Genomic DNA, 230686 nt, shown 5'->3' with positions numbered 1-230686 from the left:
CTTGTCGAGCGGCACGGCCAGCCGGGCGTCGGTGGCGGCCGCTGCGGGCAAATAGTCGCGTAGCAGCCAGAACTCGCGCATCACGGTGTGGTCCCAGGTGAGGATCACGACGCGACGGCGCGCAATGCGCACCAGTTCGCTGATCCCCCGTTCGAGGTCTGTCCAGTGATGCACAGTGAGCACCGCCAACGCGGCATCGACGGCGTTCGTGTCGACCGGCAGACACTCGGCCACCCCGCGCACCGCCGCGGCCGCGCCGGGCGGGCGTTGGGCGATCATCACCGAGCTCGGCTCAACTGCGACGACGGTTTGAGCAGGTTCGTATGCACCGGCCCCGGCTCCGATGTTCGCCACCGACAACTGCGCCGACAAGGCGCGCCAGATCGTCTCCGCGATCCGTGGGTCCGGTCGGCGAGTGCGCGAATAGGTTTTCCCAGTCGTGTCGTACAGCAACGGCACCCCTCATCCGATTCTTGCGATTCTTTCACGCGGTAGCGGAAGCCGGGTGCGGTCGATGGAGACGGAGTCAAGGGTCGGCATTCCGACGCTGTCGTTGGGGGACACAGTCTGCACGGTGAATCTCCTTTCGGCGGATCGGTCATGTGCCAGCCATTTGGGCTGCTCTCGGTGCGTGGCGTTCGAAGCCACCGATCTCAGCGTTTGCGCCTCTGTGGGCGTGCGCCGGGCCGCGGGCCTGTACTGGTTGGAACAGCGTCGGCTCGCGCCGGAGACTCTTCCGTATCCCGTTGCACCGCTTCCCGATCGACCTTCCGATACACGATGCGCTGCTGCGCGAAGGTCCACGCATTGTTGGTGACGAAATACAGCAGCACGGCGATCGGCAGCACCGCGCCGCCGATCAGGGCGCCTGCGGGAAACACCCACAGTGACAGCGTGCGCATGAACGGCAAGCCGGGGGATTCCTGGCGGGACAGGGCTGCGCGGGCGGTGAAATGGGTGGCTGCTGCGGCGATCACCATCAGGATGACCGCGACAGCCGCCACCGCTGGGCTCGGGTGACCGGACAATGTGGCCGAGAGTGGGGCTCCGAACAGGTCGGCGTCCAGGAACGACCGCACGTCGGTGGCGTCGAAGGCGTAGTTCGGGGTGAGCGCATTCTGTTCGGCCGTCATCGGCGACGATGTCGCGGTGAATGGGAGATGTGCGCTCGCGGAGGTGCGGTCGAAGGACCGCAGAACGTGAAATAGTCCTAGGAACACGAAGGCCTGGCCGAGCAGTGGCAGGCAGCCGGCGAACGGGCTGACACCGTGCGCGCGGTAGAGCTTCTGGGTTTCGGCGGCCTGTGTCTGGCGATCATCCGAGTGCTTCTTCTTGATCGCTTCGATCTGGGGTTGTAGACGTCGGATGGCGGCTTGGCTGCGGGATTGTTTCAGGAAGACGGGAAATAGCGCCGCCCGCAACGTCATCACGAGCAGGATCACCGCAGCGATCCAAGCGAGCGAACCGGAACCGAAGACGGCGGCGGCCGCGGTGTGCCACAACGAGAGCGCGGCGGAGACGGGATAGTAGACGAAATCGAGCATGCCGGAGGCACCCCTGACTGAATGGCGCGCGCATCGGGCGCGCGAATGGGACGGGTCAGCGGGAACGCCGACGCACCGCCCGAAGGGGGCAGCCGTCAGGCGTGCGCGTAACCGGGTGCTCGGGGTCGCGGGCGTCCCGCGGTGTCCGGATTGCTCTGGCGCAGATAAGAACCGCGGCGCCTGCGTTGTGCGGCCTGCGGAGGTCCGGCGGTACCGACACGCACGGGGACCAACCGCATCGAAGGTGTCGCCACCAGTGCGGCGACCAGCACCACCGCCACGGTGCCGAAAACCGTGGCGGGTTCACCGACGGGTGCGGTGAGCAGCACGAGCGCCGGCAGCAGGGCCGTGAGCACCGCACCCACCGTCAACTGCGCTCGCGTGAACATGCCTCGACGATACCCGAGGTGCGTTGTGCCTCGGTGTGGTCGAACGGAGGCACCACCGAACGCCCACCAGATGCGGTCGTCATGTGCGCTGACGGGCGGAGTCGCTGGCGGGGCCGAGTTCTGCGTGGACATGCGAATCGGTGCGGGTAACCGATTTGCCGGCGAATCCTCCGCTGCCCGGTGTCGCGACGATCGCGCCGTCGACGCAGACGAGCCACTGCCCGCAAACGCACCGGAGATAGCGGACCGCGCCGTGGGAGGAAACGGCGCCGGGGGTGGGCCAGGAGCAGGAAGGGCAGGTAGCGGTCATGTCATCAGCCTGATGTAATGGTCTAGTGCATTTCAACCCTTACGGTGGCGCGGCCGCCCAACTCGCCGTCCAATTGGTCAACGCACCGCCCGACCGGGACCTGCTCGGCCTGCTCGCCGAGGCCGAATACAAGCCGCTCACCCCGCTCGATGGCCGGCAGATCACCGAACTTCGCCGCTGGATCGTCCGCCTCGACGAGGTCTTCACCACACCGTCGGTGGAGCTGCTGAACGCGCTGCTCGCCGAGACGACAAGCCAGCCCTACATATCCACGCACGATGGCCGCGCCCCGCATCTGCACTACTCGCGGATCGACGCGCCGGTGGACGAGCGGGTGAAGGCCTACACCGCCGCCGGTTTGGCGGAGCTGTTCTGTGCGGACCCCACCCGGATCGGTCGCTGTGCCCGGGACGGCTGCGGCACCGTCTACGTCGACACCTCGCGTAACGGTCGACGCCGTTTCTGCTCGACCCGATGCTCGAATCGCGTCCACGTCGCCGACCATCGCAGCCGTCGCTCGGCGTGAGCCGGTGCTACTCGCCCGCCAGCCGCCGGTAGGTGGCGTTCCACAACCATTCGACCGGGCCACGGTCGAAGCGGCGCAGCCACAGGTGAGCGAAGCCGACGATCATGACCGCGACGACGAGGTAGACCGCGACCGTGAACGGCACCCTGGCATCGGGGGAGACCTGTGCGGCCAGGCCCAACCCCCAGCCGTAGCAGATGATCGAGGCGAACAGGTTCTGCAGGATGTAGCAGCTCAACGCCATGCGGCCGACTTCGGTGAGTCGGGCGCCGGTGAAGCCGGTCTTCGGGCGGTGCAGATAGAAATGCGCCACCAGCGCGAGGATGCCCAGCGATACGAACGGCGCAATTCCATAGCGAGTGATAAGCACGGCGTCGCCGCCCACGACGAGTCCGAGAAGTAGATCCACGGGCGCTGCCACGCCGAACCCGACGATCATCAGCCACTTGCGTAGCCGCGCGCCCTCCGAGGCGAACACGCCCGCCCGGAACAGCTTCACGCCGAGCAGGAACAGCGCGATCGACATCGGGAAGATGACGATCGTCTCCAGCCGGAAGGTGAGCGCGTTTTCCATCCGGAACAGCACGAGATCCCAGAACGAACCGTCGGCATAGGGATTCGGATCCAGCGGTTCCGGCGTGCGCTGCTCGCCACCTGCCGAACCGCCGGCAACCATGGCGACCGCCAGCAGCGTCAGCATCGCGAGATGGATGCTCGCCTGCACGATCAGCCAGCGCCACTGCGCACGCGGCGAGGTGGCCAGGATGAACGCGACGACCAATCCCGTGACCGCATACCCCATCAACACGTCGAATTCGGCGATCAGCAGGAAGTTCAGCAGGCCGTCCAGCAGCAGCAAACCAGCCCGGATCGGATACTTGCCGGGCCAGCGCCGCCCCACCCGCTGCGCCGACGCCTGCTGAATCGCCAGACCGATACCGAACATGATGGTCAGCAGTCCGAGATACTTGCCCTGCACGAATTGCTGCAGCACCCGTTCGGTCCAGTCCCACCCGTCGGTGGCCGGCGAGCCGAGTTCGTTGATATAGCCGATGATCCCCTCCGGGTTGGTGAGGATCCAGATATTGGTGCCGAGGGTGCCAAGGATCGCGATCCCGCGCAGCACATCGAGTGCGACCAGCCGCGGCGGCCGGGTGGCCGGCGTCGCGGAGGTGGTCGTGGCCAGCGATTCGGTCATGCTCCGACTATCGCGCGGGCAGGTGCGCGGACGGGTCCCCCGTAAGTACCACGATCGGTATGACATCCGGACAGTCGGTCGCGTCGCCTACGCTCGTGCACATGCAGCGCATCATCGGAATCGAGGTCGAATACGGCATCTCGACCCCCACGGAGCCGTCGGCCAACCCGATCCTCACCTCCACCCAGGCGGTGCTGGCCTACGCCGCCGCCGAAGGCGTGCCGCGGGCCAAACGAACCCGGTGGGATTACGAGGTGGAGTCACCGCTGCGCGATGCGCGCGGATTCGATCTGAGCCGGATGAACGGCCCGGCTCCGGTGATCGACGCCGACGAGGTGGGCGCGGCGAACATGATCCTCACCAACGGGGCGCGGCTCTACGTCGACCACGCTCACCCCGAATACTCCGCGCCCGAGGTCACCGATCCGCTGGACGCGGTGATCTGGGACAAGGCGGGCGAGCGGGTCATGGAGGCCGCGGCGCGGCACGCGTCGAGCGTGCCGGGCGCGCCGCGGCTACAGCTGTACAAGAACAACGTCGACGGTAAGGGCGCCTCCTACGGCACCCACGAGAACTACCTGATGAACCGCGACACGCCGTTCAACGCGATCATCGTCGGGCTCACGCCGTTCTTCGTCTCCCGGCAGGTGATCTGCGGGTCCGGTCGTGTGGGCATCGGCCAGTCCGGCGACCACGCCGGATTCCAGCTGTCGCAGCGCGCGGACTACATCGAGGTCGAGGTCGGCCTGGAGACCACGCTCAAGCGCGGCATCATCAACACCCGCGACGAACCGCACGCCGACGCCGACAAATACCGCAGGCTGCACGTCATCATCGGTGACGCCAACCTGGCCGAGATGTCGACCTATCTGAAGGTCGGCACCACCGCGCTGGTGCTGGATCTGATCGAATCCGGCGAGGACCTGTCGGATATGCAGCTGGCCCGCCCGGTCACCGCCGTGCACACCATCAGCCACGACCCCACGCTGCGCGCCACCGTCGCGCTGGCCGACGGCCGCGAACTCACCGGCCTGGCGCTGCAGCGGCTCTATCACGAGCGGGTCGCCAAGTTCCTTCATCGCGAAGGCAACGACGATCCGCGCGTGGCCGACGTCATGGACAACTGGGCCATGGTGCTCGATCTGCTCGAGCGCGATCCGATGGAATGCGCGCACCTGCTGGACTGGCCGGCCAAGCTGCGGCTGCTCGAGGGCATGCGCAACCGTGAGGGGCTGAGCTGGGCGGCGCCGAAACTGCATCTGATGGATCTGCAGTACTCGGACGTGCGGCTGGACAAGGGCCTCTACAACCGCCTTGTCGCGCGCGGCTCGATGAAGCGTCTGGTCAGCGAACAGCAGGTGCTCGATGCGATGACCCAACCGCCCACCGACACCCGCGCCTACTTCCGTGGCGAGTGCCTGCGCCGATTCGGCGCCGATATCGCGGCCGCGAGCTGGGATTCGGTCATCTTCGACCTCGGCGGTGACTCGCTGGTGCGCATCCCGACGCTGGAACCGCGCCGTGGCACCAAGGCGCATGTCGGCAAGCTGCTCGACGGCGTCGATACCGCCGCCGACCTGGTGCAACAGCTCACCACTTAGGTCTGTGACCGGCCCGCGGCACTCGTGCGCGGGCCGGTGCCGGGTCACGACACTCACCGAATCCGACAACGTGTCGGTGCGGCTGGGTAGTGTTGAAGAACGAGCACGCACATTGCGCACGACCGGGCCGGTGCTCACCCAGGGTCCGGGCGTGGTGAAACAACAGGAGGTCGGCTGCCATGGCACAAGAGCAGACCAAACGCGCCGGGGGCGGCGACGAGGACGAGGGCCCGGAGGGCGTTGACGCCGCCGGTCAGGAGCGGCGCGAAAAGCTCGCGGAGGACACCGACGACCTGCTCGACGAGATCGATGATGTGCTCGAGGAGAACGCCGAGGACTTCGTCCGCGCCTACGTGCAGAAAGGCGGCCAGTGACCTCAGGTGACCCCTTGCGTCTCCACCCGGGGTACGCCCTGTCGTCCTTCTCCGAACATCTGCGCATGCACGCACCCGATCTGTTGCCCAGCAACGGATTCGCTGCGATGAACTCCGCCGCCGGAATCCCCGGCGGCGGTGCACGCGATATCGCCCCACACGGCACCACCATCGTCGCGGTCACCTTCCGCGGCGGCGTGCTCATCGCGGGCGACCGGCGCGCCACCCAGGGCAACCTGCTGGCCAGCCGGGACATGGAGAAGGTCTACATCACCGACTCCTACTCGGCGGCCGGTATCGCGGGTACCGCGGGCATGGCCGTGGAGATGGTGCGGTTGTTCGCGGTGGAACTCGAGCATTACGAGAAGATCGAAGGGGTCCCGCTGACCTTCGACGGCAAGGCCAACAAGCTGTCGAAGATGGTGCGCGACAACCTGCCCGCGGCCCTGCAGGGCCTGGCGGTGGTTCCCGTGCTGGTCGGCTACGACCTGGAGGCGACCGATCCCGACAAGGTCGGCCGGATCATCTCCTATGACGTCGTCGGTGGGCAGAGCGAGGAGCGATTCGGTTACGCCGCAGTGGGTTCGGGCTCGAACTTCGCCAAGTCGTCGCTGAAGAAGCTCTACGCCAAGGGGATCGACGAAGACCGGGCGTTGCGTATCGCGGTGGAGTCGCTGTTCGACGCCGCCGACGACGACACCGCCACCGGCGGTCCCGATCTGCTGCGCGGCATCTATCCCACGGCGATCGTCATCAATGCCGACGGTGCGCTCGAGGTGACCGACACCAGGCTCGAGGAGATCGCCCGCGGCATCGTCGCCGACCGGGAGGCAGCGCAGGAGGCCCGATGACGGTCCTCCCGCACGACACAGCAAGGAGTGCCAGCGAATGACGCTGCCGTACTACGCGTCGGCCGAGCAGATCATGCGCGACAAGACCGAGCTCGCGCGCAAGGGCATCGCGCGGGGTCGCAGTGTCGTCGTTCTCGTCTACGACAAGGGCGTGGTGTTCGTCGCCGAGAATCCCTCGGCGACGCTGCACAAGGTGAGCGAACTCTACGACCGGATCGGCTTCGCGGCCGTCGGTAAGTACAACGAGTTCGAGAACCTGCGTCGCGGCGGGATCCTGCAGGCCGATCTGCGCGGCTACCAATACGGTCGCCGCGACGTCACCGGCCGGGCATTGGCCAATGCCTACGCCCAGTCGCTCGGCTCGATCTTCACCGACCAGCTCAAACCCTTCGAGGTCGAGATCTGTGTCGCCGAGGTGGCCTATCCGGAACAGGACCGCAGTGCGGTGCTGTACCGGATCACCTTCGACGGCTCGATCGTCGACGAACGTGAATACGTGGTCATGGGCGGCACCACCGAGCCCATTCTCACCGCGTTGAAGGCGTCCTATGAACCCGGTCTCGATCTCGCGGGCGCCATCGGCGTCGCGGTCAAGGCGTTGCAGGCCGGACTGCCCGAGGGTGATAAGGACAAGCGCGTGCTCGGCGTTTCCTCACTCGAGGTCGCCACGCTGGAGCAGGCGCGGCCCCGCCGGGCGTTCCGGCGGATCGGCACGGCGGTATTGGAGCGGTTGCTCGATACGTCGGCAGCCGGCGCAGGCACCGAGGCCGAAGCGGAAGCACAGGCGGAGGCCGCAGGCGAGGGCGAGGCCACCGAGAAGTAGCAGCAGCTGATTCGGGCCGTACGCGACGGTAGCGCCGTCGCGTACGGCCCGAAGTCGGCTCAGAGCCCGGTCCGACGGATGGAGCGAGCGGACCGGACACCACGCGCCCGCCGGGCGCGACGGCGACAGGTCGGGTTGCTGTGTGGCTGCTGCACGGCCCGAACCAAAAATCTGGCGCCCACGAGGCCTTGCCGTCGAACGATTACCGTCCAAATCGTTGCCAAGACGTATACATACGGGTTCTCCGATCCCCGCGCGAGGGCTGGTCATGGCTGTAATGTCGATAGTGTGCAGCGACGAATCATGGGGATCGAGACCGAATTCGGTGTGACGTGCACCTTCCACGGACACCGCAGGCTCAGCCCCGACGAGGTGGCCCGGTATCTGTTCCGCCGGGTGGTGTCCTGGGGTCGCAGTTCCAACGTATTCCTCCGCAACGGCGCCCGGTTGTACCTCGACGTCGGCTCGCATCCGGAATACGCCACCGCAGAATGCGACAACCTGGCCCAGTTGGTCACCCACGACCGGGCCGGTGAGCGGGTTCTCGAGGAACTGCTCATCGACGCAGAACAGCGACTCGCCGAAGAAGGTATCGGCGGGGATATCTACCTGTTCAAGAACAACACCGACTCGGCGGGCAACTCCTACGGCTGCCATGAGAACTTCCTCGTGGTCCGTGCGGGGGAGTTCTCCCGGATCTCCGATGTGCTGCTGCCCTTCCTGGTGACCAGGCAGCTGATCTGTGGTGCAGGCAAGGTGCTGCAGACGCCCAAGGCGGCCACGTTCTGCCTATCGCAGCGGGCCGAGCACATCTGGGAGGGCGTCTCCTCGGCGACCACCCGGTCCCGGCCGATCATCAACACTCGCGACGAACCGCATGCCGATGCCGAGAAGTATCGCCGTCTGCATGTGATCGTCGGCGACTCGAACATGTCCGAGACCACGACCATGCTCAAGGTAGGCACGGCTTCGCTGGTGCTGGAGATGATCGAGGCGGGCGTGTCCTTCCGCGATTTCGCCCTCGACAATCCGATTCGCGCCATCCGCGAGGTCAGCCACGACCTCACCGGCAAGCGTCCGGTTCGGCTCGCCGGCGGACGCCAGGCAAGCGCCCTCGAGATCCAGCGCGAGTACTACGCCCGCGCGGTCGAGCATCTGCGCAACCGCGATCGCGATCCGCAGATCGACCAGGTCGTCGACCTGTGGGGCCGCACCCTCGACGCGGTGGAGGCGCAGGACTTCGCGAAGGTCGACACCGAGGTCGACTGGGTGATCAAGCGCAAGCTGTTCCAGCGCTACCAGGACCGCTACAACATGGAGCTGTCCGATCCCAAGATCGCCCAGCTGGACCTGGCCTACCACGACATCAAGCGCGGCCGCGGCGTGTTCGATCTGCTGCAGCGCAAGGGTCTGGCCAAGCGGGTCACCGAGGACGACGCGGTCGACGCCGCGGTGGAAACGCCCCCGCAGACCACCCGGGCCAAACTGCGCGGCGATTTCATCACCGCCGCCCAGGAAGCCGGACGCGATTTCACCGTCGACTGGGTGCACCTGAAGCTCAATGATCAGGCTCAGCGCACGGTGCTGTGCAAGGACCCGTTCCGTTCGGTCGACGAGCGGGTCGACAGGCTCATCGCCTCGATGTAGTGCGTGCTCGCCGGCGGCGTTCAGTCGCCGGCGAGATGACGCTCCACCGTCTCGACCTTCGACGTCATCGCATCGGTGACTCCCGGCCGGATATCGGCCTTCAGTACCAGGCTGCATCGTGGTGCCACGTCGAGAATCACGTCGGTCGCCTGCTTGACCACCGCCATCACCTCGTCCCATTCGCCCTCGATCGTGGTGAACATGGCGTCGGTGCGGTTGGGCAGTCCGCTCGCGCGCACCACCCGCACCGCCTCGGCAACAGCCCGGCCCACATCCACACCGGCGCCCAGCGGGGTGACGGAGAACGCGATGATCATGGTCGGCTCCTCGGATCGGGTGCGTGGTTATTCCACACTGCCAAACGGGTAACCCGTGCGCCGCCGCAACACCACACCGCGCGGCGCATTACCCTGTTCGAGTGGCGATATCCAAGGTCGAGCGGTTGATGAATCTGGTCATCGCCCTGCTGTCGACCCGGCAGTTCCTCACCGCCGAGCGGATCAGGGACAGCGTCGCGGGATACGAGGACTCGGTCAGCGACGAAGCATTCAGCCGGATGTTCGAACGCGATAAGAACGAACTGCGCGACCTCGGCATCCCGCTCGAGGTGGGGCCGGTGAGCCGGTTCTCCACCGTCGAGGGTTACCGGATCAACCGGGACGCCTACGAACTCCCCGATATCGACCTGACCAGCGCTGAAGCGGCAGCCGTCGCCGTGGCGGTGCAGATGTGGGAATCGCCGGAACTGGCCGCCGCGGCTGAGGGCGCGCTGCTCAAACTGCGCGCCGCGGGCATCCACGTGGAAACCGACGCGGGCCTGGCCTCGGTGCCCGCGGTGCCTGCGCGAACCCGCGGGTCCGAACCGGTGCTCGGCAAACTGCTCGCTGCCGTCGACGCCGGGCAGGCGGTGCGGTTCGAGCATCGCGGCGCCGTCAACGCGCCGTACCTCATGCGCGATGTGGAGCCGTGGGGCGTGGTGACCCATCACGGCCGCTGGTATCTGGTCGGCCATGATCGCGAACGTAATGCCACCCGCACCTTCCGGCTCTCGCGCATCGGCGACGAGATCACCCCGTACGGTCCGCGCAACGCGGTGCGCAAACCCGACGACGTCGATCTGCGTGAGATCGTCACCAGGGTGACCGGCACCGTCCCGGTGTCCGGTTCGGCGACGATCTGGGTGGCCGACGGCCGCGGTCGGGAACTGCGCCGACTGGGTGTCGCGGGCGGTTCTCGCACCATCGGAGGTCGCACCGGCACCGTCATCGAGGTTCCGGTGCGCTCGCGCGACTGGATCGCTCGGTTGATCACCGGTCTCGGCCCCGATGCGGTGGTGTTTGCCCCGCGTGACCTGCGTGAGGATGTCGTGGCCCGGCTGCGGTCGGTCTTCGACCACACGGAGGTCACGGCATGAGGGTTCAGCGCCCGAAGGCGGGAGCGTTCGTCACCACGCAGGGCGTCCGATCATGCCAGGAGGAGGCAGCATGAGCAGCCGGTTGTCGGTGCGGCTGTCGCGGCTGCTGAACATGGTCCCGTACCTGATGGCCCATCCAGGGATCAGCGCCGCCGAGGCCGCCGCCGACCTCGGTGTGACCACCAAACAGCTGATGAGTGATTTGAATCAGCTGTGGATGTGCGGTCTGCCCGGTTATGGCCCCGGTGATCTGATCGACCTCTCGTTCTCCGAGGAGAGCATCGACGTCACCTTCTCCGCGGGTATCGATCGTCCGCTGCGCCTGACCTCCACCGAGGCCACCGCACTGCTGGTGGCGCTGCGTTCGATCGTGGACACACCGGGCATGGTCGACCCGAGTGCCGCCCACTCGGCGATCGCCAAGATCGAAGCCGCCATCTCCGGCGCCGCACCCGAGGCCGCTGGTGTGCCCCGGCCCGTGGAAGCGCCGGCTGTGGCGACCGTGCGGGCGGCGCTGGCGGCCCGGCACGCATTGCGGCTGGTGTATTACTCGGCCAGCCGCGATGTGGTCTCCGAACGCATCGTCGACCCGGTCCGGATCGTGCTCGTCGACAACAACAGCTACCTGCAAGCCTGGTGCCGTCAAGCCGAGGGGGTGCGCCTGTTCCGGTTCGACCGGATCGAGGCTGCCACCGAGCTCGACGAGGCTGCCCGTCCGCCCAGTGATGCCGCCGACGATGCCGCGCTCGACCTGTTCCAGGACGATCCGGCGCTCCCGCTGGCGCGTTTGCGGATCCGCGGCGACTACGGCTGGGTCCTGGACCAGTACCCGATCCAGCGGCTGGCCGTGCACGCCGACGGCAGCCTGGAGGCGACCATGCGGTTCGCGACGCTGGACTGGATGGCGCGGCTGCTACTCGGCTTCGGGTCAGGGGTCACCGTCCTCGGGCCGCCGGAACTGGTGGCCGCGGTGCGCGAACGGTCGAACGCGGCACTGGCCGCATACGACGAAGCAGGTTATGAGGAGGCAGGACCGGCTTGACGAATCGGGTCATGGTGCTCGGCGCCGGCAGTATCGGAACCTTTGTCGGCGGGAAGCTGGCAGCGGCGGGCGCGGAGGTGACCTTCGTCGGCAGACGTCCGCTACTCGACCAGATCAGTGCCTCCGGCCTGCGGCTGACCGATCTCGATGGCGGATCGGTGACCGTGGCCGCCGACCGATTCGCCGTCGCGACCGAACCGGAGGGCGCCGAATCCGCCGATCTGGTGCTGGTCACGGTGAAATCCGGTGCGACCGGCGATGCCGCGCACAGCCTGTACGGCAAGCTCCGGCCCGGGACTGTGGTCCTGAGCCTGCAGAACGGCATCGGCAACGACGGCGTGATCCGCACCGTGCTGTCCGGCAGCGTGGTGCTGGCGGGCATGGTGATGTTCAACGTCGTCCAGCACGGCAACGGCCACTTCCACCGCGGCACCGACGGCGTCATCGCCGTCCACGACGATCCGGCGCTCGACCGCTTCTCCGAGCACTTCCATCGCGCGGGTCTGCCCCTTGACCGGCATGCCGACCTGCTGCCGGTGCAGTGGGCCAAGCTGCTGCTGAACCTGAACAACCCGGTCAACGCGCTGTCGGGCCTGCCGCTGCGGACCGAACTCGCTCAGCGCGACTACCGGCGCTGCCTCGCGCTCGCCCAGCGCGAAGCGCTCGATGTGATGAACAGCGCGCGAATTCAGCCGGCCCGGCTGACCGCGCTGCCGCCGTCGCTGATGGCCCGGTTGCTCACCGTCCCCGACGCGGTGTTCGAGCGGGTGGCCGGACGGGTGCTGGCCGTGGACCCGATGGCGCGCTCGTCGATGGCCGATGACCTCGCCGCCGGTCGCCGTACCGAAATCTCTTGGCTGTGCGGCGAAATCGTCAGCCTCGGTGCGATGGTCGGGCGGCCGACACCGGTGAACCAGCGGCTCATCGAACTGATCCTGGCCGCCGAGCAGGGTGACGATCGTCGCTGGAGTGGGCCGCAGTTGCTCGGGCAATTGCGTGAAGCGGCCGCCCAGAGCGCCGAATGACCGACGCCGAGCTGGTTGAACGCCAGGCCAACGGGTGCCTACGGGCGGGTTCGCCCACGTCATGGTCCGGTAGCATCGGTGCTATCACAGTCTTTGGAGGTAGAACATGGGCAGTCTGAGCATCTGGCACTGGCTGATCATCGCGGTGGTCTTCGTGATGTTCTTCGGCGCGAAACGGATGCCCGACGCGGCCCGCAGCCTCGGTCGATCGCTGCGGATCTTCAAGAGCGAGGTCAGCCAGATGCAGAACGAGGGCGGCAACTCCGCCGCCTCCTCGGCCGCACCTGCCGCCCCCGCTCAGCAGCTCCCGTCCGGACAGGCCGCGAACCCGGCGCCCGCCGACCAGCCGCGCACCGAGTCGAAAACGCTCTGACCAACGCGCCGACCGGAGTGAGTTCGGACTCACTCCGGGTATTTTGCTGTTGGCGTCCGGCCATCGCTCGGCGTCGGCGGTGAGCGGTCCGGGCACGCGAGCACAAGGGCAACCACACACACCATGCGAATTCCGTTCGACCCCCGGCGCAGCAGGCGCAGGACCAATCCCGACGGCACCATGTCGTTGGTCGAGCATCTCCATGAGCTGCGTACCCGGCTGCTGATCTCGATCGCCGCGGTCCTGGTCACCACGGTGCTCGGTTTCCTCTGGTACGCGCATTCCTTCCTCGGCATCGAAAGCCTCGGCGAGATCCTGCGCGGACCCTACTGTGGGTTGCCGTCGGAGGCGCGGGCCTCGTTGACCCCGGACGGCGAATGTCGCCTGCTGGCCACCGCACCGTTCGAGCAGTTCATGCTCCGGTTGAAGGTGGGTATGACCGCGGGCATCGTGATGGCCTGCCCGGTGTGGCTGTACCAGCTCTGGGCGTTCATCACCCCAGGCCTGTACGCCAAGGAACGCAAGTACGCGATCGGCTTCGTCGCCTGCGGTTCGGTGCTGTTCGTTACCGGTGCGGTGCTGGCCTATGTGGTGATCGCGCACGCGTTGAGCTTCCTGCTCTCCATCGGCGACAACGTGCAGATCACCGCGTTGAGCGGTTCGGAGTACTTCAGTTTCATCATGCAGCTGCTGGTGATCTTCGGTGTCAGTTTCGAGACGCCGCTGCTGATCATCGGGCTCAACCTGATCGGCGTGCTGACCTACGTCCGGCTCAAGGCCTGGCGGCGCGGCATCATCTTCGGACTGTTCGTCTTCGCCGCCATCGTCACCCCGCAGGACCCGTTCTCCATGCTCGCGCTCGCGCTGGCGTTGACGGTGCTGTTCGAGGTGGCCGTCCAGTTCGCGCGGATCAACGACGCACGCCGGGCCAGGCGCGAACGCGCGGAGGGCTGGGGCGAGCTCGACGACGAGCAGGCCTCGACGTTGTCCGGTCCCGATTCCGTCGGATCCGCCGATCCCATCGTCGGCGCGGAGCCCGTGGCGCCCCCGGAGAAAAGCACCCGCCCGGTGTCGGACTACTCCGATACTCTCTGACGCGTGACACAGAATCGGTCGCTGACGGGGGAGCTGGACAGCTTTTCCGCCGATCTGACCTTCCGGCTGGACCCCTTTCAGCAGCAGGCATGCCGCGCCCTCGAAGACGGGCACAGCGTCCTGGTGTGCGCACCCACCGGCGCGGGCAAAACCGTCGTCGGTGAGTTCGCGGTACACCTGGCGCTGGCTACCGGCGGCAAATGCTTCTACACCACACCGATCAAAGCGCTGTCGAACCAGAAGTTCGCCGATCTCACCGCGCGCTACGGCCGCGACAAGGTCGGGCTGCTGACCGGTGACCAGTCGATCAACTCTCGCGCCCCGATCGTGGTCATGACCACCGAGGTCTTGCGCAACATGCTCTATGCGTCCTCGGACTCGCTGTACGGACTGTCCTATGTGGTCATGGACGAGGTGCACTACCTGGCCGACCGCTTCCGCGGCGCGGTGTGGGAAGAGGTCATCCTGCACCTGTCGCCGGAAGTGCGGCTGGTCAGCCTGTCGGCCACGGTGTCCAATGCCGAAGAGTTCGGTGCGTGGATGGAGACCGTGCGCGGCGATACCGCCGTCGTGGTGGACGAGACCCGCCCGGTCCCGCTGTGGCAGCACGTCATGGTCGGCCGGCGCATGTTCGATCTGTTCGACAGCAATTCCTCCGAGCAGAAAGTGCTCGTCGACGAAGACCTGGTCCGCTACATCCGCCACCGCGAGAGCGCCGACCGGATGAACAACTGGGGTAGCGGCCCGCGCGGGCGTGGCGGCGGGCGCCGCGACTTCCGGCCGCTGCCACGCCCCGAGGTGCTGGCCAAGCTGGACGAAGAAGCATTGCTGCCGGCCATCACATTCATCTTCAGCCGGGCAGGCTGCGACGGCGCGCTGGCGCAATGCCTGCGGTCGCGGCTGGATCTGAGCCGAGACGAAGATCAGGACCGGGTCGACGCGATCATCGAAAAGCACACCGGCGAGCTGCCCAAGGCCGATCTCGAGGTGCTGGGCTACTGGGAGTGGCGCGAGGCGCTGCATCGCGGGCTCGCCGCGCACCATGCGGGCATGCTGCCCGCGTTCCGGCACACCGTGGAAGAGCTGTTCGTCAACGGGCTGGTGCGCGCGGTGTTCGCCACCGAGACGCTCGCGCTCGGCATCAACATGCCCGCCCGCACCGTCGTGCTGGAACGGCTGGTCAAGTTCAACGGCGAATCCCACGCCGAACTCACCCCCGGTGAGTACACCCAGCTCACCGGCCGCGCCGGACGTCGCGGCATCGACGTCGAAGGCCACGCGGTGGTGCTGTGGCAGCCGGAGGTCGACACCAGCGCGGTGGCCGGTCTGGCCTCCACCCGCACCTACCCGCTGCGCAGCTCGTTCCGGCCCGGCTACAACATGTCGATCAACCTGATCGATCGAATGGGTGCCGACGAGGCGCGGGCACTGCTGGAGCGGTCGTTCGCGCAGTTCCAGGCCGACCGCTCGGTGGTCGGGTTGGTCCGTGGCATCGAACGCAACGAGAACCAGTTGCGCAAACTCGCCGGACAGCTCGGTGGGGTGGAGGGCGATTTCTTCGAGTACTTCTCGCTGCGGGAGCGGATCAAGCAGCGCGAACGTCAGATCGAGCTGCAGGGCAGGACCGATCGGCGCGGTGCGGCGGTCGCTGCGCTGACCTCGTTGCGGCGCGGCGACGTCGTCGCGATTCCGTCCGGGCGCCGCGCGGGGCTCGCGGTGATCCTGGAAGCCGACGCCACTCCCGGCGACCCGCGTCCCCTCGTGCTCACCGAGGACAAGTGGGCCGGACGGATCTCGGTCGCCGATTTCCCTGTCCCCGCCCAGGCACTCGGCCATATGCGGTTGCCGCGCCGGGTCGATCACCGCACCGCCCGCACCCGCCGCGATCTTGCCTCCGCGTTGCGCAGCACCGGCATCGCGGCACCCGGCAGGCAGCGTCGCGGTCAACGCTCCCGCGCCGCCGACGACCGGGAACTGGCCACCTTGCGGCGCAGCCTGCGTGCCCATCCCGCGCACAGCAGACCCGACCGCGAGCAGCTCAGCCGCATCGGCGAACGCTATGCACGGCTGACCCGGGAAACCGACACCATGCGCCAGAAGGTTGCCGCGACGACGAACTCGCTGGCACGCACCTTCGACCGGATCCTCGGACTGCTGGAAGAACGCGGTTTCGTGCACGAGGGCGAGGTCACCACGGACGGCCGCCGACTCGCCAGGATCTACGCTGAAAGCGATCTATTGGTCGCCGAATGCCTGCGCCAGGGGCTGTGGCGCGGAATGGGGCCTGCCGAACTGGCGGCCGTGGTGTCGATCCTGGTCTACGAATCACGCCAGGAGGGCGGATACCTCGGCGCGTCCGGGCCGACGGAGCCGGTGCGAAGAGCGGTCGGCGCCACTGTCGCGGTGTGGTCGCAGTTGCGGACCGATGAAGCCAGGCACAAACTCGCGCCCACCCGCGAACCGGACCTCGGATTCGTCACCGGTATCCACACCTGGGCCCGCGGCGACGGGTTGGCCGAGTCGTTGCTCGCCAGCGGTGACCAGGGTTCACCGTTGTCGGCAGGCGATTTCGTGCGCTGGTGCCGTCAGGTCATCGACCTGCTCGACCAGATCCACAGCGTTGCCGACGATACGGAGGTCGCGGCCACCGCGGCGAAGGCGGTGCGGGCGATCCGGCGGGGTGTCGTCGCGGTGGACGCCGCGTGACAGAAGCGTTTGTGATTTGATTTCTTTCGCACGCGGGGGGCTACCGTGTGTGTACCGATGCGAGTGGAGGCAACCAGATGAGCGGCCCGTACGGACCGAACGACGCCCCTGGTCCCGGGGAGGGACGCAACGATCCCACCCAGCACTGGGGCGGACAGCAGGCGCCCGGCGGGGCCGGGCCCACCCAACAGTGGGGCGGCCAGCAGCCGTCCGCGGCACAGCCCACCCAGCAGTGGGGTGGTGGCGAGCAGGCGTCGCAGCAGCAGTGGGGGCAGCAGCCCAACCAGCCCCAGCAGCCCAACCAGCCCCAGCAGCCGTGGGGTCAGCAGCCGCAGCAACCTCAGCAGCCGAGCCAGCCGCAGAGCCAGCCGTGGGCGCAACCCCAGCAGCAGCCGCAGCAGCAGTGGGGTCAGCCGCAGCAGCAACCCCAGCAGCAGTGGGGACAGCAGCAGCCGCAGCAGGACTGGGGTCAGCAGGGCCAGCAGCAGTGGAACCCGAACCAGCCGCAGCAGCCCCAGCAGGGCGGCAGTGGCGGCGGTAAGAGCAAGGGCCTGATCATCGGCCTCGCCGTGCTCGGCGTGGCGATCGTCGGCGGCATCGTCGCGCTGATCCTGCTGCTGACCGCCAAGGACGAACTCGACCAGGCGGCCGTGCAGTCCGGTGTGCAGAAGGTGCTCTCGGAGTCCTACGGCATCGAAGACGTCAGCGACGTCTCGTGCCCGGCCGGTCAGGAAGTCAAGGTCGACGCCACCTTCAGCTGCGACCTGAAGGTCAGCGGCGAGGCGAAGAAGGTCAGCGTCAAGATCACCAAGGACGACGGCACCTACGAGGTCGGCCGCCCGAGCTGATCCTCAACCGGGCAGCCTGCATCGTCGGCGGGCTCGCCCGGTGCACGGTCCGTCGGCGGTTGTCGTCGCCTCAGAGCCCGGGGCCCGCGGCAATCACTGCGCCGCCCGGATCGAATTCCAGTCGGTAGATCGCCGGCATCGGCATGGTCCGTACGAACGGCCAGTCGATGTCGGCGATTCCGTTCTGCTGCCACTCCTCGGTGAGCGGTAGCCGATGCTGTGGGAGCGCCCGGATGGACGGCAGCGCATCAACCGATCATCACGACGATGCCCGCGCGTCACCGGGCGCTGATTCAGGAACGCGGCGCGGCCATCGCGGTGACGAGCCGGGTGACGGGGCTTTCGGCGTTGTAGGTGAGGGCCAGTTCGCGCAGGCGGTCGGGGTCGGCGGGGGTGGTGGGGAGGACGTCTGAGCGGGAGAGGGCGACGTCGGCGTCTCGGACCACGCGGACCACGGGAGCCGCAGCGGTCAAATAGTCCTCGGCGGCACGGAGTTTGGCGCGGACGCCCTGAGCGAGGTCGGCGGCGGGATCGTCGACGGCGGCTCGCAACGCGTCGAGTGAGCCGAACCGGGTGATGAGGGTGGACGCCGACTTTTCGCCGATGCCCGCGACACCGGGCAGGCCGTCGGAGGCGTCGCCGCGCAACGTGGCCATATCGGCGTAGGCGGGGCCCGCGTTCTCCAGCGGCACAACGTATTTCGCGGATACCTCGGCGGGGCCGAACAGTTCCGCCTTGGCCAGGCCGCGGCCCACGTAGAGCACCCGGACCAGCGGCGTGGGGGTGTCGCGCACCAGTTGGAGTAGGTCGCGGTCGCCGCTCACCACGACGACGTCGTCGGTCTGTTCCTGGGAGGCGAGCGTGCCGAGCACATCGTCGGCCTCGAGTCCCTCGGCACCGCCGGTGGCGATCCCGGCCGCCGCCAGCACCTCGAGAATCATGGCCACTTGCGGGGTCAGCCGATCCGGCACCTCCTCCGCGCCGGGTGCGGCCTCCGCCGAAGTATCGAGGCGGTGGGACTTGTACGTGGGCACCAGATCCACCCGGAACTGCGGCCGCCAATCCAGATCCAGGCACACCACGAGCCTGCTGGGAGAGTGCCGAGTAATGAGCGCGGCGACCATATCGGTGAAGCCGCGCACCGCGTTCACCGACCGGCCGTCGGGTGCGGTGATCTTCTCGGGGATCGCGTGGAAGGCGCGGAACCACAGGCTGGCCCCGTCGAGCAGCAGCAGTGGTCCGGTGTCGGGAGCGGCAGACGTCACGGGGCGAGGTTACCCGCCGGGGCCGACAGCGCCGACGGAAAACGCCCGGGTGCCGGATGCGTTCGATGCGGGCAGCAGCGCGGGTGCGGTCTCGGTCGGGCGGGCAACTACCCGGCAGGCCGGTCGCCGGGAACTGGCGATGGCGCCGGTGCCGGATACGTCGATCCGAGCAACAACTACGGAACGGGCGGAGTCGATCCGGGCATCGCGTCCTACGGGTAACGTCGACCGGTATGAGCTCGCACACGGATTCACGATTCGCGGGGGACGTCTATGCCGACCGGCTCGAGCGCACGGTGCAGCTGATGCACGCCGCTCATCTGGACGCGCTGCTCATCACCCCCGGGCCCGACCTGCGCTATCTGATCGGCTCCGCGGCGGACTCGTTCGAGCGGCTGACCTGCCTGGTCATCCCAGCCGACAAGAGCACACCGTCGGTGGTGATACCGAAATTGGAGCTCGCCTTCCTCGACGGCTCCGCGGTGTCGGACCTCGGTCTGCAGGTCAGCGACTGGGTCGACGGTATCGACCCGTACCAAATCGTGAAATCAGCACTGCACGTCGGCTCCCGCGTCGCGGTCACCGACTCGATGCCCGCCCTGCACCTGCTGCCGCTGGCCGAATCCTTCAGCGGCCTTCCGGTCTCGGCGACGCCCGTGCTGCGCGAACTGCGCATGATCAAGGACGCCGCGGAGATCGAGGCCCTGCGCGAGGCAGGCGACGCGATCGACCGCGTGCACGCCAGGATGGGCGAGTGGCTGCTGCCCGGCCGCACCGAAGCCGAGGTCGCCGCGGACATCCGCAAGGCGATCGTGGCCGAAGGCCATACCGAGGCCGAGTTCGTCATCGTCGGCAGTGGTCCGAACGGCGCGATCCCGCATCACATGGAATCGGAGCGGCGCCTGCAGCAGGGCGACGTGGTCGTCATCGATATCGGCGGCCCGATCGCTACCGGCTACAACTCCGACTGCACCCGCACCTACGTCTTGGGCGAGCCCCGCTCCGAGGTGGCCACCCGCTACACCGAACTGGAAGACGCACAGGCCGCGGCGGTGGCGGCCGTGCGCCCGGGCGTGAGCGCCGAATCGGTGGACGCCGCTGCCAGAGAACCGTTGAAGGCGGCAGGATTGGGCGATGCGTTCGTGCACCGCACCGGGCACGGCATAGGCCTGTCGGTGCACGAGGAGCCCTACATCGTCGAAGGCAACAAGCTGGAGTTGCGGCAGGGGATGGCGTTCAGCGTCGAGCCGGGCATCTATTTCCGTGGCGAGTGGGGTGCGCGCATCGAGGACATCGTGGTCGTCACCGAGGACGGCTGCGAGTCGATGAACCAACGTCCGCACGGTCTGACGGTGCTCTGAGCGCACCAGGCGGCGTGTGCCGCCTCGCTGGTTGCCGATGGCAGCCAGGGCGTCAGACCGCCCGCGATCAGCGCGCGGTGAGGGTACTGCTCGACATGGCCCGGCGCACCTGGATCGCGATCACGACACGCGTCGGGTTCTCCCGCGGCACCCGGTACCGGCCCGCGTAGCGCTGCACCGCATCGGCGACGCTGTCCGGATCGTCGAGGACCGTTGCCGGGCCTTCGAGCGTCAGCCAACGTGCCCCGTCGACCTGGCTGACCGCCGCGTACCCGGACCGGCGGGCATTGCGCACCTTGACCGACTTGCCGTCGGCGATGATCCGCGCGACCCCGGCCGCCGCGTCCCAGGTGAATCCGACGGCCACCACGTGTGGTGTCCCGTCGACGCGCAGGGTGGACAGGGTCGCCAGGTGCCGCTCGGTCACGAACTCGGCGGCAGCGGGGGAGAGTTCGACAGCAGCATCGATCGGCATGCGTCGACGGTAGCGAGTGGGGGAGTTGCGTCCACCACCGCGTCTACCGAACGTGCTCGGCGCCACGGCGACGGGTCGTCGGGCGCGGTGGGGATCGGCGGCCCGGCGAGGTCGGCGGTGCGGGCCTGGCCGCCGGGAGGCAGCGGGGGTGCGGCCAGGATCTGCCAGATCTGTTGTATCGGAGGCCTCGCGGTCCGACCGCATCGCTGATTACCGGCCCCGCCGACCGGATGACAGGATGAGCGCATGGGATTGCGTGGTGCGCGAGAGCTCGATGCGGGGACGGTGCTGGTGCTCGGTGGGCGCAGCGAGATCGGACTCGAGATCGCGCGGCGGGTGGCGCCCGGGCGGACTGTCGTGCTCGCAGCCCGGCGCAGCGGGGAGCTGGCCGCGGAGTCGGCCGCCGTCGAAGCGGCGGGGGCGGCAGCCGTACATTGCGTCGAGTTCGATGCCGATGACACCGCGAGTCACCCCGCGCTGCTGGAGAAGGTGGCCGCCGAACACGGCCCACTCGGTGTGGTGGTCGTGGCCTTCGGCATTCTCGGCGACCAGGCCCGCGCCGAACGCGACCCGGCCCACGCGCTTGCGGTAGTGCACACCGACTTCAGCGCGCAGGTCAGCGTGCTCACCGTGCTGGCCAACATGCTGCGGGAGCAGGACAGCGGACAGATCGTGGTGTTCAGCTCGATTGCCGGGGTGCGGGTGCGGCGGGCGAACTATGTCTACGGTTCGGCGAAGGCAGCTCTCGACGGATTCGCCAACGGTCTCGGTGACGCGCTCCACGGCACCGGTGTGCATCTGCTGCTGGTTCGTTCGGGGTTCGTCATCGGGCGAATGACCGAAGGCATGGAGTCGGCCCCGTTCTCCATCACGCCCGGCGAGGTCGCCGACGCGGTTGTGGCGGGTCTGCACCGGCGAGCCGGGCGGGTCGTGGTTCCGGGCATCTTGCGGCTCGTCTTCGTCGCGTTCCGGCTGATGCCCCGGCCGATCTGGCGCCGGATGCCTCGATGAACCTCGGAGTGCGCGAGTGAACGCGCGAGTCGAGGGCGCGGCGGAAGAGCCCGCACAGTGGCCTGGTACCCCGATCGCGGTCGTCGGCATCGGCGCCGAGGGATGGAGTGGACTGGGAGCGGCAGCGCGCGACGCTGTCACGGGGTGCGGGGTACTGATGGGCTCGGCGCGGCAGCTCGCGCTCGTCCCCGGCGAAGTCGCCGCCCGGCGGGTCTGCTGGCCCTCACCCTTGCTGCCCTCACTCGCTGATCTGCTGCGTGAACATGCCGCCGAGCGCGTGTGCGTACTGGCCAGTGGCGACCCCATGTTCTACGGCATCGGTGTGACACTGGCGAAACTCGTGGGCCCGCAGGCGCTGCGGGTACTTCCGCAACCATCGTCGGCATCGCTGGCGTGTGCCCGGCTCGGTTGGCCGCTCGCCGAGATCCCGGTTGTCTCCGTGGTCGGCCGGTCACCGGCGAATCTGTTGCCGGAACTGGCCGATCGCCGTCGAGTCCTCGTGCTCAGCGAGGACGGCGGCACCCCGGCGGTGATCGCGAACCTGCTGAGCCGCAACGGTTTCAGCGCTTCTGAGCTGACGGTTCTCGAACAGCTCGGGGGCCCGGCCGAGCGGATCGTATCGGCGACGGCGGCGACGTGGAACGGCAGCGCCGACCCGCTCAACATCGTCGCCATCGAGGCTCTCGCGGATACCGGGCGTCCCCGGACCACACGGCTGCCCGGGCTGCCCGACGCGCTGTTCGGCGAGGACGGCCAGCTCACCAAATCCGAGGTCCGCGCCCTGACCGTGAGTGCCCTGGCGCCCGCGCCGGGTGAACTGCTGTGGGATGTCGGCGGTGGTTCGGGCAGCATCGCCATCGAATGGTGCCGCACCGACCCCACCTGCCGGGCGGTCAGCTTCGAACGAATCGAACGCCGGCGGCAGCGGATCGCCGAGAACGCCGCGGCACTCGGCGCCATCCGGATCGAGATCAGGGGCGAGGTGCGCGCCGAACTGGGTGGCTCTGTCGGCCCGGCTCCCGATGCGATCTTCCTCGGCGGCGGCCTCACCCAAGACGGCGTTTTCGAGACATGCTGGTCGCATCTGCGCCAGGGTGGGCGGCTGGTGGCCAATGCCGTCACCGCCGAGTCCGAGGCGATGCTGGTCGGGCTGGTCGCCGTGCACGGCGGTGAACTGCGCAAATTCCAGATCTACCGCGCGGAGTCACTGGGTGGGTTCACCGCATGGCGGCCACAGTTGCCGGTGGTGCAGTGGACGGTGGTCAAGGGCGCGAACTGAGCACAGATCCGGTCGTTGCCCACGGGTGAAACAGGACCTTTCCAGCGGGTAGGGTCTGGTCCGAGTTCCGATCATGATCGGAAAAACCCAGTTCCTGACCGGGGAGTTACATGAAGTACAAGAAGTTCGCCGCCACCGCGCTGCTCGCCGTCGCCGCCACCGGTGTCGCCGCAGGCACCTCCTACGCCGCTCCGGCACCCACCCCGCCCGCCTCGCAGGACCAGAGCACCGCGGTGCCAACGGTCACCGGCGAAGACCAGGGCGTGGACTACACCCTCGAACTCGCCGAGGCCGGTAAGTCGCTGGTTACCAGCGTGTCCGGTGGCAAGTTCAGCCTCGACACCGACGACAAGACGGTGACGTTGAAGAACTCCGACGGCGCCGTCGTCACCACGATCCCGCTGACCGCCACCGCCAAGGGGCAGCCGGTGGAGATCGCCGCGACCCTCGACGCCGACAACACCAAGCTCACCCTGACCCCGCAGGTCACCCCGACCGCGGCGGCCCCGACCCAGGCCGAAGCCATTTCGGCGCAGGGCTGGTTCATGGCCGAACTGCAGCGCGCCTCGCTCGGCGCGCTCGTCGGCGGTCTGATCGGCGCCGCAGTCGGCATCCTGTTCTTCGGGGTCGGCATCCTGCCGGGTGCCGTGCTCGGTGCCATCATCGGCCTCGCGGTCGCGGGTGGTCCGGAGTTGCTGAACGCGGGCCTGGCCTACTTCAGCGGCCAGCCCTGAACATCCTGATTCTGGGCGGAACCCGGCAGGCCTGGGAACTGGCCCGCATCGCTTCCGGCGAGCGAGGATTCGATATCGTCTCCTCGCTCGCCGGACGCGTTCGTGAACCCGTTCTGCCCTCGGGCGAAGTTCGTATCGGTGGTTTCGGTGGGGCGCAGGGTCTGCGGGACTGGTTGGTCGGGCACCGGATCACCGCTGTTGTCGACGCGACTCATCCGTTCGCCGACACGATCACCGGCAATGCGGCGATCGCCTGCCGAGCCGCCGATGTTCCGTTGGTGCGGCTCAGTCGCCCCGGCTGGTCGGCGGTGCCGGGGGACAACTGGATTCGCGTCCCCGACCTTGCCGCCGCGGCCGCGCGTGTCGGCGACCTGGGGGAGCGGGTGTTCCTCACGATCGGCCGCCAAGGCGTCGGCGCGTTCGCCGGCCACACCGCGCAGTGGTTCCTCATTCGCGCCATCGACCCGCCGGAATCGGCGCTGCCGCCCCACTATGAACTCCTGCTGGCCCGTGGGCCCTTCACCGTCGAGGCCGAAGCCGATCTCCTAGCCGAGCATCGCATCGACGTGCTGGTGACCAAGGACAGTGGCGGCGCTGATACCGCCGCGAAACTCACCGCCGCGCGTGACGCGGGGCTTGCGGTGGTGATGATCGACCGACCCGCGGTACCGGAGGGAACAGCCGTTGTTTCCACTGTTGCGGAGGCGATGGACTGGCTGCGTCGGGACGTGACACGCAGTTGAGCGCGTGCCCGCTCACCGTCGCCAGAAGAAGTGGTGCACCACCCCGCTGGGGCTCGGGACCTGCTCGAGATGAAATCGATCGGTCAGTTCCTCGGGGCTCGACCACAACCGTTCGCCGCCACCGAGTTCGATGGGCGCGACCGCCACATGCATCTGGTCGATGAGATCGGCGTCGAGGAACTCCCGGACCGTCGCGACGCCACCACCGATCCGCACGTCCTTGCCGTCGGCGGCCTCGAATGCGCGCGCCAGGGCTTCTTTCGGTGACGCGTCGAGGAAATGGAATGTGGTGTCGGCCAGCGTGAACGATGGCCGCTCGTGATGGGTGAGCACGAATACCGGTGTGCGGAACGGAGGTTCCTCGCCCCACCACCCCTGCCATTCGTAGTTCTCCCACGGCCCCCGCTGTGGGCCGAACTTGTTGCGCCCCATGATCTCGGCGCCGATGTTGTTCGCCCAGTCACGAGTGATGTAGTCATCGAGACCGTAGCTCCCGCCGGGGTCGGTCCGGTTCACCCAGTGCGCGGTAGCCCCGGCCCACGAGATGAAATCGGCTGGATTCGCACTCCCGAACGGCCGCTCGAGGCTCTGCCCCTCCCCGGCACCGTACCCATCACGGGAAATGCTGAAGTTCTGAACCCGGACGATCTGCGTCATCGAAAACCCTTTCTGGTTGCAATATGCAAGCAGTTAGGAATCTACCCAGACCGATCTCATAATGCAACCAGTTACGCCGGATCCGCCCCGGATCCCGGCGGCCGAACCTCGACGACCACGCCGGTATCGGGTGCCTTGGCGGAGTCGCGGGCGAGGAGGGCGGGGAGGCGGTCGAACCAGTCGAGGACGGCGCGTTCGTAGGCGATGCCGAATTCGAGGGTGGCGTGCTGGTGGGGGCGCATGGTGGTGCAGTCTTCGCGGAGGTAGCCGTCCAGGCGTTTCTGGTGGACTTCGCGGCCTGCGGTGATGATCTGGTCCAGGTGCGTGGGGTCGAGATGATCGCCGAACGACATTGTCAGCAGCAGTGGTACTCGGATCGTTTCCGCGCCGGGGTCGCGCGCGATCCACTCCCGGAACGCGGCCCGGCCTTCGTTTGTGATCTGGTACGGCGTGCGTTCGCGGGCTCCGGTCTGCCCCTTCTCGACAAGGCCCGCCGCGTCCATGGCGGTGAGTTCGCGGTAGACCTGACTCTGGGTGATGGTCCAGAAATCGCCGATCCGCTCCTGGGCCAGATTCACCAGATCCCAGCCCGACATGGGGCCCTCGTGCAGGAAGCCCAGCAATGAGGCGGCCGTGGAATTCAATGGGCGTCTGTTCGTGCGGTCCGCCACCTGCGCTCCCATCGTCAACGACACTCCATAGTGGAATGTTGACGAGTCTACTCGCCTGCTGCTCCACGCCCGGTGCGGTCACGGCTGTCGTGTCGCACCCTGGAGGCCGCCGACCCTGCCGATGTTGTGCATGCCCTCCGAAGAGGGCCTCGCCGAGGCGGGAGACGATCGCGGGCTCAGTGGCCGTATCGACGCGAGGTATACACGCGGGGTCCGTCTTCGGCCTCGACCACCGCGGTGGTCGAGGCGCCGATAATGAGCAGAGTCCGCATATCGACCTCACTCGGATCGAGGTCGGCGAGGGAGACCACGCGCACGGATTCGGTCGGGCCGCCGACATCGCGGCCGATCACGACCGGCGTCAGCGGCGTGCGATGCTCGAGCAGTAGTTCCCGCATGGCCGCGACCTGCCAGGTGCGTTGGCTCGAGGCGGGGTTGTAGATGGCGATGGCCATATCGGCCGCGGCGGCCGCGGACAGACGTCGCGCGACCACATCCCACGGCTTGAGCCGATCCGACAGCGAGATCATCGCGTAGTCGTGGCCGAGCGGTGCGCCGACGCGGCTTGCCACAGCATTCGCGGCCGTGACGCCGGGCAGCACCCGCACCGGCACGCCTTTCCACTGCGGCTCGGCGGATTCCTCGAGCACCGCGGCGGCCATCGCGAACACACCCGGATCGCCCGAAGAGACCACCGCGACGCGCGCGCCGTGCTTGGCCAGATCCAATGCCATTGCCGCGCGCTCGGATTCGACCCGGTTATCGCTGGCATGCCTGCGCTGGCCTGCCCGGACCGGGACGCGATCCACGTAGGTGGTGTATCCGACGAGGTCGGTGGCGTCGGCGAGTGCACGATCGACTTCGGGTGTCGTCCATACGGTCGCGCCGGGGCCCAGTCCGACCACGACAACTTCGCCGATAGCAGCAGGGCACCCGGGCACCGTGGCAGGTGCGAGTTGGTCGAGTGCACTGCCGTCGAGCACAGGCTGGGCGGTGTTGCCTGCAGTGACGGCGGACGTCTTCGTGGATCGTTCGCCGTCGGTCTGTCCGTTGCCGGTCGCGGGCCCTGCCATGCCTGTGCCGGCGGAGCCGGTTCCGAGAGCTCCCGGGTCGACCGCCGAATGCGCTGCGGTCGAGCTGCTTTCGGTCGGCGAGCTGATCCGCAGCGGGGTGGTTGGTTCCGGCCCCGGCACGATGGTGATCGCGAAGTAGGGAACCTCGTCATCGGCGACATCGGCGGCGGCCAGCACCCGCTGGCGTCCAGTGCTCGCCCGCTCGATGTAGTACGCATCGGCCAACCGGCCGGAATCCGACAGGGCCTGCCGCACCGCCGGATACGTGCGGCCCAACTTCATGACGGCCGCAGCGTCGGCCTCACGCAGACGGTGGGTCAGCTCGTCGACCGGCATCGTGCCTGGCAACACGGTCAGCACCTGCTCGCCCTCGACCAGCGGGGTACCCAGCGCCGCCGACGCCGCGCTCACCGAGGTGATGCCGGGAATGATCTCGGCCTCGAACCGGTCGGCCAGCCGCCGGTGCATATGCATATAGGAGCTGTAGAACAGCGGGTCTCCAGCCGCGAGCAGGGCGACGGTCCGTCCGGCGGCGAGATGTCGCGCCAGCCGTTCGGCGGCCTGCTCGTAGAACTCGTCGATGGCGCCCTGGTAGCCGCCGGGATGGTCGGTGGTCTCGGTGGTCACCGGGTACACCAGGTGCTCTTCGAGCTGGTCTGCCCGCATATACGGCGCGGCGATGGCGCGGGAGATGCTGCGCCCGTGTCGTGCGCTGTGAAAGGCGATCACATCGGCCGCGCCGATGATCCGCGCCGCCTTCACCGTCACCAGTTCCGGATCGCCGGGGCCGAGCCCGATACCCCACAGTTTGCCGAGTGCGGTCATTCCTGTTCGCTCGCAATCGCATTCAGTGCCGAGGCGGTGATGGCGCTGCCGCCGCGCCTGCCGCGCACGGTCAGGTAGTCGACGCCCCCCGCCTCGATCAACGCGTCCTTGGACTCGACCGCGCCGACGAAACCGACCGGGATACCCAGCACCGCGGCCGGACGTGGCGCGCCGGCGTCCAGCATGTCGAGCAGATGGAACAGTGCGGTGGGGGCGTTACCGATCGCGACCACCGCGCCGTCGAGCCGCTCGGCCCACAGCTCGAGCGCCGCCGCCGAGCGTGTGGTGCCCAGTCGCTGCGCCAGCTCCGGCACCCTCGGATCGGCCAGCAAACACAGCACCTCGTTATCGGCGGGCAGCCGCTTACGCGTCACCCCCGACGCGACCATGTTCGCATCACACAGGATCGGCGCACCCGCCCGCAGCGCGGCTCGCGCCGCAGCCACCACGCCCGGCGTGAACGCGACGTCCCCCGCCAAATCGACCTGCCCACATCCGTGGATCATCCGCACCACCACCTGCGCGACATCCGGCGGAAACCCGCTCAGATCCGCCTCGGCACGGATCGTGGCGAACGACCGCCGATAGATCTCGGCCGCGTCGGTGAGATAACTGGCACGCACGTCGGACATGCCGCTCAGCCTATGACCCGGGTAGTAGCTGGTATCGCCGCGGGTCGACCAGGCTGGTCTCCGCTCGGTGCGCCTACTCGATCAGGCTGCGCTCGTGAACGAAATGTCTACCGTCGCGTCGAGGGCTGCGGCCAGCCTGTCGAGCAGGTTCAGCGTCGGGACGTGTTCACCGGCCTCGAGTCTGGAGATGGCAGCTTGACTGGTTCCCGCGCGTCGGGCCAATTCCGATTGTGACAAGCCGAGGCGTTCGCGGCGTTCGCGGACTGCCCGGCCGAGTTCGACTGCTCGTTTTTCGGCCTCATACCCCGCGCGCACCGCCTCTCCGTGACTGCCCAGCTCGCGGTCGGTATTCAACCTGACATGCTTGTTCTCGCTCATGTCAGACCTCCCTCTCGAAAACCTCGGTTGCATGGCCGTGCTCGGCCTCGCACTCCTTTTGCGCCAGCACCGCACGTACGACCTGCGCCGATTCGCGCTGGCGCGTCTTGTAGAAGACGGTCAACAGGATGACACGCCGCTCGGGTGCCAGCCAGTATGTAATACGCACGGAACGGCCATCGAGGCTGAAACGCAACTCGCGAACCTTGCCGTCCAAATGCCTCGAGTAAGGCTCGCCGAGCGTGCCTGCCGACTCGGCGAGCATGTCTGCCCGGTACATTGCGCGACCATAGTGTTCCTCGCTGAGAGATTCCAGCCATGCCCTGACCTCGGGTTCGACCTCAATGTCGAACATTTTTCATGCCATTGATGATATATGCCACCGTTGATATGGGCAATCACGCCGCTGCTTAGCGGACGGTCCCTCAGGGCTGGGTGACGCGATATCCGTCTGGACCGGCGATGACGTCGGTGACGGCGCCGGTGGGGCGGCCGCAGCGGCGGTCGCAGCCCGACCAGTGCTGGCGGCCTGCGGCGACGATCTGATCGGCGGGGATGGGGGTGTCGATGGGCGGGGTATCGGTGCCGGGCGGGAGTATGCGTCCGGATTCGATGGCGGCGGTGGCGTCGGCGCGGACGTCGGTGTGGGATTTGGCGCAGCCGGGGCGGCCCGCGCAGGCGGTGAGCTGCAACCATGGGGAGTTGGCGTCGAAGATCAGGCCCATCGGGGCGAGCACTCGCACGACCTGTTCGGCGGGCCATTCATCGAGGTCGGTGATGACCAGTGAGCGCCACGGGGTGAGGAATACCGGCCGTTCGACGGCGGCGAGGAATTCGGCGGTGCGGGCGGGTAGGGATCCCAGGCGCACGCCGGCGCCCAACGCGACCAGGCCGTCGTCCTGTGGGAACCAGCCGATCGGATGTTGCGGTGCGGCACCGATGTCGAGTCGTTGCGGCCCCGGCGTCAGGCCCAGTAATTCGGTGAGACGGTCCACGCCGCCGTCGATCTCGTGCAACCGCCATTGGCCGGAGCCGAGATCGAGGAATCCGTGTGCGGCTGCCAGCAGAACATCCGCCGTATCAGCTGTCGAGACTCGGATGCCGCTGTCGCGCCCGGCCAGCAGGAGGGCGAACTCATCACCATCGACTGCGTGCGCGCCGATATCCGGACCGAGGGCGCTGACGTCCCCGCGCCCGTCGTCCAGCGCGAACAACACTCGCCCGGGCAACGCGGCGAGCCGCGCTGCCGCACGCAGGCCGTCATCCAGCGAGCGAACCAGTGGATGCACATCGGCCAGCCCGCCGACTCTCCCCGACAGCGGAGACGCGACGATATTGCGCACCCGCTCATGTGTGCGACTCGGCAGCAGCCCCTCCGCCTCCAGGCGCGCAGTCAGCTCACCCGCATCCCGTACTTGCCGCAGCTGCACATTCCCGCGCGAGGTCAGCTCGATATTGCCGTCGCCGAGTTCTTCGGCGGCCGCCGCCAACACCTGCAATTGCTCCGGCTCGAGCCGTCCACCGGGCACCCGGATGCGCGCCAGTGGTCCGTCGGCGGCCTCATGCAGCCGCAGCACCCCGGGGCAGGAATCCGATTCAGTGCGCGCCATGATCCGCCCAGTTTACGGGGCGGCGCAGGTGGCTTCGGATCGGCGGTGCGCCGGGCCATCAGCTCCCTCAACCGCCGGCGACGTCCTCAGTGGAGCGGCGGTTGCGTCCAGTAATGCGCCTGCTCGGCCAGTAATGCGCCCTCAGCTGTTGACGCAATCAATTGGTTGCCATACTATTGCAACCAACAAGTTGCTACTCAAGGAGGAAGTCATGGGTTTTCCTGATCGGATCGAGCGGACGGTCGAGTTGGCGCATCCACCGCAGAAGGTGTGGGCGGCGATTACCACGGCGGAAGGGCTCGGCACGTGGTTCGGTAACGAAGCGCGGATCGATCTGCGCCCTGGAGGTGAGGCCTGGATGCGATGGGACGAGGGTGATCGTCAGGATCTGCGGGTCGAGCGGGTGGAGGAGCCACGGATATTCGGATTCACTTGGCCGATCTACGGATTGGCCGCCGACGACCCGCGACGCACTTACGTGGAGTTCACGTTGGAGCCGGTGGGGACCGGTACGCGGCTGACGGTTGTCGAAACCGGATTCGCCCAACTCGACGGCGAGGCGCACAAGACCGCGCATTCGGGCAATGTCGACGGGTGGATGAAGGAACTCGGTGAGCTGGTGACCTACCTCGATGCTGCCTGAGAACGAGGCGATCGCCGAACAGGTATTCGTCGCGCTGGCCGACCCGAGCCGGCGCGCGATCCTGGCGGAGCTGGCGTCGGGCGGGCCCGCGACGGCCACCGATCTGGCGGCCCGTCTGCCGATCACCCGCCAGGCGATCGCGAAACACCTTGCGCTGCTTTCGGAGGCCGGGTTGGTGACTGCCGAGCCGGGGGAGCGGCGCCGGGTGCGCTACCGGTTGCATTCGGCGCCCATGCGGGTGGCGCAGCAATTCCTGGCAGCGCTCGCCCGCGACTGGGACGGCAGGCTCGATGTATTGAAGCACCATCTCGATCGAGCCTGAGACTGATCGGGTACTGCCTGAGATGGAGACGTGTCGTCGTGGGAATGCTCAGCATTGACAACGTGTTCGAGTATTCCCGTTCAGAAGCCGTTGCCACACTCGGCTGACGTGGCAGCAGGAGCTGTCGACACGTTCCTGACGGCCTAGCGTGCCCGGTCGAGAATCAAGCGGGCGAGGGCGTCGGGGTCCTCGAGCATCGCCATATGCCCTACTCCGCGAAGGTATTCCAGCGTGGCACCCGGCACCGCCTCGTACTGATGCGCCGATGCCGGGTCCCACCGGGGGTCGGAATCTCCGAAGATCACGAGGAGGGGTTTTCCGGTGTCGATGAGGCGCTGGGGGACCGTCCGCTCGGCGATGTAGTCGACGTAGGAGGCGAGAATCGCGCGGAAAGCTCGATACGACGTTCTTCGCATATCGGCCACGGCGCTGTCGGGCACCGTGATCGTGCCCGCCGCGGTCGCTGCCAGCCCGCGGCGGATCATCGAGTCGGTACGAATCGCCCACACGAGCGGACCGAACGGCGGTGAGGAGAGCATCCGGATGATCGCCGGTTCGGGGAGAAGCGCCGCGTGACTCGGCCCCGTACTGACCAGAACCAGCTCGCCGACCAGGTCCGCACGACGCTCCACGAGGGCGGTAGCGATGTACCCTCCGCTGGAATGGCCGACCACCGTCAGATTTCGGATGCCGAGCTCATCCAACACCGCCGCGGTCCGATCCGCCTGCTGCGCAACGGCATACGTCGATGCCGGCGTAGACCGGCCGCATCCCGGAAGGTCGATCGTGATCACGCGGTACTTGGTGGCGAGTGACGGCACCACCGGTGCCCACATCGAACCGGTTGCGCCCGAGCCGTGGATGAGGAGCATGGGCGGTGCCGCGGGATGCCCGTCAATGGCGACATGTAATCCATGGATTGTCATGTCAGCACGTGTCCGGGTGGGACTCGATTCGCTCATACCGACAGCTTCGTCGCGGGATCGTCACGCCGTATTGGACGAATGTCACGCTATCGTGCTCCGGCTAGCCTGGGAGGCATGATCGCAACGGGCCGATGGGACTGGAGTCGGGTCGACGTCACCGTCCCGGTTCGACCATCGACTCCGGGAGTCCGGATGGCGGGCTTCCGGTACCACGACGCAGCCCCCGTTGACATCACGATGATCCCGCATCCCTTGGTCACACTCCTGCTCGATCTCAGCGAGCACGGGGTCGCCTACGACGTTCTCGGGCGCCCGGCCAAGGGAAACGCGATCGTCGGCCTACATGCCGGCCCCGTGCGCATCAGCAGTGCAGGGGTCGGCGAGGTCCTGCAGATCCGCATGTCACCCGTCATCGCCGCAGCGATTCTCCGGGACTCCGACATCATCGGCGGCGCCGTGATACCGCTGCCGGAACTGTGGGGCAGGCGCGTCGCCACCTTGACCGAGCGACTCCGTTCGACGCCGTCGTGGGACGACCGATTCGCCCTCGCAGCCACGTTCCTTCGAAGCCGGGTACCTCGCCGATTCGGTGTCGCACCCGAGATCGCGTACGCCTGGGACCAGACCGTCCGCACCAGAGGCCGGCTCCGCATCGAGGCCCTCGCCGCAGAGACCGGCTGGACCCGCCAGCGGCTCTGGTCTCGCTTCCGGGCACATCTCGGAGTCTCGCCCAAGCATGCGTCCGAACTCGTCCGCTTCGACCATGCCGCCCATCTGCTGGCAGCAGGGCGCCTGCCTGCCGATGCCGCCGTCGAGGCCGGCTATGCCGACCAATCCCATCTGCACCGCCGAACAAAGGCGATGACCGAGATGACCCCGGCAGCCGTCGCGAGGGCGCCGTGGCTCGCGATCGACGAAGTCGCCTGGCCGGCAACCTGATCCCCGCGAATCCGGAACACCCCCCCAGCGGGCGCCGGGGTAGCGGTTTATCCCCAGGTGGCCTGGTCGGGCACTGTCGAGCTGAACACCACGTAGAAGAAGTGGCCGGCCATCAGTTCGTTCATATCGTGCCAGCGGCCCCACGGATCGCGCTGATAGTAGTTCTCCATCCCGGTGCCGTCGTCGAAGCAGACGATGCCGCCGGTGCCGAACGGGCTCCAATAGACGTCGGTGCCCGGACGTGGCGCGTCGAGCGGCGTGCGGAACTTGTGGCTGCACGGCGTGATCACCGGGTTGTAGATGGACGGCTGGGCAGCGGCTGCCGGGGCGAAAGCGGTGAGTCCCGCGGCGGTGATCGCGGCGGCGGCAAGCCCTCGGCGGACGGTGGAACGCATCTATTCTGCTCCTCACTGGGCGGAAAGGGTTCGTTCTCCTGTGTCGGCAAATATGTAGCTACCGTTACCTGCTCGGTGCCGGGGTGGCCGACGCACCGATTGGCATCCTTGCGCATCGCCGCCGGCGCCGTACGCGGAGTCGCCCGGATCGGGCGAGTTTCAGTGCGTGCCGTGACTATGAGGGTGGCTCACCAGGTGAGAACCGGCTTGACGACGAGGCCCGCGCGTTGATCCTCGAGTGCGGTACCGATCTCGGTGTGCGGATAACGGGTGACGAGCCGGTCCGCGGGTAGCAGGCCACGCGCATGCAGGCCCAGCAGGTGGGGGATGAACTCGCCCGGCACCGCGTCACCCTCCAGGCAGCCGCGAATCGTCTTGCCGTACAGCACGATATCGCTGATGTCGACCGGCGGTGTGCCTGTGCCGAGCCCGACGGCCACCACCGTCGCGCCCGTTGTGAGAGCGGCGACGGCATCGCCGAGGACGCTCGCGACGCCGGTCGTGTCGAGTGCGTGGGTCGCGCCGCCACTGGTCAGGTCGCGGATTGCGGGGGTGGTGGGAAACTCGGCGGGGTCGATGGCGGCGTCGGCGCCCAGTTCGCGGGCCAGTTCGCGGCGCGCCGCAGAGGTCTCCACGACGGCGACGCGAACATCGGGCATCGTCCGTGCGGCGAGCAGCGCCGCCATACCGACCGCGCCCGCACCGTAGATCGCCAGCCAGGAGCCCGGCTCTGGACGCAAGACGTTGAGGACCGCGCCCATGCCGGTTTGGAATCCGCAGCCGAACGGCGCCGCCACGGCGGGATCTATCGCGGAATCGATGACGATAGTGTTGTCTTCGGCAGCGAGGGCGTACCCCGCGAAACTCGACTGCCGGAAGAACCCGTCCAGCACCGGCGCACCATCGACGGTCACCCGCGGCCTGTCGTGGGCGCGTCGCCCGAACTGGTTCAACGCGTTCGCGCGACGACAGTAGGCGGGACGTCCGGCCCGGCAGTTAACGCAGTCACCGCAGTGCCGGAACGTCAGCACCACATGATCGCCCGGCTGGACCGCACTCACTCCCGGCCCGACTGCTTCGACAACGCCCGCACCTTCGTGGCCCAACAGCACGGGTCGGTCGATGGCACCCGCCCGCCGGCTCACCAGATCGGTATGACACACACCTGCTGCTGCGATGCGCACCAGGACCTCACCGGCGCGCGGCTCGTCGATATCGACCGTCTCGACGGTGAACCCCGCCGACGGGTCACGCGACACGACAGCGCTCGTGCGCATCAGGACACCCGTTCCAGCAGGAAGTAGAAATGCTCGCCGCGCGAGAGCACCAGCTCGGGCCGCCCGTTCATGATGCCCATCAGAGTGGTGTCGTCGAGCCATTTGAAATGGTCGAACACCGCGCGCCCGTCGTAGACCATCGTCGCGGTGACCTCGCCGCGGAATTCGATATTCCACAGGGTCGCTTCGCCCTGGCCGAGTTCGACATTCGAGAACAGAGTGCCGTCCTCGGCGCGGCAGATGAGCGGTTTGGCGTCGTCGAGGGCAAGGAACGTCTTGCCGTACCAGCGGCTGGCCGGCAGCGCCCGGCACAGCGGGTGGCCGGTCTGGAAGGCGCCGCCACGCCATTCGCCGAGGATGTCCTCGGCACGCGCGGGCCGCAGCCTGCCCCACAGCTCGTCCAGTTCGGCGACCGAGACACCCTCGGTTCGATCCCTCAGTTCCTGCCACCGTGCGGTCATCGTGTCCTCGTCTCGCCGAGCGTCCAGAACCAATTGGTTCGGGAACGACCATAGTGCCGAACCAGATGGTTCGGCAAGATACGATTCGGCCATGCGTGCGGCAGGTGAGGCGACCCGGGAGCGGATTCTCGCGGCGGCGAAGGCGGAGTTCGCGCAGTTCGGTATCGCCGGGGCGCGGATCAATCGCATCGCCGCGTCCGCCCGCGCCAGCAAGGACCGCCTCTACGCCTACTTCCCCGGCAAACGCGAGCTTTACGCCGCCGTCACCGAGCGCTGGACCGGCGAAACCACCACCGAGACCGCGCTACGCGCCGACGACATGCCCGGTTACGTGGGCCGGCTGTTCGACCACTTCGTCGCCAACCCCGACAACGCCCGCCTACAGGCCTGGTCGGAGCTCGAGCCCGCCGAGGACGAGGACCTCACCCAGGCCGTCCGCCGTGCCATCGACCCGAAACTCGCCGAACTGCGCCGGGGGCAGCAGAAGGGCCTGATCACGGCCGATATCCCGGCACCTGCCCTGTTACGGATGCTCACCGATCTAGCCCGAACGACCGCCATGCACGCCGTCCTCGCCGAACGACGCGCAGGTAGTGATCGGTTGGCTGTCCAGCGAGCGGCCACCGTGCTCGCCGCCCAGCGCCTCGTCGCGCCGTAGCGGGCCGCCGCCGCGCACGCACGTGCCTCGAGGGGCGGCGCCCGTCAGCAACCCGACCGGGTCGCTGTGTGGAAAAGTGGACGTGGCTCGTGAATTCGGCCAGGTAGGTGCCGACCACGAGCCCTGATGAGTACGGAGCTAGGAGCGGCTTGGTGGAAACGACGTTCGATGTGGCTGGGCTGGTGGGGCATCGCTATCGCGTGGATGACTACTACGAAGTGGGCCGGGAGAAGATCCGCGAGTACGCGCGAGCCGTGCAGGATTTCCATCCGGCGCACTGGGCCGAGGACGCTGCCCGTGAGCTCGGATACGCGGGCTTGGTCGCGCCGACCACCTTTCTGTCGACCGCCGCGATGTTGGCCAACCGCAAACTCTTCGACACGGTCATCACCGGCTACGACGTGGTCGTGCAGACCGATCAGGTCTTCGAGATGTACCAGCCTGTTGTCACCGGTGACCGGTTGATCAGCGATGTCGAAATCTCGGCGGTTCGCAGCATCGCGGGTAAGGACCTGATCACCGTCACCAACACCTTCACCGACCACACCGGCGCCGTTGCGCAGATCATGCATACGACGGTCGTCGGCATCACCGGCGAGGACATCGACCCAGACGTCGGTGACGCGATCGAACGCGTGGTGATGCACGGTCTCGACACGACCTCTCGAACAACGGCAACGCCCGCGCAGAGTGCGGCGATCCCGGTTTCCGAGACCGGCCCACACCTTTCCCCGACCTCGCAGACGCGTGTTCCGCGTACCGCGGTCCGACTCGAAGACATCGCCGTCGGTGACGAGCTTCCAGCCCGGGTCGTGCGGCTGACGCGAGGCGACCTGGTGAATTACGCCGGAGTCTCCGGCGATGCGAACCCGATCCACTGGCACGACCAGGTCGCCGCGCTCGCGGGCCTTCCCGATGTGATCGCACACGGCATGCTCACCATGGGCCTGGGGGCGGGATTCGTCACCGAGTGGCTCGGTGACCCGGGCGCGATCACCAGGTACGGGGTCCGGTTGTCGAACTACACAGTCGTCGAAGCCGCCGCCGCTGGGAGCGTCGAGTTCACCGGTCGGATCAAGTCGGTCGACCCCGAGACCGGGACCGCTGTCGTCGTTATCGTCGCGAAGTCGGGGGGACGCAAGATCTTCGGGCTCGCGACCGCTGAGGTTCGTCTCGGATAGGCGCCGGGACAGGCACCCGTACAGCAGGCACACAGCTGCGGCTATGGGAGTTCGACTGGGAGCTCGACACCAGCATGACCTGACCGGGTCGCCGTTCTTGTCGACAACCGCGAGGCGCATCATCGAACACACGCCGACCCACAGGAGGAATCGTGGAGACCACTCGTATCGTGCTCGCGTCCCGTCCGGTCGGTGCGCCGCAGCCGGAAAATTTCCGCACCGAAACGGTCGAGCTGCCCGCGCCTGGCGAAGGGCAGGTACTGCTCGAGACGCTGTACCTGTCGCTGGATCCGTACATGCGTGGACGGATGAGCGACGCACCGTCCTACGCGCCCCCGGTGGCGATCGACGCGACGATGGTGGGTGCCACCGTGTCCAGGGTGCTGGAATCGCGCGACACTGCGGTGCGGCCCGGCGATATCGTGCTCGGTTACGGCGGCTGGCAGTCGCATTCGGTGGAACCGGCGGCGTATCTGCGCACGCTCGATCCGCAGCGAGCGCCGGTCACCACGGCGCTCGGTGTGCTCGGGATGCCCGGGTTCACCGCCTACGCGGGCCTGCGCAATATCGGTAAACCGTCGGCGGGTGAGACGGTCGTGGTGGCCGCGGCGACGGGGCCGGTCGGGTCGGCGGTCGGGCAGCTCGCGAAGCTCGAGGGTGCCCGTGCCGTCGGGATCGCCGGCGGTCCAGAGAAGGTCCGGTTGCTGACCGAGAAGTTCGGCTTCGACGCCGCCATCGACCACCGCGCCGATGACTTCGCCGAGCAGCTGGCCGCGGCCACCCCGGACGGTATCGACGTGTACTTCGAGAACGTCGGTGGTGCGGTCCTGGACGCGGTGCTGCCGCGACTCAACAGCTTCGCCCGGATCCCGGTGTGCGGACTCGCCGCCGCCTACAACGCGACCGAACTGCCGCCCGGTCCCGACCGGCTCGGTCTGCTCATGGGGTTGATTCTGCGCAAGAGCCTCACCGTCCGCGGCTTCATCCAAACGGAGTTCGCGCCGACCCAGATGGCGGAGTTCCTCGACCACGGTTCCCGCTGGGTCGCGGATGGGCGGCTGGCCTACCTGGAGGACATCGTGGACGGACTCGACCAGACGGTGCCCGCATTCCAGGGTCTACTCGTCGGCAAGAACGTCGGAAAGCTGCTGGTGCGGGTCGCCGAATAGGGTGCGCCCGCCCCGGTCGATGCGGGCGCCCCTCGCCCGGCGCGGTAGCATCCGGATGCTCGGCGGGCGATGAGGAAACCGGTGAAAATCCGGTGCGGTCGCGCCACTGTGAACAGCCAGACCCTCTCCGGCGAGCGATAACCCGTTGGGCGCGTCACCCGAGGAAGGTCTCACCCGTGATCCTGCTGCTGTCCACCTCCGATACCGATCTGCTGAGCGCGCGCGCCAGCGGTGCCGACTACCGGTGGGGTAATCCGGCGCGGCTGCTGGTGGAGGACCTGCCCGCGTTGCTCGACGGTGCCGAGCTCGTCATCGTGCGCATCCTCGGCGGTAAGCGGGCGTGGGAAGAGGGGCTGGAGGCGGTCCGAGCCAGCGGCGTGCCGATGGTGGCGCTCGGCGGCGAGCTCGCACCCGATGCCGAGCTGATGGAATGTTCGACGGTCCCGGTCGGCGTCGCTGCCGACGCGCACAACTACCTCGCCGCCGGCGGTTCGCAGAATCTGCGGCAGCTGCACAACTTCCTGTCCGATACGGTGCTGCTCACCGGTCACGGCTTCGAGCCGCCGGTGCAGCTGCCCAGCTGGGGTGAACTCGAGCGCGACGCCGCCGAGGTCGACGGTCCCACCGTCGCGGTCATCTACTACCGCGCCCAGCACCTGGCAGGCAACACCGCCTACATCGATGCACTCTGCACCGCCATCGAACAGGCCGGTGCCCGCCCGCTGCCGCTGTACTGCGCTTCCTTGCGCACGGCGGAGCCGGAACTACTGAACACCCTGCGCGGTGCCGACGCTCTGGTCGTCACCGTGCTGGCGGCGGGTGGCACGAAACCCGCGACCGCGTCCGCCGGTGGTGACGACGAGGCTTGGGATGTGGGTGCCCTCGCCGAACTCGACGTGCCGATCCTGCAGGGTCTGTGCCTGACCAGTGGCCGCGAGCAGTGGGAAACCAATGACGACGGCCTGTCTCCGCTGGATGTGGCGACCCAGGTCGCGGTGCCGGAATTCGACGGCCGCATCATCACCGTCCCGTTCTCGTTCAAGGAATTCGACGCCGACGGACTGTCCACCTACGTCCCCGATCCGGAGCGGGCCGCCCGTGTGGCGGGCATCGCCACGCGTCACGCGCGACTGCGCCACATCCCGGCCGCCGAAAAGCGGCTGGCGCTGATGCTTTCGGCCTATCCCACCAAGCACGCCCGCATCGGCAATGCTGTCGGCCTGGATACCCCCGCCAGCGCGATCCGGTTGCTCACCGAGTTGCGTGCCGCCGGTTACGACCTGGGGGATCCGGCCGAGATTCCCGGTCTCGACAACCGCGACGGCGACGCATTGATCCACGCGCTCATCGCGGCGGGCGGCCAGGACCCCGACTGGCTCACCGCCGAACAGCTGGAGGGCAACCCGATCCGCATCGGCGCGGCCACCTACACCGCATGGTTCGAATCGCTGCCGCAGGATCTGCGTGAGGCCGTCGTCGAAGCATGGGGCCCGCCGCCCGGCGAACTGTACGTCGACCGTTCCGGCGATCCTAAGGGCGAAATCGTCATCGCGGCATTGCGTTTCGGCAATGTCGTGTTGATGGTGCAGCCGCCACGCGGGTTCGGTGAGAACCCCGTCGCCATCTACCACGACCCCGACCTGCCGCCGAGCCATCACTACCTGGCTGCCTACCGCTGGCTGTCGGCATCCGAGACGGCGGGCGGTTTCGGCGCCGACGCCATGGTGCACCTGGGCAAACACGGCAACCTGGAATGGCTGCCCGGCAAAACGCTCGGCATGTCCGCCTCCTGCGGCACCGACGCGGCCCTCGGCGATCTGCCGCTGATCTACCCGTTCCTGGTCAACGATCCGGGCGAGGGCACCCAGGCCAAGCGCCGCGCCCACGCCACCCTGGTCGATCACCTGATCCCGCCGATGGCGCGCGCCGAGAGCTACGGCGACATCTCGCGACTGGAACAACTGCTCGACGAGCACGCCAACATCTCCACCCTCGACCCGGCGAAGCTGCCCGCGATCCGTCAGCAGATCTGGACGCTCATGCGTGCGGCGAAAATGGATCATGACCTGGGCCTGGCCGAACGCCCGGACGAAGAAGTCTTCGACGACATGCTGCTGCACGTCGACGGCTGGCTGTGTGAGATCAAGGATGTCCAGATCCGCGACGGCCTGCATGTGCTCGGTCAGGCGCCCGAGGGCGAAACCGAGGTCGATCTGGTGCTGGCCATGCTGCGGGCGCGGCAGCTGTGGGGCGGGGAACGGAATGTGCCCGGCTTGCGGGAAGCCTTGGGGCTGGACGAATCCGGTAGCGAGGTTCGCGAGCGGGTCGATGTCGTCGAGGGCCAGGCGCGTGGGCTGGTCGCGGCATTGCAGGCGGCGGACTGGGCGGCCGATGCCGTCGACGGGATTGTCGATGAATTCGCCGACACGATCTCCGGCGGGCAGTCGTCCCAGCAGATCGACGCGAGTGCACCGGCGTCGGCCGAGACGGAGTCCGGCACGCGCACAACCGGTTCGGACGCAGACCCGGCCGCCGAACAGCCGTCCACTCCTGCGTTGCGGTTCGAGGCCGTGCGCGACGTACTACGTTTCGCCGCGACCGAGGTGGTGCCGAGGCTGCGCGAGACCGGTATCGAGATCGACCGCGTGCTGCACGCTCTCAACGGTGGTTTCATCCCGGCGGGGCCCAGTGGCTCTCCGCTGCGCGGGCTGATCAATGTGCTGCCGACGGGCCGCAATTTCTACTCCGTCGACCCGAAGGCCGTTCCCTCGCGCCTGGCGTGGGAGACGGGCCAGGCGATGGCGGATTCGCTACTCGAGCGCTACCTGGCCGATCACGGCGAATACCCGCGCTCGGTGGGTCTTTCGGTCTGGGGGACCTCCGCCATGCGGACCTCCGGCGACGACATCGCCGAAGTCCTCGCGCTGCTCGGTGTGCGGCCGGTGTGGGATGAGGCCAGCCGCCGAGTCACTACGCTCGAGGTGATCTCGCTCGAGGAACTCGGCCGCCCCCGCGTCGACGTGACCGTGCGGATCTCCGGCTTCTTCCGCGATGCGTTCCCGCACGTGCTCGCCCTGCTCGACGATGCGGTGCGCCTGGTGGCCGCTCTCGACGAGCCCGCCGAGTCGAACTACGTACGCACGCACGCCCAGGCCGACCTCGCCGACCACGGCGACCAGCGCCGCGCCACCACCCGCATCTTCGGTTCCAAACCCGGCACCTACGGCGCGGGCCTGCTTCAGCTCATCGACTCCAAGAGCTGGCGCACCGACGACGACCTCGCGCAGGTCTACACCACCTGGGGCGGCTACGCCTACGGCCGCGACCTCGACGGCGCCCCCGCCGCCGACGATATGCGCACCGCGTACCGCCGGATCACCGTGGCCGCCAAGAACACCGACACCCGCGAGCACGATATCGCCGACTCCGACGACTACTTCCAGTTCCACGGCGGCATGGTGGCCACGGTCCGCGCGCTCACCGGGAAGAACCCCGAGGCCTACATCGGCGACAGCACCCGCCCGGATGCGGTGCGCACCCGGACGCTGTCCGAAGAGACCTCGCGCGTGTTCCGGGCCCGCGTGGTGAACCCGCGCTGGCTCGAAGCCATGCGCAGGCATGGGTACAAGGGTGCGTTCGAGATGGCCGCGACCGTCGACTACTTGTTCGGCTATGACGCCACCACCGATGTGGTGGCGGACTGGATGTATGAGAAGTTGGCCGAAAGCTACGTCTTCGACGACGTCAATCGCAAGTTCATGGAGCAGTCCAATCCGTGGGCGCTGCACGGAATCGCCGAGCGCCTGCTCGAGGCGGCCGAGCGCAAGCTGTGGGACGCGCCGGAACAGGGCACGCTGGACCGACTGCGCCAGATCTACCTGGAGACCGAGGGCGAGCTGGAGTAGATCCCAGTAGCGGGGCGATGACGCCGGAGGTCCTTCGTCGCGCCCCGCTCTGTCGATCCGCGATGGGTGTTCGGCCTGTCTTGTGCGCCCGGGTAGCTGCCCCACTACGTCTGCGGGCGTAGCCACGGATCTGCCTCTGGGTGGATGTCGGCTACCGCATGGCGCCCTACCGTTTTCGGTATGACATGGAACGAACTGGCAACCAGCAAATATGCGCTGCTCACCACCTATAAGAAGGACGGCACGCCCGTGGGGACGCCGGTGTGGGTGGCGCCCGACGGCGACCGCATTCTGGTGTGGACCAACCAGGGATCGTGGAAAGTCAAGCGGATGCGGCGCAATCCGCAGGTGACGTTGCAGGTATGCGACAACCGCGGCCGCGCCGACGGTGGCGAGGTCCGTGCCGGGACAGCAACGATCCTGAACGCCGACAATACCGAGCACGTCCGGGATGTGGTGGCGAGCAAATACGGCATCCTCGGTGCACTCGCCATCCGCGGCCACAAGCTGCTGCGCGGCGCCGACGCTTCGGTGGGCATCGAAATCGCCGAACGCGAGGCCTGAGCCGGGATCAGCCGGATTCGGCCAGGCTGCCCGACATCCAGATGGCCGCGAGCTCGTCCAACGGCAGGTCGAGCACCTGGCTGAGGGCCACGACCGTCCCGAAGGCGGGGGAGGGCAGGCGGCCGGTTTCGATCTTGCGCAACGTCTCCGGGGAGATGCCCGCCGCGCGGGCGACGTCGACGAGATCGCGGCCGCCGCGCGCGGACCGCAATCGGGAACCGAGCCGGCGACCGGCCTCCACCTGGGCCGGAGTCAAGGGCAGACGAACCATGCGACCACCCTACGGCTGGTATTTAAATACCGCAATCTGGTATTAAAATACCGATGATGTCGATGTGGAGGTTGTGATGGTCGAGTTGAAGTCGCCCGAAGAGATCGAGCGGATGGCGGTGACGGGGCGGTTCGTCGCCGAGACGCTGGCCGAGTTGCGTGCCCGTGCGGCGGTCGGGGTGAATCTGCTGGAACTCGAGGCGGTGGTGCGCGAGCGGATCGGGCAGCGCGGCGCGCAGTCGTGCTACTGGGACTATTCGCCGTCTTTCGGTCGCGGGCCGTTCCGCAATACGGTGTGCTTGTCGGTCAACGATGCGGTGCTACACGGGCTTCCGTTCGATTACGCCTTGCGTGACGGCGATGTGTTGTCCATGGATCTCGCCGTCTCCATCGATGGATGGGTCGCGGATTCGGCGACCACGGTGGTCGTCGGCACTGCCGCCGACGAGGATCTGCGTCTGGTGCGCGCTACCGAGGACGCGCTCGCCGCGGCGATCGAGGTGGCGCTGCCGGGCAACCGGATCGGTGATATCTCCGCCGCCATTTCGGCGGTCGCATCGTCCTACGGATACCCGGTCAACACCGAGTTCGGCGGGCACGGGCTCGGGCGCACCATGCACGAGGATCCGCACGTGTCCAATGTCGGTCGCGCGGGCCGCGGTTTTTCGTTGCGGCCCGGTCTGACCATTGCCATCGAACCGTGGTTCGCCCGCACTACCGATCGCATCGTCACCGACCCTGACGGGTGGACCATCCGCTCGGCGGATGGGTCGCGCACGGCGCATTCCGAACACACGGTGGCGATCACCGAGGATGGGCCGCGGATTTTGACTCTGGTGGCGTGAGGCTGATCAGGCCTCGGACTGGTTCAACCAATCGGCCAGCGCGACGCTCGCGTTCGCTTCGGTGGCCAGTGTGGCTCGTTCCTCGTCGGTCAGCTCTACGGCGTGCAAAGCTCTGCGGTGGTTCGTCGCACGTTCCTTGTGATCCATCGCGACAGCCAGGTCGGTGAGGGCCGCCCAGGCGCGTGCCACTTCGGTGGCGGGCGCGGTGGAGGAGTATCGGCGAAGTCCCACCTCGAGCACGCGAGTCGCCGTCTCGTCGTCGTTCTTGAAATCTCGCAGAATGCGCGCATTGTCCAGCACTCGGGCCAAGCCGGTCAGTGATTTGGAGCCGCCGTACTCGAGTTCCATGGGTTCATCGTTCTGGATGTAGGTGACCCAATTGCCGTCCGGATCAATGACGCTGAACCGGGATTGTCCTGGGCGGAATCGGGTGATCCGCGGTTCGCCTTTGACCGGGATCTTGCCGTAGTGCGCACGCAACGACGTGGTGAGTGTGCGGTGCCGCTCGGCAATGTCGTCGACCATGACCAGGCAGCCGGACCAGTCCTCGGGAAAACTCCCTTTGCCTTGCGGCGCGGCGAAATGCAGCGCGCAACCGTGGGCTTCGACCGCCCCGTAGACGTACGGACGTGTCTGTTCGTAGGTGACCTTGTAGCCGAGCGCCCGGTAGAACTCGAGCGTTCGGGGCAGATCGGCGGTGGGGAGCACGGGGACGGCGATATCGCCCATTTCGGAGCCTCCGTAATCAAGTTTGACTACCCGAGTTTAGGAGTGGCGCGGGGCGGAAGTCAAACTTGACTACTCATTTCCGGATGAAGGGCCGAGCGACATGCGCTCGGCCCTCGATCTCCTTGTGTACGCGGTTCGACGGTGGGTATCACCGACGGCCTGTTCAGACTCCTGCGCCGATGAATCCGCCGATCACGGCGCCGATCGCGCATCCGATCACGGCACCGAAGCCGAAGAACCAGATGCCGATGACGATGCCGATGAAGCAGCCGATGGCGATGCCTGCGGCGATGGTTCCGGCGTTACCGATCGACTGCAAGGCGACTGCCTCCGGAGAGGTCGACGCGCCGGATGCGGGGCCGGCGGTCGGCGTCAGCGTCAGGACGGTGCCGCTGCGGTCGACGGCCGGAGTCACCTCGAAGCTCTGACCCGTCTGCATGCGCAGGGTGGTCGGGATCGAGCCGGCAACGGTGCCGTCCGCGGCTCTCACCGTGACCACGCCCGGGGTCATCTCGAAGGTTCCCGCCGCCAGCGTGACCGTCGCGCTGGAATGGTCGGCGGCCAGGGTCGTCGTATAGGCGACCGGTCCGCTGACCGACGTAAAGCTGGGGCCTGCTGCCACACCTGCCTGACCTTGTGCGGTGGCGGTGGCTATAGCGGTGGCGGCGATGGCCATGATCGCCGTGGCCACCAATTTCCTGATAAACATCGTTGTTCCCATCATCCTGCCAATTCCATTGGCGTTCCCCCGACGAACGACAGTGGATACAAATAATTGTCGCGCTTGCTGTGAAAGTCGTCTATACTGCACGACCCGCTCGGACTACCTTGTACATGATCAATTCTTGGCGATAGGCAGAATTCTGAAATCACCAATATTCGATTGGCTCAGAATTGATAAAGCCATTTCGTGTGGCGATGTCGGCGATGGCTCCGGGTCGTGGAGATCAAGTTTGACTACCATGCTCGAGGTGGGTGCGCGGTAGGAGTCGGACCCGGAGCGGAGGCGAATCGTGTCGGCGGTACGACTGCTGGTCCTCGGGGTGCTGCGCAGGCAGCAACCCTCGCACGGGTACGCGGTGCGGCAGGAGCTGCTGTCGTGGCGGGCCGATACCTGGACCAACGTCAAGCCCGGGTCGATCTATCACGCGCTCAAACAGTTGACCCAGGAAGGCAAGTTGCGGGCGCTCGGAACTGAAGACAGCAGCCGGGGCCCGGGACGGACGATGTTCGAACTCACCGAATCCGGCGAGGAAGAATTCGGCGCGCTGCTGGACGCGGCGCTGATCAGCGTCGATATGGAAGAGCTTGGCGCGGCCATCGCGTTCATGGACGTATTGCCGCGCGCCCACGTCATCGATAGATTGCGCGAGCAACGGCGCCTCAGCCGAGAGATGCGTGACGACCTGCTGGCGATGGTCCCGGAATTCCCCGGCCGCCACGAAGCCCCGCACTTCACCGACCTGCTGGAACTGTGGAGTGGGGTGTTCGAGAATCTGTCCGGCTGGACCTCCGGTGTGCTGGCGCGGCTGGAGGCGGGCGAGTACCGCATGGCCGACGACCGCTGACTCGATCGCCTACGGTAGTGGCATGACCGATGCGCTCACCGCTGTCGAAAAGGCCGAATATGTCCTGCTGACGACCTTCCGCAAAGACGGAACACCCGTCGCGACACCGCTGTGGGCCGCCGCAGACCAGGGAAAGATCTTCGTCTGGACCGTCACCGACAGTTGGAAGGTCAAGCGCCTGCGCCGCAACTCGTCGGTCACCATGCAACCGTGCAACGCGAAAGGCAGCCCCCGCGGCGCCGTCGTCCGCGGCACGGCCCGCATCCTCGACCCCACCGAAACCGACAACGTCCGCCGCCTCCTCCGCAAGAAGTATTTCCTGCTCGGCCCCCTCGTCATCCTCGGCAGCAACCTCCGCCGCGGCAAATCCGGCACGATCGGCATCGAAATCGTCCCCACCGCCTGAAGTTACCGGCGGCCGCGCTACGGCGCGGCCGGTGCCGTGGTCCCCATCCGCGACCAATCGACCTCCAATTCGCCCTTCTCGGCGATGATCTGCTCCCACCAGTCACGATGCGCGACGTACCAGGCGACCGTCTCGGCGATTCCAGTCTCGAACTCGTGCACCGGCCGCCACCCCAGCTGCGTCTCCAACTTGGCGGGATCGATCAGATACCGCCGGTCGTGATTCGGCCGATCGGGAATGTGGGCGATCCATTCGTCTGGATCCAACCCGAGCTCGGTGACCACTCGGTGCGCGAGGTCGAGATTGCTGATCTCATGGCGCGCGCTGATATCGAAGATCGGCAACAGTCCCGGGTCGGTCCCCGCGGCATCGGGAACCGGTCCGAGTTCGGCATGCAGAATCCGATGCACTGCCGCACAGTGATCGGCGACGTGCAACCAGTCGCGCCGCTGCAACCCGTCACCGTAAACGGGCACCTTGCGCCCACGCAGCACATTGGTCACCGCAAGGGGAATCAGCTTCTCCGGGAGTTGGTACGGCCCGTAGTTGTTGGCGCAGTGCGTCATCCGGATATCGAGCTCCGGGTAGGTGCACATGTAGGCACGCACGATCTGATCACCGGCCGCCTTCGCCGCCGAGTACGGCGTCTTGGCATTGAGCGGGCTACGTTCGGTGAACGACGCCTCATGCGCGGGCAGTTCGCCGTAGACCTCGATCGTCGAGACGTGCAGATGCGTGCGCACACTTGCGCGGCGGCTGCATTCGGCCAGCACCTGCGCGCCGAGCGCGTTGCTGCGCATGAACGCCGACGGATCGAGGATCGCTCGATCGTTATGTGATTCGGCGGCGAAGTTCACCACGAACTGTGGTGCGTACCGTCGATACAGCTCCGCCATCGCCGTGGGGTCGGCGATATCGGCGCATTCGAAACTGATGCGATCGCGGACCGGATCGAGGTTGGCGAGGTTGCTCGCGAAGCCGAGGTGATCGACCGCGACGATCTCGGCGTCCGGCTCCCATTCGGCCAGCAGATGCACGTAGTTGGCGCCGATGAACCCGGCCGCGCCGGTGACCAGGTAGACCGTGCCCACTACGTCGCCTGGCTGACCGAGGACATGTGGAAGTCGGGGATGCGGAGTGGGGGCATGGCGGTTCGGGTGAACCAGTCCTTCCATTCGCGGGGCAGGGTGAGGGTGGTCGCGCCGGCTTCGGTGGTGCGGCGGAGCAGGTCGAGGGGGCTTTCGTTGAAGCGGAAGTTGTTGACCGCGGCGGTCACTTCGCCGTTTTCGACGAGGTAGACGCCGTCGCGGGTGAGGCCGGTGAGCAGCAGGGTGGCCGGGTCGACCTCGCGGATGTACCACAGGGTGGTGAGCAGCAGGCCGCGTTCGGTGCGGGCGATCATCTCGTCGAGGGTGGCGCCGGTGCCACCGGCGAGCAGTAGATTCTCGCCGGGAACGGTGGTGGGGGCATCGAATTCGGCGGCTGTGGCGCGGGGATAGACCAGCGATTCGATCACGCCCTCGCGCAACCAGTCCACGCGCTGCGCGGACAGGCCGTTGTCGAATACCGACAGCGCCTCCGAGGAGGCAGGCGTCGCGACGAACGGGCGGTATTCGAGTCCGCTCGCGCTCGGATCCGAATACAAGGTCAGCGGAATATCGGTGAGCCGCTCACCGATCCGGGTGCCACCTGGGCGCGACAGCGCGGTGTGGCCCTCGTGTGCGCCGCGACCGTCCATCGTCCAGGCCAGATAGATCATCAGATCCGCGACCGCCGACGGTGGCAGCAGCGTCTCGTACCGGCCCGCGGGCAGCTGGACTCGCCGCGCCGACCAATCCAGCCGGCGCGACAGTTCCGCCAGCAGTCCTGGCGTGTCCACGTCGGTGAAATCGCCGGTGCCCACACCCACCCACGCGCTGGCCAGATCGGCGCCCGCACCACGCTTTCCGTTGATCTCCACCGACCCGGTGGGCTGCACGTAGCGACGGCGCAGCCCGGTGGTTGTACCGAGCCAGGTGGTGTGCATCTGGTGATGGGCGAAACCGTAGAGCGTGTCGGCGCCGTCGAACCCGTCGGCCAGGTCGGCAGCCAATCCGGTGAACACTTCGATCCCGGTCCGGCCGGGCTCTCCGGCCCACTCCTCGGGATCGGCGAAACCATCGGCCTCCAGCAGCGGCATCGCATCGCGCGCAGGCTCGGCGGTGCGGGCCGCCTCCTCGCTGGCACGCACCACGGCCTCGATATCCGCACCGTCGACGCTGGTGGCGGTGACGCTGCCGACGCGCGCGGTGTTCGGGCCGTCCCGGAACACCGACACCATCGCCCACTGCCGCGACACCGATGACCCGTTGGTGGTCATCGAATTGCCCGCCCAACGCAGTGACGCCTCATGCGCGTCGGTGACGATCACCATCGCCTCGTCGGCCTTCGACAACGCCAATGCCTGTTCAACGGCCGCCCCACCCGGCAGAATCGCCGCGCCGGTCACCTTCACTGCCCCGCCTCCGTCCGCGTGTTGAGAACATTGATGCCGCGCACCAGAATCGACGGGCAGCCGTGACTGACCGCCGCCACCTGACCCGGCTGTGCTTTACCGCAGTTGAACGCACCGCCGAGCTGCCAGGTAGACGGCCCGCCCACCGCCTCCATCGCGCCCCAGAAGTCGGTGGTGGTGGCCTGGTAGGCGACATCGCGCAGCTGCCCGTCCAGCTCGCCGTCGCGGATGCGGAAGAACCGCTGCCCGGTGAACTGGAAGTTGTAGCGTTGCATATCGATCGACCAGCTCTTGTCGCCGACGATGTAGATGCCATTCTCGACGCGGGAGATGAGCTCATCGGTGCTGGTGTCGCGCTGCTGGTCCGGTTGCAGCGACACATTGGCCATGCGCTGGATCGGTACGTGGTGCGGCGAATCCGCGTAGGAGCAGCCGTTGGAACGCTCCAGCCCGAGGCGGGGCGCGAACACCCGGTCCAATTGGTAGCCGACCAGGACGCCGTCGCGCACCAGATCCCACCGCTGCCCGGCTACTCCTTCATCGTCGTAGCCGACGGTGGCCAGACCGTGCGCTTCGGTGCGGTCGCCGGTGACGTGCATGATCGGGCTACCGTAGCGCAGCGTGCCGAGGAGATCGGGAGTGGCGAACGAGGTGCCCGCGTATGCGGATTCGTAGCCGATGGCGCGGTCGTATTCGGTGGCGTGGCCGATGGACTCGTGGATGGTGAGCCACAGATTGGTCGGATCGATAACGAGGTCGGTGGGGCCCGCGACGACGCTGGGCGCCTTCACCTTCTCCGCCAGCCATTGCGGAATCCGCGCGAGTTCGCCGTCCCAGTCCCAGATTCCGTCGGCGCCGGTGACGTACTCCCAGCCACGGCCCGCCGGTGCCGCCAGCGTCCGCATCGTTTCGAACACACCGGCCGCCGAATCGACGGTGATCGCCTCGAGCTGTGGGTGCAGCCGAACCCGCTGCTGGGTGATCGAAGAACCCGCGGTGTCGGCGTAATAGGTCTGTTCCTTGACCTGCAGCACCGAGGCCGTCACATGATCGACGCCGTCGGCCGCAGCCAGCCGCTGCGAATACTCCTGCAGTAGTGCCACTTTGTCGGCGGTCGGCACAGCGAACGGATCGAGGTCATAGGCCGACACCCAGCGTGCGTCGTCGTAACGGGGTTCGGCGGCCAGCTCGACACGTTCGCGGTTGAGCGCGCGCAAAGTGGTTGCCACAGTCACCGCGCGCCGGGCGACCTCGGCGGCGGACTGCGGGGTGAGCGCAGCGTGCGAGGCGAAACCCCAGGTGCCGTCGACGATCACGCGCACCGCCAGCCCGAGTTCGGCGGAATCGGTGACCGACTCGACCCGCCCGTCGCGCAATCGAATGGATTGGGTGACGAGGCGGTGCACGCGCAGATCGGCGTGCGAGGCCCCCGCCGCGGTGGCGGCCGAGAGCGCGGCGTCGGCGAGGCTCGTCAGTGGCAGCGACGCGAATTCGGCGTCGACGCCGTGGCCTGCCCGACCGGATCCTGTGCCATCTTCGGAAGTCGCGATGCTCACCCACCACACCGTAGTCGGTGCCACCGACAGCCGCCGTCGAATACTTCCCGCGCGCAGTCGTATCGAACCGGGACGCGGTGCTCGCGCCTACCACGTCCGCGCGAGCAGATGTCGTACTGTGCCCGCGTGCCGCCTTCCGCCCTCCGCGATCGCAAACGTGAACGTACCCGCCGCGCGCTGCTCGAGGCCGCCGCCGAGCTGTTCGAGACCAGAGGCTACGAGGAAACGACCGTGGCCGATATCGCCGCCGTCGCCGAGGTGGGCACCCGCACCTTCTTCAATTACTTCGCCAGTAAGGAAGAACTGCTGTTTCCCGAACCCGACGATCGGGTCCGTGCCGCGGTCGTCGCGATCGCCGGACGACGGCCGGGGGAGCGGCCGGTGGAAGTGTTATTACGTGCACTACGCGCGGCCGGGGACAACCCCGGCGAACATCTGATCGACGATCTCGCCGCTCGCATCGCCGCACTGCGGGCGCAGGTCTCGCGCACCGTGCCCGCGGTGAGCGGCCGCGCGGCGCACGCGCAACTTCTCGCCCAGCGCGAGATCGCCAGGCAGCTACATGCCGCGTTCCCCGCCGAATTCGACGAGGTCGGCGCCGCCGCATTGGTCGGCGCGGTCGTCGGCGCGGTGTCCGGTGCGCTGACGGTGCTGTTCCAGGGCCCGCAGATCGGCATCGACGACGGCGAGCGGCTCCAGCGCAAGATCCACGAAACCACCTCCGAGGTGCTGCGCCCCTGGCTCGCCCGCGTCTGAGAGCTCTCAGCCGAACTGCTGCCAGCCCAGCCGCAACACCATCGCGATCACCACCACCAGCAGGACGACGCGGACGAATTCCGCGCCCCGGCTCAACGCCATCCGCGACCCCACCACCGCGCCCGCGACATTGCCCACCGCCATCGCCGCGCCCAAGGCCCACAGAATGTGCCCGGTCGCGCCGAAGAAGATCAGCGCGCCCACATTCGAGCCACAGTTGACGACCTTGGCCATCGCCGCGGCCCGGACGAATTCGGTGCCGAGCAAGGTGGCGAAGGTGATGATCAGGAACGTGCCGGTGCCAGGACCGAGCAACCCGTCATAGAAGCCGATCAGCCCGGCGGCCAGCGCCACCACCAGGATGAACTTGCGCCGTGTCGGCGCATGGGTGGCCAGCGTGACCCCGACCGACGGGCGCGCGGTGACGAAGATCGCCACCCCGACCAACACCACCAAGACGATCTGAATGAACAGCTCCCGATCGATGAGCGAGACCGCCGCCGCACCGGCCGCCGCCGTCACCGCCGCGATGAGCGCGGCAGGCAGCAGCACCCGCCACTGGATCGGCACCTTGCGGGAGAATGTCACCACCGCCGCGGTCGTGCCCGCCACCGCCGAGAGCTTGTTGGTCCCCAATGCCGTTTGCGGCGCGATCCCCGGCGCCACCAGCAGCAGCGTCGGCAACACGATCAGACCGCCGCCGCCGACCACGGCATCTACCCAGCCTGCCGCCGTCGCCGCGGTCAGCAGGACCGCCCAATCGGAGATATCCACGCTGGCAAGACAACCAGGGACGCGGCATCATCGGCTTTCCGGGGCGGTTCGAATACGGCGTGCCCGCCAGGAAACGCGCCGTTCCAGGTCAGCGCCGACCGCCCCCTTACGCTGAACGGCGTGCGCAGGTTCAGTTTGTGGCTTCGCGGCAAGCCGATCGTCGCCGATTCGATGCTGGCCGGTGTACTGCTCGTCCTCGATGTGCTCGGCGTGTCCGCCGCGCACAACAAGGTCTCCTATCTCGCCCTGTCGGTGCTGCTGCCGCTACCGATGATCCTGCGCCGGGTCTACCCGCGGGGCATGGCGGTGGCTATGCTCGGCTTGTCGATCACCGCCACCGCGGTCAGCTATCTGACCGAGGAGCAATCCGAGCACGTCGCGCTGATCGGGCTCGGCATCATGCTGTACACCCTGGTCGCCTACGTCGGGCGGCGCGAGGGTCTGCTGTTGCTGGTCGGCCTGGTTGTCGACACCGGGTTGTCGACGATGGCGACGGGCTTCCCGGTCGGCACCGATATGGCGTTTGTCGTCGTGTTGTACGCCCTGTGCTGGACACTCGCCGAATTCGTCGGCGCGCGCCACGCCTACGACACCGAAGTCGCCGCCCGGCTCGCGGTCGCCGATTACGACAGGGAGCGCCGTGCGCACGACGCCGTGTCGGCCGAACGCACCCGCATCGCGCGGGAGCTGCACGACGTGGTTGCCCATGCGGTGAGCGTCATCATCGTGCAGGCCGACGGCGCCAGATATGCGATGCGCCATGATCCCGACGTGGCCGAACAGGCCGTCACCACCATCGCCGCGACCGGACGCGAGGCGCTGCGCGAGTTGCGCCGCACCGTCGCCCTGCTGCGCACCGAACACGCACCCGACCAGCTGCCCCAGCACGGCACCGCCGGCCTGGCCAAGGTCGTGGAGATGATGCGCGGCACGGGCCTCGCGGTGGAGCTGGAGCTGACCGGCGAGCTCGACGAGATCGCACCGGAGATCAGCCTCGGCGTGCACCGAATCGTGCAGGAATCGCTGACCAATACGCTGCGCCACGCGGGGGCCCACCCGAAGGCCTGGGTGCGCGTGCACCGCCGCGACGACGACGTGCTGATCGAGGTCACCGACAGCGGAGGCGTGCCCGTGCAGGAACCGGCGAACCGGATCACCGGCAGCGGCCTCGGCTTGGCCGGGATGCGGGAACGAGTCGCCGTTCTGGGCGGGACCATGGACGCAGGCCGCGCCGCCGACGGCTCCTGGCGGGTACGAGCCACCATCCCGTTGATCCAGCCGGACTGATCTGCGCCGGACACTGCGAGAGCGCGCCGTGCCGGGCACTACGCTGTGGCTCGTGCCGATCACCGTTCTCGTTGTCGACGACCAGGAACTCATGCGCATGGGGCTGAAAATGGTGCTCGGCGCGCATCCCGACATCGAGGTGATCGGTGAAGCCGCCAACGGCGCACTCGCGGTGACGCAGGCGAGCGAACTGAAGCCCGACGTGGTGCTGATGGATGTGCGGATGCCCGTCGTCGACGGCGTCACCGCCACCACCCAGATCGTCGAGGCAGGCCACGGCAGCCGGGTCCTGGTGATGACGACCTTCGATCTGGACGAGCACGCGCTGGGCGCGCTGCGCGCCGGTGCCAGCGGATTCCTGCTCAAGGACACCCCGCCCGAGGACCTGATCTCGGCGATCCGCAGCGTTGCCGCTGGTGACGCGGTGGTCTCACCCAAGGTCACCAAACGTCTGCTCGACCGCATGATCAGCGAGGATCCCGGGCGCACCCGCGATCCCGGCGTGCTCGATGTGCTCACCGCACGCGAGCGCGAGGTGCTCGAGCAGATCGCCGCGGGACGTTCGAACGCCGAGATCGCCGCCCAGCTGTTCCTGTCCGAGGCGACGGTGAAAACGCACGTCGGACGGGTACTGACCAAACTCGACCTGCGCGATCGCGTGCAGGCGGTGGTGCTGGCCTACGAAACAGGGCTGGTGCGCCCCGGCGGGTGAGCTCGGCAACGGATCGGTCTCGCCGGGAGAAAATCCGGACCTGCCGACGTTGAAGGGGGTAGATCGTCCGGAAGGAACGTCATGCCCGCTGTTGTATTCCTCGCCTACCTCGTCGTCGAGATCGCCGCGTTCGTCGGCGTCGCGCAGCTGATCGGCGTCATGCCCGCCATCCTCGTGCTGATCGCGTGCTCGGCTGCGGGCATGCTGCTCATCGGCTCGCAGGGCCGCCGGGTATTCGAGCAGTTCCGCCGGGCCGGCCGTGGTGAGATCACCCCGGGCACCGCCGTCGCCGACGGCGCGCTGGTCGCCACCGGAAGCGTCTTGATGTTCGTGCCCGGCCTCGTCACGTCGGTGTTCGGCCTGCTGCTGCTCCTGCCCCCGACACGCGCCCTGTTGCGTCCGCTGGTGGCGGCGGTGACGGCGCGCCGGATGGAGCGGGTGGCTGCCCGGATGCCCTATCGCGGCGTGGTCATCGACGGCGACGACGTGGTCGACGGAGTCGTGGTCACCGAGTGGTACGACGACCCACGTCCGAGCACCCGCCCCGCCATCGAAGGCGCCTGAGTACGTCCGGCGACATCCCGGCAGTGGGGTGATCGGCACCGCACCCGCCGGTGCCCGCGCGCGGATGCGGCACTGGCAGACTGGTCGATCGTGAGTACCCAGTTACTGGTCGGCGGTCGTATCTACAGTTCCAGTTCCCCGGACGCGACCGCGATGGCGGTAACCGACGGCACCGTGGTGTGGCTGGGCGCCGACCGTGTGGGCCGGGCACTGCACCCCGACGCCGATATCGTCGATCTGGACGGCGCTTTCGTCGCGCCCGCGTTCGTGGAACCCCATGTGCACACCACAGCGCTCGGCCTGCAACTGACCGGACTCGACCTGTCCGGCGCACGCTCGCTCGAACACTGCCTCGAGCTGCTCACCACCTTCGCCGCGACCCATCACGGCGCGGTGATCATCGGTGACGGCTGGGACGAGACGCGCTGGCCGGAACAGCGGCCGCCCTCGGCCACCGACATCGATACCGCGCTCGGCGCCGATGCGGGCAGGCACGTCTACCTCTCCAGAATCGACGCCCACTCCGCGGTCGTGTCCACCGCCGTCCTCGACGCGGTGCCGGAGCTGACCGCGGCCACCGGATTCAGCAGGAGCGAACCGTTGCGCGCGCAGGCCCACCACCTGGTGCGTGCCGCCACGCTGGCCGCCCTGGACCGGGAACAGCGCGACGCCGCCCGCCGGGCCGCCCTCGATCACGCCGCCGCGCACGGCATCGCCGCGGTGCACGAATGCGCGGGCCCGGAAATCTCCGGGGTGACCGACCTGCGTGAACTGCTCGCCTTCGACCACGGCGTCGAGGTCCGCGCCAACTGGGGTCAAGCCGTAGGCAGCGCCGAGGAAGCCCGCGTGCTGGTCGCCGAACTGGGCGTGCACGCCTTGGCGGGCGACCTGTTCGTGGACGGTTCGCTCGGCTCGCGCACTGCATGGCTGCGCGAACCCTATGCCGACGCCGAAGGAACCGGACTCGGCTACCTGGACGACGCCGGGGTCGCCGCACACGTACGTGCGTGCACCGAGGCCGGGATCCAGGCCGGATTCCACGTCATCGGCGATGCCGCGATGGACGCCGTCGTCGCCGGATTCGGCACCGTCGTCGACGAATTGGGCGGCCCGGCCGTCGCCGCGCGCGGTCATCGGATCGAGCACGCGGAGATGATCGACGCCGAGCAGATCGGCAAACTCGCCGCATGGGGCGTCATCGCAAGCGTGCAGCCCGCGTTCGACGCCGCGTGGGGCGGCACCGACGGCATGTACGCCGCTCGCCTCGGCGCTGAGCGCGCCGCACGGCTCAACCCGTTCGCCGCCATGGCCTCGGCAGGCATCTCCCTTGCCATCGGCTCGGACGCGCCCGTCACCGCACTCGACCCGTGGGCCGCGGTCCGTGCCGCGGCCGAGCATCGCACCCCCGGCCATGGTCTGTCTCCTCGCGCAGCGTTCGCTGCGGCCACCAGGGGCGCATGGCGGGCAGGCGGCGTGCGCGACGGCGTCGCGGGCACGCTGGTGCCGGGTGCGCCCGCCTCCTACGCGGTTTGGGAAGCCGGTGACCTCGTCGTCGCCGCGGCCGCCGATTCCGTGCAGCGCTGGTCCACCGACCCGCGTTCGCGGGTCCCCGGCCTGCCGTCACTGGCCCCTGGCGATGCGCTGCCGCGCTGCCTGCGCACCGTGCACCGCGGAGTGACCATCCATGGCGGCTGAGCCCGCCGGTCGCGGGTCCCGTGTGACAGGCTTTCCAGGGCGTCATCCAGTGCTGATCCGTGCGGTGACGGCTGTCGTCGCCGGCGTCCTGCTGTTCGGCAGTTTCCCGCCGCGACCGTGGTGGTTTCTCGCGCCGATCGGCATCGCCCTGCTCACACTGAGCGTGCGCGGCACCGGCAAGCTGCGCGGCGGCTTCGGTTACGGCCTGCTCGCCGGCCTCGGGTTCTTCCTGCCGCTGCTGCCGTGGACCGGCATCTACGTCGGTCCGGTGCCGTGGCTCGCGCTCTCGACGGCGTGCGCGATCTATATCGGCCTGTTCGGCCTGCTGGCCCGTATGTTGAGCACGCTGCCCGGTTGGCCGCTGTGGATCGCACTGGCTTGGACGACGACCGAATGGGGCCGCTCCAGCTTCCCCTTCGGCGGATTCCCGTGGGGTCGGCTGGCTTTCGGCCAAGCCGACGGCTGGTTCCTGCCGCTGGCCGCCTACGGTGGTGCGCCTTTGGTGGGGTTCGCGGTCGCGCTGACGGGGACAGGTATCGCGGCCCTTGTCGTGGCAATCCGGCGCCCCGACGGCACGGGTGTCGCGCCCTCCGGCAGCCGACGACGTTCGGCCCTCGCCGCGGTTCTCATCGTCGCGGTCATGCCGGTAGCCGGTCTGGCGCTGCGCCCCGCGCTGCCCGGCCCTGACGAGGGCGAGGGCACCATCACCGTCGCCGCGATCCAGGGCAGCGTGCCCCGGCTCGGCCTGGAGTTCAACGCACAGCGCCGCGCCGTCCTCGACAACCACGCCCGCCGCACCGAACAGCTGGCCGACGAGGTGGCCGCCGGTCGGGCGCCGCAGCCGGATCTGGTGATCTGGCCGGAGAATTCCTCCGATATCGACCCGCTGCGCAACGCCGACGCCGCCGCGATCATCACCCGCGCCGCGCGGCGGGTGGACGCCCCCATTCTGATCGGTGCGGTGCTTGTCAACGACGACCGCACCACTACGAATTCGATGATGGTCTGGACCGAGGAGTCGGGACCCGGTCAACGGCACGACAAGCGGATCATCCAGCCGTTCGGCGAATATCTGCCCATGCGCGGGTTCTTCCGGCTGTTCTCCGATTACGCCGATCGCGCCGGATATTTCGTTCCCGGTAACGGCGACGGCACCGTGCGGGTCGCGGGTATCGACCTGGGCGTTGCCACCTGCTACGAAGTCGCCTTCGACCGCGCGTTCCGCGATTCGATGAGCGCGGGGGCGCAGTTGCTGACGGTGCCGACCAACAACGCGACGTTCGGCGACAGCGAGATGACCTACCAACAGCTGGCTATGTCCAGGGTGCGGGCGGTAGAACATGGCCGCGCGCTCGTCGTCGCGGCGACCTCCGGCGTCAGTGCCATCATCGCCGCCGACGGCTCGGTGCAGCAGCAGACCGAATTGTTCGTGCCCGCCGCCTTGGTTGCGGACCTGCCACTGCGGGAGTCGACGACGCTTGCCACCAGGCTCGGCGCCGCACCGGAATGGCTCGCGATCATTCTCACCGCCGGCGCGTTGATCGTCGTGGCAATCCGTCGGCGAACCCGTCCTCGGGGCGAGCCGACCGAGCAGTCATCTTCGCCCGGTTTATCGACGCGGCCGTCCGCCTGAGTAGCGATCCCCTAACCGGACGCCCGTTATCTGTCTGGTCCGGGCAGACAAGCGGTCTCGTCGCCCGAGCGGCTCCTTCGTTCGCCCACCGATAGCGGTCGAGTGGGCCGTTCGGCACGTCAAAGCTGGATTTCCGGCACTTCTTTCGAAAATTTTACTGCGTCTACCGGGATAGCGAAAATGTAGCTGTCCAAAGTGGTGTTCTGCCAAGGCCGTTGGATGTGAAACAAATCCGAACCCCCGGCCATCCGGCCGCCGTGATGCTCCGAATCATCATTCGTGGACTACGTCCTACGGCTAGGCGCGTGTGCGCCTGCCGCGACAGTGCTCGGGGAGTTGCGTGAACAGCGGCAGAACGGAGTGATTGATGAGTTCATTGGCCACAGATCGTGTCGACCAATGTTCATCGGGCGAATTCTCAGCACAACCATTCGCCTTGTCGCCGGCGCAGACGGCACTGTGGTACGCGCAGCGAATCCGGCCGGACGTGCCGCTGACCATCGCGCAGTACGTAGAGATCCACGGTGACCTCGACGCGGGCCGGTTGCTGTACTCGATCGAACGTTTCGGTGCCGAGACCCAGGTCGGGCTGCTGCGGCTGGTCGAGATCGACGGTGTGCCGCATCAGGTGGTCGACCCGTTCCATCGGCCGGGTTGGGCACGGGTAGACCTGCGCGGTGAATCCGATCCGCACGCGGCGGCGATGCACTGGATGAACGAGCACGCGAGCTCACCCATCGATCTCGACAAAGATCACCTCATCACCAACGCCGTGCTGCGGACCGGCGACAACGACTACATCTGGTACGCCCGCGCGCACCACATCATCATCGACGGCTACGGCGCCATGAACGCGCTCACCCGCACCGCCGAGATCTACACCGCGATCGAGAACCAGACCGAGCCCGTGGTCTCGCGTGCCACCCCGCTCGCCGACATCTACGCCGACGAATCCCGCTACCGCGATTCCGTGCGCTTCCGCAACGACGGCGATTACTGGCTCGAACAGCTGGCCGGTGTGGGCGGCACGCTCAGCCTGTCCAACGCCAACAGTTCCGTCCCCATGCCCGATCCGGGCCGCCGCCGTGCCGTCGCCGTGCTCGACGAGCGCACCGAGGCCGCCGTGACCGCGGCGACCACAGCGTTCGGCGCCGCGAACTCGACCTTGTTCGCCGCTGCGCTGGCCTGCTATGTCCGGTCGGTCACCGGCAACAACGATGTGGTGCTGAGCCTGCCGGTCTCGGCGCGCACCACCGTCGCGCTGCGCCGTTCGGCGGGCGTGGTGTCGAATGTGGTGCCGCTGCGGGTGCGTTTCGACGAGCAGACCACCGTGCGCGATGTGGTGCGCGCGGTCGAACTGCAGATCACCGGCGCCCTCCGGCATCAGCGCTACCGCCACGATGACATCCGCCGCGACTGCGGATACTCCCGTGACGCCCGCGGCTTCTTCGGCCCGATGGTCAACATCATGCTGTTCCACAACGAGCTGACGTTCGGCAGTCTGCCCGGCTCGCTGCACGTGCTGGCCACCGGTCCGGTCGAAGATCTGTCGATCAACCTCTACAACGGCGTCGGCGACCGCATCCACATCGATTTCGAGGCCAACCCGCAGCTCTACGGCGAGACCGAACTCGCCATGCACCACGACCGGTTCCTCGATTTCCTCGCCCGCTTCCTCACCGCGGGTACCGAGACCTCAGCGCTGTCGCTCACCGCGATCACCGATGCCGAGCGGCACCGGGTGCTGCGTGCCTGGAACGCCACCGAGGTACCGGTGGCCGCCGACACCCTGGCCGGGATCTTCCGCAGCCGTGCCGACGCATGCCCCGACGCGACGGCGGTCGAATTCGAGGACGAGACCCTCACCTATCGCGAACTGGACGAACGTTCGAGTCGTCTGGCGCGGATGCTCATCGCGCGCGGCGCCGGACCGGATCGTGTGGTCGGTGTCTACCTGCGCCGCGGCATCGACCTGGTGGTCGGTCTGTACGGGATCGTGAAGGCGGGTGCGGCCTACCTGCCGCTCGACCTCGACTACCCACGCGAGCGGATGGAGCGGATCCTGCAGCAGGCCGCGCCGGTGGCGGTGCTGACGGCCGCCGCGGACGCGGACACCGTGCCGGATAAGGCGCCCGCGCTTGCCATCGATACCGCGGATCTGTCTGCTTACGGCGCCGATCCGATCACCGATGCCGACCGGCCCATAGCGCTGCGCCCCGATCACCTTGCGTATGTCATCTTCACTTCCGGCTCCACCGGAAACCCCAAGGGTGTGGGCGTCACACACGCGGCCATCGTCAACCGGCTGCGATGGATGCAGCACGAGTACCCTCTGGACGCCGGGGATGCGGTGCTGCAGAAGACCCCGGCCACCTTCGACGTCTCGGTCTGGGAGTTCTTCTGGCCCTTACAGATCGGCGCCCGGCTCGTCGTCGCCCGCCCGGATGGGCACCGCGATCCCAGCTACCTCGCCGAGATCATCGCCGCCAAGGGCGTCACAACGGCACATTTCGTGCCGTCGATGCTCTCGGTCTTCGTCACCGACACCGATGTTCGCGCGTGCACCGGGCTGCGCCGGGTGTTCTGCAGCGGTGAGGCGTTGCCGCCCGCGACGGTTCGCGATTTCCACGCCGCGCTGCCGGGCCCGCGGCTGCACAACCTGTACGGGCCCACCGAGGCCGCCGTCGACGTCACCTATTGGCCGTGCCCGGCCGATCCGGACTCGGTGCCCATCGGTTCCCCGGTGTGGAACACCCAGACCTATGTCCTCGACGCGCGGTTGCAGCCGGTGCCGCCCGGTGGAGTGGGGGAGTTGTATCTGGCGGGCACCCAGCTGGCCCGCGGCTATCTCGGTCAGCCGACGCTGAGCGCCGACCGGTTCGTGGCCAATCCGTTCACCCCCGGCACCCGCATGTACCGCACCGGTGACCTGGCTCGCTGGCATCTGCGTGGCCGCGGCTCTGCGGGCGGTCCGGAGCGCGGTGTCCTGGAATACCTGGGGCGCACCGACTTCCAGGTCAAGATCCGCGGTCTGCGGATCGAACTCGGCGAGATCGAGGCGGCGCTGCTGGCCGACGAACGAGTCGCTCGCGCAGTCTGTGTCGCCCACACCGGACGGACCGGCGACGAAATGGTCGCCTATGTGGTCGCCGCCCCCGGCACCCGAGACACCGACGACACCGCCGAACGGCTCGATACCGCGGCACTGCTCACCGGCCTGCGGGAGACGTTGCCCGCCTACATGGTCCCGACTGCCCTGATGGAACTCGACGAGCTTCCGCTCAGCGTCAACGGCAAAATCGACCGGGCCGCCTTGCCGGCCCCTGCCGCGGTGGTCCGCCCAGCCGGACGCATCGGCGTAGCGCCGCGCACCGAGGTCGAGCAGGTACTGGCAGGCATCTTCGCCGAGGTGCTCGAGATCGACGACATCGGCGTGGAGGACGGGTTCTTCGATCTCGGCGGCAACTCGCTGATCGCAGCTCGCGCGGTCGCGCGGATCAACGGAACGCTCGGCGCCGGGGTGACGATCCGCGATCTATTCGAGGCGGGGACCATCGCCGCGCTGGCCGAGCGGTTCGCCACCCACCATCTCGACACATCCTCACCCGCACTGCGGCCGACCGGGCGGCCGGCCCGGATCCCGCTCTCGCCTGCGCAACAGCGTCTGTGGATTCTCAACCGCTTCGCCGAGCACGCGGCCGCCTACAACATGCCATTGGCGGTGCGGCTGGACGGCAAGCTCGACATCGAAGCGCTGCGGGCCGGTCTGCTCGACGTCCTCGACCGGCACGAGAGCCTGCGCACCACCTTCCCGGAGACCTCCGAGGGCCCCGCTCAGGTCATTCACTCCGCGACCGATATTCCGCTGCATCTGGGCGCCGTCGACGCCTCCGGAGCCGACGTCGACGCCCTGGTCGCCGAATTCGCCGGGTACGGTTTCGATCTGCGCAGTCAGGCGCCCATCCGGGTGGCGCTCTACACGACCGGGCCCGACCACCACGTGCTGCTGCTGGTACTGCATCACATCTGCGGTGACGGTTGGTCGGTGGCGCCACTCGCGCGCGACCTGATGACGGCAGTGGCCGCACGTGCCGCGGGTACCGCGCCACAGTGGACCCCGCTACCGGTGCAGTACGCCGACTTCGCGCTATGGCAGCGTGAGCTGCTCGGTGAAGAATCGGATCCGTCGAGCGCGCTGAGCCGTCAGCTGAGCTACTGGCGTTCGGCCCTTGACGAACTGCCCGACCAGCTCGACCTGCCGCTCGACCGTCCGCGCCCGCTGCGACGCTCCACCGCGGGTGCTCGGTACAGCTTCACCATCGATCCCGAAACACGCCGTGCAGCAGGCGAACTGGCCGTGGCCCGCGGGGTGAGCATGTTCATGGTGCTGCATGCCGCGTTCGCCACCCTGCTGGCCCGAGTCTGTGGCAGCACCGACATCGTCATCGGCACGCCCATCGCCGGTCGCTCCGATCCGGCACTCGACGAGCTGGTCGGCATGTTCGTCAATACGCTGGTGCTGCGGACGGAGGTCGATCCGGCGTCCGGATTCGATCGCATGCTCGACGTCGCACGGGAAACAGATCTCAACGCATTCGCCAATGCCGACGTACCGTTCGAGCGCCTGGTCGAGGTCGTCAATCCGGAGCGCACCGGCGGCAGGCATCCGCTGTTCCAGGTGATGCTGTCCTACGATCGCGCGCCCGAACTACGCATCGAGCTGCCCGGTGTGCACACCGAGGTGCTGCCACTGGCAGCGGAGGTCGCGAAGTTCGATCTCCAGCTAGAGGTGCACGACGACACCTCCGACGGGCCGTTGCACGCCGAATTCGGCTACGCCACCGACGTGTTCGACGACGCCACGGTGGCGGCACTCGCCCGCCGGTTCACCGCGATCCTCGCGGGTGCGGTGGTCCGTCCCGACGCCCCGGTCGGTGATATCGACATCCTGGACCGGCGTGAGACCGCCGACCTGGTGCCGATCGCCGGCGCGCCCGCCGAACCCACCGTCACGCTGGCGCGGCTGTTCGCGCAGACGGCGGAACGGCTGCCCGATGCGGTGGCGGTGCGGTTCCGCGGCAATGACACCACCTACCGTGAGCTGGACGAGCGATCCAACCAGCTCGCCCGGGTACTGATCGCCCACGGCGCAGGCCCCGAAGTGGTCGTCGCGGTCGCGTTGCCGCGCAGCCTGCATTCGATCCTCGCGGTCTGGGCCGTCGCCAAGACGGGTGCGGCCTACGTCCCGATCGATCCGGGATATCCACGCGAGCGGATCGCACACATGATCGCCGACTCGGGAGCGCTGCTCGGTATCACCGACCCCGGATCGCGCTCGGCCCTGCCCAGCTGGCCCGCCGATCCCGGCAAACACAGCCTGGCCACGGGGACGTGGCAGATGCTCGGCTCCGGTGAGCTCGACATGGCCTGCGCGGCGTACTCGGCCGCCCCGGTCACCGACACCGAGCGACTCGGCGCATTGCGGGCGGGTCAGCCCGCCTACCTGATCTACACCTCCGGATCCACCGGTACGCCCAAGGCGGTCATCGTCACCCACGCCGGGCTTGCGTCGTTCGCCAACGAGCAGCGGTACCTGTTCGGAGTCACCGATTCCGCACGCACCCTGCACTTCTCCTCGCCGAGCTTCGATGCCTCGGTGCTGGAACTGCTGCTCGGATTCGCGGCCGGTGCGACCGTCGTGGTCGCGCCCGCCGATCTGTACGGCGGTAGCGAGCTCGCCGATTTCCTGCGCACCGAACGCGTCACCCACGCGTTCATCACCCCCGCGGCGCTGGCGACGGTGCCCTGCGAGCGACTCGACGACCTGCGTTCGGTCATGGTCGGTGGTGAGGCCTGCACCAAGGCGCTGGTGGCGACCTGGTCGGCCCGCTACCAGATGCACAACATGTACGGACCGTCCGAAGCCACCGTCGCCGCCACCGCGTCGGCGCCGATGCGGGCCGAGGAGCCGATTCCGCTCGGCCACCCGGTGCGCGGTATGCGGCTGTTCATCCTGGACAACCGCCTGCGCCCGGTGCCGCCCGGTACCCCGGGTGAGCTGTATGTGTCGGGCCCCGGTGTGGCCCGCGGCTACCACGGCAGGCACGCCTTGTCCGCGTCCCGGTTCCCGGCCAATCCGCACGGTCGCCGTGGCGAGCGGATGTACCGCACCGGTGATCTGGTGGTCGCCGATCCCCTCGGCAACCTGCGGTTCCTCGGCCGTGCCGACGACCAGATCAAGATCCGCGGGTTCCGCATCGAACTCAGCGAGATCGACCATGTGCTGCGCACGCATCCGGGGGTCGAATTCGCGCTGACCGTGGTGCATACCGACTCGCACGGACACCAGCGGCTGGCCGCCTATGTGACCGCCACCGAGCCGATCGATTCGGCCTCCGTGCTCGACACCGTCCGTGGGAGGCTGCCGGGGTACATGGTGCCCGCCGCGGTGGCGGTGCTGGACGAGATCCCGGTGACGCCCTCGGGCAAGCTCGATCGCAAAGCACTGCCCGAACCGGATTTTGCTACCGTGACCGCGTCACGCGCACCGGCGACCGAACTCGAACTGCGGGTCGCCGGTCTGTTCGGGGAGGTCCTCGGCCGCCCCATCACCGGCGCCGATGACAGCTTCTTCGACGTGGGCGGTAACTCGCTGCTGGCCACCCGCCTGGCGGCGGTCGTCCATCAGCAGCTCGGCGTCGAACTGCCGGTGCGCGCCATTTTCGAGGCGCCCACCGTGGCGGGCCTTGCCGCCGAGTTGGCGCAGGCGCCCCGCGCTCGTCGCGCCCCGTTGACGGTGCACACCCCGCGCCCGGAGCGTATCCCGCTGTCGCTGCCCCAGCAGCGACTGTGGTTCCTCAACCGCTTCGCACCCGAATCCAGTGCCTACAACATCGCTTTCGCGCTGCACATCGAGGGCGATCTGGATGTCGCGGCGTTGCATGAGGCGCTGGCCGATATCGTTGATCGGCACGAGGTGCTGCGCACCCGCTTCCCCGAGGACGAGCAGGGCCCGCACCAGGTCATCGTGCCGGTCTCGGACGCCGTCCCCGCGGTGGAGCCCGTGGTCACCTCCGAGTCCGACGTTCCCGCACAGCTGTCGCGGCTGGCTCGCCGCGGATTCGACCTGACAACGCAGACGCCGCTGCGGATCACGCTGCTGCGCGTGCATGACAGCCATCATGTCCTCGGGGTCGCTGTCCATCACATCGCCGCCGATGGCTGGTCGCTGGCCCCGCTGACCCGGGACCTGGCCACCGCCTATCTGGCCCGGCGCGGCGGCGCGGCACCGAACTGGCAACCGCTTGCCGTGCAGTACGCCGACTTCGGACTCTGGCAGCGCGAGTACCTCGGCGAGGCCACCGACACCGGCAGCCCCGCCGCCGAGCAGCTGGATTTCTGGCGCACCCAGCTGGCCGATCTGCCCGATCAGATGCCGCTGCCCTACGACCGTGCCCGGCCGGCCGCGCCTACCCAGGTCGCGGGCACGGTGGTCCGCACCCTTCCGGATCCGGTGCGTCGCGCGCTCGCCGAGTTGGCGCGCGAGCAGGGCGTGAGCATGTTCATGGTGCTACGGACCGCGCTGGCGGTGCTGTTGCGCGCAGTGACCGGCGGGCGCGATATCGCGATCGGCACCCCGGTGGCCGGGCGCACCCAGACCGAACTCGACGATCTGGTCGGAATGTTCGTCAACACGCTCGTGCTGCGTTCGGATGTCGACCCCGACCTCGCCTTCACCGCGCTGCTGCGCGCCGATCGCGACACCGAGCTGACGGCGATCGCCAACGCCGACATCCCCTTCGAACGCGTCGTAGAGGAACTGGGACGCGACCCGCGCGCGACCGGGCGCCACCCGCTGTTCCAAGTCGCGCTGACCGTCCAGGACGCCCCGCATCCGCGGCTGGAACTGCCCGGGCTGGTGCTGCACGCGCAGGCGATCGATATCGAGCTGGCGAAGTTCGATCTCGAACTGCGCGTCACCGACCTCACCGGCGGCGATGACGACGGCGCGTTCGAATTCGTCTACGCCGCAGAACTGTTCGATGACGCGACGGTCCACACTCTGGCCGACCGGTTCCTGACGGTCCTCACCGCGATCACCGCCGATTCGGGCATCCGTGTCAGCCACATCGATGCGCGCACCGACGACGAACGTCACGCGTTCGCACCCGCCTGCGGTGCGAACGCCGGACCGCAGACGACGCTCGCGGAAGTGTTCGCGCGTACCGTCGCTTCCCATCCCTATCGGACGGCGATCCGTTCGGGCGCGATCGAGCTGACCTATACCGAGCTGGACCGGCGGTCGAACCGGGTGGCCCGCCGCCTGATCCGGCACGGCATCGGCACCGGTGATCGAGTCGCACTCGGTCTGACCCGGTCGATCGAGTCCGTGGTCACCGTGCTCGCGGTGGCCAAGACCGGTGCGGCCTTCGTGCCGGTGGACCCGAACTATCCGGCCGACCGAGTCCGGCACATGCTGTCGGACTCCGGGTGTGCGGTGGGCGTGACGCTGTCCGCACACGGCGAGCAGCTGCGTGCCGCCGACGATCATGAGATCGCCTGGATCCTGCTCGACGACACCGCGAACGAGGAATTCGAGCCCGCGGCGGAGAGCGCCATCGCCGCCAGTGAGCGGCTGCGCCCGACCCGCATCGACGACCTCGCGTATCTGATCTACACCTCCGGCTCCACCGGAACGCCGAAGGGCGTGGCCGTCACCCACGGTGGCCTGTCGAATCTGGTCGAGGAATTCCGCGACCGCATGGGCGTCCACCCGGACGCGCGCACGCTGCATTTCTCCTCGCCGAGTTTCGACGCTGCCGTTCTCGACTTGCTGCTGACGATCGGCTCCGGCGCGGCGATGGTCATCGTCCCGGCGGACGTCTACGGCGGTGATGAACTCGCCGCCCTGCTCACCACCGAACGGGTGACCCACACGTTCATCACGCCTGCGGCGCTGGCCACGATCGACCGTGACCGCTGGCCGCTGCCGGACCTGCAGACCCTGATGGTCGGCGGCGAGGCTGTCGGGCCGGACCTCGTCGCACGCTGGGCCCCGGACCGCACCGTGATCAACGGCTACGGTCCGACGGAGGCCACGGTGGTGGTCACGATATCCGCGCCGTTCGAGATCGGCCGACCGATCGCCATCGGCACCCTGGTGCGTGGTGCGCGGGCCGTCGTGCTCGACGAACGGCTGCGACCGGTCCCGGTCAATGTGCCCGGCGAGCTATATGTCGGCGGGCCCAGCCTGGCGCGTGGCTACTTCGACCGATTCGGGCTGACGGCTGCCCGCTTCGTGGCCGACCCCTGCGGCCCGGCCGGTTCGCGTCTCTACCGCACCGGTGATGTGGTGCGCTGGAACGCCGAGGGCGAACTGATCTATCTCGGCCGCAGCGACCATCAAGTGAAGGTGCGCGGATTCAGGATCGAGCTGGGCGAGATCACCGCGGCATTGGCCGGCCACCCCGACGTGCGTTTCGCGCACACCGAGGTGCGTGCGCTCGCAGGCGCCGACCGGATCGTGTCGTATGTCCAGCCCGCCCAGCCGGCGCGTGAGCTCGACGTCGATGCGGTGCGCGCGCACGTGGCGGCACAGCTTCCCGCCCATATGGTTCCTGCAGCGATCACTGTGCTGGAACGGATTCCGCTGACCCCCGTGGGCAAGTTGGACATTGCGGCGCTGCCGGAGCCGTCCCTGCCCGCGGCGCGGGTCACTCGGGGGCCGGCGACCGAGAGCGAGCGGCTGGTCGCTGAAGTGATGAGTGAGCTGGTCGGTGCCGAGGTCGTCGGCGCAGACGACAGCTTCTTCGATATCGGCGGAACGTCGCTGCTGGCCACGCAATTGGTTGCGCGGCTGGCCGCCGCGAGCGGGACGAGGCTCGAGGTGCGCGCGGTCTTCGCCGGACCCACCGTCGCCGAACTCGCGGCCCGGCTGGAATCCGGGCCGCCCGACGACGACCGGCCGCCGCTGGTGGCGACCCCGCGACCCTCGCGGATTCCGCTGTCGGCGGCCCAGCGCCGTTTGTGGTTCCTCAACCGCTTCGACAGTTCCGCGGGCCTGCACAGCTCGGGCGCCTACAACGTCCCGGTGGTGCTGCGGATGCGCGGACAGCTCGATCGAACTGCGCTCATCGCGGCACTGCACGCGGTGCAGCGCAGGCATGAGACGCTACGGACCGTTTTCCCGGAGGTCGACGGTGAACCGTCGCAGGTAGTCCTCGATCCGGCCGACGCGGTGATCGAGACGCGCACCGAGACGGTGCCCGCCGCCTCGGTGGAACGGGTCATTCGGGAATTCGCCGCCACGGGCTTCGATCTCGGCTCGTCGGTGCCGGTCCGGGCCGCGATCCTCACCGTGACACACCCGGCGGTCGTATCGAGCGAGCCCGATGAGCACGTCTTGGTCCTGGTGGCCCATCACATCGCGATGGACGGCTGGTCACTCGAGCCGCTCGCCGCCGATGTCGCCGCGGCCTACTCCGCCGCCCGAGAAGGCAGGGCGGAGAGCATGCCGGCGCTGGAGATCCAGTACGCCGACTACACACTGTGGCAGGAGCGGGTTCTCGGCGACGAAGTCGACGCCGAGTCGCTGATCGGTCGTCAGCTCGCCTACTGGCGTACGACCTTGGCGGAGCTGCCCGAACTGCTGGCCGTGCCCGCCGACCGCCCGCGTCCGGCCACACCGAGCTATCGCGGCGGCACGGTGAGCTGCACAGTCGATGCCGCCACCCACCGGGAGTTGCGCAGCGTCGCCACCGGGCACAACGTCAGCATGTTCATGCTGCTGCACGCCGCGCTGGCGGTACTGCTGCACCGGATGACGGCGGTGGACGACATCGCCGTCGGCACCCCGATCGCAGGCCGCGGTGACCCGGCGCTCGACCGCATGGTCGGCATGTTCGTCAACACCCTGGTGCTGCGCACCGAGGTCGATGCCGATGCCGCGTTCACCGACCTGCTGGCGGCGGTGCGCGACACCGACCTCGACGCTTTCGCGAACGCGGATTTGCCGTTCGAGCGGTTGGTCGAAGTCCTGAACCCGGCAAGGTCGCAGTCGCATCATCCGTTGTTCCAGGTGATGTTGTCGGTGCGCAACGAACCCATCCGGGTGCTGGAACTGCCGGGCCTGCGGATCGACGCCGAGGACACCGACACCGGGATCGCCAAATTCGACCTGCAGTTCACGCTCACCGAGAACCGCACCGCACAGCGCGAACCCGCCGGTATCTCGCTGTCGGTCGACTTCGCACACGACCTGTTCGACGAGGAGACCGCCGCCCGGTTCGGTAAACGCTTCGCCCGGCTGCTGGCCGCTATCGCCGCGAATCCGGCGACCGCGGCTGGTGATCTGGACATGCTGGACCCGGCGGAATGGTCGGAACTGGCACCGGTGCGCGGCGCGCAGCCGGACCGTCCGCTCACCCTGCCCGCGGTGTTCACCGCGGCGGCCGCCGCGGACCCACACGCCATCGCCGTGCGTGCCGATGGCACCGAAGTCACCTACTCAGCGCTCGATCGGTGGAGCAACCGGTTGGCCCGGGTGCTGATCGACCGCGGGGTCGGACCGGAAACATTGGTGGCACTGGGTATTCCACGTTCGGTCGAATCGGTGGCGACGGTGCTGGCGGTGGCCAAGACGGGTGCGGCGTTCGTCCCGGTCGACCCGAACTATCCGGCGGGCCGGATCGCGCACATGCTGTCGGATTCCGGTGCGTACCTGGGTATCACGCTCGCCGAGTACCGCGACGGTCTGCCCTCGGAGGCCCAGTGGCTCGTGCTCGACGCACCCGATATCCGGTCGCTTGTCCTCGCCGCTTCCGGTGACGACGTGACCGATGCCCATCGGATCGCGCCGCTGCGGCTGGACAACCCGGCCTACGTCATCTACACCTCCGGCTCGACCGGAACACCGAAGGGCGTGACAGTCACCCACAGTGGACTGTCCAACTTCGCCGCCGAAACCGCGCAGCGCTTCGACGTGCGGCCCGGTTGCCGGGTGCTGCATTTCGCGACGCCGAGCTTCGACGCCGCGATGCTGGATCTGCTGCTCGCGCTCGGCGGTGCCGCCACGCTGGTGATCACGCCTCCCGGCGTGGTCGGTGGCGCCGATCTGGGCCGGGTGTTCATCGAGGAGAGCATCACCCACGCGTTCATCACCACCTCGGCGCTCGGCACCGTCGACCCGGACGGGGTGACCGAACTGGCACACGTACTCGTCGGCGGTGAGGCACTACCACCGGATACGGTGGCCAGGTGGGCGCCGGGCCGCAACCTCTACAACGTGTACGGGCCGACCGAAACCACCATCGTCACGGTCATGTCGCAGCCGATGACGCCGGGCGGGCCCATCACCATCGGAGGGCCGATCCGCGGTGTGGACGCCACCATCCTCGATTCGCGGTTGCATCCGGCGGCGATCGGCGTCACCGGTGAACTGCATCTGTCGGGTGCGGCACTGGCGCGCGGCTATCTGAATCGTCCCGGCCTGACCGCGACGCGGTTCGTCGCCAACCCGTACGGCAAACCGGGTGAGCGGATGTACCGCACCGGTGACCTGGTGCGGTGGTGGCCCGGTGAGGCGGCGGGCGCGGGCGATATCGAATATGTCGGCCGCACCGACCATCAGGTGAAGATTCGCGGGTTCCGCATCGAGCTCGGCGAAATCGACACCGCGCTGGCCAGACACGGCGGCGTCGAGGTCTCCATCACCGTCGGCCACCGGACATCCGCGGGCGCCACCGCGCTGGTGTCGTATGTGAAACCACGGGTCGGATCGGTGGTGACCGCGGCCGAACTCACCGCACATCTGGCGGACCTGGTTCCGAATTACATGGTGCCGCAGTCGATCATGTTGATCGACCGGGTCCCGTTGAGTCCTGTGGGCAAACTCGATCGGCACGCTCTGCCGGAACCGGTCTTCACCGGCGGACAGGGGTACCGGGCACCGATAACGGCCACCGAGGCGGCGCTGTGCGCGGCATTCGCGGACGCGCTCGGTATCGACCGGGTCGGTGCCGACGACAGTTTCTTCGAACTCGGTGGCAACTCGCTACTGGCGACGAAGGTCGTGGCCCGGCTGCGGGACGAGGGCATCGAGATGCCGGTGCAGCTGATGTTCGGCGACGCCACCCCGGCAGCGATCGCGGCGCGCCTCGACGACAGCGGTGTCGCCGATGCGATGGCCGAGGCCCTGTCGCCGATATTGCCGCTGCGGCCCGATACCGGAGCCAGCACGGATCCGCTGTTCTGCGTGCATCCCGCGATCGGATTGGCCTGGTGCTATTCGGGACTACTGGCCCATCTGTCTCCGGAGCGTCCGGTCTACGGCCTGCAGGCGCCGCACGTGGCGGGCGGCGAGAGCTACAGCTCCCTCGCCGAGACGGCCGATCGGTACGTCGAGCACATCAGATCCATCCAGCCGCACGGTCCGTATCACCTCCTGGGCTGGTCGCTGGGCGGGCTCATCGCCCATGAAATAGCGGTGCGCCTGCAGGACGCGGGGGAGCAGGTGGCGTTGCTGGCCATGATGGACAGCTACCAGCTCTCCGACAGCCTGCTCGACCAGGCCATGCCGAGCGTCGCCGAGATCGTCGGCGAATTCGGTAGCGATCTGTTCGACGATGCCTCCGCGATCGACGACCAGATGAGCCTGCCGGAGGCCGCGGCGTTGCTGCGGTCGCGGCCCGGCCCGTTCGCGGCGCTGACCGTCGATCATCTGGAACGGCTCTACGCCGGCTACGCCAACGGCACGGTGCTGGCCAACAGTTTCCGCCCCCGCGTCTTCACCGGCGACCTGCTGTTCTTCACCGCCGCCGACGACGCGATCAACCGGGCCGACCGGGATCGGTGCGCGGCGGCATGGCGTCCGTTCGTCACCGGGGCAGTGCACGACCATCAGCTGCGCTGCGACCACGCGGCGATGACCACACCCGAAGCACTCGCGGTGATCGGCCCGGTGCTGCGCTTCCACCTCGACGGTGCGGACCGGCAAATGAAGGAGATAGACAGGTGAGCCTGGCGGTGGAAGTCCTCGGCCTGGTCAAGAACTACGGCCGCGTCCGGGTGCTCGACGGGATCGACATCCAGATCCCGGCGGGCACCGTGATGGGATTGCTCGGGCCCAACGGCGCAGGCAAGACGACCACGGTGCGCATCGTCACCACCCTGCTACGTCCGTGCGCGGGCTCGGTGCAGGTAGCGGGAGTGGACGTGCTGCGCGATCCGGCGGCAGCCCGCCGCCGGATCGGGTTGTCCGGTCAGTACGCCGCCGTCGACGCCAACCTGTCCGGATACGAGAACCTGCGCATGGTGGCCCGGCTCTACGGAATGTCGCATCGGCAGGCAGCCGCCCGTGCCGGGGAATTGCTCACCGCGTTCGGTCTCGACCACGCCGCCGATCGCCGGGCGGGCACCTACTCCGGCGGTATGGCCCGCAGGCTCGATCTGGCCGGCGCGCTGGTCGCCCGGCCACCCGTCGTGGTGCTTGATGAGCCGACCACCGGCCTCGATCCGCGCGGGCGGCTCGATATGTGGCGGGTCATCGGTGATCTCGTCGACGACGGCACTACTGTCCTGCTGACCACCCAGTACCTCGAGGAAGCCGATCAACTCGCCGACCGGATCATCGTCATCGATCGCGGCAAGGTAATCGCCCGCGGTTCGGCCGACGAGTTGAAAACCTCCATCGGCGGCGACCGATTGACCGTCACCCTGGCCGCGGGCCAAGATGCCAAGCCTGCCCTGTCGGTGCTGGCGCAGGTCGGCATCGGGGAGCCCGCCCACGAAATCGGCACCGACGAGGTGTCGATCGTGGTCGGCGACGGTTCCCGCACCATGGTCGAGGCGTTGCGGCGGCTCGACGACGCCGGTGTCTGCGTCGTCGACGCGAACGTGCATCGTCCCAGTCTCGATGATGTCTTCCTATCCCTCACCGGCACCGCGGCGCCCACGCCCGCGGCGGCGGAATCCGATGACGTACAAGAGGAGATCATGTCGTGAGCACCGCGCCGGCAGCGGTACGTGAGGAAGCCCCCGTGTCCGAGGATTCCGAGGCGAGCGGCGCCGCCCGTGGCGCGGCGAAACCGCGTGTGGCGTACACGGATATGTCGCCGCGCGGTCGGGTCTTCCGCGACAGCGCCATCGTCGCCTACCGGAACCTGCTGACGATTCTTCGGGTACCGACGCTACTGGTGACCGCGACGATCCAGCCGCTGATGTTCGTATTCCTGTTCGCCTACATCTTCGGTGCGTCGCTGGGCGGCAGTCAGTACCGGGAGTTCCTGCTGGCCGGGATCTTCGCGCAGACCGTCGCATTCAACGCGGCCTTCACCACCGTCGGATTGGCCGGTGACCTGCACAAGGGCATCATCGACCGGATGCGGACCCTGCCGATGTCACGGCTGGCGGTGTTGATGGGTCGCACGTTGTCGGATCTGGTGGTCAATATTCTCAGCCTGGTCGTCATGGTGGGCTGCGGCTATATCGTCGGATGGCGGATCAACGGTGGAATCGCCGATGCCACGCTGGCCTTCGCGGTGATCCTGCTGTTCGCGTTCGCGATGTCGTGGGTCGGCGCGTTGACCGGGTTGCTGTCCCCGACGGTAGAGGTCGCCCAGAGCGCGGGGTTGATCTGGCTGTTCCCGCTGTCGTTCATTTCCTCGGCGTTCATTTCCGCCGAGACGCTGCCCGGTCCGCTGCGCACGATCGCCGAATGGAATCCGATCACCGCCGTCGCGGCGGCGGGGCGCAAGTTGTTCGACAACAGTTCGCCGCCATCGTTTGCCACCCCGACCGGTTGGCCGGCCGAGCACTGTGTCGAATACGCGGTCATCTGCTCGCTGGCCATCCTCGCGGTGGCGGTGCCGCTGGCGTTGCTGCGCTACCGCAAGGTCGCCAGCCACTGAGCCCGGTACGCCGTGGGTAGGACACAGCGGCGTACCCGTGACAAGCGAAAGGCCGCTCACACCGGACGAATCCGGTGGGAGCGGCCTTTGTCGGCGGCGGCTGGTGTGCTCAGCCGCGCCTGCGGGTCTTGAGCAGTTCGAGACGTTCCTTCAGCAGTTCCTCGAGCTCTTCTTTGCTGCGCCGTTCCAGCAGCATGTCCCAGTGGGTGCGCGGCGGCTTGACCTTCTTGGCCTCTTGCGTCGTGCCCTCGAGCAGGACACCTTCCTGGCCGTTGCGGCACAACCACGTCGGCGGGATCTCGGCATCGTCGGCGAAGGGGACGTCGAACTCTTCACCGTTGTCGGTCCGGTACTTAGCCATCCGGCGCGGTGCCAAATCGTGGTCGCGGTCGGTCTCGTAGCTCACCGCTCCGAGCCGACTGCCCCGGAGTACGCGATCTGCCATCTGTTCGGTCCTCTCTGTGTTTGATGTGCCGCTCCTGCGTCGCGGCGTGTTCGCGGCCCTCGATGACTCGGATTTCCGCGCCGGGCTGCGAACGGGCTCGTAAGACTCGCCCCTCCAGGGGTAACTGGTGGCGCGGTCGCGAACCTCCTCGGCGTCCGGTCGGCCGTGCACGGATGCGCGGAACCGGTTGTGAGCTTCTCGCTCCCGGCGTGGCCGGCCGGGCGCGAGCACCATGTGCTCTGTGAACGTGTGGTGGGCTACTTTCGTTCCCTGTGGGGGAGAACCTGGCTATTCTACGCTGTTCGCAGCTGTCACCGGTGCGGCGTGCCCTGTGCGGACCACGGGTACGTGCGGTTAGGGTGTCGGGTCATGTCGCGCCGGTTACTGTCCTGCCTGTGGTGTGGGCGGGAAATCGTGGAATCCGAGGTCGGGCGGAGGCGACGGTATTGCCGCCAGTCGTGCCGTCAGCGTGCCTACGAACATCGCAACAGCTTGAAGGGGACCGGGATTCCCGAAGACTCCGTGGTGCTGAGCGCGCAGGAGGCCGCGGATCTGGCCGATCGGTGGTTCGCCGCGCGGTGTGCGGCTGAGGATGTCGCCACCGCGATCGGGGAAGGCGCCGACACCACCGAACTCGCCGCACTGAGTGAAACGCTGCTCAAACTCGCCCACGAGGCCGAACGTCTGCGCTGATTTCCGTGGATTCGGGTGCGGGCGATGCCGGCCGGGTGGCGCGAGCCCTGCGATACACCAGCGCTGTCAGGCAGGCCACGACGGCGAGCAAGGTGGCGAACGCGAGGACGGTGGCGGCGTCCGGGCGCAGCAGCGGTTGCGCCCGCATGGCCTGCCAGTAGGTCAGACCGAACAGCCCGGCACAGCCCAGTGCCAGCACACCGACCAACTCCGTGCGGGTGCGCTCGTCGCGCAGCCACGGATGTCGTTGCCTCAGCCACGCCGAGATGATCACCGCCAGCAGCAGCACCTGGATGCCGTGGAGTCCGAGGAAATGTGGAATCCGCAGGTCGCCGCCGATGGTGCTCCAGTGGGTGATCGGCATGCCTGCCCCGTCGCGCGCTGCCTCGGTGCGGTCGGCCGGATCGACGACGGTGTGCCCGGCAATCAATTCCACGACGCGTCCCTCGGTGTCGAGGACACGCTGCGTTCCGGTGAATCCCATCAGATACGCCTGCACCATGCCCGCGACGGCGAGCGCGAGTCCGGCTCGGATCGCCCAGGTGGTCGGCCGGTCCACCAGCCGCTGCCAGCACAGGATCAGCACGATGACCAGATTCGCGAAAAATAGTCCGGGAACACTGGACGCGAAAATCTGCTGTCCGATGACGTTCACCGGGTCGGAGTCGTAGTTGTTGAAATGGCTGAATGTCCCGCGCGCGGCTTGTACGGCGATGAAACCCACGTCGAGAAAGCCGGTCACCGCGAAAACCGTGCCGAGCCACCAGGTGGCTCGGCGGCCTCGATGCGGCAGCGCGAGCAGCCAGGCCAGTGTGAGCCCGTAGATCGCAAAGGCGATCCCGAACTTCAACGGCTTCACCCACACCGACTCGTCGAGCAGCATCCGGTCGTCGACGACGACACCACCGGCCGAAACGATCGCCAGCGCGGTCATCGCGCCGACCATGGCGAGCAGCGGTCTGTGCAGACGCCCGCGACGGAGCGGGCCGGCCGTGGGATCGCGCCGCGAATCCGTGGAAGTCTGTGCCGGGGAGTCGATCTCGGTGGTGGCCATGTGTCGACGCTAGGAATCCGCAGCGCCCTGCGGCATCCCGCCACAGAGCCATTACCGCCAGTACCCGAGTACGGGGTCTTGGCGCCGGATTCGTCCCTGGAACTACCTCGACGTAGAAGCGGAGGAAATCTCGCTGACAGTCCGTGTCTACGGGGACCCGGCGTCAGTTGACGCAGACTCCGGAGTTGTCAGGACGGGTCGCCGTGGACGTTGATTCCGCGCGCGGCCAGCCACGGCTGCGGGTCGATCGGGCCGACGCCGGGCAGGTGCACCTCGTAGTGCAGGTGTGGTCCGGTGGATTGGCCACGGCTACCGACGGTGGCGATCACATCGCCTGCCCGCACCGGCTGGCCGACGGAGACCAGGATGTCCTGCATATGGCCGTACACGCCGACGGAGCCGTCGTCCTGCTGGACGCGCACCCACAGGCCGAAACCGCTGGCCGGACCGGCCTCGATGACGACACCGTCGGTCACGGCGGCGATCGGGGCGCCCATCGGGTCGGCGAAATCGATGCCTGCGTGCATGGCGCCCCAGCGCATACCGAAGGTGGAGCTCATCGGGCCTGCCACGGGGCGGAGGGTCTTCGGGCGTGCGAACTCGATGGCCAGGCGATTCTGTTCCCAGGCCACGGCCTCGGGGACGGTCTGTGCGCGCTGGGCTTCGGGCGGGGTGAAGGCGGTGAAGGTGGCGTCGCTGCTGTCGGCCACCAGGCGCGGCGCGTGGATGGCCTCGGTCGAGTTCTCTTCGGTGCATCCGGCGAGCACACCGAGCGAGGCGCCGATCGCCGCCGAGGCTGCCACCACGCGGGTGACGACGCTGTGACGACCGGGGCGCGGTGTGCCGGGACGGTGAGAAAGTAACGGAACGGTCACGGGCATGGCTCGAAGCTACGGGATGGTCACGCCCGCTCCGCAATCCTGTGGCTACCATCACCAGCGCGTAAAACGCCAGTTCGATGATTACGAAGTGATAACGACACGGTTGACATTCGGTGTTCAGCTGCGAGAACGCGGTAATAGACCGAGTTGACCGAGGGATGGCCAGTTGATCACACTGTGTTAGTGGCGACTAATGGAGTGCGGGCGATCGAAGCGCTTGCCGACCCCACCAGGCGGGCGATATTCGAGGCGTTACCGCATGCGCAGCGGTCGGTGGGTGATCTGGCCGCGGACGTCGGGGTCAGTAGTTCAGCGGTCTCCCAGCATCTGCGCGTGCTGCGCGAGGCGCGGCTGGTGATGATGCGACCGGACGGCAACCGCAGGCTGTATTTCCTGGACCCGCGTGGTCTGGCCGATGCTCGCGACTATGTCGAACGGTTCTGGCCGAGCGCCATCGCGGCGTATTCGGCGGCGGTGCACACCGCACAACTGGAAGAGGACGGCCCTCAGCCGACGCGGCGGTAGGCGCGGGGCCGTTCGCTGCCTGCTCCCGCCCAGGTGTGCTTGCCGAGCTGGGCATCGACCGCGCCGATCACCTCGCTCACCCCGATCCGCAGCAGACCGGCGTCGGTGCTGCCGGCGTCCGGATCACCGACCTGGCCCGCCCACAGCACGTCGTGCCTGCCCAGCAGATGCGGTGGCGGCCCGCCCCGGCTCGGGGGAGTCGGGCCGAACAACTGCACCGTGCGGGTGCCGAACGCAGTGGCCAGATGTGCGACCCCGGTATCACCGCACAGCACCAGCGAGGCCTCGGCGACCGTGGCGGCCAGCTCGATCAGGTTCTGTTCACCGGCGAGGACGCGATGCGGCGGCAGTCCGGCTCGGGCGGCGATGCCGAGGGCGATCTCGCGCTCGAACTCGTCGCCGGTGATCACCACCTCCCGGCCGAGCACCGACTGATGCCGGATGACCGCGGCGAACCGGTCCGGCGGCCAGCGGCGCGCGGGCGCGCCGGCGCCGATGTGGACAACGACGGCATCGCGGTGGCTGGTGGTGGCGACGGGCGGAACCAGCCCGAGATTGCGGCGGTCGGCATCTACGCCGTCGAACTCGAGGAGATGGCACCAGCGGTCGACCAGATGCATATCGGCCTCCCACTGCGGCCCTGGCAGCTCGGGGAAAGCGGGGTTGCCGTAGGTGAGGATGCGGCGCGCATCGGTCTTGATCAGTTCGACGATCGACTCGGTGTCCGGGCCGTGCAGATTGACCGCGAGATCGGGGGCGGGTCCGTCCCAGCGCAGACTGCCGCCCTCGGCGGTGGGGACCATCGCATCGACCGAGGTGATCAGGTCGACGATGGGCCGTAGCCGGTGCGGTGCCGCCAGAACGATGCGGTCGTCCGGCCTTGCCCGGCGCAGCGCGCGCAACGCCGGGACCGCGGTGAGCAGATCACCGAGACCGCGTGCCTGAAGCACGAGAACAACCGACACCCTCTTCTCCTAGCCACCCGAGACTCGTCATACCCGACCCACTCGACTCACCTGACGGCGTTCACGACGAGAGCCATTGACCCACAATTACCCGGCGCATACAGCGGCAAACGTGATAGTCGCGGCGTTCTCGGTCACAGTTGGCAGGTGGTGTGCACGACCCCGGCGACGGCGCGCGGGTGGGCCGACCGAGCAAATGCCCAGAGAACCAGTGGTTTCGGGCATAACATCACTTCATGACGACCAATATCATCTCGCCGGGCCCCGTGCAGGCCCTCGCGCGTGCCGCCTGGCAATCGATCTTGGTCACCGGATTGCTTTCGGTGATCCTCGGAATCCTGATTCTGGTGTGGCCGGGCAAGACGCTGCTCGTCGCGGGCATCATCTTCGGCATCTACCTGGTGGTCAGCGGTCTGCTGCAGCTACTCGCGGCGTTCGCGGCGCCTGCCAGTACGGGCATGCGGGTGCTGTATTTCATCAGCGGCGTGCTGTCGATCGTGATCGGCGTCTTCTGCTTCCGTGACGAGCTGACCTCGATCCTGCTGCTCGGTCTCTGGATCGGCATCGGCTGGTTGTTCCGCGGCATCGCGGTGACGATGGCCGCGGTCTCCGAGCCGGATCTGCCCGGCCGCGGCTGGCAAGGGTTCTTCGGCGTGCTCACCGCGATTGCCGGCGTCGTGCTGATCGTCTGGCCGGTCGAATCGATCGCCACCCTGGCCTGGGTGGCGGGTATCTGGCTGATCGTGCTCGGCATCATGGAGATGATCACCGCCTTCGGCGTGCGCAAGGACGCGAAGGATCTCGGTGTTCCGGCATAGCGTGCGTCATGGCACAATCGCAGGGTTATCGGTCGACGTCGGGGGTCGACATCGAAAGGAACTGGAGGCACGAATGTTTCGTACTGCTGGGATCGTCGGTGCGCTGGCCACCGCGGGCGCCATCGCCCTGCTCGCGCCGGGCGCCGCACACGCCGCGGGTGGCACCCTGAACCTCAACGGTGAGCTGCACGCGAACCCGGTGGGCTGCTTCAACACCGGCGACAGCTTCTACTCGACGCTGCAGACCACCGTGGGGAACTCGACCGATCGGGCCATCACGCTGTACGCGGGCCCCGACTGCGCCGGCCAGGCCCTCGGCGTCATCGAGCCCAACACCATCGGCTACGTGCCCACCGGTGGCAGCGTCTCGGTGCAGTAGTACCGGCCCCACCGAAGTCGACGTGGACCCCGTGAGCCATCACGGGGTCCACTCGTGTGTTCGGGCTCGGTCGATGCGAAGTCGGTAGCTCGAAGCCCCGATGGAACGTCCAGAACCCAGGCGCTCGCCGCCGCCGTGGTGGCATGTCAGGACACAGCGGGGCCGGCTCAGGACACAGCGAAGCCGGCCCGACGCCGATTCGTTTCCGAAGACGTGGGCCGGCCTCGTCGGGTAGTGACGGCTCCGATCAGGAGCGCGCGGCGGCATCCCTGGCGGCGATGTATCCGAACACGAGCCCTTGCCCGATCGTCGCGCCTGCGCCCGGATAGGTGCGGCCGAATGCGTTGGCCGCGGTGTTGCCGATCGCGTAGAGGCCGTCGATGACGCTGCCGTCCTCGCGCAGTACCCGTGCCCGCTCGTCGGCCCGCACACCGCCGCAGGTGCCGAGATCGCTCAGCGTCATCTGGACCGCGTAGAGCGATCCCTGGTCGACCGGGCGCAGGTTGGGGTTCGGCTCGATCGTCGGATCGCCGTAATAGCGGTCGTAGGCGCTCTGCCCGCGCCGGAACTCGCTGTCGGTGCCCGCGGCGGCGTCGGCGTTGAACCGGCGCAGCTGATCGGTGAACGCATCGGCGGGCACGCCGATCTTGCGGGCCAGCTCGGCCGGGTCGGTGGCGCGATGGGCGATCCCTGCCTCGTACCACGACTTCGGCAGCGGCTGACGGGGAAACAGGCCCGCCGCGAAGATATAGCTGTTGCGGTACTTCTGGTCGAACACGATCCACATCGATTCAACGGGGTCCCCGGGGTCCCCGTTGCGTTCGCGGTCGAGAATCCGCTGCCCGAACGACATGTAGTCGGTCGACTCGTTGATGAACCGGCGGCCGGTGTTATCGACGATGAACGACCCCGGCAGCGAACGCTCGGCCAACATGACGACGGGCGCGGTCCCGGGAAGCGGTGCGACCGCCGGGAACCACCAGGACTGATCCATCAGATCGATCGCCGCACCGGTGTCCTGCGCCAGCCGAATCGCGTCGCCGGTGTTGCCTTCTGCGCCTAGACTCTCGTGATCACGCAGTCGTTGCGACTGGAACTTGTGCCGCATGGCCATGTCGTGGTCGAAGCCACCCGCGGCGAGTACCACGCCGCGGCGTGCAGTGACCGTCACCTCGCGCCCGCCCTGGGCGACAACCGCTCCCGTGACCCGCTTCCCCGTGGTGGACAGGCGAACCAGCTCGGTCTCGGTCCACACCGGGATACCGGCGCGCAGCACTCCGGCGTATAGACCCGCTGCCAGCGCCTGGCCGCCTGCTATATATTCACGGCGCAGCGCCAGACCACCGATGCCTTGAGCGAGGCGCTTGATGATGCGCGGAATGCCTTTGCCGGGAACCCGTGCCATCAGGTTCATCCATTTGTAGTCGGCGCCGGTGGTCGGCATGGGAACCGGCGCCTCCATCAGCCCGGGACGCAGCCGGGCGCGTTCGGTGCCGAGCGATGACGCGTTGAACGGCCGGCATTCGCAGGTGCGCCCGATCGCCGATCCGCCGGGGAGTTCGGGGTGGTAGTCCGAATAGCCTTCGGCCCAGAAGAACTTCATCGGCGTCGCGCGATCGAGCATTTCGACTGTCGCATCGCTGTTTTCGACGAAGGCATGGCCGCGTTCTGCGGGTGCGGAATCACCGACGACGGCGCGCACGTAGGTTTCGGCGCGCTCCCGGGTATCTCCGGTGCCCGCCTTACGCAGGACCGGATTGGCGGGCATCCAGAAGGCGCCACCCGAACGCGCGGTCGAACCGCCCACGTACTCGGTCTTCTCGATGATCAGTGTCGACAGCCCCAGCTCGTGCGCGGTGAGGGCGGCCGCCATTCCGGTACCGGATCCGATCACCAGCAGATCGACGGTGAGCTCATGTGCTGCCGCGGGTGCCGGCGCTTTTTTCATCGGTGTACTCCTTCACCTGGGCCGGTCGTCGGCGCCAGTAGTTCACGCAGCATGTGCCAGATCTCCTGGCGGGCTGCTGTGGTGGGCGTCAGGTCCGCGAATGTCAGAAAGCCGTGAAACAAACCGTCGTAGCGGCGATGTCGCACCGGCACTCCCGCCGAGGCCAAAAGGTCCGCGTACGAGTCGCCCGATGAACATGGCGGGTCGAGTTCGGCGGTGATCACCACGGCCGGTGGCAGGCCCGCCAGCGACCGCGCTCGCGTCGGCACGAGTCGCGGGTCATCGGTGCCGTTGGGGGCGTACTTCTGCCAGTACCAGCGCATCGCGGCGGCGGTGTTGTAGTACCCGATGCCGAACCGGCGATACGACTCGGTGTCGAAGTCGTCGTCGATCACGGGGTACAGCAGGACCTGACCCGCCAGCGCCGGGCCGCCGCGCTCCCTGGCGGCGATGGCGACGGTTGCCGCGAGGTTTCCGCCTGCGCTGTCACCGGCGACGGCAATGCGGGTGGGGTCGCCGCCGAAGTCCGCGGCATGCGCCGACGCCCATTCGAGCGCGGCATACATATCGTCGTGGGCCGCCGGTGCCTGATGTTCGGGGGCCAGGCGATAGTCCACCGAGACGACCACAGCTCCGACCCCCTCGGCCATCGACCGGCAGAACTCGTCATGGCTGTCCAGGTCGCAGAACACGAAGCCACCACCGTGGGCGAACACGACGACCGGCAGCGCCGCGTGGTCGCGGTGCGGCCGATAGATCCGCAGGTCGAGCGGGCCGCCCGGCCCGTCGATGCGGACATCGCGCGCCTGCTGCATGTCGGGGAGTTTCGCCAGGGGGCCGCGACGGCCGCGTATCGCTTGCCGCAACTCGGGAGGCGCCATGGTTGTCACATCGGGAAATCCGGCATCGAGTGTGGCCAGCAGCGCCGCCACCTCGGGATCGAGTACCGGTGCAGCTGCGTGTTTCGGAACAGCATTGGCGTCCACGGGCGCGGCCTCCTGCGGTCGGTGTGGTCTGTGACACTCGAGCTCGAGCTCGGCGACACGGTATGTCGCCGGCGGGCCGCGGATAGTCGCTGTTCCCGAACAGTGGACATCTGGAGTTTTTCCGACGCCGAAACCGCGGAGGGCCGCCGTTCGCAGACGCCTTCGCCTGATGTCCCGCTCACCGAACCGTGCCCTCGGCCGCCGGGCCGCCAGCCGGTTGGCTGGTCCGCAGATCGACCGCTGTCTCTTGGCCAATGACTGCACGCTGTGCTCGGAGGCACGCAGCGTTGGTGACAAAGCAGAAGAAGCACGCTGTTGTACAAGGATGTGAGGGCTCCCATGGGGAAATCGCTCGACGGCAAGGTCGCGCTGGTCACCGGAAGCAGTAGGGGCATCGGACGCGCGATCGCGCAGCGCCTGGCGGCCGAGGGCGCCACGGTGGTGGTGACCGCGCGCTCGGCCGCACCGTCGCCGTCGACTCGCTTCAGCACGAGCGAAACCATCCCCGGCACGGTCGCCGAGACCGTGGCGTTGATCGAGGCCGCGGGCGGCAGGGCCGTCTCCATTCCCGCCGATCTGACCGATCCGGACGCACGCGATGGACTCGTCGACGCCGTCGTCCGGGAAGCGGGTGGGATCGACATCCTGGTCAACAACGCCGGTTTCGCCGATTACGCGCGAGTAGACGAGATGTCGATGGACACCTTCGACCGGACGATCGACCACTACCTGCGGATCCCGTTCGCGCTGTCGCGAGCCGCGATTACGCACATGCGTGCACGCGGAGCGGGCTGGATCGTCAACATCGGTTCGGTCACCGGGGTGAGTCCGGTGCGGCCGTTTCGCGATTACAACAAAGCTGGTGGCGATGTCGTCTACGCGGCCACCAAGGCCGCTCTGCATCGATTCACGCAGGGATTGGCCGCCGAGCTGCTCGACGACGATATCGCGGTCAACGCGGTCGGACCGTCGACCGCGATCATGACCCCGGGCGCCGCGGGTCTGATGCCGGACGGATATGAGACCGAACCCGTCGAATACCTGGCCGAGACGGTCCTGGCGATGTGCCAACGGCCTGCGGCCGAACGCACCGGCCTGGTGGCATTCAGCCTGCACTTCCCCTGGCGTCACGACCTTCCGGTGTTCAGCCTCGACGGCACCGAGTTGTTGCCTCGACGACGGCCACCGGCGTGGGCGAATCCCCATGTGAGCGCGACCGGACTCTGACGCTGCGGACCGGGCCGCCGGCCCGATCAGCGCCGGGTCGACGCGGCGATGGACTGCCGATCGCGGCGCCCGGTCGCAGCGCCGATGTCGGCACCGACGGTGCACGCTACGGTGGCAGCGTCTGCCGGTGCATCGAGAAGGAGCCGATCGTGAGTGAACGTGTCCCGAGCCAGTGGGAGGAGATCACCGCGGCGGATCCGGCGCATTCGGCCTGGTATGTGGAGCGGTTCCGCGGGTTGGCGGCGCAGGGGCAGGACATCGTGGGGGAGGCGCGGCTGATCGACGCGATGGTCGGCCGGGGCTCGCGGGTACTCGACGCGGGATGTGGTCCGGGGCGGATCGGCGGATATCTGCACGACACAGGCCATGTGGTCGTCGGGGTGGATGTGGACCCGGTGCTGATCGCGGCGGCGGAGCAGGACCATCCCGGCCCGACCTGGCTGGTCGGTGACCTGGCCGAACTGGACCTGCCTGCGCGTGGTGTCGAAGCGGATTTCGATGTGATCGTGTGCGCGGGCAATGTGATGACCTTCCTCGCGCCTTCCACCCGGCAGCAGGTGCTCTCGCGTTTCGCCCGCCACCTCGCACCGACCGGACGGGTTGTCATCGGATTCGGTGCCGACCGCGGATACGAGTTCGAGCAATTCTTCGCCGACGCCTCGGCAGGCGGCCTCGCCGTGGACCTGCGGCTGTCGACCTGGGACCTGCGCCCGTTCACCGACGACTCCGACTTCCTGGTTGCCGTGTTCACCCGAGCCTGAAGCGCCTACTGCGGTGGCGGTGCCCGGCGTTGCCGCGGGCCCGGCACCCGCCTGTAGCTCGCACCGAGGTCGCGGACGTCGGGAGATGCCTGAGCCGCATGCGAAATGAGATGTGCGGATGGACAATAGGCCGGTGATCGATCGTGAGGAACTCCGTCTGCGCTACCAGAGAGCACGTGAGAAGCGGGATTCGCCGTGGGAAACACCGGAGCAGCGGGAGGCGCTGGCGCGAGCCCGCGACATCGAGTCCGATCTCGGTGCGTTGGAGTCTGCGGCGGTGAAGGAGAGCGAGTCGCGGGCTTATCAGGAGTTCATGGCGCGACGCCCTGGTCCGATGCGGCTCGATCCCGCGACGTGGTCGCTCGGCAAACGGTTGATGATCGCGCTGCGACCGTGGCACTACCGGTGGTCAGGGCAGAAGGCGGGCCTGGCCAGATGGGAGGCGCGGCAAAAGTTCTTCCAGGACTACACCGCCGAACACGGTACGTCGTACCGGTCGGATCTCGACCAGGCCCACAAAGCACGCGCGGCACTGGACCAGCAGCTGTATCCGCGGCGGTCGGCAGCCGAGCGGGAGATGACCGAGGTGCTGAAGGCGCTGTATTCCGGGGACGGCAGCGTGGAGGAGATTGCCGAATACCTGGGTGAGCGCCCGGAAGCCGTCGGGTTCTTGCTGGGTCTGCGTCTCGAGCGTCGCTCAGCCGCCGATGGGGGGAACAGATGGATTACCCAGCGGGGCAGCGGGAGCTCTGGACGCACGGGGTGGCGGGGCACTCCGGGCGGTGGCGGCAGTGCCGGCGGAAGTAGCGTCGTATGAACGCGGCTTCGGCGGGTGCGTGAAATCTCCGCTCCCGGCGGAGCATTCGCGATTCTGACACCGCGTGACGAACGAGGACGAAATCGCACGATGTGCACTGCGGTCGAAGCCGTTGCTATTTCAATTATTTTCCTGCGGAATCCTGTTGCGCCCATGGCGAATCGAATCCATGGATACAGCCATATGGGATGTGATGATCTCGATCCGAGAGATCGCAACATGGGTACTTCCGTAAAACATCGACAACATCACACTCTCTGACATGCATAGATAGGCAGATGGCGCTGTGCGTCGCCATCCGCATAAGCGGTCGTCATCGCCATTCTGGATGAGGTGCTGGGCTGACATTCGTGTAATTTCCGGCATTTCGTAGATCAACACTGTCGAGGACGTGAGTTCAACTCGAGTTCACCTGAAGCTTGGTCACGTTAAGATCAATAAAGGATCACGTTTAGATTAAGGCACTACCAATGTGCGTGGCGGTGCAAAAGTGCCGCATATTTACGCACAAGGGCAGGAGTGAAAATGGGTTCAGTGGATTTGGGCAGCCTCGGCGACCTTCTGGGTGCGTTCGGTGACATCTTCAGTGGCTTCGGCGGGCTTTCGAGCTTTTCCGCCGAATAGTAGGTAGGTCCTCGACAGCCCGCTGGATGCGATCCGGCGGGCTGTCGGCGTGCGTGGTGGTCGGCTCCTCCGCCTCTCCGGATGTTGCTGCGGTCGACGTAGGGATGTCGTATTTGGTAGGGAACCTTGCCAAAGCTCGGATTCTGGTAGAGACTCTTGCCAGAATGCTGGTAGGCGGGGCGTAGATCGATCGCGCAGTGCCGGCGGGACCCATGCCTACTCAAAGGAGAGTGCGCCCATGGATACGACCATCCCGAGTCGGCACCCGGATTCGCCGCGGGCTGTCCCCGGCCCAGGGCTGGGGGTACTCGCGCGAGCGCTCGGCGTGCGCAAGCCCACCTCGGCGCAGTTCCACGAACTGGGCGAGGCATTGAGCGTCGGCGATCTGCCGATGGACGAGCTGGTGGATTGGATGTACCGCGAAGGTATGGCGACCGCACGACCGCAGTTCGAGCGAGCTCTTCGCGAGGGGATCGCGACGGTGCCGGAGGCGCCCGGTCCGTTGCGTGAGTTCTTCGAGTCCATCGAAAACGTTCCGGACTGGGTCGACTGGGACAAGATCCGGCATGCGGAACGCGTATTCAGCATCGGTGGTCGCGACGGCTTGTATGTAGCGCGTGATATGTCGTTCCTCGGTGGGTACTTGGCATCGGGCTTCAACAAAACCCTGCTTCGCACAGGAGCTTTGGAAAAGGGGCCGGCCAAGCGGTTCGCCGAGACCACTCAGTGGGCGATGGATGTGACGTCCACCGGCGGCATGCGCCCACTAGGGCGTGGCTACCAGTCGACTGTGCACGTGCGGATGATCCATTCGATGGTCCGCCGTCATGTGGCGGCGTTGCCGGACTGGCGTGGCGAGGAGTGGGGATTGCCGATCAATCAGACCGATATGGCGGCCACGCTGGTCGGGGCGTTGATCGCGCCCATGGTAGGGGCGATCGGCATGGGGCAGCTGTCCACACCGCGTGACGCTGATGCGGCGGCGCACTTCACGCGGTACGTCGGCTGGGTGATGGGTGTGGAGGAACGCTTCCTGCCCAACAGCTTCCGTGACAGCGTCCGCATTCTCTATCACACGCTGACGGCGATCACGAACCCTGACGAGACCTCACCGCAGCTGGCGCTGCCGATGCGCGATGAACCGCTGGGCTGGCATTACCGGCACCTCACCGGACTGCGCAGGCCTATCGCGCGCTCACAGCACCTGTCGATCGCGACCATGTTCCTCGGGCCCGCCGCGATGCGGAAGCTCGGCCTGCCTCCCAAGGTCGTGCCCTGGTACCCGATGCTGCGTATACCGGTGAATCTCGGTCGGTCGATCTGGGCTCGGATCGTGCCCGGCGGATTCGATCGCGCCGCCGCACGAGGTCGCGCGGCGCAGGTGGCGTTCATTCGCACCTTGACCGGCAATGACACCGCTGTTATCGGTGACTCCGCCCAACACCTCGGGCACGCTGCCTGACCGCTACACCGTCGTTTCCGCGCTCGCTCGAAGCTCCGTCTACGCAGGATCGGCGCTTGCGAAAACTGGGTCCGGCGAAAATACGACTTGGCGTAGTAGTGGGTGCCGTCATCGGCTAGCGTTGGTCTCATGGACCTGATCTACAACGTCGTAGTCGTCACGCATCTGCTCGGAATGGCTGCGGTGGTTGGCGGTTACGCGGCTTCGCAGCCCGTGGTGTCGGAGCTGATGGTGTGGGGTGCGCGCCTGCAATTGATCACCGGAATCATCCTGGTCGGGCTGGCCGAGTCGATCGACTCGCTCGACAAGGATCTGGACATGGTGAAGATCGGCTTCAAGCTGGCCATCTCGGTACTGGTCGCGGCATTCGCGGAGATGAGCCGCGCCGATGCCAAGCGCGGCAAGGCCGTTCCGTGGATGACGCACGCGGCCGGCGGGCTGGCAATCGTCAATGTGCTGATCGCTGCGCTCTGGACCTGATCCCGCCGTTGCACGGTTCTCGGTGCCGGGATCGCCGGCACCGAGAACCGTGCGGTCAGGCCTCGAACAGCGTCTGCCCGAGGTAGCCGTCTGGCGTCAGGACCCCGGGTGGGATGACGAAGACCGCCGAGCCCACCGGAATCGTCCACACATTGAGCGCGTCGAATTCCGCCAGCCGCTGCTGCACCGGCAGGAACTGTGTCCTCACATCGCGTTGGTAGGCGGTGAACAACAAGCCCGAGTTCGAGGTCTCGCCCGGGCGCGGAGGGTCGTCGTAGTTGTAACCACGGCGCAGGAAACGCTCACCGTCATGGGTGTGATGGGCGCGCGCGATATGCGATGACGGGGGGATCACCGGAATGCCGGTGGCGTCGACGGCCGCGAAATCCGGTTCGTCGAACTCGGTGCTTCCGGTCAACGGCGCGCCGTTGGACAACCGGCGGCCGACCGTGAGTTCCCGTCCGTCGGGGTCGATTTCGTCCCAGGTGTCCAGCGTCATCGCGATCCGCCGCAACACCAGCGACGTCCCGCCCGCGAGCCATGGCTGCTCGGCACCGTCGTCCCACACCAGCCGTTCGAAATCCAGTGTGCCCGCAGCGAGGTTTACTGTGCCGTCGACCTGGCCCATCAGATTGCGCGGGGTGGTGCCCGGTGTGGCGTCGCGGAATCCGCGCTGCACCCAGCGGACCGAGACCAGCGACGTCACGCTCTTGCACAGCACCCGCACCGCGTGCGACACCGCCGTCGATTCCTCGGCGCAGACCTGTAGCAGCAGATCGCCGTCACCGTAGGCGGGGTCGAGCCGGTCGATGGCGAACGGCGGCAAGGGTTTCAGCCAGTCCGGGCGCCGCGCGGCCAACCCGGCGACCTCGAACACCCGCGGGCCGAAGCCAACGGTGACGGTGAGCCGCGACGGTCGTTGCGCCAGTTCCGGTTCGGTATCGCCGAGCGCCGGATGACCAGCGGTGAGCCGTGCGGCGTCTTCGGTCCAGATCTTCAAGACGCCGACGATGTCGTCGCGGTCGGTGCCCGGTCGCAGATCCAGCGCCACGAACGCCGCGTGTGCGGGCGGCGCGGTGGCGATACCGGCTTGATGTTCGCCGTAGAACGGTTCGACTGCGGCCGCGACCGGTTCGGTGTTGTCGCGGCTACTGGTGAACGCGGCCGCTCCCAGGCCGAGACCGGCGACGCCCGCAGCGGCGGCACCGCCACCGAGCAGGCTCCGCCGGTTCAGCCGCCGGGAACGGGCGCGGACCGGGTCAGCCACCGTGCGCCGGCGCCGCGGCACCGTCTTCGTGATCGCCGCCGGGTTCGTAATTCTCCTGATTGCCGGGGAAATCACGCACCTGCGCGGTGAACGTGGAGGTCGAGCCGTCGTCGAAGGTCAGGGTGACCGGGGCTTCCGAGCCGGTGCGCAGCGGACCGTTCAAGCCCATGAACATGATGTGGTTGCCGCCGGGCTCCAGGTCGAGCTCGCCGTTGGCGGGGATGGCGAATCCGCCCGCCTTCGGGCGCATGACCTTGACGCCGTCGTCGCCGGTCACCACCTCGTGAAGCTCGACAGTGGCCGAGGCCGGACTGCTCGCCGACACCACGGTGACGGTGCGGTCGCTGCCGTTGTGTAGCTGCCCGAACGCCGCTGACATGCCGCTGTCGGCGGCCTTGGCCCACTGCTCGGAAATGGTGACCGCGGCGGCGGAATCTGCCGGTGCGGCGGCGTCATCGGAGCAGCCGAGCACCATCAGCGGTGTGGCGGCGGCGAGGACGGTGGCGGCGGCGCGGCGTATGCGTGAGCGCGCCGGGGATGCCGAAGTGCGGTGGAACACGGGATCTCCCTGGGGGATTGATATCTGGTAGGTGAGGTCAGCGATAGCTCCCGGACCCGATCTGTGTCGTTCGCAGGAACCGATGGCCTCCGCGGTATTTCGGGACGAACGCCCGAAATCGTGTGGTGTAGCCGAAGCCCGACGCGATGTGAACCGCGTCAGGATCGGCCGCGGCGCGGTGGACGCGGCCGGATGCCGTTCGGTGCCGCGCGGATCGGCCGTCTGACCACGGGCTGGCCGGCGTCGGCGCCGCAGAGCTCGAGGCTGCTCGGCTTACCGACGAGGCATCGGCGCTGTGGAGTGCGAGGCTCCGGGCCCGGTAATCCGCCCACGCGCGAGTCCATCCGAGGTGCGCACTGGGCGAAACTTTGAGGAGCTACCAGGCCGCAGCCGGTGGTCCGCGGGTCCAGGCACCTGAGGTGAGCAGTGGCCGCGGTGGAATCAGCGGATCCGCGCTGGTGGCAAGGGAACTCGGAGCCCACGGCGGCGGGGCCGTGAGCGCGGCACGCAGCGCCACCATCGCACGATGAACGCTCGACACCGCACGGTTCGCAGCCAGCTCGGCACTGTGGATCAGCAGGGCGCCGACCGGAATGGCGAGCAGATGAGCGGCCAGCATGATCGCCGCGGACCCCGAACCGTGGTGGTGGCCGGGTCCAGCAGTCAGGGCGAGATGGCCGATGGCCTGCCCGGTAGTCAGCAGCAGCATCACCTGGGCGATACCGGGCCGGACGGGCAGCGCCCGGGCAACCACGCCGATGAGCGCACACGCGCCGAGCAACAGCGGCACCGACGACGACCCCGGCGTGACCACACCGCCACCGAGCGCGTGGGCGGCGATGCTCACCGCGCCGGACGCGGAGCCGACGAACGCGCCCCGCAAGGAGGCGGCAGCCGACCCGGAAGAACCCACCCGCTCATACTACGGCCGGTCGTAGCCCTCTCGCTGCCCGGTGCGCGCCCCGATCAGGTCTTGACGCCGAGGCCGAACACACTGGATACTTCGGTCGCATAGCTGTCAGGTATCAATTGCTTCACTATCAGACGAGAATTCGTTATCGGAGTGGGCATCATGGTCCTTCACGCAGTTCACGAGTTCGTCGCGCAGGTGAGCGATCCCACGCCACAGGCGCCACCGATCTCCGCGCAGATCGATGAACTCGTTCGCTATTTCACCTGGTTCGTTCTGCTGTCAGGAGTCCTCGGCATCACCGTCGCGGGTGGACGGTTCGCCTGGGAGAAGTGGAACAACGGGTCGCTGGCCTCGCCGAAGATGGTCGTCGGCGGCATGCTCGGCGGCGTCGTCGCCACCAGCGCGGGCACGCTGATGAACTCCCTGATCGGCTGAACCGATCGTGATCTCGCCGTAGCGTTCACCGAATCTCCACAATTGGCCCCGGATCTCTCCACAGCCGCTGGCTAATGTAACCCCGCATGGAGCACAGTGCGGCGCGCAGGATTCTGGTGGTCGATGACGAGATCACCATCGCCGAGTCGGTCGGGGCCCGGCTGCGTGCGGAGGGGTTCGAGGTGGAGCTCGCGCACGACGGTCCCGCCGCCGTCGCCGCCGCCGACGCTCGTCGCCCCGACCTGGTCGTGCTCGATGTGATGCTGCCCGGTTTCGACGGCCTCGAAGTGTGCCGGCGCATCCAGGCCGCCCGATCGGTGCCGGTGCTGATGCTGACCGCCCGGACCGAGGAGACCGATCAGCTGGTCGGGCTCGGCGTCGGGGCCGACGACTACCTCACCAAACCGTTCTCGATGCGCATTCTCACCGCCCGCGTGCACGCACTGCTGCGGCGGACGGAGCGGTCCGCCGATCAGGACGGCGCCGCCACCCTCCTGGTCGGTGATCTTCGCATCGACCTGGACGAACGGCGGGTCTGGCGCGCAGGTATCGAAACCCAGCTCACGCCGCTCGAGTTCGACCTGCTGGCCCGGCTGGCGCGTCGGCCACGGGCGGTGCTGGCCAGGGAACGCCTGCTGGAAGAGGTGTGGGATTGGGCCGATGCGGCAGGCAGTCGCGCAGTCGACAGCCATATCAAAGCGCTGCGGCGCAAGCTGGGCGCCGACCTCATCCGCACCGTGCACGGTGTCGGCTACGCCCTGGAAGCGCGATGAGTGCGCGATCGCAGGCACCGGAAAAGGCCGCCGTGGGCATCGCGGGACGAATGCGGCAGGTGACCACCTGGGTGTCCGACGCTCTGCCGCGTCCGCTGGACCCGGTGCGCTCGATCAAACTCAAGCTCGCGATCCTCATGCTCGGCGCGGCGGGCGTCGCGTTCGGATACTTCCGATGGCAGATCGGCTGGCTGCCGCCGCGCACCACCCTCGCCGCGACCGCGCTCGCGCTGGTCACCTCGCAGTTCCTGGCGCACGGCATCACCCGGCCGCTGCGGGAGATGACCGCGGCCGCCAAAGGCATGGCCCACGGCGATTACAGCAAGCGCGTGCGGGCGAGCTCGCGCGACGAGGTCGGTGAGCTGGCCGAGGCGTTCAACCAGATGGCGGCCGATCTGGCCGCCGCCGACCGGCAGCGTCGCGAACTGATCGCCAACGTCTCCCATGAACTACGCACGCCCGTCACCGCCCTCAACGCATTGCTGGAGAACCTGGTCGATGGTGTCTCAGAACCCGACCCGCGCACGCTGCGCACGGCACTGGCCCAGACCGAGCGGCTCGGCCTGCTCGTCACCGAACTGCTGGATCTGTCCAGTATCGAAGCGGGCGCGGTTCCGCTGGATCGCGAGCGTTTCCCGATCGAGCCGCTGCTGACCGAAGTGGTAGCCGAAGCGGAGGTCACGACCGCCGCCCTCGGGCGCGGTGTGCGGTTCAGCACCGACGTGCGCCTCGGTGCGGTGTCCGTATTCGCCGACCGCGCCCGCCTGCATCAAGTGCTGCTCAACCTGCTCGACAACGCCGCCAGGCACGGCCCGGCCGGTGGAGAGGTGCGCATCGAGGTCAGCGGCGAGCAGGACCGCGTCGTCATCGACGTCGGCGACGACGGCCCCGGCATCCCGCCCGCCGAACGTGCCCACATCTTCGACCGTTTCACCCGCGGCGGCCGCACCGACGGCGGCGGCACCGGCCTCGGGCTGGCCATCGCCCGCTGGGTCGTCGACCTGCACGGCGGCACCATCGCCGTCGCCGATCCGGGCTCCCGCATCCGAGTGGTTCTGCCCGGCCACTGACCCGTACCGACCGACACCCAGGACCGATCCGGCCCCGGGGCGATCCCGCACACCCATAGGAGGGGACATCCATGCCCACAGAACCAGATTCGGCAGATTCGACGCGACCGGTACCGGAGCGATCCGGGGCCGCCGAAGATCCGGTTTCGCGCCCCGCCTCCGATGGCTCGGTTCGTGCGTCGGCTGTTTCGAACGAGAAGGCGACGGCGGCCGAAAGCTCCGCAGTGGTGGGCAGCCCTGTGACGGTGAAGTCGGAGCTTGCGGCTGGGGCCGCCGTCGCGGGCCAGGCGGCCGGTGAGTCGGCGAGTGCCACGTCTTCTCCCACCGGCGGCGCAGGCCCCACGTCGGTGGGGGCCGAACCCGGCACACAGGCCCACCTTCCGCTACCACCGGCAGGTGCCCTGATCGCACAACCACCGAACTACCGGCCGCCGACAACTCCCATGCCGCCGATGGCCGCGCCGGCACCACCACCGAAGTGGCGCAGGGTCGCCCAGCCTGGGGGTTTGCTTCCCGCAGCGGCCATCTCGGGTCTGGCCGCCGCCGTCCTGATCCCCACCGACCGCCCCGGCATCGGCTGGCTACTCGCCGCCGGTGTCGTCGTAGCGGCGATCGTGACCGTCCTTCGGCGCTCGCAGCGGACGCCGATCGACAGTTCTTCTCGCGTGAAGAGCGATGCCGCTGCACGTCTTGCTGAGACCCCCGCATCGCCCGATGGTGCCGCATCCGGGTCGACCGCGCCCGCGGCGAGTCCGGCCCTTTCCAGTGACCCGAGTCGCACATCCGATGTGGGCTCGGCGACGCCCGGTACGGCATCGCGCGCGTCGGCCGAGTCTGCGCCGGGCCCATCGGACGAGCGTGTGGCGGGTGCGTCAGCCGAGTCTGCGCCGGATGCGTCGTCGGCCGACGTGAATGCCAAGGCCGAGACAACAGTTGAGGCTCGCATCCAGAGCAACGGCGACAGTAGAGCCGGATCGACCGACGAAACGGCCTCGGACGGGTCGCCTTCCGCGGCGGCGTCAGCCCTCCGCAGCTGGGGGAGTGGTCGTATCTGGTGGACGGTGCTGGCGTTGGCGCTGCTGTCGGTGGGTTCTTTCCGAGCCGCCGGATGGTTGTTCGTGCTGTGTGTCTTGGCGGCAGCGGCCGCGGGGTCGCTGGCGGCGGTGGGGCCGCGGTCGGTGTTCGGGTTGCGGTACGACCTTTTCGCAGTCCCGGTGGAGGCGGTGCGGAGTCTGCCGTGGGTCTATGCGGGTGCACGGCGCGTGCAAGGTCCGGCACGGGCGCGTGGGGTGCGGCTGGCCGGGTCGGTGGTGGCGACGGTGTTGTTGCTCGCGGTGTTCGTTCCGCTGCTCGGCAGTGCGGATGCGACATTCGCTCGATTGGTCGAAAACCTCGTACCGACCATCGATTCCGCGGCTGTTTCGCAATGGATCCTGATGTTCGTCATTGCCGGGCTCGGCACCGTCGGCGCGCTGTACGTGATCGCCGGACCGCCTCGCCGGGCCGACTCCGACGCACCCGACGCCGGCCGGCGTCTGCGTCGTACCGAATGGGCGCTACCGGTGGCCGCACTGACGGCGCTGTTCGCGGTCTTCGTGACCGTGCAGTTCGTCGCCTTGTTCGGCGGTGACGATTACGTCCAGCGCACCGCGGGCCTCACCTATGCCGAATACGCGCGCAGCGGCTTCTGGCAGCTGTCGACGGTCACCATTCTCACCCTCGCGGTGATCGCGATCGTACTGCGCTGGGCTGCACGGGATTCGGCGCCGGATCGACTGTGGCTGCGGATCTCGCTGTCAGCGGTCGCGGTGCTGTCGCTGATCATCGTGGCCTCGGCGATCAACCGGATGTGGACCTACCAGCAGGCCTACGGGTTCACTGTGCTGCGGGTACTGGTGCTGACCTGCGAGCTGTGGATCGGATCGGTCTATCTGCTGGTCCTGGTCGCGGTGCTGCGGCTGCGGTACCGGCGCCTCGGCCGCGCCGCCGTGGGCACCGCCATGGTGACGCTGCTCGCGCTGGCGGTCCTCGATCCGGAACGCCTTGTCGCGGACAAGAACATCGACCGCTGGCAGGCCGGGCACGAACTCGACGCCGAGTACCTGAGCGGGCTGTCCACCGACATCCTGCCCGCCACCGACCGGCTGCCTGCGGGTCTGCGAGCCACCATCGCGGACCCCCTCCGAGACCGCGTGCCCGCCGACACCTGGCGCAGCTGGAACCTATCGCGTTCGGCCGCCCGATGACGGTGGGCTCAGCCGCGTTCCGGTGGCGCGAGCACACCGCCGAGCAGATTCGGGAACCAGCGGTAGGCGGCGATCATGGCGCGGCTGTAGCGCGGAACGATGATGTACTGCTGATTGCGGCGCATACCGCGCATGATGGCGCACGCCGCCCGGTCGGGGCTGATCACGTCGATGGGCTTGCGTATCAGTGCCGCGGCTCCGGTCGATCCTGACGGCGTCGCACCGGGGACCGCGACACTGATCCGGACCCCGGTGCCCGCCGCCTCGGCCCGCAACGATGTGGTCAGCCCGACCACCGCATGCTGTGTCATTGCATACGCCACCGATCGGGCCGTCGGCACCATCCCGGCCACCGACGCGGTATTGACGATGTGCCCGAAGCCCTGCGCCCGCATCAGGGCGTATCCGTGCCGGGTACCGTGCACGACGCCCCACATGTTGACGTCGACGAGATCGCGCCACTGCTGTGGAGAAAGTTCCTCGAACCGGCCGTCGACGCGGACATCGGCGTTGTTGAACAGATAGTCGATCCGCCCGAGGTCGGCAACGGTGCCGGTGAGCAGGCGACGGACCCGGTCGTCGTCGGCGACGTCGACCACCTGCGTGTACCGGCTGGCGCCGTCGAGGCCACGCGAGAGCTCGCGCAGACCGGCGGCGTCGCCGTCGGCGGCGACCACACAGACACCGGCCGTCACCAGTCGCCGGCACAGCGCCGCACCGATCCGCGACGTCGCGCCGGTGACCACCGCCACTTTCTCGACACCCACCGACACAACTAAACACCGATGTTTTACATCGTCAAATCTGGTGCCGGAACGGCGTGCCCGCTTCTCTGCGCGGAAACCGCAGGCGATCGATGTTCTCCACGATGGCGCGAGTGAGCGCCCGCTCGGGCGCGGACGCGGCGCGGCGAGCGGTGCTGATCAACACGAACTCGGTGCTCCCCGGACTCGGCAGACCGTGCACCGGGTAGAGGTCGGCGGGCAGCAGGCTCTCGCTGTGCACCGCGAATCCGAGCCCCGCAAGCACCGCCGCGCGCAAGCCGAGCTGACCTTTGGTGGTGCAGGCGATCCGATGGGTCAGCCCGGCGCGGTCGAGCGTGCTGAGCGCGGCGTCGCGGGTCAGGCTCGGCGGTAGGTAGGTGACCACCGGGATCGGCTCGCCGGGCGCGGGAGCGGTCGCGCCGGCAGGCCCGACCCACACCAGGCGATCGGTGTAAACCAGCCTGCCGTGCTGTTCGCCGGGTCTGCGTTTGACGAACGCGAGGTCGAGATGGTTGCGCCGCAGCCTGGCGTGCACCTCTTCGCTGAGCCCGACCGACATGTCCAGGTCGACGCGCGGATAGTCGCGGCGGAAGTCACGCAGGATCTCCGGCAGGGTCTCGGCGACCAGGTCTTCGGAGACGCCGAACCGGATGCGCCCGGTGACGGTCTCACCCCCGAAGTACTGTGCCGCCCGGCTCTGCGCGTCCAGGATCTCGCGGGCGAACGCGAGCATGGCCGCGCCGTCGGAGGTGAGGGTGACCGAATGGGTGTCGCGCAGGAACAGCTCACGACCGAGTTCGCGCTCGAGTTTGGCGACGTGCCCGCTGACGGTGGGCTGACGCAGCCCCAGCTGACGTGCGGCAGCGGTGAAACCACCATGCTGCTCCACCGCCACGAAACTACGCAGCAGCACCGGATCGAACACGACCACACCTCGTTATCGCGATTCGTGATAGCTGATATAGCACCTATCGTATTCCTCGATGATGTGCTCCGGCCTAATGTTCATCCAATGCGTTTCCTGAGCAGGTTCTCGATCGATGGCTTCGTCCTCGCCATCTTCGCGATGGTCGGTGTCGCGACCGTCGTTCCGGCCTCGGGGACGGGCGCGGTCGTCCTGGACTGGGCCACCAAGGCCGCCATCGCGGCATTGTTCTTCATCTATGGCGCGCGCCTGTCGCCTGCACAGGCGTGGCAGGGCGTCAAGCACTGGCGGCTGCACACGGTGATTCTGGCGACCACCTTCGTGGTGTTCCCCCTGCTCGGGCTGGCTTTGCGGGTGTTGGTGCCCGGAGTGCTGTCGGAGGAGCTCTACGCGGGTGTGCTGTTCCTGTGCTTGGTGCCCTCGACGGTGCAGTCCTCGATCGCATTCACCTCCATCGCGCGCGGCAATGTCGGCGGGGCGATCGTCAGCGCGTCGTTTTCCAATCTGCTCGGCGTCTTCCTGACACCGCTGCTGGTGGTGGCGCTGATGCACACCACAGGGGAGGCCCATATCGACGCCGGCGCCGCGGTGGCGATCGTGGCGCAGTTGTTGGTGCCGTTCCTGCTCGGGCAGCTCGCCCGCCCCTGGATAGGCGGGTGGCTCACCCGGCATGCGCAGCCGGTGAAGCTGGTCGATCGCGGGTCCATCTTGCTCGTCGTCTATGCCGCCTTCAGTGCGGGTATGCGGGAGGACATCTGGAGCAAGGTCGGCGTCGGCGACATCCTCGTGCTGCTTGCGGTGTCGGCGGTACTGTTCGCCGTGGTGGCGGGCACGACGACGTGGGCGGGCAAGCTGTTCGGGTTCCCTCGCGAGGACCGGATCGTTATCCTGTTCGCGGGATCGAAGAAGAGCCTCGCCTCCGGTCTGCCCATGGCGGCGGTGCTGTTCGGCGGCACCGATGTGGGCCTGATGGTGTTGCCGCTCATGCTGTTCCATCAACTACAGCTGATCGCTTGTGCCGTCATCGCACAGCGGATGGGACGGCAGGCCGAAGCGCATGAGAACGCTCAGGCAGACGCGGCTCCGGCAGCAGCCATCCAGAATTCCCATTGACATTCATCGGATTCGGCCGCTAAGTTAGGCGACCTCATGGGTACTTTGTTGATCTTCCTGTAAACCCGCTCCGCACGCGTCGAGCCGCTCGGATATCGAGCCGGCTCCGTCTGCGGACTCCCGCGCATCCTCGGTTTCTTCCGGTGTGGTGATGCGTGGGTCCGGTAACACGGCCTTTCGGCCGGACAGGAGGACAACCTTGCATACTGCTGCTGCTCAACTCACCCTCACCGACATCACGAAACGCTACAGCGAGCGGATGGTGCTCGATCGGGCGTCGCTGACGATCCGGCCGGGCGAAATCGCTGGCATCGTCGGCGACAACGGATCCGGTAAATCGACCCTGCTGCGGTTGATCGCCGGGCGCGAGGCCCCCGACAACGGGGACATCACCGTGCATATGCCAGGAGGGATCGGCTACCTGCCACAAACACTGGAACTGCCGGATTCGGCGACCGTCATTGACGCCATCGACGCGGCGCTCGCCGACATCCGCGCCCTCGAGGCGCAACTGCGTGCAGCCGAAATCGCGCTCGCCGCACCGGAATCGACTCAGGACATGCTCGATCGCTACGCCGAGCTCGTCCAGCGATTCGAGCTGCTTGGCGGCTATGACGCCGACCGGCGCGTCGACATCGCCCTCGCCGGGCTCGGCCTTCCCGACCTGGACCGCGACCGGACACTGGCCACCTTGTCCGGCGGTGAACGATCCCGGTTGGCGCTGGCGGCGACGCTGGCCGCCGCACCGGAACTGCTGCTGCTCGACGAGCCGACCAACGATCTGGACGACCGCGCGGTGGCGTGGCTGGAGCGACGTCTGCTTGCCCATCGCGGCACGGTGGTCGCGGTGACCCACGACCGGGTTTTCCTGGAACGGATCACCACAACGATCGTGGAGGTCGATTCCGGCGCTGTGGCACGCTTCGGCGACGGATACGCGGGTTATCTGGCGGCGAAAGCGGCTCAACGCAGACGGTGGGAGGCCGACTTCCTGCAATGGCGCACGGAACTGGCACGAAGCCGGGCGCTCGCCGAATCGAATGTCGTTCGGTTGGACGCTATTCCGCGGAAGCTGCCGCTCGCGGTATTCGCGGCGGGTCCGTTCCGGGCGCGTGGCCGCGACCACGGTGCCAGATCCCGGATCCGCAATGCCAAGGAGCGGATGGCCAGGTTGACCGAAAATCCGGTGGCCGAACCGCCGGATCCGCTGCGATTCACCGCACAGCTAGGCCGCGTCACCGATACCGACGGTCCGGTGGCAATGCTCACCGATGTCGCTGTACCGCAACGTCTCCAGGTGGATCAGCTGTCGATCGCCGACGGCGAACGGATGCTGATCACCGGACCCAACGGTGCGGGCAAGACCACCCTGTTGAGGCTGCTCGCAGGCGAACTGAACGCACCCACCGGTGTTGTGCGGGTTCGTGGGCCGGTGGGATTGCTGCGTCAGCAGCACACTCGGTGGCCGGTGGAAGCGACGGTCCTGCACGCTTATGCGGCCCGGCGATCGATACACGCCGATGACGCAGCAGCAGAGCTGCTCGGCACCGGACTGTTCCGTCCGGCGGACCTCACCCGGCGCATCGGCGAGCTGTCCTACGGCCAACGCCGCCGCCTCGATCTGGCCCGGCTGATCGCCGACCCGGTCGACCTGTTGCTGCTCGACGAACCCACCAACCATCTTGCGCCCGCTCTGGTGGAGGAGTTGGAGGAAGCACTGGATGGCTACCCGGGTGCGCTGGTGGTGGTCACCCACGACCGTGGCATGCGATCTCGGTTCCGGGGGACACACCTGGAACTCGCCGCGGGACAGGTGGTGTCCCGCAGCGAGGTCGGCTCTTCGGCGGCGGAACCGGCACTGTCGCTGGCGGCGCGGTGATCGCTACCGGGCGAAGTTCGCGGCGTTCTCGGCGAGATCCAGCACCGGCTGGGGCACGATGCCGAGGACGAGCGTGACGGCGGCGGTGACGGCGATCAATGCGTTGGTCGTCACCGGCGCCGTCACCACCGGCGCGTCGGCGGGTGGGTCGGTGAAGAACATCAGCACGATCACCCGGATATAGAAGAATGCGGCGACGGCGCTGGCGAGCACACCGACGATCACCAGATAGGCGGCGTCTCCGTCGGCTGCGGCTTGGAAGACAGCGAACTTGGCGACGAAACCGCTCGTCAACGGCAGACCGGCGAAGGAAAGCAGCAGCAGCGCGAACACCGAAGCCAGCCACGGGGATCGACGCCCGAGGCCCGCCCAGCGGTCCAGCGAGGTGGCTTCCTCGCCGGACGGTTCGCGAACCAGGCCCACAAGGGCGAATGCGCCGAGCGTGCTCAGACCGTAGGTGAACAGATAGAACAGCACCGCCGACACACCGGCGTCGTTGGCCGCCACCAGCGCGGTCAGCAGGAAACCCGCATGGGCGACCGACGAATAGGCCAGCATCCGTTTGACATCGGTCTGGGTGATCGCCATGACCGCACCCACCACCATGGTCGCCACGGCCACCGCGCCGAGCACCGGCCGCCAGTCCTCGGCCAACCCCGGCACCCCGACCTGCAGCACCCGCAGCAGCGCTCCGACCGCGGCGATCTTGGTGGCCGCGGCCATGAATGCCGTCACCGGAGTCGGCGCACCCTGGTACACATCGGGAACCCAGGATTGGAACGGCACCGCGCCGATCTTGAACAGCAACCCGACCGCCAACATCGCCACACCCAGCAACGCGAGGGTGGCGTCACCGGTGTCGGCGGCGAGGGCGTCGGCGATGCCACCCAGCCGGACGGTTCCCGTGGCGCCGTAGAGCAGCGCGACGCCGTAGAGGAAGAACGCCGAGGAGAACGCGCCGAGCAGGAAGTACTTCAGCGCCGCCTCCTGCGAGAGCAGCCGCTTGCGGCGAGCCAGCCCACACAGCAGATACAGCGGCAGCGACAGCACCTCGAGCGCAACGAACATCGTCAGCAAGTCGTTCGACGCCGGGAACAGCAGCAGCCCGCCCACCGCAAGCATGGTCAACGGGAAGACCTCGGTCGCCACCACACCCGAAGCGGCGGCCGCCTTTTCGGCCGCGCTCCCCGGCACCGCGGAGGCCTGCGGGGTGAAGGCTTCGAGCTCGAACCTCGGCCGGGCCGCGGCGCGCGTCCAGGTGCCGGGTCCCGAGCGCGGCGCGGCCGCACGCTGACCGATGAACACCAGGCCGAGCATCGACACCACCAGCAGCGTGCCCTGCAGGAACAGCGTCACGCCATCGACGGCGACGGCGCCGACGGCCGCTGTCGTCTGCGTGCCTGCCAGCACGATCACCGCCACCAGCGCGGCGACCAAGGCGGCCAGACCCAGCGTCATCTGCGTGAGATAGCGGTAGCGGCGGGGGACGAAAGCCTCCACCAGCACGCCGATCACTGCCGCGCCGAACACGATCAGCATCGGCGAGAGCTTGCCGTATTCGATACTCGGTGCGGGCACCGTTGCCGCGAGGACGGTCCCGACGTCGAGGTCACCGCTCATTTGTGCGCACCTCCGGTAGTCGCGGTGCCTGCCTCGGGTTGGGCCGGGGCCGACGGTTCGGGGTCGGTGATGCCGACTGTGGTGAGGGTCTGATGGACAGCGGGATCGATGAAGTCGGTGATCGGCTTCGGGTAAACCCCGAGGAAGATCAGGGCCGCGATCAGCGGCACCACCACCGCCAACTCGCGCGGCACCAGATCACGGATCCGTTCGTTGCCCTCGGTCACCGGGCCGGTCATCATCCGCTGGTACATCCACAGCACGTAGATCGCCGCCAGGACGAGCGCGCCGGTGGCGATGATTGCCGCGACCTGGTATCGGCTGAAAGTCCCGACCAGGACCAGGAATTCACTCACGAACGGCGCCAGCCCCGGTAGTGACAGGGTGGCCAGACCCGCGATGAGGAACGTGCCCGCCAGCACCGGCGCGACCTTCTGCACACCGCCGTAATCGGCGATCATCCTGGTCCCGCGACGCGAGACCAGGAATCCGGCGATCAGGAACAACGCGGCGGTGGAGATGCCGTGATTGACCATGTAGAGCGTGGCGCCGGTCTGGGCTTGGCTGGTCAGCGCGAAGATGCCGAGGATGATGAATCCGAAATGCGAGATCGAGGTGTAGGCGATCAGCCGCATCACATCGGTCTGGCCGATCGCGACGAGCGCGCCGTAGATGATCGCGATCACCGCGAGGGTGACGATCAACGGCGCGTAGGTCTGTGTGGCGTCCGGGAACAGCAGCAGGCCGTAGCGCAGCATGCCGAACGTGCCGACCTTGTCGACCACCGCCATCATCAGCACCGCACTCGACGGCGTCGCCGCCACCGCGGCATCGGGCAGCCAGGTGTGCAGCGGCCACAGCGGCGCCTTTACCGCGAACGCGAACATGAACCCGAGGAACAGCGCATTGAGCAATGCGGGATCGGCACCCAGCTCGCCCGCATTGGCCGCGGAGACCACGGTGCGGAAATCGAAGGTTCCGGCCGTTCCGTCGCCGAGCCCCTGCTGGACGGTGAGCACATACAGCCCGATCACCGCCGCCAGCATGACGAGCCCGCCGAGCAGGTTGTACAGCAGGAACTTCACCGCGGCACGCGCACGACGCACCCGCATGGCTGGGTCATCGGTGCGTGGCCCGAAACCACCGATGAGGAAGTACATCGGGATGAGCATGGCCTCGAAGAACACGTAGAACAGCAGGATGTCCAGGGCCAGGAACGACATCAGCACCATGGCCTCGACGAGCAGGGTGAGCGCCACGTAGGTGTGGGCGACCCGGCGTCCGCTGCCGACTTCGCGTTCGTCGTGCCAGCCCGCCACGATGAGCAGCGGGACCAGTGCGGTCGTCAGAAGTACAAGGACGAGCGCGATACCGTCGACGCCGAGCGTGTAGCCGGCGCCGAACGCCGGTATCCAGCTGTGTGATTCGACGAACTGGAACTGCTCACCGCCGGGTTCGAAGCGGGTCGCGAGCAGCACCGCCACTACGAGCACCGCCACCGAGAATCCGAGCGCGACCCAGCGAGCGAGCACACGCTGAGTGGCGGGCAGCACCAGCACGATCACCGCACCCGCGACGGGCAGCAGCCACAGCGTGGTCAACCAGGGAAAATCACTCACCAGATCCTCACCGCCAGCAGGGCAGCGGCCACCAGAGCCGCGCCGGTGAACATGGACAGGGCGTAGGAGCGCACGAATCCGGTTTGCACCCGGCGGATTCGGGCGGACAGGCCACCGATGATCGCGGCGGTGCTGTTGACCAGTCCGTCGATGCCGCGGTTGTCGACGAAGACCAGCGAGCGGGTCAGATGCTGTCCGGGCCGCATGAGCCCCGCCTCGTTGATCGCGTCACCGTAGAGGTCCTTGCGGGCGGCGACGGTGAGCGCGGACACCTGCTCCGGCGCGGTCTCCGGGATCGGACGCCGCGCGTACTGCCGATACGCGACACCGACACCTGCGGCGACGACGAGCAACGCCAACGCAGTGATCACTGGCACCGGCAGCGCCGGTTCGCCGTGATGGGAGCCGACGACCGGTTCGAGCCAATTCTGCAACGCCGAACCCCACACCAGCAGCGCACCGGAGGCCACCGAGCCGACCGCGAGCAGGATCATCGGACCGGTCATCACCGCGGGCGCTTCGTGCGGGTGCGTGTCCGGCTTCCAGCGCCGCTCGCCGAAGAACGTCATCAGCATGACCCGCGTCATGTAGAAGGCGGTGAGCCCGGCACCGAGCAGGGTGACCGTACCGAGGGCCAGTCCGGCGGTACCACCTTCGGCGAAGGCGGCCTCGATGATGCGGTCCTTGGAGAAGAATCCGGCGAACGGCGGCACCCCGATGATGGCGAGATAACCCAGTCCGAAGGTCACATAGGTGATCGGCAGCAGGGTGCGTAGTCCGCCGTAGCGGCGCATATCGGTTTCGTCGTCCATGGCGTGCATGACCGATCCCGCGCCGAGGAACAGTCCGGCCTTGAAGAAGCCATGGGTCAGCAGATGCATGATGGCGACCGCGTAGCCCGCGGGACCGAGTCCGACGGCAAGCACCATGTAACCGATCTGGCTCATCGTCGAGGCCGCGAGCGCCTTCTTGATGTCGTCCTTGGCGCAGCCGATGATCGCGCCGAACAGCAGCGTCACCGCACCGACGAGCACCACGGCCAATTGTGCATTCGGTGCGAGATCGAAGACCGGGTTGGCGCGGGCGATGAGGTAGACGCCCGCGGTGACCATGGTCGCGGCGTGGATGAGCGCCGACACCGGGGTCGGGCCCTCCATCGCGTCACCGAGCCAGGACTGCAGCGGTACCTGCGCGGACTTACCGCAGGCAGCCAGCAGCAACAGCAATCCGATCGCGGTCAGCGTGCCCTCGCTCGCGGCAGGCGCGGCACCGAAAACCTCGGTGAACCCGATCGACCCGAAGGTGGCGAACATGACGAACATCGCCAGCGCCAACCCCATATCGCCCACCCTGTTGACCACGAACGCCTTCTTGGCCGCCGTTGCCGCCGACGGCTTGTGCTGCCAGAACCCGATCAGCAGATACGACGCCAGGCCGACACCTTCCCACCCGAGATAGAGCACGAGGAAGTTGTTCGCCAGCACCAGTACGAGCATCGCGGCGAGGAACAGGTTGAGGTAGGCGAAGAAGCGCCTGCGCGCCGGATCGTGGCTCATATAGCCGACCGAGTAGATGTGGATCAGCGAGCCGACTCCGGTGATCAGCAGCGCGAAACACATCGACAGCTGGTCGAGTTGGAGCCCGAACTCCACATTCAGCCCGGTGACCGGAACCCAGTGGTACAGCTCCAGTTCGATGGCGCGGGCGGCGTTATCACGACCGAGCATCTGGACGAACGCGACGATCGCGATCGCGAACGATGCCAGCGCGGTCAGACAGCCGAGCAGATGACCCCAGCCGTCGGCGCGACGGCCCGTGAGCAGCAGGAGGACGGCGCCGGCCAGGGGCAGGGTGGGCAGCAGCCACAGCATCGCGGTGTCCACGTCAGAACTTCAGCAGGTTGGCGTCGTCGACCGAGGTCGAGCGGCGGGCGCGGAAGATGGTCATGATGATCGCAAGGCCGACCACCACTTCGGCGGCGGCAACCACCATCGTGAAGAAGGCGAAGACCTGGCCGTCGAGGTTGGCGTGCATCCTCGCGAAGGTGACGAACGCCAGATTGACCGCGTTGAGCATCAGCTCGATACACATGAACACCACAATGGCGTTGCGGCGCAGCAGCACACCGGCGGCGCCGATGGTGAACAGCAGCGCGGACAGGAACAGGTAGTTCTCGGGATTCACCGGCTCCCTTTCTCGTCGGAGGTGCGGGACTCGCCGCCGGCCTGCTCGGTGGGCTCGGCCGGTGTGGTGCCGACGGAGATAACCGCGGCTTCGGTCAGCGCCCGGGTGCGGCGGTGGCGCAGGATGGTCGATACCGACAGCTCCTCGAACGACCCGTCGGGTAGCCGGGCAGGCACGTCGACGGCGTTGTGCCTGGCATACACACCCGGCGTGGGTAGCGGTGTCGGCCTGGCATGTTCGGGATCGCGGAACCGGCGCTGTGACATCTCCCGCTGACCGAGCTGGGGCCCGAACTTCTCCCTGTGCGCCAGCACCATGGCGCCGATGGTGGCCGCGATGAGCAGCGCGCCGGTCAGCTCGAAGGCCCAGACATAGCGGATGAAGATCAGTTCGGCCAACTCGCCGATGACATCGCGGCCGGGGAATCCGGTGGCGGGGAAGGCGATACCGGAGTTGCGGATACCGTGCGAGATGCCGGTGATGAACAACAGGCCGAAGCCGATACCGACCACCGCCGCGGCGATGCGTTGCCCGCGCAGTGTCTCCCGCAAGGATTCGGCCGAGTCCACGCCGACGAGCATCAGCACGAACAGGAACAGCATCATCACCGCGCCGGTGTAGACCACGATCTGGACGACACCGAGGAACAGCGCGTCCTGGGCGATATAGAAGATCGCCAGCGTGATCATGGTGGCGGCCAGGCAGATCGCCGAATGCACGGCCTTGGCGGCGAACACCATCCCGAGCGCGCCGATCACCGCAAGCGGCGCCAGGATCCAGAACTGCACCGCTTCACCGGTGCCGGTCCGGGTCATCGGTTCGGCGGCCAGCGGTGCCGCCGTGGCCAGATGCGTCAGGACGGTCATCGCGTGCCTCCCTCCGTGCCGGTGCCGGTGCCGGTGCCCGCGGCCGCGGGGGAGCGGCCGGATTCGGTGCCGGTGATGGTGCCGAGGTAGTAGTCGGTGTCGGTGCTGCCCGGTCGCATCGCGTGCGGCGGTGCGGTCATGCCCGCTTCGAGCGGGGCCAGCAGCTGGTCTTTCTCGTAGATCAGGTCGGCCCGGTTGTCGTCGGTCAGCTCGTAGTCGTTGGTCATGGTCAGCGCCCGAGTCGGGCAGGCCTCGATGCAGAGCCCGCAGCCGATGCAGCGCAGGTAATTGATCTGATAGACGCGGCCGTACCGTTCACCGGGGGAGAAGCGTTCGGTCTCGGTGTTGTCGGCGCCTTCGACGTAGATGGCGTCTGCCGGGCACGACCACGCGCACAACTCACAGCCGATGCACTTCTCCAACCCATCCTCGTACCGATTGAGCTGATGACGACCGTGATAGCGGGCCGCGGTCGGCTCCTTCTGCTCCGGATAGAACTCGGTGTTCGGCTTCTTGAACATGGTGGCCGCGGTGACCCCGAAACCGGCCAGCGGCTCGAACAGGCCGCCCTGCGGCACCGTGTGCGCCTGCCCTTCCGGTATCGGTGGGACCGGAAACCCTAGGAAAACCGCGGTGCCGCTGGATGATTGCGCCGGTGGTGCGGTCGGTGCGGGCTCCTCGGCGGGGGCAGGCGCCCCCGGCGCGCGGCCGGCCCGCAGGAACATCGAGACCATCAGCGCGCACACCAGCAGTCCACCGATGACGAGGATCGGGGTCTGGACGTGATAGCCCTCGAGCTCGAGCACGCGCGCGGTGGCGACCACCATCACCCACAGCAGCGACGCCGGGATCAGCAGCTTCCAGCCGAGATTCATGAACTGGTCGTAGCGCAGCCGTGGCAGGGTGCCGCGCAGCCAGATGAACACGAATAGGAACACCCAGACCTTGAGCGTGAACCACAGCAGCGGCCACCAGCCCGAATTCGCTCCCGACCACATGTTCAACGGCCACGGTGCCGCCCAGCCGCCGAGGAACAGGGTCGTGGCCAGCGCGGACACCGTCGCCATATTGATGTACTCGGCGAGCATGAACATCGCGAACTTCAGCGAGGAATATTCGGTATGGAAGCCACCGACCAGTTCACCCTCGGCCTCCGGCAGATCGAACGGCGCCCGGTTGGTCTCACCGACCATCGACACGCAGTAGATCAGGAACGACGGCAGCAGCAGGAACACATACCAGGTGCCCTGTTGGGCGGAGACGATGCCGGAGGTGGCCATGGTCCCGCCGAGCAAGAACACCGCGGCGAAACACAGGGCCATCGCGATCTCGTAGGAGATGACCTGCGCGGTCGAACGCAGCCCACCCAGCAGCGGATACGTCGATCCGGAAGCCCAACCGGCGAGCACGATGCCGTAAACACCGATGGAGGTGATGGCCAGGATGTAGAGCACCCCGACCGGCAGATCGGTCAGCTGCAGCGGCGTGGTGTGACCGAAGATCGACACCTCGGGCCCGAACGGCATGACCGCAAACGCCATGAACGCCGGGATAGCGGCGAGCACCGGCGCCAGGATGTAGATCGGCTTGTCGACGATGGCCGGGACGATGTCCTCTTTCAACGCCATCTTGACGCCGTCGGCGATCGACTGCAGGCTGCCGAACGGCCCGGTGCGGTTGGGCCCGATGCGCATCTGCATGCGGGCCACGATCTTTCGTTCGGCCAGTACCGCGATCATCGGTGTGAGCAATAGAAATACGAAGATCGCCACCGACTTCGCCAGCACCAGCCATAGCGGATCGGTGCCGAAGCCCGCGGGTCCTTCCGCGGCTTGGGCGAGCACCACCAGATCGGACAGCTCATTCATGGCGTTGGCCCTCCATCCTCTGGCCGGCGCGCCGCAGCTGGACGACGCCGCCCGCATGGGTCGCCAGTTCGGTGTGCACCGAGCAGCCCGGTGCGTGCAACGGCACCCACACCACCCGGTCGGGCATCTCGGTGATCTCGAGCGGCAGGGTGAGCGCGCCGTGCTCGGTCGACACCGAGACCGGATCTCCGTCCGCGGCACCGATTTCGGTCGCGGTGGCGGCCGAGAGTCGCACCACCGGCGGTCGGGCGATTCCGGCGAGGTTCGGTTCGCCGTCCTGCATCCGCCCGGCGTCGAGCAGCATCCGCCACCCGGCCAGCACCGCGGTACCGGCACCGGGGCGGGTGACCGGATGCGGCAGGTGCGCGGGGGCCGGGGTGGGCGAGCCGTTCCAGGCACCGAGCTCGGCCAGCTCGCGACGTGCGGCGGCGACATCGGGCAGGTCGAGCGGCGCTCGCATCTCGGCGGCAAGGGCGTGCAGTACACGCTGATCCGACAGCGGTGCGGCGGTGCGGCGCACCGTGGATTCGCCGAGTGCCGCTTCGAACGGGCGTGGCCTGCCCTCCCAGGTGAGGAAAGTCCCGCCCTTTTCCATGGACGCCGCCACTGGAAACACCACGTCGGCGCATTCGGTGACGTCGCTGTGCCGCAGTTCCAGGCTCACCACGAACGGCGCGGCGCGGACCGCGGCGAGTGCCGCCTTGGGGTCCGGCAGATCGGCGAGATCGACACCGCCCACGACGAGTCCACCGAGTTCGGTTGCCGCGTCGAGGATCCCGGCCGTGTCACGACCCACCGTGACCGGCAGCTCCTCTCCACCCCAAACCTGCCGAACCTGGCGCCGGGCCTCGGGGTCGCACATCGGGCGCCCGCCCGGCAGCAGCCCTGGCATAGCGCCCGCCTCTATGGCGCCGCGTTCGCCCGCACGGCGCGGCACCCAGGCCAGCGCGGCTCCGGTGTCATCGGCCAGGCGCACGGCGGCCGAGAGGGCGCCGGGGATGGCGGCCAGCCGCTCACCCACCATGATGACCGCGCCCGGTTGCCGCAGCAGCCGACCGAGTTCGACGAGCCGAATCGAATCGACGCTGGCACCTGTCGTATCGCTCGATTCGGTGCCGCCCATGCGGATCGCATCGAAGAAGTGCGGTTCGGCGCCGGGGACGGTCGGCAGCAGGGTGGCCGAAATGCGTTCGACACCACGCGAAGCGTAGGCGGCCAGCGAATAGATCGGCAGGCCACGCTTGCGGGCGGCCTTGCGCAGCCGCAGGTAGACGATCGGCGACTCTTCCTCGGGCTCGAAGCCCGCCAGCAGCACGACCGGTGCGGTCTCGAGATCGTCGTAGCCGACGGTCGAGCCCTGTCCGGCGATCCGCGCCGCCAGGAAGTCGGCTTCCTCCGCGGAATGGACGCGCGCACGGAAGTCGATGTCATTGGTGCCGAGCACCCTGCGCGCGAACTTGGTGTAGGCGTAGGCGTCCTCGAGGGTGACCCGGCCACCCACCAGCACGCCCGTCTTCGAACCCGCCGCGGCCAGGCCACGCGCGGCGACCGCCAGCGCCTGCGACCACGACGCCGGAGCCAGCTCGCCGTCCGCGCCACGCACCAGCGGAGTGGTGATCCGGTCGGGCTCGGTCGCGTAGGTGAACGCCCACCGGCCCTTGTCGCAGTTCCATTCCTCGTTGACCTGCGGATCGTCGCCGGCCAAGCGGCGCAGCACTTTGCCGCGGCGGTGGTCGGTGCGCTGTGCACATCCGGAGGCGCAGTGCTCGCACACATTCGGGCTCGACACCAGGTCGAACGGCCGAGCTCGGAACCGGTAGCTGGTTCCGGTGAGCGCGCCGACCGGGCAGATCTGCACCGTGTTGCCGGAGAAATAGGAGTCGAGGGGTTCGGCCTGTGCGGTACCCACTTGCTGGAGGGCGCCGCGATCGAGCAGTTCGATGAACGGATCGCCTGCGACCTGCTGGGAGAACCGGGTGCATCGCGCGCACAGCACGCACCGCTCCCGGTCCAGCAATACCGCCGTCGACAGTGGAATCGGCTTGGGATAGGTGCGTTTGACGCCGTCGAAGCGGGATTCGGCCGAGCCGGTGGACATGGCCTGGTTCTGTAGCGGGCATTCACCGCCCTTGTCGCAGACCGGGCAGTCCAGCGGATGGTTGATCAGCAGCAGCTCCATCACCCCGCGCTGCGCCTTCTCCGCCGCGGGGGAGCTGAGCTGGGTATGGGCGACCATGCCATCGGCCACGGCCATGGTGCACGAGGCGACGGGTTTGCGCTGCCCGTCCACCTCCACCAGGCATTGGCGACACGCGCCGACCGGTTCGAGCAGCGGGTGGTCGCAGAAGCGTGGGATCTGGATGCCGATCAGCTCGGCGGCCCGGATGAGCAGTGTCCCGGCGGGGACGCTGACGGTGGTGCCGTCGATGGTGACGCTGACCAGGTCGGCGGGCACCACGCCGCTGGTGTCGGTGCGCACGGTCGCGGTCATCGGATCACCTCTCGGGTATCGCTGTCGGCCCAGGCGGTGCAGCGCGCCGGGTCGAACGGGCAGCCGCCCAGCCGCAGATGCTCGGCGTATTCGTCGCGGAAGTACGTCAGCGAGGACACGATCGGGCTGGCCGCGCCGTCGCCGAGCGCGCAGAACGATTTGCCGTTGATGCCGTCGCAGATGTCGAGCAACTTGTCCAGATCGGCCTCGGTGCCCCGGCCCGCCTCCAACCTGGTGAGCAGCTGGACCAGCCAATAGGTGCCCTCGCGGCACGGGGTGCATTTACCGCAGGATTCGTGGGCGTAGAACTCGGTCCAGCGCAGGACCGCGCGCACTACGCAGGTGGTGTCGTCGAAAATCTGCAACGCCTTCGTGCCCAGCATCGAACCGGCGGCGGCGACATTCTCGTAGTCGAGCGGTACGTCCAGATGTTCGGCGGTGAACAGTGGCGTCGAGGAGCCGCCGGGCGTCCAGAACTTCAGTTCGTGGCCGGCGCGCACACCCCCGGCGTACCCGAGAAGCTCACGCAGCGTCACACCGAGCGGCGCCTCGTACTGGCCCGGGCGAGTCACATGACCCGATAGCGAATAGAGCGTGAAACCGGGCGATTTCTCGCTGCCCATGGACCGGAACCAGGCGGTGCCGTTGCGGATGATCGGTGGAACACTCGCGATGGACTCCACATTGTTGACGACCGTCGGGCAGGCATACAGACCCGCTACTGCAGGAAACGGCGGTCGCAGTCGCGGCTGGCCCCGCCTGCCCTCGAGCGAATCGAGCAGCGCGGTCTCCTCGCCGCAGATGTAGGCACCGGCTCCGGCGTGCACGATCAACTCCAGGTCGTAACCCGACCCCAGGATGTCGCGGCCGAGCAGTCCCGCTGCGTAGGCCTCGGCGACGGCGGCCTGCAACCGGCGCAGCACCGGCACCACCTCGCCACGTACATAGATGAAGGCGTGCCCGGCGCGGATGGCGTAGGCGGCGATGATGACGCCCTCGATCAAAGCGTGTGGCGTGGTGAGCATCAGCGGAATGTCTTTGCAGGTGCCCGGTTCGGACTCGTCGGCGTTGACGACGAGATAGTGCGGCTTGATCGTGCCGTCGGGTTCGGGTCCCTGCGGGATGAAACTCCACTTCATGCCGGTGGGGAATCCGGCGCCGCCGCGTCCGCGGAGACCGGCGTCCTTCACGGTCTGGATGACCTGATCGGGGGACATGCGCAGCGCCATCCGCAGGGCTTGGTAGCCGTCCTGGTGCCGGTAGGTGTCGAGGGTCCAGGAATGGGGATCTTCCCAGTGGCGAGTGAGGACCGGTGTCAGTGTCATCGCGGCTCTCCCTCCGAATTCCCCTGCACAGCAGGGGCTTCCATGCCGTGCTCGCGTGCGGTGTGCAGCCCGGCGAGCGAGGCGGGGCCGGGAATGCCGTCCAGGGCGCCGGGGCGCTGATCCGGGAATCCGGCGAGGATGCGTGCTGTCTGACGAAAGGTGCACAGTGGCGCACCGCGGGTCGGGGTGACCTGCGCACCCGATCGCAGCGAATCCACCAGCGCACGGGCCGATTCGGGAGTCTGGTTGTCGAAGAACTCCCAGTTCACCATGATGACCGGCGCGAAATCGCAGGCGGCATTGCATTCGATCTGTTCGAGGGTGATGGCACCGTCGTCGGTGGTCTCGCCGTGCGCGATACCTAGGTGTTCCCGCAAGGCGACGAGGATGGCGTCGCCACCCATCACCGCGCACAGCGTGTTGGTGCAGACTCCCACGTGGTATTCGCCGGTCGGCGTGCGCCGGTACATCGAGTAGAAGGTGGCCACCGCGGTGACCTCCGCGGCCGTCAAACCCAGTTGTTCGGCGCAGAATTCGATACCGGTGCCCGAGACGTGGCCCTCCTCGGCCTGCACCAGGTGCAGCAATGGCAGCAGCGCCGAGCGGGGCTGCGGATAGCGGGCGATGATCTGCGTGGCGTCGCCGGCCAGGCGCTCACGCACCTGCGGGGGATACGGTTCGGGTTTGGTGGTCAGGCGCAACAGGATCTCGGTCAACGGTCCACACCACCCATCACCGGGTCGATACTCGCAACGGAAGCGATGACATCGGCGACCATGCCGCCCTCGCACATCGCCGCCACCGCTTGCAGATTCGTGAACGACGGGTCGCGGAAATGGACCCGGTACGGCCGGGTGCCGCCATCGCTGACCATATGCACACCCAGTTCGCCGCGCGGAGATTCGACCGCGGAGTACACCTGCCCGGCCGGGACCCGGATGCCCTCGGTGACGAGCTTGAAATGGTGGATGAGACCCTCCATGGAGGTGCCCATGATCTTGCCGATATGCCGGGGCGAATTGCCGAGCCCGTCGGGGCCCAGCTCGAGATCGGCCGGCCAGGCGATCTTCTTGTCGTCCACCATCACTGGCCCGGGCCGCAGCCGGTCCAGGCACTGCTCGACGATCTTGAGCGATTCCTTCATCTCCTCGACGCGGATGACATAGCGCCCATAGCAGTCGCATCCGGTCGTGGTCGGAATATCGAACTCATAGTTCTCGTAGCCGCAGTAGGGCGTGGCCTTGCGTAGGTCGTGTGGCAAGCCGGTGGCGCGCAACACCGGTCCGGTGATGCCGAGCGCCATGCACCCGGTGAGATCCAGATAGCCGATGTCTTGGGTGCGGGCCTTCCAGATCGGGTTCTGAGTGAGCAGATGCTCCATATCGCGTAGCCGTCCGGGTAGCAGCGCGAGTAGCTCACGCACCTTCGTGACGCCGTCATCGGGTAGGTCCTGTGCGAGCCCACCCGGCCGGATGTAGGCATGGTTCATCCGCAGGCCGGTGATGGTCTCGAAGACGTCGAGAATCAGCTCACGTTCGCGGAACCCGAACAGCATCGGGGTGAGTGCGCCCAGTTCCATCCCGCCGGTGGCCAGTGCCACCATGTGCGAGGAGATCCGGTTGAGCTCCATGAGCATGACCCGGATGACAGTGGCGCGTTCGGGGATCTGCTCGGTGATGTCGAGCAGCCTTTCCACACCGAGGCAGTAGGCGGTCTCGTTGTAGAACGGCGAGAGATAGTCCATCCGGGTGACGAAGGTGACGCCCTGGGTCCAGTTGCGGAACTCCAGGTTCTTTTCGATCCCGGTATGCAGGTAGCCGATGCCGCAGCGGGCCTCGGTGACGGTCTCGCCCTCGATCTCCAGGATGAGTCGCAGCACACCGTGGGTGGAGGGATGCTGCGGTCCCATATTGACGACGATGCGTTCCTCGCCTGCGCCGCGCAGGGATTCGGCCACCTCGTCCCAGTCCTGGCCACCGACGGTGACCACGGTGGCCTCAGGACCAGGCGTGTCGAGGGGCCGGTCGTCGTCGCGGTCGTCGGTATGGCTGTCGGCGGTGTGGGTGTCGGTGTTGTTCATCAGCTGTAGGCCCTCCGCTCATCGGGCGGCGGGATACGCGCGCCCTTGTATTCGACCGGGATCCCGCCGAGCGGGTAATCCTTGCGCTGGGGGTGTCCGCGCCAGTCGTCGGGCATCGTGATGCGGGTGAGCGAGGGATGCCCGTCGAACTGGAGGCCGAAGAAGTCGTAGGTTTCGCGCTCGTGCCAGTCGGTGGTCGGATACACCGGGTAGAGCGAGGGGATGTGCGGGTCGGCGTCGGGCGCGGCGACCTCGACCCGCAGCCGCCTGCCGTGGGTAATCGACATGAGGTGATACACCGCGTGGAGTTCGCGCCCCGAATCGTCGGGGTAGTGCACACCGTTGACGCCGAGGCACAGTTCGAAGCGCAGTGCGGGATCATCTCGCAGAGCCCTGGCCACGGCGACCAGGTCGGCGCGGTGCACGTGCAGGGTGAGTTCATCGCGGAACACCACGACCTTCTCCATGACGGCGTCGAAGTCGTGGCCGTCGGTGGCGAGTGCACTGCGCAGCGCCTCGACGATGGCGTCGAAATAGCCGGCGTAAGGTGCGGGCGTGCCGCCGGGCAGGCTGACCTGGCGAACCAGCCCGCCATAGCCAGAGGTATCGCCGCTGCCTTCCGCACCGAACATGCCGTGGCGGACGCCGATCACTTCGTCACCGGAGCCGTTGCGTGGTTGCTCGGCCGTCATCGCAGCAGCCCTTCCATCCGGATGGTGGGGGTGGCGGCGAGCGCGGCTTGTTCGGCGGCGCGGATGGCCTCGGCGCGGTTGACGCCCAACGGCATCTCCTGGATCTTCTCGTGCAGGGCGATGATGGCGCCCAGTAGCATCTCCGGCCGCGGCGGACAGCCGGGGAGATAGATGTCGACCGGGACGACATGGTCGACGCCCTGGACGATCGCGTAGTTGTTGAACATGCCGCCCGAGGAGGCGCAGACCCCCATGGCGAGAACCCATTTCGGCTCGGTCATCTGGTCGTAGACCTGCCGCAGCACCGGCGCCATCTTCTGGCTCACCCGGCCCGCGACGATCATCAGATCCGCCTGGCGTGGTGAGGCGCGGAAGGCCTCCATTCCGAACCGGGCGAGGTCGTAACGTCCGGCGCCGGTGGCCATCATCTCGATGGCGCAGCAAGCCAGCCCGAACGTGGCGGGCCATAGCGACCCTTTGCGTAGGTATCCCGCCATCGACTCGACGGTGCTGAGCACGAAACCACTGGGCAGTTTTTCTTCGAGACCCATATCGACTGCTTCTCCTGGATCGTCCCCGGCGGTGCGGGGAGCGCGGTTGCAACGTTCGGCGCCGATCTGTTCAGTCCCAGCTCAGGCCACCTCTGCGCCATTCGTAGGCGTAGGCGACCGAGACATTGACGACGAACAGCGCCATCGCGGCCAAACCGAACAATCCGAGCGAATCGAAGTGAACCGCCCACGGATACAGGAACACGATCTCGATATCGAAGATGATGAACAGCATCGCGGTGAGGTAGTACTTCACCGGGAAGCGTTGCCCGGTAACGTTTCCCGGCCCGCCGGCGACGGCGTGCGGGGTGGCCTCGATACCGCATTCATAGGGTTCGAGCTTGGCACGGTTGTAGCGTTTGGGTCCGATGAGGGACGCGATCGCCACGGATCCCAGCGCGAACGCGGTGGCGATCGCGCCGAGTACGAGAATCGGCACCTCGGTATTCACGACAGCACTTCCCCTCCTTGCGAACGGGAGCGGGCGGGTATGGCCGTCCGTCCTCGAACGGGGTGCGGGCGGTCGATGCGGTGGTCCGCGTCGCCGGGGTCGCCTCATCGCCTCGATCGGCGAGGGTGGGCTGAGAGGAACCTGGCGCCGCGGGTCGTCATGTCATCTCCCGCGCTCATGTGAGCTAGGGCACAGCCTACAACCGATTCGTGGGCGGACCCGGCGATTCGTGACGGTCTTTGATCGAATTAGGGACTGACATTTATGACCGAAACAGGGCAATCCGCGGGCGCGGCGAATCCGCTGTTCAGGCGGCCGGGCGGCCGCGCAGCAGGGTGACGACGGTGTCGGTCAGCTGGATCGGATCGATCGGATGAGTCGCTGTCGCCTCCGCGCGCGACCAGCGGGCCAGCCATTCGTCGTCTGGTCGTCCGGTCAGCACCAGCACCGGTGGGCACTGCGCGAGCTCGTCCTTGAGCTGTTTGGCGATCCCGAGTCCGCCGGCGGGGGCGGCCTCACCGTCGAGGATGGCGAGGTCGATACCGCCCGCGTCCATCCGCTGGATCACCACATCGGCGGTGGCCACCTCGAGGTAGTCCAGCTCGGGTAGGTCCGGATGCGGCTGTCTGCCCAGGGCCAGCATCACCTGGCTCCGGGTGTCGGCGTCGTCGCTGTAGACCAGGACCCGCAGCGCGGCGGGATCTTTCGCATCGGCCACGACGGCATGGTACGTCCGTCGATGCCCGCTTGGTGGCACGTTCGCCGAGATCGGTCGTGTCGCCAAGGGATCGGCCGGTGGCCGGCAACGTCACGGCAACCGGCGCTCAGGTGGGGTGGAACGCGTCGGCGCCGACCTGATCGCGGTCGAGCAGATGGGTGAGGAACAGCCGGGTGGTCGGGGAGGGGGTGCGGGTGGTGATGGCATGCCAGGGCCGATCGAGTGGGGTGCCGTCGACGGGCAGGATGCGCAGGGCGCCGGAATCGAGGTGCTCGCCGACGGCGTCGCCGTGGATGAGGGTGACACCGAGTCCCTCTCTGGCGGCCGCGAGTACCGCGCCGTGGGAGCCGAGGGTGAGGGTGGGCGGATCGATCTCTAGCTGGGCGAGCAGGTTCAGCGTGGCCTCTCTGGTGCCGGAGCCGCGCCCGCGCAGCAACCAGGTGGTGCGCATCGGGTCGCAGGCACGGCCTGCGGGCCCCACCACGACGAGTCTGCTCGCTCTGCGGGCCCGGGTGATCAGGCCCGCGTCGCGCGGTGGCCGCCCGGCGATGACGAGATCGGTTTCGTGGTGTTGCAATTCGAGGAACAGCGCATCGCGCGGATGGATGGACAGGCTCAGTTCGATCTCGGGGTAGCGGTTGCGGAACGCGGCCAGCGGTCGCAGCAGCACGTATTCGCCTGCCGTGGCGACCACGCCGATCCGCAGGCGTCCGGATTCGGCGCGGCGTACCGCGGCGTGCGCCTCCTGCATGAGTCCGAGGATGCCGCGGCAGTAGTCGGCGTAGACCCGCCCCGACTCGGTGAGGGTGATGCCGCGGCCGGATTTCGCGATGAGCTTGGCGCCCAGCTGTTTCTCGATATGGGCGACGGCGGCGGAGACGGCGGCTTCGGTGACGTGCAGCTGGCTCGCGGCGCGACGGATGCTGCCGGTGCGGGAGACGACCAGGAAGGTTTCCATCCTTGCCGCACTTACTCTCCCCATTGTCAGACGGTAGCAAACCTGACGAATCGGTTGAGTATTTCCAGAAACATTCAAATTGTTTGTCGTCGTCGGCGCCGTCATCCTGGAAATCGCAAGGCGTTCACCCCCGTGAGCAGGAGGAATGATGGCCGAAGAAACCGAACGCGATCGTTGGGATCCGGGCGTTCAGTCCTACGCGTCGATGGGGTATTACGCGCCGGATTATCAGCCGTCGGACACCGATGTGTTGGCCGTGTTCCGGGTGACACCACAGCCGGGCGTGGATCCGATCGAGGCCGCCGCAGCCGTTGCGGGCGAATCCTCCACGGCCACATGGACGGTGGTGTGGACCGACCGGCTCACCGCGCACAGCAAGTATCAGGCCAAGTGCTACCGCATCGATGCGGTGCCGGGCAGGCCGGGGGAGTACTTCGCTTATATCGCCTACGATCTGGATCTCTTCGAGGAAGGGTCGATCACCAATCTGACATCCTCGATCATCGGCAATGTCTTCGGTTTCAAACCGCTGCTGGCGTTGCGGCTCGAGGATATGCGGATTCCCGTCGCCTATGTGAAGACCTTCCAGGGGCCGCCACACGGCACGGTGATGGAGCGGGAATATCTGAACAAGTACGGCCGGGCGCTGCTCGGCGCGACGGTGAAGCCGAAACTCGGTCTGTCGGCCCGTAATTACGGTCGGGTGGTGTACGAGGCGTGCAAGGGTGGGCTCGATTTCACCAAGGACGACGAGAACATCAACTCGCAGCCGTTCATGCGCTGGCGCGACCGCTACCTGTTCGCGATGGAGGGCGTGAATCGTGCGATGGCCGAGACCGGCGAGATGAAGGGCCATTACCTCAACGTCACGGCGGCCAGCATGGAGCAGATGTACGAGCGGGCCGAGTTCGCCAAGGAACTGGGCAGCGTCGTCATCATGATGGATCTGACGGTGGGCTACACCGCGATGCAGTCGATGTCGCACTGGGCCCGCCGCAACGGGGTGTTACTGCATCTGCACCGCGCCGGGCATTCCACCTTCACCCGGCAGAAAACGCACGGCGTGAGCTTCCGTGTGCTGGCCAAATGGTGCAGGTTGATCGGCGTCGACCATCTGCACGCCGGCACGGTGGTCGGCAAGCTGGAAGGCGATCCTGCCACCACCAAGGGCTTCTACGACACGTTGCGCGAGAACGTCATCCCCACCGAACCCGCCAACGGAATCTTCTTCGACCAGCACTGGGCCAGCATGCCCGGGGTCATGCCAGTGGCATCCGGGGGCATACACGCCGGGCAGATGCATCAATTGGTGGACCTGTTCGGCGATGATGTCATTTTGCAGTTCGGCGGCGGCACGATCGGTCATCCGCTGGGAATAGCGGCGGGCGCGGAGGCCAATAGGGTGGCCCTCGAAGCGATCGTGCAGGCCCGCAACGAGGGCCGCGATCTACTACGCGAGGGACCGGAGGTGCTGCGCAAGGCGGCGGCCGCCAACCGTCCACTCGACGTCGCGCTCGCGACCTGGGGTGATGTCACCTTCGACTACACCTCCACCGACGCACCCGATGCGGTGCCGACGGCGACCCACTGAGCGGCGAATACCCTGAGAGGACATGCCATGTACCTGCGTCACGGAGCCTTCTCGTATCTGCCCGACCTGACCGACGCCGAGATCGGCGCCCAGGTCCGCTACGCATTACTGAACAACTGGCCGGTTTCGATCGAATACACCGACGATCCCCATCCGCGCAATACCTACTGGGAGATGTGGGGGTTGCCGCTGTTCGACCTCGACGAGCCCGACGGTGTGCTTGCCGAGATCAACGCCTGCCGGACCACCTTCCCACGCCACTACGTTCGGGTGCTCGCCTATGACGCGCGCTACGGCAGGCAGACCACCGCGCTGAGCTTTCTGGTCCAGCGCCCACCCGACGAGCCGGGCTTCGGCCTGACCCGCGTCGAGGGCTCCGACCGGCGTCAGCGATACGGCCTGCACTCCTATGCCACCGATGCCCGCCCCGGTGCCAGGTATGCCGACTGAGCGTGTGGGCACCGCAACCGGTTTCCGGCTGCACCGGCCGGGAGTAGAGGACTCCCGGCCGGTGCGGGCGATGCCTGCCGAATCGGGTGCGGCGCCCGAGGACGAAGTGCTGGCGGCCGATGCGGTCCTCGACCTCGCCGCCGATATTGCCACCGCGGATGTGGAGCAGGTGCTGACCGCGCTGGACGCCGAGCTCGTCGGCCTTGCGAACGTGAAGCGGCGGGTACGCGAGATCGCGGCACTGCTGCTGATCGAGCGAGCGCGTGCGCGATTCGGGCTGGAGTCCTCACGCCCCACCCTGCATATGAGTTTCACCGGCGGTCCCGGCACCGGGAAGACGACGGTGGCCCTGCGCATGGCGCAGATGCTGCATGCGCTCGGCTACGTGCGCAAACCCAAGGTGCACACCGTCACCCGCGATGACCTGGTCGGTCAGTTCATCGGCCACACCGCACCGAAGACGAAGGAGGCGCTGGCCAAGGCGGCGGGCGGGGTGCTGTTCATCGATGAGGCCTACTACCTGTTCCGGCCGGAGAACGAGCGCGACTACGGCCAGGAGGTCATCGAGATCCTGTTGCAGGAAATGGAGAACGAACGGGGCAGCCTGGTGGTGATCTTCGCCGGTTACCCCGATCGGATGGACCGGTTCTTCTCCGCAAATCCCGGGCTTTCCTCCCGGGTCGCGCACCATCTCGAATTCGGCGACTACACCCATGCCGAGCTGGTGCGGATCGCGGAGTTGATGGTGGCGGGAGAGAACTTCCGATTCGACGACGCCGCGCATACCGCGTTCGCCGAGTATCTGACCGCGCGGATGGGCAGGCCGCGCTTCTCCAACGCCCGCAGTGTGCGCAATGCGATCGATCGCTGCCGGCTGCGCCAAGCCCGCCGGCTGGTGGATCTGGGCCGCCCGCTGACCAAGACCGACCTGGTCACGCTGACCGACGGGGACGTCTACGGCAGCAGTGTGTTCGATGCGCCCGCACCGCCGGCCACGTGAGGGGAGCCGACTGCGATGCCCGAAGGATTGAAAACCCTCACGCGCTACACGATCGAGGAGGAGCATCGGCACCCTGGCTCTTCCGGTGAGTTCTCGGCCTTGGTCAATGTCGTCGCGACGGCGACCAAACTGATCGCCAATCAGGTGACCAGGGGCGCGATCCTGGCCTCGCGGGGCGGCGCCGAACCGGGTGAGAGTGCACCGACGGTGCATCGCGAGCTGGATGCGCTCAGCAACGACATCATGGTCACCGAAACCCAATGGACCGGGCATCTGTCGGCGCTGCTATCGGAGCAGATGCGCGAGGTCCACCAGGTGCCGCAGGAGCGCCGCCACGGCAAGTACCTGCTCGCGTTCGATCCGCTGGACGGCTCCAGCAATATCGACGTGAATCTGCCGGTGGGCACCATTTTCAGTGTGCTGCGGGCAGAGGACGACGGTTTCTGTCAGCCGGGTGCCCGGCAGGTGTGCGCCGGGTTCACCCTGTACGGACCGGCGACGATGCTGGTGTTGACCACCGGCAGCGGCGTCGACGGGTTCACGCTCGACCGCGAGATCGGCGCATTCGTGCTGACCCATCCGCGCATGCGCATCCCCGACGACACCTCGGGTTTCGCGATCAACGCCGCCAACGAGCGCTTCTGGGAACGTCCGGTGCGGCGCTACGTTCACGAATGTCTGGACGGGGTGGACGGTCCACGCGGCCGCGACTTCAATATGCGCTGGGTGGCCTCGCTGGTTGCGGACACCTTTCATATCCTCACCCGGGGTGGGGTGTATCTGTATCCGCGCGATACCCGACCGGCGGCGGGTCCGGGGCGGGTGTCGCTGCTGTACGGGGCGAATCCGATCGCGTTCATCGTCGAACAGGCCGGAGGTGCCGCGTCCACCGGAAGCGAGCGGGTGCTGGAGGTTGCGCCGGACGATCCGCATCAGCGGGTGCCGCTGATCTTCGGTTCCCGCAACGAGGTCGAGCGGATCGAGCGCTATCACCGCGAACCCGAGGCGGGCCCGAACTTCGACACCTCATTGTTCGGCACCCGGTCACTGTTCCGTCCGGCCCGGCGCTGACCGGGCGTCGGGCTCGGTTATCTAGGAGGGGCCCATGTCGGTCAAACATCCCGTCGTCGCCATCACCGGATCCTCCGGTGCCGGGACCACGAGCGTGACGCGAACGTTCCAGGAGATATTTCGCCGCGAGGGAATCAATGCCGCGTTCGTGGAGGGCGATTCGTTTCACCGCTTCGACCGCACCGAGATGAAACTGGCCATGACCGAGGCCGAACAGAACCAGAACACCACGTTCTCTCATTTCGGTGAGGAGGCCAATCTGCTGGCCGAACTGGAGTGCCTGTTCCGCGACTACGGGCAGACCGGGGTCGGTGCGGTGCGCCGATATCTGCACGACGAGAAGGAGGCCAAGCCGTTCGGCCAGCCCTCGGGGACGTTCACTCCGTGGGAGGACCTCGCGCCGGGTAGCGATCTGCTGTTCTATGAGGGGCTGCACGGCGCGGCCGTCACCGAGACAGTCGACGTCGCCCGCTACACCGATCTGCTGGTCGGCGTGGTGCCCATCGTGAACCTGGAATGGACCCAGAAGGTGATCCGGGACAAAACCGAACGCGGCTATTCCAGTGAGGCCGTGATCGATACGATCCTGCGCCGCATGCCCGATTACGTGAAGTACATCTGCCCGCAGTTCTCCCGGACCTATGTCAATTTTCAGCGGGTGCCGACGGTGGACACTTCGAACCCCTTTATCGCGCGGTCGATTCCGACGGCGGATGAGAGTTTCGTGGTGATCCGCTTCGCCGATCCGAAGGTGATCGACTTCCCGTATCTGCTGTCGATGCTGCATGATTCGTTCATGTCGCGGCCCAACTGCATCGTGGTGCCGGGCGGCAAGATGGAACTGGCCATGCAGTTGATCTTCACGCCGCTGATCCTGCGGCTGATGGACAAGCGGCCACCCGCCGCACGGTGAATCAGAGGTCGCCGGTGTCGTGGCGGTGTTGAGCTTCGCGCTGGCGGGCTTCCTCCTGGCGGCGGGCTTCGCGGCGCTGGGATTCGGCGCGTTCGCGCAGGTTGCGCAGGAATTCGTCGTCGTCGTCGGCGTTGCGCGCGATGTGTCGGCCGGGCCGGTCGTATTCGGCGAAGTGTGTGTTCGACCGTAGTCGCGGTTCGTGCAGCGGCCGCCCGGCAAACAACCAGAGTAATGCGCCGACAGTGGGGATGAGGACTACGACGAGCAGCCAGCCCATCTTGGGCAGGTGGCGGATTCCGGTATCCGGGCAGGTGATGATATCGACCAGGCAGTACACCCATAGTGCGAGCGTGATGAGGCCGAGTATCGCGTACGGCATCGGTGGTTCTCCTCGGTGCGGCGGCGGACGGTGTGGCGGTTCGTCGGCCGCGGATTCCCCCGAACCTGCCTCGGACAGAATACGCCGAATGATCATGTGGGGCAATTGTTGAGCAAACTTCAGTCGGGGAGCAGCGGCACCGACAGGCCCTCGCCGCGGCCGAGGAGTGCGGCGCGGGTGACGGCGCCGGAGCCGAAGCGGCGGCGCAGATCATCGAGTGCCGCGTCGAGGGTCGCGGTGGGGCGGGACTCGAACGGTAACGTCAGCTGCATGGCATCGGCGTCGTCGAGGTTGGTCAAGGCCAGCCCGATGAGGGTGATGCCGCGTTCCTCGATCATGGGCAGCGCCCCGGTGAGCAGGATTCGCGCGGCGTAGCGGATGGTTTCGGTGTCGTCGGTGGCCTCGGGAAGGGTGTGCGAGCGGGTGGCGCGGGTGAAATCGTCGAATCGCAGGCGCAGCACCACGGTTCGGCACACCCGGTTCGCGCCACGTAGGCGGCGGCCGAGTCGATCGACGAGCCCGTACAGGTAGGCGGCGAGTTCCTCGGGCGTGCGGTGGCGGCGGCCGAGGGCGCGCTGGGCACCGATGGACCGGCGCCGCTTGCCGGTCTCGACCCGGCGCGGATCACGGGCCCACGACAATGCGTACAGGTGCCGGGCGGCGGCAGGTCCGAGGATCGCCCGCAGACCGGATTCACCGAGTTCGGCGAGCTGACCGACGCGGGTGATGCCGTGTTCGTGCAACGTCGCCGAGGTGACCACGCCCACGCCCCACAGGCGTTCGACCGGCAGCGGATGCAGGAACTCGAGTTCACGATCCGGCTCGACCAGGCGCAAACCATCGGGTTTGGCGACCGCGCTGGCGACCTTGGCCAGGAATTTGGTGCGCGCGATGCCTACCGAGATCGGTAACCCGACCTCCGCGCGGACCCTGGTGCGCAGCCGTTCGGCGATGCCGTGCGGTTGCCCCGCGATCCGGCGCAGGCCTGCCACGTCCAGGAACGCCTCATCGATGGAGAGGCCCTCCACCACCGGAGTGGTGTCGCGGAAGATCTCGAACACCGCCGTGCTGGCCTCGGCATAGGCCGACATGCGTGGCGGCACGACGACCGCGTGTGGACACAGTCGCAGCGCTTGCCCGCAGTTCATCGGTGTGCGCACCCCGAGTGCCTTGGCCTCGTAACTGGCCGCGAGCACGACGCCGCCGCCGACGAGGACCGGCTTGCCGCGCAGGGTCGGATCGTCGCGTTGCTCGACCGATGCGTAGAACGAGTCCAGGTCGGCGTGCATGATCGAGGCGTCGGCCCGCGCGGTGATGCGCGGGCGGCGGGCGCCGGGCGGCTCTGCTGACCGGCCGGAGGCGGCGGACGGGGGATCGGACACGAACATATGTTCGCATGCGGGTCCGACAGGTTTCGCTGCTCGGGGTTTGCCGATCTACGGTTCGGGTACGTAGCAAAGGTGCTCGGCAAGTATGCTGAGCGCACGATGAGGCGGATGCGGGCCAGTGATGAGGGAGTCGGCACGGTGCGTGGGTTCGGTGATCTCGAGGCGGTGATCATGGATCGGATCTGGGATCGGGACACCGAGACGACCAGCGTCCGTGAGATATACGAGGAGCTGTGCGTGTCACGCGATATCGCGTACACGACGGTCATGTCGACGATGGACAATCTGCATCGCAAGGGCTGGCTCGCGCGTGAGCGCGCGGGCAAGGCCTACCGGTACTGGCCGACGCTGACTCGGGAGGAGCACAGTGCCCGGCTCATGCTCGAAGCGCTCGGCTCGGGTGGCCGCTCGGATCTGGTGCTCAGTCATTTCGTGGACCGGATCAGCGACGAGGAATCGGCGGGACTTCGGGCCGCGCTGAGACGGCTCACTGCGCGCAAATCGCCAGGTCCCGCGTGAGCCTCGCATCGGCGCTGCTGCTGTATGGCTCCGTGGTGGCCGTATTGGGACCACCCGTGTTGCGCAGGCTGACCCGAGCAGGGACCGCGCCGCGGCTCGGCGTGCTCGCCTGGGTGGTCACCGTGGTGAGCGCGCTGGTCGCGTGGACGGCGTCGGCGGCCATGTTCGTGTTCGAATTCGCCACCGTGTGGCGGCACTCTGATGAGGCGCTGCGCGCCTGTTACGCGGTGTTCGGCACGCCGGTGCATCCTTATGACCACACCGCAGGCCGGGTGGTGACCTTCGGGCTCGCCGTGGTGATCGCCGCCGGGGTAGGCGTGTTGAGTTGGCGGACCGCCCGGGTGCTGATGGCGATGCGGCGGCGCACGCGTGCGCACGCGAAGGCGGTGCGGATGGTCGGCCGGCGGATGCCCGGCCTCGGCGCCGTGGTGCTGGACGCGCCGCAGCCGCAGGCCTACGCCGTCGCGGGCCGGCCCGACACGATCGTGGTCACCAGCGGCGCGCTCGCCGCGCTGTCCGGTGACCAGCTCGCCGCCGTCCTCGCCCATGAGCGCGCCCATCTGTCCGGCCGCCACGGCGCGCTGACCGCCGCACTGAACGGCATCGCTGCGACGGCGCCACGGCTGGGTATATTCCGGGACGGCTCGGCGGAGGTCGGCAAGCTGCTGGAAATGTGTGCCGACGACACCGCCGCCCGTGAGCACGGCCGGGAGCCGCTGCTCGGCGGGCTGCTCGCCATCGTCGACGCGGGTGCCAGGACGCCGGCGGGCGCGCTGGGCGCCGCGGGTATTGCGGTGCTGGCCCGCGCCGAACGACTGGTCGCGCCAGTGGGTGCGCTGCGGCTGGCCACCACCCGCACTGCCTTGCTCGGGGTGATCGTGACGACCCTCGGCGGTCTGTTGCTGGCCACCGCCTGTGTGGTGTTCTGCGTCAGCATCTTTTGAGATCGGCCCCGGGATCGTGGCGACACGGCGGGCCGGGTCTGATTGTCGGTGCACCCGGTTAAGGTCTGGGCGATGGCGGGGCAGACCGCAAGCCGGTCGGGTGTGGAAGGGCGTTGCCGATGAGGGTGAGTTGGGACCAGGCCTTCGCCTGGCGGCTGCGACGGCAGTTCGTCGAACCACGTGCGCCGGTGAGCGTCGTCGACATCGCGGCGCGGCTGTGCGGTGTGCAAGCGCAGGTGGCGTCCTCGGCGGAGCTGGCCGCGGCTCTGCGCACCACGACCCCCGAATCAGGCGCGGTCGCACGCGCACTGGCCGACGGTGAACTGATCAAGACCTGGGCGATGCGCGGCACCCTGCACGCGATGACACCGGATATCGCCGGCGCCTGCCTCCCCCTGCTCGCGGCGGCGCGGACCTGGGAGAAACCTTCGTGGCAGCGCACTTTCGGTGCGACGCCCGATCAGGTGGCGGCGCTGGCGGACCTGGTCGGTCCGCTGCTGGAAGCGGAAGTTCTCACCCGCGAGGAACTGGTCGACCGGATAGTGGCCGATCCCGCGTTCGCGGGGCATGAAGCCGAATTGCGTTCCGGCTGGGGTGCCCTGCTCAAACCATTGGCCTGGCAGGGCCTGCTGTGTCACGGTCCGGCACGCGGCGCCAAGGTCACTTTCACCAGCCCGGCCACGCTGCCCGGATGGCGCCCGGTGACCGACGTCGACGCGGCCGCGCGCACTGCGATCACCGCGTATCTCGGCGCCTACGGTCCGGCAACGCCCGAGGCTTTCGACGCCTGGCTGAGTCGCGGCGCTCACCGCAAGACCAGGGTCCGCGGTTGGTTCGCCGAGTTGGGGGAGGCGCTGACAGAGGTCGATGTCGACGGCAGGCGCGCGTACCTGCTCAGCGAACATGCCGACGAACTCGCCGCCACCGAACCGGCCGATACGGTGCAGTTGCTCGGTGCTTTCGATCAGTATGTGCTCGGGCCGGGTACCGGCGATCAGGAACTGCTGCCCGCGCAGCATCGCTCGGCGGTCAGTCGCACCGCGGGCTGGATCGCGCCCATTGTCCTTGTGGCCGGGCGGATCGCCGGTACCTGGGAACTTGCCGACGACGACAAGGTCGCCGTCGCCATGTTCGATGGCGCCGCGGTACCCCGAGCGGGACTTGCCGGTGCGGTGACCCACCTGGCCGAAGCCACTGGGCGGGCCCGGCTGTCCGTGCGCCCGGCCTGATTGTCGCTGTTGGACGGCGTCGCCGGCGAGTCGAAGCCGGCAGCGCGGACGTACGACGCCGAAATATGGACGCCGCGGCGAGTGTAATTCCGGGCAGTGGCTGCCACGTCGTCGAGCGCCTGTCCGGTCAGCTTCGCGCGCGTTCGGCGACGATATCCTCCAGCCCGTCGAGGATGCGCCGCAGCCCGAAATCGAAGTGATCGAATTCCTGGCCGAAGGCTTCCTCGTCGAGCCCGGCCATGGTCGGAAAACGGCCGCTGTTCATCGCGCGCTCGAGGACAGGTTGCTGTGCCTGCCAGAAATCGGCGTCGGTCATCCCCGTCGTGCGTAACGCCTCCTGATGAAACACTTCCGCGCGGGCGGCGCCGACGACGTAGTTGTCGATCATGACGACCACCGAAATCAGCTCGACATCGGCCAATCCCATCGGCTTGATCGCCGACAGCACCACTTCCATACTCTGCACGGCGCCGGGCCCGAGGATCGGCCGCGCCTGGTTGACGTACAGCAGCCACGGATGGCGCCGATAGTTCGCCAGCGTCTGGCTCGCGACCTGCTCGAGCGCGCCGCGCCACCCGCCCTCGGCCGCCTCGACTCCCGGATCGGGACGTTGGACCCGGTCGAGCATGAGATCCAGTAGCTCGGCCTTGCCCGGCAGATAGCGATACAGCGTCATGGTGCCGGTGCCCAATTCGGTGGAGACCCGGCGCATGGTCACCGCCTCCAGGCCCTCGGCGTCGGCGAGCTGGACGGCGGCCTCGACGATCCGGTCCAGTGTGAGGCCGGGTTTGGGGCCTCGGCTCGGCCGCGGACCGGTCTCCCACAGCAGTTCGAGGGTGCGGCCCACATCGCCGCTACCGCTGGTTTCCGTACTCGCCATGGTCGTCACCCTATCGTCCGCCGCGGGCCCCGAATAATTAACTGGGTACATCGTACCCACAATGGGGTACGATGTACCCAGTTCTTGTTCGTCGCATGGTTCGGAGGGTTTCGTGAGCGAATACGCTGTGGTGGCAGAAGGTTTGAAGAAGAGATACGGGGACAAGCACGCACTCGACGGGTTCGACCTGACCGTGCGCCGCGGCACCGTGCACGGCCTGCTCGGACCCAACGGTGCGGGCAAGACCACAGCCGTGCGCATCCTGTCGACGCTGATCCGTCTCGATGGTGGCAGCGCGACGGTCGCCGGGTTGGACGTGGCGCGTCAACCACGCGAGGTGCGCTCCCGTATCGGTCTGACAGGCCAGTACGCGGCCGTCGATGAAGTGCTGACCGGGCGGCAGAACCTGGAGATGTTCGGCAGGCTGTTCCACCTGGGCGGGCGCAGGGCCCGTCGGCGGGCCGAGGAGCTGCTCGAACGCTTCGACCTGGTCGAGGCCGCCGACCGCGGCGTCGGCAAATACAGCGGCGGTATGCGGCGAAGGCTCGACCTGGCCGCATCGATGATCCTCGCGCCGGATGTCCTGTTTCTTGACGAACCCACCACCGGACTCGATCCGCGCAGCCGCGGCGAAGTGTGGGATTCGGTGCGCGCGCTGGTCGCCGACGGCACAACCGTGCTGCTGACCACCCAGTATCTCGAGGAAGCCGACAAGCTCGCCTCCCGGATCACGGTGATCGACGCCGGCTGCGCCATCGCCGATGACACCCCGGACGGGTTGAAGAGCACCGTCGGCGCCGATCTGATCGAGGTGGTGGCGGCCGATATCGCGGACCTGCCCGCCGTCGCGAAGGTGGTGGCTCGGGTCTGCGTCGGTGAACCCGACCTCGATGACGCCGAACGCCGGGTGCACGCACCCGTCGCCGACCGTGTCGCCGCGCTCACCGAGGTGGCGCGCACATTGCAGGATCAGGGAATCACCGTGGAGGACATCGGATTGCGCAGGCCGAGCCTCGATGATGTATTCCTGCAGCTGACCGGCCATCGGGCCGAGACCGAGGAGGTGGCGGCGTGACCGTGACAACCGATACCGCCGATCTCACGCCGATGCGCTCGCGCTCGGGCGGCTACTGGGTGGTGGCCGACTGCTGGAATGTGGTGCGGCGCGGGCTCACCCACTATCAACGTCAGCCGGTGAACATCGCCTGGCAGCTCGGCTTCCCGATCCTGTCTGTACTGATGTACGGGTATGTGTTCGGTTCGGCGATGACGGTCCCGGGTGGCGGCGACTACCGCAGCTTCCTGATGCCGGGCATGTTCGCGATGACAATGGCGTTCGGCTTCATCAATACCGCGACCGTTATGGTCTACGACGCCACCAACGGCGTCATCGACCGCTTCCGTTCCATGCCCATGTCGCCGTCGGCGGTGGTCTCCGGTCGCGGTGTCACCGATCTGCTGGTCGCGTGCGCGGAGCTGACCATCCTGATGCTGACGGCGCTGGTCATCGGCTGGCGGCCCGAGGGCGGAATCCCCGGCATGATAGCGGCATTCGTCTTGCTGCTGTGGCTGCGGTTCGCCTTGATCTGGGTCGGTGTGTGGCTCGGGCTGCTGGTGCCGAACCAGGAGGCGGCGGGTGGTCTGTTCGCGGTCGCCTTCCCGCTCACGATGATCTCCTCGATCTTCGTCGCACCGCAGCTGATGCCGGGCTGGCTGGGAGCGATCGCGGCGTGGAACCCGATCTCCTCGACGGTGGCGGCCAGCCGGGAACTGTTCGGCACCCCGGTGGGAGCCGGCGATTCCTGGATCGAGCAACATGCGGTACTGATGGCGGTCGTCTGGCCGATCCTCATCACCGCGGTCTTTCTGCCGCTGGCGGTGCGCCGGTTCCAACGACTCAGTCGCTGACCACCCCTATCGGCCCGGTGCCATTCGCACCGGGCCGATAGGCTGCGACGGTGACCGACGGGCTGGTGGCTGAACTCATCGATACGGTGGCGTGGGTGCGGATCGAGCAGGGCAAGATCCTGTGCGCGCGGCCGCGAGGCAAGGATGTCTTCTACATTCCTGGCGGCAAGCGTGAAGACGGCGAATCCGATCTGCAGACTCTGGTCCGCGAGATCGAAGAGGAGCTGACCGTCGCGCTGGTGCCGGAGACGGCCGCGCACGTCGGGGTGTACGAGGCGGCCGACGGTTCGGTGTCGGTCCGGATGAGCTGCTACACAGCCGAGTATCGCGGCACGCTCACCGCCAGCAGTGAGATCGAGGCGCTGGCCTGGTTCTCCTATGCCGATCGCGCGTTGGTTCCACCGGTCGACCAGCTGCTGTTCGACGAGCTGGCGACCGCGGGCCTGCTGCGCTGATCACAGCAGCGGCTCAGCAGAGCGGAGCCTTCGAGCCCACCAACTCACCGCGGAACAAGCAGACGATGAGCTGCACGAAGTCGCGCGCATAAGTGGCCGAACCGGAATCGGCGGAACCTGTGGGTGCGGCGGTCGCGGTGGGGGCCGCGAATCCGGCGCCGGTGGCGAGCGCGGTGGATACGAGGACGGCGGCACAAGCTCGTTTGACAACCATGGGGGCTCCATTCGGATCGAGGGGTGCCGCCAGTATCGGCCTTGATGGCGGGGGCGCGGCAGCCCCGATCTCTTGGGGCGTGGGTGGCTGCCGTCGTGGAACGCCTACCTGTCCTGGCCTATGACCTCTTTGACCTCGCCGCACCGGACGACCTCGTTGCCCTTCTTCTTGCCCGGCACACGGATCGTGATGGCGGAGTCGCAGGTCCCCTGGTTGCCGACGCGATGGATGTAGACCTCCCGCGGCACATCGCAGCGGTTGCGGTAGTACACCGTCGTCGTCATCGTCCCCGGATGGTACGAGTAGGAGATGCAGCCACTGACGCCCTCTTCGGCGGAGGCCGCGGGCGCGGTGGCGAGCGTCAGCCCGATGGACGCGGCCGCAATGGCGATACTCGTGACGACCCGGCTTGATGTGCGCATGTAATTCCGTTCCTCGAAGGCAGATTCGGGGCGTCAGTGTATGAATCCGCATGCGGCGTCATCAAACCGTAAAGTTCTTTACGGTGGGAAGGGTCGAGGCGCGCGGTCGGCACCCCTGCACACATCGGCCCCGCGCCGATAGCTCGGCACCGGGGCCGCCGGGAGTTCCGGCTCGATCGTGCACCGCCCGGAGCGAGGTGCGGTCATTGCGGACCCGGGCGGTGCGACGCGATCACGTGGTGACGTGCGCCCGGGTAGCCCGGTCGATGAGATGTTCGATGAGGCTGAGCAACACGTTCTTCGACGACACGCGGTCGCGGGCGTCGCAGAGCATCACCGGGGTCTCCGGATCCAGGTCGAGGGCGTCGCGTACCTCGTCGGTGGTGTAGTGGGGTGCGCCGTCGAAGCAGTTGACCCCCACCAGGAACGGCAGTTTGCGGCGTTCGAAATAGTCGATCGCGGCGAAGGAGTTGCCGAGCCTGCGGGTGTCGGCCAGCACCACCGCGCCCAGCGCACCGCGGGCGAGTTCGTCCCAGAGGAACCAGAACCGGTCCTGTCCTGGTGTCCCGAACAGGTACAGCACCAGATCACTGTCGATGGTGATCCGGCCGAAGTCCAGCGCCACCGTGGTCGTGGTCTTGGACTCGACGCCGGATAGATCATCGACACCGGCGCTGACCTCGGTGATCATCTCCTCGGTGCGCAGCGGCGTGATCTCGCTGAGTGCCGAGACCAATGTCGTTTTGCCGACACCGAATCCGCCCGCGATGAGAACTTTCACCGAGGCCGCTAGGTGTGGCACCCCGTTCGGGTCGAGCCGGGCAGGGTCAAATTTTTCGGATTCCATCCAGTACCGCTCGCAATACGTTGAGGTCGCCGGGCCCGGCCTCCGGTTGCACCGGAGCCCGGAAGATCAGGTGCCCGTCACCGATCAGATCTCCGACGAGAATCTTGGTCACTGCCAGTGGCAGTTTCAAGGTGGCCGCCACCTCTGCCACCGATCGCGGCTGCACACACTCCGCGACGATCTGCGCGTATTCGGGTTCGACACGCCGCATAGTCGGTGCGGGACGCGCCGTCACGACCGCGGTCAGCATGTCCAAATCGTGCGCGGCGCCCATCGTGCGGCCACGCGTGACCGCGTACGGCCGCACCAGCGGACCCGCTGCCTCGTCGAACCACGGCTCACCCATACGCGTCATAACGAACTCACCGCATCACCGTTGCGGTTCGACCTCGGACGCGCCGTTGCGCGCGGTGGTCGACAGGTAGTTGCCCACCCGCTGCACGGTCAGGTTCATCTCATAGGCCACCATGCCCAGATTCGCTGTCTCGGAGGCCTGCAGGGCCAGACAGGCGTTCTCGCCCGCCGAGGTCACGAACAGCACGGCCCGGTCCAGTTCGATGACGGCCTGGCGGACGCCGCCGCCGTCGAACCGGCTGCCCGCACTGCGGGCCAGGCCGTAGAGCGTGGAGGACATCGCGGCGAAGTGCTCGCCGTCCTCACGCACGATGCCGTTGGAATGACCGAGCAGCAGACCATCGGTGGACAGGACGACGGCGTACCGGACGCCGGCCAGCCGTTCGACCAGATCGTCGAGCAGCCAGTTGAGATCACTTGCGGGGGAAGTGGACACTTAGCCTTCCTGTTCCTTCGGGGTCGTGCTGGCCGACGGCGGTGGCGCGGCGGAATCGTTCGCGGGTAGCGGCTTACGACCCTGCCTGGTGCCGTTCTCGATGGCCGACATCAGATCTCGGGCCTGTTCGGCCGTACGAGGTCGTTGCGGGGCGGGTTGCGGGGTGACCGGTTCCGCCAATTGCGGTGCGAGACTAGTCTGCCGGTTGCGTCGAGGTAAAACGGGACGTCCGTCGGCGGTCCGTTCCACCGGCTCGGCGGTCCGCGGTGCGGGCGCCGGGGGAGGATCGGCGAGCAGGGTCGCGGTCGGGGCGGTGGCGGATTCCACGGCGCGCGTGGCCGGCTCGCTCGACGCGGGCAGCGCCGGACGCCGCCGGGCCTGGTCGGGCAGGACGGAGTCGGTCGATCCCGGGCCCGAATCGCCGGGTAGCAGCAGCTTCGATGGCACCAGCACGATCGCGCGCACGCCGCCGTAATCGGATTCGCTCAACCGCACCGAGATGTCGTGGCGGGCGGCCAGCTGACCGACCACGAAGAGCCCGAGGCGCGAATCCGCCGACAGCGATGCCACACCGAAATCGGGCGGATCCGCGAGCAGTTCGTTGACCCGCGCGAGCTCGGCGGCATCCATCCCCATGCCCTGGTCGCTGATCTCCACGACCAGGCCCTTGCCGACGACATTGCCGGTGACCTCCACCCGCGACTGCGGCGGGGAGAACGAGGTGGCGTTGTCGACGAGTTCGGCCAGCAGATGGACGAGGTCGGCGACACCGTTGCCGACGATCCGCGACTGCGGCAGGGTCCCCAGGCGCACCCGGGTGTAGTCGAGGGTCTCACCGATCGCGCTGCGCACCAGGTCGATCAGTGGCACAGGATTGCGCCACCGGCGTCCGGGCTCACCACCGCCGAGGATGATGAGGTTCTCGGCATTGCGGCGTTCCCTGGTGGCCAGGTGGTCGAGCCGGAACAGGATCTCGAGCATGGCCGGATCCTCTTCGCGCTGTTCGGCGGCGTCGAGGATTTCGAGCTGGCGGTGCACCACGATCTGGCTGCGGTGGGCGATGTTGAGGAACACCGCGCGCACGCCCTCGCGTGTGCGGGCCTCGGTGATGGCGGCGGTGACCGCAGCCGCATGCGCGTGCTCGAAGGCGGTGGCGACCGCGCCGACCTCATCGCGGCCGAAGTCCAGTCGCGGTGCTTCCTCGACCGGATCGACGTGCTCGCCCTCGCGCAGGCGCCGCAACATGTCGGGCAGCTTCTCGTCGGCCAGTGCGAGTGTCTGGTCCCGCATCCGCTTGAGCCTGCGGATGAACCGGTTCGCCAGTACCAGCGACACCATGAACGCGCCCGCACTCATCAACAGGACCACGACACCGAGGGCCAGCGATGCGGCGGCCGATTCGGTGGCCGAATCGCGCGCCAACTGCTGGGCATTGGTGTTGTGCAGGTCCCAGATGTCGAGCAGCGCATGGTCGACCTCGGCGGCGGCGGCCTGCCATTCCTCGGTCGTCGACGGCAGCGGCGCGGGTTCGTCCTCGCTGGTGGTACTGCTACTCGTGCTGCTCTTGCGGCCCGAACCGCTGCCCGTCGTGTCCTCGGAGGACGTCTCGGACGATTCGGGCGCGGACGGCTCGGGCGGGTCGAGGGTGCGCTTCATCAGCGCATGCTCCATCGCCGTGATCCGCTGCCAGGCCGGGCTGTCCAGCAGGGCCTGAAGTTTGTCTCGGTAGGCCGGCTCGAGTTCGGCGGCCAGCTGCGGCAGCATGGCGTGATGTGCGCCGACCTGGGCGGTGAACTCCTCCGGCAGCGCGACGATGCCGGAACCGTTGACCAACGCCGCCTCCGCGAGGGCATTGCTGCGCGAGACCGCCTCGATGCCGTAGATCAGCCGGGTCGACAGCGCCAGCTGGACGACGACGGCCGGATCCGGTGCCGACCGCTGTGCCAGCTGTGTGCCGATCGTGATGACGTCGAGCACCCGGGTGTAGAAGGTGTAGGCGTCCGGGGCGGGCAAGGCGCGTACGTCGGTGCCGTTACGCACCATCTGCAGCTGCTCCCCGAGCGTCACGAAGTCGCCGACATTGTCGCCGATGGTGTCGGAGTCCAGTTCGCGCAGCGGATTCGAGGCCTCGACCAGCGCCTGGAACGCCGCGTCGACCCGGGGCCGTGTGGTGGCCAGCTCCGCGGCGGCGGTGGGGTCACCCGCGAGGTGGGTGAGGGTGAGCCGTCGTTCCTGCTGGATCGCGTCCAATAGCTGCCTGGTCGGGTCGATGGCGGACTGCATCGCCTCGGCCCACTGTTTTCCGTGATTACCCCGGTCGACCAGGTATCCCGCTGCGCCCACGCCGACCACCAGCAGAGTCAGGCTCGGAATGAGCGCGATCGCCAGTATCCGGGTCCGGACACCGAGCCTCGCTCTGAACATCGCGTCAACATAAACGACATCGTGACCGAATCGGGACTCCGGTCCCGTTGAACGGGACCAGGTTTGACACCGGCCCTACCGGGGAAATATAAGGCCCGCCTCGCCCAGAGGCTGCGTGAATGTGACACCCGGCACCATCGCACGCCCAGAGTGGGTAGATTGTGTGTACCGACGAGTAACCCACATCGAGGAGGCAACGATGCCCGCGCCGGAAGCCGACGTATTCGCCCGACTGAGCGCCCTCGCGGCGATCGACGGCGCCGAGGCACGCCCCACCAGAACCATTACCGAAGTGTTCACCGGACGGCCGCTCGGCACGGTGCCGGTCGGCACCGCCGAGGACGTCGCCGACGCCTTCGTCAGAGCCAGGGCCGCGCAAGCGCATTGGGCTGCCCGCCCCGCCTCCGAACGCGCCGCCGTCTTCGAGCGCTACCGCGCGCTCATCGTCGCCGAGCGTGAATATCTCATGGACGTCATCCAGGCCGAGACCGGCAAGGCACGCTGGGCCGCCCAGGAAGAGGTCATGGGCCTGATGCTGGCCGCCCGGTATTTCTCGCGGGTCGCGCCGGGGCTGCTCGAACCACATAAGGTGGCCGGTGCGTTCCCGGTGCTGAACAAGGCGCAGGTGCGGACCCAGCCCAAGGGCGTCGTCGGTGTGGTCGCGCCGTGGAACTACCCGCTGGTGCTCTCGATCGGCGATTCGATTCCCGCGCTGCTCGCAGGAAATGCCGTGGTGGTCAAACCCGACAGCCAGACCCCGTTCTCCTCACTGGCCGGGGCCGAACTGCTGTACCGCGCGGGTCTGCCGCGAGATCTGCTGGCCGTGGTGACCGGGCCGGGCACCGTCGTCGGCACCGCGATCGTCGATTCCTGCGACTACCTGATGTTCACCGGCTCCTCGACCACCGGTCAGACCCTCGCCCAGCAGTGCGGCAAGCGGCTCATCGGGTTCTCTGCGGAACTCGGCGGCAAGAACCCGATGATCGTCACCCGTGGTGCGAACCTGGACAAGGTCGCCAAGGCGGCGGTGCGTGCCTGCTTCTCCAACGCCGGTCAGCTGTGTATCTCGATCGAACGCATCTACGTCGAGCGCTCGATCGCCGAGGAGTTCACTGCCGAGTTCGTCGCGGCCACCGAAGCCGCGAAACTCGGTGTGGCCTACGACTTCTCCACCGATATGGGTTCGCTGATCTCGGAATCGCAGCTGGAGACGGTGTCCAAGCATGTGGCCGATGCGACCTCGAAGGGCGCCAAGGTGCTCACCGGCGGTAAGGCACGCCCGGATCTCGGTCCGCTGTTCTTCGAGCCGACCGTGCTGTCGGAGGTCACCGACGAGATGGAGTGCGGACGCAACGAGACCTTCGGCCCGCTGGTCTCGATCTATCCCGTGGATTCGGTCGACGAAGCCGTGCGCCTGGCCAACGACACCGAATACGGCCTCAACGCCAGTGTGTGGGCGGCAAGCACCTCCGAAGGCGAGAAGATCGCGCAGCGGCTGCGGGCGGGCACGGTCTGTGTCGACGAGGGCTACGCGCCGGCCTGGGGTTCCACGGGTGCGCCGATGGGCGGCATGGGGATCTCCGGTGTCGGGCGCAGGCACGGCGCCGACGGGCTGCTGAAGTTCACCGAACCGCAGACCATCGTCGTCACCCGGTTCATGAACCTGGACCCGCCGCCGATGCTGTCGCAGGACAAATGGCAGCGGTTCCTGATGACGATCGCGCGCAACCTACGGTTCCTGCCCGGCCGCTGAACCGTCGCTTCGGCATGCCACCCGGGATTACCCTGGCGGCAAGCCGAAGCGCTCACGGCCCGCGTGACCGGCCGACGCGTTGCTCCAGGCGCACCGCCACATCGTCGACTCCGAGACCGGTGAGTTGACCCAGGGCGATCGGTCTGCCGGTGATCAGCAGGAGCAGTGCGGTGATCGGGCCTGCGACTTCGGCGCCCTCGCCTGCGGTCCATGCGGTGTCGGTGGCGCGTAGCCGGAATCCGTCGAGGCGGTGGCGTTTCCATACCGGCCAGCCCACGGCGTAGGCGCGGGTGGCCGCTGCCGCAGCGGCGTCGACGGGGACAGTGAGGGGGCGGCCGAGCGGAATCGAGATGTCCTGTCCGTGCACGATGATGTCGAACAGCACGTTGCGGTAGTTGGTGACGATCGGCAGCCGGCGGGAGGCGGCCGTATCGGCGATGTCGGTAGCGAGCTCCGCGGTGGGACGGCGGGCGTGCTCGCGGGTGATCGTGTCGACCAGCACGTTGTAATCGCCGTGCGCACGGGCGAATTCGCGCACGATCGCCCACAACGGAATCCGCTGCGGTGCCATGGCGATATGTGCGGCGACCTCACGGACTCGCCAGCCCGTACACAGCGACGGAGTGTCCCATTCGGCGGCGGTGAGCTCGCCGAGCAAGGCGGCGATGGCGCGGCGTTGCTGCTCGATCGCCCACCAGCTCTGTTCGCGGTCCATGGACCTCACCCGCTCGGACGTGGAGTCGTCGGGTCAGCGGCGATTCCGTAGAATTAGTCAGCTACTGTGACTATTTTAGTCAGCTTCTCTGACTGGTGGCAAGGGTGGAAAGGCGGTCCCGATGGAGCGTTCAGATGCTGATCCCAGTCTCGGTCTGCTGCTGTTGCTGCCCTACCGGGCGATGGAGAATCGAGTGTTCGCCGCGCTCGCCGAAGCGGGGTACCAGGACGTCACGCTCGCGCAGGCGCGGATTGTGCAGCGGATCGGACCCGAGGGCACCCGGCTCACCGAACTTGCCGAACAAGCGCAGGTCACCAAGCAGACGGCCGGGTTTCTGGTCGATCAAATCGAACGCGCGGGCTACGTCGAACGAGTGCCGGACCCGACCGACGGCAGAGCCCGGTTGGTGCGGCTGTCCGAGCGTGGGCAGCGCGCGACCGCGCTGGCCAATACGGTCGCGGCGGAGGTCGAGGCCGAGTGGGCCGACCACCTGGGCCCGGGCGCGACCGCCCAGCTACGCCGTGCGCTGACCCGGCTGCGAGATATCACCGACCCATATCGGTAAACGGGGGTCACCGCAGCCGGTCGGCTCCGGTGCGCGGTGGGGGAGCAGCCGCGGCGGCCGCGGCCTCGGTCGCGTCGAGTGGGCGAACCCGCAGGACGAACCGCGACTGCTCGATCGCTTCCAGCGAGGTGGTCGGCGCGTCCTCGGTAATTTCGGAGCGGACATCGACGGTGAGGTGATCCCTCGTGAAACGCATGTAGTTGTCTTCGCTCATCCAGAATTCGGTATGCCAGGGCAACCGAGTGACCAGCACATCACCGTCGGCGGGGTGGAAGTCGCGGGCAGGCAGGCAGATCGGGGTCGCCGCACCGGAACGCAGCAGCAACAGCACCGGGCCGTGCTGCTCGATCAGCCTGCGCAACAGCGTGCGCGCGGAGTCGGTGGCGGCACCGCGGACACTGCGGTCGGGCATCAGCGCGCGGGTGCCGCAGCAGCGTCCGCGGCGGTCTCGGGTTCGGGTCTGACGCAGCACATCGCTCCTCCTCATGACACCTCCGGACGTCCGACGCCGAAAACTATCGTCGGCGAAGGTTGGTGTCACGTTGGTGTCGGCGTCGGCCCTATCGTCCGCGCCGGCGCGCAGGCTTCTTGGCACTCGCCCGCGCCTTTCCCCCGGCCGGGTTCTTCCCTGCGGCCTGCGTCTTCTTGCCGGCGTGCGCGGGCTTCTTCGGCTCGGGTTTCTCGGTCGACGGCGATCGAGAACTGCGTTCGGAACGGCCGCGAACCACGCCGATGAATTCTTCGACCAACTCGGTGGTCTGTTCCGACGGCCAGGCCAGCGCGATCTCGGTCTCGGCGACATCGGTCACCGTCCGGTACACCACATCGCGGCGGGCGTGCAGCCGCGCGATCGAATGCGGCACGATCGCCACGCCCACACCGGCCGCCACCAGTTCGATACTGCCCGCGGCCCGATCGATATCGCTGGTGTCCTGCTGCTGCTCGTCGGCGAGGTCGGCGGTGGTGACCTCGGTGAACACCGAGATCGGGTGCTCCTTCGGGACGACGACGACCGGCACTTCACGGTAGAGCGGGATCGCGTTCATGGCGGCGTCGGCGATCGGCAGCCGGACGAAACACATATCGATGCGACCGTCGTGCAGCGCCGTCAGCTGATCGGCCTGCGCAACGGCGTTGAGTTCCAGTGCGACGCCGGGAAATCGTTGCGCCCAGATCCGCTGCCATTTCGACACCGTGACACCGGGGACGAAACCCACCCGCAGGCCACCGGCTTCGGCCGACTCGGGTCCGGCCTGCTCCGCCTCGGCCTGCGCGATGAGCTCCTTGGCCTCGCGCAGCAGCTGTGCGCCGTCCTCGGTGAGCTGCGTCGGCTGCGCGCCCGGAACGAACAGCTTGGTCCCGAGTTCGTTCTCCAGGTCGATGACGGTGTGGCTGAGCTTCTGGCGGGAGATGTGCAGCGCTTTCGCCGCCCGCGCGAAATGCAGTTCCTCCGCGACCGCGACGAACCAGCGCAGACGCACGATATCGATCGAAGCGAAGCGGCTCATTCGTATCAGCGTATGCGTACGGCCCGCCGCCAGGTGCGTGCGGCCGTGCCCAGTAGGATGTATCGGTGAGCCCGGACAAGAAACCGCAGACCATGAAGCCGCTGACCGCGGCGAACAAACTCGGCATCTACCTTCCGGCGGCACCCGAGGATTTCCGCACCACGCCGATCTCGCGTGCCGATCTCGAAGCGCTGCGCACCGACCCGCCGGGGTGGCTGACCGAGCTGCGCCGCACCGGTCCCTTCCCGCGTGATGTCACGGCCCGCAAGCTCGGCGTCTCCAACAGCGGCCTGGCTCGCGCCGAGGTTTCCGATGCCCTCACCGCCGACGAGATCGCGGTCCTGCTCGCCGACCCGCCCGAATGGCTGATCCGCGAACGTGACAACTACACCGCCGTCCAAGCCGACAACGTCCGCATCAAGGCCAAGGAAGCCGAACGCCGCGAGGCCACCAACCGCCCGGCCAAGAACCGCTAGCCCGACGTGTCTCGGCGCGCCTACCGGACGGGCCTGACGCCTGCGGCGATCACCGATGCCGCGGTGGCGCTGACCGCCGAACGCGGGCTCGACAGCTGGAGCATGCGAGATCTCACCGCCCGCCTCGACACCTCGCTGTCGGTGATCTACCACCACATCGGCGATCGTGAGCGCGTCTGCGCTGCCGTCGTCGACAAGATCTACGCCGACATGGACCTGCCGCTCGATGACACCGATTGGCGGGCCCTGCTGCACCGCGTGCTGACAGCGATGATCGACCACCTCGCCCACTACCCGGGCGTCGCTGCCTGGTTGTTGCGCAACGGCCCGCAGACCGAACAGCTCGTGCCGGTACTCGACGCGGGCGTCACGCGCATGCTCGAGGCGGGCTGGGGCGAGGAGTCGGCCACCGCCTACTCGGTCGCGTTCAACACCTGTCTCGGCCTGATCGCCCTCGACGACCAGCGCGAACGTGACGGTGACGGCGGCGGCCTCGCCGGGCTGCGGCACCTGCTCGACACACATCCCGACGCCGGCGTGGGCGCCGACCAGATGCGGCGCATGGTCACCGACTTCGCCGCGGCCGACGACGCCGAACGCATCAGAGTCCGGCGCGAGTACGGCCGGTATGCGCTGGAGCGCCTCCTCGATGGGCTGGAACTGCGGCTGGGCGAACTGCGGAAGTCGGCCGCGGCCGGGTAGCGCAGCCGCCGCGTCATCGCCGCCGGACGGCAGGTCGGGCCACACCCGGCACATCCGAATCCCTCGATATCGACCTACCCCTTGCAACGTGCGCCCTCACGGCTACACTCAAAATTAGAACAGTGATCTAATTTCGGGAGGGTTGCCCGCATGAGTACCGCGGTATCGGAGTTGCCCACGGCGACCGAACATCCACCGTCGGGCACCAGCTCGGGGCTTGGGGCCGTGCTCGCGCCGGTGCGCGGCCGGCTGGCGCTGGCGGCCGCCCTGCAAGTGGTGGGCGCGCTGGCCGGATTGGCGCCCTACTTCGCCGTCGTCGGGATCGCCCGCGAACTGCTCGACGCCCCTGTCGACGGGGGCGCGATGTGGCGCTGGGTCGTCGTCGCGGGCCTCGGTTTCCTCGTGCGGACCAGCTGCGCGGCCGCCGCGTACACCATCAGCCATATCGCCGATGCCGACGTCGGTGCCGGGCTGCGTCGCGCCATGGCCGACCGGCTCGGCCGTGTCCCGCTCGGCTGGTTCACCGAACGTAGCTCCGGGCGGGTGAAGCGCGCGCTGACCGACGACGTCGCCGCTGTCCATCACCTGGTCGCCCACGCGATCAACGATCTGGTCGCCGCCGTGCTGACACCCCTTGTGGCGCTGGTGTATCTGTTCGTCCTGGATTGGCGCCTGGCGCTGGTGTGTCTCGCGCCCTTGATCGTGTGGTTCGCGCTGACGGCGTTGATGTCGCGCGACGAAGTGGCCCGAATGGCTCGCTGGAATGCCGAACTCGAGAAGGTCGACGCGGCGGTCATCGAGTATGTCGATGGCATCGCGGTGGTGAAGGCATTCGGTCAGGCGGGCAGCGCCAAGGATCGCTACCGGCGTGCCGGTGACGATCTGGCTCGTTTCCTCGGCGAGTGGTTGGGTCCGATGCACCGTCTCGAGGCGATCGCCTCGGTCCTCATCTCGCCGCCGGTGCTGCTGGTGGTGGCGCTGTGCGGCGGCGTGTGGCTCGGCACCGATCCGGTGGAGCTGATCGCGTTCACCATGCTCGTGGTCGGGCTCGGCGCGCCGGTGCTGGCCATAGGATTCGGCGCGCTGTCCATGCAAGTCGCACGAGCAGCAGCCGGGCGGATCGCCGAGGTGCTCGCCACTCCCGAACTGATACGTGCCGCCCAGCCGTCGGTACCCAGCGGCGCGCACGTCGAATTCGATCAGGTCCGGTTCTCCTATGACGGTCGCGGTTACGCCGTCGACGGTGTCGATCTGACCTTGGCGCCCGGTAGCGTCACCGCGTTGGTCGGTGCCTCCGGATCGGGGAAATCGACGCTGGCCAGGCTGCTTCCGCGATTCTGGGATGTCGAACAGGGCGCCGTGCGTATCGGTGGCGTCGATGTCAGGAATATCGCCGAAGACGATCTCTACCGCCTGATCGGGTTCGTCTTCCAAGAGACCTCACTGCTGCGCACCTCGATCCGCGACAACATCGCCCTCGGGCGACCCGACGCCGACCAGGCCACCATCGAAGCGGCGGCACGCGCGGCCGCTGTCCACGATCGGATCACCGCCTTGCCGCGTGGCTACGGCGCCGTCGTGGGCGAGGACGCTCAGCTGTCCGGCGGTGAGGCCCAGCGGATAGCGATCGCGCGCGCGATCGTCGCCGATGCGCCGATCCTGGTGCTGGACGAGGCGACCGCGTTCGCCGACCCGGAATCGGAAGCGGCGGTGCAGGATGCGCTGTCGCGGCTGATCGCGGGTCGCACCCTGCTGGTGATCGCGCATCGCCTGCACACCATTCGCGGCGCGGATCGCATCGTGGTGCTCTCACGCGGCCGCGTCGTCGAAACCGGACGTCATGACGAACTGCTCGCGGCCGGCGGTGAATACGCACGGATGTGGGCCGCACAATCGCTGCCGAAGGAGCACACCCGATGATTCGCAAGCTGTTTCACCTCATCGACCCCGGCGACCGGCCGCGCTTCATGCGCTGGCTCACTGCGATGGTGGTGTTCGCGGTGCTGCAGGGACTGTGCGTGCTGATGCTCGTCCCGGTGCTGCGCCCACTGTTGAACGGCGATTCGGACGCGGCGGTGCCGTGGCTCACCGCCCTGGTGGTCACCACCGTCGTGACGAGCGCGGTGTATTACCTGCAGGCGATGCTCGGCCAGCGGATCGGCGACGACCTGCTGCTCGGGCTGCACCACCGGGTCGCCGACCAGTTGGCACGATTGCCGCTGGGCTGGTTCGACACCGACCGCACCGGACGGCTGACCCACGCCATGTCCCAGGGAACGACCAATATCATCGCGGTCCCCGCACACCTGATGCAGCCGATCATCGCGGCGGTGGTCACACCCGTGGTGGTCGCCCTCGGCATGTTCGCCTTCGATGCGCGACTCGCGGCGGCGCTGCTGATCGCCGGGCTGGTGCTGTTCGCCACGCACACCTGGGCACAGGACGCGATCACCCGCACCTTCGGCGCCATCGACAGCGCCGAGGTCGAGGCGGCGGGCCGGGTGGTGGAATTCGCGCAGCGACAGCCGGTATTGCGGGCATTCGGGCGCAACGGCACCGATAATCGGCTCCTCGACGACGCGCTCACCGGGCAGCATCGCGCGTACGGCGCGATGAACCGCAATGCCGTGGCCTCCCTGGTGGCCTTCTCGACCGCTGTTCAGGCGGTATTCGTGGTGCTCATCGCCGTGGGCGTCGCCCTCGCACTGGGCGGTTCGCTCGATGCCGCCGAACTGATCGCCCTGCTGGTCCTCATCACGCGCTTCGCCGGGCCGCTGATCGAACTCGTCGACCACTCGGCCGCACTGCGCACGGCGTCGGAGGCCATCGACCGGATCGACGAGGTCCTCGCGGTGCGGCCACTGCCAGAAGGTTCGGCGCGGCGCCCGGTCCGGCCGGGGAAGATATCCTTCCGCGAGGTCGGATTCGGCTATGGCGAGCGCCCTGTGTTCCGGGACCTCGAATTCACTGCCGAGCCGGGAACGGTGACCGCGATCGTCGGGCCATCGGGCGCCGGAAAGACCACGGTGCTGCGGCTGGTGGCGCGGTTCTGGGATACCGACGCCGGGGCCGTCGAGGTGGGCGGCGTCGACGTGCGTGAGCTGACCACCGAAGCACTGATGGAGCAGCTCGCCATGGTGTTCCAGGATGTGTACCTGTTCGACGACACGATCGAGGCGAACATCCGCATCGGCAGGCCCGGCGCCACGACCGAGGAAGTGCGGGATGCGGCCCGACTGGCCCGGGTGGACGAGATCGTCGACCGGCTGCCCGACGGCTGGGACTCCCGCGTCGGCGAGGGCGGGGTCAGCTTGTCCGGCGGGGAACGCCAGCGGGTCTCGATAGCGAGGGCCTTGATCAAGCAGGCGCCGATCGTGCTGTTCGACGAGGCGACCGCGGCGCTCGACCCGGAGAACGAGGCCGCGATCACCGACGCGATGCGGGCGTTCGCGCATGACCGTACCCTGCTCGTGGTCGCCCACCGCCTGCACACCATCGCCGCCGCCGATCAGATTCTCGTGCTGGACGAAGGCCGGATCGTACAGCGCGGCACGCACGACGAGCTGATCGTGCAGCCCGGGAAGTACGCCGACTTCTGGCGTGAACGTGAGCGTGCGCAGGGGTGGCGGTTGACCGGGTGACGGCCGACCTCGCGCACGATCGAGCCAGCCGCAACAGGCGATGTCACTCGAGCGATGTGGCCCTACCAAACAGTGAGATCTCAGGCGCGCAGCGCGGTATGCAACCGCGCGGTGACGACCGCTCGCCGCACATCGCCCGTCGGCAGCAGGCGCAGCGCGTGCTCATGGACCTCGATATCGCCGGGCACACGCTCCCCGAACGCGACGGCGTGATCGGCCCGCTCACCGGCCAGCACCGCGTTGCGCACCCCGACCTCGAGATGTGCCCGCCATTGCGCGATGCCGGGAGTGTCCGAACCGGGAAGCAGCGCACCGCGATACAACCACACCGCGGAGGTGGTGTCGCCTGCCGCGATGGCGGCCAGCAGATCGACCGCATCGCAGGAGATCGGGCCGGTGAGCAGGTAGCGGCGGTTGCCGATATGCCCGCCGGTGGCGCGGCGCAGATGCGAGACCTCGGCCTTGAGGGTGGCGGCGGTGACCGGGCGGTCGCCGTAGAGCGCCGCGTGCAGCTGTTCGGGGGTGAATCCGTCGGGCTCGAGTGCGAGCAGGGTGAGGATCTCCAGCTGACGGGGTCGCAGCGGGACGGTGAATCCGTCGCGGGTCAGCCGTGACTCGCCGAGGCACTCGAGCCGCAGCCCCGCCGACGGCGCAGGCGCCGCACTGCGCAACATCGTCTCCACCGCCGTGACCAGCGCCCGCACCGACGACATGACCAGCGGATGGGACCGATCCCAGGAACTGGACAGATCGAGCGCGCCGACCTGCCTGCCGTCGGGTGCGTGGATCGGTGCGGAGTAACACACCCATCCGTGCAGCGCGGCTACCAGGTGTTCGGCGCAGAACACGGTGCTCGGCGCGTCGGTGAGCAGTGCCATCGACACCGCGTTGGTGCCCATATGGGCCTCGTCCCAGCAGCCGCCTGGCGCGAAATTGACCTGTTCGGCGCGCCTGCGCACCGCGCGGTCGCCGCCGGACCAGAGGACCGCCCCGGATTCGTCGGTGACCGCGGCGAGGTACCCCGCGTCGACGGCGACGTCGTCGAGCGCACGGGCCAATTCGGTGACCGGCGCCCGCAGTGGCGATCGCGCCCATCGCTCACCGATGTCGTCGAGGCCGGGCGCACCGGTACATCCCGGGTCGACCGTCGATAGTGAACGCCGCCAGGATTGCGCGACCTCGGTGCGTAGCAAGGTGTTCGGTGTGCGCGCCGCGGTGTTCGGTGCGGTCGCGACCCGTTCCCATTCCTTCTCCAGGTCGGTCCGCTGCTGGGTCAGGGTGCGAAACCGTGCCACACGCAGTCCTCATCGTCGTCCGGCTGCCGGTCGGCCGACCGGCCTGCTCGAGACTTCCATCCTTGCTCGAGCGAACCGGTCGCGGGACGCTTTGCCGCACAACAGCGTGCGCTACTTCGTGATGAAAATGCCTGCCACGTCGGCGTTCTTGATCGGGGTCTCGGCATTGCGCTGGGCACCGCACAGCAGATCGACCTGAATGATCGTCGCGTCGACGGCCGTGCCCGCCGGTTCTTGATCGATACCGGAATTCTGCTTGATGAATTTCGTGATCGTCATCCGCTTGGTGTCCGGGTCCTGCTGCACGTACTCCCGGCACGGGGTGTCGCCACCGCGGTTGAGCGCGCGTTCGATGTCGTTGCAGCCGGCCAGCAACAGCGCGGCGGCCGCGGCCGTGCAGGCGAGGCCGGTCCGTGCGATGGTGGCGTTCATCTGTTCCTCCTGGTCGGCGCGTCGGGCCTCATCGCCCGACCGTTGACTACAGCCTAGGCGGCCCGAGCGCTCAACCGGCGAACACGCGGAGTGGGACGTTCATCTCAGCGGGGGTCAGCGAACCGTGATGTCCGAGCAGTGCCGACTGCAAGGGTTCGGCGTCGGTGCGCACGATCCCGCTGGTGTCGCGTGCCACCACGACCAGATCGCCGATCCGTTCGCGCGCCGTGTCCGTCACCGTCGGACCGAACCAGCCGTTGTCGATGACCGCGTCCCGCGCGAGTACCTGGAACCGTGAACCGAGCTTTTCCTGCCAGGTCGACATCACGTCGCCGGTGGCGCCGTCAATGGTGTAGACGTGGCGTGCGCGCGGTTCGCCGCCCAGTCGCTGCACGCCCGCGCGCAGGTCGGCCTCGGTGTCGAAGTCGACCCGTTCGCCGAGCTCGACCATGCCGTGATCGGCGGTGACGATCAGCGCCGAGCCCGCGGGCATGCGTTCGGCGATATCGGCGGCGATCCGATCGACGTGCGCGAGTTCGAGCGACCACGACTCCGACGACGGCCCACGCACATGCCCGGTGGTGTCGAGTTCTCCGTGGTAGGCGTACACCAGCGACCTCGGGACAGCCAGTGCCTCGACCACCCCGGCGACCAGGTCGCCGACAGAAAAGTTGGGCCGGAAGGCACACCCGCGCAGCACCGCCCGCGTCAAACCGGAGCCTGCCTGGTACCTGGGCGCGACCTGAGTGACGGTGATGCCGTGCGCGGCGGCGCGTTCGAAGACCGTTGCGCCGGGCTGGAATTGCTCGGGCACCAGTTGCTCGAGCAGATCACCCTTGTGCTGGGCGCCGAACAGACGCCAGCCCAGCGGGTCGAACAACCGCTCCTGTCCCGCGACTCGCAGCAGATACCCGACGATGCCGTGCTCGCCCGGCGGCACTCCCGCGCCAAGGGAGCTCACGCTGGTCGCGGTGGTGGTCGGGAACCCGGCCGTGAGCACCGTCGGCCCCAGGCTCGACAGGAAAGGCGCCGCCTCGGCGTTTGCTGCCAAAGCCTCGGCGCCCAAGCCGTCGATCAGCAGGACACAGACCCGGTCGACGCCGAGCCCGAGGCCCAGTCGATCCTGTTCGGCCGGTACACCGAATCCGGCGAGCACGGAGGGGAAGAGATCGGACAGGGAACCCGTTCCGTAACGGGGCGCGACGAACACGTGCCCAGGATGCGTGCCGGAGCCGGTGGACGCAAGCCGGTTGTTTCAGGTGTCGGGAGCGATCAGCGCATTGAAGGTCCGCATGACGTCGTCCACCAGTTCGGGTGCGGTGGTGCCGAGCAGGGCGCTGCGCTTGTCCAGCTGCCCGTCCAGCCACAACGAGGCCAGGCCGTGGCCGAGGCCCCAGAGCGTGACGGCGATGGTGCCCGCCTTACCCGCGGGTAGTTCGCCGGCCGCGACGCAATCGGCCACCGCATCGGCGAGCACCGCGAAAGCGGCCTCACCTGCGGCCGTGGTGTCGGGATGCTTGTCCGGTTGGGACAACTCGGGGCGAAACATCAACCGGAAATAGCCGGGGTTGTGCCGGGCGAAGCGCACGTAGGCGTCGGCGATCGCGGTCAATCCCGCCAGGGGAGTGGGTGCGGCGTCTCTGGCCGCTGCCACATCGGCCCCGAGCAGGCGGAAACCCTGGGTGGCCAGGTCGGCCAGCAGTGCGGCCCGGTCGGCGAAATGGTGGTACGGGGCACCGGAACTCACACCTGCCTCGCGTGCGACGCGGCGCAGGCTCACCGCCGCGATGCCCTCGGTCTCGATCAGCCGCAGGCATGCCTCGAGCAGCACCTCACGCAGGGCGCCGTGGTGATACGAGGTCCGGGTCACCGTCCGAGCGTAAGCGAAACGCTCTGGACAACCAATCTATGCGGTGCTTAGATTATCTGAGCGGCGCTTAGATGGGCCGGTTCTTCACTCCTCTCGATGGGTAGACACCATGAGCACACGAGCACTTGTCACCGGCGCGACCGGATTCATCGCCGGACACGTCATCGCCGAATTGCTGAACCACGGGTACGCGGTCCGCGCTACCGTGCGCAGCCTCGCCGATACCGGAAAACGCGCGCATCTGGTCGAGCTCGCCGACCGGTGCGGCGGTGAGATCGACTTCGTCGCAGCAGATCTCGATCGCGACGACGGCTGGGCAGCCGCTGTCGCAGGCTGTGATTACGTCCTGCACGTCGCCTCGCCGTTCCCGTCCGCGCCGCCGGACGACGAACAACAGATGATCGATACCGCCGTGAACGGCACACTGCGCGTGCTGCGCGCCGCCGCGGGCGCCGGCACCGTGCGGCGGGTGGTGCTGACGTCTTCGATCGCGGCCATCGCCTACGGACACCGCGAGGACGCGGTGCGTACCGAGGCCGATTGGACGGTGGTGGAACGCAGCCCCGCCTACCAGAAGAGCAAAACCCTCGCCGAGCGTGCGGCCTGGAATTTCGCCGCAGAGAACTTCGGCCCTGACGGCCCCGAGCTGACGGTGGTGAATCCGGGCATGGTGCTCGGCCCGGCGTTGTCGCGCGCGACGAGTACCTCCCACGAACCGGTGCGGATGTTGCTGGGACGCCAGGTGCCCGGCTCGCCGCGGGTGGGTTGGGCGACGGTCGACGTGCGCGACCTCGCCGTCGCGCACCGGCTGGCCATGGAAACGGCCGATGCGGCAGGCAAACGCTACATCTGTGCGGGCGAACATCTCTGGATGCGTGACCTCGGACGCCTGCTGTCCGAAGAGTTCGGACCTCGCGGCTTCCGCGTGCCGACCCGCCAACTGCCCGACCTGCTGGTACGCGCCATCGCGTTGGTGGACAAGACAGTGCGGCTCACCGTCCCCTCCCTGGGCAATCGTGAACGCCTCAGCGCCGAACGGGCCGAGCGCGAACTCGGCTGGACGATGCGACCGGTCCGCGACTCGGTGCGCGACACCACCGAGAGCCTGCTGCGGTTCGGGGTGGTGTCGATGCCTTCGGGTGCGCACTCACATGCGGCAGAACCCGCCGATGCATAAGGAGATTCGCTCATGATCACCGCAACATTGATCGTCGCTGTCCTCGGGCTGCTTCGTCGCCTGCGTCGGCGCGAGGGGAGTCCGATAGTGCCCGATTCCGGCACTGCGCGGCGGGACTCCACTCGGTGGCGGCCCGGCACCGTCGCGGCATCGGCAGCCGCGCTGTCCGGGGCAACGGTGGCCGCAGTCGCGTGTGTCGCCTGCTGATTGCCTGTTGCCGTACCACAGGCCGAGCTGACGGGCGGCGCGGCCAGTGCCGCGTACCGATTCGCCCCGGACATCTCGCTGCGACCGGCAGCCAACCGTGCGCTGCGTCGCCCCGACGCCCCTGGTAGACAAGAGCAGTGACTGCGCAGCGTGAATTCCGTTTCGGTGTGAACATGGTGGTTCCGGAGTCGAGGCAGGCGTGGATCGCCAAATGCCGGCGGGCGGAGGCGCAGGGCTACGACGTCATCGGGGTGGCCGACCATCTCGGCCTGCCTGCGCCGTTTCCGTCGATCGTGCTCGGCGCCGAAGCCACCGAGCGGGTTCGGCTCAACACCTTTGTGCTGAACACCCCGTTCTACAACCCGGTCCTGCTGGCCCGTGATGTAGCCGGTGTGGACCAGTTCACCGACGGGCGGGTCGAACTCGGGCTCGGCGCGGGCTACGTGCGCGCCGAGTTCGAGGCGGCGGGTATCCCGTTCGGCACCGGCGGCGAGCGGGTCGCGCACCTGGAGAACACGGTCGCCACGCTGCGGAAACTGTTCGCCGACCCCGAGTATCAACCGCGTCCGGTGCAGCCGGGCGGCCCGCCGCTGCTCATCGCGGGCTGGGGTGATCGGCTGTTGCAGCTCGCCGCCGCATACGCCGACGTCGTCGCGTTCACCGGCGCGGCGACGACCGCCGAGGGGGGCTTGCGGCTCGCCGGGGCCGAGGACACCATCGATCGCGTCGAGTACGTGCGAAAGCTGCTGGGGGACCGTGGCACCGATGTCGAACTCAATATCCTCGTCCAGGCGGTGGTGCCGCCGAGCGAACGCGCCGCCGCACTCGACAAGTTCGGGCCCCTGTTGCCCGGCGATGCGCCGGAGGAACTGCCGACGCTGTTGTTCGGTACCCCCGCCGAGATGGCCGAGCAGCTGCGCGAGCGGCGGGATCGCTTCGGTTTCTCCTATATCACCGTCCTCGAGCCGAACATGGATTCCTTCGCACCGGTCATCGAGCACCTGCGCTGAATACTCGGCACGACCCTGATCAGGCGGGCCTGCGCCATAAGAGCGTGTAGCGAAACATCAGCCTGCGCCGGATCTTCGCACCGGGCAGCAATTCGGTGGCCGCGGCACGAATCTCGGCCATCGTCTCCTCGGGGTCACGCATGGTGAAGCCCGGATCACGGCTGCCGCCACGTCGCTTGGCGATGGCCAAGACCGCGGGCACGAACGGCAGATACCCGGCATCGGTGCGGATGCTCATCTTCCACATACCCACCACGGCCAGCGTCCCGCCCGGTGCGACGAGATCACGCAATGCCGTCAATCCTTCGGCCAGCGGCACATGATGCAGCGTCGCGACCGCAGTCACGACATCGAAGGACCCCGGTAGCTCCCGGAAATCGCACTGTGCGAGGCGGACATTGGCCGGGGTGGTGGCCTCGGCGATGATCTGCCCATCGACATCGACCCCTAGTACCGATTCGCATCGGGTGGCGAGTTTTCCTGCCAGGAGACCGTCCCCGCAGCCGACGTCGAGCGCGGTGCGGGCGGACTCGGGCACCTGCTGGATCAGCCAGGGGTGGTAGTGGGTGTTGTGATTCCAGTACGGATCGACGGTCACGCGTCCACGGTACGGGTGGGGTGGTCCGTGGCCCCATCGAATCCGGCCAGCCACGCCGGGAACGCGCTGAGATCCGCGAGGACGACATCGGCACCTGCTGCGTTCAGCTCATCGGCCGTGCACGGACCGGTCACGACGCCGACCCCATACGCGCCGGCTGCCCGCGCCCCGCGCATATCGCCGGCGTGATCACCGACGAAGATCTGTGCACCGTGCTCCCGCAGCGCCGCGGCTTTCCCGTCGGACCACAGTTCACCGGCGACGGTGTCGATCGGCCAGCCGAGATGGCGGATATGCAGTTCGGCGTGCGGCTGGTACTTGCCGGTGACCACGAGCAAGCGACCGCCGGCCTCGGTGACCGCCTCGATCGCGGCATCGGCACCTGCCATCGCGGGCACCTCGGCGATGACATCGGGGTAGAGCTCCCGATACCGCGTGACCAGCTCCGGAATGAGTGCCTCGGGCGCACCGGCGTCGGCGAGGATCATCGCCAGCGGCGGCCCGAGCCGCTCGGCGAGTTCGCTACCACGCAGTTCCAATCCGTAGTCGGCGGCAACGACGTCGATCGCTCGCGCGACACCGGGTCGCGAGTCGATGAGGGTCATATCGAGGTCGAAGCCAACGGTCCAGGTCACCGTTCGACCATATCGAGCGCGAGTGCGCAGGCCGTGCGCGGCTGCTGTCATCGCCTGGAGCAGGTTATCGGCATGTGCGGGGTGCGGGTGCTTCGGTGAAGCGCGGGTTACCGGTCGACGCCTTCGCCTTTCGGCAGCGAGGTCGGGGAGTGAAGGATCCAGCGGTTCTTGCCGAGTGATTTGGCGGCGTAGAGGCAGTTGTCGGCTGCGGTGAGGAGGTCGGTTACGCGGTATTCGGCGACGGGGGCGATGAATGCTCCGATGCTCAGCGTCGTCTGGATGGTGAGGTCGTCGTCGATGCTGAAGGGTTTCGTCATCGCGGCGTGGAGTTGTTGGATGACGGTGCGGGTGCGGTGTTCGTCGGTGGGTGGGGCGAGCAGGGCGATGAATTCGTCTCCGCCGTAGCGTGCCACGGTGTCGGCTTCGGGATCCAGGCATGCGCGAAGTCGTGCGGCGACGGTGACCAGGAGTCGGTCGCCGACGGTGTGGCCGTGGGTGTCGTTGATGGTTTTGAAGTTGTCGATGTCGATGGCGCACACGGCGGCAAGATCGCCTGGGGCCGATTCGTCGATGAGGGTTTGGCATCGGACGAGTAGGTGTCGGCGGTTGGCCAATGAGGTCAGCGGGTCATGGTGGGCCTGCCACTGCAAGCTCTTGGTGGTGTTGTGGTAGTCGGTGACGTCTTCGCCGAAGCCGAGTAGGTAGGTGTGTTCGCCGGAGGTCGAGCGGCATCGGGTCACTGTCCACGCTATCCAGCCGTCGGTGCCGTCCGGTCGCTGGAAGTGTCCTTCGATGCGGAGGGTGCCGGTGTCGGATCGGGCGAGCTCGTCGTGGATGTGTCGCTGGACTGTGGTCTGCTCGGCGGTGGCGAAGTCGAACCCGGATTTGCCTCGGAGGGTGGCGACCGGATAGCCGGTGAGCTTCTCGAAGGCTGGATTGGCGTCGATGATGCGACCGTCGTCATCGCCGATGGCGATGGCGACCGACGCATGCCGGAACGCGGTTTCGAACCCCTCGGGGGCGGGCTGGCGGGCGGAGGCGATGGCGGCGCGGGCGAATCCGTTCCCGAAGTCTCCGGCCATGGCGGCCAGCCTGCTCGGGCTCGCGTCGGCGTGTTCGCTCAGCTGCAACAGCGTCGGCGTCGACAGAGCTATCGCGGAGGGGTCGTCGAATCCGAGGCCGACGAGCGCGGCTCCGGCGCTCTCCGCGGTTTCCGGCTCCCACCGCGGCCCGGCCACTGCGACCAGGAGCCGGTGGACCCACCCCTCGAGTGCGGTGGCGAGTTCGTCCCGCGATCTCCGGATGTCTGTGGTGCCGCACAGCCGTGCCGCCCAGTCTGCGGCGATATCGGAGGCAGTGACCACCACGGTGAGCGGATCCCTTCAACCGACACTTATCGACAACAGCTATAGGGCAACTGACGGTAGCAGGCGAGCCGCTCGTTTCGAGCGCGAACGGCCTCGGTCCTCCTCCGACAGTCGCACGGTCATCCGTGGCTGGTCGGCCTAAAGATCTCCCACCGTTCAGGACATGACTCCCGCAACCACCGCGACCATCACTCTCCGCCCCTATGCCCGGGAAACTGCCGCCTGACCTGCTGAGTCTCAGAACTCATTGCCGCTCAACGGGACTCGGTGATTGTGTGCCGAAGTAGAACTACATCCCGGAGGGGAACCCGACCGTCGGGTTCGCCGGCGCGGAATCAGTAAGAAAGATCGAGGCTATAGACGATCTCCCACAGGCGGCTTGTCGGCAACAGCAACGATATAGTCCAGCCAAGGGGCCCACAGCGAGACTCCTTTTCGGCCGAAAAAGCTCCGAGTCAACGGATTGATTCTCTTCATTTCCGGCTGCTCGAGTTTGAGGCTGACATATTCTGCATATTGAGGGAAGACGTGATGACGGATGGAGTAGACTCGCACATATTCGAAGCCGGATGCTATGAGCGCTTCGCGGTATTCCTCCGCATTGGTATGATTCTGGCGGGCAGTCGTGAATATGCCGTGTACCACCTTGCCCAGGAGTCGTGACCGGCCGGTGCTGCTCGAAACATGCTCATTTGCGAGCGGCACGACGTCGGCGGTCACCAATCGACCGCCAGGTGTCAAAACTCGGAATGCTTCATCGAAAAATTGTGAACGCGACGGAAAGTGAAGCGCTGATTCGAGCGCGGTCACTTTAGTTGCGGACGCATCGGGCTGAGGCAGATCGCTTGCTGACCCGTGGGAGTACTCGATGATATCGCTGAGTCCTAATCCAGCGGACCGTGCGGTCGCAATCTCGACCTGTTTCGCGGATATGTTTATGCCTGTAATTCGTTTCGGGCCGAACTCATCCGCCCAGAGAAAATCTTGATCTCCGAATCCACAGCCGACGTCGACCACCACATCCTCGGCCCCGAGGCGCGCTTCGGTCGCTACCAGACGAGCTAACGCCGCGCTCGCTTGATCGATATTTTGGGGACTATCCTTCCAGTAGCCCAGGTTCAGGAACAATGACTCCTCGCCTAGCGTGTTGGATGCGGTAAGAAAATCGTCGTACAGCCGACTGAATCGATCGGGAATCGCGGGTACGAAGGCCAGGGACGCAAACCGCCCCCATTCGCGAGACCACCGCAAAATGCGTCGGGCCGAGCTCTCGGAGTCACGAAATTCCATAACTGTCATGGTTTGCCCCCTCCAGGCGATGGAACCCAGCCGATATGCGGGGCCACTCGCCGATGCTAGCAGTCCGCCCACGCCTTCGTCAGAACATGTTCACCAGGTGACTTTGGGTCAATCGAAGGGTCGGAAGGGGTTGTACGTCGGTGTTCGCGGCGAATGCTTGCATCAGACAGGAACGTGTTCTACCTTGATGAAGCGGTTCTGACCGGCTCGACGACCCTGCCGGGCACGGGGAAGACGGCGGCGGGGATCGACCGCCCTGCGGGCACACCCGTTCCGACTTTCGGGTTCTGCTCGCCAGTTCGGCCAATCTGAGGGGTGGGAAATCAGGTATGAAGAGTCAGATGTCGGCGATCGCGGCGTTTCGGATATTGGATGTCTACGCCCCTCATTGCGAATGCGCCTAGAAATTCAGGGCCTAGTTCGATCCTGGGTTGGTCCAGCCCGCGAAAGGCCAGATCGCCGACGTGGTCGATGCCCATCACGACCATTTCGTGGTTTATCCCGACGGATACCTACGACAACACATCGCAACCCAACTTCACTCGACTTGGATAGGGAATTGGTATGACTCGGGTATATCCAGGGCGCGCTGAGCTTCTCGATGATGAGCCCGAGCGGACACAGCCGATCGCGATAGTGGGGACAGGCTGCCGGTTTCCAGGCGGTGTGGAGTCGTCGGAAGACCTGTGGCAGTTGGTAATCGACGGTCGTGATGGCCTATCAGATTTTCCGGCAGACCGCGGCTGGGACCTGGAGCACCTGTACGATCCAGAGCCGGGTGTACCAGGCAAGTCCTATGTGCGCGTGGGCGGATTTCTCCATCGATCATCCGAGTTCGACGCCGAGTTCTTCGGCATCAGCCCTCGCGAGGCGCTAGCGATGGACCCTCAGCAGCGAGTACTGCTGGAAACCGCATGGGAGGCGCTGGAATCAGCGGGCATCGACCCATCGGCACTACGCGGAAGCGACACCGGAGTGTTCTGCGGGGTGATGCAAAACGACTATGGGGTCGGCGCCGGCGGGCAGGTTCCGGTCGACGTCGAGGGCTATCAATTGACCGGCGGTTCATCCAGTGTGGTGTCGGGTCGCGTGTCGTATGTGTTGGGGTTGGAGGGCCCGGCGGTTTCGGTGGACACTTCGGCATCGTCATCGTTGGTGGCGCTGCATCTGGCAGTCCAGTCGTTGCGGTCGGGGGAGTGTTCGCTGGCGCTGGCCGGTGGCGTGACGGTGATGTCGACACCCGCGACGTTCGTCGAGTTTTCTCGGCAGCGGGGGCTCGCTGTCGATGGTCGGTGTAAGCCGTTCGCCGAAGCTGCCGACGGGACCGCGTGGGGCGAGGGCTCGGGTGTGTTGGTGCTGGAGCGGTTGTCGGATGCCCACCGCAACGGCCATCAAGTATTGGCGGTGGTACGGGGTAGCGCGGTGAATCAGGATGGTGCGTCCAGTGGTTTGACCGCGCCGAACGGGCGCTCGCAGCAGCGGGTGATTCGCCGTGCGTTGGCCGATGCCGGTGTCGCGGCCGCTGAGGTCGATGTGGTGGAGGCGCACGGCACGGGCACCAGGTTGGGTGATCCGATCGAGGCGCGGGCGTTGCTGGCCACGTATGGGCAGGACCGGCCGGAGGATCGGCCGGTGTGGTTGGGTTCGATCAAGTCCAATATCGGGCACACGCAGGCGGCGGCGGGTGTGGCCGGGGTGATCAAGATGGTGCAGGCGCTGCATCGGGGAATTTTGCCCAAGACGCTGCACGTGGATATGCCGTCCGCACATGTGGATTGGAGTGCGGGGCGGGTGGAACTGCTCACCGAGCAGCGCGACTGGCCGGTGGTCGATCGTCCGCGTCGCGCTGCGGTATCGGCCTTCGGTCTGAGCGGCACCAATGCACACATCATCCTCGAACAGGCACCCGTACCCGAAGAACAGACTGCGGCAGTCGGGGCAACGATGCCGCCGACCGCATCCGAATCGGGGCCAACGCCGGAATGGTCACCGTTGGTGTGGGTGGTGTCGGCGCGGACCCGAGACGGACTGCACCGCCAGGCACGGCGGCTACTGGAGTATGTCGAACAACGTCCGGACCTGTCGCCGGCGGATGTGGGTTATTCGCTGTTGACGACTCGGTCGTTGTTCGACCATCGCGCAGTAGCGGTGGGATCCAGTCGTGAGGAGCTGCTCGGTGAGCTGCGCGAACTAGCGGAGCCCGGGATCGTCACCGCACACTCGGCGGTAAACAGGTCCGGGAAGATGGCGTTCGTTCTGCCGGGTCAGGGCTCGCAATGGGTCGGAATGGGCAGGGAGCTGTATGAGACGTTCCCGGCATTTGCCAAGGCTATGGACGCAGTGCTCGCCGAGCTGGACCCGCATCTAGTGGGTGAAGTGCGTGCGGTGTTATGGGGGTCGGATGAGAAGAAGCTCAGGCAAACGGTATTCGCCCAAGCGGGTTTGTTCGCGGTCGAAATAGCGTTGTTCCGGCTGTTCGAGGATTGGGGTGTGACACCGGATTTCCTCATCGGTCACTCTGTCGGAGAGCTGGCCGCTGCACACTTGTCCGGCGTGTTGTCCCTCGAGGATGCCGCATTGCTGGTCGCGACGCGTGGCCGGTTGATGCAACTGCTGCCGACTGGTGGTGCGATGCTCGCGGTGCGTGCAGGCGAGGACTATGTCCGGGCGATGCTCGACGACTTGACGATGAAGGACGTCGACATTGCCGCCGTCAACGGACCGGAATCCGTAGTTGTTGCGGGCACCGAACACTCGATCGTACATATTGCTGAGTATCTTCAACGGCACTCCGTCCGAGCGACACATTTGAATGTCTCACACGCGTTCCATTCATCAATGATGGAGCCGATGTTGGGCGAGTTCGCGGTATCGGCGGCGACTATCGCAGCGGCCGAGCCCGCGATCCCACTGGTGTCCAATGTGGATGGCCGCCTGGCGGGCACAGGATATGGGACAGCACAGTATTGGGTACGCCATGTTCGAGAAACTGTACGTTTCGGTGCCGGATTGGACCTGCTCCGTGAGCTGGGCGTAACCAAGTTCATTGAACTGGGTCCTGCAGCCGGACTGGCAGGTTTGGTCACTGAGTCGTCTCCGGCAAGCGATGTGCTGACGTTGGCCACAATGCGGAAACGGCGACCGGAAGCACTGGCTGTGATGCATTTCTTGGCCCGGGCCTTCGAAGCTGGCATTTCGGTCGAGTGGGTGAAACTGTTTCCAGGCGGTCGCCGGATAACGCTGCCGAGCTATGCCTTCCGGCGGGATCGGTTCTGGTTGGCCGACAGGCACGCAACTGCCGAGACATCGGTGAGCGCCAACCGCGATTCGGGCATGTTCGATGCCGATCGGCGCCTGGACACGGAGCCATCGGCTATCGAGGACGCAGGTGTGGCGCGGCTACGGCTGGCTCAACTTCCGGTGGACGAAGCTCGGACTCTGCTCACCGAAACTATTCGAGGCGAGAGTTCGCTGGTTCTCGGGCACGGCAGGGCGGCGGCCATTGACGCTGACCGTAGTTTCCGGGATCTGGGTTTCGATTCGTTGACCGCGGTCGAGCTTTGTCATCGGTTGAACACCGTCACCGGGTTGCGGCTGCCTGCGACGCTGGTCTTCGACTATCCGACGCCGGACGCGATGACCTCGCACATCCTTGCCCAGCTCACCGACTCCGGTGGCTCCGCGGCATCGGCATCGGAATCGGCGCCGGTGGTGTCACTGTCGTCGTCGGAGCCGGTGGCGATCGTGGGGGTAGGGTGCCGGTTCCCGGGTGGGGTGTCCTCGGCAGAACAATTGTGGCAGTTGGTGATCGACGGGCGTGATGTGATTTCGGGCTTCCCGGACGATCGCGGCTGGGCCGGGGTGTTCGATCCGGTGCCGGGTGCGGCGGGCAAGTCGTACACGAACCAGGGCGGATTCCTTTACGACGCGGCCGAGTTCGACGCGGAGTTCTTCGGAATCAGTCCGCGTGAGGCGATCGCGATGGACCCCCAACAACGGATTCTGCTGGAAACCGTGTGGGAGGCACTCGAACACGCCGGAATCCAACCTGCCACCCTGCGTGGCAGCGACACAGGTGTATTCGTCGGCGTGACCGACCAATCGTACGACGTTGGTTCGAGTACCGGCGACTTGACGGGGTCCAACGGCTATCGATTGACCGGCGGTACGGCGAGTGTGGTGTCCGGTCGGGTGTCGTATGTGCTGGGGTTGGAGGGCCCGGCGGTGTCGGTGGATACGGCGTGTTCGTCGAGTCTGGTGGCCTTGCATCAGGCGGTGGCGGCCTTGCGGTCGGAGGAGTGTTCGCTGGCGTTGGCCGGTGGCGTGACGGTGATGCCCACTCCGTCGATGTTTGTGGAGTTTTCTCGGCAGCGAGGGCTCGCTGTCGATGGCCGGTGTAAGCCGTTCGCCGACGCTGCCGACGGGACCGCGTGGGGTGAGGGCTCGGGTGTGCTGGTGCTGGAGCGATTGTCCGATGCCAGGCGCAACGGACATCAGGTGCTGGCGGTGGTGCGGGGTAGCGCGGTGAATCAGGATGGTGCGTCGAATGGTTTGACCGCGCCGAATGGGCCTTCGCAGCAGCGGGTGATTCGGCGTGCGTTGGCCAATGCCGGTGTCGCGGCGGCCGAGGTCGATGTGGTGGAGGCGCACGGCACGGGCACCACACTGGGCGACCCGATCGAGGCGCAGGCGCTGTTGGCGACCTATGGTCAGCGTGATCGTGATCTGGAGCCGGTGTGGTTGGGTTCGATCAAATCCAATATCGGGCACACGCAGGCGGCGGCGGGGTTGGCCGGGGTGATCAAGATGGTGCAAGCCCTGCGCCACGGGGTGCTGCCCAAAACCCTGCACGTGGACGCGCCGTCCTCGCACGTGGATTGGACCACGGGACACGCTGAGCTGCTGAGTCGGGCACGGGACTGGCCGGACGCCGATCGTCCGCGTCGCGCTGCGGTGTCGTCGTTCGGAATCAGCGGCACCAATGCCCACGTCATCCTCGAACAAGCACCGGTGAGCGAGCCGGCACCGCAACGACATACACCGACAGATTGGTCGGTGCCGGTGGTGTGGGCGGTGTCGGCGCGGACCGGGGAAGGGGTGGCGGCGCAGGCGGCTCGGTTGTCGACCTACCTGGGTCAGCGTCCGGATGTGGATGCGGAGGATGTGGCTGCGACGTTGGCGGAACGTACGCGGTTCGATCATCGTGCGGTGATCGTGGGCGGGGACCGGGCCCCGTTGCTCGGCGGGCTCGACGCGGTGGCACGGGGGCTACCCGCCGGTGCCGGTGCTGGCGCGGTGGTGTCGGGAACCGCACGCGCACAAGGCAAGACGGTGCTGGTGTTCCCGGGTCAGGGAGCGCAGTGGCTGGGGATGGGGCGGGAGTTGCTGGTTTCCTCGCCGGTGTTCGCGCAGACCATGACCGAGTGTGATCGTGTGTTCTCCACGCTGGTGGACTGGTCGCTGCGCGAGGTGCTCGACGGTGCCGAAGGTGCGCCCTCGCTGGAGCGTGTCGAGGTTGTGCAGCCGGTGTTGTTCGCGGTGATGGTGTCGCTGGCGCAGCTGTGGCGTTCGGTCGGTGTCGAACCGGATGCCGTGGTGGGTCATTCCCAAGGAGAGATCGCCGCAGCCCATGTGGCCGGTCTGTTGTCGCTCGAGGACGCCGCCCGGATCGTGATCCTGCGCTCGGCGGCGTTGACGGCGTTGGCCGGTCAGGGCGCGATGGTGTCGGTCGGGCTCTCGGTCGAGCAGGTCGAGCGACTGATCGAAAGGTTCGACCGGTTGGCGGTGGCTGTGGTCAACGGCCCGGAATCGACAGTGGTGTCCGGTGACATCGGGCAGACGGAGTTGTTCCTGACCGAGTGTGAGCGTCTCGATATTCGCGCACGTCGGATCGCGGTGGATTATGCTTCGCACTCTCCCCAGGTCGAACAACTCCGCGATCATCTGCTCGACGCATTCACCGAAATCCAGTCGCGTTCACAAGATTCCACCGGTTCGGGTGGTACGGCGGAGGTGGTCTTCTATTCCACCGTTACCGGCACGATCCTGGACCCGACTGAATTGGATGCCCAGTACTGGTTCCGCAACTTGCGGGAAACGGTGCGTTTCGAGCAGGCCGTGCAGGCATTGCACCGCGACGGATACAGCGTCTTCGTCGAGGCGAGCCCACACCCGCTGTTGACCGTCGACATCGAACAGATCTGTGCGGCAGCCGGTCTCGACAGCAGTATTCCCCTGTACAGCTATGACCCGGTGATCGTGGGTTCGCTGCAGCGTGGCGAGGATTGCGCGGTCGCCTTCACACATTCGATGGCCCGACTGGATGTGTCAGGTGTGGGTGTGGTGTGGGATGCGATGTGCCAGGGACATGGTCGCCGGGTCGAATTGCCCACATATGCGTTCCAGCGTCGCCGCTATTGGCCGACTTCGAACGGGACCGGTGACGTGGGGTCGTTGGGGTTGGCCGGGGCCGAGCATCCGTTGCTCGGTGCGGTGCTGGTGTCCGCGGACACGGGTGCGGTGGTGTTGACGGGTCGGTTGTCGTTGGCGTCGCAGCCGTGGCTGGCCGATCACGCGGTCGGTGGGGTGGTCCTGTTCCCCGGTACCGGGTTCGTGGAGTTGGCGATGGGCGCCGGGCAGGAAGTCGGATGCCCGGTGTTGCGGGACCTGACATTGATGACTCCATTGGTGTTGACCGGTCACACCGCGGTACAGCTTCAGATCGTGGTCGAGGCAGCCGATGAACGCGATTCGCGCCGGCTGGCGGTGTATTCCCGCGACGCCGAAGACCCTCGACCGGAATGGGTAATCCACGCCGAAGCCGTCCTGGCCGGAGACGGCGCGGATTCCCCACCAACGCTGCCCGGCGGCTCGGCATCGGAGCATATGGGGGTGTGGCCCCCACCCAACACGGTCGAGCTCCCGGTCCACGGCATGTACGCGGTGTTGGCCGACATCGGATACGGATACGGCCCGGCATTCCAAGGACTGCGGTCGATCTGGCGCCGGGGCGAGGAACTGTTCGTCGAAGCGGCGCTGCCCGACACCGTCGCTGACGCACCACGATACGGACTACACCCGGCCTTGCTGGATTCCGTACTGCATGCGATCGCCGCACACGCCGTGGACTCCCATACCGATACCGATACCGGTGTGATGTTGCCGTTCGCATGGTCGGAGGTGACCCTGCACGCGGTCGGCGCAACCACGGTGCGGGCCCGGATCGCACCAACCGGTACGGGCGCGGTCGCGATACACGTCACCGACACCACCGGACACCCCCTGTTGACAGCCGCCTCGTTGACCTCACGGCCTCTGTCCCCCGGACAGTTGGGCGCACCCACCGCACGCGACCGGCTGTGCGCAGTGCACTGGACCCCGATCCAGACCGATACCCCGACCTCGGCGTCGGCGTCGGAGTCGCGGGTGTTCGCCACGGCCGAGGACTTCCTGGCCTGGACCCGGGACGAGACCGTGCCGGTACCACCGGTCGTGGTGTTCGACCGACGCAGCCCCGACAGCGATCACGACGGTGCCGCTGCCGGTATGCCGGGGCGTGTGCACGGGGCAGTCGCCGACACGCTGGTCGTGTTGCAGGCCTGGTTGGGTGAGTCGCGTTTCACCGCAAGCATGTTGGTGGTGTCGACCTGTGGGGCGGTCGCGGGTGCGGGTGAGCCGGTCGACGATCTGGCCGGGGCCGCGGTGTGGGGTCTGGTGCGTTCGGCGCAGTCGGAGGACCCCGGCAGGGTCGTGCTCCTCGACACCGATCAGCCCGTCGACGTGCTGGGGGTGGCGCTGGCCGAGGTGCTGGCTAGTGGTGAACCCCAGATGATGGTTCGTGACGGCGTCCTGCATGTGGCCCGGCTGACCCGGTTGAACGGTTCGCTGGGTCTCGTTGTGCCGGAGTCGGTGTCGTGGCGGCTAGAGGCTTGTGACGACACTTTCGACGGGCTCGGGCTGAGCCCGTGCGGTGCCGCTGACCGACCATTGGGGCAGGGTCAGGTCCGTATCGCGGTGCGGGCCGGTGGCCTGAACTTCCGAGATGTCCTCATCTGTCTGGGCACGGTAGACGTGGGGAACACCGTGATGGGCATGGAAGTCGCCGGGGTGGTCGAAGAGGTCGGCCCCGGGGTCGCGGGCTTCGTCGTCGGCGACCGGGTGATGGGGTTGATCGAGGATGGTCTTGGTCCTGTCGTGGTGACAGATCAGCGGTTGATCGTCCGCATGCCTGATGGATGGTCGTTCGTCGAGGCGGCCGCTGTTCCGGTTGTTTTCCTCACCGCCTATTACGGATTGCAGGATTTGGCGCAGGCGCGGCCGGGTGAGATGTTGCTGGTGCACGCGGCGGCGGGCGGGGTGGGTATGGCGGCGACCCAGCTGGCCCGATACTGGGGGCTCGAGGTGTATGGGACCGCGAGCCGGGGCAAGTGGAACACATTGGGCACATGGGGTTTCGATGAGCGGCATATCGGTGATTCGCGGTCGCTTGATTTCGGTGAACAGTTCCTGGCGGCCACGGGTGGTCGTGGTGTGGACATCGTTTTGGATTCGCTGGCCGGGGAATTCGTCGATACGTCGTTGCGGTTGTTGCCGCGTGGTGGTCGTTTCTTGGAGATGGGCAAGACCGACATACGCGATAGCGAAGAGGTTGCTTCTCGTTATCCGGGAGTGCAGTATCGTGCGTTCGATCTGTGGGATGCCGGTGCGGATCGGATCGCGGAGATGCTGACCGATCTGAGGGCGATGTTCGACGAGGAAATTATCGTTCCGTTGCCGGTCAAGAACTTTGATGTTCGGCGTGCGCGCGAGGCGTTCCGGTATTTCAGTCAGGCGCGTCATATCGGAAAGATCGCCCTGTCCATGCCAGTGGGGGAAGCCGGTGTGGATTCAGGTGTGGCGTCGGCGGTGTCGGCGGGCACGGTGGTGATCACCGGTGGGACAGGCGGGTTGGGGGCGATGTTGGCTCGGCGTTTGGTGGTCGAGTACGGGGTGCGGTCATTGGTGTTGGCGAGTCGTCGTGGTCCGGGCGCTCCGGGGGCGGCGGAGTTGGTCGCGGAGTTGTCGGGGTTGGGTGCGCGGGTGCGGGTGCTGGCGTGTGATGTGTCGGATCGGGGGGCGGTGGTGGAGTTGTTGGCCGCGGTTCCCGGGGATGCGCCGTTGACCGGTGTGGTGCATACCGCGGGTGTGCTGGATGACGGTGTGGTGGTGTCGTTGACCCCGGAGCGGGTGCACACGGTATTGGCGGCGAAGGCTGATGCGGCGTGGTATCTGCACGAGTTGACCCGTGAGTTGGATCTGGGGATGTTCGTGTTGTATTCCTCGGTCGCGGGTGTGTTGGGCACCGCAGGGCAGGGCAACTATGCGGCGGCAAATGCGTTCCTGGACGGGTTGGCCGAGTATCGCGGTGGCGAGGGGCGGACGGCGGTGTCGATCGCGTGGGGTTTGTGGGCTGCGGGTACCGCGATGACCGGACACCTCGGCGATGCCGATACCGCACGGATGGGTCGGGGTGGCGTGCTGGCGATGTCGGACGAACAGGGTTTGAGATTGTTCGACGCCGCTGTGGCGCAACATCGTGCGGGTGTAGTCGCTGCCCACATCGATTCGGCCGCAGTGGTGGCCGGTTCTCGTGCCGGTGTCCTCGCTCCGTTGCTGGAGGGGATGCTCTCCACGCTCGGCCGCAGCACTCCGGGTGCGTCCGGCGCGGTGGGTCTGCGGCAGCGGTTGGTCGGGTTGACACCGACCGAACAACAAGCACTGATCCTGGATGCGGTTCGTGGTCAGGTCGCGGCCGTGCTGGGACATGACAGCGGCACGGTTATCGATCCCGACCGCAACTTCAGAGACCTGGGGTTCGACTCCCTGACCGCCGTCGAGGCACGCAACCGGTTGGACACGATCACCGGGTTGCGGTTGCCCGCGACCCTGGTCTTCGACTACCCGACACCCGACGCTGTCACCACACACATCCGCACCCAGCTCACCGATGCCGCGGCTGCCGCGGTCGAGGCGGTGCCGGTCGCGGTGCCGGTGTCGCTTTCGGAGCCGGTGGCGATCGTGGGGGTGGGCTGTCGGTTCCCGGGTGGGGTGTCCTCGCCGGAGGAGTTGTGGCGATTGTTGGTCGACGGTCGTGATGTGATCTCGGACTTCCCGACCGATCGTGGTTGGGACGGGGTGTTCGATCCGGCGCCTGGTGCGGCGGGCAAGTCGTACGCGAACCAGGGTGGATTCCTTTACGACGCTGCCGATTTCGATGCGGGGTTCTTCGGGATCAGTCCGCGTGAGGCGATCGCGATGGACCCTCAGCAGCGGGTTCTGTTGGAAACGGCGTGGGAGGCGCTCGAACACGCCGGAATCGATCCGGCATCGTTGCGTGGCAGCGATACCGGTGTATTCGCCGGTGTGATCGATCAGTCGTACGACGCGGGTTCGGGTACCGGCGACCCGACGGGGTCCGAGGGCTATCGGTTGACCGGCGGTTCGGCGAGTGTCGTGTCGGGTCGGGTGTCGTATGTCTTGGGGTTGGAAGGGCCTGCGGTGTCGGTGGACACGGCGTGTTCGTCGAGTCTGGTGGCGCTGCATCAGGCGGTGTCGGCGCTGCGTGCGGGCGAGTGTTCAATGGCGTTGGCCGGGGGTGTCACGGTGATGACGACCCCGGGGGTGTTCGTGGAGTTTTCCCGGCAGCGGGGGTTGGCTGCGGATGGCCGGTGTAAGCCGTTCGCCGACGCTGCCGACGGGACCGCGTTCGGCGAGGGTTCGGGTGTGTTGGTGTTGGAGCGGTTGTCGGATGCCCACCGCAACGGCCATCAAGTATTGGCGGTGGTGCGGGGTAGCGCGGTGAATCAGGATGGTGCGTCGAATGGTTTGACCGCTCCGAATGGGCCTTCGCAGCAGCGGGTGATTCGGCGTGCGTTGGCCAATGCCGGGGTGTCTGCCGGTGAGGTTGATGTGGTGGAGGCGCACGGCACCGGGACTACGTTGGGTGATCCGATCGAGGCGCAGGCGTTGCTGGCCACCTATGGGCAGGACCGGCCGGAGGATCGGCCGGTGTGGCTGGGTTCGATCAAGTCCAATATCGGGCACACTCAGGCGGCGGCCGGTGTGGCCGGGGTGATCAAGATGGTGCAGGCCCTACGTTATGGGGTGCTGCCCGAGACTTTGCATGTGGATGAGCCGTCCTCGCAGGTGGATTGGGCGTTGGGGCACGCGAGTGTGTTGACCGCGGCGCGGGATTGGCCCGTTGTCGATCGTCCGCGTCGTGGCGCGGTATCGGCGTTCGGTATCAGCGGCACCAATGCACACGTGATCCTCGAACAGGCGCCGGAATCGGTGACCGGCCCCGTGACCGGTGTCGGTGGGGACGAGCCCGTGGACGGGCCGGTTGTGTGGGTGGTGTCGGGTCGCACGCCAGAGGCGTTGGCTGGGCAGGCGGGTCGGTTGTCGCGTTATCTGCGCGAGTGTCCGGACGTGGATCCGGTGGATGTGGCGGCGACGTTGGCGGGTCGATCGCGGTTCGAGCATCGAGCGGTGGTCGTGGGCGTGGACCCGGCGGCGTTGTTGAGGGGCTTGGACGCGGTGACCCAAGGGGTGGCCGGCGACGGTGTGGTGTCGGGGACCGCACGCGCACACGGCAAGACGGTGCTGGTGTTTCCGGGCCAGGGTGCTCAGTGGCTGGGGATGGGCCAGGGACTGTCGGCCCGGTTCCCGGTGTTCGCGGAGGCATTCGACGAGGTGGTGGCTTTGTTGCAGGAGCGGTTGGGGTTTCCGCTTCGAGACATCATGTGGGGAGAGGACTCGCGTGCGCTCAGTCGAACACAGTTCACGCAGGCGGCGTTGTTCGCTGTCGGGGTGGGTGTGACACGGCTGCTGCAAGAGTGGGGAATACGCCCGGACTTCGTGGCGGGACACTCGATCGGTGAGGTGAACGCCGCATACGCGGCGGGGATTTTGTCGCTCGAGGATGCGGTGGTGTTGGTGGCCGCGCGCGGGCGTTTGATGGAGGCCCTGCCCGAAGGCGGGGCGATGGCGGCGGTGCAGGCATCCGAAGCCGAAGTGCTGCCGTTGCTGACTGCGGGGGTGGCGGTAGGGGCAGTCAATACCGCAGCAGCCGTGGTGCTTTCCGGCGCCTACACCGAAGTCGATTCCGTGGTCGAGCGATTGGGCAGCCAGGGACGCAAGACCCGATGGCTGGAGGTGTCGCATGCGTTTCATTCCCCGCTGATGGAGCCGATGCTGGCCGACTTCGCCGCGGCGATAGCACAGCTGTCCTTCAACCAACCGCTCATCCCGATGGTGTCCAACATCGACGCCACCATCCGTACCGCCGGCGGGATCGGTGCCGGGGCTGCGGATCCGGCGACCGCGGGGTACTGGGTCGAGCAGGTACGGGCGACAGTGCGGTTCGGTGAGGCGATACGTGCCTTGTACCGGGCCGGAGCGGACCGTTTCGTCGTCGCCGGTCCCGACGGTGGACTGACCGGGCTGATCACCCAGAATCTCGAGGACCTGTCGCTGCCAGTCGAGCATCCCACCGTGGGGGACCCGGCAACGAACACGCCTACGACCGTGGCCATTGCTGCGGCGATGGTGGTGCCGGTCTTGGGCAGGGACCGTGACGAGACCGAAACCGCGCTCAACACTGCCGCCCGCTTGGATGTGGAGGGTGTGGGTGTGGACTGGGATGCGGTGTTGGGGGGTTGTGGGCGGCGCGTGGAGTTGCCGGGTTATGCGTTCCAGCGTCGGCGGTATTGGTTGAGACCGTCTGGGGTCAGTGATGCGGTGTCATTGGGGCTGTCGGGGGCTGGGCATCCGTTGCTGGGGGCGGTCATGGCGTCGGCGGGTTCGGATGGCGTGGTGTTGACCGGGCGGTTGTCGTTGGCAATCCAGCCGTGGCTGGTCGATCACGCGGTCGGTGGAACGGTGTTGTTCCCGGGTACGGGGTTCGTGGAGTTGGCGATGCGTGCGGGTGAGGAGGTCGGGCGTCCAGTGCTGCGGGAGTTGATGTTGACGACTCCGCTGGTGTTGACCGCCGAGACCGCGGTGCAGCTGCAGGTCGTGGTCGATGGGCCCGATGGGCAGGAGCAGGGTGCGCAGCGGGTCGTGGTGTACTCCCGTGATGCCGGGGACCCGCAGGCAGAGTGGGTCACTCATGCCGAGGGGGTGCTGGATCGGCAGGGTGTCGACGTCGCGAATTCGGTTGCCGCCGGTCCGGTGTCGGAGGGGTTGGCGGTGTGGCCGCCGCGCGGCGCGGTGCCGGTGGCGGTGCACGATCTGTATTCGGTGTTGGCCGATCGCGGATACGACTATGGTCCGGCTTTCCAGGGGTTGCGGTCGTTGTGGCGTCGTGGTGAGGAGTTGTTCGTCGAGGCTTCATTGCCGGACACGGTGAGTGATGCGTCGGAGTTCGGCCTGCATCCGGCGTTGCTGGATTCGGTGCTGCATGCCACGGTGATGGGAGCTGGTGCCGATGCCGGTGTCGAGGTGATGTTGCCGTTCGCGTGGTCGCAGGTGTCACTGCATGCGGTCGGCGCGTCGGTGGTGCGGGCCCGGATCCGGCCGGCTGATTCCGATTCCGGCGCGATGGCCATCGAGGTCGCCGACAGTTCCGGGCGCCAGGTGTTGACGGCGGGGTCGTTGACCTTGCGGCCGGTCTCGCCGGGACAACTGGGCGCCGCGAGCGCACGTGAGCGGTTGTGCGCGGTGCAGTGGGCACCGGCGCCGTCTCCGATCCCTGGTTCGGGATCGGTGCCGGAGTCTCGAGTGTTCAGCACAGTCGAAGAATTCTTGGCGTGGACGCGCGACGACACTGCGTCGGTGCCGCCGGTGGTGGTGTTGGACCGGCGCGAGGGCGGCGAGGACACTGCTGAGGATGTGCCGCGGCGGGTGCATCGCGCGACCGGTGAGGTGCTGGCCGTGTTGCAGGCCTGGCTGGGTGAGTCGCGGTTCGCCGGGAGCGTGCTGGTGGTGTTGACCTGCGGGGCCGTCGCGTGTGTGGGTGAGCAGATCGCTGATCTGGCCGGTGCCGCGGTGTGGGGTCTGGTGCGTTCGGCGCAGTCGGAGGACCCGGGCCGGGTCGTGCTCCTCGACACCGATCACCCCAACGGCCTTTTCGCAGATGCCGATCTCGAGAGCGGGCGCGGCTCGGTCGAGGTGGACTCGTCGATGCCGGGGGTGGCCCTGGCCGAGGTGTTGGCTTGTGGGGAACCCCAGGTGATGGTCCGTGACGGGGTGCTGCACCTGGCCCGACTGACCCGGCTGACCGATTCACTGGATCTGGCTGTGCCGGAGTCGGTGGCGTGGCGGCTGGAAGCCGGTGACGACACCGTCGACGGGCTCAGGCTGAGCCCGTGCGATGCCGCGGATCAACTACTGGAACAGGGCCAGGTCCGTATCGCGGTGCGCGCCGGTGGCCTGAACTTCAAGGACGTTCTCATCTGCCTGGGTGCGGTGGCAGCGGCGGACACCCTGATGGGTAGGGAAGTTGCCGGGGTAGTCGTCGAGGTTGGCCCGGGCGTGGCGGGCTTTGCCGTCGGCGACCGGGTGATGGGGCTCATCGCCGATGGTCTGGGTCCCTTCGTGGTGACGGATCAGAGACTGATCGTCCACATGCCTGAGGGGTGGTCGTTCACCGACGCGGCCACTGTTCCGGTTGTTTTTCTCACCGCGTATTACGGGCTCCGGGATTTGGCTCGGGTCCAGCCGGGTGAGACGTTGCTGGTGCACGCGGCTGCCGGCGGAGTGGGTATGGCGGCGACCCAGTTGGCCCGATACTGGGGCATCGAGGTGTACGGGACCGCAAGCCAGGGTAAGTGGGACACCTTGGGTGCCATGGGGTTCGATGAGCAGCACATCGGTGATTCCCGGTCGCTTGATTTCGGAGAACAGTTCCTGGCGGCCACGGGTGGTCGTGGTGTGGACATCGTTCTGGACTCGCTGGCCGGGGAATTCGTCGATACGTCGTTGCAGCTGCTGCCGCGAGGTGGTCGTTTCCTGGAGATGGGCAAAACCGACATACGCGATAGCGAAGAAATCGCCGCTCGTTATCCGGGAGTGCAGTATCGTGCGTTCGATCTGTGGGATGCCGGTGCGGATCGGATCGCGGAGATGCTGACCGATCTGAGGGCGATGTTCGACGAGGAAACTATCGTTGCGCTGCCCGTCAAGACATATGACATTCGGCGCGCGCGCGAGGCGTTCCGATACGTCAGTCAGGCACGTCATATCGGAAAGATCGCCTTGTCCACCCCAGTGGGTTCCGGTGGTGTGGATTCAGGTGTGGCGTCGGCGGTGTCGGAGGGGACGGTGTTGGTGACTGGTGGGACTGGCGGTTTGGGGGCGATGCTGGCTCGGCATTTGGTGGTCGAGTACGGGGTGCGGTCGCTGGTGCTGGCGAGTCGTCGTGGCCCGGGCGCTCCGGGGGCGGCGGAGTCGGTCGCGGAGTTGACCGGGTTGGGTGCCCGGGTGCGGGTCGTGGCGTGTGATGTGTCCGATCGCGGCGAGGTCGTGGAGTTGTTGGCCGCGATACCCCAGGACGCGCCGTTGACCGGTGTGGTGCATACCGCGGGTGTACTCGATGACGGTGTGGTGGCGTCATTGACCCCAGAGCGAGTGCACACCGTGTTGGCGGCCAAAGCCGATGCCGCATGGCATTTGCACGAGTTGACCCGCGAGCTGGACCCGGCATTGTTCGTGTTGTATTCCTCGGTCGCGGGTGTGTTGGGTACTGCGGGGCAGGGTAACTATGCGGCGGCGAACGCGTTCCTGGACGGGCTTGCCGAACACCGCCGTGCCGGCGGACAGGCCGCGGTATCGATCGCGTGGGGATTGTGGGCTACAGGCACCGCGATGACCGGACACCTCGATGATTCCGATACCGCACGGATGGGTCGTGGTGGGGTGCTGGCGATGTCGGACGAACAGGGATTGAGATTCTTCGACGCCGCTGTGGCGCAACATTGTGCGGGCGTGGTCGCTGCTCGCATGGAATCGGCTTCGATGGCTGCCGGTGCGCGCGCGGGCACCCTGGCGCCGTTGCTGGAGGGCCTACTGCCGGGGGCCCGCCGTGTCACGGGAGTTGTGCTGGGTCTACGCCAGCAGTTGGTGGGACTGACCGACGCCGCCGAGCGAGAGGCGTTGGTTCTGGACACTGTCCGAGATCAGGTCGCGGCCGTGTTGGGTCACGAGAGCGGTGTGGGCATCGATGCCGGCCGCAATTTCCGGGATCTGGGTTTCGACTCGTTGACCGCGGTCGAGACACGCAACCGGTTGAACGCCGTTACTGGGTTGCGGTTGCCGGCGACGCTGGTCTTCGACTATCCGACACTGGAGGCGGTGACCGCGCACATTCTTACCCAACTCACCGACACCGATATGTCCGACTCTTTATCGCGTCTGGAAAAAGACGTAATGGATATGGTCGACGGCAGAACAATGACCAATGAATTCTACTCGAGGCTTTTGAATTTGGCCCGAATCGCCAGTCGGGCGAACGAAGAACGGGAAACATCCCCGTCGGAGGACGTCATGGCCATGAGTGACCAAAAACTACTGGATCTGCTGGAGGATGAATTCGGCATATCGTAGCGGTTTGGGAGCGGCCGGCGCCGAGTCGCCGGCCGCCGAAACGACTAGCCCGCGGCACTTTTGATCGGCTGAACCGACATTCGCAATCCCTTGGGCGTGCGCGGCGGGAATGTCGTCATCCGCAGCGACTCCCCAGGGTTCCCCACGAACGCCAGCTCACAGGTGGCCAGCAAGCGTGCGACGCACAGCAGTGCCTGAATCTTGGCCCAGTTCTTTGCGATACACTCGCGCCTGCCGAAACCGAAAGGGGCGTAGCCCGTCCGGTTGCTTGCGCGCACATCGATGAACCGGTCCGCGATGAACGCCGTGGGATCGGGAAAATGCTCCTCGGACTGATGGGAGGCGGTGGTGGCGATGAACACCATCGAACCTTCGCGAATCTGGAATCCTCGAAACTCGAAATCTCTCGCGGCGCGGCGTACCACAGCCGGCGCGACCGGATTCAAGCGCATGGATTCCTGGAGGGCCGACCACAGGTGAGGCATGGCCGCCAGTGGATCTACCCCGCAGGGGCGACCGTCGAAATACGCCATCGCCTCCGCGCGCACCGCGGCGTGCAGGTCGGGGCGCTCGAGGATGTCGCGCAAGGCGATGGCGATGGTGGAGGTGGAGGTATCCGCGCCGCCGATGAACGGACCGAACAGGCTCAGGATCAGCTCATTACGGCTGATGCCGCCGCTGCGGTACAGCTTGACCAGCGCTGTCGCCAGCGGCGGCTGCCCCGAATCGGACGATTCGGCGAGCAATGTGTCGGCCAGCTCGGTGATGTACGCCATCACACGCCGCAGCGCGGCCCGATACGGCGGCCACGCCAACACGAGTTTCGGCCAGTGCCCGAGCGATACTCGTAGCAAGAAACTGCTGACGTAGAACAGGGTGTCGGTCATGTCGACCGCGTCGTTGGACCGGACCATGGTCGCGCTCGCCTGGCAGACGAACAACCGCCGCAGTTCGGGCATCAGGTCGATGGATTCCTGTCCGATCCATCGTTCGACCATGAAATCGACCGCGCCGACCAGCTTTTCCGGATCGGCCGCATGGCTCGAGTGGCCGCGCGCCAGGCGGCGGCGTAGGACCGCGTGCATATCGCCGTCCGAGTCGGCGATGAAATGCTCCGCGTCGAACTGTTCCCGAAAAGCCCGGAATCCGCCCGCAGCGATCAGGGCGCCGTTCTGCTCCAGGCGTAGGAGCTCATCCATGACCTCTCGACCGGCGAACACGGTGGCTTCCATATGCGGATAACCGACTCGGAACACGTTCCCGAGCTCCGTGACCCCTCGGACCATCAGAGTATTCGGATCCTTCAAGGTCTGCCAGGTGTTCTGAAACGCGGACTGCCGCAATTTCGGCGCCAGCGTGGACCCGTCTTTCCCGCGGCCCATATCTTTCTCCCCTTACGCTTCGGTGTCTGGCGAGAGCCATGTGATCTGGTCACCCGGTTCCGGTCGCTCTTAACGGCAGTCGGCGTCGTAGCCAGAACGGTGTTGTTAGAATCTGTTCTAGCCAAGGCGCTGAATCAGTGCGGCGTCAGCGCGAATACCCGGGGCTCGCGGGTGCCGAGCGCGGCAGGGCGGTCATAGTTCGGCCACACTGCTGCGAGATTCGACCAGATCCGTTCGCGCTCTTCGTCCTCCAATAGTCGTGCCGTCACCGAGACGCGCCGCCCCCTGATCAAGGCGATCGCCTCCGGATCGGCGAGCAGATTGGCCGACCACTCAGGATGTCGCGGCCCACCCCAGTTCGAGCCGGTGACGTAGTATTTCCCGTTGTCCGCGATGTAGAGCAGCGGAACCGATCTGGGTAGGCCGGTTCTGCGGCCGGTGGTCGTCAACAGGAATCCAGTGCAGCCACTGCCCATCATCACATTGACGCGACCGCGGGTGAGTCGGTAGACAGCCCGGTCGAACGGCACCTTCTTTTTCATCGCCGCGAGGAACCAGGGCCTGGAACCCAGGGAGATCGTCGCCTTGGTAACCAACGAACGAGTAGAACCAGCCATGAATGAAGTGCCCCCTGTGATCACGATTGCTGCGATAGTAGAACAGGTTCTATGATCCCGCACAGGTTAACCGTCGCTTGCGCTCAACTGCCTCAACCATTGGTCGACCACCTGCGCGGTCGTATGCGCCTCAGTGCTGCACAGTGCGACATGTTCGGCATCCACGGTCTGCACTGTCTGTGCGGTTGACCAGCTTTCTATGGGCCACTCGTTGAGATTGTGCGTCGGTGACGGTTTCGTGCATTTGATGACGAGCGCCGCACAGTCGACAGGCTGATACTCGAATTGCAGCAACAGCTCGAGCCAGCACGCCAGCGCGGTCAACCGTGCGGTGGTGAAGCCGGCGAGGTCGGGGATCATCGCCTCCGTATCGACCACGGCGTGTCTCACGGTTTCCATTTGGCGCTCGTTTGCTTCTCGCGCGATGAAGGAATCGAAGATGATCAACCCCCGCAGCCGGGTATTGCCTTGCTCCAGCAGCCGAGCCGCAGTGGCGTGGGCGAGGTTTCCTCCTCCCGACATGCCGGCCAGGACGAAGTCGTCGTTCCCGACGGTGTCGAGGACGGACTTGGCGATACTTTCGATGGCGGCGTCGGGCGACGCAGGTAAGGGCTCATCCGGCTCGTATCCCGAGAGTGGGATGACCGAGAGGCGACGATGACCACCCAGATGAGCGGCAAGCAGAATGTACTGAATGTATCCGCCGAGGAAAGCCGGGGTGCAGATCAATACAACGTGCGGCAAGGTATCACCGCCACTGTTGTGCGGCGTGCCACCGCTGAGTCCGATGCCGGTCGGTACTGCTGGGGCATGGTGGTCGAATGCCGGGCGGAGTTGCGCAGCCGCAAGAAGGAACTCCAGGCCGTCGGTGAACTTATCGTCTGCGATCGCCTGCCGGAACATGCGGACAATGGTTGGTTCAACGGATGAGGAGCTCGCTGCGGGATACTGTCCGGCAGACTCGGCCACCGCGGTGTCGCCGTCGGTGGTGGGTCCTGTCCCGTCACGTCGAGGTGCCAGCAAGATGGTTCCGCGAATGGCGAGTTGCGGTTCGGTGCTGGCGATTGCGGTGACGGCCATGTTCCGTACGGCCATGAGTCCGAATAAATCCCCGAGGCCTTTATCGGCGGAATCGGTGTCGACGAGAATGATCCGCCCCGGGGTCTCGGTCTGAGCCGACTTCACCAGCTCCCATATCGCCGATCCTGCAGGGTGCGCAACCTCGTCAGTCGATACCGGAATCGCGCCGCGCGTGAGTATCAGTAAGGTGCTGGAATCGAAGCGCCGTTGTCCGGACCAGGACTGCAAAGCGGCCGACACCTTCTGTGTCATGGCGTGCGTATCCGTTGGTAGTGCACCGGATTCGTCTCTGCGGCAGTCCAGAACGATAACCTGGGCAGTGTCGGTGTCGGGCCCGTTCAGTGCTTCTGTCCAATCACACGGTGCCACTTCGGGTAATGATGTGGGCGTGGGAATTGTGGTCCACCCGATGGTGTGATGCTTATTCGTGGTTTCGTCAGATGTCTCGGCGAGCCGGCCTTGCTCTGTGGTCATTGCTCAAAGCTTCCGTTTTAGTTGCCGATTTCGGCGGAGTCGAGGTATCGGGATGATGAGATCCGCAATTGGGGTCGAGACCAGTGTGTGCGGACAATGGCTACTTCAACTCTGGATTGCGGCTGCGGCCCCCCGTGGAGTAGAACGTGTTCTTTCGACTGGCCAGGATCGCGTCGCCGGAGCCCCGTCTTGCCGAAGGTCCGCAAAACTGGCTCCAGGGGCGCTCTTCGCTGCACCTCGTCGTCGCCAGCATGCCATGAGGAACTGGTGTCGTCCACCCTTGACTAGAACACGTTCTTGCATGATGCTGATACGGATCTTTGTGGAGGCAGCCTAATGGGGGTGGGGCAGATGGACCTGGCGGCGCCCGATGCCGAGCAATGGCAATCGATTCACCGCAGATGTCGTCGGCGCCGGGAGGCATGCGTAAGCGGCGGCAGATGCTGAGGTTTCGCTTTCGTTGAACGAAGAGTTCGGCATTCCTGAGTCTTTGTCTGGATTGGGTTTGCTCTTGTGAATAGAGGTTCCGAAGTGGTCGATCAGCAGAAGCTGCAGCATCTCCTGCGACGTGTCACAGCCGAGCTTCAGGAAAGCAGGGCCAAGCTGCGGGAGCTGACGCAGTCCGCCTCGGAGCCGGTGGCGATTGTGGGTATGGGGTGTCGTTTTCCGGGCGGTGTGGGGTCGCCGGATGATCTGTGGCGCCTGGTCGTCGAGGGTCGTGATGCGGTGTCGGTATGGCCGTCTGATCGTGGGTGGGATCAGACGGGCTTGCTACTTCCGGAGCCGGGGGTTGCGGGCAGGTCGTACACGAATGAGGGCGGATTCCTTTACGACGCGGCCGAATTCGATGCGGGGTTCTTCGGGATCAGTCCGCGTGAGGCGATTGCGATGGACCCGCAGCAGCGGTTGCTTTTGGAGACGGTGTGGGAGGCGTTGGAGCGGGCGGGTATCCAGCCGGATTCGTTGCGTGGCAGTGATACTGGCGTGTTCGCTGGTGTCATCGGGCAGGTCTATGGCGGGATAGTCGGAGCCGGGGCTGATCATGGAGTGGAGGGGTATCGGTTGACCGGCTCCGCGCCCAGTGTGGTGTCGGGCCGGGTGTCGTATGTGCTGGGGTTGGAGGGCCCGGCGGTGTCGGTGGATACGGCGTGTTCGTCGAGTCTGGTGGCGTTGCATCAGGCGGTGGCGTCGGTGCGTGCGGGGGAGTGTTCGCTGGCGTTGGTCGGGGGTGTCACTGTGATGACAACCCCCGGTGTGTTTGTGGAGTTTTCCCGGCAGCGAGGGTTGGCGCCGGATGGCCGGTGTAAACCGTTCGCCGAAGCGGCTGATGGTACGGGGTGGGCCGAGGGTGTCGGCGTGTTGGTGTTGGAGCGGTTGTCGGATGCCCACCGCAACGGCCATCAAGTATTGGCGGTGGTGCGGGGTAGCGCGGTGAATCAGGATGGTGCGTCGAATGGTTTGACCGCTCCGAACGGGCCTTCGCAGCAGCGGGTGATTCGGCGTGCGTTGGCCAATGCCGGCGTCGCGGCCACTGAGGTTGACGTGGTGGAGGCTCACGGCACCGGGACTACGTTGGGTGATCCGATCGAGGCACAGGCTTTGCTGGCCACCTACGGGCAGGACCGGCCGGAGGATCGGCCGGTGTGGTTGGGTTCGATCAAGTCCAATATCGGACACACTCAGGCGGCAGCCGGTGTGGCCGGGGTGATCAAGATGGTGCAGGCCCTGCGCCACGGGGTGCTGCCGGAGACTTTGCATGTGGATGAGCCGTCCACACAGGTGGATTGGACGTTGGGACATGCGGGTTTGTTGACCGCGGCGCGGAATTGGCCGATGGTTGATCGTCCGCGTCGCGCCGCGGTATCGGCGTTCGGTATCAGCGGCACCAATGCACACGTGATCCTCGAACAGGCGCCGGAATCGGTGACAGACCCCGCGACCGGTGCTGGCGCCGGTGCGGACCGGCCGGTGGTGTGGGTGGTGTCGGGTCGGACGCCGGATGCGTTGGCGGGGCAGGTGCGGCGTCTGCGGGATTTCGTGGCCGGTGACGCGTTGATGAACGTGCAGGACCTCGCGCGGTCGTTGGTGTCTCAGCGGTCGCGGTTCGACCACCGTGCGGTGGTGGTGGGTGCGGATCGTGACCAGTTGCTTGCGGGGCTGACTGCGCTGTCGGAGCAGACTCCGAGGCCTGGCGTGGTTACCGGCGTGGCTGGAGTGCCACGTAAAATTGTGCTGGTATTCCCTGGTCAGGGGGCTCAATGGCTGGGCATGGGAAGGCAGCTACTGGACTGTTCGCCGGTGTTCGCTCAGAAGATGGCCGAGTGCGATGCTGCGTTTTCGCCGCTGGTGGATTGGTCGTTGTTCGCTGTGCTCGCGGGTGCGGAAGGAGCGCCGTCGCTGGAGCGCGTCGACGTGGTTCAACCGGTGCTGTTCGCGGTGATGGTGTCGTTGGCCGAGCTGTGGCGCTCGGTTGGTGTTGTTCCGGACGCGGTGGTGGGTCACTCCCAAGGCGAGATTGCTGCGGCGTATGTGGCCGGGGCCTTGTCCCTCGAGGATGCCGCTCGGGTAGTGGTCCTGCGCTCGGCGGCCTTGATTGCTGTGACTGAGCAGGGTGGGATGGTGACGGTGTCCTTGCCTGTCGACCAGGTTACCGCGCGGCTGGCCGGATACGACGAATTGTCAGTGGCTGCAGTGAACGGCCCGCAGGCAACGGTGGTGTCCGGTGTGGCAGTGCAGCTCGAGGATTTCCTGCAAGCCTGTGCACACGACAACGTTCACGCACGTCGGATCTCGGTGGACTACGGTTCACATTCGCCCCAGGTCGATGTGCTCCGCGAACCGCTGCTGAAAGCGCTGGCCGGCCTTCAGCCCAGATCGTCTCGAGTGGGGTTCTGGTCCAGCGTGACCGGTGGCGTACTGGACGGCACCGAGTTGGATGCAGACTACTGGTTCCGGAATCTGCGGGAACCAGTGTGCTTCCAACAAGCAGCTCAGGCCCTACTGGAGGACGGGTACAACGTCTTCGTCGAGGTCAGTCCGCATCCTCTGCTCACGGTCGGTATCGAGCAGATTTGTGACCTTCAGGTGGGTGCCGATCCGGTGACCGTAGTGGGTTCGCTGCGACGTGACGAAGGGGGTATGGACGCTTTCCTACTGTCGGCGGCGCAATTGGAGGTATCGGGTGTGGGGGTGGATTGGGCGGCGTTGCTCGGACCTGCTCATGGGGGCGGGGTGTCTTTGCCGACGTATGCGTTTCAGCGGCGCAGGTATTGGTTGGATGGAGTCTCGAGTGGTGGGGATGCGTCGTCGTTGGGGTTATCGGCGGCTGGTCATCCGTTGTTGGGGGCCGTGGTGGTGTCCCCGGACAGGGGCGGTGTCGTACTGACCGGCCGAGTCGGCCTGACGACCCATCCGTGGCTGGCCGACCGTGCCGTGGGTGGGTTCGTGCTGTTACCGGGGACCGCTTTCGTGGAGTTGGTGCTGCGTGCGGCGGCGGAAGTGGGTTGTGCACTGCTGCAAGAGCTGACTGTGATGAAGCCCCTTGTGCTGCCCGACGAGGTCGGGGTGCAGTTGCAGGTAGTGGTGGACGGCGCCGACGAGCTCGGCTGCCGGTCGGTGTCGGTGTATTCCCGTGCCGAGGCCGCCGACGGCATGTGGGTTCTGCACGCACAGGGTGTGTTGGGAATCGAGGGTGTGCCGGAGCTGGATGCGGGGTTGGCGGTGTGGCCGCCCGATGGTGCGGTCGCCGTGCCTGTGGATGATCTGTATGACCGGTTGGCTGTTGCCGGTGACGAGTATGGACCGGCGTTCCAGGGGTTGCGATCGGTATGGCGGTGTGGCGCGGAACTGTTCGTGGAGGTCGGGCTGCCCGAGTCGATGACCGATGTGTCGCGGTTCGGGGTGCATCCGGTCTTGCTGGAGTCGATGCTGCACGGACAGCTCGTCGATGTCGATCCCGATCCAGGGCGAGTGAAGTTGCCATTCTGCTGGCAGGGGGTGACTTTGCACGCGACCGGAGCGTCGCTGCTGCGGGCGCGTATCACTCCAGTACCTGGCGATATCGATGCAATATCGATCCAGGTCGCCGATGCGGTCGGCCGGATGGTGTTCACGACCCGGTCCTTGACTGTGCAGGAGGTATCTCCCGCACAGCTGGACGCCTTCTCGGTGCAGGACGGGTTGCATCGAGTGCAGTGGACGCCCCTAGCGGCGCAGGTCATCTCGCCTGTCGACGCCGAAACCTTCACCGATGTCGAGGTCTTCGGTAGCTGGGTGCAGAACCAGGAAGTAACCGTACCTGCGGTAGTCGTATTCGACCGTGGCGTGCTCGGTGCCGGTGCAGACGAGGATCTGCCGAGCCGTGTCCGCGAGGCGACGCACGAGATGTTGAACGTGTTGCAGGCCTGGCTCGATGGGTTGCAGTTTGCGGGGAGCACCCTGGTTGTGGTCACTCGTGGTGCGGTCGGCCGGGCTGGGCACGAAGTCACTGATTTGCCAGGATCGGCAGTCTGGGGTCTGGTGCGTTCGGCCCAGTCGGAGGCTCCGGACCGCATCGTCCTGGTCGACGTCGACACTGACGAGCTGACCGCCGAAGGGCTGGCGGCGGTGATCGGGTCGGGCGAGCCCCAGGTTGTGATCCGTGCCGGTGTTGTGCACGTTGCCCGGTTGGCGCGGCTACCTGTTGACGCCCGGGATACCGGGAAGAGCGTCCGCACGGTGCCCGTCGACTTGCCACGGCCGGTATCGGGCGCGGGTGGCGTGGTGTCGGATGGGACGGTGCTGATAACCGGCGGTACGGGTGGTTTGGGTGCGGTGTTGGCGCGGCATCTGGTGACACACCACGGGGTGCGGTCGCTGGTGTTGGCGAGTCGTCGTGGTGCGGCTGCGCGGGGAGCGTCGTTGCTGGTGACGGAGTTGGGCGAGCTGGGTGCTCGGGTGCGGATCGTGGCTTGTGATGTCGCGACTCGCGATGGCGTGGCCGAGTTGCTGGCGGCGGTGCCTGAGCAGTTCCCTGTGACGGGTGTGGTGCATGCGGCCGGTGTGCTCGATGACGGTGTGATCGCATCACTGACACCGGACCGGATCGACGCGGTGCTGGCAGCAAAGGCTGATGCGGCCTGGTATCTCCACGAGGCTACGAGCCGGATGGATATGGCGATGTTCGTGCTCTACTCGTCGGCGGCGGGTGTGTTCGGAGCAGCGGGACAGGGCAACTACGCGGCTGCGAATGTGTTCCTGGATGGGTTGGCCGAGCATCGGCGTGCGAGTGGGCTGGTCGCGACGTCGATCGCGTGGGGGTTATGGACTTCCGATACCGGGATGACCGGGCATCTCGCTGATACCGACACCGCTCGGTTGGGTCGTAGTGGGTTGTCACCTATCTCGACCGAGCAAGGTCTGGCAATGTTCGACACTGCGATCGTCGCGGACCGTGGCGCAGTGGTTGCGGCACCGCTGGATCATGTGGTGCTCGATGCGCAGGTCAGGGCTGGGACATTGATCCCGCTGCTGCGGGGTGTCGTATCGAGTGCACGGCGTCGTTCGGTGCCGGATCTGTCGCGGGAGCGGGGGGCGGGTTTGCGAGAGCGGGTTTCAGTGCTGGCGGAAGCCGAGCGACTGCCGCTGCTGCTGGGCGTGGTGCGGGAACAGATGGCGGTTGTGCTCGGCCATGATGGTCCCGACGCGATCGATCCGGCGTGCAACTTCCGGGAGTTGGGTTTTGATTCGCTGGCCGCGGTCGAGGCCCGTAACCGACTCAATACGGTTACGGGACTGCGACTGCCAGCGACCCTGATCTTCGACCATCCCACACCTGCCGCCCTCGCCCGACACATTCTGGACGAACTATTCCGAGCCCATGGGGAGACCGTGGCAGCGCCGATGCGGTCGTCGGATGGAGTTCGCGAATCTACCGAGCTTCCGGCGGCAGAACTCGCCGCTCCCGCAGAGACTTTGGTCGATGTCATCCGGCAGGCGATCGCAGACAATAGGTTCAGACACGGTTTGGTACTTTTGCGAGCAGCAGCGAAACTCCGTCCGATGTTCGACCACGTCACCGGGGGAGCGCCCACCGGCATCGGAATCAGTGGCGGTTCGCCCGACAACAATTGCGGGGATGTGTTGCCGCACTTGGTGTTCATCAACGCCCCGGAATTCCTCGGCGGATCCATTCAGTACACGGAGCTTGCCGCCCATTTGGGCGGTCACCGCCGTGTCTCGACTATCCCGCTGCCAGGATACGATCCGGATGAGTCGCTCCCTGCCTCGCTCGATGCCGCAATCGGCAGCATTGTCAAGACGGTCCTCGATACCGTGGGCCAGGACGAATTCGTCCTTGGCGGTTACTCGGTAGGCGGAAACATCGCACACGCGGCGGCGGCACGGCTATTGGAACAGGGAAATACCCAGCTGCGAGGCGTGGTCATCCTTGACGGCTTTATCGCCCGGGAGGCGAATGAATGCCAACTGAACGCCCGGGGGAACCACATGCTCGAGATGGATGCGAAGAATCTCGCCGGCCTCACCACCGCACGGTTGACCGCATTCGGCTGGTGGTTCGACCTGGCGATGCAGATCGACCACAAGCCGCTTGAAACTACGACGCTTTTCGTCAAGTTCACGCGACCGTCGCCTGTGCATCAGGGCCTCGATGAGTGGCCGATAGAAGCCTGGTCAACCGCGCAGACGGTCCGGACCGTGAACGCGGATCACGTTGCGCTGTGCGGTGCCGAGGTCAAAGGAACGGCACAGCTGATCGACCAATGGCTCACGCAGCTGAGCGCAGGCATCCGACCTATTCAGTGAGAGAGAAGCAATGAGCACTATGCCAGCACAACCCGATCACGAGATCGTGGTGATCGGGGCGGGTCCCGGCGGTATCGCGGCGGGTGCGCTGCTCAAACGCGCGGGGATCGAAGAGTTCACCATCCTTGAACGCGCGGGCGAGGTCGGCGGCAGTTGGCGCGACAATACCTACCCGGGGATCAGTGTGGACGTACCAGCGCTCGTCTACCAGTACTCGTTCGCTCGCAAGGCCGATTGGCCAACGGCGTTCCCGGCAGGTGCGGAGGTTCAGGCGTATCACCAGGATGTCGCCCGCCGCTTCGGCCTCTATCGGCATCTACGGTTCTACACCGAGATCGTCCGAGAAGTATGGGACGAGAAACACCGCCGATGGGCGTTGCACACCGCTGACAACGAGATCATTACGGCCAGGTTCGTGATCAGCGCGGTCGGTGCCTTTCTGCGACCCAGAGTCGATGGAGGCATCAAGGGCCTCGATGACTTCGCCGGCACGGTGCAACGCCCGGACGCCTGGGACCATGCACACGACATGGCGGGTAAGCGCGTAGCAGTGGTCGGTACCGGCGCGAGTTCCGTGCAGATCACGCCCGCGATCGCGCCTGAGGTAGGTCACCTCGATGTCTACCAGCGGACGCCTGTGTGGTGCATACCCAAACCCAACTACCGGGTCCCGCGCTGGCTCCAAGCCGCCTTGCGGGTGCCAGGCGTGGCAGCGGCCCAGTGCGGGATGATATTGCTGGGGTTGGAACCCATTGCCAGACTGGCTACGTATATGCCCTTGGCAGTGGCGAAACCGTTGATGGCCGCCTTCGATGCCTTCGCCAAGCGGGTTTACCGAGCGTATCTCCGACGGATCATCGATGACCCCGAAACGGCCGCCGCGCTGACACCCGGCTATGGGCCCATGGCGAAGCGGCTCACCCTGTCGACCGGATATCCGGCGGTGTTCAATCGCGACAATGTTCGCCTGGTCACCGACGATATCGAGCGGTTCACCGAGCAGGGAATCCGGACCAGCGATGGCACCGAGCATCAATATGACGTCATCGTGCTGGCAACCGGCTACGAGATGCACACCGATCCGGAAAGTTACGCCGAAGGGGCCGTTGTCGGGCGGGACGGATTCGATCTCGGTCAGTTCTTCGGCGCCAATGGAGTCCAGGCCTATGAGGGTGTGGCCATAGCCGGCCTGCCGAACCGCTGGATGCTGGTCGGACCGTACTCGTTGTCCGATATCGGATGGCACGGGATGGTGGAAACGACTGCATCACACGCTATTCGAGCGATAGTGGAGGCGCGACGTCGCCACGCGTCGACTGTCGAGGTGAGCGAACAGGCGCACGCCGCATACCACGCCGAGATCGGCAAGCGTGGTCAGGTCCTTCGGCACTACATCGAGACGCACAACAAGGGTATTCGAACCTACTACCGCAACTCGCACGGTGATACGCCGTACTTCCGGCCCGCCGGTGCTCTCGAAACGCGTTGGCGTGGCAGGCATTTTCCGTTCACCGACTATCACTTCGATGCGAAGTATCAGCTTCCGGATCGTCGTGTAGACGCACCCGGTCTCCCATAACTCAGTGAAACGCGACCCTGTCCTGGGCGGATGTTGCGGTTGATAACGTTGCCCGAAAGTTCCCGTCCACCGGGACACGCTCTTGGGGGCCCGTCGAGTCGATCTTAGTGTGACTCCGGCCACTGACACGCCCCAGTGTGGCCTGCACCATATCCACAAGGGAGTCCCTATGAATCTGATGAAGTCTCGCCTGTTTGCGATGATCGGAGCGATCATCGCGGCGGTGGCGCTGATGGCGGCCGGAGCAGGTAGCGCGGCCGCAGCGCCGAAAACCGGTGAAATGTTCCTCACCTTTGTCCGCCACGGCGAATCGGCCGGCAATAGTTCCGGTCTGATCGACACTTCTATCCCCGGACCCGGCCTGACCGAGAAAGGATGGGTGCAAGCCGTTGCGGTAGCCGAGCTGCTCGACGATTGCAAGTTCGACGGCATCTACGCGTCGAGAATGGTCCGGACCCAGCAGACGGCGGAGCCGACATCGAAGCTGTGTGGTCGTTCAACAGTCGTCGAAGAGGGGCTGCACGAGATCGAGGCAGGCATCTACGAGGGCACGCCGGAGAAGGACGCGCGCGAGGGCTATATGGCCGCACCGATCCAGTGGCTGCAGGGCAACCTGGATGCCCGGATCCCCGGCTCGATCAACGGCCACGAGTTCAAGAAGCGCATGGACGACTCCATCCAGGATATCCAGGACCGCGGCAGCAAGCGCGCGGTGATCTTTTCCCACGGCGGTGCCATCATGTTCTGGGCACTCATGTCCGTCTCCAATCCTGACATGAGCAAGCTGCAGTCCGATCCGCTGCACAACACCGGCCGGGTGGTCGTGAAGGGCACCCCGGCGAAGGGCTGGAAGCTCGTCTCGTGGGACGGCCATTCCGCCGGCTGAACCCGCCATCTCGTTGTCCCTCCGGCGGTCCGCGTCGGCAGGTGAGCTGATGGGCAATTGACCGACGCGATGCGAGGCGCCGGGGCATGGGCCGCTGCCAGCAGTGCTGGGTGGCCCATGCCCCGGCGATATGGCGCGCCAACGCCGGTCGGGAAGGTACGTCCGTGCTTGCGGTAGTTCAGAACACCTCCCCCGCCGACGACGAGGCCGGTTCGGCCCGGTCGTTGCTCGATGAGAGCGTCCGCGACGGTGCTCGGCAGATGCTCGCCGCTGCGTTGAAGGCGGAGGTCGCCACCTATGTCGCCCAGTTCGCCGACCAGCTCGACGAGAACGGTCACCGCCTGGTGGTGCGCAACGGTTATCACGCCGAGCGGGAAGTCCTCACCGCGGCGGGCGCGGTGCGGGTGAAAGCGCCTCGGGTGAACGACAAGCGGGTCGACCCGGCAACGGGTGAGCGGCAGCGGTTTTCCTCCGCCATCCTGCCCGCTTGGGCGCGTAAGTCACCGCAGGTGAGCGAGGTGCTGCCGTTGTTGTATCTGCATGGACTGTCCACCGGGGACTTCGGTCCCGCTCTGGCGCAGTTCCTCGGCTCCGGCGCCGGGCTCTCGGCGGCATCGATCACTCGACTGACCGGGCAGTGGCAGGACGAGGCCGAGGCGTTCGCCGATCGGGTTCGTTCGGGCACCGACTACGTGTATCTGTGGGTCGACGGCATCCACACCAAAGTCCGTCTGGAGCAAGAGAAACTCTGCCTGCTGGTGATGATCGGCGTGCGTGCCGACGGCCGCAAGGAACTGGCCGCGATCGCCGATGGCTACCGTGAATCAATCGAGTCGTGGGCCGATCTGCTGCGAGCTTGCCGCCGCCGCGGCATGACCGCCCCGGTCTTGGCGGTCGGTGACGGTGCGCTCGGATTCTTGAAGGCGCTGCGTGATGTATTCCCGCAAACCCGGGAACAGCGCTGCTGGTTCCATAAATCCGCGAATATCCTTGCCGCACTACCAAAATCAGCACACCCGGGTGCTGGCGCGGCTATGAAGGACATCTACATGGCGAGGACATCGACAAGGCGCAACTCGCGGTGAGGGCATTCGACATCGATTACGGCGCAAAATTTCCCACGCAACGGAGCCGTCTTCCACAAGGGCAAACTCCTGGAACGCCCCATCGACATCACACCAGCCGAATCACCCATCCAGGAGGTCGCTTGAAAGTCGCCAATCCATAGGGTTTGACAATTCCTCCAGCAGCTCGCGTCGGAGCGTCATCGATCCGGTTCGGTCGTGGTGGTGGCAGAAGAACTCTATGGGAAGAATCCGCGCCGACCACCACGACGTAACCGAGCAACCGCTGAACATCAATGCAGCGACAGTCCTTGAATCACGGGGCAATTCTCAGACCGTGTGAGTCTGGTACTGACGAACGATCTCGGCGACGGCTGCGGGTCGGCTGGCGGCGACCTCGTGTCCGGCGTCAGGGAGTTCGTGCAGCGCGGACCCTGGAAGCATCTGCAGTAGAGCGACGGCGAGATCGTGGCTGGAGAGGCGGTCGTCGGCGCCGCGGATCATGACGATCGGGGCGCTGATCTTCCGGATGTCCTCGCCGGGGTATCCGGTCGCGTTGGTGTCATCGATCCACATGGTCACGTTCTCCCTGACCAACCGTTCGAAGTCAGGGTCCGGGTTCTTCGCGGTGTAGGCCGCCTCGGAGTAAGGGCCATTCTGGTTGCGGTCGCACCACCATTGCGGGGTGACCTGCGACAGGAACGCGCGGCTCGCCTCCGGCAAGGTCCAGTCTGAACCGATCGTGAACAGCATCCCGACCCTTTCCGGGTGATGCGCGGCGAGTCGGAGCCCTGCGATGCCTCCGTCACTGAATCCCATCACGTCGGCACGCGCGACGCCGAGCTCGTCCAGGACAGCGAGCGCATCCCACTCGAGGCGCCGATAGCTCAACGGCACGTCGCCCAGGGTGGAGCGTCCGTGTCCGCGGCTGTCCAGGCAGATCACCCGGCGGTCATGAGCAAGGAGGGGCACGAGCTCGGCGAAGTCGGCGGTGCTCCCCATTCCGCCGTGGAGGAGCAGAAGCGGGGGCAACGTCCCTCGCCCGGAAAGTTCAACGGACAGAGAGGCACCTGCGACGACGACGGTTCGTTCATCCATAGCGACAACTGTTCCAGCTCCCACTGACATTCATCGTTTGGATACCAGAAATCATGCCTCGTCGGCGACGGTTTGACGCTGTCTTCCACAAGGACAAACTCCTGGAACGCCCCCCGTCGACATCACACCACCCAACCGAGCTGCCGAATCACCCAACCAGGAGGTCGCCTGAAAGTAGCCAATCCACAGGGTTTGACAATTCCTCCGATCGCGACCGTGCCATCAGGAGCGTGCCGCCCCGGGCTATGCGTGTCGACGGCCGCCCGACACTACCGTCGGCGGACCGTCGCTACAGCGCGTTCCACTGCCACGGTTTTGGGGTGCGCCCGCGTAGGCAGGCGATGCGATGGGCGGCATCGGCTTCTGCGGCTGGGTTGTGGTCGGAAAGGCCAATCGCGAAGGTGGTCCAGCGTAGTTCTTGGATGTCGGCGTAGACGCGGAATTCAGGTGCGGTGGTCATCTCGTATCCGCCGTACGCGGTGACGAAGGAACGGTAGTCGTCGGCATCTAGGCGGATGAAGTCGGTGTGGTCGACGGCGAGTTGGACGAGGTCCCATTCGGGGCGACCGACAGCCACTTTGTCGAGGTCGAGGAATATCGGTGTGCCGGAAGAGGGCACGACCAGGTTTCCTTGCCAGGCGTCGCCGTGGATAACGGAGCTTCGGTTTGTGGGTGGAAGCTGTTCGTAGCGTCGCCGAATTGCGGTGTAGTGCTGGCTCAGCCATTGCTGGTCGTCGTGGCTGATTGTGGTGGCGGTGGTGATCCGCTCAGCGAGTCCTGTGAACGGCTGGTATTCCGGCAGTTCGAAGGTGGTGGGTGGGTCGAGGGCGTGAAGGCGAGCGAGGGCTGAGCCGAGTTCGGCGGGGTGGCGGGGCGGTGGTTGGGGATCGTCAGCCACCAGGTGACAGGTCGGTCGTCGACGACGATCGGCTGTGACAGCGTCGCTTCGGCCTCGACGGCGGGGATGCCGGAGTGGTTGAGCCAATGAGCGATTTGCAGTTCCCGTCGCGCGGTATCGGCGCTGCCGGATTTGCCGATCCGGGCGATGATCCCGCCGTGCAGTTCGAAAATGTTGTGGGCGCCGGTACGGACCGGAATCGCAGTAGATGCGTCGAGACCGACAAGGGCGGCGGCGTGTTCGAGAATGCCGGTTGCTGAAGCCTGGGTCATGAGATTGCCTCGAGCTCCGGTTGTACGGCAATCGCGTGACGGAGTTCGGCGACGTCGGTGATTCTTCGGTGCGGTGTCGCGGTCGTGGCGAGATTTCGCAGTTCGTCGCGGATCCGTTGCGAGCGGAATTTCGTGGCGTCTGCGACGGCTTCCAGCCTAGGGCGACTGCCGTGCGTGGCTCGCCCAGTCGCATGGTCAGGGTCGCCAGGCGGGTGCGGGAGAAGGTTCGTGAGCGAGGGTAGTCCTCGCCTTGTAGTTGGATGGCTTGTCGGATACGGGGTGCGGCCAGGTCGATGCGACCGCGTGCTATGGCGACGGGAATCAGGGGCTTTGCCGGTGCTGCCAAGATGCTCTGCGTGGTCGTAGTAGCACATCCATGGCACGTCCCCGATTGGGTTGCGGGCGGCGAAGTGCTCGTCGGCGCGCGCGACTTCGGATAGGGCGTCATCGGTGCGGCCGAGTGCGGACAGGAATTGGGCACGCAAAGTGGCGAGCATCGCACGAGTGGTGTGGGTGAGCCGGCCGGAGCGAACCTGGGCCAGCTCAATCAGTGAGAGTGCGCCATCGGGGTTGCCGATATAGGCGGTCTTGCGGGCCATGTCGGCCAGGGTCGCGGCGCGCAGTTCCCAGGATCCAGCCGTGTCTGCGCACCACCGGGCGAACCGGAATCGGCGTTCGGCCTTGATGTAGGCGGCGATATCGAAGGCGGAGTAGGCGGCGATACCGCGCACCGAAATACCCAAACACCACGCACTACACCGCTACGCAGTCACCGGCATGGGACTCAAACACCGCATCCACCCCCTGGCCGCCGCCATCGCACTCGATCAACTCGCCCACCTTGACGTACGCTGGCGAGTTCGCTTATCGGCCGGGTGAATTCCCGCGTGCCGAGCATCTGCACAGGAACACGCTCGAGCTGCCGGTATGGCACCGCGAACAAGACCTGCCCCTCGTCGACCAATACATCGACGCCATCGAAAAGGTCATCCACAACGCCGACCAACTGAAAGGATGAACAGAATGCCAACCCATATCAAAGACCTTACGACCGAAGCCGAACGCGATGGAGTCCAGCAGCTCGTCGTGGGCGCGGTCGTCGAGCACGATTGCCGCGTCCTGATCCTGCGCCGTCCCGGTGACGACTTCATGGGCGGCATCTGGGAACTGCCCAGCGGCAAAGTCGAACCCGGCGAGAACCTCGACCAAGCCCTCGCCCGCGAGGTAGAGGAGGAAACCGGACTCCAGGTCACCGGAATCGGCCGCTATATCGACAGCTTCGACTACCGATCGGGAAGCGGAAAGCGCAGCCGCCAGTTCAATTTCGCCGTCGAATGCGTCGCCGTGGAACCGATCCGGCTCGCCGAACACGATGCCTATACCTGGACCGCACTCACCGATGAACCCCCGGTCACCGAAGCCGTCAAACAGACTCTCGCTCATTATCGGAATGCCGATGGGATGCGAGATCACCCGAAGGACGCGTAGCGCCGAACCGAGTTCCCACAGGACCGTCGTCGAGTTCGAGTAGTTCGGCGGCCGAGCTGGTAGCGGGGGCTGTCCGGCTCCTATAGGGTCCGGGTCAGGTTCTCAGGTTCGTGAACCGCTCGGTACCGGTGACTCGCAGCAGATCGAGCGCCGTCGCCTCAGGGGTGCCCGGTGCGGCGGAATACACGATGACGGCCTGGTCGCTGTCGGGTACCAGGAGGGTGTCGCAGTCCAGGGTGAGGCGACCGAGCTCGGGGTGGTCGACGGTCTTACGGGTGTTGCGTAGCTGACCCGCGCGGCGTTCGCTCCAGAGCCGTTCGAACTGCGCGCTACCGGAGCGCAGCTCGGTGATCAGGCGACCCAGTCCCGGGTCTGCCGGGTAGCGGGCGCGGGCGGCATGCAGGCTCGCTACCCGGGCCGCAGTCATGGCGTCGGCTTCCTCGGGCGGCACCATTATCCGGTGGTCCCCGTCGCCCAGGAAGTGCTGCCAGATGATGTTGCGCTGGGCGACCGGCCAGCGAGAGAAGTCGCCGAGCAGCGCTGCCGCCATCGGATTCCATGCCAGCACATCGCACTTGGCCGATAGCACCAGCGCGGGCAGATCCACCATCCGATCCAGTACCAGCCGCAGTACGCTCGCGCGCACCACCATCGCGATCCGGTCGGCGCCGGGCGGCTCGCTGCCCGCGAGCCGGAACAGCAGATCACGATCGGCGTCGTCCAGGCGCAGCGCACGAGCCAATGCCGCCAGCACCGAGACCGAGGGTCGCGGTCCACGGCCTTGTTCGAGCCGCACCACGTAGTCGACACTCACCCCGGCCAACTGCGCCACCTCTTCACGGCGCAGCCCCGGCACCTGCCTGCGCGAGCCCGCAGGCAGGCCGACGTCCTCGGGACGGACCCTGGCGCGGGCCTGGCGCAGCTGTGTCGCGAGTTCGGAGCGATCCATTCCTCGATCATCCCGCAGCGGGGTGGGTGCGGGGTGGTACCGCTGATCCCAGGAGTTGCCGGTCCTGCCCGGCAGCGCGACCGCGCGCCAAGCTGGAGGCATGAACGCGACGACAACGACAACGGCCCTGGTCACCGGGGCGAACAAGGGGCTGGGCCGCGAGACGGTGCGGCGGCTGGCCGAGCTGGGGTGGCGGGTGTTCCTCGGCGCCCGCGACGCCGAACGCGGACGCGCTGCCGCGGAGGAGTTCAACACCGCGGGCCACGACGTCAGCTTCGTGCCACTGGATGTCACCTCCGCCGAATCGATCGCCGCGGCCGCGAAATCGGTCGCCGAACAGACCCAGCACCTGGATGTGCTGATCAACAACGCGGGCATCGGCGGGCCCTGGGTCGACCCCGCCGACACGGTCGCCGGCGATGTCCGGGAGGTATTCGAGACCAACGTCTTCGGACCGATCCAGGTCACCCATGCCTTCCTCCCGCTGCTGCGCGCCGCCGCCCAGCCGCGGATCGTCATGGTGTCGAGCGGGATGGGCTCGTTGGCCATCACCTCCGACCCGGCGCGGCTGGAGTCCACCCTCCACGGTCTCGGCTACCCGGCCTCCAAGGCGGCGGTGAACATGCTCACCTCCCAGTACTCGCGTGCGCTTCCCGGTATTCAGGTGAACGCGGCCGACCCGGGCTACACCGCTACCGACCTCAATGGCAACAGTGGACGTCAGACCGTCACTGAAGGCACCGACGCCATCATCCGGCTGGCCACCCTCGGACCGGACGGACCGACCGGCGGGTACTTCGACCGCGAGGGTTCGCTGCCGTGGTGATCGGAATGTCGATGGGCGAATCCATACGGGGGAGTGGTGATTCACGTGGAACCCCCGGTGCAGCCGCTGCTAGCGGAACTTCGTCGCACATCCGGGCACGCAGTGCATAAACGCATCGACTGCCGATATCCGTAGTCGCCCGCGGCTCGAGTTCGCTGTTCACCCAGGTGATCTGGAGATTCTGCCCAGCTCACAGCATCGATCGAGCGAGGGGCGCCGGGCAGTCGGTAGGCATCCCGGGCCAACCGCTCGGTCTGCGGGACAGCAGTTTTCGCGATGAAGCAGCCGGTGCAATCACGCACCGGCTGCCATTCGGGACTATCAGCTACTGGCCGACGCAGCGAACGGCGTTCCTGCGGGTGCGAGTTCGCGCCGATGCGGATGACGCCACAGCCCCTTGCGCTCCAGGATCGGCAGCACCCCTTCGCCGAACCAGTACGCCTCCTCCAGATGCGGGTAGCCGGAGAGGATGAAGTGGTCGATGCCGAGCCTGGCGTATTCGGTGATCCGCTCCGCCACCTCGGCGTGCGAGCCGACCAGTGCGGTGCCCGCGCCACCACGCACCAGGCCGACACCCGCCCACAGGTTGGGCGCGATCTCGAGCCGGTCGGTGCGACCGCCGTGCAGTTCCAGCATCCGCCTCTGCCCCTCGGATTCGCTGCGTGCCAGTCCGGCCTGCACCCGCTCGACGTCGGCGGGGTCGATACCGGCCAACAGCCGGTCGGCTTCGGCCCACGCCTCCTCGGAGGTATCACGGCTGATGACGTGGATGCGCAACCCGAAATCGAGCTTGCGGCCCCGCTCTCCGGCCAGACCGCGGATCCAGTCGAGCTTGCGATTCACCGCGAACAGCGGTTCACCCCAGGTGAGGTAGGTATCGGCGTACTGCGCCGCCACCGGGCCGGCGGGCTCGGAGGATCCGCCGAAGAAGATCGGCGGCACCGGGTCCGGGCGATTGTTCAGCAACGCCTCGCGGACCTGGATGTGCTCACCGTCGAAACTCACCGGTTCGGTCGAGGTCCACAGCTGCCGGACGACATCGAGGAATTCCCCGGTTCGGGCATAGCGCTGGGTCTTGTCGAGGAAATCGCCGTAGGCCTGCTGCTCAAGCGGTTCACCGCCGGTCACCACGTTCAACAGCAACCGTCCCCGGGAATGACGCTGGAAGGTGCCCGCCATCTGCGCGGCGAGGGTGGGACTGATCAGCCCGGGACGGAAGGCGACCAGGAACTTCAGCGTCTCGGTGGTGTCGACCAGCATGGCGGTGGTCAGCCAGGCGTCCTCGCACCATGCGCCGGTCGGGGTCAGCACGGCCTCGAAACCGTTGTCCTCGGCGGCGGCGCCGATCTGGTTCAGGTAGCGCAGACTCGCGGGCCGGTCACCGGACATGGCGGTACCGTGACCGCCCGCGATGAGACCGCGGGAATCGCCGTAGGTGGGCAGGAACCAATGGAACGACAGGCTCATCCGCTCATCCTCGAACGTGGAGCCCACGCCGGTCACGGGTTGAAACCAGCGCGGTTTTAATCCGGCTGCACGATGCTGACGTAGGCCGCGAGGCCGCCGAACAGCCCGGCCGTGTGCTCGATGATCTGCTCGGCATCGAAGTCCAGCTCACCATCGAGCCAGCGCCGCAGCACCTCGAACATCCCGCCGACCGCCAGCGTCGAACCCAGGTTCGCCACTGCGAGCGTGGACTCCTCCAGGCGCAGATACCGCTGGGCGTGGGCGGTCACCAGATCGGTGAACCGGCTCATGATCTCCCCGCGCAGCTGCCGCATGACCGGTTCGGCCGTGGATTCGATGAACAGGATCCGCGCCATGCGTGGGTCTTTATCGATCATCCGGACGAACGCGCCGACGGTCGCGCGCGCGACCTCATCGGGGGCGGCGTCGTCCTCGGGTGCGGCCAGTTCGACTTCGCGCCGCAGCACCGATTCCAGCTCGACCGCGACCGCGTGCAGCAGCGCGTCTCGGTCGCTGAAGTGCTGGTAGAAGTACCGCGAGGTCAGTTTCGCCTCGGCGCAGACCGCGGTCACTGTGGTCTCGGCCGCGCCGCGGGTGCCGAGCAGCTCGGTGGCGGCCTCGATCAGCCGGGCACGACGCTGATCGTGTCGTTGCTCGGCGGTCAGGCCTCCATAGACGCGCGCTGGACTCACGGCCAACAGTCTGTCATGATTCGAGTCATCTGACTATGTTCAAAGTCAGATGGAACTCGGTCGAAGGCGTCCGAGTGCGACCAGACGAGGAACTCAATGACGCGGCATGTCGAGGTATTGATCATCGGCGCTGGCCTGTCCGGAATCGGCGCGGCCTGTCATCTGGCCAAGGAGCAGACCGGGCGCAGCTTCGCCATCCTGGAACGCCGCACCGCCATCGGCGGCACCTGGGATCTGTTCCGGTACCCGGGCATCCGGTCCGATTCGGACATGTTCACCTTCGGCTACGGATTCCGTCCATGGACCGGTACCAAGGTGCTGGCCGACGGCCCGAGCATCCGCCGCTACGTCGAGGAGACCGCCGCCGAATACGGCGTCACCGAGCACATCCGCTTCGGCCGCAAGATGGAGAAGGCGAGCTGGTCCACCGAGGCCGGCGTGTGGACGGTCGAGGCGCTGAACGAGGAGACCGGCGAGACCGAGGTCTACACCAGCAACTTCCTCATCGGTTGCACCGGCTACTACGACTACGACAAGGGCTACCGTCCGAGCTTCCCCGGTGAAGAACGCTTCGGCGGACGGCTGGTGCACCCGCAGCATTGGCCCGAGGACCTGGATTACACGGGCAAGCGCGTGGTCGTCATCGGCTCCGGCGCTACCGCCATCACGCTGATCCCGGCCATGAGCGAAGACGCCGAGCACGTGACCATGCTGCAGCGCTCGCCCACCTACATCGCGGCCATCCCCAGCGACGACCCGGTCTCGATCGGATTCAACGCCGCCCGCATTCCCGCCGCGCTGACCTACAAGCTGGGCCGTGCCCGCAATATCGCGTTGCAGCGCGCCACCTACGAGCTGTCGCGCAAGAAGCCCGATGTGGCCCGCAAACTGATGCTGTCGGCGGTGCGGCTGGCTGTCGGCCCCGATGTCGACATGCGCCATTTCACCCCGAAGTACAACCCGTGGGATCAGCGCCTGTGCGTGGTGCCCAACGGTGACCTGTTCAAGGTGCTGCGCGCGGGTGAGGCGTCGATCGTCACCGACACCATCGACACCTTCACCGAGACCGGCATCAAGCTGTCCTCCGGCGAAGAACTGCCCGCCGATATCGTCATCAGCGCGACCGGCTTGAACGTGCAGATGCTCGGCGGCGCGACCCTCGAGGTCGACGGCGAGCCGGTGGCCACCCGCGATCGCGTGCTCTACAAGGGTGCACTGCTCGACGGCATCCCCAACGCCATGGTGGTGCTCGGCTACACCAACGCGTCGTGGACGCTGAAGGCCGACCTCGCCGCGGAATACTTCTGCAAGCTGCTGAACTACATGCGCGACAAGGGGTACACCCAGGTCGTCCCACGCGCCGAAGAAGCCGACCGCTCCAACGATTCGCTGATGGGCGGGGCCCTGACCTCCGGCTACATCCAGCGCGGTGACGGCGTCATGCCGCGTCAGGGTTCGCGCGGCCCGTGGAAGGTCATCAACAACTACTACCGCGACCGCGCCTACCTGCGGAACAGTCCGGTCGAGGACGAGGCGCTGCAGTTCACCGATGCCGAGGGCGCCACGGCCACCGGCATCCGGCAGCAGAGCGCGCGCGGCGTCTTCGGCAAGGCCGCCGAGCGGCTGCCGCTGATCGGTACGCGCACGGCCTGATTGCTTGTGCCGACGCCGGCCGGGTCCCCTGGGATCCGGCCGGCGTTGTCGTTGCGCCCGGCGACGACCGGCGCTGGGTAGCGTGACCGTATGAGCGAGCGACTGGTGATCATCGGTGCCGACGCGGCGGGAATGTCGGCCGCCTCCCAGGCCCGCCGGATGCGCGACCCCGGCGAACTGGAGATCGTGGTCTTCGAGCGGGGGCATTTCACCTCGTTCTCCGCCTGCGGGATCCCGTACTGGGTCGGCGGCGATGTCACCGACCGCGATCAGCTGATCGCACGCACACCAGAGGAGCATCGGTCCCGCGATATCGACCTGCGGATGCGCACCGAGGTCGTCGAGATCGATATCGACGGGCGCCGGGTGCGGGCACGTGAGGTGGATTCGGGTGCCGAATCATGGACCGGCTACGACAAACTCGTCATCGCCACCGGCGCCCGCCCGATCCGCCCGTCTCTGCCGGGAATCGATGCCGAGGGTGTGCACGGCGTGCAGACGCTCGACGACGGACAGGCCCTGATCGATACTCTCGAGCGCATCGAGGGCAGGCGCGCGGTCGTCGTCGGGGCCGGCTACATCGGCGTCGAAATGGCCGAGGCGCTCATCAACCGCGGGTTCGAGGTCACTCTGGTCAATCGCGGCCCCGAACCGATGTCGACCCTCGACCCGGACATGGGTGCGCTCATCCGCACCGCCATAGGCGGGATGGGGGTCAAGGTCGTCGGCAATGCCGAAGTGACCGCAATCCGCACCGACGACCGCGGCCACGTGAGCGCGGTCGCGACCGAGCAGGCCGAATATCCGGCCGATGTCGTGGTTTTGGGGATCGGTGTGCGACCGGAGACCGACCTGGCTCGCGCCGCGGGGCTGCCCCTCGGGGTGCATGGCGGCCTGCTCACCGACGTCTCGATGCGGGTGCGTGGCCGCGACGACGTCTGGGCGGGTGGCGACTGCGTCGAGGTTCTGGATCTGATCTCCGGCATCGAGCGCCATATCGCCCTCGGCACCCACGCCAACAAACACGGCCAGATCATCGGTGCGAATATCGGTGGCGGCTACGGGACCTTCCCCGGTGTGGTCGGGACCGCGGTGAGCAAGGTCTGCGACCTCGAGGTGGCGCGCACCGGACTGCGGGAGAAAGACGCTCGCGCCATCGGGCTGCAATACGTCACCGTCACCATCGAATCGACCAGCCGCTCCGGCTACTACCCGGGGGCCGAGACGATGACGGTGAAGATGCTCGCCGAACGTCGCACCGGCCGGCTGCTCGGCGTCCAGATCGTCGGTCGCGAGGGCGCGGGCAAACGCGTCGACATCGCCGCAGTCGCGCTCACTGCCGGTCTGACCGTGGAGCAGATGACCGCGCTGGATCTCGGTTACGCGCCGCCGTTCTCGCCGGTCTGGGATCCGGTACTGGTGGCAGCGCGCAAGGCCGTCACCGCCGTTCGCGCCCGCGGCTGAGCCGCACGACACAAAGCTTGCGCCAATCGTGGCGATCTGTCGGCACACCCGCTCGCGGCTCCCGTACTATCGTCGATCGACAACAGTGATCAGAAGGGGGGCGCGGTGCTGCCTGGGGTATCGGTACACATCCGCTGGGACGGAAGGGCTTTGCGAAGCCGTGGACAGGGAGCGGATGCCAAGTGCGCGCCATGGACGGCGGTGACTCGATGAGCCCGGAAGCCGGTGTCGGCAGCCAGGAATACGTGCATTCCCCGGCTCCGGCCGAGACCTTCGGTGCAGGTGGGGGCGCCGCAGCATTGCGCCGTGTCGCGCTTCCGCACGCCGACACGGCTGCTGAGGGATCGCCGGGTACGGCCGAACCTGGCCGTGACCATGTGCCAGGGCCGCCGGATCGGTTCGATGCCGACCTCGGTGCCGTCGCCCTGGTCACCGACCGGGGTCTGGTGCACGCCCGCAACGAGGACGCGGTCGCCGCGGGCGTCGGCGTTCCCGCACCCGGACGTCCACAGGCGACCGTGGTCACCGTCTGCGACGGAGTGTCGTCGTCGCCGAATCCGCAGGCCGCCTCCGGCACTGCCTCGCGCACCGGCGTCGATGCCTGCCTGAGTGCGCTGGCCGAGGGCCGCCCCGCCGAGGACGCCGCCACGGCAGGCCTGGCGGCCGCCGCCCAAGCGGTGCGCGACATCGCCTCGATCGACGGCGACTCACCCTCGTGCACCTATGTGTCGGCGGTCGTGCACGACGACGGCGCGGGCACGGCGACGATCACCGTGGCCAATGTGGGCGACAGCCGCGCCTACTGGCTGGTCCCCGAAGACACCGAACGCGGCGCCCATGAGGCTGTCTCGCGCCGGCTCACCCTCGACGACTCCTGGGCCCAGGCGCTCGTCGACGCAGGCGCCATGGACGAGACGGCCGCCATGAACGATCCGCGGGCGCACACCCTGCTGCGCTGGCTCGGTGCCGACTACGACCAGCAGCCCTGGTCTACGCGCAGCGTGCAGACCTTCCGGTTCACCGGTCCCGGCGTGCTGCTGCTGTGCAGCGACGGCCTCTGGAACTATCTGCCCGATCCGGTCGCGCTGGCCGCGATAGCCACGGCGAAGCCCGCCGCCGCCGCGGCGCGCGATCTGGCCGACTTCGCGGTGCAGTGCGGCGGCGGTGACAACATCACCGTCGCACTGGTGCCGGTGGGCGCGCCGGCGCAGGCCTGAACCGGCGGCGCCGCGGCGGGCAAATGGTCAGTGACCCTGCTGGTCGGTGAGCTTGTGCCCCCGCGCGGCCTTCACCCGCCGATGTTCGAGGACGATGATGCCCACACCACCGAGCAGCAGGACCACAGCCGCGATCGCACCGACGATCGCCCAGCCCTCGTACCCGTAGCCTGCCGCGGTCAGCGTGAGTGCGACGGCCACCAGCCCGATCGCGCACAGCACGATGCCCGGCCAGTTGCGGACGTCCTCCATCGCTTCACCCGCGTGCGCACGCGTGGTCCTGGTGTCGTCCGGGAAGTGATGTTCGGGGACGTGCGGGGAATCACGGTGAAAACCCCTGGTCGAATCGTCGGGTCCGGCAACCATCGCGGTCTCCTTCCGGTCCATGATCGGGTCGAACGTCCCGATGGCGTCAGCGGTCGGGTACCCCGTGATCGCCGCGGCAATCGAGACCACCGCCACCAGGGCATTACCGGACACGGCGCTGTCCGGTGGTTTGTCCCGGAACGGGCGCGGGTATCAATTCGGCGAGCCGGTGCAATCGTTTCAACGGTTCGATCATCGGTGACCGCTACGCACGCACCTACCGCGAGGAGGTTCGTCATGAACGGTGGACCATCGGCCGGTCCGGCACAGACCATGGTCACCACCAACCACGCCGTCATCCGCCGCTGGGCCGAGAGGCGCGGGGCCAACCCGGCCACCATGCCGGGCAGTGAGTACGACGGCCACGGCCGCGTCGAAGTCCTGCGTATCGACTTCCCCCGCTACGGCGGGGCGGGCTTGCTCCCGGTCGAATGGGAGGACTGGTTCGCCACCTTCGACGCCCGGCGGCTGTACTTCCGCTACCAGGAACGACGCCCCGACGGCAGTCCGAGCAACTTCTTCCGGCTGGAGCGTCCCGACCGACCAGTTTGGTGAGCGAACTCACGCGAGGTTTAGCAATCGGGCATACAGGGCACTACTGTTACCGGAAAGTTGCTCGAGAAAAGCTGAAAAGCGGAACATCGCGTCGGTCAGGGGATGCGAACCTCCGCCACGCGATGCGCCCCGCGTATCTGCAAAGGATTTGAATATTGAGCGCGAGCCTGATGATCGTGGAAGACGACGACAGGGTCCGGGGTGCGTTACGCCTGGCCATGGAGGACGAGGGCTACGACGTCGCAGAAGCCGAGGAGGCCGAGGACGCGCTCAACCATCTGCGCAGCAATGGCGTCCCCGATGTGATGATCGTTGATCTCATGCTCGGCGGTATGGACGGTTTCACCTGCATCCGCGAGATCCGCCGCGATCACGATGTGCCCATCATCGTGGTCAGTGCACGCGACGACACCCATGACGTGGTGGCGGCGCTGGAAGCCGGTGCCGACGACTTCGTCACCAAACCCTTCGAAATCAAGGAGATCACCGCCCGGATGCGGGCGCTGCGTCGCCGTGCCCAGCTCTCGGCCGAACGTGAGGCACCGATCGAGGTCGTGCTGGACGCCGATCCGGACGCACCGCTCATCCTGGCCCCCGACGGCGGCGCGGTTCGCCGCGGCGAGGAGGAGATCAGCCTGACCCTCACCGAGTTCCGGCTGCTGTGCGAGCTGGCCGAAGTACCCGGCCGGGTACTGAGCCGGTCGGTGTTGCTCGAGCGGGTCTGGGATCGCGGGTTCTTCGGCGACGAACGCATCGTCGACGTGCACATGCGCAGACTGCGCACCAAGATCGAGCGCGATCCTTCCGATCCGCGCATCGTGGTCACCGTCAGGGGGCTGGGCTACCGGCTCGATATGCAACGCTGAGCGGGCCGCCCATCGCAGATCAATGACGACGAACGCCGAACGCGTCCGCACCCGCCTCGATCCGGGCCTGTGGAGCCTGCGGGGCCGGGTGACCATCGCCTTCGCGGCCACCTCGGGCCTGATGTCACTGGCCCTGGTCCTGCTCGTCTTCGCCCGCCTGGGCGACGACGGCGTCACTCTGGGCCAGCGCGTGGTGAACCGGCCAGTCCTGCTGGTGGCCTGTGCGCTGGTGGCGACCCTGTTCGGCGGTGCGGTCGGCGTCTGGGTCGGGCGCCGTGTGCTGCGACCGCTGCGCGATGTCGCCGAGGCCGCCGCCAGGATCGCCTCCGGTGATCTCGGCATCCGTTTGCCCGACACCCACGACCAGGACCTGGCCAGCACCGTCGACTCCTTCAACCGGATGGTCGATTCGCTGCAACGGCGCATCGACCGTGAGCATCGGCTGTTCGGCGATGTCAGCCATGAACTGCGCACCCCGCTGACCACCCTCACCGCCAGCGTCGAAGTGATGAACAAGCACCGCGACGATCTCCCGGAGCGCTCGCGCCGGGCCTTGGAGCTGGTCACCGCCGAAGTCGACCATCTGCGGCGACTACTCGACGACCTGCTGGCGCTGGCCAGGGTCGAGGCAGGTATGCACCATGGCGACGCGGACCTGATGTCGGTGCGAGACCTGCTCACCCACACTCTGCGCGACAGCAGGCACCCCGCGGAACTACTGACCGTGACCGAGGACGTCATCGTCCTCGGCCGCAAACTCGAGCTGGAGCGCGCGGTGGTCAACCTGCTGGAGAACGCCGACCGCCACGGCGGCGGAGTCGTCGCGGTCACCGTGCGCCGGGAGGGCGATGAAGCGGTGATCGCCGTCGACGACGCCGGGCCCGGCGTGCCACCGGCGGACCGGGACCGGATCTTCGAGCGCTTCGCCACCGCACGCACCAGTCGCCGCAAGGCCGATGGTGGCACCGGTATCGGTCTGGCACTGGTCGCCGAAACCGTCGCCATCCACCAGGGGCGAGTGGAATGCGGTGCCCGCCCTGGCGGTGGTGCCCGCTTCACCATCCGGCTGCCCGCCACCGATTGAAACGTGACGTATATCCCGAAATTGGAGGTTTCATGAACCGCGTCACACGGCTGTAACACGATCGTAAAGTTCTCGACCAGGTCACCTCAAAGTTCATTCGTAAGCCTGGGAAAGTACTGCACACGAACCTCGGAGTTGTATGTCAACGCAAGCTTTGCCCACACAGGCTGAAGGCCCGCCGAGCGCGGATTCCGCTGCTGCCCGTTCCGGAACGCATCGGCAGCACGCCGACGCACCGGTCGTGCGGACGCCGAGAATTCGCGACGGGGCCCGCATGTGGGGTATCGCCAAGGATTCGCAGGTACTGGACGCAAATTCCAGCTACGCATATCTGCTGTGGTGCCGGGATTTCGCCGCCACCTCGGTGGTCGCCGAGGTCGACGGCAACGTCGTCGGCTTCATCATCGGCTATCTGCGCCCGGAGTCCCCGCGCACCGTGTTCGTCTGGCAGGTCGCCGTCGATCACGATCAGCGTGGCCGCGGCCTCGGCGTCGCGATGCTGGATCGCTTGGTGGACAACCTGATCGATGCCGATGGGAACGGCATCGACGCACTGGAGACGACAGTCTCGCCGGACAACCCGGCCTCGATCGCGATGTTCGCCGCCCTGGCGCGGCGCCGCGAGGCGGAGATGACCAAGAGCGAGTTGTTCACACCCGGCGATTTTCCCGACAGTCATATCGCCGAGGACCTGTACCGAATCGCACCGATCGCCCGTAAAACTGAAAGGGATCTATGATGATCACCGCTGACACGACGATCTTCGACGCACTGGAATCGAATGTGCGTGGCTACTGCCGGTCCTGGCCTACGGTTTTCGAAACCGCGAAAGGCGCCTGGCTGCGTGACGAAGAGGGCAAGGATTTCCTCGATTTCTTCGCAGGCGCCGGCGCACTGAACTACGGGCACAACAATCCTGTGCTCAAGAAGGCCCTGATCGATTACATCGCCTCCGACGGCGTGACGCACGGACTGGATATGTCCACCGTCGCCAAGCGCAAACTGCTCGAAACCGTGCGTGACACGCTGCTGGCCCCGCGCGGGCTGGACTACAAGGTCCAGTTCCCCGGTCCGACCGGCGCCAACGCCGTCGAGGCCGCGCTGAAGCTGGCCCGCAAGGTCACCGGGCGCCAGACCGTGCTGAGCTTCACCAACGCCTTCCACGGCATGACTCTCGGCGCACTGTCGGTGACCGGTAACGCCGCCAAGCGTGCGGGTGCGGGTGTGCCGCTCAACCACGCCACCCCGATGCCCTACGACGGCTACTTCGACGGCACCACCGCCGATTTCCAGTGGATGGAGCGGGTCCTGGACGACTCGTCCTCCGGTCTGGATCGTCCGGCGGCCGTCATCGTCGAGACCGTGCAGGGTGAGGGTGGAGTCAATCTAGCCCGCGCGGAGTGGCTGCGCCATCTGGCCACGCTGTGCGAGGCGCGCGGCATTCTGCTCATCGTCGACGATGTGCAGATGGGCTGCGGGCGCACCGGCCCGTTCTTCTCCTTCGAGTCCGCGGGCATCACCCCCGACATCGTCACCCTGTCCAAGTCGATCGGCGGTTACGGCCTGCCGATGGCGCTGGTGCTGTTCAAGCCCGAGCACGACGTGTGGGCGCCGGGTGAGCACAACGGCACCTTCCGTGGCAACAACCCGTCGTTCGTGACGGCTCAGGTGGCCCTCGAGCACTACTGGTCCGACGGTGCGCTGCAGGCCGGCACCGAGGCCAAGGGCCAGCAGATCGCCCAGTCGTTCGGCGCGATCTCCGAGGGGCTGCCCGGCATCTCGACTCGTGGCCGCGGCCTGGTCCACGGGCTGGTGTTCGACGACGCCTCGCAGGCGGGCAAGGTGTGCCAGGTCGCGTTCGAGCGCGGTCTGCTCGCTGAGACCTCCGGCGCCTCCGACGAGGTCGTCAAGCTGCTTCCCCCCTTGACCATTACCGAGGATGAGCTCGACCATGGATTGCAGATCCTGACCGGAGCCGTCCATACCGTCTGTGGCGCCTGAGGAGGGCCATCACCCATGATCGTGCGTACCACCGAAGAGATCACCGGCACCGACCGCGATGTGGCGGGTACCGGCTGGCGCAGCAAACGCATCGTGCTCGGCGGTGACGGCGTCGGGTTCTCGTTCCACGAGACCACCATCGAGGCCGGCACCACCCACGTCTTCCACTACCAGAACCACATCGAGGCGGTGTGGCTGGTCGAGGGCGAGGGCACCTTGACCGACCTGGACAACAACCAGACCTACGAACTGGCTCCCGGTTCGATGTATCTGCTCGACGGCCACGAGAAGCACCAGCTCGAGGTGCGTTCCAGGATGCGCATGATGTGTGTGTTCAATCCGCCGGTCACCGGGCAGGAGGTTCACGACGAGAACGGCGTCTATCCGTTGGTCGCCGTTCCGGCCAGCTGAGAAAGGACGCCACGTTGGCACACAATCGGATCGATCACTACCCGACCCGGACACCTGATCCGGCGCCGCACCTCGAGCGGCACGATGCGACGGTGTGGGGTCGAATCGACGCCCCGGACCTTGCCGGATTCGACACCGACGGGTACACGATCCTGGACCAGCTGATCTCACCGGACGAGGTGGCGCGCTTCGCTCGTGAGATCGACCGGCTCGCCGATGATCCGGCCCTGCACGGCGACGAACGAGTGATCGTTGAGAAGTCGTCGAACCGGGTCCGCTCGGTGTTCGAGGTGCACCGGCTCAGTTCGATGATCGCGGAGCTGGCCGCCGAACCCCGGGTCGCGGGCCTGGCCCGCCAGATCCTGGGTTCGGAGGTCTACCTGCATCAGAGCCGGGTGAACTATCTGCCCGGCTTCGGCGGGGCCGGTTTCTACTGGCACTCCGATTTCGAGACCTGGCACGCCGAGGACGGGATGCCCAGCCCACGGGCGGTCAGCATTTCCATCGCGCTGACCGACAACTATCCGTTCAACGGCAGCCTGATGCTGATGCCGGGTTCGCACCGCACCTTCGTGCCGTGCCAGGGCGAGACACCGGCCGACAACTATCGGGAGTCGTTGCAGGAGCAGGAGATCGGCGTCCCGGCGCAGTCCGATATCGAGGTGCTCGCGCACAAGTACGGCATCGCGCAGTTCACCGGCCGGGCCGGGTCGGCGCTGCTGTTCGATTCGAACATCATGCACGGTTCGGCGAACAACATCACGCCGTTCCCGCGCTCGAACATCTTCCTGGTGTTCAACAGTGTGGAGAACACATTGGACGAGCCGTTCGCCGCACCGGCGCGGCGGCCGACCTATATCGCGAACCGCGAGTTCACGCCGGTCTGAGTCATCGGTTGTTGCGCTACGGCGGCGGGCAGGGCATATGCCCCGCCCGCCGCCGAGGCGTTTGTGGCTCAGTGCGTGTAGGCGGGTACCCGGCGTAGGTGCCGGTACAGAGTGATCCAGCGGTCGGGATCGACAAGCCCCACCGGTTCGTCGGCGGCGACGCCCGCGGCGGCGCAGGCCGCGCGCACAGTGGCTGCCGCGCACGCGCGACGCAGTGAGGCGGCCAGCGATCCACCGACGCCCGAGAAGCCGAGTTCCACCATCGCGCGGTAGTCGGCCAGCTCCGTATCCGGCAGCAGTGGTCGCGGGCGGCGCACCATGTGCAGCACCGCGGCGTCGACCTGGGGAACCGGATCGAAACTGGCGCGTCCGATACGCGGTCCGAGCGTCAACGCCATCGTCGGCCAGTGTGTGACGGTGAGCTTGCTCCAGCGTCGGTAGTCACCGGTGTGCTTGCGCGCGAACTCCTGCTGGGTGAGCAGTGTCGCCGAGGTGAGCCTGCGGGCGTCGAGGCACCAGCGCAGGATGTCGGTGCTGATGCCGAAGGGGATGTTGGCGACAACCGCAAACGGTAGCCCCGGTGGGCTCGCCCGGCGGAAATCGTTGCCTATCACCTGAATTCGGGGGTTGTTCCCGTAGCGGGCGCGCAGCCGCCTTGCGTAGTAGCGGTCCTTCTCGTAGGCGATCACGCGGTGGCCTCGGTCGAGCAGCTGCCTGGTGAGCATGCCGTCACCGGCGCCGATTTCCAGGACCAGGTCCTCGGCGGTGACGTCGGCGGCGCGCACGATCGTGCGCGCGGCGCGGGTATCGGTGAGGAAGTTCTGCGACAGCTGCTTACGCGTGCTGGTGGTGCGGGCATGCGGGGGGAAATGTTTGCGAGACATGGGGTCCTCCGAACGGAGCGGACGAATCGGGACTGCGTGATTCGCCCGGACCCATGCCAGGGCACGTGAAGACGACGGTTACCAGAACCGCGGGAGAGTGTGCGACGGGTGAAGCGGTCTGGTCAGCGTGGAGTGCGGTGCACCGGCAGAGTCCGGGCCACCGTGCGCAGGCGGACGAAATACACGCCGGCCGCGCACGCCGCGTGCTGACCTGTGATGCCACTCATGGCGGTCACCGTAGCGCGCACCCGATGCGCCGTCCATCGAATTTCGGCCGCCGCGAACCCCTATCCGACGCGATAGGCCAGCGACTGCGCGACCGTCTTCGCGGTGACCGCGCGGGTATGCCAGACTTGCGCCTGCGCATGCGCGCCGCGCCGCGCCATCAGTTCGGCAAGACCGATCATCGCCCGCACGTCGCGGCGTTGCGCCGCGGTCTGCCACCACTGTTCGGCCGCGTCGAGATCGCCGTGGCGAAACCGCACGACGCCCAGGTCGAAGGCCGCCGCGGGATGCCCGGCCGCCGCCGCCTGCGACCAGAGCTCACACGCCTGCGCTTCCTCGCCGCGCCGGAACATCGCCACACCGAGGTCGTAGAGCGCACCGCGATAGTCGGGATCGGCCGAAGTCGTGGCGAGCGTCGACGCCGGATCGGTATGACCGGTCGGCGCGGGGGAGTGGTCGGCCAGCCCGGCAACTGGATCGCGCTGCTGCTCGCCGGGATACGGGGGCGCCGGCCGGGCGGCCTCCGGCGTCGGGGCGGTGTCGCCCACCGCCGGAATCGGCGCCGTGTCCGCTGGGGCCGCCACCACCTCGACGACCAGGTCGGCGAAATGCGGTGGGCCCGCACCGAGGCTGCACCACAGCACAACGCGCCCGTGTGCGGCGCGTTCGACGACGACACCGTAATTGCCCGACCAGGAGCAGGCGGCGCCGTCGGCATCGCGCCAGACCGGCGTCAGCGAATACAGTGCGCCGCGGCCCTCGGCCGACAATTCGACGGTGATGCCGCGCTCGAGCGCATCGCGCCAGACATCGACTCCCCGCAGGCGGCGCCGGTCGACGCCGATATGGCCGTCGACCATCGACAATCCCATCCCGAGACCGCACACGCCCGGCGGCGGGGTCGCCGACAGCAATGTCATGGTGAGGGTGGCGGCCGAACCGCTGAGCTGTTCGGTGTACATCGGGTACACCGTGCTGCCGCGCCAGCTGATCGGGTCGGCGCTGTGATATCTGGCCGCCAGCGGTAGCTCGGGTCCGGTGGTGAAAGGTGGTGTGCCGGTCGCCGGTGCGACCGCGGACGTAACCGGTTCGATCATGTCTAGCCCCGCCTTTCCCCGATACCCGATCACCGCGATCGACCCCTCGCGGCGGCTATACCGTACTCGCCGCGGCCCGCGATTTCGCAGCGTTTCAGTGCGTGACTATGCGTTCGAGCGCGGCAAGATCGCGCTCCAGCATCCGGAACAACCAGTACACGCCGACGAAAGCCAGTGCGCCACCGAAGCACAGCACCCGCAGCGGCACGATCACCGACGCGATGTCCTCGGGCGGAATGAAGGTCACTCCGGCGGCGCCGAGCAGCGGTACTGCCGCCGCGATGGTCAGGAAGTAGGTGCTGCGCCGGTCGAGTGCACGCAATTGTGCGCTGTCCTCTGGGCCGAGCCCGCCCAGCGGCAGGAACGCCGGATACAGGCAGCGCACCGAGTAGAAGCTGACCAGGAAATACGGATACGCCATGGCGATCGCGCCGCAGACGATCTGGGTCAGGAAGAAATGCGCCGAGGATTCGGCACTGAGGTTGCTGCCGGACAACTGCACCGACACCGGGACTGCGATACCGGCGATAACCCACAATACGAAGCAGGTCAGCACATTGCGACTGGCCAGCTGCAGGGTGTCCGAGCGGGCCCTGGCCAACGCCTGCGCATCGTAGTCGCGACCAGTGCGCAATCCGTGCATGATGAACCACAGGTGCATCACCAGCGCGATGGTCACGATCGCACCGATCAAGAAGCCGACGCCATAACAGGTCCAGGCGACCCGGTCGAAGGTCTGCTGCGCGTCGGTATCGAGTTTGCTGAAGATCAGCGTCCGATTGTGGTTGTAGCTGTAGAGGATCGCCAGCGCGTTCGGTACAGCGATCGCCAGCGCCATAATGGGGTGAATCCAGCTGCGTGCCCGTAATCGCGCACTGCCAGGTGGCGGGTCGACCAGATCGCGGGCCCTGGCGTCCAGACAGACCTGAAGCTGCTGGGCCATATCGGCGCCACGCTCCCAGCGTTTGGCTGGATCCGGTTCGAGGGCACGCACGAGCGCGCGGCGCAATGCGGCGGGAGTGTCGGGCGGCAGATCGTCGTAGGGCAGATCCCCTGGGCTGTGGGCGCGCCGGTCCAGCATCGAGTCCAGTGCAGTGCGGTCACCACCGGCCGCGTTCTCCTCGGCGAAGGGTTTGCGCCCGGTGAGCAGCTCCCACAGCACGACCGCCAGCGAGAACAGGTCGCTGCGCGTATCGAGGTCCGCGGCCGACACCGATCGGTCCGGATGCACCACCGACAGCTGTTCGGGCGACATGTAGGCCAGCGATCCGCCGAAGTAGGCGACCGGACTGTCGCCGGAGACACTGCCGCTGAAACTGATGTTGAAATCGGCGAGCTTGGGCACGCCCTCCGCGGTGAGCAGCACGTTCGCCGGTTTGACGTCGCGGTGCAGCACACCGACCCCGCCCGCGTAATCCAACGCCTGCGCCAGCCTGCGACCCAGCCAGGCCACAGTCTCCGGCCAGGACAGTCCCGCGAGTTCGGCGCGCACCGGTGATTCGGCAGGCTGAATCTCACCTTTGCCCGTGAGTACCGAGTCGATGACGTCGAGCAGCAACTGTCCGCTGCGCTGTTCGGGCGGTGTGCCGCGCACCCGCTCCAGCACGCTGAGGAGAGTGCCACCGGGCACATACTGCATGTACAGCAGCCGCAACGCGGGGCCGTCGAGGACCCGCTGATCGAATACGCGCACGATGTAGTCGTGGTCGAGCTGGGCCAGGGTCTGCGGTTCGGTGCCCTTGTCGCGGGAGATCTTCACCGCCACCAGCCGCTGCATGGAACGCTGCCTGGCCAGGAAGACGCGGGCGAACGCGCCGCGGCCGAGCCCGGTCATCAGATCGAAATCGTCGATGCGCTGGCCGACCTCGAGTTCGTCGAGGTTCGCAGGCTCGGCGTGCGCACCGAGCAGGGTGCTGTGATAGTCCTCGGTGGTCAGCAGTTGTGAAAGTTGTTCGGCCTGTTCGGGATAGGCGGCGGTGTATTCGCCGACATCGACCGAGCTGCCCGCGCGGCGGCGAATATGGAATTCCTCGTAGATCAGGTCCGGTGGCAGCGGCCAGGTGCGCAGCTCGGGCAGTTCGTCGACGTATTCGGCCAGTCGTTTCGGTGCGGTGCCGCGCTGCCACCGGTTCGCCAGATCGATCTTGATCAGTTCGATCAGCGATACCCGTCTTATGGCGGGCGCGTCGGGTAGATAGCTGCGCAGTTCAGGGGGTGCGCCGGCCTCCTGCCACGCCGCGGTGAACCGTTCGATGGCCTCGGTGACCTGGTTGCCACGCGATGTCTCCGGCGACCGGTCGGGCTGGACGGTCACCCCGGAGGCAGGCGGGGCAGAGTGCGCCATGTCCGCATCGTAGCGCCGTCAGCGGGGGCGGGTCGGGTTGTTGCGGGGGTCGGGTCGCCGTTGATTGCGCGACGGTAGCCGCCCCGCGGTCGATCGGCCGTCAGCCGAAGAGCTCCAGCAGGTCGGTTTTCCCGAACATGGTCGCGGCCTCGCGCGCCGACGGCGTTCCCGCGTCCGGATCGGCACCTGCGGCGAGCAGATCACCCACGATCTCGGATTCACCCTTGAACACCACACCGGCCAGCGGTGTCTGACCGCGGTCGTTGGCCCGATCGGGGTCCGCGCCACGGGCCAGCAGCACACCGACCGCGTCGCGATGGCCGTGGTAGGCGGCGAGCATGAGGAGGGTGTCACCGCGGTCGTTGGTGAGGTTCACCGGCACACCCGCGTCGAGGTAGGCCGCGAGCTGGTCGGCCGCGCCGCTGCGAGCGAGTTCGAAAACCGCGGTGGCCAGTTCGATGAGTTCGGGGTCAGCGCCGTTGTCCGCAGTCACCGTTCCATTACTACCAGCCCGGGTATCCGGGCCCGGGTATGACGAGAGCCTCCGGCGCGAATGCCGGAGGCCCTCGCGGCGCGTCACTGGATGATCGCGCAGCCCTGTCCGGAGGAGATCGAGCACACCAGCCAGGACAGGGCCATCAGGATGGCCTCGACCGGGTTGGACGGGACGACGGTCGGTTGAACCATGGGAGAACCTCTTTGTGTCGGCGCGGGTTGGTGCGACCCCCACTGACTACAACGTCGGGGCACCGCTGCCCGTTACCCCGGTGGCTCGCCATGTTCGGCCAGGCCCGTTGACGGATGGCTCGCCACGCAGGTAGCGGACGCGTCGTTCACCGGTGATGCGGATGCGAACCGGTCATACTGAGGCGGAGATCCCTGTCGGGTAGATGGGAGTGGCCATGGGTACCACGGAGAAACGCTCGTTGCTGCAGCGAGTGTCACCCACACAGTGGGTGGCGCTGGTGCTGACTATCCTCGCCGTCATCTTCATTCTGCAGAACCGCACCAAGGTGTCGATCGAAATCCTGGCCGTCACCATCACCTCACCGATGTGGATAATCCTGCTGTTGCTGTTCATCATCGGCTGGGTGGCCGGTGTGCTCACCATGCGCCGTCGTCGCTGAGGCGCGCTCGATGTGATCGAGCGCGGCTGCCAGCACCGCGTCCGGGGCCTCGATATGGGGCCAGTGCGCGATCGCATCGGGCAGCATCACCACATCGGGGTCCGGGATAACCTCGCTCGAACCCGAGGAATCGAAATACTGTCCGCCGTCTTTCCATTCGCGCAGTTGTGCGTCCATGACTCCACGTCGTCGTCGGATGACGCGCCCACGCTCACCGCGTCGGGCACCGGCGGAGCCGACATGAGGTCGGTATGCGCCGATGAGCGCATTTTCGGCGCCGATCTGAACCATACTGTGGTCGAACTGTCGACGGGTGTCGACTCCAGGCTTGGGGTGAACGGGGTGCGCAGTGGTGACGACAACGACGGCGACGACGGAAGCCACTGAGAATTCCGAGGACAACGCCGGCCCCCCGAAAGATCGCCGCGCGATGTTCCGGCTCGGTTTCGGCGGGCTGGTCGGCGCACTGATTCTCACCTGGTTGTCGCTGACGCCGTCGCTGCTGCCCCGCGGTCCGCTGTTCCAGGGCGTGGTCACCGGCGCGGCGGCCGCGTTCGGCTACGGGCTCGGTCTGCTGGTCGCCGCGATCATCCGCTGGATGCTGCACCGCGAGCAGGCCCAGCCGGCCAGGGTGGTGACACGCTGGGCGCTCGCGGTGATCGCCGTGGCCGGGACGGTGCTCGTACTGATCTGGTTCGCGGGCTGGCAGGACGAATTGCGCACGCTGATGGGAGTTTCCGGCCTGCCGTTCTGGTCGTACCCGGTCATCGTGCTGGTCGGGGTCGTGGTGTTCGTCGTGCTGATCGCCCTCGCCCGCGCGGTGGCCGCGATGACGAGGTGGGTGGCGCGGCTGCTGACGCGGGTGCTGCCCGGGCGGATCGCGGTCGTCGTCGGCGCGGTGCTGGTGGCGGTCGTCGCGGTCGCGGTCTTGGACGGCGTGGTGGCCAATGGGGCGATGGCGGTGCTCAACAACACCTTCGCCGCGGTCAATCAGGAAACCGACGCCGACAACCCACCGCCGACCGTGCCGGAACGTTCCGGCGGGCCCGGTTCGCTGGTCACCTGGGACTCGCTCGGAAGGCAGGGCCGGATTTTCGTCGGCAACGGGCCGAGCGTGGAACAGCTGTCGGAGTTCAATCACCGTCCTGCGATGATCCCGATCCGCACCTACACCGGGCTGGCCTCGGCCGATACCGTCCGCGAGGAAGCGGAATTGGCGGTGGCCGAACTGGATCGGGCCGGCGGCTTCGACCGTGCCGTCATCGGTGTGGCCACCACGACCGGCACCGGCTGGATCAATCAAAGTACCGCCTCGGCGCTCGAATACCTCTACAACGGTGACACCGCGCTGGTGAGCATGCAGTACTCGTATCTGCCCAGCTGGTTGTCGTTCCTGGTCGATCAGGAACGGGCCGGTCAGGCCGGTCAGGCGTTGTTCGAGGCGGTATACGCGAAATGGTCGACCAAGCCCGAGAACGATCGCCCGAAACTGGTGGTATTCGGTGAGAGCCTCGGCTCGTTCGGCGGTGAAGCGGCCTTCTCCGGTATCCAGGACCTGACCTCGCGCACCGATGGCGCGCTGTTCGTCGGGCCGACGAGCAACAACGTCGTCTGGGGCGATGTGACCGCGCGCCGCGACCCGGGCACCCCGCAGGTCCTGCCGATCTTCCAGGAGGGGCGCACGGTGCGGTTCGTGGCTGAGCCCTCCGATCTGGAACGCCCCACCCCGGAGTGGCCGGGCCCACGGGTGGTGTACCTCCAGCACGCCTCGGATCCGATCACCTGGTGGACGCCGGGCCTGGCGCTGCGTGAACCCGACTGGCTGCGCGAACCTCGCGGCGACGATGTCCTGCCGAGCACGCGCTGGATCCCGATCGTCACTTTCCTGCAGGTATCGGCCGATATGGCGGTATCGACCGACGTCCCCGACGGCCACGGCCACACCTTCCACGCGGCCATCGCCGACTCCTGGGCGGCGATCCTGCAACCGCCGGGCTGGACACCGGCCGACACCGAACGGTTGCGTGCGGTGCTGACCGGCTCCAACTGACTCCAGACGCGCTACGGGGCGTACCGCAGGATGCCCGCGACCTGCGCGCCACCCGGCATGTCTTCGGTGCGAACCGCGAGGACCCGGCCGCTCGACAGCAGTACCCGGCGGCAGATCTCGTCGAGGATGCCGGGGGTTTCGGTGTCGGTCGACGCGTCGAAAGTGACGGCGCCGTCGTCGGGGGAGATGGTGCCCGGCACCGATGCGTCGATGTCGACCAGCAGCGTGTCCACATTGCCGAAGGTCGCCGCGCGCGCCAGATCGGCGACGTCGGTGCCCGCGCGGCCCTCGCTGCGGCGTTTGTCCATGACGGCGGCGAGTTCGTGCAGCTGTGCCACGTAATGGCGGTCCAGGATCTCGCGTGATCGGTCGGCCAGCTCCTGGTCCGACAGGTGCTCGGGATTGCCTGCGATGCTCTCGTCGAGCAGACCGTCATAGCTGTTGACGGAGCGGAACAGGGAATCGGTGGGTTCGGCGGCGGCCAGGATCAGCGGGACCTCACGCCCGGACAGGATGTCGCGCAGCTCGGTGTCGATCGCGCGCGAGTATTGACGCACCCGCATCTTGCCGCCCTCATCGCCCTGGACGCGCCGCTTGGGCGCACGGTCGCTGAGGCTGGCCTTGCGCGAGTAGTCGGCCGCGCTGGTGGGCAGGCCCGGCACGCGGACGTCCTGGGCGGGGCGATCGGCGCTGACCTGGACCAGGCGCACCGATCCCTCGGCGAGGGCGAGCACGAACGCCGATTGCGGGAAGGTGACCGTGCGCAGCAGCGGCTTCAGATGGAAGCGGTCGCCGACGGTTTCGGCGGCGCCGAGCACATTCGGTACCCGGTAGGTGCGGATACGGGTGGGAGTGGCCTGCACGACCAGGGTGCGTGATTGGTAGCGCCAGAACTCTTCGTCGTCGATGAGATCGTCGAATTCCTCTTCCAACGCGGCGCGAGCGTCGGCGTCGGTGACCAGCTCGAGGACGCGTTTGGCCTGATTGGAGAACGCGATGCGGTTCTGGTCTGGGGTGGGGGTATCGGATTCGGTGGGCGTGTAGATCGAGACGCACCAGTCGCCGGTGGTTGCGGCCAGCGCCTGGATTTCGCCGCGGGTCGGAATATCGGTATGCAGCATGATCGCCTCCACGTCTGTTGGTCGGATCGTGCGCGCCGACGACCGGGTGGACGTGCATCGGTCGAATGCCGTCGCGGCGAAGGCGGGGTCAGTGGACCTCGAAGAATCGCTGCGTGGTCGAGCAACAAAGGGGCATCCGCGATCAGGGCGTCAGCTTTCGCTCGGCTAACGGCATTAGATCACAGCGGCGCCAGGGGGACCGGCTGGTTGCGTCACGATCGGACGTCTCCACCGCGAGGTGCGATGGCATCGACGATGAATGTTCGCCCGATGTCATCGGTGCCGTCACCGCACGGGTGGGTGGCTGTCGATCTGGCACCCCCACCATGAGGCATGGGCCTGTCCCGTCGGCAGCTGTTGCGGTTCGGTGGCGTGGCGTCGGCCGCCGCGCTGGCGGGAAGTTGCGCGGTCTCCGGCGCCCGGTTCCGGGCGCCACGCTGGACCGGTGACCCGTTCACCCTGGGTGTGGCCTCGGGTGAACCGACCCCGGATGGTGTGGTGCTGTGGACCAGGCTGGCGCCGGATCCGTTCGCCCCGGACGGGCTCGGCGGGATGCCGCGGCATCCGGTGACCGTCGACTACGAGGTCGCCCACGACGAGCAGTTCCGGCACGTGGTGCGCCGCGGTGCTGTGGTGGCTGATCGCGCGCTCGGGCACAGCGTGCATCCCGAGATCGGCGGACTCGACCCGCAGCGCTGGTACTTCTACCGGTTTCGCGCCGGCGCGGCGGTCTCGCCGGTGGGCCGCACTCGCACCGCGCCTGCACCCGGCACGAGCGCGCGGTTGCGTTTCGCCTATGCCTCCTGTCAGGCCTGGAACGACGGGCACTACACCGCGTATCGACATATGGCCGCAGAGGACCTCGATCTGGTGGTGCACCTCGGTGACTACATCTACGAGTATCCGTTGACCGGCCGTCGCCGCGATATGCAGGTGCCTTCGCCGCTGCGCCATGAATCCCGCGATCTGGCCGGGTACCGACTGCACTACGCGTGGTTCAAATCCGAAGAGCTGCTGCGTCGCGCGCATGCGGCATTCCCGTGGCTGGTCACCATGGACGATCACGAGATCGACGACGACTGGGCCGGTGACGCCGCCGCAACCACGGTTGATATCGATGTACTGCGCGCAGTGTTCCTGCGCCGTCGCGCGGCCGCCTTCCAGGCCATGTACGAACATCAGCCACTGCGATTGGCGCAGCTTCCGTCCGGTCCGAATATGCGCCTGCACCGGCGCTACCGCTTCGGTGAACTCGCCGAGATCACCATGCTCGACACCCGCCAGTACCGCACCCGGCAGGCGTGCGGTGGGGAGATCGTCACCGGATGCGCGGATGTGCGCGGGCTCGACCGCACCATCCTCGGTGGTACTCAACGCGAGTGGCTGCTGGATGGATTCGCCCGCTCACCCGCGCGCTGGCAGATTCTCGGCAATCAGGTGGTGATGGGCCGAACCGACCACGATCCCGGACCGGGTGTCGCCGTCTCCACCGACGCCTGGGACGGATACGCGAGCGAACGCGCCGCGATCCTCGGTGCCGCCGCTGAGCGCGAGGTGCGCAATCTGGTGGTGCTCACCGGTGACCGCCACGAGAACTATGCCGCCGATCTGCGCCGCGATGCCGCCGACCCCGAATCCGCAGTGGTGGCCGCTGAATTCACGGGCACATCGATCACCAGCGGCGGCAACGGCGTGGATCTACCCGCGCGCGGCCACGAGTTGCTTGCCGCGAACCCTGATCTGAAGTTCTACAACGGGCAGCGGGGGTACGTGCGGGTGGAGGTGGACGAGCAGCTGTGGCGCACCGACTTTCGTGTAGTGCCCTTTGTAGAGCGGCCGGGAGCGCCCATTCATACTCGGGCGAGTTTTGTCGTGCAGGACGGTGTACCGGGTGTGGTCGAGGCGTGGAGTGCGACCGACCCGCTTACGCGCGACGAGAAATCGACCACCGTCACCGAGCACGCCTCCGGTCCTGCACTCGACGGCATCCGGTGACCATCCTCGGTGCGAACCCGTAGGTGTGCGACCCCGACCAGCGAACGGTGGCACGGCTGCGGGAGCTCACGACTGCCTCCGGGCCGAGTCTGCGACGTCCGGACGGTCTGGAAGGCGTACATGGTTCTGTTCTGGCGAGCGGCCGCGTCCGACGTGAACACGCTTAGAGCCGTAACGTGTCCAAGGCCGCCTGATGCAGTGCCTGCCCGTATCCCGGGCCGTACCCGGCCGCGTGCACCGCCAACGGATGCAGCTGGTGCAACGGCACCCGCGCCTGCCAGCCGTCGGTCAGCCGGTGCCGGGACTGATATCCGTCGATGATCCGGTCCAGGTAAGGGCAACCGAAGAGTGCGAGCATCGCCAGATCGGTTTCCCGGTGCCCGCCGTGCGCCGCCGGGTCGATCAGCACCGCCTGCTCGCCGGTCCACACCACATTTCCGTTCCACAGGTCGCCGTGGATCCGCGACGGCGCCTGGCCGTCATCGAAACGCCCATCGGCCACCACGGCGCAGGCCCGTTCGATATCGGCGCGCTGGGCCCGATCGACACTGCCCGCGTCATAGGCGATGGCCAGGAAGGGCGCGATCCGTTCGGCGGCATAGAACGCACCCCAGCGATCGTGCTCGACGCTACTCATGGGACGTTTGCCGATGAAGATCTGGCCGGTGAAACCGGCGGGTGGACAACCGAATCCGGCACCGTCGACCCCGGAATCATGCATTCTCGCCAGTGCCGCACCGAATCGGTGAGCGCTGACTGCCGTCGCCCTGCCGTGCGGTAGCCGTGCCAGCTCAATGTGTGCACGGTCGACCGAAAGCACCTCGACGACCGGCGCCCCCGCCGCGCCGAGCCAGCGCAGTCCTGCGGCCTCGGCTGGATAGAAGTCCGGCGGAGTCGCGGAGTCGGCCTTTCGGAAGGTGGTCACCCTCGCCACCGTACGACCGCGATCGACCCGCGAAAACGCCCTCACATCAACCAAGCGCTTGCTAGACTCGCGCGATGATCTCCACGGCGGTGTGGGGCACCGGGAACGTCGGCCGAGCGGCTATCCGCGCCGTCGCGGCGCATCCCGGGCTGGAACTCACCGATGTCATCGTGCACAACCCCGACAAGGCCGGCCGTGACGCGGGTGAGCTGGCCGGACTGGACCACAAGCTCGGCGTCGCCGCCACCACCGACGTCGCGGCGGTCCTGGCGGCGCGACCGGGCGCCGTCGTCTACGCCGCCTCCGGCGAGATCCGCCCCGACGACGCGCTCGCCGATATCGTCGCCGCGATCGACGTGGGTGCGGTAGTCGTCACCCCGGCTCTCTACGCCTTCTACGACGCGCGCAACGCTCCCGCCGAACAACGGGAGAAGGCCCTGTCCGCGATCGAGGCGGGCGGCGGGTCGCTGTTCGTCTCCGGTATCGACCCGGGCTGGGGCAACGATGTGCTGCCGCTGCTGATGAGCGGTCTCGGCACCGTTGTCGACGGCATCCGCTGTCAGGAGATCTTCGACTACTCCAGCTACGACCAGCCCGATTCGGTCCGCTACCTCGTCGGCATGGGTCAGCCCATGGACTACGACCCACCCATGGTCGCGCCGAGCGTGCCGACGATGGTGTGGGGCGGCCAGATTCGGCTCATGGCGCGGGCGCTCGGGGTCGAACTCGACGAGATCCGCGAGACCGTCGTTCGCCGCGAACTCGAGACGACCATCAGCACCGCTGCGATGGGTGAATTCGCGGCCGGAACTCAGGGCGCCATGCGATTCGAGGTCCAGGGGATCGTCGCGGGGGAGCCTGCGATCGTCATCGAGCACATCACCCGGATCCATCCGTCGTGTGCGCCGGACTGGCCGGTACCGCCCAATGGCACCGGGGCCCACCGGGTGATCGTCGAGGGTCGCCCGCGCATCGAGGTCACCGTGGAGGCGACCGACGAGGACGGCAACTACGCCGCGGGCGGCAATGCGACCGCCGTCGGGCGGTTGGTCGCCGCCATCGACTGGCTCACCGCGGCAGAGCCGGGAATATATGACGCGCTCGATATCCCGCTGCGTCCCGCGGCGGGCAGGCTCGGAAGGAACCGCACATGAGAATCGACATTCCGGAGGGCAAAGACCCCATCGGCTACGTCTGGGGCGAAATGGTCCCCGGCATCGGCATTGCCGCCTCGAACTTCTCGCTCGCGGTGTACTCCCACTCCACTCTCGGGTTACCCGAATTCGAGGCCGCGCGGCTGCGCATCGCCCAGCTCAACGGTTGCCTGTTCTGCCTGGACTGGCGCACCGAACGTGATGGCAGCAAAGTCGAGGAGGGCTTTCTCGACGCCGTCGCCGAGTGGCGTACCACCGACGTTTTCGATGACCGCACCCGGCTGGCGGCCGAATACGCCGAACGCTACGTGCTCGATCACCACAATCTGGACGAGGACTTCTGGGCGCGAATGTCGGCCTGCTACAGCCAGACCGAGATCGTCGAACTGAGCATGAGCATCGGTTCCTGGCTCGCCTTCGGCAGGCTAAACCATGTCCTCGGGCTCGACGCTGTCTGTGTGCTGCCGGGTCATTCCGGCACCGCCACACCGTGACGCATTGATCTGGGTTCGGATCACCGGGGTGTAGCGAACTCATGTGCGGTCGGGCTCGGAGGGCGGCGCTGGGTTTCGCGCCGAGTCGGCTGGGGTATACCCGTTCGGCTGCGTTGACTCTATCGCCAGAGGTGTCGGGCGATGCAGCGCAGGTGTGACGCTGTACGGTTGCTGCGGGACAAGAACGAGCGCCTGACAGCGATCGTTCGCGATCTGAAAGGACCCCGATTCAATGTCGATCGGCGCCGACAGGAACTCCCGGGACACCGAGGCGAAGGTGCATCGGGTTGCTGGCAGATCACCAGCGAAACCAGGACTGGACCGCCTCGTTTTCGGCGTCACGGCCCTCGGATCACTGGCGTTCGTGGCATGGGGCGTCATCGACCGGACCAGCCTGGCCACCGCGGCGGGAAACGCGCAGTCGTGGGTGATCAGCAATACCGGCTGGTTGTTCGTGCTCATCGCGACGGTCTTCGTGGTGTATGTGATCTGGCTGGCCGCAAGCAGATACGGCAAGATCCCGCTCGGTGCCGACGGCGAGAAACCGGAATTCCGTACCGTCTCGTGGATCGCGATGATGTTCAGCGCCGGAATGGGCATCGGCTTGATGTTCTGGGGTGTGGCCGAACCGCTGTCGCATTTCGTCAACCCGCCGCCGGGAACGGCCGAGCCGGGTAGCCCCGCGGCGGCCGAGACCGCGATGGCGACCACACTGTTCCACTGGACCCTGCATCCGTGGGCGATCTATGCGGTGGCGGGCCTGGCCATCGCCTACAGCACCTTCCGTAAAGGCCGCTCCCAGTTGATCTCCTCGGTGTTCCGGCCGATCCTCGGCCGCAAGGCCGACGGTATCGGCGGTCAGGCGATCAACATGATGGCGATCTTCGCGACGCTGTTCGGTTCGGCCGCCTCGCTCGGCCTCGGCGCGCTGCAGATCAGCGCCGGTATGGAGTTCAACGGCTGGATCGACACCATGGGCAAGGTCGGCCTGGTGGCCATCATTGCCGGCCTGACCATCGCCTTCATCATCTCCGCGATCTCTGGCATCGACCGTGGCATCCAATGGTTGTCCAACATCAATATGGTGCTCGCGCTCGCGGTCGCGGCCTTCGTCTTCATCGGCGGCCCGACGCTGGTGATGCTCAACTTCCTGCCCACCGCGCTGGGCGACTACGTCTCCATGCTGCCGACGATGGCCTCGCGCACCGGGGTCAGCGGTGGCGAGGACATGGAGCGCTGGCTGTCGCTGTGGACCATCTTCTACTGGGCCTGGTGGATTTCCTGGACCCCGTTCGTCGGGATGTTCATCGCGCGCATCAGCCGCGGCCGCACCATCCGTCAGTTCGTCACCGGTGTGCTGCTGGTGCCGAGCGTGGTGAGCCTGATCTGGTTCGTGATCTTCGGCGGCGCGGGCATTCAACAGCAGCGCGAGACCGGGGATCTGACCGAGGTCGACGGCTCGGTGAACGAGAATTTCGCGCTGTTCCACCTGCTCGACCACTATCCGCTGGCATCATTCACCGCCGGGCTGGTGATGCTGCTGGTGGCGATCTTCTTCGTCTCCGGCGCCGATGCCGCGTCCATCGTGATGGGCACGCTGTCGGAGAAGGGCAGTATCGAGCCGTCCCGCGGCACGGTGATCTTCTGGGGTACCGCGACGGGTGCGGTCGCGGCCATCATGCTGGTCATCGCCGACCCGGACGATCTCGGCAGCGCATTGACCGGTCTGCAAGCGCTCACGACCGTCGTAGCACTGCCGTTCATGGTGGTGATGGGTTTCATGTGCGTGTCGCTGTATCGCGATCTGCGCTCCGACCCGATCATTCAGCGGGAGGATCTCGGCGTACAGCTGGTCGTCGATGCGGTGCTGCAGGGCACCGAGCGGCACGACGGTGACTTCGAGCTGGTGACCGAAGCCGTGGAGGAGACGCCGGAGGATTCCCCGGAAGACCGATCGGCAAGCTGACCACACTGCACTACCGCACGGCCCGGTGCGCGCTCACGCGTCGCCGGGCCGTCCCGCCTCACGCCACGCGCGATCGGTGAGCAGCCGCATGCCGTTCAACCCGACGATCACCGTCGAGCCCTCGTGCCCGGCGACACCGAGTGGCAACGGCAGCGTGCCGACCAGATCCCAGGTCACCAGCGTCGCGATGAAAGCCCCGGCGATCGTCAGATTCGCCACCACGATGCGTCGGGCGCGTCTCGACAACGCCATCACTGCCGCGACGGTGCGGAGATCATCGCCGACGACAACCGCGTCGGCGGTCTCGACCGCGAGATCGGACCCGGTGCGGCCCATGGCGATACCGGTGTGCGCGGCGGCGAGGGCGGGGGCATCGTTGACTCCGTCGCCGACGACCGCGACCCGACGGCCATGGTCGCCGAGTTCCCGCACCGCTGCCGCCTTGTCCTCGGGCAGCAGGCCCGCACGGACATCGACAATGCCGAGTGAGCGCGCCAGCGCGGTGGCGGCGCGATGGTTGTCGCCGGTCAGCAGGATCGGGGTGTGCCCGGTGAGCTCGGTGAGGTCGGCCACCGCCTGAGCCGCGGCGGGGCGCGGCCGGTCGGTGACGGCGAGGACACCGGCGGGGGAGCCCTCGATGACGACGACCACCGCGGTCGCGCCGGTCGACTCCAGCGCGGCGACGAGTGCCTGCGCGGGAGCTGCGGTGTCTGCGGCCTCGAGCAGATGTGCTGGGCTGCCCACCTCGATGTGCCGGCCGTCGACGGTGGCGCGCACGCCTCGGCCCGGCTGCGAATCGAATTCGGTGGCCTCGGAAAGCGGCAGCTCGCGCTGTCTGGCGGCAGTGACGATGGCCGCACCGATGGGGTGTTCGCTGTTACGCTCGGCCGCTGCCGCGAGCGCGAGCATCGGCTCTGGTTCGAGATCGCCGGTGAGGGTGTGGATCCCGGCGACCTGCGGGCTGCCTTCGGTGAGCGTGCCGGTTTTGTCGAAGGCCACCGTGTCCACCGTGCCCAACCGCTCCATCACCACCGCCGACTTCACCAGCACACCGTGCCTGCTCGCATTCGCCATCGCGGCCAGCAGCGGCGGCATGGTCGCGAGCACGATCGCGCACGGCGAGGCCACGATCATGAACGTCATCGCACGCAGCAGTGCGGGCTGTAGGGCCGCGCCCGCGGCCAGCGGTACGAACAGCACCGCGAGAGTGGCGATCACGACGCCGGTGGAGTACCACTGCTCGACTCGTTCGATGAACACCTGGGTTCGGGCCTTGGATTCGGACGCCTCCCGCACCATGTCGGCGATGCGCGCGATCACCGAATCGGCTGCGTCGCGGCATACCCGGACCCGCAGCGTGCCGGTCCCGTTGATGGTGCCCGCGAAGACCTCATCGCCCGGCCGGGCCGTGACCGGCAGCGGTTCGCCGGTGATCGACGCCTGATCGACCTCGCTCACCCCCGATTCGACGACGCCGTCGCCGCCGATCCGCTCACCGGGTCGCACCAGGATCAGACTGCCCACCGTGAGGGTGTGCGCGTCGACGATCCGTTCATGTTCGTCCTCGTCGACGACAGTGGCGCGATCCGGTGCGAGATCGAGCAGGCTGCGGACCCCTTCGGCGGTGCGGTGGGTCAGGACCGCCTCCAACGCACCGGAGGTCGCGAAGATGACGATCAACAGTCCGCCGTCGACCACCTGCCCGATCGCGGCGGCGCCGAATGCCGCGACGATCATCAGTAGATCCACATCGAGGCTCCGGTTCCGCAGTGCGCGTATACCTTCCAGCGCCGGTTCCCAGCCGCCGGCCAGATAGCACGCCGCGAACAGCACCCACCCCAACCATTCGGGTGCACCGGCCCACTGTGCCGAGACACCCGCTACGAACAGCGCCGTAGCAGCTACCGCCCACCGCACATCCGGCAACGCCCAGATCGTTCTGCGGTCCGGCCGCCGCGGCGGCGGCGACGCGGATTGCGGTCGATCGAGCAATGGGGAGGTGGTCATCCGGGATGGTCCGTTCGAGATCGACGCCAAGGCAGAACTACAGGAATACATGTACATGTCTTCATGTAATCCCGCAAGGTACAGTGATCTCGTGGGACACGGAGTCGAGGGCAGAACCACACCGCCCGCACAGCTGGATGCCGACTCGGCAGCCACAGTGGCCGCGACTCTGCAGGCGCTCGCGACGCCGAGTCGGCTGCGCATTCTGACCCGGCTGCGGCATGGGCCGTGTTCGGTGGGGGATCTGGTGGAAGCCGTCGAGATGGAGCAGTCCGCGGTATCTCATCAGCTGCGACTGTTGCGCGCGATGGGGCTGGTCACCGGCTCACGGCAGGGCAGAAGCGTGATCTACCGGCTCTATGACAGCCATGTGGCGATGCTGCTGGACGAAGCTGTCTATCACATCGAGCATCTCGGGCTCGGCATCGACGACGAGACGGCCTAGCGGCCGTCGAATTCGCTCATCGGTTGTGGCGCAGTGATTTCGGCGCAGGTCGACGATCCAGGGGTGGTGACGGAGCCGTGGATGCTCCGCCACCACGCGCGCACTACTGCATGGCGAAGCGCAGCAGGGCCTGCTTATCGCCCTGCTTGACCTTGCCCTTGCGGTTGAGTACTTCCAGCTGCCAGCTCTCACCCGAGCGGAAGGCGCGGGCGACGGCATTGGCATTGTCGGCGCCGAGCAGCGAGGGCCAGATGTCGGCGACCTGCTGGCTGTCGCCGCCGGTCGCGTCGTAGACCTTGAACGAGATGTTGTTCGCTTTCTCGAAGCTGCTGCCCTTCTTGAAGGCTGCCGCGACGAATACGATTGCATCGATACCGCCGGGAACCTCGCCGAAGGTGACCTGCACCGACTCGTCGTCGCCTGAAGCGGCGCCGGTCTGCTCGTCGCCGGAGTGCAGCACCGAGCCGTTGCCCAGCGGGTCCAGCGAATCCAAGCCGGCGAACCGGACCGGCTCGGCGCCCTGCATGAGAATCGCGATCAGGTCCAGGTCGACGCCGCGCTTGCGGCGAGCCCAGCCGAGCGCGCCGCCGCTGGCACCCGCGGACGGATCCCAGCTCACCCCGACACTCAGTTTGCTGATGCCGTTCAGATCCGCGGCACCGTCTTCTTTTTTGAGCGTGATCATGGTGTCAGCGTACCGACGAAATCGGCGCGGCATGCAGTGCAGCGGGTTCCGCCCAGACGGCTGCGGAACCCGCTGTGGCCGTGATCCTCAGCGCTTGCGGGCGACCCCGCCGATCATGAGGCGTTCCTCGGGGAACGGCTCGCGCACCGGCGGGCCCATCGGCCACCACTGTCCGAGTTCGACCAGGCCGGGCTCGACCATCTCGAGATCGCCGAAGTAGGCGGCGACCTCTTCCTTGGTGCGGTACCAGCCAGATCCGAGCCCCATCTCCGTGAACTGGTGCTGCAGGCGCACGGCGAGATCGGCGAGTTCGGAACCATCGTTCGGGTTCCAGAAGTGGGTGATGCCGACATAGGAACCTGCGGGAAGCGCGTCGATGTACTGACGCATGATCCCGACGGGGTCGAGCTCGTCGTCCACGTGATGCAGGATGCCGCACAGGATCAGCCCGAGCGGGCGATCCATATCCAGGTGCCTGGTCACCTCGTCGTCCTGAAGCAGTGTGTTCGGCTGGGTCAGGTCGGCGGGCACGAAGTGGGTGTACTCGTTCTGTTCCAGCAGCACCCGGCCGTGTGCGTTGCACACCGGATCGTTGTCGACGTAGACGACGGTGGCCTGCGGGTTCTGGCTCTGGGCGATCTCATGGGTGTTGCCGACGGTCGGCAATCCCGCTCCGATGTCGAGGAATTGGTCGATGCCGACGGTGCCGGCCATGTACCTGGTGGCGCGGTGCAGCCACCGCCGGTTCATCGTGGAGACATCACGCTGCCGGGGCGCGGCCTGCAGGATCTGGTCGAACGCGGCGCGGTCGACGTCGTAATTGTCTTTGCCGCCCAGGCTCACGTCGTAGACGCGCGCAATGCTCGCTCGGGTGGTGTCCACACCGACCGGAGCGCGAACACCGGTCTGGGGAGCGGGTTGGGACATCGGGTACCTCTCTCTGCAGTAACTGTGATCCAGCTCACCTAGCGTAGGGTTCGGTGAGCTTCCCGGCAATGGCTCCGGATTCATTCGGCCGACGAAGGATTCGCGTCCTGCGGCGGCCGGCCGCGATGATGTGCGCGGCGGAGATCAGGCCGAGGCGACGCGATCGAGCCTGCGGCCCGGCAGCCACCCGCCGCCCACGTGGGTGACCCGCCACCAGTCGACATGCACGATCAGCGCTTCCACCGGGGTGGCGAAGAACGGTTCGATCATCGGCTCCTTCTGGACCAGGGCCTGGAAAGTTTCGTCCCGATCGTCGGCGCCGCGCACCTCGATGGTGCCGACGCCCTGGGCGAACGGATCGACGAATCCGCCGCTGACCACCTTGATGCCGACATTCGGGTTGGCGCGCAACGCTTCCAGCGTGCGCCCGCCCGATTCGAGAATGAGGGTGAGCCGGAACGGGTCGTCGTCCAGATGGGCGAAGAACGCGCTCGAGCACCAGTTGGCGCCGTCTTTGGACGTCGCGAGATCGATGCTGGTGGTGGCGAGGATGCCGGAGAGCTTGTCCCGGACCTCCTGCTCGGTGATCTGTGCGGTCGTGTCGGCGTCCGCTGACATTGCGGCCTCCTGCGTCGTGGTGTGTGCGGAACGGGTGGATGACATGGATGAAACAGAACTACGGTTTGCGGCCGACGCCGCCGATGATCAAATACTCGTCCGGAACGCGCTCGCGCTCGTCGGGGCCCCACGGCCACCAATCGTCGAGTGGTACGAGTCCGGGCTCGAGCAGTTCGAGTCCGCCGAAGAACGGCATCAGTTCCTCGCGGGTGCGCCAGCGGCCGGTGCCGAGACCTTCGTCGTGCAGGGCGCGTTCGGCGCGGCGGGCCAGCTGGTGCAGTTCGTCGTCTTCGGTGCCGGGATCGAAGAAGTGGCTGATCATGGCGAAGGAGCCGGGGGCGAGTGCGTCGACGTACTCGCCCATGATGGCCGCCGGGTCTCGATCGTCGTCGACGTGATGCAACGTGCCGCACTGCATCATCAGCACCGGCTTGCTCAGATCGAGGTACTGGTTCACCGCGGGGTGGCCGAGGACGTCGGCGGGTTCGGTGAGGTCGAGATCGAGGAAGTGGGTGTAGTCGTTGGCTTCCAGCAGCTCCTTGCCGCGGCGCACGCAGACCGGGTCGTTGTCGACGTAGACGACCATCACTTCGGCACCCAGCTCCTGGGCGATCTGATGGGTGTTCTTCTGCGTCGGTAGACCACTGCCGAGATCGAGAATCTGAGTGATGCCCGCCTGGCTGGTCAGATAGCGCACAACGCGTTCCAGGAAGCGCCGGTTGGCCGCACCGACCGCGTTCTGATTCGGCACCACGGTGAGTAGGTGTTCATAGACTTTGCGATCGATCTCGAACCAGTCCGAACCGCCCAGTCCGTAGTCGTAGACGCGGGCAATGCTCGGCGTGTCCGGATCGACACGCCCACCGAGATCATCGTCGTCCATCGGCATTATGGGGCTCCTCTCCCGTCGGCACCCATGGGTGTGACTGTACGCATCGGGCGAAGGCCGCGCGCGGTATCGAGAAGAAGTTATGCCGTTGTCCCGCTGTAAAATCCACGCAATTCGGTCGTTGCGGGAGCATTCGATCCGGGCCCGCCGACGCGACGCATCATTCATCGACCGACCAGTCTGTGTCACTGGGCGCCGAGGCCGTCGCCGCACACCACGCGATGCCGATCGCCGACGGGTAACGGGCTCCGGTGGTTTCGCTACAGGAGCGAGTAGGATCTGCAACCGACGCGGTGGAGCCGGTGGGTGTGACCGGGCAGATCGCGGTCTATCCACTATCGGCCAGAGGCGGTCCATGACCAACGACCAGGACAACAGCGACAACGTGGAACTGCTTGTGGCAGAACGTGGTCCGACAGTGATCCGGATCGCGCTCGGCAGCAGGCTGCGTCGGCTTCGGGAAAGTTGCGGTGTCAGCAGGGAAGCGGCGGGGGACGCCATCCGCGGATCGCACGCCAAGATCAGCAGGCTCGAACTGGGACGCACGGGCTTCAAGGAACGCGATATCCGGGATTTGCTCACCCTCTACGGCGTCACCGACGACGACAAGCGCGAGCCCTATCTGGACATGGCCCGCAAGGCCAACGACCCGGGCTGGTGGCAGAGCTACAGCGACCTGTTGCCCGCATGGTTCGAGACCTACGTAGGGCTCGAGCAGGCCGCCACCACCATCCGCACCTATGAGGCCCAATTCATTCCCGGGTTGCTGCAGACCGCCGACTATGCGCGCTCGGTCATCATGCTCGGCAATGACGACGAGACCGAGCGCCGGGTCGCGGTACGCATACGCAGGCAGAAGATTCTGCACCGCCGCGCAGCACCCACGCTGTGGGCGGTCATCGATGAGAACGCGCTACGCAGGCCGGTCGGCGGTATGAAGGTCTTGCGTGAGCAGATCAAGCATCTGATCGATATCTCCGAATTGCCCAACGTACGTATTCAGGTGCTGCCGTACTCGGCCGGTGGCCACCCCGCCGCGGGTGGTCCGTTCAGCATCCTGCGTTTCCCGGAACCCGAACTCCCCGACATCGTCTACACCGAGCAGCTGACCAGCTCGCTGTACATGGAAAAACGCCACGATGTGGAGCTGTACATGTCGGTGATGAACCAGCTCAGCGTCCAGGCCCTGTCGCCGGCCGAGAGCCTGCAGTTCCTGGCCGCGATCCTCATCGAATACGCCGCGGGGGACTAGCGCACCGGAAACTCGTGCGCCCGGAGCGCAACTCGTGCGCACGGTCGGCCCGATATCAGCGGTGTGCTCCGGGGCGATCCGGTTCGGCAGGTGATTCGGCGCCCGGCCCGCCGCGTAGGCGCACACCGAGTCCGTCCAGGACCGAGATCAGGCCGAAGTCGAAGGCCACGGCGCGGGCCACGTCGGGGTCGGCAGGCACCGTGTTGCGGTAGTCGCCGAGTAGGTCGGGGTAGTCGGAGCCGTAGCTCTCCAGCACGGTGATCACGCTGGAGGTGTCGATGTCGTCGTCGCCGTATGCGTTGCGCCAGGCGATCGCGGGCAGCACCTGGCCGAGCACGAAGGAGAACAACGTGCCGGTGGCGAGATAGACGTCGTTGCCGTGGAAACCGGCGCCGACGAAGGTCCGGCGCAGCCGATCGGTCAACACCAGTGATTGGGGACCGATGCTTGGCAGGTGGCCCATCAGCGTAGCCACCCACGGATGGTTGAACATGGTGTCGCGCAGGCTGTAGGCGAACGCGGTCGCCACCTCCTGCCAAGACTTCTGGTCCGGTTCCGGTACCTGCACCATGCCCCAGAACTCGTCGAGGACCAGTTCGAGCAGCTCGTCCTTGTTCGCCACGTACCAGTAGAGGCTGGTCGCGCCTGCATCCAGCCGGGCGCCGAGCTTACGCATGCTGAGCGCGGCCATGCCCTCGGTATCGAGGATCTCGACCGCCGCCTCCACGATCTGTTCGCGGCGCAGCCCCGAGGTCTTGGGCTGGCGTGGCTCCCGGCTCCATACCGAGCTGAACTGCTTGGTCACGCGGCCATTCTATATTCACTCGCACGCTGTGCGAGTTTCTCGTACGCTGTGCGAGTGGAATCGAACGTTGTACGAGACCCCCGGCGTTGGTGGATCCTGGGGGTCCTGTGTCTATCCCTACTGGTACTGATGATCGACGGCACGGTGCTCAACCTCGCCATTCCGGCGCTGATCCGGGAGCTAGGAGCCACCCCGTCGGATGTGCAGTGGATCCTGGATGCCTATGTCCTGGTGTTCGCGGGTCTGCTGCTGACCGCGGGCAGCCTGTCCGACCGGTTCGGGCGGCGCCGGATGCTGATCCTCGGCCTCGCGGTGTTCGGCGTGGCCTCGCTCGCGGCGGTGGTGGCCACCGAACCGTGGCAGGTGATCCTCGCGCGGGCGGCGATGGGTGTGGGCGGATCGCTGCTCATGCCGTCGACGCTGTCGATCTTGATGACCACCTTCGATCAAGATGAGCGACGCCTCGCCATGGCCGCCTGGACCACGGTGTCGATGGTCGGCATCGTCATCGGCCCGACGCTCGGCGGTTTCCTGCTCGAGCACTACTGGTGGGGTTCGGTGTTCCTGCTCAATATTCCGGTCGCGATCCTGGCGATCGTCGCCGCATTGATCCTGATGCCGGAATCGACAGGCGAGCAGCGGCCGGTCGATGTGGTCGGCGTGCTGCTGTCGATCCTGGCGCTGGTCTCGGCGGTGTATGTGATCATCGAGCGCGAATGGAACATCCCGGTGATCGGCCTCGCTGTGGTGTCGGCGGTCGCGTTCGTGGTGTGGGAGAGCCGGTCCGAGCATCCGATGCTGCCGCTGGCGGTGTTCCGCAATCGCGATTTCACCGGTACCTGCCTGACCTTGCTGCTGATGGTGTTCGGTATGGGCGCGATCATGTTCATGCTCACCCAGTACCTGCAATTCGTACTCGGCTACGGGCCGATGAAGGCAGGGCTCGCGCTGCTGCCGTATGCCGTGGCGGCCGCGGTCTGCAACGGCCTCGGCGCCACACTCGGTAAGAAACTGAGCAACAAGACCCTGATCGTGAGCGGTCTGCTGGTGATGGGTGTGGCCTTCGTGGTGCTCGCGGTCGGTACCGGATATGTGGCGGTGCTGTTGAGCATGCTGATCATGGGTATGGGTGGCGGCCTGGCAGGCCCTTCTGCCTACGCGGCCATCATGAGTGCGATTCCGCTCGAACACGCGGGTGTCGGTTCGGCCATGAACGACACGTTGCAGCAGGTCGGCATGGCGATCAGCATCGCCATTCTCGGCAGTGTGCTTGCCGGGGTGTTCACCGCGAATATGCCTGCCGATGCCCCCGATGCCGCGCGCGAATCCATCGGTGCGGCCTTCGAACTCGGCTACACCGACCCGGCGAAGGCGGCCTTCACCGAGGCGATGTCGACCGGCGCGTGGATCAGCGCCGGCTTCAGCCTCGCGGCCGCGGCGCTCGGGCTGGTGCTGTTGCGGGCCAAGCCGCCGCAAGTGGTCACGCCGGAGCCGGTTCCGGTCGAGAGCTGATCGCGGCGTGGGTGCGGGGACTGGTAGCCGGTTCCCGCACCCGCCCGCCTGCGCGACTATCCGATGCGGCGCGGTGAGGGAGTACGCTCGGGATAACCGGACCGTACCGGTCGGGACCTCACCGGCCAGAGCGTCTCTCCGGTCCTCGACGAAGGAGCCGCTGTGATGCCCGTGCCGCTGCGTGACAGTGCGATCCCCAAACATGAGCAGCTGCGGGCCATCCTGCTGCACAAGTGCACCCGTGAGCTACAGCCGGGCGATCTGCTGACCAGCGAACGAAACCTGATGCAGGACTACGGCGTCAGCCGGATCACCGTGCGTGAGGCGATCGGGCAACTGGTCAACGAGGGGCATCTGGTCCGGGTCCGCGGCAAGGGGACCTTCGTCGCGCATCGGCCGGTGCAGTCGAAACTGCATCTGGCCTCGTTCACCGAGGAGATGCGCGCCCAAGGGCATCAGCCGACGACGGTGGTCCTGATCGCCGAGGAGGGCGTCATCCCGGAAGCGTCGGCGCGTGCGCTCGGCCTGGCCGACGGCACAAGGGCCTCCCACATCAAGCGGCTGCGCTTGGCCGACGGCGAACCGGTCAGCGTGGATGACGGCTGGTTCCATCCCGAACTGTTGCCCGGACTGATCGAGGTGGATCTGACCGCCTCGATCTATCAGACCAGCGCCGAGCGCTACGGAATGCCGATCGAGCGCGCCACCCAGACCGTCAACGCGACCGCCGCCGACGCCGGGATCGCCGCGCTGCTCGGGGTCAAGAAGAGCGCGCCGGTATTGCATTTCGACCGGACCTCGTTCAGCGGTGGGGTGGCGGTCGAACACACTCAGAGCTGGTACCGCTCCGACCGCTACCAGCTACAGATGGAGGTCGGGCAGGAGCGCATACCGCGGTGAACGCGGCGCGGGCAGGACGCGATACGCCCTGCCCAAGCCGAAATTGCTAGCCGGCATTCCAATCGAAGAGTGCCGCACCGGAATCGATATCGGTCCCGACGGCCGGTGCGCTCACCGAATCCCGAGCCGAATCCATCACCACGATCGGGCAGACGGCCGAATATCCGGTGTCATCGATCTGGGTCGGATCGAACCGCACGATCGGCGCACCGGCGTCGAGCTCGTCGCCCTCGGCGGCGAGCAGGGTGAACCCCTCACCTGCCAGCTTCACCGTGTCGATGCCCAGGTGCACGAGCACTCCCGTTCCCGTGGCGCCGACGATGACGAAGGCATGCGGATGCAATTTCACGATCTTGCCCGCGATGGGCGCGATCACTTCGATCGGGCCGCGGTCGCGGGCCGGATCGATGGCGACACCGGATCCGACGAGCTGGTCGGCGAATACCGGATCGGGCACATCGGCCAGGGCCAGGACGCGTCCGGGTAGCGGCGCCAGCACCGAAACGCTCACAGCAGGTCCCCGATGTCGTCGGCGAGGGTGTCGGCCTCCGGGCCAACTACGACCTGGACGACCGAGCCGGACTTGAGCACGCCGTGCGCGCCCGCCGCCTTGAGGGCGGCCTCATCGACCAGATCGCCGTCCTTGACCTCGGTGCGCAGCCGGGTGATGCAGGCTTCGATCTCGACGATGTTGTCCGCGCCGCCGAGGCCGCTGACGATCGCGTCCGCTTTGGACATGTGTTCTCCCTCGTTGGCTCATATGCCGTGCCGGAAGTGGGCCGGGCCGTGTTACCTGGATCATATTTGCCGGTTGACATCCGGCCCCCACCTGGTCAAACTAACAACTGGTTATGACCGGACAGTACCCGTTGGGTTGCTGGTTCACAACAGTTCATTCCGGAACCGCGCGAGCGTGGCGTCCGGTGCGTCCACCACGCCGAATCGCCGGTCGCCGGCGTACGAAGAAGGTCGATATGACGGTCGTAGACAGCCCCAAAAAGGAATCGGCGGCATTCGCCGGGTTGCAGCGCCTCGGGCGCAGCCTGATGCTGCCGATCGCGGTGCTGCCCGCGGCGGGCATCCTGCTGCGGCTCGGCCAGGACGATCTGCTCGGCCGGTTCTCGGCACTGTCGAGCGCGGCGAGCGTCATCTCGGCGGCGGGCCAGGCCGTCTTCACCTGGCTGCCACTGATCTTCGCGGTCGGTATCGCCATCGGCTGGGCGAAGAAGGCCGACGGGTCGACCGCGCTGGCCGCTGTCGTCGGGTACATGGTGGTCGATGGGGTCTTCGACGCGATGTCGCCGATCGTGCTCGAGGGAAAAACCGACCCCAAGGGCGCGCAGGCGATGATCGACTACGGCGTCCTCGCCGGCATCGTGATGGGCTTACTCTCGGCGCTGCTGTGGCAGCGCTTCTACCGCACGAAGCTGCCCGACTACCTCGGCTTCTTCAACGGCAGGCGACTGGTCCCGATCCTCACCGCGGTCACCGGACTGGTTGTCGGTGTGCTGATGGCGTTCGTGTATCCGCTGTTCAACGCCGGGCTGACCTGGGTCGGTGAAACCGTCGCCGAGAACTCGGTGATCGGTGGTGGGGTCTATGGCACCGCGAACCGGCTGCTCATCCCCACCGGGCTGCACCACATCCTCAACACCACACTGTGGTTCCTGATCGGCGACTACGAGAACGTGCAGGGCCAGATCGTGCGCGGTGACCTCAACCGCTTCTTCGCGGGTGACCCGACCGCGGGCACCTTCATGACGGGGTTCTTCCCGATCATGATGTTCGCGCTTCCGGCTGCCGCCCTTGCCATCTGGCGCAACGCGCGCCCGTCACAGAAGAAGCTCGTCGGCGGCATCATGTTGTCCACCGGTCTGACGGCGTTCGTCACCGGCATCACCGAACCGCTGGAGTTCTCCTTCATGTTCGTGGCGTGGCCGCTGTATGTCGTGCACGCCGTCCTCACCGGCACCTCGCACGCGCTGGTCAATGCGCTCGGCATCCACGACGGATTCACCTTCTCGGCCGGTTTCATCGACTACGCGCTGAACTTCGGCAAGGCCACCGACGCGTGGCTGTTGATTCCCATCGGACTCGGGTACGCGGTGATCTACTACCTGCTGTTCAGTTTCGTGATCAAGAAGTGGAACCTGCGCACTCCGGGCCGGGAAGCCGAAACCGACGCCGAAGTGCTCGACACCGGCGAGGAAGCGGCCACGCGCGCGCTGGCCGCCGAAGCCGATACCCGGACCGACGCGCCGCTGGTGGCCGAGGTAGGGAACGAGACCGCGAAGAAAGTGGAAGGTAAGTGACCATGGCTGAACGTAGCGTTGTCGTCGGATCGAAGGTCGGGCTGCATGCGCGACCGGCCGCCGAGTTCACC

General features: G+C 67.1%; 199 protein-coding genes, 1 pseudogene and 1 riboswitch (2 of these 201 cut by a window edge). Of the genes and pseudogenes, 105 read left to right on the top strand and 95 right to left on the bottom strand.

The genetic code is table 11. From position 1 onward, the window contains the following. From ACFXNW_RS08365 to ACFXNW_RS08355, 3 genes are all read right to left on the bottom strand, one after another. Positions 1-453, bottom strand: partial view of a class I SAM-dependent methyltransferase gene (locus tag ACFXNW_RS08365; protein ID WP_379416960.1) — the 5' portion only. Its footprint begins 288 nt before the window's first position; the window shows 453 of its 741 coding nt (coding positions 1-453); its start codon is at positions 451-453; the stop codon falls past the left edge of the window. Between the two features lie 200 nt (positions 454-653). Beyond that, the gene (yidC, locus tag ACFXNW_RS08360) at positions 654-1544 is read right to left on the bottom strand and encodes a membrane protein insertase YidC (protein WP_379416959.1); all 891 of its coding nucleotides are present in this window, start codon (positions 1542-1544) and stop codon (positions 654-656) included. A gap of 95 nt (positions 1545-1639) precedes the next feature. Continuing rightward, positions 1640-1933 carry a DUF6412 domain-containing protein gene (locus ACFXNW_RS08355; RefSeq protein ID WP_379416958.1) on the bottom strand — a complete coding sequence of 98 codons (294 nt, stop codon included), beginning with the start codon at positions 1931-1933 and terminating at the stop codon, positions 1640-1642. 335 nt (positions 1934-2268) lie between these two features. On the opposite strand from ACFXNW_RS08355, the gene ACFXNW_RS08350 reads away from it, so the two are divergent. Then, positions 2269-2769, top strand: coding sequence for a CGNR zinc finger domain-containing protein (locus tag ACFXNW_RS08350; protein ID WP_379416957.1), 501 nt, complete (start codon positions 2269-2271; stop codon positions 2767-2769). A gap of 7 nt (positions 2770-2776) precedes the next feature. On the opposite strand, the gene ACFXNW_RS08345 is transcribed toward ACFXNW_RS08350, so the two are convergent. Beyond that, positions 2777-3967 (bottom strand): DUF418 domain-containing protein, encoded by a 1191-nt coding sequence (locus tag ACFXNW_RS08345; RefSeq protein ID WP_379416956.1) that lies wholly within the window; start codon positions 3965-3967, stop codon positions 2777-2779. A gap of 101 nt (positions 3968-4068) precedes the next feature. Here ACFXNW_RS08345 and dop point away from each other — a divergent pair, with 101 nt between their 5' ends. The 5 genes from dop (at position 4069) to pafA (ending at position 9263) form a co-directional block, all read left to right on the top strand. Next, positions 4069-5568, top strand: a complete 1500-nt coding sequence (gene dop, locus ACFXNW_RS08340) for a depupylase/deamidase Dop (protein ID WP_379416955.1) — start codon at positions 4069-4071, stop codon at positions 5566-5568. 179 nt (positions 5569-5747) lie between these two features. Next, entirely contained in the window at positions 5748-5942 is a 195-nt protein-coding gene (locus ACFXNW_RS08335) for a ubiquitin-like protein Pup (protein WP_014351559.1), read from the top strand. Next, on the top strand, positions 5939-6793 hold the full coding sequence (gene prcB / locus ACFXNW_RS08330; RefSeq protein ID WP_379416954.1) for a proteasome subunit beta: 855 nt from the start codon (positions 5939-5941) through the stop codon (positions 6791-6793). Before ACFXNW_RS08335 ends, prcB begins: the two co-directional genes overlap by 4 nt. Before the next feature lie 37 nt (positions 6794-6830). Beyond that, positions 6831-7616 (top strand): proteasome subunit alpha, encoded by a 786-nt coding sequence (prcA, locus tag ACFXNW_RS08325; RefSeq protein WP_379416953.1) that lies wholly within the window; start codon positions 6831-6833, stop codon positions 7614-7616. A 288-nt stretch (positions 7617-7904) separates the two neighbouring features. Continuing rightward, positions 7905-9263, top strand: coding sequence for a Pup--protein ligase (gene pafA / locus ACFXNW_RS08320; RefSeq protein ID WP_309138619.1), 1359 nt, complete (start codon positions 7905-7907; stop codon positions 9261-9263). 20 nt (positions 9264-9283) lie between these two features. Here pafA and ACFXNW_RS08315 read toward each other — a convergent pair whose 3' ends face one another. Then, the gene (locus ACFXNW_RS08315) at positions 9284-9580 is read right to left on the bottom strand and encodes an MTH1187 family thiamine-binding protein (RefSeq protein ID WP_379416952.1); all 297 of its coding nucleotides are present in this window, start codon (positions 9578-9580) and stop codon (positions 9284-9286) included. 101 nt (positions 9581-9681) lie between these two features. Between ACFXNW_RS08315 and ACFXNW_RS08310 the strand changes: the two genes are divergently transcribed. From ACFXNW_RS08310 to ACFXNW_RS08280, 7 genes are all read left to right on the top strand, one after another. Continuing rightward, the gene (locus ACFXNW_RS08310; RefSeq protein ID WP_379416951.1) at positions 9682-10677 is read left to right on the top strand and encodes a helix-turn-helix transcriptional regulator; all 996 of its coding nucleotides are present in this window, start codon (positions 9682-9684) and stop codon (positions 10675-10677) included. A gap of 70 nt (positions 10678-10747) precedes the next feature. Continuing rightward, complete coding sequence (locus ACFXNW_RS08305) at positions 10748-11719, top strand: helix-turn-helix transcriptional regulator (protein WP_379416950.1); 972 nt, start codon at positions 10748-10750, stop codon at positions 11717-11719. Continuing rightward, complete coding sequence (locus tag ACFXNW_RS08300) at positions 11716-12744, top strand: 2-dehydropantoate 2-reductase (protein ID WP_379416949.1); 1029 nt, start codon at positions 11716-11718, stop codon at positions 12742-12744. The genes ACFXNW_RS08305 and ACFXNW_RS08300 overlap by 4 nt, the downstream gene beginning before the upstream one ends. Positions 12745-12850: 106 nt before the next feature. Beyond that, positions 12851-13117 carry a Sec-independent protein translocase subunit TatA gene (gene tatA, locus ACFXNW_RS08295; protein WP_379416948.1) on the top strand — a complete coding sequence of 89 codons (267 nt, stop codon included), beginning with the start codon at positions 12851-12853 and terminating at the stop codon, positions 13115-13117. Positions 13118-13240: 123 nt separating this feature from the next. Beyond that, entirely contained in the window at positions 13241-14212 is a 972-nt protein-coding gene (tatC, locus tag ACFXNW_RS08290) for a twin-arginine translocase subunit TatC (protein ID WP_379416947.1), read from the top strand. Between the two features lie 3 nt (positions 14213-14215). Then, positions 14216-16918 (top strand): DEAD/DEAH box helicase, encoded by a 2703-nt coding sequence (locus tag ACFXNW_RS08285; protein WP_379416946.1) that lies wholly within the window; start codon positions 14216-14218, stop codon positions 16916-16918. A gap of 77 nt (positions 16919-16995) precedes the next feature. Next, positions 16996-17766 (top strand): DUF4333 domain-containing protein, encoded by a 771-nt coding sequence (locus ACFXNW_RS08280; RefSeq protein WP_379416945.1) that lies wholly within the window; start codon positions 16996-16998, stop codon positions 17764-17766. Positions 17767-18059: 293 nt separating this feature from the next. On the opposite strand, the gene ACFXNW_RS08275 is transcribed toward ACFXNW_RS08280, so the two are convergent. Continuing rightward, entirely contained in the window at positions 18060-19031 is a 972-nt protein-coding gene (locus ACFXNW_RS08275) for a 5'-3' exonuclease H3TH domain-containing protein (RefSeq protein WP_379416944.1), read from the bottom strand. Between the two features lie 233 nt (positions 19032-19264). Between ACFXNW_RS08275 and ACFXNW_RS08270 the strand changes: the two genes are divergently transcribed. Next, positions 19265-20392 carry a M24 family metallopeptidase gene (locus ACFXNW_RS08270; RefSeq protein ID WP_379416943.1) on the top strand — a complete coding sequence of 376 codons (1128 nt, stop codon included), beginning with the start codon at positions 19265-19267 and terminating at the stop codon, positions 20390-20392. A gap of 67 nt (positions 20393-20459) precedes the next feature. Here the strand turns inward: ACFXNW_RS08270 and ACFXNW_RS08265 are convergent, their stop codons facing one another. Next, positions 20460-20867: a PPOX class F420-dependent oxidoreductase gene (locus tag ACFXNW_RS08265; RefSeq protein ID WP_379416942.1), complete on the bottom strand. Its 408-nt coding sequence runs from the start codon at positions 20865-20867 to the stop codon at positions 20460-20462. 246 nt (positions 20868-21113) lie between these two features. Here ACFXNW_RS08265 and ACFXNW_RS08260 point away from each other — a divergent pair, with 246 nt between their 5' ends. The 4 genes from ACFXNW_RS08260 to ACFXNW_RS08245 all read left to right on the top strand — a co-directional run bounded on the left by ACFXNW_RS08260 (position 21114) and on the right by ACFXNW_RS08245 (position 24634). Further along, complete coding sequence (locus tag ACFXNW_RS08260; protein ID WP_379416941.1) at positions 21114-21878, top strand: SDR family NAD(P)-dependent oxidoreductase; 765 nt, start codon at positions 21114-21116, stop codon at positions 21876-21878. Positions 21879-21894: 16 nt separating this feature from the next. Beyond that, complete coding sequence (gene cbiE, locus ACFXNW_RS08255) at positions 21895-23157, top strand: precorrin-6y C5,15-methyltransferase (decarboxylating) subunit CbiE (RefSeq protein ID WP_379416940.1); 1263 nt, start codon at positions 21895-21897, stop codon at positions 23155-23157. A 110-nt stretch (positions 23158-23267) separates the two neighbouring features. Beyond that, positions 23268-23891 (top strand): hypothetical protein, encoded by a 624-nt coding sequence (locus ACFXNW_RS08250; protein ID WP_379416939.1) that lies wholly within the window; start codon positions 23268-23270, stop codon positions 23889-23891. Continuing rightward, a complete protein-coding gene (locus tag ACFXNW_RS08245) occupies positions 23888-24634 on the top strand; it encodes a cobalt-precorrin-6A reductase (RefSeq protein WP_379417350.1) in 747 nt (248 codons plus the stop codon). Before ACFXNW_RS08250 ends, ACFXNW_RS08245 begins: the two co-directional genes overlap by 4 nt. A 12-nt stretch (positions 24635-24646) precedes the next feature. Here ACFXNW_RS08245 and ACFXNW_RS08240 read toward each other — a convergent pair whose 3' ends face one another. From ACFXNW_RS08240 to cobG, 7 genes are all read right to left on the bottom strand, one after another. Further along, the gene (locus tag ACFXNW_RS08240; protein WP_379416938.1) at positions 24647-25291 is read right to left on the bottom strand and encodes a dihydrofolate reductase family protein; all 645 of its coding nucleotides are present in this window, start codon (positions 25289-25291) and stop codon (positions 24647-24649) included. Positions 25292-25362: 71 nt separating this feature from the next. Further along, a complete protein-coding gene (locus ACFXNW_RS08235; protein ID WP_379416937.1) occupies positions 25363-25974 on the bottom strand; it encodes a PadR family transcriptional regulator in 612 nt (203 codons plus the stop codon). Between the two features lie 164 nt (positions 25975-26138). Continuing rightward, positions 26139-27860, bottom strand: coding sequence for a precorrin-3B C(17)-methyltransferase (cobJ, locus tag ACFXNW_RS08230; protein ID WP_379416936.1), 1722 nt, complete (start codon positions 27858-27860; stop codon positions 26139-26141). After that, on the bottom strand, positions 27857-28492 hold the full coding sequence (locus ACFXNW_RS08225) for a precorrin-8X methylmutase (RefSeq protein ID WP_379416935.1): 636 nt from the start codon (positions 28490-28492) through the stop codon (positions 27857-27859). Before ACFXNW_RS08225 ends, cobJ begins: the two co-directional genes overlap by 4 nt. A gap of 81 nt (positions 28493-28573) precedes the next feature. Continuing rightward, positions 28574-28870, bottom strand: coding sequence for a helix-turn-helix transcriptional regulator (locus ACFXNW_RS08220; RefSeq protein ID WP_379416934.1), 297 nt, complete (start codon positions 28868-28870; stop codon positions 28574-28576). Between the two features lies 1 nt (position 28871). Then, positions 28872-29225 (bottom strand): type II toxin-antitoxin system RelE/ParE family toxin, encoded by a 354-nt coding sequence (locus ACFXNW_RS08215; protein WP_379416933.1) that lies wholly within the window; start codon positions 29223-29225, stop codon positions 28872-28874. Positions 29226-29295: 70 nt separating this feature from the next. Continuing rightward, entirely contained in the window at positions 29296-30480 is a 1185-nt protein-coding gene (gene cobG, locus ACFXNW_RS08210) for a precorrin-3B synthase (protein ID WP_379416932.1), read from the bottom strand. 211 nt (positions 30481-30691) lie between these two features. On the opposite strand from cobG, the gene ACFXNW_RS08205 reads away from it, so the two are divergent. Both ACFXNW_RS08205 and ACFXNW_RS08200 read left to right on the top strand, forming a co-directional pair. Further along, a complete protein-coding gene (locus ACFXNW_RS08205) occupies positions 30692-31123 on the top strand; it encodes an SRPBCC domain-containing protein (RefSeq protein WP_379416931.1) in 432 nt (143 codons plus the stop codon). Beyond that, entirely contained in the window at positions 31113-31445 is a 333-nt protein-coding gene (locus ACFXNW_RS08200; protein WP_379416930.1) for an ArsR/SmtB family transcription factor, read from the top strand. Before ACFXNW_RS08205 ends, ACFXNW_RS08200 begins: the two co-directional genes overlap by 11 nt. Before the next feature lie 143 nt (positions 31446-31588). On the opposite strand, the gene ACFXNW_RS08195 is transcribed toward ACFXNW_RS08200, so the two are convergent. Continuing rightward, positions 31589-32371, bottom strand: a complete 783-nt coding sequence (locus ACFXNW_RS08195; RefSeq protein WP_379416929.1) for an alpha/beta fold hydrolase — start codon at positions 32369-32371, stop codon at positions 31589-31591. 114 nt (positions 32372-32485) lie between these two features. Here ACFXNW_RS08195 and ACFXNW_RS08190 point away from each other — a divergent pair, with 114 nt between their 5' ends. Then, positions 32486-33310: a helix-turn-helix domain-containing protein gene (locus ACFXNW_RS08190; protein ID WP_379416928.1), complete on the top strand. Its 825-nt coding sequence runs from the start codon at positions 32486-32488 to the stop codon at positions 33308-33310. A 47-nt stretch (positions 33311-33357) separates the two neighbouring features. On the opposite strand, the gene ACFXNW_RS08185 is transcribed toward ACFXNW_RS08190, so the two are convergent. From ACFXNW_RS08185 to ACFXNW_RS08175, 3 genes are all read right to left on the bottom strand, one after another. After that, positions 33358-33705: a hypothetical protein gene (locus tag ACFXNW_RS08185; protein WP_379416927.1), complete on the bottom strand. Its 348-nt coding sequence runs from the start codon at positions 33703-33705 to the stop codon at positions 33358-33360. A 188-nt stretch (positions 33706-33893) separates the two neighbouring features. Next, positions 33894-34982, bottom strand: coding sequence for an NAD(P)-dependent alcohol dehydrogenase (locus tag ACFXNW_RS08180; protein ID WP_379416926.1), 1089 nt, complete (start codon positions 34980-34982; stop codon positions 33894-33896). After that, the gene (locus ACFXNW_RS08175; RefSeq protein ID WP_379416925.1) at positions 34982-35443 is read right to left on the bottom strand and encodes a DUF4334 domain-containing protein; all 462 of its coding nucleotides are present in this window, start codon (positions 35441-35443) and stop codon (positions 34982-34984) included. Before ACFXNW_RS08175 ends, ACFXNW_RS08180 begins: the two co-directional genes overlap by 1 nt. Positions 35444-35534: 91 nt before the next feature. On the opposite strand from ACFXNW_RS08175, the gene ACFXNW_RS08170 reads away from it, so the two are divergent. The 5 genes from ACFXNW_RS08170 (at position 35535) to ACFXNW_RS08150 (ending at position 42920) form a co-directional block, all read left to right on the top strand. Next, on the top strand, positions 35535-36101 hold the full coding sequence (locus tag ACFXNW_RS08170) for a TetR family transcriptional regulator (RefSeq protein WP_379416924.1): 567 nt from the start codon (positions 35535-35537) through the stop codon (positions 36099-36101). A gap of 149 nt (positions 36102-36250) precedes the next feature. Further along, entirely contained in the window at positions 36251-37282 is a 1032-nt protein-coding gene (locus ACFXNW_RS08165) for a fused (3R)-hydroxyacyl-ACP dehydratase subunits HadA/HadB (protein ID WP_379416923.1), read from the top strand. A gap of 149 nt (positions 37283-37431) precedes the next feature. Beyond that, the gene (locus ACFXNW_RS08160) at positions 37432-38451 is read left to right on the top strand and encodes an NADP-dependent oxidoreductase (protein ID WP_379417349.1); all 1020 of its coding nucleotides are present in this window, start codon (positions 37432-37434) and stop codon (positions 38449-38451) included. 35 nt (positions 38452-38486) lie between these two features. Then, positions 38487-38598: riboswitch (cobalamin riboswitch) on the top strand. Positions 38599-38627: 29 nt separating this feature from the next. After that, on the top strand, positions 38628-42356 hold the full coding sequence (gene cobN / locus ACFXNW_RS08155) for a cobaltochelatase subunit CobN (protein ID WP_379416922.1): 3729 nt from the start codon (positions 38628-38630) through the stop codon (positions 42354-42356). Positions 42357-42536: 180 nt separating this feature from the next. Further along, positions 42537-42920, top strand: coding sequence for a PPOX class F420-dependent oxidoreductase (locus tag ACFXNW_RS08150; RefSeq protein ID WP_379416921.1), 384 nt, complete (start codon positions 42537-42539; stop codon positions 42918-42920). A 7-nt stretch (positions 42921-42927) separates the two neighbouring features. Here the strand turns inward: ACFXNW_RS08150 and ACFXNW_RS08145 are convergent, their stop codons facing one another. Continuing rightward, complete coding sequence (locus ACFXNW_RS08145; protein ID WP_379416920.1) at positions 42928-43191, bottom strand: helix-turn-helix transcriptional regulator; 264 nt, start codon at positions 43189-43191, stop codon at positions 42928-42930. Positions 43192-43267: 76 nt separating this feature from the next. Here ACFXNW_RS08145 and map point away from each other — a divergent pair, with 76 nt between their 5' ends. After that, positions 43268-44035, top strand: a complete 768-nt coding sequence (gene map / locus ACFXNW_RS08140; protein WP_379416919.1) for a type I methionyl aminopeptidase — start codon at positions 43268-43270, stop codon at positions 44033-44035. A 6-nt stretch (positions 44036-44041) separates the two neighbouring features. On the opposite strand, the gene ACFXNW_RS08135 is transcribed toward map, so the two are convergent. Together ACFXNW_RS08135 and ACFXNW_RS08130 are read right to left on the bottom strand one after the other, a co-directional pair. Next, complete coding sequence (locus ACFXNW_RS08135; protein WP_379416918.1) at positions 44042-44764, bottom strand: VOC family protein; 723 nt, start codon at positions 44762-44764, stop codon at positions 44042-44044. Between the two features lie 163 nt (positions 44765-44927). Further along, entirely contained in the window at positions 44928-45473 is a 546-nt protein-coding gene (locus tag ACFXNW_RS08130) for a hypothetical protein (protein ID WP_379416917.1), read from the bottom strand. A 304-nt stretch (positions 45474-45777) separates the two neighbouring features. Here ACFXNW_RS08130 and ACFXNW_RS08125 point away from each other — a divergent pair, with 304 nt between their 5' ends. Further along, positions 45778-46332, top strand: a complete 555-nt coding sequence (locus tag ACFXNW_RS08125) for a PadR family transcriptional regulator (RefSeq protein WP_379416916.1) — start codon at positions 45778-45780, stop codon at positions 46330-46332. A 22-nt stretch (positions 46333-46354) separates the two neighbouring features. Further along, on the top strand, positions 46355-46738 hold the full coding sequence (locus ACFXNW_RS08120; RefSeq protein ID WP_379416915.1) for a PPOX class F420-dependent oxidoreductase: 384 nt from the start codon (positions 46355-46357) through the stop codon (positions 46736-46738). 17 nt (positions 46739-46755) lie between these two features. On the opposite strand, the gene ACFXNW_RS08115 is transcribed toward ACFXNW_RS08120, so the two are convergent. From ACFXNW_RS08115 to ACFXNW_RS08105, 3 genes are all read right to left on the bottom strand, one after another. Beyond that, positions 46756-47829 (bottom strand): dTDP-glucose 4,6-dehydratase, encoded by a 1074-nt coding sequence (locus ACFXNW_RS08115; RefSeq protein WP_379416914.1) that lies wholly within the window; start codon positions 47827-47829, stop codon positions 46756-46758. After that, positions 47829-49151, bottom strand: a complete 1323-nt coding sequence (locus tag ACFXNW_RS08110) for a metallopeptidase TldD-related protein (protein WP_379417348.1) — start codon at positions 49149-49151, stop codon at positions 47829-47831. Before ACFXNW_RS08110 ends, ACFXNW_RS08115 begins: the two co-directional genes overlap by 1 nt. 77 nt (positions 49152-49228) lie before the next feature. Continuing rightward, the gene (locus tag ACFXNW_RS08105; RefSeq protein ID WP_379416913.1) at positions 49229-50788 is read right to left on the bottom strand and encodes a TldD/PmbA family protein; all 1560 of its coding nucleotides are present in this window, start codon (positions 50786-50788) and stop codon (positions 49229-49231) included. 126 nt (positions 50789-50914) lie between these two features. Here ACFXNW_RS08105 and ACFXNW_RS08100 point away from each other — a divergent pair, with 126 nt between their 5' ends. After that, the gene (locus tag ACFXNW_RS08100; protein ID WP_379416912.1) at positions 50915-51544 is read left to right on the top strand and encodes a TetR/AcrR family transcriptional regulator; all 630 of its coding nucleotides are present in this window, start codon (positions 50915-50917) and stop codon (positions 51542-51544) included. Positions 51545-51550: 6 nt separating this feature from the next. Here the strand turns inward: ACFXNW_RS08100 and ACFXNW_RS08095 are convergent, their stop codons facing one another. Further along, on the bottom strand, positions 51551-52318 hold the full coding sequence (locus ACFXNW_RS08095; RefSeq protein WP_379416911.1) for a TSUP family transporter: 768 nt from the start codon (positions 52316-52318) through the stop codon (positions 51551-51553). 120 nt (positions 52319-52438) lie between these two features. Here ACFXNW_RS08095 and ACFXNW_RS08090 point away from each other — a divergent pair, with 120 nt between their 5' ends. From ACFXNW_RS08090 to ACFXNW_RS08055, 8 genes are all read left to right on the top strand, one after another. Then, on the top strand, positions 52439-53605 hold the full coding sequence (locus tag ACFXNW_RS08090) for a sensor histidine kinase (protein ID WP_379416910.1): 1167 nt from the start codon (positions 52439-52441) through the stop codon (positions 53603-53605). Positions 53606-53657: 52 nt separating this feature from the next. Next, complete coding sequence (locus ACFXNW_RS08085) at positions 53658-54317, top strand: response regulator (protein WP_379416909.1); 660 nt, start codon at positions 53658-53660, stop codon at positions 54315-54317. A gap of 81 nt (positions 54318-54398) precedes the next feature. Then, a complete protein-coding gene (locus ACFXNW_RS08080; RefSeq protein WP_379416908.1) occupies positions 54399-54881 on the top strand; it encodes an FxsA family protein in 483 nt (160 codons plus the stop codon). Positions 54882-54971: 90 nt separating this feature from the next. Then, positions 54972-56576, top strand: coding sequence for an amidohydrolase (locus tag ACFXNW_RS08075; protein WP_379416907.1), 1605 nt, complete (start codon positions 54972-54974; stop codon positions 56574-56576). Further along, positions 56566-58209: an apolipoprotein N-acyltransferase gene (lnt, locus tag ACFXNW_RS08070; protein ID WP_379416906.1), complete on the top strand. Its 1644-nt coding sequence runs from the start codon at positions 56566-56568 to the stop codon at positions 58207-58209. Before ACFXNW_RS08075 ends, lnt begins: the two co-directional genes overlap by 11 nt. A gap of 367 nt (positions 58210-58576) precedes the next feature. Then, complete coding sequence (locus ACFXNW_RS08065; RefSeq protein ID WP_379416905.1) at positions 58577-72223, top strand: amino acid adenylation domain-containing protein; 13647 nt, start codon at positions 58577-58579, stop codon at positions 72221-72223. Further along, a complete protein-coding gene (locus ACFXNW_RS08060) occupies positions 72220-73209 on the top strand; it encodes an ATP-binding cassette domain-containing protein (RefSeq protein WP_379416904.1) in 990 nt (329 codons plus the stop codon). The genes ACFXNW_RS08065 and ACFXNW_RS08060 overlap by 4 nt, the downstream gene beginning before the upstream one ends. A gap of 104 nt (positions 73210-73313) precedes the next feature. Beyond that, a complete protein-coding gene (locus tag ACFXNW_RS08055; RefSeq protein WP_379417347.1) occupies positions 73314-74114 on the top strand; it encodes an ABC transporter permease in 801 nt (266 codons plus the stop codon). 109 nt (positions 74115-74223) lie between these two features. On the opposite strand, the gene ACFXNW_RS08050 is transcribed toward ACFXNW_RS08055, so the two are convergent. Next, a complete protein-coding gene (locus tag ACFXNW_RS08050) occupies positions 74224-74559 on the bottom strand; it encodes an RNA polymerase-binding protein RbpA (protein WP_280236975.1) in 336 nt (111 codons plus the stop codon). A 369-nt stretch (positions 74560-74928) separates the two neighbouring features. Here ACFXNW_RS08050 and ACFXNW_RS08045 point away from each other — a divergent pair, with 369 nt between their 5' ends. Beyond that, entirely contained in the window at positions 74929-75252 is a 324-nt protein-coding gene (locus ACFXNW_RS08045; RefSeq protein ID WP_379416903.1) for a hypothetical protein, read from the top strand. Here ACFXNW_RS08045 and ACFXNW_RS08040 read toward each other — a convergent pair. Further along, entirely contained in the window at positions 75218-76306 is a 1089-nt protein-coding gene (locus ACFXNW_RS08040) for a hypothetical protein (RefSeq protein ID WP_379416902.1), read from the bottom strand. The two genes, ACFXNW_RS08045 and ACFXNW_RS08040, sit on opposite strands and share 35 nt — an antisense overlap. A 188-nt stretch (positions 76307-76494) precedes the next feature. Next, entirely contained in the window at positions 76495-77187 is a 693-nt protein-coding gene (locus tag ACFXNW_RS08035; RefSeq protein WP_379416901.1) for a M23 family metallopeptidase, read from the bottom strand. Between the two features lie 183 nt (positions 77188-77370). Between ACFXNW_RS08035 and ACFXNW_RS08030 the strand changes: the two genes are divergently transcribed. Next, a complete protein-coding gene (locus tag ACFXNW_RS08030) occupies positions 77371-77712 on the top strand; it encodes an ArsR/SmtB family transcription factor (protein ID WP_379416900.1) in 342 nt (113 codons plus the stop codon). Here ACFXNW_RS08030 and ACFXNW_RS08025 read toward each other — a convergent pair. Further along, positions 77694-78677, bottom strand: a complete 984-nt coding sequence (locus tag ACFXNW_RS08025) for a glycosyltransferase family 9 protein (protein ID WP_379416899.1) — start codon at positions 78675-78677, stop codon at positions 77694-77696. The two genes, ACFXNW_RS08030 and ACFXNW_RS08025, sit on opposite strands and share 19 nt — an antisense overlap. A 236-nt stretch (positions 78678-78913) precedes the next feature. Between ACFXNW_RS08025 and ACFXNW_RS08020 the strand changes: the two genes are divergently transcribed. After that, positions 78914-79495, top strand: coding sequence for an HdeD family acid-resistance protein (locus ACFXNW_RS08020; protein ID WP_379416898.1), 582 nt, complete (start codon positions 78914-78916; stop codon positions 79493-79495). 73 nt (positions 79496-79568) lie between these two features. Beyond that, positions 79569-79874 carry a hypothetical protein gene (locus ACFXNW_RS08015; protein ID WP_379416897.1) on the top strand — a complete coding sequence of 102 codons (306 nt, stop codon included), beginning with the start codon at positions 79569-79571 and terminating at the stop codon, positions 79872-79874. Between the two features lie 247 nt (positions 79875-80121). Here the strand turns inward: ACFXNW_RS08015 and ACFXNW_RS08010 are convergent, their stop codons facing one another. Together ACFXNW_RS08010 and ACFXNW_RS08005 are read right to left on the bottom strand one after the other, a co-directional pair. After that, positions 80122-81822 (bottom strand): 3-ketosteroid-delta-1-dehydrogenase, encoded by a 1701-nt coding sequence (locus ACFXNW_RS08010; RefSeq protein WP_379416896.1) that lies wholly within the window; start codon positions 81820-81822, stop codon positions 80122-80124. Further along, positions 81819-82808: an alpha/beta hydrolase gene (locus tag ACFXNW_RS08005; protein ID WP_379416895.1), complete on the bottom strand. Its 990-nt coding sequence runs from the start codon at positions 82806-82808 to the stop codon at positions 81819-81821. The genes ACFXNW_RS08010 and ACFXNW_RS08005 overlap by 4 nt, the downstream gene beginning before the upstream one ends. Positions 82809-83147: 339 nt before the next feature. Between ACFXNW_RS08005 and ACFXNW_RS08000 the strand changes: the two genes are divergently transcribed. From ACFXNW_RS08000 to ACFXNW_RS07980, 5 genes are all read left to right on the top strand, one after another. Beyond that, positions 83148-84035 (top strand): SDR family NAD(P)-dependent oxidoreductase, encoded by an 888-nt coding sequence (locus ACFXNW_RS08000; protein WP_379416894.1) that lies wholly within the window; start codon positions 83148-83150, stop codon positions 84033-84035. A gap of 149 nt (positions 84036-84184) precedes the next feature. Then, positions 84185-84796 (top strand): class I SAM-dependent methyltransferase, encoded by a 612-nt coding sequence (locus tag ACFXNW_RS07995; protein ID WP_379416893.1) that lies wholly within the window; start codon positions 84185-84187, stop codon positions 84794-84796. Positions 84797-84929: 133 nt separating this feature from the next. Beyond that, a complete protein-coding gene (locus ACFXNW_RS07990; RefSeq protein ID WP_379416892.1) occupies positions 84930-85613 on the top strand; it encodes a hypothetical protein in 684 nt (227 codons plus the stop codon). An 862-nt stretch (positions 85614-86475) separates the two neighbouring features. Beyond that, on the top strand, positions 86476-87699 hold the full coding sequence (locus ACFXNW_RS07985) for an oxygenase MpaB family protein (RefSeq protein ID WP_379416891.1): 1224 nt from the start codon (positions 86476-86478) through the stop codon (positions 87697-87699). 129 nt (positions 87700-87828) lie between these two features. Continuing rightward, positions 87829-88179, top strand: a complete 351-nt coding sequence (locus tag ACFXNW_RS07980; RefSeq protein WP_379416890.1) for a hypothetical protein — start codon at positions 87829-87831, stop codon at positions 88177-88179. Between the two features lie 55 nt (positions 88180-88234). Here ACFXNW_RS07980 and ACFXNW_RS07975 read toward each other — a convergent pair whose 3' ends face one another. The 3 genes from ACFXNW_RS07975 to ACFXNW_RS07965 form a co-directional block, all read right to left on the bottom strand. Further along, a complete protein-coding gene (locus ACFXNW_RS07975) occupies positions 88235-89446 on the bottom strand; it encodes a Dyp-type peroxidase (protein ID WP_379416889.1) in 1212 nt (403 codons plus the stop codon). Beyond that, positions 89439-90005: a copper chaperone PCu(A)C gene (locus ACFXNW_RS07970; RefSeq protein WP_379416888.1), complete on the bottom strand. Its 567-nt coding sequence runs from the start codon at positions 90003-90005 to the stop codon at positions 89439-89441. Before ACFXNW_RS07970 ends, ACFXNW_RS07975 begins: the two co-directional genes overlap by 8 nt. Positions 90006-90381: 376 nt before the next feature. Then, positions 90382-90918: a hypothetical protein gene (locus ACFXNW_RS07965; protein ID WP_379416887.1), complete on the bottom strand. Its 537-nt coding sequence runs from the start codon at positions 90916-90918 to the stop codon at positions 90382-90384. 159 nt (positions 90919-91077) lie between these two features. On the opposite strand from ACFXNW_RS07965, the gene ACFXNW_RS07960 reads away from it, so the two are divergent. From ACFXNW_RS07960 to ACFXNW_RS07945, 4 genes are all read left to right on the top strand, one after another. Beyond that, positions 91078-91353 carry a hypothetical protein gene (locus ACFXNW_RS07960; protein ID WP_379416886.1) on the top strand — a complete coding sequence of 92 codons (276 nt, stop codon included), beginning with the start codon at positions 91078-91080 and terminating at the stop codon, positions 91351-91353. Positions 91354-91439: 86 nt separating this feature from the next. Further along, the gene (locus ACFXNW_RS07955) at positions 91440-92126 is read left to right on the top strand and encodes a response regulator (protein WP_379416885.1); all 687 of its coding nucleotides are present in this window, start codon (positions 91440-91442) and stop codon (positions 92124-92126) included. Positions 92127-92176: 50 nt separating this feature from the next. After that, positions 92177-93196, top strand: coding sequence for an ATP-binding protein (locus ACFXNW_RS07950; protein WP_379417346.1), 1020 nt, complete (start codon positions 92177-92179; stop codon positions 93194-93196). 452 nt (positions 93197-93648) lie between these two features. After that, a complete protein-coding gene (locus tag ACFXNW_RS07945) occupies positions 93649-95442 on the top strand; it encodes a DUF4153 domain-containing protein (RefSeq protein WP_379416884.1) in 1794 nt (597 codons plus the stop codon). An 8-nt stretch (positions 95443-95450) separates the two neighbouring features. Here the strand turns inward: ACFXNW_RS07945 and ACFXNW_RS07940 are convergent, their stop codons facing one another. Together ACFXNW_RS07940 and ACFXNW_RS07935 are read right to left on the bottom strand one after the other, a co-directional pair. Beyond that, on the bottom strand, positions 95451-96209 hold the full coding sequence (locus ACFXNW_RS07940) for an SDR family NAD(P)-dependent oxidoreductase (protein ID WP_379416883.1): 759 nt from the start codon (positions 96207-96209) through the stop codon (positions 95451-95453). Positions 96210-96240: 31 nt separating this feature from the next. Then, positions 96241-97131: a LysR family transcriptional regulator gene (locus tag ACFXNW_RS07935; protein WP_379416882.1), complete on the bottom strand. Its 891-nt coding sequence runs from the start codon at positions 97129-97131 to the stop codon at positions 96241-96243. A gap of 87 nt (positions 97132-97218) precedes the next feature. Between ACFXNW_RS07935 and ACFXNW_RS07930 the strand changes: the two genes are divergently transcribed. Both ACFXNW_RS07930 and ACFXNW_RS07925 read left to right on the top strand, forming a co-directional pair. Continuing rightward, positions 97219-98244, top strand: coding sequence for a bile acid:sodium symporter family protein (locus ACFXNW_RS07930; RefSeq protein ID WP_379416881.1), 1026 nt, complete (start codon positions 97219-97221; stop codon positions 98242-98244). Between the two features lie 199 nt (positions 98245-98443). After that, on the top strand, positions 98444-100123 hold the full coding sequence (locus ACFXNW_RS07925) for a TlrC/CarA/OleB/SrmB family ABC-F type ribosomal protection protein (protein WP_379416880.1): 1680 nt from the start codon (positions 98444-98446) through the stop codon (positions 100121-100123). 3 nt (positions 100124-100126) lie between these two features. Here ACFXNW_RS07925 and nuoN read toward each other — a convergent pair whose 3' ends face one another. From nuoN to ACFXNW_RS07850, 15 genes are all read right to left on the bottom strand, one after another. After that, complete coding sequence (gene nuoN, locus ACFXNW_RS07920) at positions 100127-101743, bottom strand: NADH-quinone oxidoreductase subunit NuoN (RefSeq protein ID WP_379416879.1); 1617 nt, start codon at positions 101741-101743, stop codon at positions 100127-100129. Continuing rightward, the gene (locus tag ACFXNW_RS07915; protein ID WP_379416878.1) at positions 101740-103362 is read right to left on the bottom strand and encodes an NADH-quinone oxidoreductase subunit M; all 1623 of its coding nucleotides are present in this window, start codon (positions 103360-103362) and stop codon (positions 101740-101742) included. The genes nuoN and ACFXNW_RS07915 overlap by 4 nt, the downstream gene beginning before the upstream one ends. Further along, positions 103359-105233, bottom strand: coding sequence for an NADH-quinone oxidoreductase subunit L (nuoL, locus tag ACFXNW_RS07910; protein ID WP_379417345.1), 1875 nt, complete (start codon positions 105231-105233; stop codon positions 103359-103361). The genes ACFXNW_RS07915 and nuoL overlap by 4 nt, the downstream gene beginning before the upstream one ends. Positions 105234-105246: 13 nt before the next feature. Further along, positions 105247-105546, bottom strand: a complete 300-nt coding sequence (gene nuoK, locus ACFXNW_RS07905) for an NADH-quinone oxidoreductase subunit NuoK (protein WP_036536861.1) — start codon at positions 105544-105546, stop codon at positions 105247-105249. Beyond that, complete coding sequence (locus ACFXNW_RS07900; protein ID WP_379416876.1) at positions 105543-106412, bottom strand: NADH-quinone oxidoreductase subunit J; 870 nt, start codon at positions 106410-106412, stop codon at positions 105543-105545. The genes nuoK and ACFXNW_RS07900 overlap by 4 nt, the downstream gene beginning before the upstream one ends. Beyond that, on the bottom strand, positions 106409-108280 hold the full coding sequence (nuoH, locus tag ACFXNW_RS07895) for an NADH-quinone oxidoreductase subunit NuoH (protein WP_379416874.1): 1872 nt from the start codon (positions 108278-108280) through the stop codon (positions 106409-106411). Before nuoH ends, ACFXNW_RS07900 begins: the two co-directional genes overlap by 4 nt. Beyond that, entirely contained in the window at positions 108273-110771 is a 2499-nt protein-coding gene (locus ACFXNW_RS07890; RefSeq protein WP_379416872.1) for an NADH-quinone oxidoreductase subunit G, read from the bottom strand. The genes nuoH and ACFXNW_RS07890 overlap by 8 nt, the downstream gene beginning before the upstream one ends. Next, positions 110768-112096 (bottom strand): NADH-quinone oxidoreductase subunit NuoF, encoded by a 1329-nt coding sequence (gene nuoF, locus ACFXNW_RS07885; RefSeq protein ID WP_379416870.1) that lies wholly within the window; start codon positions 112094-112096, stop codon positions 110768-110770. Before nuoF ends, ACFXNW_RS07890 begins: the two co-directional genes overlap by 4 nt. Further along, positions 112093-112812: an NADH-quinone oxidoreductase subunit NuoE gene (nuoE, locus tag ACFXNW_RS07880; RefSeq protein ID WP_379416869.1), complete on the bottom strand. Its 720-nt coding sequence runs from the start codon at positions 112810-112812 to the stop codon at positions 112093-112095. The genes nuoF and nuoE overlap by 4 nt, the downstream gene beginning before the upstream one ends. Further along, positions 112809-114176 (bottom strand): NADH-quinone oxidoreductase subunit D, encoded by a 1368-nt coding sequence (locus tag ACFXNW_RS07875; RefSeq protein WP_379416867.1) that lies wholly within the window; start codon positions 114174-114176, stop codon positions 112809-112811. Before ACFXNW_RS07875 ends, nuoE begins: the two co-directional genes overlap by 4 nt. Then, complete coding sequence (locus tag ACFXNW_RS07870; RefSeq protein ID WP_379416865.1) at positions 114176-114868, bottom strand: NADH-quinone oxidoreductase subunit C; 693 nt, start codon at positions 114866-114868, stop codon at positions 114176-114178. Before ACFXNW_RS07870 ends, ACFXNW_RS07875 begins: the two co-directional genes overlap by 1 nt. Then, a complete protein-coding gene (locus tag ACFXNW_RS07865; RefSeq protein ID WP_379416864.1) occupies positions 114865-115419 on the bottom strand; it encodes a NuoB/complex I 20 kDa subunit family protein in 555 nt (184 codons plus the stop codon). Before ACFXNW_RS07865 ends, ACFXNW_RS07870 begins: the two co-directional genes overlap by 4 nt. A gap of 70 nt (positions 115420-115489) precedes the next feature. Beyond that, positions 115490-115870: an NADH-quinone oxidoreductase subunit A gene (locus tag ACFXNW_RS07860; protein WP_163823972.1), complete on the bottom strand. Its 381-nt coding sequence runs from the start codon at positions 115868-115870 to the stop codon at positions 115490-115492. A gap of 307 nt (positions 115871-116177) precedes the next feature. Beyond that, positions 116178-116513 (bottom strand): hypothetical protein, encoded by a 336-nt coding sequence (locus ACFXNW_RS07855; RefSeq protein WP_379417344.1) that lies wholly within the window; start codon positions 116511-116513, stop codon positions 116178-116180. Positions 116514-116694: 181 nt separating this feature from the next. Continuing rightward, the gene (locus tag ACFXNW_RS07850) at positions 116695-117570 is read right to left on the bottom strand and encodes a LysR family transcriptional regulator (RefSeq protein ID WP_379416863.1); all 876 of its coding nucleotides are present in this window, start codon (positions 117568-117570) and stop codon (positions 116695-116697) included. Positions 117571-117694: 124 nt separating this feature from the next. Here ACFXNW_RS07850 and ACFXNW_RS07845 point away from each other — a divergent pair, with 124 nt between their 5' ends. The 5 genes from ACFXNW_RS07845 to ACFXNW_RS07825 are packed head-to-tail and all read left to right on the top strand — an operon-like array spanning position 117695 to position 122571. Further along, positions 117695-119137 (top strand): form I ribulose bisphosphate carboxylase large subunit, encoded by a 1443-nt coding sequence (locus tag ACFXNW_RS07845; RefSeq protein WP_379416861.1) that lies wholly within the window; start codon positions 117695-117697, stop codon positions 119135-119137. Positions 119138-119164: 27 nt separating this feature from the next. After that, positions 119165-119587: a ribulose bisphosphate carboxylase small subunit gene (locus ACFXNW_RS07840; protein ID WP_379416859.1), complete on the top strand. Its 423-nt coding sequence runs from the start codon at positions 119165-119167 to the stop codon at positions 119585-119587. Then, on the top strand, positions 119577-120587 hold the full coding sequence (locus ACFXNW_RS07835; protein WP_379416857.1) for an AAA family ATPase: 1011 nt from the start codon (positions 119577-119579) through the stop codon (positions 120585-120587). Before ACFXNW_RS07840 ends, ACFXNW_RS07835 begins: the two co-directional genes overlap by 11 nt. A gap of 15 nt (positions 120588-120602) precedes the next feature. Then, positions 120603-121658 (top strand): class 1 fructose-bisphosphatase, encoded by a 1056-nt coding sequence (locus ACFXNW_RS07830; RefSeq protein WP_379416855.1) that lies wholly within the window; start codon positions 120603-120605, stop codon positions 121656-121658. A gap of 34 nt (positions 121659-121692) precedes the next feature. Then, positions 121693-122571, top strand: a complete 879-nt coding sequence (locus ACFXNW_RS07825) for a phosphoribulokinase (protein ID WP_379416853.1) — start codon at positions 121693-121695, stop codon at positions 122569-122571. 1 nt (position 122572) lies between these two features. Here ACFXNW_RS07825 and ACFXNW_RS07820 read toward each other — a convergent pair whose 3' ends face one another. Together ACFXNW_RS07820 and dinB are read right to left on the bottom strand one after the other, a co-directional pair. Continuing rightward, positions 122573-122950: a PLD nuclease N-terminal domain-containing protein gene (locus ACFXNW_RS07820; RefSeq protein ID WP_379416851.1), complete on the bottom strand. Its 378-nt coding sequence runs from the start codon at positions 122948-122950 to the stop codon at positions 122573-122575. 119 nt (positions 122951-123069) lie between these two features. Next, positions 123070-124338 carry a DNA polymerase IV gene (dinB, locus tag ACFXNW_RS07815; RefSeq protein ID WP_379416849.1) on the bottom strand — a complete coding sequence of 423 codons (1269 nt, stop codon included), beginning with the start codon at positions 124336-124338 and terminating at the stop codon, positions 123070-123072. Between the two features lie 108 nt (positions 124339-124446). Between dinB and ACFXNW_RS07810 the strand changes: the two genes are divergently transcribed. The 3 genes from ACFXNW_RS07810 (at position 124447) to ACFXNW_RS07800 (ending at position 127030) form a co-directional block, all read left to right on the top strand. Then, positions 124447-124857 carry a BlaI/MecI/CopY family transcriptional regulator gene (locus ACFXNW_RS07810; RefSeq protein ID WP_379416847.1) on the top strand — a complete coding sequence of 137 codons (411 nt, stop codon included), beginning with the start codon at positions 124447-124449 and terminating at the stop codon, positions 124855-124857. Then, positions 124854-125801, top strand: coding sequence for a M56 family metallopeptidase (locus ACFXNW_RS07805; RefSeq protein ID WP_379416845.1), 948 nt, complete (start codon positions 124854-124856; stop codon positions 125799-125801). The genes ACFXNW_RS07810 and ACFXNW_RS07805 overlap by 4 nt, the downstream gene beginning before the upstream one ends. A gap of 119 nt (positions 125802-125920) precedes the next feature. Continuing rightward, positions 125921-127030, top strand: a complete 1110-nt coding sequence (locus ACFXNW_RS07800; RefSeq protein ID WP_379416843.1) for a DNA glycosylase AlkZ-like family protein — start codon at positions 125921-125923, stop codon at positions 127028-127030. A 127-nt stretch (positions 127031-127157) separates the two neighbouring features. Here ACFXNW_RS07800 and ACFXNW_RS07795 read toward each other — a convergent pair whose 3' ends face one another. Continuing rightward, positions 127158-127910, bottom strand: a complete 753-nt coding sequence (locus tag ACFXNW_RS07795; RefSeq protein ID WP_379416841.1) for a TetR/AcrR family transcriptional regulator — start codon at positions 127908-127910, stop codon at positions 127158-127160. A 112-nt stretch (positions 127911-128022) separates the two neighbouring features. Here ACFXNW_RS07795 and ACFXNW_RS07790 point away from each other — a divergent pair, with 112 nt between their 5' ends. The 3 genes from ACFXNW_RS07790 to ACFXNW_RS07780 are packed head-to-tail and all read left to right on the top strand — an operon-like array spanning position 128023 to position 130273. Then, a complete protein-coding gene (locus ACFXNW_RS07790) occupies positions 128023-128985 on the top strand; it encodes an ATP-binding cassette domain-containing protein (protein ID WP_379416839.1) in 963 nt (320 codons plus the stop codon). Next, on the top strand, positions 128982-129818 hold the full coding sequence (locus ACFXNW_RS07785) for an ABC transporter permease (RefSeq protein ID WP_379416837.1): 837 nt from the start codon (positions 128982-128984) through the stop codon (positions 129816-129818). Before ACFXNW_RS07790 ends, ACFXNW_RS07785 begins: the two co-directional genes overlap by 4 nt. 50 nt (positions 129819-129868) lie before the next feature. Next, positions 129869-130273: an NUDIX domain-containing protein gene (locus ACFXNW_RS07780; protein ID WP_379416835.1), complete on the top strand. Its 405-nt coding sequence runs from the start codon at positions 129869-129871 to the stop codon at positions 130271-130273. 13 nt (positions 130274-130286) lie between these two features. Here ACFXNW_RS07780 and ACFXNW_RS07775 read toward each other — a convergent pair whose 3' ends face one another. The 6 genes from ACFXNW_RS07775 to ACFXNW_RS07750 all read right to left on the bottom strand — a co-directional run bounded on the left by ACFXNW_RS07775 (position 130287) and on the right by ACFXNW_RS07750 (position 134970). Further along, positions 130287-130487 (bottom strand): hypothetical protein, encoded by a 201-nt coding sequence (locus ACFXNW_RS07775; RefSeq protein ID WP_379416833.1) that lies wholly within the window; start codon positions 130485-130487, stop codon positions 130287-130289. 104 nt (positions 130488-130591) lie between these two features. Continuing rightward, on the bottom strand, positions 130592-130909 hold the full coding sequence (locus ACFXNW_RS07770; RefSeq protein ID WP_379416831.1) for a hypothetical protein: 318 nt from the start codon (positions 130907-130909) through the stop codon (positions 130592-130594). A 232-nt stretch (positions 130910-131141) separates the two neighbouring features. Continuing rightward, positions 131142-131756 (bottom strand): ATP/GTP-binding protein, encoded by a 615-nt coding sequence (locus ACFXNW_RS07765; protein WP_379416829.1) that lies wholly within the window; start codon positions 131754-131756, stop codon positions 131142-131144. Then, positions 131737-132111: a DUF742 domain-containing protein gene (locus ACFXNW_RS07760; protein ID WP_379416827.1), complete on the bottom strand. Its 375-nt coding sequence runs from the start codon at positions 132109-132111 to the stop codon at positions 131737-131739. Before ACFXNW_RS07760 ends, ACFXNW_RS07765 begins: the two co-directional genes overlap by 20 nt. A 15-nt stretch (positions 132112-132126) precedes the next feature. After that, positions 132127-132546 (bottom strand): roadblock/LC7 domain-containing protein, encoded by a 420-nt coding sequence (locus tag ACFXNW_RS07755; protein ID WP_379416825.1) that lies wholly within the window; start codon positions 132544-132546, stop codon positions 132127-132129. Beyond that, complete coding sequence (locus ACFXNW_RS07750) at positions 132547-134970, bottom strand: nitrate- and nitrite sensing domain-containing protein (protein ID WP_379416823.1); 2424 nt, start codon at positions 134968-134970, stop codon at positions 132547-132549. A 199-nt stretch (positions 134971-135169) separates the two neighbouring features. On the opposite strand from ACFXNW_RS07750, the gene ACFXNW_RS07745 reads away from it, so the two are divergent. Beyond that, complete coding sequence (locus ACFXNW_RS07745; RefSeq protein WP_379416822.1) at positions 135170-136723, top strand: succinic semialdehyde dehydrogenase; 1554 nt, start codon at positions 135170-135172, stop codon at positions 136721-136723. Between the two features lie 52 nt (positions 136724-136775). Here ACFXNW_RS07745 and ACFXNW_RS07740 read toward each other — a convergent pair whose 3' ends face one another. Then, the gene (locus ACFXNW_RS07740; RefSeq protein ID WP_379416820.1) at positions 136776-137438 is read right to left on the bottom strand and encodes a maleylpyruvate isomerase family mycothiol-dependent enzyme; all 663 of its coding nucleotides are present in this window, start codon (positions 137436-137438) and stop codon (positions 136776-136778) included. A gap of 121 nt (positions 137439-137559) precedes the next feature. Between ACFXNW_RS07740 and ACFXNW_RS07735 the strand changes: the two genes are divergently transcribed. After that, positions 137560-138003 carry a MarR family winged helix-turn-helix transcriptional regulator gene (locus ACFXNW_RS07735; RefSeq protein WP_379416818.1) on the top strand — a complete coding sequence of 148 codons (444 nt, stop codon included), beginning with the start codon at positions 137560-137562 and terminating at the stop codon, positions 138001-138003. Positions 138004-138010: 7 nt separating this feature from the next. Here ACFXNW_RS07735 and ACFXNW_RS07730 read toward each other — a convergent pair whose 3' ends face one another. Together ACFXNW_RS07730 and ACFXNW_RS07725 are read right to left on the bottom strand one after the other, a co-directional pair. Next, on the bottom strand, positions 138011-138490 hold the full coding sequence (locus ACFXNW_RS07730) for a DUF779 domain-containing protein (RefSeq protein ID WP_379416816.1): 480 nt from the start codon (positions 138488-138490) through the stop codon (positions 138011-138013). Positions 138491-138563: 73 nt separating this feature from the next. Then, positions 138564-139511, bottom strand: a complete 948-nt coding sequence (locus ACFXNW_RS07725; RefSeq protein WP_379416815.1) for a LysR family transcriptional regulator — start codon at positions 139509-139511, stop codon at positions 138564-138566. A gap of 65 nt (positions 139512-139576) precedes the next feature. On the opposite strand from ACFXNW_RS07725, the gene ACFXNW_RS07720 reads away from it, so the two are divergent. The 4 genes from ACFXNW_RS07720 (at position 139577) to ACFXNW_RS07705 (ending at position 144330) form a co-directional block, all read left to right on the top strand. After that, on the top strand, positions 139577-139987 hold the full coding sequence (locus ACFXNW_RS07720) for a DUF5997 family protein (protein ID WP_379416814.1): 411 nt from the start codon (positions 139577-139579) through the stop codon (positions 139985-139987). 6 nt (positions 139988-139993) lie between these two features. After that, positions 139994-140689, top strand: a complete 696-nt coding sequence (locus ACFXNW_RS07715; RefSeq protein WP_379416812.1) for a TetR/AcrR family transcriptional regulator — start codon at positions 139994-139996, stop codon at positions 140687-140689. Positions 140690-140839: 150 nt separating this feature from the next. Further along, positions 140840-142609 (top strand): ABC transporter ATP-binding protein, encoded by a 1770-nt coding sequence (locus ACFXNW_RS07710; RefSeq protein WP_379416810.1) that lies wholly within the window; start codon positions 140840-140842, stop codon positions 142607-142609. Beyond that, positions 142606-144330 carry an ABC transporter ATP-binding protein gene (locus tag ACFXNW_RS07705; protein ID WP_379416808.1) on the top strand — a complete coding sequence of 575 codons (1725 nt, stop codon included), beginning with the start codon at positions 142606-142608 and terminating at the stop codon, positions 144328-144330. Before ACFXNW_RS07710 ends, ACFXNW_RS07705 begins: the two co-directional genes overlap by 4 nt. Before the next feature lie 80 nt (positions 144331-144410). On the opposite strand, the gene ACFXNW_RS07700 is transcribed toward ACFXNW_RS07705, so the two are convergent. From ACFXNW_RS07700 to ACFXNW_RS07685, 4 genes are all read right to left on the bottom strand, one after another. Further along, entirely contained in the window at positions 144411-145625 is a 1215-nt protein-coding gene (locus ACFXNW_RS07700; protein ID WP_379416806.1) for a transcriptional regulator, read from the bottom strand. 111 nt (positions 145626-145736) lie between these two features. After that, positions 145737-146057, bottom strand: a complete 321-nt coding sequence (locus ACFXNW_RS07695) for a hypothetical protein (protein WP_379416805.1) — start codon at positions 146055-146057, stop codon at positions 145737-145739. Positions 146058-146127: 70 nt separating this feature from the next. After that, complete coding sequence (locus tag ACFXNW_RS07690) at positions 146128-147267, bottom strand: alkaline phosphatase family protein (RefSeq protein WP_379416803.1); 1140 nt, start codon at positions 147265-147267, stop codon at positions 146128-146130. Positions 147268-147312: 45 nt separating this feature from the next. Beyond that, positions 147313-147927, bottom strand: a complete 615-nt coding sequence (locus ACFXNW_RS07685; RefSeq protein ID WP_379416802.1) for a TetR/AcrR family transcriptional regulator — start codon at positions 147925-147927, stop codon at positions 147313-147315. Between the two features lie 109 nt (positions 147928-148036). Between ACFXNW_RS07685 and ACFXNW_RS07680 the strand changes: the two genes are divergently transcribed. From ACFXNW_RS07680 to ACFXNW_RS07670, 3 genes are all read left to right on the top strand, one after another. Continuing rightward, the gene (locus ACFXNW_RS07680) at positions 148037-149104 is read left to right on the top strand and encodes an SDR family oxidoreductase (protein WP_379416800.1); all 1068 of its coding nucleotides are present in this window, start codon (positions 148037-148039) and stop codon (positions 149102-149104) included. Positions 149105-149116: 12 nt separating this feature from the next. Continuing rightward, a complete protein-coding gene (locus ACFXNW_RS07675; RefSeq protein WP_379416799.1) occupies positions 149117-149311 on the top strand; it encodes a hypothetical protein in 195 nt (64 codons plus the stop codon). Between the two features lie 137 nt (positions 149312-149448). Continuing rightward, the gene (locus ACFXNW_RS07670; RefSeq protein WP_379416798.1) at positions 149449-150321 is read left to right on the top strand and encodes an LLM class F420-dependent oxidoreductase; all 873 of its coding nucleotides are present in this window, start codon (positions 149449-149451) and stop codon (positions 150319-150321) included. A 19-nt stretch (positions 150322-150340) separates the two neighbouring features. On the opposite strand, the gene ACFXNW_RS07665 is transcribed toward ACFXNW_RS07670, so the two are convergent. The 4 genes from ACFXNW_RS07665 to ACFXNW_RS07650 form a co-directional block, all read right to left on the bottom strand. Then, complete coding sequence (locus ACFXNW_RS07665) at positions 150341-150919, bottom strand: class I SAM-dependent methyltransferase (RefSeq protein ID WP_379416796.1); 579 nt, start codon at positions 150917-150919, stop codon at positions 150341-150343. Further along, positions 150916-151554 carry an HAD family hydrolase gene (locus ACFXNW_RS07660; protein WP_379416794.1) on the bottom strand — a complete coding sequence of 213 codons (639 nt, stop codon included), beginning with the start codon at positions 151552-151554 and terminating at the stop codon, positions 150916-150918. The genes ACFXNW_RS07665 and ACFXNW_RS07660 overlap by 4 nt, the downstream gene beginning before the upstream one ends. A gap of 107 nt (positions 151555-151661) precedes the next feature. Continuing rightward, on the bottom strand, positions 151662-152921 hold the full coding sequence (locus ACFXNW_RS07655; protein WP_379416793.1) for a diguanylate cyclase domain-containing protein: 1260 nt from the start codon (positions 152919-152921) through the stop codon (positions 151662-151664). Between the two features lie 354 nt (positions 152922-153275). Next, positions 153276-154211 carry an SAM-dependent methyltransferase gene (locus ACFXNW_RS07650; protein ID WP_379416791.1) on the bottom strand — a complete coding sequence of 312 codons (936 nt, stop codon included), beginning with the start codon at positions 154209-154211 and terminating at the stop codon, positions 153276-153278. A gap of 573 nt (positions 154212-154784) precedes the next feature. On the opposite strand from ACFXNW_RS07650, the gene ACFXNW_RS07645 reads away from it, so the two are divergent. Then, positions 154785-170801 (top strand): SDR family NAD(P)-dependent oxidoreductase, encoded by a 16017-nt coding sequence (locus ACFXNW_RS07645; RefSeq protein WP_379416789.1) that lies wholly within the window; start codon positions 154785-154787, stop codon positions 170799-170801. A 44-nt stretch (positions 170802-170845) separates the two neighbouring features. On the opposite strand, the gene ACFXNW_RS07640 is transcribed toward ACFXNW_RS07645, so the two are convergent. The 3 genes from ACFXNW_RS07640 to ACFXNW_RS07630 form a co-directional block, all read right to left on the bottom strand. Continuing rightward, entirely contained in the window at positions 170846-172183 is a 1338-nt protein-coding gene (locus ACFXNW_RS07640) for a cytochrome P450 (RefSeq protein WP_379416787.1), read from the bottom strand. A gap of 134 nt (positions 172184-172317) precedes the next feature. After that, on the bottom strand, positions 172318-172779 hold the full coding sequence (locus ACFXNW_RS07635; protein WP_379416786.1) for a nitroreductase family deazaflavin-dependent oxidoreductase: 462 nt from the start codon (positions 172777-172779) through the stop codon (positions 172318-172320). Between the two features lie 87 nt (positions 172780-172866). Further along, complete coding sequence (locus ACFXNW_RS07630) at positions 172867-174354, bottom strand: thioesterase domain-containing protein (protein WP_379416784.1); 1488 nt, start codon at positions 174352-174354, stop codon at positions 172867-172869. A 531-nt stretch (positions 174355-174885) separates the two neighbouring features. On the opposite strand from ACFXNW_RS07630, the gene ACFXNW_RS07625 reads away from it, so the two are divergent. The 4 genes and pseudogenes from ACFXNW_RS07625 to ACFXNW_RS07610 all read left to right on the top strand — a co-directional run. Beyond that, the gene (locus tag ACFXNW_RS07625; protein ID WP_379416783.1) at positions 174886-181158 is read left to right on the top strand and encodes an SDR family NAD(P)-dependent oxidoreductase; all 6273 of its coding nucleotides are present in this window, start codon (positions 174886-174888) and stop codon (positions 181156-181158) included. Positions 181159-181168: 10 nt separating this feature from the next. After that, complete coding sequence (locus ACFXNW_RS07620; protein WP_379416781.1) at positions 181169-182737, top strand: flavin-containing monooxygenase; 1569 nt, start codon at positions 181169-181171, stop codon at positions 182735-182737. 169 nt (positions 182738-182906) lie between these two features. Continuing rightward, entirely contained in the window at positions 182907-183623 is a 717-nt protein-coding gene (locus ACFXNW_RS07615; protein ID WP_379416779.1) for a histidine phosphatase family protein, read from the top strand. A gap of 164 nt (positions 183624-183787) precedes the next feature. Then, a pseudogene (locus ACFXNW_RS07610) lies at positions 183788-184743 on the top strand (IS256 family transposase); the annotation flags it as partial. 274 nt (positions 184744-185017) lie between these two features. Here the strand turns inward: ACFXNW_RS07610 and ACFXNW_RS07605 are convergent. Then, a complete protein-coding gene (locus tag ACFXNW_RS07605) occupies positions 185018-185785 on the bottom strand; it encodes an alpha/beta fold hydrolase (protein ID WP_379416777.1) in 768 nt (255 codons plus the stop codon). Positions 185786-186074: 289 nt separating this feature from the next. Next, complete coding sequence (locus ACFXNW_RS07600) at positions 186075-186683, bottom strand: phosphotransferase family protein (protein WP_379416775.1); 609 nt, start codon at positions 186681-186683, stop codon at positions 186075-186077. An 86-nt stretch (positions 186684-186769) separates the two neighbouring features. Here ACFXNW_RS07600 and ACFXNW_RS07595 point away from each other — a divergent pair, with 86 nt between their 5' ends. Beyond that, positions 186770-186943, top strand: a complete 174-nt coding sequence (locus ACFXNW_RS07595; RefSeq protein ID WP_379416773.1) for a hypothetical protein — start codon at positions 186770-186772, stop codon at positions 186941-186943. An 8-nt stretch (positions 186944-186951) separates the two neighbouring features. Here ACFXNW_RS07595 and ACFXNW_RS07590 read toward each other — a convergent pair whose 3' ends face one another. Then, positions 186952-187686: a hypothetical protein gene (locus tag ACFXNW_RS07590; protein WP_379416772.1), complete on the bottom strand. Its 735-nt coding sequence runs from the start codon at positions 187684-187686 to the stop codon at positions 186952-186954. Between the two features lie 110 nt (positions 187687-187796). Here ACFXNW_RS07590 and ACFXNW_RS07585 point away from each other — a divergent pair, with 110 nt between their 5' ends. Further along, on the top strand, positions 187797-187973 hold the full coding sequence (locus tag ACFXNW_RS07585) for a hypothetical protein (protein ID WP_379416771.1): 177 nt from the start codon (positions 187797-187799) through the stop codon (positions 187971-187973). A 5-nt stretch (positions 187974-187978) separates the two neighbouring features. Further along, positions 187979-188443, top strand: coding sequence for an NUDIX domain-containing protein (locus ACFXNW_RS07580; RefSeq protein WP_379416770.1), 465 nt, complete (start codon positions 187979-187981; stop codon positions 188441-188443). A gap of 94 nt (positions 188444-188537) precedes the next feature. Here ACFXNW_RS07580 and ACFXNW_RS07575 read toward each other — a convergent pair whose 3' ends face one another. Further along, on the bottom strand, positions 188538-189392 hold the full coding sequence (locus ACFXNW_RS07575; protein WP_379416768.1) for a helix-turn-helix transcriptional regulator: 855 nt from the start codon (positions 189390-189392) through the stop codon (positions 188538-188540). Between the two features lie 100 nt (positions 189393-189492). Here ACFXNW_RS07575 and ACFXNW_RS07570 point away from each other — a divergent pair, with 100 nt between their 5' ends. Beyond that, positions 189493-190218 carry an SDR family oxidoreductase gene (locus ACFXNW_RS07570; RefSeq protein WP_379416767.1) on the top strand — a complete coding sequence of 242 codons (726 nt, stop codon included), beginning with the start codon at positions 189493-189495 and terminating at the stop codon, positions 190216-190218. Between the two features lie 321 nt (positions 190219-190539). Here ACFXNW_RS07570 and ACFXNW_RS07565 read toward each other — a convergent pair whose 3' ends face one another. Continuing rightward, positions 190540-191685, bottom strand: a complete 1146-nt coding sequence (locus ACFXNW_RS07565) for an LLM class flavin-dependent oxidoreductase (RefSeq protein WP_379416766.1) — start codon at positions 191683-191685, stop codon at positions 190540-190542. Positions 191686-191741: 56 nt separating this feature from the next. Continuing rightward, positions 191742-192377 carry a TetR/AcrR family transcriptional regulator gene (locus ACFXNW_RS07560; protein WP_379416764.1) on the bottom strand — a complete coding sequence of 212 codons (636 nt, stop codon included), beginning with the start codon at positions 192375-192377 and terminating at the stop codon, positions 191742-191744. Positions 192378-192473: 96 nt separating this feature from the next. Between ACFXNW_RS07560 and ACFXNW_RS07555 the strand changes: the two genes are divergently transcribed. The 3 genes from ACFXNW_RS07555 to ACFXNW_RS07545 all read left to right on the top strand — a co-directional run bounded on the left by ACFXNW_RS07555 (position 192474) and on the right by ACFXNW_RS07545 (position 196711). Then, positions 192474-194030 (top strand): flavin-containing monooxygenase, encoded by a 1557-nt coding sequence (locus ACFXNW_RS07555; protein WP_379416763.1) that lies wholly within the window; start codon positions 192474-192476, stop codon positions 194028-194030. A 90-nt stretch (positions 194031-194120) separates the two neighbouring features. After that, positions 194121-195494, top strand: a complete 1374-nt coding sequence (locus ACFXNW_RS07550; protein ID WP_379416761.1) for an FAD-dependent oxidoreductase — start codon at positions 194121-194123, stop codon at positions 195492-195494. A gap of 191 nt (positions 195495-195685) precedes the next feature. Further along, positions 195686-196711, top strand: a complete 1026-nt coding sequence (locus ACFXNW_RS07545; RefSeq protein WP_379417343.1) for a PP2C family protein-serine/threonine phosphatase — start codon at positions 195686-195688, stop codon at positions 196709-196711. A gap of 27 nt (positions 196712-196738) precedes the next feature. Here ACFXNW_RS07545 and ACFXNW_RS07540 read toward each other — a convergent pair whose 3' ends face one another. Further along, positions 196739-197077, bottom strand: a complete 339-nt coding sequence (locus tag ACFXNW_RS07540; protein WP_379417342.1) for a hypothetical protein — start codon at positions 197075-197077, stop codon at positions 196739-196741. Positions 197078-197314: 237 nt separating this feature from the next. Between ACFXNW_RS07540 and ACFXNW_RS07535 the strand changes: the two genes are divergently transcribed. The 7 genes from ACFXNW_RS07535 (at position 197315) to thpD (ending at position 202881) form a co-directional block, all read left to right on the top strand. Continuing rightward, on the top strand, positions 197315-197632 hold the full coding sequence (locus ACFXNW_RS07535) for a hypothetical protein (RefSeq protein ID WP_379416760.1): 318 nt from the start codon (positions 197315-197317) through the stop codon (positions 197630-197632). A 155-nt stretch (positions 197633-197787) separates the two neighbouring features. Continuing rightward, positions 197788-198498, top strand: coding sequence for a response regulator transcription factor (locus tag ACFXNW_RS07530; RefSeq protein WP_379416758.1), 711 nt, complete (start codon positions 197788-197790; stop codon positions 198496-198498). A gap of 22 nt (positions 198499-198520) precedes the next feature. Continuing rightward, positions 198521-199582, top strand: coding sequence for a sensor histidine kinase (locus tag ACFXNW_RS07525; protein ID WP_379416756.1), 1062 nt, complete (start codon positions 198521-198523; stop codon positions 199580-199582). A 274-nt stretch (positions 199583-199856) separates the two neighbouring features. After that, positions 199857-200321: a diaminobutyrate acetyltransferase gene (gene ectA, locus ACFXNW_RS07520; RefSeq protein ID WP_379417341.1), complete on the top strand. Its 465-nt coding sequence runs from the start codon at positions 199857-199859 to the stop codon at positions 200319-200321. Next, positions 200321-201583, top strand: a complete 1263-nt coding sequence (gene ectB, locus ACFXNW_RS07515; RefSeq protein ID WP_379416754.1) for a diaminobutyrate--2-oxoglutarate transaminase — start codon at positions 200321-200323, stop codon at positions 201581-201583. The genes ectA and ectB overlap by 1 nt, the downstream gene beginning before the upstream one ends. A gap of 15 nt (positions 201584-201598) precedes the next feature. Next, positions 201599-201994 (top strand): ectoine synthase, encoded by a 396-nt coding sequence (locus ACFXNW_RS07510; RefSeq protein WP_163822116.1) that lies wholly within the window; start codon positions 201599-201601, stop codon positions 201992-201994. A 14-nt stretch (positions 201995-202008) separates the two neighbouring features. Further along, on the top strand, positions 202009-202881 hold the full coding sequence (gene thpD / locus ACFXNW_RS07505) for an ectoine hydroxylase (protein ID WP_379416752.1): 873 nt from the start codon (positions 202009-202011) through the stop codon (positions 202879-202881). Positions 202882-202949: 68 nt separating this feature from the next. On the opposite strand, the gene erm is transcribed toward thpD, so the two are convergent. From erm to ACFXNW_RS07485, 4 genes are all read right to left on the bottom strand, one after another. Beyond that, entirely contained in the window at positions 202950-203765 is an 816-nt protein-coding gene (gene erm / locus ACFXNW_RS07500) for a 23S ribosomal RNA methyltransferase Erm (protein WP_379416750.1), read from the bottom strand. Positions 203766-204052: 287 nt separating this feature from the next. After that, entirely contained in the window at positions 204053-205087 is a 1035-nt protein-coding gene (locus ACFXNW_RS07495) for a tetratricopeptide repeat protein (RefSeq protein ID WP_379416749.1), read from the bottom strand. Between the two features lie 94 nt (positions 205088-205181). Then, positions 205182-207431 (bottom strand): serine/threonine-protein kinase, encoded by a 2250-nt coding sequence (locus ACFXNW_RS07490; RefSeq protein WP_379416747.1) that lies wholly within the window; start codon positions 207429-207431, stop codon positions 205182-205184. Positions 207432-207531: 100 nt separating this feature from the next. Continuing rightward, the gene (locus tag ACFXNW_RS07485) at positions 207532-207924 is read right to left on the bottom strand and encodes an ankyrin repeat domain-containing protein (protein WP_379416746.1); all 393 of its coding nucleotides are present in this window, start codon (positions 207922-207924) and stop codon (positions 207532-207534) included. A 409-nt stretch (positions 207925-208333) separates the two neighbouring features. Here ACFXNW_RS07485 and ACFXNW_RS07480 point away from each other — a divergent pair, with 409 nt between their 5' ends. The 3 genes from ACFXNW_RS07480 to ACFXNW_RS07470 are packed head-to-tail and all read left to right on the top strand — an operon-like array spanning position 208334 to position 210608. Continuing rightward, complete coding sequence (locus tag ACFXNW_RS07480; protein WP_379416745.1) at positions 208334-208558, top strand: hypothetical protein; 225 nt, start codon at positions 208334-208336, stop codon at positions 208556-208558. 12 nt (positions 208559-208570) lie between these two features. Next, positions 208571-208945 (top strand): hypothetical protein, encoded by a 375-nt coding sequence (locus ACFXNW_RS07475; protein WP_379416744.1) that lies wholly within the window; start codon positions 208571-208573, stop codon positions 208943-208945. Between the two features lie 43 nt (positions 208946-208988). After that, positions 208989-210608, top strand: a complete 1620-nt coding sequence (locus ACFXNW_RS07470) for an alpha/beta hydrolase (protein WP_379417340.1) — start codon at positions 208989-208991, stop codon at positions 210606-210608. Between the two features lie 11 nt (positions 210609-210619). Here the strand turns inward: ACFXNW_RS07470 and ACFXNW_RS07465 are convergent, their stop codons facing one another. Beyond that, positions 210620-211729 (bottom strand): hypothetical protein, encoded by a 1110-nt coding sequence (locus tag ACFXNW_RS07465; protein WP_379416742.1) that lies wholly within the window; start codon positions 211727-211729, stop codon positions 210620-210622. A 333-nt stretch (positions 211730-212062) separates the two neighbouring features. On the opposite strand from ACFXNW_RS07465, the gene ACFXNW_RS07460 reads away from it, so the two are divergent. Beyond that, complete coding sequence (locus ACFXNW_RS07460) at positions 212063-213724, top strand: alkaline phosphatase D family protein (RefSeq protein ID WP_379416740.1); 1662 nt, start codon at positions 212063-212065, stop codon at positions 213722-213724. Between the two features lie 163 nt (positions 213725-213887). Here ACFXNW_RS07460 and ACFXNW_RS07455 read toward each other — a convergent pair whose 3' ends face one another. Continuing rightward, positions 213888-214658: a fructosamine kinase family protein gene (locus ACFXNW_RS07455; protein ID WP_379416738.1), complete on the bottom strand. Its 771-nt coding sequence runs from the start codon at positions 214656-214658 to the stop codon at positions 213888-213890. A gap of 65 nt (positions 214659-214723) precedes the next feature. Here ACFXNW_RS07455 and ACFXNW_RS07450 point away from each other — a divergent pair, with 65 nt between their 5' ends. The 3 genes from ACFXNW_RS07450 (at position 214724) to ACFXNW_RS07440 (ending at position 218263) form a co-directional block, all read left to right on the top strand. After that, a complete protein-coding gene (locus ACFXNW_RS07450) occupies positions 214724-215803 on the top strand; it encodes a dihydrodipicolinate reductase (RefSeq protein ID WP_379416736.1) in 1080 nt (359 codons plus the stop codon). After that, on the top strand, positions 215800-216297 hold the full coding sequence (locus ACFXNW_RS07445) for a carboxymuconolactone decarboxylase family protein (RefSeq protein WP_379416734.1): 498 nt from the start codon (positions 215800-215802) through the stop codon (positions 216295-216297). The genes ACFXNW_RS07450 and ACFXNW_RS07445 overlap by 4 nt, the downstream gene beginning before the upstream one ends. Positions 216298-216529: 232 nt before the next feature. Continuing rightward, the gene (locus ACFXNW_RS07440) at positions 216530-218263 is read left to right on the top strand and encodes a BCCT family transporter (RefSeq protein ID WP_379416732.1); all 1734 of its coding nucleotides are present in this window, start codon (positions 216530-216532) and stop codon (positions 218261-218263) included. A 33-nt stretch (positions 218264-218296) separates the two neighbouring features. On the opposite strand, the gene ACFXNW_RS07435 is transcribed toward ACFXNW_RS07440, so the two are convergent. Beyond that, positions 218297-220270, bottom strand: coding sequence for a heavy metal translocating P-type ATPase (locus tag ACFXNW_RS07435; RefSeq protein WP_379416731.1), 1974 nt, complete (start codon positions 220268-220270; stop codon positions 218297-218299). A gap of 91 nt (positions 220271-220361) precedes the next feature. Between ACFXNW_RS07435 and ACFXNW_RS07430 the strand changes: the two genes are divergently transcribed. Beyond that, positions 220362-220715: an ArsR/SmtB family transcription factor gene (locus ACFXNW_RS07430; RefSeq protein ID WP_379416729.1), complete on the top strand. Its 354-nt coding sequence runs from the start codon at positions 220362-220364 to the stop codon at positions 220713-220715. Positions 220716-220818: 103 nt separating this feature from the next. Here the strand turns inward: ACFXNW_RS07430 and ACFXNW_RS07425 are convergent, their stop codons facing one another. The 4 genes from ACFXNW_RS07425 to ACFXNW_RS07410 all read right to left on the bottom strand — a co-directional run bounded on the left by ACFXNW_RS07425 (position 220819) and on the right by ACFXNW_RS07410 (position 223834). After that, entirely contained in the window at positions 220819-221400 is a 582-nt protein-coding gene (locus tag ACFXNW_RS07425; protein WP_379416728.1) for a TerD family protein, read from the bottom strand. An 87-nt stretch (positions 221401-221487) separates the two neighbouring features. Next, positions 221488-222327: an SAM-dependent methyltransferase gene (locus ACFXNW_RS07420; RefSeq protein ID WP_379416726.1), complete on the bottom strand. Its 840-nt coding sequence runs from the start codon at positions 222325-222327 to the stop codon at positions 221488-221490. A 144-nt stretch (positions 222328-222471) separates the two neighbouring features. Further along, entirely contained in the window at positions 222472-222945 is a 474-nt protein-coding gene (locus tag ACFXNW_RS07415) for a hypothetical protein (protein WP_379416724.1), read from the bottom strand. A 58-nt stretch (positions 222946-223003) separates the two neighbouring features. Further along, entirely contained in the window at positions 223004-223834 is an 831-nt protein-coding gene (locus tag ACFXNW_RS07410) for an SAM-dependent methyltransferase (RefSeq protein ID WP_379416723.1), read from the bottom strand. 355 nt (positions 223835-224189) lie between these two features. Between ACFXNW_RS07410 and ACFXNW_RS07405 the strand changes: the two genes are divergently transcribed. Further along, positions 224190-225086, top strand: coding sequence for a helix-turn-helix domain-containing protein (locus tag ACFXNW_RS07405; protein ID WP_379416721.1), 897 nt, complete (start codon positions 224190-224192; stop codon positions 225084-225086). Between the two features lie 55 nt (positions 225087-225141). Here the strand turns inward: ACFXNW_RS07405 and ACFXNW_RS07400 are convergent, their stop codons facing one another. Next, positions 225142-225891, bottom strand: coding sequence for a TetR/AcrR family transcriptional regulator (locus tag ACFXNW_RS07400; protein ID WP_379416719.1), 750 nt, complete (start codon positions 225889-225891; stop codon positions 225142-225144). A 48-nt stretch (positions 225892-225939) separates the two neighbouring features. Here ACFXNW_RS07400 and ACFXNW_RS07395 point away from each other — a divergent pair, with 48 nt between their 5' ends. Both ACFXNW_RS07395 and ACFXNW_RS07390 read left to right on the top strand, forming a co-directional pair. Beyond that, on the top strand, positions 225940-227403 hold the full coding sequence (locus ACFXNW_RS07395; RefSeq protein ID WP_379416717.1) for an MFS transporter: 1464 nt from the start codon (positions 225940-225942) through the stop codon (positions 227401-227403). A gap of 162 nt (positions 227404-227565) precedes the next feature. Beyond that, a complete protein-coding gene (locus ACFXNW_RS07390) occupies positions 227566-228303 on the top strand; it encodes a GntR family transcriptional regulator (protein WP_379416715.1) in 738 nt (245 codons plus the stop codon). Positions 228304-228349: 46 nt separating this feature from the next. Here ACFXNW_RS07390 and ACFXNW_RS07385 read toward each other — a convergent pair whose 3' ends face one another. Then, a complete protein-coding gene (locus ACFXNW_RS07385; RefSeq protein WP_379416714.1) occupies positions 228350-228814 on the bottom strand; it encodes a PTS glucose transporter subunit IIA in 465 nt (154 codons plus the stop codon). Continuing rightward, on the bottom strand, positions 228811-229041 hold the full coding sequence (locus tag ACFXNW_RS07380) for a glucose PTS transporter subunit EIIB (RefSeq protein WP_379416713.1): 231 nt from the start codon (positions 229039-229041) through the stop codon (positions 228811-228813). The genes ACFXNW_RS07385 and ACFXNW_RS07380 overlap by 4 nt, the downstream gene beginning before the upstream one ends. 236 nt (positions 229042-229277) lie before the next feature. Here ACFXNW_RS07380 and ACFXNW_RS07375 point away from each other — a divergent pair, with 236 nt between their 5' ends. Then, the gene (locus ACFXNW_RS07375; RefSeq protein ID WP_379416712.1) at positions 229278-230615 is read left to right on the top strand and encodes a PTS transporter subunit EIIC; all 1338 of its coding nucleotides are present in this window, start codon (positions 229278-229280) and stop codon (positions 230613-230615) included. Between the two features lie 2 nt (positions 230616-230617). Continuing rightward, positions 230618-230686, top strand: the 5' portion of a protein-coding gene (locus ACFXNW_RS07370; protein WP_379416710.1) for an HPr family phosphocarrier protein. The gene runs 201 nt beyond the window's last position; the window shows 69 of its 270 coding nt (coding positions 1-69); the start codon lies at positions 230618-230620; its stop codon lies off the right edge, out of view.

This window comes from Nocardia sp. NPDC059180 (assembly GCF_042754945.1).
Classification (GTDB): Bacteria; Actinomycetota; Actinomycetes; order Mycobacteriales; family Mycobacteriaceae; genus Nocardia.
Note: the sequence above shows the minus strand (reverse complement) of the source record. Positions and strands in the feature narration are given on the sequence as shown.

Bases quoted from the DNA above. Each gene is read 5' to 3' on its own strand.
- yidC (WP_379416959.1), bottom strand. From the start codon at position 1,544: ATGCTCGATTTCGTCTACTATCCCGTCTCCGCCGCGCTCTCGTTGTGG.
- ACFXNW_RS08355 (WP_379416958.1), bottom strand. From the start codon at position 1,933: ATGTTCACGCGAGCGCAGTTGACGGTGGGTGCGGTGCTCACGGCCCTG.
- ACFXNW_RS08345 (WP_379416956.1), bottom strand. From the start codon at position 3,967: ATGACCGAATCGCTGGCCACGACCACCTCCGCGACGCCGGCCACCCGG.
- dop (WP_379416955.1), top strand. From the start codon at position 4,069: ATGCAGCGCATCATCGGAATCGAGGTCGAATACGGCATCTCGACCCCC.
- ACFXNW_RS08335 (WP_014351559.1), top strand. From the start codon at position 5,748: ATGGCACAAGAGCAGACCAAACGCGCCGGGGGCGGCGACGAGGACGAG.
- prcA (WP_379416953.1), top strand. From the start codon at position 6,831: ATGACGCTGCCGTACTACGCGTCGGCCGAGCAGATCATGCGCGACAAG.
- ACFXNW_RS08315 (WP_379416952.1), bottom strand. From the start codon at position 9,580: ATGATCATCGCGTTCTCCGTCACCCCGCTGGGCGCCGGTGTGGATGTG.
- ACFXNW_RS08305 (WP_379416950.1), top strand. From the start codon at position 10,748: ATGAGCAGCCGGTTGTCGGTGCGGCTGTCGCGGCTGCTGAACATGGTC.
- tatA (WP_379416948.1), top strand. From the start codon at position 12,851: ATGGGCAGTCTGAGCATCTGGCACTGGCTGATCATCGCGGTGGTCTTC.
- tatC (WP_379416947.1), top strand. From the start codon at position 13,241: ATGCGAATTCCGTTCGACCCCCGGCGCAGCAGGCGCAGGACCAATCCC.
- ACFXNW_RS08280 (WP_379416945.1), top strand. From the start codon at position 16,996: ATGAGCGGCCCGTACGGACCGAACGACGCCCCTGGTCCCGGGGAGGGA.
- ACFXNW_RS08270 (WP_379416943.1), top strand. From the start codon at position 19,265: ATGAGCTCGCACACGGATTCACGATTCGCGGGGGACGTCTATGCCGAC.
- ACFXNW_RS08265 (WP_379416942.1), bottom strand. From the start codon at position 20,867: ATGCCGATCGATGCTGCTGTCGAACTCTCCCCCGCTGCCGCCGAGTTC.
- ACFXNW_RS08260 (WP_379416941.1), top strand. From the start codon at position 21,114: ATGGGATTGCGTGGTGCGCGAGAGCTCGATGCGGGGACGGTGCTGGTG.
- ACFXNW_RS08250 (WP_379416939.1), top strand. From the start codon at position 23,268: ATGAAGTACAAGAAGTTCGCCGCCACCGCGCTGCTCGCCGTCGCCGCC.
- ACFXNW_RS08240 (WP_379416938.1), bottom strand. From the start codon at position 25,291: ATGACGCAGATCGTCCGGGTTCAGAACTTCAGCATTTCCCGTGATGGG.
- ACFXNW_RS08235 (WP_379416937.1), bottom strand. From the start codon at position 25,974: ATGGGAGCGCAGGTGGCGGACCGCACGAACAGACGCCCATTGAATTCC.
- cobJ (WP_379416936.1), bottom strand. From the start codon at position 27,860: ATGACCGCACTCGGCAAACTGTGGGGTATCGGGCTCGGCCCCGGCGAT.
- ACFXNW_RS08225 (WP_379416935.1), bottom strand. From the start codon at position 28,492: ATGTCCGACGTGCGTGCCAGTTATCTCACCGACGCGGCCGAGATCTAT.
- ACFXNW_RS08220 (WP_379416934.1), bottom strand. From the start codon at position 28,870: ATGAGCGAGAACAAGCATGTCAGGTTGAATACCGACCGCGAGCTGGGC.
- ACFXNW_RS08215 (WP_379416933.1), bottom strand. From the start codon at position 29,225: ATGTTCGACATTGAGGTCGAACCCGAGGTCAGGGCATGGCTGGAATCT.
- cobG (WP_379416932.1), bottom strand. From the start codon at position 30,480: ATGGCGCGCACTGAATCGGATTCCTGCCCCGGGGTGCTGCGGCTGCAT.
- ACFXNW_RS08205 (WP_379416931.1), top strand. From the start codon at position 30,692: ATGGGTTTTCCTGATCGGATCGAGCGGACGGTCGAGTTGGCGCATCCA.
- ACFXNW_RS08200 (WP_379416930.1), top strand. From the start codon at position 31,113: ATGCTGCCTGAGAACGAGGCGATCGCCGAACAGGTATTCGTCGCGCTG.
- ACFXNW_RS08195 (WP_379416929.1), bottom strand. From the start codon at position 32,371: ATGACAATCCATGGATTACATGTCGCCATTGACGGGCATCCCGCGGCA.
- ACFXNW_RS08190 (WP_379416928.1), top strand. From the start codon at position 32,486: ATGATCGCAACGGGCCGATGGGACTGGAGTCGGGTCGACGTCACCGTC.
- ACFXNW_RS08185 (WP_379416927.1), bottom strand. From the start codon at position 33,705: ATGCGTTCCACCGTCCGCCGAGGGCTTGCCGCCGCCGCGATCACCGCC.
- ACFXNW_RS08180 (WP_379416926.1), bottom strand. From the start codon at position 34,982: ATGCGCACGAGCGCTGTCGTGTCGCGTGACCCGTCGGCGGGGTTCACC.
- ACFXNW_RS08175 (WP_379416925.1), bottom strand. From the start codon at position 35,443: ATGACCGCACGGTGGCAGGAACTGAGGGATCGAACCGAGGGTGTCTCG.
- ACFXNW_RS08170 (WP_379416924.1), top strand. From the start codon at position 35,535: ATGCGTGCGGCAGGTGAGGCGACCCGGGAGCGGATTCTCGCGGCGGCG.
- ACFXNW_RS08150 (WP_379416921.1), top strand. From the start codon at position 42,537: ATGACATGGAACGAACTGGCAACCAGCAAATATGCGCTGCTCACCACC.
- ACFXNW_RS08145 (WP_379416920.1), bottom strand. From the start codon at position 43,191: ATGGTTCGTCTGCCCTTGACTCCGGCCCAGGTGGAGGCCGGTCGCCGG.
- map (WP_379416919.1), top strand. From the start codon at position 43,268: ATGGTCGAGTTGAAGTCGCCCGAAGAGATCGAGCGGATGGCGGTGACG.
- ACFXNW_RS08135 (WP_379416918.1), bottom strand. From the start codon at position 44,764: ATGGGCGATATCGCCGTCCCCGTGCTCCCCACCGCCGATCTGCCCCGA.
- ACFXNW_RS08130 (WP_379416917.1), bottom strand. From the start codon at position 45,473: ATGTTTATCAGGAAATTGGTGGCCACGGCGATCATGGCCATCGCCGCC.
- ACFXNW_RS08120 (WP_379416915.1), top strand. From the start codon at position 46,355: ATGACCGATGCGCTCACCGCTGTCGAAAAGGCCGAATATGTCCTGCTG.
- ACFXNW_RS08110 (WP_379417348.1), bottom strand. From the start codon at position 49,151: ATGGTGATCGTCACCGACGCGCATGAGGCGTCACTGCGTTGGGCGGGC.
- ACFXNW_RS08080 (WP_379416908.1), top strand. From the start codon at position 54,399: ATGCCCGCTGTTGTATTCCTCGCCTACCTCGTCGTCGAGATCGCCGCG.
- lnt (WP_379416906.1), top strand. From the start codon at position 56,566: ATGGCGGCTGAGCCCGCCGGTCGCGGGTCCCGTGTGACAGGCTTTCCA.
- ACFXNW_RS08065 (WP_379416905.1), top strand. From the start codon at position 58,577: ATGAGTTCATTGGCCACAGATCGTGTCGACCAATGTTCATCGGGCGAA.
- ACFXNW_RS08055 (WP_379417347.1), top strand. From the start codon at position 73,314: ATGTCGCCGCGCGGTCGGGTCTTCCGCGACAGCGCCATCGTCGCCTAC.
- ACFXNW_RS08050 (WP_280236975.1), bottom strand. From the start codon at position 74,559: ATGGCAGATCGCGTACTCCGGGGCAGTCGGCTCGGAGCGGTGAGCTAC.
- ACFXNW_RS08045 (WP_379416903.1), top strand. From the start codon at position 74,929: ATGTCGCGCCGGTTACTGTCCTGCCTGTGGTGTGGGCGGGAAATCGTG.
- ACFXNW_RS08040 (WP_379416902.1), bottom strand. From the start codon at position 76,306: ATGGCCACCACCGAGATCGACTCCCCGGCACAGACTTCCACGGATTCG.
- ACFXNW_RS08035 (WP_379416901.1), bottom strand. From the start codon at position 77,187: ATGCCCGTGACCGTTCCGTTACTTTCTCACCGTCCCGGCACACCGCGC.
- ACFXNW_RS08020 (WP_379416898.1), top strand. From the start codon at position 78,914: ATGACGACCAATATCATCTCGCCGGGCCCCGTGCAGGCCCTCGCGCGT.
- ACFXNW_RS08015 (WP_379416897.1), top strand. From the start codon at position 79,569: ATGTTTCGTACTGCTGGGATCGTCGGTGCGCTGGCCACCGCGGGCGCC.
- ACFXNW_RS08010 (WP_379416896.1), bottom strand. From the start codon at position 81,822: ATGAAAAAAGCGCCGGCACCCGCGGCAGCACATGAGCTCACCGTCGAT.
- ACFXNW_RS08000 (WP_379416894.1), top strand. From the start codon at position 83,148: ATGGGGAAATCGCTCGACGGCAAGGTCGCGCTGGTCACCGGAAGCAGT.
- ACFXNW_RS07985 (WP_379416891.1), top strand. From the start codon at position 86,476: ATGGATACGACCATCCCGAGTCGGCACCCGGATTCGCCGCGGGCTGTC.
- ACFXNW_RS07980 (WP_379416890.1), top strand. From the start codon at position 87,829: ATGGACCTGATCTACAACGTCGTAGTCGTCACGCATCTGCTCGGAATG.
- ACFXNW_RS07960 (WP_379416886.1), top strand. From the start codon at position 91,078: ATGGTCCTTCACGCAGTTCACGAGTTCGTCGCGCAGGTGAGCGATCCC.
- ACFXNW_RS07955 (WP_379416885.1), top strand. From the start codon at position 91,440: ATGGAGCACAGTGCGGCGCGCAGGATTCTGGTGGTCGATGACGAGATC.
- ACFXNW_RS07950 (WP_379417346.1), top strand. From the start codon at position 92,177: ATGCGGCAGGTGACCACCTGGGTGTCCGACGCTCTGCCGCGTCCGCTG.
- ACFXNW_RS07945 (WP_379416884.1), top strand. From the start codon at position 93,649: ATGGCCGCGCCGGCACCACCACCGAAGTGGCGCAGGGTCGCCCAGCCT.
- ACFXNW_RS07930 (WP_379416881.1), top strand. From the start codon at position 97,219: ATGCGTTTCCTGAGCAGGTTCTCGATCGATGGCTTCGTCCTCGCCATC.
- nuoN (WP_379416879.1), bottom strand. From the start codon at position 101,743: ATGAGCGGTGACCTCGACGTCGGGACCGTCCTCGCGGCAACGGTGCCC.
- nuoL (WP_379417345.1), bottom strand. From the start codon at position 105,233: ATGCTGTGGCTGCTGCCCACCCTGCCCCTGGCCGGCGCCGTCCTCCTG.
- ACFXNW_RS07900 (WP_379416876.1), bottom strand. From the start codon at position 106,412: ATGACCGTCCTGACGCATCTGGCCACGGCGGCACCGCTGGCCGCCGAA.
- nuoH (WP_379416874.1), bottom strand. From the start codon at position 108,280: ATGAATGAGCTGTCCGATCTGGTGGTGCTCGCCCAAGCCGCGGAAGGA.
- ACFXNW_RS07890 (WP_379416872.1), bottom strand. From the start codon at position 110,771: ATGACCGCGACCGTGCGCACCGACACCAGCGGCGTGGTGCCCGCCGAC.
- nuoF (WP_379416870.1), bottom strand. From the start codon at position 112,096: ATGACACTGACACCGGTCCTCACTCGCCACTGGGAAGATCCCCATTCC.
- ACFXNW_RS07875 (WP_379416867.1), bottom strand. From the start codon at position 114,176: ATGAACAACACCGACACCCACACCGCCGACAGCCATACCGACGACCGC.
- ACFXNW_RS07870 (WP_379416865.1), bottom strand. From the start codon at position 114,868: ATGACGGCCGAGCAACCACGCAACGGCTCCGGTGACGAAGTGATCGGC.
- ACFXNW_RS07865 (WP_379416864.1), bottom strand. From the start codon at position 115,419: ATGGGTCTCGAAGAAAAACTGCCCAGTGGTTTCGTGCTCAGCACCGTC.
- ACFXNW_RS07855 (WP_379417344.1), bottom strand. From the start codon at position 116,513: ATGCTGGCCCTGGGCAGACAGCCGCATCCGGACCTACCCGAGCTGGAC.
- ACFXNW_RS07850 (WP_379416863.1), bottom strand. From the start codon at position 117,570: ATGGGGAGAGTAAGTGCGGCAAGGATGGAAACCTTCCTGGTCGTCTCC.
- ACFXNW_RS07845 (WP_379416861.1), top strand. From the start codon at position 117,695: ATGGCCGAAGAAACCGAACGCGATCGTTGGGATCCGGGCGTTCAGTCC.
- ACFXNW_RS07840 (WP_379416859.1), top strand. From the start codon at position 119,165: ATGTACCTGCGTCACGGAGCCTTCTCGTATCTGCCCGACCTGACCGAC.
- ACFXNW_RS07835 (WP_379416857.1), top strand. From the start codon at position 119,577: ATGCCGACTGAGCGTGTGGGCACCGCAACCGGTTTCCGGCTGCACCGG.
- ACFXNW_RS07830 (WP_379416855.1), top strand. From the start codon at position 120,603: ATGCCCGAAGGATTGAAAACCCTCACGCGCTACACGATCGAGGAGGAG.
- ACFXNW_RS07825 (WP_379416853.1), top strand. From the start codon at position 121,693: ATGTCGGTCAAACATCCCGTCGTCGCCATCACCGGATCCTCCGGTGCC.
- ACFXNW_RS07820 (WP_379416851.1), bottom strand. From the start codon at position 122,950: ATGCCGTACGCGATACTCGGCCTCATCACGCTCGCACTATGGGTGTAC.
- dinB (WP_379416849.1), bottom strand. From the start codon at position 124,338: ATGTTCGTGTCCGATCCCCCGTCCGCCGCCTCCGGCCGGTCAGCAGAG.
- ACFXNW_RS07810 (WP_379416847.1), top strand. From the start codon at position 124,447: ATGCGGGCCAGTGATGAGGGAGTCGGCACGGTGCGTGGGTTCGGTGAT.
- ACFXNW_RS07800 (WP_379416843.1), top strand. From the start codon at position 125,921: ATGAGGGTGAGTTGGGACCAGGCCTTCGCCTGGCGGCTGCGACGGCAG.
- ACFXNW_RS07795 (WP_379416841.1), bottom strand. From the start codon at position 127,910: ATGGCGAGTACGGAAACCAGCGGTAGCGGCGATGTGGGCCGCACCCTC.
- ACFXNW_RS07775 (WP_379416833.1), bottom strand. From the start codon at position 130,487: ATGGTTGTCAAACGAGCTTGTGCCGCCGTCCTCGTATCCACCGCGCTC.
- ACFXNW_RS07770 (WP_379416831.1), bottom strand. From the start codon at position 130,909: ATGCGCACATCAAGCCGGGTCGTCACGAGTATCGCCATTGCGGCCGCG.
- ACFXNW_RS07765 (WP_379416829.1), bottom strand. From the start codon at position 131,756: ATGGAATCCGAAAAATTTGACCCTGCCCGGCTCGACCCGAACGGGGTG.
- ACFXNW_RS07760 (WP_379416827.1), bottom strand. From the start codon at position 132,111: ATGACGCGTATGGGTGAGCCGTGGTTCGACGAGGCAGCGGGTCCGCTG.
- ACFXNW_RS07750 (WP_379416823.1), bottom strand. From the start codon at position 134,970: ATGTTCAGAGCGAGGCTCGGTGTCCGGACCCGGATACTGGCGATCGCG.
- ACFXNW_RS07745 (WP_379416822.1), top strand. From the start codon at position 135,170: ATGCCCGCGCCGGAAGCCGACGTATTCGCCCGACTGAGCGCCCTCGCG.
- ACFXNW_RS07740 (WP_379416820.1), bottom strand. From the start codon at position 137,438: ATGGACCGCGAACAGAGCTGGTGGGCGATCGAGCAGCAACGCCGCGCC.
- ACFXNW_RS07735 (WP_379416818.1), top strand. From the start codon at position 137,560: ATGGAGCGTTCAGATGCTGATCCCAGTCTCGGTCTGCTGCTGTTGCTG.
- ACFXNW_RS07730 (WP_379416816.1), bottom strand. From the start codon at position 138,490: ATGAGGAGGAGCGATGTGCTGCGTCAGACCCGAACCCGAGACCGCCGC.
- ACFXNW_RS07725 (WP_379416815.1), bottom strand. From the start codon at position 139,511: ATGAGCCGCTTCGCTTCGATCGATATCGTGCGTCTGCGCTGGTTCGTC.
- ACFXNW_RS07710 (WP_379416810.1), top strand. From the start codon at position 140,840: ATGAGTACCGCGGTATCGGAGTTGCCCACGGCGACCGAACATCCACCG.
- ACFXNW_RS07705 (WP_379416808.1), top strand. From the start codon at position 142,606: ATGATTCGCAAGCTGTTTCACCTCATCGACCCCGGCGACCGGCCGCGC.
- ACFXNW_RS07695 (WP_379416805.1), bottom strand. From the start codon at position 146,057: ATGAACGCCACCATCGCACGGACCGGCCTCGCCTGCACGGCCGCGGCC.
- ACFXNW_RS07680 (WP_379416800.1), top strand. From the start codon at position 148,037: ATGAGCACACGAGCACTTGTCACCGGCGCGACCGGATTCATCGCCGGA.
- ACFXNW_RS07675 (WP_379416799.1), top strand. From the start codon at position 149,117: ATGATCACCGCAACATTGATCGTCGCTGTCCTCGGGCTGCTTCGTCGC.
- ACFXNW_RS07650 (WP_379416791.1), bottom strand. From the start codon at position 154,211: ATGGAATTTCGTGACTCCGAGAGCTCGGCCCGACGCATTTTGCGGTGG.
- ACFXNW_RS07645 (WP_379416789.1), top strand. From the start codon at position 154,785: ATGACTCGGGTATATCCAGGGCGCGCTGAGCTTCTCGATGATGAGCCC.
- ACFXNW_RS07640 (WP_379416787.1), bottom strand. From the start codon at position 172,183: ATGGGCCGCGGGAAAGACGGGTCCACGCTGGCGCCGAAATTGCGGCAG.
- ACFXNW_RS07630 (WP_379416784.1), bottom strand. From the start codon at position 174,354: ATGACCACAGAGCAAGGCCGGCTCGCCGAGACATCTGACGAAACCACG.
- ACFXNW_RS07620 (WP_379416781.1), top strand. From the start codon at position 181,169: ATGAGCACTATGCCAGCACAACCCGATCACGAGATCGTGGTGATCGGG.
- ACFXNW_RS07615 (WP_379416779.1), top strand. From the start codon at position 182,907: ATGAATCTGATGAAGTCTCGCCTGTTTGCGATGATCGGAGCGATCATC.
- ACFXNW_RS07605 (WP_379416777.1), bottom strand. From the start codon at position 185,785: ATGGATGAACGAACCGTCGTCGTCGCAGGTGCCTCTCTGTCCGTTGAA.
- ACFXNW_RS07595 (WP_379416773.1), top strand. From the start codon at position 186,770: ATGAGCGATTTGCAGTTCCCGTCGCGCGGTATCGGCGCTGCCGGATTT.
- ACFXNW_RS07580 (WP_379416770.1), top strand. From the start codon at position 187,979: ATGCCAACCCATATCAAAGACCTTACGACCGAAGCCGAACGCGATGGA.
- ACFXNW_RS07575 (WP_379416768.1), bottom strand. From the start codon at position 189,392: ATGGATCGCTCCGAACTCGCGACACAGCTGCGCCAGGCCCGCGCCAGG.
- ACFXNW_RS07570 (WP_379416767.1), top strand. From the start codon at position 189,493: ATGAACGCGACGACAACGACAACGGCCCTGGTCACCGGGGCGAACAAG.
- ACFXNW_RS07565 (WP_379416766.1), bottom strand. From the start codon at position 191,685: ATGAGCCTGTCGTTCCATTGGTTCCTGCCCACCTACGGCGATTCCCGC.
- ACFXNW_RS07555 (WP_379416763.1), top strand. From the start codon at position 192,474: ATGACGCGGCATGTCGAGGTATTGATCATCGGCGCTGGCCTGTCCGGA.
- ACFXNW_RS07550 (WP_379416761.1), top strand. From the start codon at position 194,121: ATGAGCGAGCGACTGGTGATCATCGGTGCCGACGCGGCGGGAATGTCG.
- ACFXNW_RS07545 (WP_379417343.1), top strand. From the start codon at position 195,686: ATGGACGGCGGTGACTCGATGAGCCCGGAAGCCGGTGTCGGCAGCCAG.
- ACFXNW_RS07540 (WP_379417342.1), bottom strand. From the start codon at position 197,077: ATGGTTGCCGGACCCGACGATTCGACCAGGGGTTTTCACCGTGATTCC.
- ACFXNW_RS07535 (WP_379416760.1), top strand. From the start codon at position 197,315: ATGAACGGTGGACCATCGGCCGGTCCGGCACAGACCATGGTCACCACC.
- ACFXNW_RS07525 (WP_379416756.1), top strand. From the start codon at position 198,521: ATGACGACGAACGCCGAACGCGTCCGCACCCGCCTCGATCCGGGCCTG.
- ectA (WP_379417341.1), top strand. From the start codon at position 199,857: ATGTGGGGTATCGCCAAGGATTCGCAGGTACTGGACGCAAATTCCAGC.
- ectB (WP_379416754.1), top strand. From the start codon at position 200,321: ATGATCACCGCTGACACGACGATCTTCGACGCACTGGAATCGAATGTG.
- ACFXNW_RS07510 (WP_163822116.1), top strand. From the start codon at position 201,599: ATGATCGTGCGTACCACCGAAGAGATCACCGGCACCGACCGCGATGTG.
- erm (WP_379416750.1), bottom strand. From the start codon at position 203,765: ATGTCTCGCAAACATTTCCCCCCGCATGCCCGCACCACCAGCACGCGT.
- ACFXNW_RS07495 (WP_379416749.1), bottom strand. From the start codon at position 205,087: ATGATCGAACCGGTTACGTCCGCGGTCGCACCGGCGACCGGCACACCA.
- ACFXNW_RS07490 (WP_379416747.1), bottom strand. From the start codon at position 207,431: ATGGCGCACTCTGCCCCGCCTGCCTCCGGGGTGACCGTCCAGCCCGAC.
- ACFXNW_RS07480 (WP_379416745.1), top strand. From the start codon at position 208,334: ATGGGTACCACGGAGAAACGCTCGTTGCTGCAGCGAGTGTCACCCACA.
- ACFXNW_RS07470 (WP_379417340.1), top strand. From the start codon at position 208,989: ATGTTCCGGCTCGGTTTCGGCGGGCTGGTCGGCGCACTGATTCTCACC.
- ACFXNW_RS07465 (WP_379416742.1), bottom strand. From the start codon at position 211,729: ATGCTGCATACCGATATTCCGACCCGCGGCGAAATCCAGGCGCTGGCC.
- ACFXNW_RS07460 (WP_379416740.1), top strand. From the start codon at position 212,063: ATGGGCCTGTCCCGTCGGCAGCTGTTGCGGTTCGGTGGCGTGGCGTCG.
- ACFXNW_RS07450 (WP_379416736.1), top strand. From the start codon at position 214,724: ATGATCTCCACGGCGGTGTGGGGCACCGGGAACGTCGGCCGAGCGGCT.
- ACFXNW_RS07445 (WP_379416734.1), top strand. From the start codon at position 215,800: ATGAGAATCGACATTCCGGAGGGCAAAGACCCCATCGGCTACGTCTGG.
- ACFXNW_RS07440 (WP_379416732.1), top strand. From the start codon at position 216,530: ATGTCGATCGGCGCCGACAGGAACTCCCGGGACACCGAGGCGAAGGTG.
- ACFXNW_RS07435 (WP_379416731.1), bottom strand. From the start codon at position 220,270: ATGACCACCTCCCCATTGCTCGATCGACCGCAATCCGCGTCGCCGCCG.
- ACFXNW_RS07425 (WP_379416728.1), bottom strand. From the start codon at position 221,400: ATGATCACGCTCAAAAAAGAAGACGGTGCCGCGGATCTGAACGGCATC.
- ACFXNW_RS07420 (WP_379416726.1), bottom strand. From the start codon at position 222,327: ATGTCCCAACCCGCTCCCCAGACCGGTGTTCGCGCTCCGGTCGGTGTG.
- ACFXNW_RS07415 (WP_379416724.1), bottom strand. From the start codon at position 222,945: ATGTCAGCGGACGCCGACACGACCGCACAGATCACCGAGCAGGAGGTC.
- ACFXNW_RS07410 (WP_379416723.1), bottom strand. From the start codon at position 223,834: ATGCCGATGGACGACGATGATCTCGGTGGGCGTGTCGATCCGGACACG.
- ACFXNW_RS07405 (WP_379416721.1), top strand. From the start codon at position 224,190: ATGACCAACGACCAGGACAACAGCGACAACGTGGAACTGCTTGTGGCA.
- ACFXNW_RS07380 (WP_379416713.1), bottom strand. From the start codon at position 229,041: ATGTCCAAAGCGGACGCGATCGTCAGCGGCCTCGGCGGCGCGGACAAC.
- ACFXNW_RS07375 (WP_379416712.1), top strand. From the start codon at position 229,278: ATGACGGTCGTAGACAGCCCCAAAAAGGAATCGGCGGCATTCGCCGGG.